This is a genomic window from Tabrizicola sp. (assembly GCF_030373185.1).
Lineage (GTDB): Bacteria > Pseudomonadota > Alphaproteobacteria > Rhodobacterales > Rhodobacteraceae > Tabrizicola.
On the sequence record NZ_JAUCZH010000003.1, the window covers coordinates 57,483 to 280,031 of the forward strand.

Annotated in this window: 214 protein-coding genes, 3 tRNA genes and 1 riboswitch (2 of these 218 running past the window's edge); of the genes, 100 read left to right on the forward strand and 117 right to left on the reverse strand. The window is 63.2% G+C overall.

From position 1 onward, the window contains the following. Positions 1-294, reverse strand: the start of a protein-coding gene (gene rimP / locus QUV21_RS06930) for a ribosome maturation factor RimP (RefSeq protein WP_300853908.1). 312 nt of this gene lie to the left of the window's left edge; 294 of the gene's 606 nt are visible here — the first part of the coding sequence; the start codon lies at positions 292-294; the stop codon falls past the left edge of the window. Positions 295-575: 281 nt separating this feature from the next. Between rimP and QUV21_RS06935 the strand changes: the two genes are divergently transcribed. Together QUV21_RS06935 and QUV21_RS06940 are read left to right on the forward strand one after the other, a co-directional pair. After that, complete coding sequence (locus QUV21_RS06935; protein WP_300853909.1) at positions 576-2,396, forward strand: BamA/TamA family outer membrane protein; 1,821 nt, start codon at positions 576-578, stop codon at positions 2,394-2,396. Continuing rightward, complete coding sequence (locus QUV21_RS06940; RefSeq protein ID WP_300853910.1) at positions 2,396-5,923, forward strand: translocation/assembly module TamB domain-containing protein; 3,528 nt, start codon at positions 2,396-2,398, stop codon at positions 5,921-5,923. Before QUV21_RS06935 ends, QUV21_RS06940 begins: the two co-directional genes overlap by 1 nt. A 61-nt stretch (positions 5,924-5,984) precedes the next feature. Here the strand turns inward: QUV21_RS06940 and QUV21_RS06945 are convergent, their stop codons facing one another. The 6 genes from QUV21_RS06945 to QUV21_RS06970 all read right to left on the reverse strand — a co-directional run bounded on the left by QUV21_RS06945 (position 5,985) and on the right by QUV21_RS06970 (position 11,205). Next, positions 5,985-6,683, reverse strand: coding sequence for a YjbF family lipoprotein (locus QUV21_RS06945; protein WP_366907660.1), 699 nt, complete (start codon positions 6,681-6,683; stop codon positions 5,985-5,987). Then, positions 6,662-8,776, reverse strand: a complete 2,115-nt coding sequence (locus QUV21_RS06950) for a YjbH domain-containing protein (protein WP_300853911.1) — start codon at positions 8,774-8,776, stop codon at positions 6,662-6,664. Before QUV21_RS06950 ends, QUV21_RS06945 begins: the two co-directional genes overlap by 22 nt. A 137-nt stretch (positions 8,777-8,913) precedes the next feature. Continuing rightward, entirely contained in the window at positions 8,914-9,363 is a 450-nt protein-coding gene (locus QUV21_RS06955) for a MarR family transcriptional regulator (protein ID WP_300853912.1), read from the reverse strand. Continuing rightward, a complete protein-coding gene (locus QUV21_RS06960; RefSeq protein WP_300854159.1) occupies positions 9,360-10,190 on the reverse strand; it encodes a carbon-nitrogen hydrolase family protein in 831 nt (276 codons plus the stop codon). Before QUV21_RS06960 ends, QUV21_RS06955 begins: the two co-directional genes overlap by 4 nt. Further along, positions 10,190-10,447 (reverse strand): glutaredoxin 3, encoded by a 258-nt coding sequence (gene grxC, locus QUV21_RS06965; RefSeq protein WP_300853913.1) that lies wholly within the window; start codon positions 10,445-10,447, stop codon positions 10,190-10,192. Before grxC ends, QUV21_RS06960 begins: the two co-directional genes overlap by 1 nt. Positions 10,448-10,482: 35 nt before the next feature. Further along, entirely contained in the window at positions 10,483-11,205 is a 723-nt protein-coding gene (locus QUV21_RS06970) for a ComF family protein (RefSeq protein ID WP_300853914.1), read from the reverse strand. Positions 11,206-11,228: 23 nt separating this feature from the next. Between QUV21_RS06970 and QUV21_RS06975 the strand changes: the two genes are divergently transcribed. Together QUV21_RS06975 and hemH are read left to right on the forward strand one after the other, a co-directional pair. Then, on the forward strand, positions 11,229-12,068 hold the full coding sequence (locus QUV21_RS06975; RefSeq protein WP_300853915.1) for an SAM-dependent methyltransferase: 840 nt from the start codon (positions 11,229-11,231) through the stop codon (positions 12,066-12,068). A gap of 54 nt (positions 12,069-12,122) precedes the next feature. Beyond that, on the forward strand, positions 12,123-13,223 hold the full coding sequence (gene hemH / locus QUV21_RS06980) for a ferrochelatase (RefSeq protein WP_300853916.1): 1,101 nt from the start codon (positions 12,123-12,125) through the stop codon (positions 13,221-13,223). 181 nt (positions 13,224-13,404) lie between these two features. Here the strand turns inward: hemH and QUV21_RS06985 are convergent, their stop codons facing one another. Beyond that, complete coding sequence (locus tag QUV21_RS06985; RefSeq protein ID WP_300854160.1) at positions 13,405-13,929, reverse strand: L,D-transpeptidase; 525 nt, start codon at positions 13,927-13,929, stop codon at positions 13,405-13,407. A gap of 245 nt (positions 13,930-14,174) precedes the next feature. Here QUV21_RS06985 and QUV21_RS06990 point away from each other — a divergent pair, with 245 nt between their 5' ends. Continuing rightward, a complete protein-coding gene (locus tag QUV21_RS06990; RefSeq protein WP_300853917.1) occupies positions 14,175-14,684 on the forward strand; it encodes a CAP domain-containing protein in 510 nt (169 codons plus the stop codon). A 60-nt stretch (positions 14,685-14,744) separates the two neighbouring features. Here QUV21_RS06990 and QUV21_RS06995 read toward each other — a convergent pair whose 3' ends face one another. From QUV21_RS06995 to QUV21_RS07025, 7 genes are all read right to left on the reverse strand, one after another. Continuing rightward, complete coding sequence (locus tag QUV21_RS06995; RefSeq protein ID WP_300853918.1) at positions 14,745-15,245, reverse strand: L,D-transpeptidase family protein; 501 nt, start codon at positions 15,243-15,245, stop codon at positions 14,745-14,747. Between the two features lie 92 nt (positions 15,246-15,337). Continuing rightward, entirely contained in the window at positions 15,338-16,555 is a 1,218-nt protein-coding gene (locus QUV21_RS07000; RefSeq protein ID WP_300853919.1) for a class I SAM-dependent RNA methyltransferase, read from the reverse strand. Next, the gene (locus QUV21_RS07005; protein ID WP_300853920.1) at positions 16,552-18,405 is read right to left on the reverse strand and encodes an ABC transporter ATP-binding protein; all 1,854 of its coding nucleotides are present in this window, start codon (positions 18,403-18,405) and stop codon (positions 16,552-16,554) included. Before QUV21_RS07005 ends, QUV21_RS07000 begins: the two co-directional genes overlap by 4 nt. After that, on the reverse strand, positions 18,402-20,249 hold the full coding sequence (locus QUV21_RS07010) for an ABC transporter ATP-binding protein (protein WP_300853921.1): 1,848 nt from the start codon (positions 20,247-20,249) through the stop codon (positions 18,402-18,404). Before QUV21_RS07010 ends, QUV21_RS07005 begins: the two co-directional genes overlap by 4 nt. Positions 20,250-20,427: 178 nt before the next feature. Then, positions 20,428-21,573, reverse strand: a complete 1,146-nt coding sequence (locus QUV21_RS07015; RefSeq protein WP_300853922.1) for a CCA tRNA nucleotidyltransferase — start codon at positions 21,571-21,573, stop codon at positions 20,428-20,430. Continuing rightward, positions 21,570-22,169, reverse strand: coding sequence for a CoA pyrophosphatase (locus QUV21_RS07020; RefSeq protein ID WP_300853923.1), 600 nt, complete (start codon positions 22,167-22,169; stop codon positions 21,570-21,572). Before QUV21_RS07020 ends, QUV21_RS07015 begins: the two co-directional genes overlap by 4 nt. After that, the gene (locus QUV21_RS07025) at positions 22,166-23,152 is read right to left on the reverse strand and encodes an Hsp33 family molecular chaperone HslO (protein WP_300853924.1); all 987 of its coding nucleotides are present in this window, start codon (positions 23,150-23,152) and stop codon (positions 22,166-22,168) included. Before QUV21_RS07025 ends, QUV21_RS07020 begins: the two co-directional genes overlap by 4 nt. An 87-nt stretch (positions 23,153-23,239) precedes the next feature. On the opposite strand from QUV21_RS07025, the gene QUV21_RS07030 reads away from it, so the two are divergent. Further along, the gene (locus QUV21_RS07030) at positions 23,240-23,698 is read left to right on the forward strand and encodes an NUDIX hydrolase (protein ID WP_300853925.1); all 459 of its coding nucleotides are present in this window, start codon (positions 23,240-23,242) and stop codon (positions 23,696-23,698) included. Here the strand turns inward: QUV21_RS07030 and QUV21_RS07035 are convergent. After that, the gene (locus tag QUV21_RS07035) at positions 23,663-24,982 is read right to left on the reverse strand and encodes a SpoIIE family protein phosphatase (protein WP_300853926.1); all 1,320 of its coding nucleotides are present in this window, start codon (positions 24,980-24,982) and stop codon (positions 23,663-23,665) included. The two genes, QUV21_RS07030 and QUV21_RS07035, sit on opposite strands and share 36 nt — an antisense overlap. 116 nt (positions 24,983-25,098) lie before the next feature. On the opposite strand from QUV21_RS07035, the gene QUV21_RS07040 reads away from it, so the two are divergent. Next, a complete protein-coding gene (locus QUV21_RS07040) occupies positions 25,099-25,431 on the forward strand; it encodes an Hpt domain-containing protein (RefSeq protein ID WP_300853927.1) in 333 nt (110 codons plus the stop codon). A gap of 8 nt (positions 25,432-25,439) precedes the next feature. Here QUV21_RS07040 and ilvA read toward each other — a convergent pair whose 3' ends face one another. Continuing rightward, positions 25,440-26,687, reverse strand: coding sequence for a threonine ammonia-lyase IlvA (ilvA, locus tag QUV21_RS07045; protein ID WP_300853928.1), 1,248 nt, complete (start codon positions 26,685-26,687; stop codon positions 25,440-25,442). Positions 26,688-26,793: 106 nt separating this feature from the next. Here ilvA and QUV21_RS07050 point away from each other — a divergent pair, with 106 nt between their 5' ends. Beyond that, positions 26,794-27,744: a hypothetical protein gene (locus tag QUV21_RS07050; RefSeq protein WP_300853929.1), complete on the forward strand. Its 951-nt coding sequence runs from the start codon at positions 26,794-26,796 to the stop codon at positions 27,742-27,744. A gap of 140 nt (positions 27,745-27,884) precedes the next feature. Beyond that, a complete protein-coding gene (locus tag QUV21_RS07055) occupies positions 27,885-29,114 on the forward strand; it encodes an argininosuccinate synthase (protein ID WP_300853930.1) in 1,230 nt (409 codons plus the stop codon). Between the two features lie 81 nt (positions 29,115-29,195). On the opposite strand, the gene QUV21_RS07060 is transcribed toward QUV21_RS07055, so the two are convergent. From QUV21_RS07060 to QUV21_RS07075, 4 genes are read right to left on the reverse strand one after another with little or no spacing between them, the layout of a single operon-like run. Beyond that, positions 29,196-31,115, reverse strand: coding sequence for an alpha/beta hydrolase (locus QUV21_RS07060; RefSeq protein ID WP_300853931.1), 1,920 nt, complete (start codon positions 31,113-31,115; stop codon positions 29,196-29,198). Between the two features lie 11 nt (positions 31,116-31,126). Continuing rightward, the gene (locus QUV21_RS07065) at positions 31,127-31,843 is read right to left on the reverse strand and encodes an HAD family hydrolase (protein ID WP_300853932.1); all 717 of its coding nucleotides are present in this window, start codon (positions 31,841-31,843) and stop codon (positions 31,127-31,129) included. 10 nt (positions 31,844-31,853) lie between these two features. Continuing rightward, complete coding sequence (locus QUV21_RS07070) at positions 31,854-33,032, reverse strand: phytanoyl-CoA dioxygenase family protein (protein ID WP_300853933.1); 1,179 nt, start codon at positions 33,030-33,032, stop codon at positions 31,854-31,856. A gap of 37 nt (positions 33,033-33,069) precedes the next feature. Further along, positions 33,070-33,969, reverse strand: coding sequence for a D-amino acid aminotransferase (locus QUV21_RS07075; RefSeq protein ID WP_300853934.1), 900 nt, complete (start codon positions 33,967-33,969; stop codon positions 33,070-33,072). A gap of 144 nt (positions 33,970-34,113) precedes the next feature. Here QUV21_RS07075 and msrA point away from each other — a divergent pair, with 144 nt between their 5' ends. After that, positions 34,114-34,725 carry a peptide-methionine (S)-S-oxide reductase MsrA gene (msrA, locus tag QUV21_RS07080; protein ID WP_300853935.1) on the forward strand — a complete coding sequence of 204 codons (612 nt, stop codon included), beginning with the start codon at positions 34,114-34,116 and terminating at the stop codon, positions 34,723-34,725. 100 nt (positions 34,726-34,825) lie between these two features. On the opposite strand, the gene QUV21_RS07085 is transcribed toward msrA, so the two are convergent. From QUV21_RS07085 to QUV21_RS07145, 13 genes are all read right to left on the reverse strand, one after another. Further along, on the reverse strand, positions 34,826-35,590 hold the full coding sequence (locus tag QUV21_RS07085) for an SDR family oxidoreductase (RefSeq protein ID WP_300853936.1): 765 nt from the start codon (positions 35,588-35,590) through the stop codon (positions 34,826-34,828). Next, positions 35,587-36,711 (reverse strand): mandelate racemase/muconate lactonizing enzyme family protein, encoded by a 1,125-nt coding sequence (locus QUV21_RS07090; protein WP_300853937.1) that lies wholly within the window; start codon positions 36,709-36,711, stop codon positions 35,587-35,589. The genes QUV21_RS07085 and QUV21_RS07090 overlap by 4 nt, the downstream gene beginning before the upstream one ends. A 1-nt stretch (position 36,712) precedes the next feature. Beyond that, on the reverse strand, positions 36,713-37,549 hold the full coding sequence (locus tag QUV21_RS07095) for a fumarylacetoacetate hydrolase family protein (protein ID WP_300853938.1): 837 nt from the start codon (positions 37,547-37,549) through the stop codon (positions 36,713-36,715). 16 nt (positions 37,550-37,565) lie between these two features. Beyond that, positions 37,566-38,525, reverse strand: coding sequence for a C-terminal binding protein (locus tag QUV21_RS07100; RefSeq protein ID WP_300853939.1), 960 nt, complete (start codon positions 38,523-38,525; stop codon positions 37,566-37,568). After that, positions 38,522-39,265 (reverse strand): SDR family oxidoreductase, encoded by a 744-nt coding sequence (locus QUV21_RS07105; protein ID WP_300853940.1) that lies wholly within the window; start codon positions 39,263-39,265, stop codon positions 38,522-38,524. The genes QUV21_RS07100 and QUV21_RS07105 overlap by 4 nt, the downstream gene beginning before the upstream one ends. Beyond that, positions 39,262-39,576, reverse strand: a complete 315-nt coding sequence (locus QUV21_RS07110) for an L-rhamnose mutarotase (protein ID WP_300853941.1) — start codon at positions 39,574-39,576, stop codon at positions 39,262-39,264. The genes QUV21_RS07105 and QUV21_RS07110 overlap by 4 nt, the downstream gene beginning before the upstream one ends. Next, positions 39,577-40,341, reverse strand: coding sequence for an acetoacetate decarboxylase (locus tag QUV21_RS07115; protein WP_300853942.1), 765 nt, complete (start codon positions 40,339-40,341; stop codon positions 39,577-39,579). After that, positions 40,338-41,381, reverse strand: a complete 1,044-nt coding sequence (locus tag QUV21_RS07120; RefSeq protein WP_300853943.1) for a Gfo/Idh/MocA family oxidoreductase — start codon at positions 41,379-41,381, stop codon at positions 40,338-40,340. The genes QUV21_RS07115 and QUV21_RS07120 overlap by 4 nt, the downstream gene beginning before the upstream one ends. Then, positions 41,374-42,090 carry a FadR/GntR family transcriptional regulator gene (locus QUV21_RS07125; RefSeq protein WP_300853944.1) on the reverse strand — a complete coding sequence of 239 codons (717 nt, stop codon included), beginning with the start codon at positions 42,088-42,090 and terminating at the stop codon, positions 41,374-41,376. The genes QUV21_RS07120 and QUV21_RS07125 overlap by 8 nt, the downstream gene beginning before the upstream one ends. A gap of 8 nt (positions 42,091-42,098) precedes the next feature. After that, positions 42,099-43,052, reverse strand: coding sequence for an ABC transporter permease (locus tag QUV21_RS07130; RefSeq protein ID WP_300853945.1), 954 nt, complete (start codon positions 43,050-43,052; stop codon positions 42,099-42,101). Continuing rightward, complete coding sequence (locus tag QUV21_RS07135; RefSeq protein ID WP_300853946.1) at positions 43,049-44,044, reverse strand: ABC transporter permease; 996 nt, start codon at positions 44,042-44,044, stop codon at positions 43,049-43,051. Before QUV21_RS07135 ends, QUV21_RS07130 begins: the two co-directional genes overlap by 4 nt. Beyond that, a complete protein-coding gene (locus QUV21_RS07140; protein WP_300853947.1) occupies positions 44,044-45,537 on the reverse strand; it encodes a sugar ABC transporter ATP-binding protein in 1,494 nt (497 codons plus the stop codon). Before QUV21_RS07140 ends, QUV21_RS07135 begins: the two co-directional genes overlap by 1 nt. 74 nt (positions 45,538-45,611) lie before the next feature. Further along, positions 45,612-46,649: a rhamnose ABC transporter substrate-binding protein gene (locus tag QUV21_RS07145; RefSeq protein WP_300853948.1), complete on the reverse strand. Its 1,038-nt coding sequence runs from the start codon at positions 46,647-46,649 to the stop codon at positions 45,612-45,614. Between the two features lie 223 nt (positions 46,650-46,872). Here QUV21_RS07145 and QUV21_RS07150 point away from each other — a divergent pair, with 223 nt between their 5' ends. The 3 genes from QUV21_RS07150 to QUV21_RS07160 all read left to right on the forward strand — a co-directional run bounded on the left by QUV21_RS07150 (position 46,873) and on the right by QUV21_RS07160 (position 51,299). Continuing rightward, positions 46,873-47,670 carry a sugar phosphate isomerase/epimerase gene (locus QUV21_RS07150; RefSeq protein WP_300853949.1) on the forward strand — a complete coding sequence of 266 codons (798 nt, stop codon included), beginning with the start codon at positions 46,873-46,875 and terminating at the stop codon, positions 47,668-47,670. A gap of 55 nt (positions 47,671-47,725) precedes the next feature. After that, positions 47,726-48,826, forward strand: a complete 1,101-nt coding sequence (locus QUV21_RS07155) for an alpha/beta fold hydrolase (RefSeq protein WP_300853950.1) — start codon at positions 47,726-47,728, stop codon at positions 48,824-48,826. A 202-nt stretch (positions 48,827-49,028) separates the two neighbouring features. After that, positions 49,029-51,299: a DEAD/DEAH box helicase gene (locus QUV21_RS07160; protein ID WP_300853951.1), complete on the forward strand. Its 2,271-nt coding sequence runs from the start codon at positions 49,029-49,031 to the stop codon at positions 51,297-51,299. Between the two features lie 37 nt (positions 51,300-51,336). Here QUV21_RS07160 and QUV21_RS07165 read toward each other — a convergent pair whose 3' ends face one another. The 3 genes from QUV21_RS07165 to QUV21_RS07175 form a co-directional block, all read right to left on the reverse strand. Continuing rightward, a complete protein-coding gene (locus QUV21_RS07165; RefSeq protein WP_300853952.1) occupies positions 51,337-52,113 on the reverse strand; it encodes a 3'(2'),5'-bisphosphate nucleotidase CysQ in 777 nt (258 codons plus the stop codon). After that, positions 52,100-53,443 (reverse strand): TldD/PmbA family protein, encoded by a 1,344-nt coding sequence (locus QUV21_RS07170; RefSeq protein WP_300853953.1) that lies wholly within the window; start codon positions 53,441-53,443, stop codon positions 52,100-52,102. Before QUV21_RS07170 ends, QUV21_RS07165 begins: the two co-directional genes overlap by 14 nt. Before the next feature lie 88 nt (positions 53,444-53,531). Continuing rightward, on the reverse strand, positions 53,532-55,040 hold the full coding sequence (locus QUV21_RS07175) for a DUF2125 domain-containing protein (protein ID WP_300853954.1): 1,509 nt from the start codon (positions 55,038-55,040) through the stop codon (positions 53,532-53,534). 115 nt (positions 55,041-55,155) lie between these two features. On the opposite strand from QUV21_RS07175, the gene QUV21_RS07180 reads away from it, so the two are divergent. From QUV21_RS07180 to QUV21_RS07195, 4 genes are read left to right on the forward strand one after another with little or no spacing between them, the layout of a single operon-like run. Further along, on the forward strand, positions 55,156-55,782 hold the full coding sequence (locus QUV21_RS07180; RefSeq protein WP_300853955.1) for an enoyl-CoA hydratase/isomerase family protein: 627 nt from the start codon (positions 55,156-55,158) through the stop codon (positions 55,780-55,782). Beyond that, positions 55,779-56,726, forward strand: coding sequence for an agmatinase (speB, locus tag QUV21_RS07185; protein WP_300853956.1), 948 nt, complete (start codon positions 55,779-55,781; stop codon positions 56,724-56,726). The genes QUV21_RS07180 and speB overlap by 4 nt, the downstream gene beginning before the upstream one ends. Positions 56,727-56,729: 3 nt before the next feature. Next, the gene (locus QUV21_RS07190; RefSeq protein WP_300853957.1) at positions 56,730-58,040 is read left to right on the forward strand and encodes a mechanosensitive ion channel domain-containing protein; all 1,311 of its coding nucleotides are present in this window, start codon (positions 56,730-56,732) and stop codon (positions 58,038-58,040) included. After that, positions 58,037-59,188, forward strand: a complete 1,152-nt coding sequence (locus tag QUV21_RS07195) for a TIGR03862 family flavoprotein (RefSeq protein WP_300853958.1) — start codon at positions 58,037-58,039, stop codon at positions 59,186-59,188. Before QUV21_RS07190 ends, QUV21_RS07195 begins: the two co-directional genes overlap by 4 nt. On the opposite strand, the gene QUV21_RS07200 is transcribed toward QUV21_RS07195, so the two are convergent. Both QUV21_RS07200 and pheS read right to left on the reverse strand, forming a co-directional pair. Further along, complete coding sequence (locus QUV21_RS07200) at positions 59,185-59,637, reverse strand: hypothetical protein (RefSeq protein ID WP_300853959.1); 453 nt, start codon at positions 59,635-59,637, stop codon at positions 59,185-59,187. The genes QUV21_RS07195 and QUV21_RS07200 overlap by 4 nt on opposite strands. Positions 59,638-59,649: 12 nt before the next feature. After that, complete coding sequence (gene pheS, locus QUV21_RS07205; RefSeq protein WP_300854161.1) at positions 59,650-60,723, reverse strand: phenylalanine--tRNA ligase subunit alpha; 1,074 nt, start codon at positions 60,721-60,723, stop codon at positions 59,650-59,652. A 123-nt stretch (positions 60,724-60,846) separates the two neighbouring features. On the opposite strand from pheS, the gene QUV21_RS07210 reads away from it, so the two are divergent. Beyond that, positions 60,847-61,347, forward strand: a complete 501-nt coding sequence (locus QUV21_RS07210) for a DUF1643 domain-containing protein (RefSeq protein ID WP_300853960.1) — start codon at positions 60,847-60,849, stop codon at positions 61,345-61,347. Positions 61,348-61,353: 6 nt separating this feature from the next. Here the strand turns inward: QUV21_RS07210 and QUV21_RS07215 are convergent, their stop codons facing one another. After that, positions 61,354-62,310 (reverse strand): calcium-binding protein, encoded by a 957-nt coding sequence (locus tag QUV21_RS07215; RefSeq protein WP_300853961.1) that lies wholly within the window; start codon positions 62,308-62,310, stop codon positions 61,354-61,356. Positions 62,311-62,693: 383 nt separating this feature from the next. On the opposite strand from QUV21_RS07215, the gene rpsO reads away from it, so the two are divergent. Further along, positions 62,694-62,963, forward strand: coding sequence for a 30S ribosomal protein S15 (rpsO, locus tag QUV21_RS07220; RefSeq protein ID WP_300853962.1), 270 nt, complete (start codon positions 62,694-62,696; stop codon positions 62,961-62,963). A gap of 57 nt (positions 62,964-63,020) precedes the next feature. On the opposite strand, the gene QUV21_RS07225 is transcribed toward rpsO, so the two are convergent. Continuing rightward, complete coding sequence (locus QUV21_RS07225) at positions 63,021-63,929, reverse strand: hypothetical protein (RefSeq protein ID WP_300853963.1); 909 nt, start codon at positions 63,927-63,929, stop codon at positions 63,021-63,023. Between the two features lie 62 nt (positions 63,930-63,991). On the opposite strand from QUV21_RS07225, the gene hslV reads away from it, so the two are divergent. Genes hslV through mutS form a run of 5 tightly spaced genes read left to right on the forward strand, consistent with a single transcriptional unit; the run spans position 63,992 to position 70,605 of the window. Continuing rightward, positions 63,992-64,549: an ATP-dependent protease subunit HslV gene (gene hslV / locus QUV21_RS07230; RefSeq protein ID WP_300853964.1), complete on the forward strand. Its 558-nt coding sequence runs from the start codon at positions 63,992-63,994 to the stop codon at positions 64,547-64,549. Further along, positions 64,546-65,619 (forward strand): hypothetical protein, encoded by a 1,074-nt coding sequence (locus QUV21_RS07235; RefSeq protein ID WP_300853965.1) that lies wholly within the window; start codon positions 64,546-64,548, stop codon positions 65,617-65,619. Before hslV ends, QUV21_RS07235 begins: the two co-directional genes overlap by 4 nt. Next, complete coding sequence (hslU, locus tag QUV21_RS07240; protein ID WP_300853966.1) at positions 65,616-66,911, forward strand: ATP-dependent protease ATPase subunit HslU; 1,296 nt, start codon at positions 65,616-65,618, stop codon at positions 66,909-66,911. The genes QUV21_RS07235 and hslU overlap by 4 nt, the downstream gene beginning before the upstream one ends. Positions 66,912-66,914: 3 nt before the next feature. Next, on the forward strand, positions 66,915-67,925 hold the full coding sequence (locus QUV21_RS07245; RefSeq protein WP_300853967.1) for an aldo/keto reductase: 1,011 nt from the start codon (positions 66,915-66,917) through the stop codon (positions 67,923-67,925). Positions 67,926-67,974: 49 nt separating this feature from the next. Further along, positions 67,975-70,605: a DNA mismatch repair protein MutS gene (gene mutS, locus QUV21_RS07250; protein WP_300853968.1), complete on the forward strand. Its 2,631-nt coding sequence runs from the start codon at positions 67,975-67,977 to the stop codon at positions 70,603-70,605. Positions 70,606-70,691: 86 nt separating this feature from the next. On the opposite strand, the gene QUV21_RS07255 is transcribed toward mutS, so the two are convergent. Both QUV21_RS07255 and hrcA read right to left on the reverse strand, forming a co-directional pair. Then, on the reverse strand, positions 70,692-71,243 hold the full coding sequence (locus QUV21_RS07255; RefSeq protein WP_300854162.1) for a nucleotide exchange factor GrpE: 552 nt from the start codon (positions 71,241-71,243) through the stop codon (positions 70,692-70,694). Further along, positions 71,240-72,310 (reverse strand): heat-inducible transcriptional repressor HrcA, encoded by a 1,071-nt coding sequence (hrcA, locus tag QUV21_RS07260; RefSeq protein WP_300853969.1) that lies wholly within the window; start codon positions 72,308-72,310, stop codon positions 71,240-71,242. Before hrcA ends, QUV21_RS07255 begins: the two co-directional genes overlap by 4 nt. Positions 72,311-72,400: 90 nt before the next feature. On the opposite strand from hrcA, the gene rph reads away from it, so the two are divergent. From rph to hemW, 3 genes are read left to right on the forward strand one after another with little or no spacing between them, the layout of a single operon-like run. After that, complete coding sequence (rph, locus tag QUV21_RS07265; RefSeq protein ID WP_300853970.1) at positions 72,401-73,117, forward strand: ribonuclease PH; 717 nt, start codon at positions 72,401-72,403, stop codon at positions 73,115-73,117. Continuing rightward, complete coding sequence (gene rdgB, locus QUV21_RS07270; protein WP_300853971.1) at positions 73,117-73,725, forward strand: RdgB/HAM1 family non-canonical purine NTP pyrophosphatase; 609 nt, start codon at positions 73,117-73,119, stop codon at positions 73,723-73,725. The genes rph and rdgB overlap by 1 nt, the downstream gene beginning before the upstream one ends. 8 nt (positions 73,726-73,733) lie before the next feature. After that, complete coding sequence (gene hemW / locus QUV21_RS07275) at positions 73,734-74,906, forward strand: radical SAM family heme chaperone HemW (RefSeq protein WP_300853972.1); 1,173 nt, start codon at positions 73,734-73,736, stop codon at positions 74,904-74,906. Here hemW and QUV21_RS07280 read toward each other — a convergent pair. From QUV21_RS07280 to QUV21_RS07310, 7 genes are all read right to left on the reverse strand, one after another. Next, complete coding sequence (locus QUV21_RS07280) at positions 74,903-75,817, reverse strand: ParB/RepB/Spo0J family partition protein (protein ID WP_300853973.1); 915 nt, start codon at positions 75,815-75,817, stop codon at positions 74,903-74,905. The genes hemW and QUV21_RS07280 overlap by 4 nt on opposite strands. A gap of 3 nt (positions 75,818-75,820) precedes the next feature. Further along, positions 75,821-76,630: an AAA family ATPase gene (locus tag QUV21_RS07285; RefSeq protein ID WP_300853974.1), complete on the reverse strand. Its 810-nt coding sequence runs from the start codon at positions 76,628-76,630 to the stop codon at positions 75,821-75,823. Next, a complete protein-coding gene (gene rsmG, locus QUV21_RS07290) occupies positions 76,623-77,258 on the reverse strand; it encodes a 16S rRNA (guanine(527)-N(7))-methyltransferase RsmG (RefSeq protein ID WP_300853975.1) in 636 nt (211 codons plus the stop codon). The genes QUV21_RS07285 and rsmG overlap by 8 nt, the downstream gene beginning before the upstream one ends. Further along, the gene (gene mnmG / locus QUV21_RS07295; RefSeq protein WP_300853976.1) at positions 77,255-79,120 is read right to left on the reverse strand and encodes a tRNA uridine-5-carboxymethylaminomethyl(34) synthesis enzyme MnmG; all 1,866 of its coding nucleotides are present in this window, start codon (positions 79,118-79,120) and stop codon (positions 77,255-77,257) included. The genes rsmG and mnmG overlap by 4 nt, the downstream gene beginning before the upstream one ends. A 12-nt stretch (positions 79,121-79,132) precedes the next feature. Continuing rightward, positions 79,133-80,419 carry a tRNA uridine-5-carboxymethylaminomethyl(34) synthesis GTPase MnmE gene (mnmE, locus tag QUV21_RS07300; protein ID WP_300853977.1) on the reverse strand — a complete coding sequence of 429 codons (1,287 nt, stop codon included), beginning with the start codon at positions 80,417-80,419 and terminating at the stop codon, positions 79,133-79,135. A 30-nt stretch (positions 80,420-80,449) separates the two neighbouring features. Continuing rightward, positions 80,450-81,721, reverse strand: coding sequence for a transcription termination factor Rho (gene rho, locus QUV21_RS07305; protein ID WP_300853978.1), 1,272 nt, complete (start codon positions 81,719-81,721; stop codon positions 80,450-80,452). Positions 81,722-81,910: 189 nt separating this feature from the next. Then, positions 81,911-82,360, reverse strand: coding sequence for a CopD family protein (locus tag QUV21_RS07310; protein ID WP_300853979.1), 450 nt, complete (start codon positions 82,358-82,360; stop codon positions 81,911-81,913). Positions 82,361-82,788: 428 nt separating this feature from the next. On the opposite strand from QUV21_RS07310, the gene QUV21_RS07315 reads away from it, so the two are divergent. Genes QUV21_RS07315 through dnaQ form a run of 4 tightly spaced genes read left to right on the forward strand, consistent with a single transcriptional unit; the run spans position 82,789 to position 85,502 of the window. Then, positions 82,789-83,382, forward strand: a complete 594-nt coding sequence (locus tag QUV21_RS07315) for a nucleoside triphosphate pyrophosphatase (protein WP_300853980.1) — start codon at positions 82,789-82,791, stop codon at positions 83,380-83,382. Continuing rightward, positions 83,379-84,218 (forward strand): shikimate dehydrogenase, encoded by an 840-nt coding sequence (locus QUV21_RS07320; RefSeq protein WP_300853981.1) that lies wholly within the window; start codon positions 83,379-83,381, stop codon positions 84,216-84,218. The genes QUV21_RS07315 and QUV21_RS07320 overlap by 4 nt, the downstream gene beginning before the upstream one ends. Next, positions 84,215-84,805, forward strand: a complete 591-nt coding sequence (gene coaE, locus QUV21_RS07325) for a dephospho-CoA kinase (protein WP_300853982.1) — start codon at positions 84,215-84,217, stop codon at positions 84,803-84,805. The genes QUV21_RS07320 and coaE overlap by 4 nt, the downstream gene beginning before the upstream one ends. Position 84,806: 1 nt before the next feature. After that, a complete protein-coding gene (dnaQ, locus tag QUV21_RS07330) occupies positions 84,807-85,502 on the forward strand; it encodes a DNA polymerase III subunit epsilon (RefSeq protein WP_300853983.1) in 696 nt (231 codons plus the stop codon). 6 nt (positions 85,503-85,508) lie between these two features. Here dnaQ and secB read toward each other — a convergent pair whose 3' ends face one another. Further along, positions 85,509-86,036 (reverse strand): protein-export chaperone SecB, encoded by a 528-nt coding sequence (secB, locus tag QUV21_RS07335; RefSeq protein ID WP_300853984.1) that lies wholly within the window; start codon positions 86,034-86,036, stop codon positions 85,509-85,511. A 66-nt stretch (positions 86,037-86,102) separates the two neighbouring features. Then, positions 86,103-86,561, reverse strand: coding sequence for an FxsA family protein (locus tag QUV21_RS07340; RefSeq protein WP_300853985.1), 459 nt, complete (start codon positions 86,559-86,561; stop codon positions 86,103-86,105). A 117-nt stretch (positions 86,562-86,678) separates the two neighbouring features. On the opposite strand from QUV21_RS07340, the gene QUV21_RS07345 reads away from it, so the two are divergent. From QUV21_RS07345 to QUV21_RS07355, 3 genes are read left to right on the forward strand one after another with little or no spacing between them, the layout of a single operon-like run. Continuing rightward, entirely contained in the window at positions 86,679-87,338 is a 660-nt protein-coding gene (locus tag QUV21_RS07345; protein ID WP_300853986.1) for a Tim44/TimA family putative adaptor protein, read from the forward strand. A gap of 10 nt (positions 87,339-87,348) precedes the next feature. Then, complete coding sequence (locus QUV21_RS07350; RefSeq protein ID WP_300853987.1) at positions 87,349-88,374, forward strand: murein transglycosylase A; 1,026 nt, start codon at positions 87,349-87,351, stop codon at positions 88,372-88,374. Between the two features lie 4 nt (positions 88,375-88,378). After that, complete coding sequence (locus QUV21_RS07355; protein WP_300853988.1) at positions 88,379-88,966, forward strand: Smr/MutS family protein; 588 nt, start codon at positions 88,379-88,381, stop codon at positions 88,964-88,966. Here QUV21_RS07355 and QUV21_RS07360 read toward each other — a convergent pair. The 8 genes from QUV21_RS07360 to QUV21_RS07395 all read right to left on the reverse strand — a co-directional run bounded on the left by QUV21_RS07360 (position 88,963) and on the right by QUV21_RS07395 (position 98,945). Continuing rightward, on the reverse strand, positions 88,963-89,922 hold the full coding sequence (locus QUV21_RS07360; protein ID WP_300853989.1) for a LysR substrate-binding domain-containing protein: 960 nt from the start codon (positions 89,920-89,922) through the stop codon (positions 88,963-88,965). The two genes, QUV21_RS07355 and QUV21_RS07360, sit on opposite strands and share 4 nt — an antisense overlap. A gap of 12 nt (positions 89,923-89,934) precedes the next feature. Further along, on the reverse strand, positions 89,935-91,143 hold the full coding sequence (locus QUV21_RS07365) for an FAD-binding oxidoreductase (RefSeq protein WP_300853990.1): 1,209 nt from the start codon (positions 91,141-91,143) through the stop codon (positions 89,935-89,937). Continuing rightward, positions 91,140-91,964 carry an NAD(P)-dependent oxidoreductase gene (locus tag QUV21_RS07370; RefSeq protein ID WP_300853991.1) on the reverse strand — a complete coding sequence of 275 codons (825 nt, stop codon included), beginning with the start codon at positions 91,962-91,964 and terminating at the stop codon, positions 91,140-91,142. The genes QUV21_RS07365 and QUV21_RS07370 overlap by 4 nt, the downstream gene beginning before the upstream one ends. Next, the gene (locus QUV21_RS07375) at positions 91,961-93,139 is read right to left on the reverse strand and encodes a pyridoxal phosphate-dependent aminotransferase (RefSeq protein WP_300853992.1); all 1,179 of its coding nucleotides are present in this window, start codon (positions 93,137-93,139) and stop codon (positions 91,961-91,963) included. Before QUV21_RS07375 ends, QUV21_RS07370 begins: the two co-directional genes overlap by 4 nt. Further along, positions 93,136-94,758, reverse strand: a complete 1,623-nt coding sequence (locus QUV21_RS07380) for a hydantoinase B/oxoprolinase family protein (RefSeq protein WP_300853993.1) — start codon at positions 94,756-94,758, stop codon at positions 93,136-93,138. The genes QUV21_RS07375 and QUV21_RS07380 overlap by 4 nt, the downstream gene beginning before the upstream one ends. Continuing rightward, complete coding sequence (locus QUV21_RS07385; RefSeq protein ID WP_300853994.1) at positions 94,755-96,854, reverse strand: hydantoinase/oxoprolinase family protein; 2,100 nt, start codon at positions 96,852-96,854, stop codon at positions 94,755-94,757. The genes QUV21_RS07380 and QUV21_RS07385 overlap by 4 nt, the downstream gene beginning before the upstream one ends. After that, complete coding sequence (locus QUV21_RS07390) at positions 96,851-98,518, reverse strand: thiamine pyrophosphate-binding protein (RefSeq protein ID WP_300853995.1); 1,668 nt, start codon at positions 98,516-98,518, stop codon at positions 96,851-96,853. Before QUV21_RS07390 ends, QUV21_RS07385 begins: the two co-directional genes overlap by 4 nt. A gap of 342 nt (positions 98,519-98,860) precedes the next feature. Then, positions 98,861-98,945 (reverse strand) — tRNA-Leu (locus QUV21_RS07395). 154 nt (positions 98,946-99,099) lie between these two features. Here QUV21_RS07395 and QUV21_RS07400 point away from each other — a divergent pair. The 10 genes from QUV21_RS07400 (at position 99,100) to QUV21_RS07445 (ending at position 112,592) form a co-directional block, all read left to right on the forward strand. Further along, complete coding sequence (locus QUV21_RS07400; RefSeq protein ID WP_300853996.1) at positions 99,100-100,086, forward strand: complex I NDUFA9 subunit family protein; 987 nt, start codon at positions 99,100-99,102, stop codon at positions 100,084-100,086. Positions 100,087-100,090: 4 nt separating this feature from the next. Further along, positions 100,091-100,891 (forward strand): undecaprenyl-diphosphate phosphatase, encoded by an 801-nt coding sequence (locus tag QUV21_RS07405; RefSeq protein ID WP_300853997.1) that lies wholly within the window; start codon positions 100,091-100,093, stop codon positions 100,889-100,891. A gap of 161 nt (positions 100,892-101,052) precedes the next feature. Further along, on the forward strand, positions 101,053-102,489 hold the full coding sequence (locus QUV21_RS07410) for an NAD(P)-dependent oxidoreductase (protein WP_300853998.1): 1,437 nt from the start codon (positions 101,053-101,055) through the stop codon (positions 102,487-102,489). 92 nt (positions 102,490-102,581) lie between these two features. After that, positions 102,582-103,316, forward strand: coding sequence for a hypothetical protein (locus QUV21_RS07415; protein ID WP_300853999.1), 735 nt, complete (start codon positions 102,582-102,584; stop codon positions 103,314-103,316). Positions 103,317-103,319: 3 nt separating this feature from the next. Further along, positions 103,320-107,858 carry a glutamate synthase large subunit gene (gene gltB, locus QUV21_RS07420; RefSeq protein WP_300854000.1) on the forward strand — a complete coding sequence of 1,513 codons (4,539 nt, stop codon included), beginning with the start codon at positions 103,320-103,322 and terminating at the stop codon, positions 107,856-107,858. A gap of 81 nt (positions 107,859-107,939) precedes the next feature. Next, a complete protein-coding gene (locus QUV21_RS07425; RefSeq protein WP_300854001.1) occupies positions 107,940-108,476 on the forward strand; it encodes a DUF1269 domain-containing protein in 537 nt (178 codons plus the stop codon). 48 nt (positions 108,477-108,524) lie between these two features. After that, positions 108,525-109,292 carry a monofunctional biosynthetic peptidoglycan transglycosylase gene (gene mtgA, locus QUV21_RS07430; protein ID WP_300854002.1) on the forward strand — a complete coding sequence of 256 codons (768 nt, stop codon included), beginning with the start codon at positions 108,525-108,527 and terminating at the stop codon, positions 109,290-109,292. A 70-nt stretch (positions 109,293-109,362) separates the two neighbouring features. Next, complete coding sequence (locus QUV21_RS07435; RefSeq protein ID WP_300854003.1) at positions 109,363-110,040, forward strand: glutathione S-transferase family protein; 678 nt, start codon at positions 109,363-109,365, stop codon at positions 110,038-110,040. A 96-nt stretch (positions 110,041-110,136) separates the two neighbouring features. Next, on the forward strand, positions 110,137-111,201 hold the full coding sequence (gene queG, locus QUV21_RS07440) for a tRNA epoxyqueuosine(34) reductase QueG (RefSeq protein ID WP_300854004.1): 1,065 nt from the start codon (positions 110,137-110,139) through the stop codon (positions 111,199-111,201). A gap of 440 nt (positions 111,202-111,641) precedes the next feature. Then, positions 111,642-112,592 (forward strand): hypothetical protein, encoded by a 951-nt coding sequence (locus QUV21_RS07445; RefSeq protein ID WP_300854005.1) that lies wholly within the window; start codon positions 111,642-111,644, stop codon positions 112,590-112,592. A gap of 68 nt (positions 112,593-112,660) precedes the next feature. Here the strand turns inward: QUV21_RS07445 and QUV21_RS07450 are convergent, their stop codons facing one another. Then, positions 112,661-113,527 (reverse strand): branched-chain amino acid aminotransferase, encoded by an 867-nt coding sequence (locus tag QUV21_RS07450; protein ID WP_300854006.1) that lies wholly within the window; start codon positions 113,525-113,527, stop codon positions 112,661-112,663. A 141-nt stretch (positions 113,528-113,668) separates the two neighbouring features. Here QUV21_RS07450 and QUV21_RS07455 point away from each other — a divergent pair, with 141 nt between their 5' ends. Both QUV21_RS07455 and QUV21_RS07460 read left to right on the forward strand, forming a co-directional pair. After that, the gene (locus tag QUV21_RS07455) at positions 113,669-114,163 is read left to right on the forward strand and encodes a MarR family transcriptional regulator (RefSeq protein WP_300854007.1); all 495 of its coding nucleotides are present in this window, start codon (positions 113,669-113,671) and stop codon (positions 114,161-114,163) included. Then, positions 114,163-114,867, forward strand: coding sequence for a response regulator transcription factor (locus QUV21_RS07460; RefSeq protein WP_300854008.1), 705 nt, complete (start codon positions 114,163-114,165; stop codon positions 114,865-114,867). The genes QUV21_RS07455 and QUV21_RS07460 overlap by 1 nt, the downstream gene beginning before the upstream one ends. Positions 114,868-114,897: 30 nt before the next feature. Here the strand turns inward: QUV21_RS07460 and QUV21_RS07465 are convergent, their stop codons facing one another. Both QUV21_RS07465 and QUV21_RS07470 read right to left on the reverse strand, forming a co-directional pair. Next, positions 114,898-115,881, reverse strand: a complete 984-nt coding sequence (locus tag QUV21_RS07465) for an outer membrane beta-barrel protein (protein WP_300854009.1) — start codon at positions 115,879-115,881, stop codon at positions 114,898-114,900. A gap of 117 nt (positions 115,882-115,998) precedes the next feature. Next, complete coding sequence (locus tag QUV21_RS07470) at positions 115,999-116,748, reverse strand: hypothetical protein (RefSeq protein WP_300854010.1); 750 nt, start codon at positions 116,746-116,748, stop codon at positions 115,999-116,001. A 185-nt stretch (positions 116,749-116,933) separates the two neighbouring features. On the opposite strand from QUV21_RS07470, the gene QUV21_RS07475 reads away from it, so the two are divergent. From QUV21_RS07475 to QUV21_RS07485, 3 genes are read left to right on the forward strand one after another with little or no spacing between them, the layout of a single operon-like run. Next, positions 116,934-117,848 (forward strand): histone deacetylase family protein, encoded by a 915-nt coding sequence (locus QUV21_RS07475; RefSeq protein WP_300854011.1) that lies wholly within the window; start codon positions 116,934-116,936, stop codon positions 117,846-117,848. Beyond that, positions 117,845-118,084, forward strand: coding sequence for an exodeoxyribonuclease VII small subunit (locus QUV21_RS07480; RefSeq protein ID WP_300854012.1), 240 nt, complete (start codon positions 117,845-117,847; stop codon positions 118,082-118,084). The genes QUV21_RS07475 and QUV21_RS07480 overlap by 4 nt, the downstream gene beginning before the upstream one ends. Then, positions 118,081-118,950, forward strand: a complete 870-nt coding sequence (locus QUV21_RS07485) for a polyprenyl synthetase family protein (RefSeq protein ID WP_300854013.1) — start codon at positions 118,081-118,083, stop codon at positions 118,948-118,950. The genes QUV21_RS07480 and QUV21_RS07485 overlap by 4 nt, the downstream gene beginning before the upstream one ends. 30 nt (positions 118,951-118,980) lie before the next feature. On the opposite strand, the gene QUV21_RS07490 is transcribed toward QUV21_RS07485, so the two are convergent. Beyond that, positions 118,981-119,652 carry a hypothetical protein gene (locus QUV21_RS07490; protein WP_300854014.1) on the reverse strand — a complete coding sequence of 224 codons (672 nt, stop codon included), beginning with the start codon at positions 119,650-119,652 and terminating at the stop codon, positions 118,981-118,983. A gap of 383 nt (positions 119,653-120,035) precedes the next feature. On the opposite strand from QUV21_RS07490, the gene dxs reads away from it, so the two are divergent. Beyond that, the gene (gene dxs / locus QUV21_RS07495; protein WP_300854015.1) at positions 120,036-121,949 is read left to right on the forward strand and encodes a 1-deoxy-D-xylulose-5-phosphate synthase; all 1,914 of its coding nucleotides are present in this window, start codon (positions 120,036-120,038) and stop codon (positions 121,947-121,949) included. Between the two features lie 19 nt (positions 121,950-121,968). Here dxs and QUV21_RS07500 read toward each other — a convergent pair whose 3' ends face one another. Next, positions 121,969-122,736 carry a sulfite exporter TauE/SafE family protein gene (locus QUV21_RS07500; protein ID WP_300854016.1) on the reverse strand — a complete coding sequence of 256 codons (768 nt, stop codon included), beginning with the start codon at positions 122,734-122,736 and terminating at the stop codon, positions 121,969-121,971. 115 nt (positions 122,737-122,851) lie between these two features. Further along, a complete protein-coding gene (gene pip / locus QUV21_RS07505) occupies positions 122,852-123,718 on the reverse strand; it encodes a prolyl aminopeptidase (protein ID WP_300854163.1) in 867 nt (288 codons plus the stop codon). Between pip and QUV21_RS07510 the strand changes: the two genes are divergently transcribed. Next, positions 123,671-123,811, forward strand: coding sequence for a hypothetical protein (locus QUV21_RS07510; protein WP_300854175.1), 141 nt, complete (start codon positions 123,671-123,673; stop codon positions 123,809-123,811). The two genes, pip and QUV21_RS07510, sit on opposite strands and share 48 nt — an antisense overlap. 84 nt (positions 123,812-123,895) lie before the next feature. Next, a complete protein-coding gene (gene ubiG / locus QUV21_RS07515; protein WP_300854017.1) occupies positions 123,896-124,633 on the forward strand; it encodes a bifunctional 2-polyprenyl-6-hydroxyphenol methylase/3-demethylubiquinol 3-O-methyltransferase UbiG in 738 nt (245 codons plus the stop codon). Here the strand turns inward: ubiG and QUV21_RS07520 are convergent. Beyond that, complete coding sequence (locus tag QUV21_RS07520; RefSeq protein WP_300854018.1) at positions 124,623-125,861, reverse strand: aminotransferase class I/II-fold pyridoxal phosphate-dependent enzyme; 1,239 nt, start codon at positions 125,859-125,861, stop codon at positions 124,623-124,625. The two genes, ubiG and QUV21_RS07520, sit on opposite strands and share 11 nt — an antisense overlap. A 209-nt stretch (positions 125,862-126,070) precedes the next feature. On the opposite strand from QUV21_RS07520, the gene QUV21_RS07525 reads away from it, so the two are divergent. Then, positions 126,071-128,116, forward strand: a complete 2,046-nt coding sequence (locus QUV21_RS07525) for a S8 family serine peptidase (protein WP_300854019.1) — start codon at positions 126,071-126,073, stop codon at positions 128,114-128,116. A 12-nt stretch (positions 128,117-128,128) separates the two neighbouring features. Here the strand turns inward: QUV21_RS07525 and QUV21_RS07530 are convergent, their stop codons facing one another. Then, entirely contained in the window at positions 128,129-129,349 is a 1,221-nt protein-coding gene (locus QUV21_RS07530; protein ID WP_300854020.1) for a phosphatase PAP2 family protein, read from the reverse strand. Between the two features lie 156 nt (positions 129,350-129,505). Here QUV21_RS07530 and QUV21_RS07535 point away from each other — a divergent pair, with 156 nt between their 5' ends. Beyond that, positions 129,506-131,125 (forward strand): hypothetical protein, encoded by a 1,620-nt coding sequence (locus tag QUV21_RS07535; RefSeq protein ID WP_300854021.1) that lies wholly within the window; start codon positions 129,506-129,508, stop codon positions 131,123-131,125. 9 nt (positions 131,126-131,134) lie between these two features. Here QUV21_RS07535 and mgrA read toward each other — a convergent pair whose 3' ends face one another. Further along, positions 131,135-132,169: an L-glyceraldehyde 3-phosphate reductase gene (mgrA, locus tag QUV21_RS07540; protein ID WP_300854022.1), complete on the reverse strand. Its 1,035-nt coding sequence runs from the start codon at positions 132,167-132,169 to the stop codon at positions 131,135-131,137. 86 nt (positions 132,170-132,255) lie between these two features. Between mgrA and QUV21_RS07545 the strand changes: the two genes are divergently transcribed. Next, positions 132,256-133,089 (forward strand): YihY/virulence factor BrkB family protein, encoded by an 834-nt coding sequence (locus QUV21_RS07545; RefSeq protein WP_300854023.1) that lies wholly within the window; start codon positions 132,256-132,258, stop codon positions 133,087-133,089. Here the strand turns inward: QUV21_RS07545 and QUV21_RS07550 are convergent. The 7 genes from QUV21_RS07550 to QUV21_RS07580 form a co-directional block, all read right to left on the reverse strand. Continuing rightward, on the reverse strand, positions 133,086-134,753 hold the full coding sequence (locus QUV21_RS07550) for a glycoside hydrolase family 3 N-terminal domain-containing protein (RefSeq protein ID WP_300854024.1): 1,668 nt from the start codon (positions 134,751-134,753) through the stop codon (positions 133,086-133,088). The genes QUV21_RS07545 and QUV21_RS07550 overlap by 4 nt on opposite strands. Beyond that, positions 134,753-136,054: a xylose isomerase gene (gene xylA / locus QUV21_RS07555; RefSeq protein ID WP_300854025.1), complete on the reverse strand. Its 1,302-nt coding sequence runs from the start codon at positions 136,052-136,054 to the stop codon at positions 134,753-134,755. The genes QUV21_RS07550 and xylA overlap by 1 nt, the downstream gene beginning before the upstream one ends. Further along, entirely contained in the window at positions 136,051-137,487 is a 1,437-nt protein-coding gene (xylB, locus tag QUV21_RS07560) for a xylulokinase (RefSeq protein ID WP_300854026.1), read from the reverse strand. The genes xylA and xylB overlap by 4 nt, the downstream gene beginning before the upstream one ends. 1 nt (position 137,488) lies before the next feature. Next, the gene (locus QUV21_RS07565; protein ID WP_300854027.1) at positions 137,489-138,250 is read right to left on the reverse strand and encodes an ATP-binding cassette domain-containing protein; all 762 of its coding nucleotides are present in this window, start codon (positions 138,248-138,250) and stop codon (positions 137,489-137,491) included. 12 nt (positions 138,251-138,262) lie between these two features. Then, a complete protein-coding gene (locus QUV21_RS07570; RefSeq protein WP_300854028.1) occupies positions 138,263-139,663 on the reverse strand; it encodes a sugar ABC transporter permease in 1,401 nt (466 codons plus the stop codon). Between the two features lie 149 nt (positions 139,664-139,812). Beyond that, a complete protein-coding gene (locus tag QUV21_RS07575) occupies positions 139,813-140,838 on the reverse strand; it encodes a substrate-binding domain-containing protein (protein WP_300854029.1) in 1,026 nt (341 codons plus the stop codon). Between the two features lie 188 nt (positions 140,839-141,026). Then, entirely contained in the window at positions 141,027-142,049 is a 1,023-nt protein-coding gene (locus QUV21_RS07580) for a substrate-binding domain-containing protein (protein ID WP_300854030.1), read from the reverse strand. Positions 142,050-142,264: 215 nt separating this feature from the next. Between QUV21_RS07580 and QUV21_RS07585 the strand changes: the two genes are divergently transcribed. Continuing rightward, positions 142,265-143,542 (forward strand): ROK family protein, encoded by a 1,278-nt coding sequence (locus tag QUV21_RS07585; RefSeq protein ID WP_300854031.1) that lies wholly within the window; start codon positions 142,265-142,267, stop codon positions 143,540-143,542. Positions 143,543-143,641: 99 nt separating this feature from the next. On the opposite strand, the gene QUV21_RS07590 is transcribed toward QUV21_RS07585, so the two are convergent. Continuing rightward, complete coding sequence (locus tag QUV21_RS07590) at positions 143,642-144,487, reverse strand: SDR family oxidoreductase (RefSeq protein ID WP_300854032.1); 846 nt, start codon at positions 144,485-144,487, stop codon at positions 143,642-143,644. A gap of 88 nt (positions 144,488-144,575) precedes the next feature. Here QUV21_RS07590 and QUV21_RS07595 point away from each other — a divergent pair, with 88 nt between their 5' ends. The 5 genes from QUV21_RS07595 to QUV21_RS07615 all read left to right on the forward strand — a co-directional run bounded on the left by QUV21_RS07595 (position 144,576) and on the right by QUV21_RS07615 (position 149,466). Then, positions 144,576-145,211, forward strand: coding sequence for a class I SAM-dependent methyltransferase (locus QUV21_RS07595; protein ID WP_300854033.1), 636 nt, complete (start codon positions 144,576-144,578; stop codon positions 145,209-145,211). Between the two features lie 79 nt (positions 145,212-145,290). Continuing rightward, positions 145,291-146,772, forward strand: a complete 1,482-nt coding sequence (locus QUV21_RS07600; RefSeq protein WP_300854034.1) for an AMP nucleosidase — start codon at positions 145,291-145,293, stop codon at positions 146,770-146,772. Positions 146,773-146,939: 167 nt separating this feature from the next. Next, on the forward strand, positions 146,940-147,227 hold the full coding sequence (locus QUV21_RS07605; RefSeq protein ID WP_300854035.1) for an HU family DNA-binding protein: 288 nt from the start codon (positions 146,940-146,942) through the stop codon (positions 147,225-147,227). Positions 147,228-147,310: 83 nt separating this feature from the next. Then, the gene (locus QUV21_RS07610) at positions 147,311-148,177 is read left to right on the forward strand and encodes a DMT family transporter (protein ID WP_300854036.1); all 867 of its coding nucleotides are present in this window, start codon (positions 147,311-147,313) and stop codon (positions 148,175-148,177) included. Positions 148,178-148,209: 32 nt separating this feature from the next. Then, the gene (locus QUV21_RS07615) at positions 148,210-149,466 is read left to right on the forward strand and encodes a DNA polymerase IV (protein WP_300854037.1); all 1,257 of its coding nucleotides are present in this window, start codon (positions 148,210-148,212) and stop codon (positions 149,464-149,466) included. An 18-nt stretch (positions 149,467-149,484) separates the two neighbouring features. Here the strand turns inward: QUV21_RS07615 and QUV21_RS07620 are convergent, their stop codons facing one another. After that, positions 149,485-150,339, reverse strand: coding sequence for an N-formylglutamate amidohydrolase (locus QUV21_RS07620; protein ID WP_300854164.1), 855 nt, complete (start codon positions 150,337-150,339; stop codon positions 149,485-149,487). Positions 150,340-150,514: 175 nt separating this feature from the next. Here QUV21_RS07620 and QUV21_RS07625 point away from each other — a divergent pair. From QUV21_RS07625 to QUV21_RS07660, 8 genes are all read left to right on the forward strand, one after another. Continuing rightward, a tRNA-Val gene (locus tag QUV21_RS07625) sits at positions 150,515-150,589 on the forward strand. 72 nt (positions 150,590-150,661) lie between these two features. Continuing rightward, on the forward strand, positions 150,662-150,787 hold the full coding sequence (gene ykgO, locus QUV21_RS07630) for a type B 50S ribosomal protein L36 (RefSeq protein WP_023666132.1): 126 nt from the start codon (positions 150,662-150,664) through the stop codon (positions 150,785-150,787). 288 nt (positions 150,788-151,075) lie between these two features. Beyond that, on the forward strand, positions 151,076-151,702 hold the full coding sequence (locus QUV21_RS07635) for an FMN-binding negative transcriptional regulator (protein ID WP_300854038.1): 627 nt from the start codon (positions 151,076-151,078) through the stop codon (positions 151,700-151,702). A 71-nt stretch (positions 151,703-151,773) separates the two neighbouring features. Beyond that, positions 151,774-152,082 (forward strand): hypothetical protein, encoded by a 309-nt coding sequence (locus QUV21_RS07640; protein ID WP_300854039.1) that lies wholly within the window; start codon positions 151,774-151,776, stop codon positions 152,080-152,082. Next, complete coding sequence (locus QUV21_RS07645) at positions 152,082-152,687, forward strand: glutathione S-transferase (RefSeq protein WP_300854165.1); 606 nt, start codon at positions 152,082-152,084, stop codon at positions 152,685-152,687. Before QUV21_RS07640 ends, QUV21_RS07645 begins: the two co-directional genes overlap by 1 nt. Before the next feature lie 193 nt (positions 152,688-152,880). After that, positions 152,881-153,453: a ubiquinol-cytochrome c reductase iron-sulfur subunit gene (petA, locus tag QUV21_RS07650; protein ID WP_300854040.1), complete on the forward strand. Its 573-nt coding sequence runs from the start codon at positions 152,881-152,883 to the stop codon at positions 153,451-153,453. A gap of 11 nt (positions 153,454-153,464) precedes the next feature. Next, a complete protein-coding gene (gene petB, locus QUV21_RS07655) occupies positions 153,465-154,787 on the forward strand; it encodes a cytochrome b (protein ID WP_300854041.1) in 1,323 nt (440 codons plus the stop codon). A 14-nt stretch (positions 154,788-154,801) separates the two neighbouring features. Continuing rightward, a complete protein-coding gene (locus QUV21_RS07660; protein ID WP_300854042.1) occupies positions 154,802-155,590 on the forward strand; it encodes a cytochrome c1 in 789 nt (262 codons plus the stop codon). A 48-nt stretch (positions 155,591-155,638) separates the two neighbouring features. Here the strand turns inward: QUV21_RS07660 and QUV21_RS07665 are convergent, their stop codons facing one another. The 10 genes from QUV21_RS07665 to QUV21_RS07710 all read right to left on the reverse strand — a co-directional run bounded on the left by QUV21_RS07665 (position 155,639) and on the right by QUV21_RS07710 (position 166,443). Beyond that, entirely contained in the window at positions 155,639-156,337 is a 699-nt protein-coding gene (locus tag QUV21_RS07665; RefSeq protein WP_300854043.1) for an ATP-binding cassette domain-containing protein, read from the reverse strand. Continuing rightward, positions 156,324-157,868, reverse strand: a complete 1,545-nt coding sequence (locus QUV21_RS07670; RefSeq protein ID WP_300854044.1) for an ABC transporter permease subunit — start codon at positions 157,866-157,868, stop codon at positions 156,324-156,326. The genes QUV21_RS07665 and QUV21_RS07670 overlap by 14 nt, the downstream gene beginning before the upstream one ends. Beyond that, on the reverse strand, positions 157,844-158,827 hold the full coding sequence (thiB, locus tag QUV21_RS07675; RefSeq protein WP_300854045.1) for a thiamine ABC transporter substrate binding subunit: 984 nt from the start codon (positions 158,825-158,827) through the stop codon (positions 157,844-157,846). The genes QUV21_RS07670 and thiB overlap by 25 nt, the downstream gene beginning before the upstream one ends. Positions 158,828-158,862: 35 nt before the next feature. After that, positions 158,863-158,973: riboswitch (TPP riboswitch) on the reverse strand. Between the two features lie 38 nt (positions 158,974-159,011). Continuing rightward, positions 159,012-160,802 (reverse strand): glycosyltransferase family 2 protein, encoded by a 1,791-nt coding sequence (locus QUV21_RS07680; RefSeq protein ID WP_300854046.1) that lies wholly within the window; start codon positions 160,800-160,802, stop codon positions 159,012-159,014. An 8-nt stretch (positions 160,803-160,810) separates the two neighbouring features. Beyond that, positions 160,811-161,623: a hypothetical protein gene (locus QUV21_RS07685; RefSeq protein ID WP_300854047.1), complete on the reverse strand. Its 813-nt coding sequence runs from the start codon at positions 161,621-161,623 to the stop codon at positions 160,811-160,813. Positions 161,624-161,862: 239 nt separating this feature from the next. Continuing rightward, positions 161,863-162,726 (reverse strand): glycosyltransferase, encoded by an 864-nt coding sequence (locus QUV21_RS07690; RefSeq protein WP_300854048.1) that lies wholly within the window; start codon positions 162,724-162,726, stop codon positions 161,863-161,865. A gap of 169 nt (positions 162,727-162,895) precedes the next feature. Beyond that, positions 162,896-162,971, reverse strand: a tRNA-Thr gene (locus tag QUV21_RS07695). 93 nt (positions 162,972-163,064) lie between these two features. Further along, positions 163,065-164,525, reverse strand: coding sequence for a heme biosynthesis HemY N-terminal domain-containing protein (locus tag QUV21_RS07700; RefSeq protein ID WP_300854049.1), 1,461 nt, complete (start codon positions 164,523-164,525; stop codon positions 163,065-163,067). Continuing rightward, on the reverse strand, positions 164,525-165,649 hold the full coding sequence (locus QUV21_RS07705) for a hypothetical protein (protein WP_300854050.1): 1,125 nt from the start codon (positions 165,647-165,649) through the stop codon (positions 164,525-164,527). Before QUV21_RS07705 ends, QUV21_RS07700 begins: the two co-directional genes overlap by 1 nt. Positions 165,650-165,705: 56 nt before the next feature. Continuing rightward, the gene (locus QUV21_RS07710) at positions 165,706-166,443 is read right to left on the reverse strand and encodes a uroporphyrinogen-III synthase (protein WP_300854051.1); all 738 of its coding nucleotides are present in this window, start codon (positions 166,441-166,443) and stop codon (positions 165,706-165,708) included. A 44-nt stretch (positions 166,444-166,487) separates the two neighbouring features. Here QUV21_RS07710 and tsaD point away from each other — a divergent pair, with 44 nt between their 5' ends. Genes tsaD through QUV21_RS07730 form a run of 4 tightly spaced genes read left to right on the forward strand, consistent with a single transcriptional unit; the run spans position 166,488 to position 169,217 of the window. Next, entirely contained in the window at positions 166,488-167,573 is a 1,086-nt protein-coding gene (tsaD, locus tag QUV21_RS07715) for a tRNA (adenosine(37)-N6)-threonylcarbamoyltransferase complex transferase subunit TsaD (protein ID WP_300854052.1), read from the forward strand. Then, positions 167,570-168,526, forward strand: a complete 957-nt coding sequence (locus tag QUV21_RS07720; protein WP_300854053.1) for an NAD(P)H-dependent glycerol-3-phosphate dehydrogenase — start codon at positions 167,570-167,572, stop codon at positions 168,524-168,526. Before tsaD ends, QUV21_RS07720 begins: the two co-directional genes overlap by 4 nt. 2 nt (positions 168,527-168,528) lie before the next feature. Then, positions 168,529-168,801: a YciI family protein gene (locus tag QUV21_RS07725; protein WP_300854054.1), complete on the forward strand. Its 273-nt coding sequence runs from the start codon at positions 168,529-168,531 to the stop codon at positions 168,799-168,801. Continuing rightward, complete coding sequence (locus QUV21_RS07730) at positions 168,798-169,217, forward strand: EVE domain-containing protein (RefSeq protein ID WP_300854166.1); 420 nt, start codon at positions 168,798-168,800, stop codon at positions 169,215-169,217. The genes QUV21_RS07725 and QUV21_RS07730 overlap by 4 nt, the downstream gene beginning before the upstream one ends. A gap of 324 nt (positions 169,218-169,541) precedes the next feature. On the opposite strand, the gene QUV21_RS07735 is transcribed toward QUV21_RS07730, so the two are convergent. After that, positions 169,542-169,883: a DUF2853 family protein gene (locus tag QUV21_RS07735; RefSeq protein ID WP_300854055.1), complete on the reverse strand. Its 342-nt coding sequence runs from the start codon at positions 169,881-169,883 to the stop codon at positions 169,542-169,544. A 212-nt stretch (positions 169,884-170,095) separates the two neighbouring features. After that, positions 170,096-171,478, reverse strand: coding sequence for an adenosylhomocysteinase (ahcY, locus tag QUV21_RS07740; RefSeq protein WP_300854056.1), 1,383 nt, complete (start codon positions 171,476-171,478; stop codon positions 170,096-170,098). A 168-nt stretch (positions 171,479-171,646) separates the two neighbouring features. Here ahcY and QUV21_RS07745 point away from each other — a divergent pair, with 168 nt between their 5' ends. Further along, the gene (locus QUV21_RS07745) at positions 171,647-172,591 is read left to right on the forward strand and encodes a glycosyltransferase (RefSeq protein WP_300854057.1); all 945 of its coding nucleotides are present in this window, start codon (positions 171,647-171,649) and stop codon (positions 172,589-172,591) included. Between the two features lie 12 nt (positions 172,592-172,603). After that, complete coding sequence (locus QUV21_RS07750; RefSeq protein ID WP_300854058.1) at positions 172,604-173,194, forward strand: HD family hydrolase; 591 nt, start codon at positions 172,604-172,606, stop codon at positions 173,192-173,194. Between the two features lie 198 nt (positions 173,195-173,392). Here the strand turns inward: QUV21_RS07750 and QUV21_RS07755 are convergent, their stop codons facing one another. From QUV21_RS07755 to QUV21_RS07765, 3 genes are all read right to left on the reverse strand, one after another. Then, positions 173,393-173,707 carry an H-NS histone family protein gene (locus QUV21_RS07755; protein ID WP_300854167.1) on the reverse strand — a complete coding sequence of 105 codons (315 nt, stop codon included), beginning with the start codon at positions 173,705-173,707 and terminating at the stop codon, positions 173,393-173,395. A 70-nt stretch (positions 173,708-173,777) separates the two neighbouring features. Then, complete coding sequence (locus QUV21_RS07760) at positions 173,778-174,332, reverse strand: ActR/PrrA/RegA family redox response regulator transcription factor (RefSeq protein WP_300854059.1); 555 nt, start codon at positions 174,330-174,332, stop codon at positions 173,778-173,780. A gap of 30 nt (positions 174,333-174,362) precedes the next feature. Beyond that, positions 174,363-174,989, reverse strand: coding sequence for an SCO family protein (locus QUV21_RS07765; RefSeq protein ID WP_300854060.1), 627 nt, complete (start codon positions 174,987-174,989; stop codon positions 174,363-174,365). Between the two features lie 93 nt (positions 174,990-175,082). Between QUV21_RS07765 and regB the strand changes: the two genes are divergently transcribed. From regB to pnp, 9 genes are all read left to right on the forward strand, one after another. Then, positions 175,083-176,471: a sensor histidine kinase RegB gene (regB, locus tag QUV21_RS07770; RefSeq protein WP_300854168.1), complete on the forward strand. Its 1,389-nt coding sequence runs from the start codon at positions 175,083-175,085 to the stop codon at positions 176,469-176,471. 84 nt (positions 176,472-176,555) lie between these two features. Continuing rightward, positions 176,556-178,127 (forward strand): PAS-domain containing protein, encoded by a 1,572-nt coding sequence (locus tag QUV21_RS07775; RefSeq protein ID WP_300854061.1) that lies wholly within the window; start codon positions 176,556-176,558, stop codon positions 178,125-178,127. An 82-nt stretch (positions 178,128-178,209) separates the two neighbouring features. Further along, entirely contained in the window at positions 178,210-178,686 is a 477-nt protein-coding gene (gene tsaE / locus QUV21_RS07780) for a tRNA (adenosine(37)-N6)-threonylcarbamoyltransferase complex ATPase subunit type 1 TsaE (RefSeq protein WP_300854169.1), read from the forward strand. Then, positions 178,679-179,689 carry a phosphotransferase gene (locus QUV21_RS07785; RefSeq protein ID WP_300854062.1) on the forward strand — a complete coding sequence of 337 codons (1,011 nt, stop codon included), beginning with the start codon at positions 178,679-178,681 and terminating at the stop codon, positions 179,687-179,689. Before tsaE ends, QUV21_RS07785 begins: the two co-directional genes overlap by 8 nt. Continuing rightward, positions 179,671-180,381: a nucleotidyltransferase family protein gene (locus QUV21_RS07790; protein ID WP_300854063.1), complete on the forward strand. Its 711-nt coding sequence runs from the start codon at positions 179,671-179,673 to the stop codon at positions 180,379-180,381. Before QUV21_RS07785 ends, QUV21_RS07790 begins: the two co-directional genes overlap by 19 nt. After that, a complete protein-coding gene (gene addB / locus QUV21_RS07795; RefSeq protein WP_300854064.1) occupies positions 180,374-183,316 on the forward strand; it encodes a double-strand break repair protein AddB in 2,943 nt (980 codons plus the stop codon). The genes QUV21_RS07790 and addB overlap by 8 nt, the downstream gene beginning before the upstream one ends. After that, positions 183,313-186,648 (forward strand): double-strand break repair helicase AddA, encoded by a 3,336-nt coding sequence (gene addA / locus QUV21_RS07800; protein WP_300854065.1) that lies wholly within the window; start codon positions 183,313-183,315, stop codon positions 186,646-186,648. Before addB ends, addA begins: the two co-directional genes overlap by 4 nt. 57 nt (positions 186,649-186,705) lie before the next feature. Continuing rightward, on the forward strand, positions 186,706-187,032 hold the full coding sequence (gene trxA / locus QUV21_RS07805) for a thioredoxin (RefSeq protein WP_300854066.1): 327 nt from the start codon (positions 186,706-186,708) through the stop codon (positions 187,030-187,032). 219 nt (positions 187,033-187,251) lie between these two features. Then, positions 187,252-189,387 (forward strand): polyribonucleotide nucleotidyltransferase, encoded by a 2,136-nt coding sequence (gene pnp, locus QUV21_RS07810; RefSeq protein WP_300854067.1) that lies wholly within the window; start codon positions 187,252-187,254, stop codon positions 189,385-189,387. Between the two features lie 99 nt (positions 189,388-189,486). On the opposite strand, the gene QUV21_RS07815 is transcribed toward pnp, so the two are convergent. From QUV21_RS07815 to greA, 4 genes are all read right to left on the reverse strand, one after another. Then, on the reverse strand, positions 189,487-190,365 hold the full coding sequence (locus tag QUV21_RS07815; RefSeq protein WP_300854068.1) for a glycosyltransferase: 879 nt from the start codon (positions 190,363-190,365) through the stop codon (positions 189,487-189,489). Between the two features lie 335 nt (positions 190,366-190,700). Beyond that, the gene (locus QUV21_RS07820; protein WP_300854069.1) at positions 190,701-191,357 is read right to left on the reverse strand and encodes a peroxiredoxin; all 657 of its coding nucleotides are present in this window, start codon (positions 191,355-191,357) and stop codon (positions 190,701-190,703) included. Between the two features lie 163 nt (positions 191,358-191,520). Next, positions 191,521-192,573, reverse strand: coding sequence for a hypothetical protein (locus QUV21_RS07825; protein ID WP_300854070.1), 1,053 nt, complete (start codon positions 192,571-192,573; stop codon positions 191,521-191,523). A gap of 15 nt (positions 192,574-192,588) precedes the next feature. Beyond that, positions 192,589-193,059 carry a transcription elongation factor GreA gene (gene greA, locus QUV21_RS07830; RefSeq protein ID WP_300854071.1) on the reverse strand — a complete coding sequence of 157 codons (471 nt, stop codon included), beginning with the start codon at positions 193,057-193,059 and terminating at the stop codon, positions 192,589-192,591. Between the two features lie 293 nt (positions 193,060-193,352). On the opposite strand from greA, the gene QUV21_RS07835 reads away from it, so the two are divergent. From QUV21_RS07835 to QUV21_RS07845, 3 genes are all read left to right on the forward strand, one after another. Next, entirely contained in the window at positions 193,353-194,999 is a 1,647-nt protein-coding gene (locus tag QUV21_RS07835; RefSeq protein ID WP_300854072.1) for an electron transfer flavoprotein-ubiquinone oxidoreductase, read from the forward strand. Between the two features lie 119 nt (positions 195,000-195,118). After that, complete coding sequence (locus QUV21_RS07840) at positions 195,119-196,807, forward strand: tetratricopeptide repeat protein (protein ID WP_300854073.1); 1,689 nt, start codon at positions 195,119-195,121, stop codon at positions 196,805-196,807. Beyond that, entirely contained in the window at positions 196,797-197,672 is an 876-nt protein-coding gene (locus QUV21_RS07845) for a 4-(cytidine 5'-diphospho)-2-C-methyl-D-erythritol kinase (protein ID WP_300854074.1), read from the forward strand. The genes QUV21_RS07840 and QUV21_RS07845 overlap by 11 nt, the downstream gene beginning before the upstream one ends. On the opposite strand, the gene fliP is transcribed toward QUV21_RS07845, so the two are convergent. The 4 genes from fliP to fliF are packed head-to-tail and all read right to left on the reverse strand — an operon-like array spanning position 197,669 to position 200,850. Next, positions 197,669-198,370 (reverse strand): flagellar type III secretion system pore protein FliP, encoded by a 702-nt coding sequence (gene fliP / locus QUV21_RS07850; RefSeq protein WP_300854170.1) that lies wholly within the window; start codon positions 198,368-198,370, stop codon positions 197,669-197,671. The genes QUV21_RS07845 and fliP overlap by 4 nt on opposite strands. Positions 198,371-198,390: 20 nt before the next feature. Next, entirely contained in the window at positions 198,391-198,660 is a 270-nt protein-coding gene (locus QUV21_RS07855) for a FliM/FliN family flagellar motor switch protein (protein ID WP_300854075.1), read from the reverse strand. Continuing rightward, positions 198,653-199,252 (reverse strand): flagellar biosynthesis protein, encoded by a 600-nt coding sequence (locus QUV21_RS07860; RefSeq protein ID WP_300854076.1) that lies wholly within the window; start codon positions 199,250-199,252, stop codon positions 198,653-198,655. Before QUV21_RS07860 ends, QUV21_RS07855 begins: the two co-directional genes overlap by 8 nt. Continuing rightward, positions 199,252-200,850, reverse strand: a complete 1,599-nt coding sequence (gene fliF / locus QUV21_RS07865) for a flagellar basal-body MS-ring/collar protein FliF (RefSeq protein ID WP_300854077.1) — start codon at positions 200,848-200,850, stop codon at positions 199,252-199,254. The genes QUV21_RS07860 and fliF overlap by 1 nt, the downstream gene beginning before the upstream one ends. Before the next feature lie 114 nt (positions 200,851-200,964). Between fliF and QUV21_RS07870 the strand changes: the two genes are divergently transcribed. The 10 genes from QUV21_RS07870 to QUV21_RS07915 all read left to right on the forward strand — a co-directional run bounded on the left by QUV21_RS07870 (position 200,965) and on the right by QUV21_RS07915 (position 210,605). After that, positions 200,965-201,447, forward strand: a complete 483-nt coding sequence (locus tag QUV21_RS07870) for a flagellar basal body-associated protein FliL (protein WP_300854078.1) — start codon at positions 200,965-200,967, stop codon at positions 201,445-201,447. A gap of 11 nt (positions 201,448-201,458) precedes the next feature. Continuing rightward, complete coding sequence (locus QUV21_RS07875; RefSeq protein WP_300854079.1) at positions 201,459-201,866, forward strand: hypothetical protein; 408 nt, start codon at positions 201,459-201,461, stop codon at positions 201,864-201,866. After that, positions 201,863-202,432 (forward strand): hypothetical protein, encoded by a 570-nt coding sequence (locus QUV21_RS07880; RefSeq protein WP_300854080.1) that lies wholly within the window; start codon positions 201,863-201,865, stop codon positions 202,430-202,432. The genes QUV21_RS07875 and QUV21_RS07880 overlap by 4 nt, the downstream gene beginning before the upstream one ends. Positions 202,433-202,560: 128 nt before the next feature. After that, positions 202,561-203,430 (forward strand): flagellar motor stator protein MotA, encoded by an 870-nt coding sequence (gene motA, locus QUV21_RS07885; RefSeq protein ID WP_300854081.1) that lies wholly within the window; start codon positions 202,561-202,563, stop codon positions 203,428-203,430. Beyond that, complete coding sequence (locus tag QUV21_RS07890) at positions 203,427-205,583, forward strand: hypothetical protein (RefSeq protein ID WP_300854082.1); 2,157 nt, start codon at positions 203,427-203,429, stop codon at positions 205,581-205,583. The genes motA and QUV21_RS07890 overlap by 4 nt, the downstream gene beginning before the upstream one ends. A gap of 77 nt (positions 205,584-205,660) precedes the next feature. Beyond that, positions 205,661-206,332 carry a transglycosylase SLT domain-containing protein gene (locus QUV21_RS07895; protein ID WP_300854083.1) on the forward strand — a complete coding sequence of 224 codons (672 nt, stop codon included), beginning with the start codon at positions 205,661-205,663 and terminating at the stop codon, positions 206,330-206,332. Between the two features lies 1 nt (position 206,333). Further along, positions 206,334-208,409, forward strand: coding sequence for a flagellar biosynthesis protein FlhA (gene flhA / locus QUV21_RS07900; protein WP_300854084.1), 2,076 nt, complete (start codon positions 206,334-206,336; stop codon positions 208,407-208,409). Continuing rightward, positions 208,406-209,188 (forward strand): flagellar biosynthetic protein FliR, encoded by a 783-nt coding sequence (locus tag QUV21_RS07905; RefSeq protein ID WP_300854085.1) that lies wholly within the window; start codon positions 208,406-208,408, stop codon positions 209,186-209,188. Before flhA ends, QUV21_RS07905 begins: the two co-directional genes overlap by 4 nt. Further along, positions 209,185-210,267 (forward strand): flagellar biosynthesis protein FlhB, encoded by a 1,083-nt coding sequence (locus QUV21_RS07910; RefSeq protein ID WP_300854086.1) that lies wholly within the window; start codon positions 209,185-209,187, stop codon positions 210,265-210,267. The genes QUV21_RS07905 and QUV21_RS07910 overlap by 4 nt, the downstream gene beginning before the upstream one ends. Beyond that, complete coding sequence (locus QUV21_RS07915; RefSeq protein ID WP_300854087.1) at positions 210,264-210,605, forward strand: hypothetical protein; 342 nt, start codon at positions 210,264-210,266, stop codon at positions 210,603-210,605. The genes QUV21_RS07910 and QUV21_RS07915 overlap by 4 nt, the downstream gene beginning before the upstream one ends. Here QUV21_RS07915 and QUV21_RS07920 read toward each other — a convergent pair. From QUV21_RS07920 to QUV21_RS07960, 9 genes are read right to left on the reverse strand one after another with little or no spacing between them, the layout of a single operon-like run. Then, positions 210,602-211,090: a flagellar basal body-associated FliL family protein gene (locus QUV21_RS07920; RefSeq protein ID WP_300854088.1), complete on the reverse strand. Its 489-nt coding sequence runs from the start codon at positions 211,088-211,090 to the stop codon at positions 210,602-210,604. The genes QUV21_RS07915 and QUV21_RS07920 overlap by 4 nt on opposite strands. Before the next feature lie 2 nt (positions 211,091-211,092). Continuing rightward, positions 211,093-211,812, reverse strand: coding sequence for a flagellar basal body L-ring protein FlgH (flgH, locus tag QUV21_RS07925; protein ID WP_300854171.1), 720 nt, complete (start codon positions 211,810-211,812; stop codon positions 211,093-211,095). A gap of 7 nt (positions 211,813-211,819) precedes the next feature. Then, complete coding sequence (gene flgA, locus QUV21_RS07930) at positions 211,820-212,242, reverse strand: flagellar basal body P-ring formation chaperone FlgA (RefSeq protein ID WP_300854089.1); 423 nt, start codon at positions 212,240-212,242, stop codon at positions 211,820-211,822. Next, on the reverse strand, positions 212,239-213,024 hold the full coding sequence (flgG, locus tag QUV21_RS07935; protein ID WP_300854090.1) for a flagellar basal-body rod protein FlgG: 786 nt from the start codon (positions 213,022-213,024) through the stop codon (positions 212,239-212,241). The genes flgA and flgG overlap by 4 nt, the downstream gene beginning before the upstream one ends. A gap of 9 nt (positions 213,025-213,033) precedes the next feature. After that, a complete protein-coding gene (locus QUV21_RS07940; RefSeq protein WP_300854091.1) occupies positions 213,034-213,744 on the reverse strand; it encodes a flagellar hook-basal body complex protein in 711 nt (236 codons plus the stop codon). A 1-nt stretch (position 213,745) separates the two neighbouring features. Next, a complete protein-coding gene (locus tag QUV21_RS07945) occupies positions 213,746-214,012 on the reverse strand; it encodes a flagellar biosynthetic protein FliQ (protein WP_300854172.1) in 267 nt (88 codons plus the stop codon). 8 nt (positions 214,013-214,020) lie between these two features. Beyond that, positions 214,021-214,311: a flagellar hook-basal body complex protein FliE gene (fliE, locus tag QUV21_RS07950; RefSeq protein WP_300854092.1), complete on the reverse strand. Its 291-nt coding sequence runs from the start codon at positions 214,309-214,311 to the stop codon at positions 214,021-214,023. Between the two features lie 12 nt (positions 214,312-214,323). After that, entirely contained in the window at positions 214,324-214,707 is a 384-nt protein-coding gene (gene flgC, locus QUV21_RS07955) for a flagellar basal body rod protein FlgC (RefSeq protein ID WP_300854093.1), read from the reverse strand. Positions 214,708-214,716: 9 nt separating this feature from the next. Then, on the reverse strand, positions 214,717-215,097 hold the full coding sequence (locus QUV21_RS07960) for a FlgB family protein (protein ID WP_300854094.1): 381 nt from the start codon (positions 215,095-215,097) through the stop codon (positions 214,717-214,719). Positions 215,098-215,181: 84 nt separating this feature from the next. On the opposite strand from QUV21_RS07960, the gene QUV21_RS07965 reads away from it, so the two are divergent. Beyond that, positions 215,182-216,492, forward strand: coding sequence for a FliI/YscN family ATPase (locus tag QUV21_RS07965; protein WP_300854095.1), 1,311 nt, complete (start codon positions 215,182-215,184; stop codon positions 216,490-216,492). Positions 216,493-216,636: 144 nt separating this feature from the next. Here QUV21_RS07965 and QUV21_RS07970 read toward each other — a convergent pair whose 3' ends face one another. The 6 genes from QUV21_RS07970 to QUV21_RS07995 form a co-directional block, all read right to left on the reverse strand. Beyond that, on the reverse strand, positions 216,637-217,428 hold the full coding sequence (locus QUV21_RS07970; protein WP_300854096.1) for a DUF1217 domain-containing protein: 792 nt from the start codon (positions 217,426-217,428) through the stop codon (positions 216,637-216,639). After that, a complete protein-coding gene (gene flbT / locus QUV21_RS07975) occupies positions 217,425-217,829 on the reverse strand; it encodes a flagellar biosynthesis repressor FlbT (protein WP_300854097.1) in 405 nt (134 codons plus the stop codon). The genes QUV21_RS07970 and flbT overlap by 4 nt, the downstream gene beginning before the upstream one ends. Next, entirely contained in the window at positions 217,826-218,197 is a 372-nt protein-coding gene (gene flaF / locus QUV21_RS07980) for a flagellar biosynthesis regulator FlaF (RefSeq protein ID WP_300854098.1), read from the reverse strand. Before flaF ends, flbT begins: the two co-directional genes overlap by 4 nt. A gap of 67 nt (positions 218,198-218,264) precedes the next feature. After that, positions 218,265-219,491 (reverse strand): flagellin, encoded by a 1,227-nt coding sequence (locus QUV21_RS07985; RefSeq protein ID WP_300854099.1) that lies wholly within the window; start codon positions 219,489-219,491, stop codon positions 218,265-218,267. Between the two features lie 196 nt (positions 219,492-219,687). Then, a complete protein-coding gene (locus QUV21_RS07990; protein WP_300854100.1) occupies positions 219,688-220,008 on the reverse strand; it encodes a hypothetical protein in 321 nt (106 codons plus the stop codon). After that, a complete protein-coding gene (locus tag QUV21_RS07995; RefSeq protein ID WP_300854173.1) occupies positions 219,992-220,216 on the reverse strand; it encodes a rod-binding protein in 225 nt (74 codons plus the stop codon). Before QUV21_RS07995 ends, QUV21_RS07990 begins: the two co-directional genes overlap by 17 nt. Before the next feature lie 625 nt (positions 220,217-220,841). On the opposite strand from QUV21_RS07995, the gene QUV21_RS08000 reads away from it, so the two are divergent. After that, positions 220,842-221,741 (forward strand): flagellar hook-length control protein FliK, encoded by a 900-nt coding sequence (locus QUV21_RS08000; protein ID WP_300854101.1) that lies wholly within the window; start codon positions 220,842-220,844, stop codon positions 221,739-221,741. 7 nt (positions 221,742-221,748) lie between these two features. Next, the gene (locus QUV21_RS08005) at positions 221,749-222,414 is read left to right on the forward strand and encodes a flagellar hook capping FlgD N-terminal domain-containing protein (protein ID WP_300854102.1); all 666 of its coding nucleotides are present in this window, start codon (positions 221,749-221,751) and stop codon (positions 222,412-222,414) included. A gap of 3 nt (positions 222,415-222,417) precedes the next feature. Here the strand turns inward: QUV21_RS08005 and ubiB are convergent, their stop codons facing one another. Further along, positions 222,418-222,549 carry the 3' portion of a 2-polyprenylphenol 6-hydroxylase gene (gene ubiB, locus QUV21_RS08010; RefSeq protein ID WP_300854103.1) on the reverse strand. Its footprint extends 1,401 nt past the window's final position, so 132 of the gene's 1,533 nt are visible here — the last part of the coding sequence; its start codon lies off the right edge, out of view; its stop codon occupies positions 222,418-222,420.

The following is a 222,549-nucleotide window of genomic DNA, read 5'->3' on the forward strand; positions in this document are numbered from 1 at the left end:
GAAATCCTTGAGCCGCGTCAGAGGCCGGTCGATCCCGGGGGATGAAACCTCAAGAACGTAATTTTCCTCGATCGGGTCTTCCACGTCCAGCACAGCCGAAACGGCGGTGGAGATCGCACCGCATTCGTCAACGCCAATGCCGCCATCAGGCCGGTCAGCCATGATCTGCAAGACGCGAGTCCGCCCCCCCATCAGCCGGACGCGCACCAGTTCGAATCCCAGCCCCTCGATCACGGGGGTGATGATGTCGGCCAGCCGGCGGTCGATGGCAGTCTTGGCGATCAGATCGGACATTCAGGTTCCAAAAACAAAAAACGGGCCAAGCGGCCCGCCCGTGACGATCGGTAGCTTCGAGTGTGGACCTCGAAACCGCTGTTGCAAGCGATATACGCCGCAGGGGATGAGTCTGCAAGGGGCAGACTGACCCTTGCGAAACGTGGGTTTGAGATCCTTGGCAAAGCTGCGCCCAAGGTTCACATTCTTGTCCAACCCGCGCGCCCAAGATTGCCCCGGTCCGGTCAAGCTGCGATAGTCAGGCTGCAACCCCGAGAAACCCGAAGGAGGGGCCTGACCTGATGCCCGCCTTGCGTGGAAATCTTCGGATCCTTCAGGCAATCGCCGTGATCGGCCTTTGCCTTTGCGCCCCGCAGTCCTGGGCGCTTGAGCAGCTCGATTTTCGGGTTTCCGGCGGGGACGAAGCCGTGGCCGAGGCGGTCAGAACGGCGTCGCTGGTCCGGTCGCTGCAAGCGCAGGGCCAGAACGTCCCGCAAGATCTTCTGGCCGCCGCCCGCGCCGACTACGGGCGGATTCTGGCAGCCCTTTACGCCAAGGGGCATTATTCGGCGGTCATCCAGATCAAGATTGACGGGCGTGAGGCCGCCGATATCCCGGCGCTGAACGTTCCCGTGACGATCTCGTCGATCGTGGTCATGGTCGACCCCGGGCCGCCGTTCCGCTTCAACGCGGCAAGGGTTGACCCGCTGGCCCCCGGAACACCCCTGCCCGACGGCTTTCGCACCGGTCAGATTGCAGAAAGCGGGCTGGTAAGCGACGCCGTCGAGGTGTCTATCCGTGCTTGGCGCGAGGTCGGGCATGCCAAGGCGGCCATTGCGGACGAAACCGTCGTCGCCGACCATCGAGCGGCGTTGCTGGATGTCGATCTGCGCCTTGCCCCCGGGCCAAGGCTGCGTTTCGGGCCGCTTGCGGTGGAAGGTGAGGCCCGAATGCGGGAACGCCGGATCCAGAAAATCGCCGGGCTACCCGAAGGCCGGGTCTTCAGCGAATCAGACCTGCGCCGGGCCGAAGAACGACTGCGCCGCACCGGCATTTTCAGCACGGTGGTCTTGACCGAGGATGATTCCATCACCGCGCCCGACCTTCTGGGCGTGACCGCCACGGTCGTTGAACAGAAGCCGCGCCGCTTTTCCCTTGGCGCGGAAATCGCCAGCCTTGACGGCGTGTCGCTGACCGGATCATGGCTGCACCGCAACCTTCTGGGTGGCGGTGAGCGGCTCATGCTGGAAGGGTCGATCACGAACATCGGGTCCGGGGCCAGCGGGATCGACTATGCCTTTGGCGTCACGCTTGACCGCCCTGCCACGCTTACACCCGATACGACAGCCGGGCTTCTGTTCAATTTCTCCCATCTGGATGAGGTGGACTACTTCTCCGATACCTTGGAGTTCGGGCTTGCCTTCTCGCATATCTTCTCGGAGCGGCTGACGGCGCAGGCAGGCCTGACCTATTCCGACCAGAATGGCCGCGATCCCGGCGGGGATTTCAATTTCCGCAATCTGTCGCTTCCCGTCGGCTTCACCTGGGATCGGCGCGACGATCCGCGCAATGCGACACGCGGCACCTATCTTGATGCCACGGTGATGCCGTTTCTTGGCTTCCAGACAACGGGGTCCGGCGTGCGAGGCACCCTCGATGGCCGGGCCTACCGCAGCCTTGGCACCCCGGGCCGGTTCGTGATTGCGGTGCGGGCGCAAGGCGGCGTTGTCCTGGGGCCTACCCTTCTGCAGACCCCGCGTGATCTTCTGTTTTTTTCCGGTGGTGCCGGGACGGTCCGGGGCCAACCCTATCGATCCCTTGGCATCCCGGTCACCCGGATGATCGGACCCGAGTTTCAGATCGGCGGCCAGTATTTCCTTGCCGGATCACTGGAACTTCGGGCCAAGGTAACGGACCGGATCGGTGTCGTCGGCTTTGTCGATGCGGGCAGTATCGGGCTTGAGGGGTTCTTTGACGACTTCTCGAAACCGCATGCCGGGGCGGGGCTGGGCTTGCGCTATGATACCGGCTTTGGTCCGATCCGGCTGGACATCGCAGCCCCGGTCAGCGGCACCACTGGCGACGGCGTGCAGGTCTATATCGGACTGGGGCAGGCGTTCTGATGCGGCGGGTTCTTCTTCTTGCGGCGGCTTTGGCGGTGGGTCCGGCGCATGCTCAGGACAGCGACCAGGGCTTTCTGGCCGCCTTTCTGGAAGACAGCCTGTCCGATGCCGGACGGCAGGTCACCATCACCGGCTTTGCTGGCGCCCTTTCCGCCCGCGCCACGATCGAGACGCTGACGATTGCCGATGACACGGGCATCTGGCTGACCGTCGAGGGTGTGACACTGGACTGGAGCCGGTCGTCGCTTCTGTCCGGCGCGCTGGAAGTCAGCGAGCTTTCCGCCGCCAGCATCACCATGTCCCGCCTGCCCGACACCGGCGACAGCTCCCTGCCCTCGCCCGAAGCGTCAAGTTTCAGCCTGCCGGAACTGCCGGTTTCCATCGACGTGGGCCGGATTGCCGCCGGCCAGATCGTCTTGGGCGAAGGGGTCTTGGGCCAGCCGGTCACAGGCAGCCTTGAAGCCACGCTGCGGCTGGCCGAAGGGGCCGGGCGGGCCACGCTGGACCTGATCCGCAGCGGCGAAGGGCCGGAAGGCGAGATCATCCTTGACGCCGCCTACGACAACACCAGCCGCAATCTGGACCTGTCGCTGACGGCAGGCGAAGGAGCTGGGGGCGTGGTCGCCAGCCTTCTGGGCATCCCGGGCGCGCCGGCCACCGAATTCCGGCTGGAAGGGACCGGGCCGGTCGAGGCGTTCGCGGCCGATATCAGCCTTGCCACGGATGGCGAAGACCGGCTGTCCGGCAAGATCACCCTGATCGGCGAGGCCGGGGCGGACTATCGTTTGCAGGCGGCGGTAGCGGGCAACCTTGCCCCGCTTCTGGTGCCGGAACATGTGGATTTCTTCGGAACCAATGTCAGCCTGACGCTTGATGCCCAAAGGTCCGCCATCGGGCGGGTCACGGTGAACAGGTTCTCGGTGCAGGCGCAATCGCTTGCACTTGACGGCGCGGCCGTGCTTGCCGCCGACGGCCTGCCCGAAGAAATTTCCGTCAGCGGGTCACTTGCCGCGCCTGACGGGTCTGCGCTTCTGCTGCCCTTTGGCGACACCCCCACACGGATCGACCGGGCCGAATTCCAGCTTGATGCGGACCTGGCTACGGGGATGGGCTGGAGGGCGTCTGCTCTGGTTCAGGGCCTTGACCGCGAGGAATTTCAGGCCGCGCGTCTGTCCCTGACCGGGTCGGGACGGATCGGGCGCACACCGGCTGGAAACAGCCTTGGCGGTACGCTGGCCCTTGATGCAACCGGGCTTTTGCCCAAGGATGCGGCGCTGTCGGCAGCACTTGGGCCATCGCTTGCGGGTGGTCTGAAGCTCCACTTCCTGCAAGGCGGCGGCGCGGTCAGCCTGTCAGACATGCGTCTGGATGGGGAAGGTTTTTCAGGTGGTGGAGCCTTGCGGATCGAAGGTCTCGTCACCGGGTTGCGCACAACCGGACGACTGGCAATCACCGCCGAAGACCTTTCGCGCTTTTCGCTTCTGGCCGGGCGCCCGCTTGGTGGCAGCGGCACCATAAGCCTTAACGGCAGCGCCACCGGTCTGTCCGGCTTTCTGGACGGCACCGCCGAGGTGACAGGCGAAGACCTGCAAGTCGGGGTAGATCAGATCGACCGGCTGATGTTGGGCCAGTCGCGCGCGGCTCTGTCCGTGTTTCGGGACGAGACGGGAACGACCATCCGATCCTTCGACCTTGCCGCCGGAACGCTGTCGGCCACGGGTGAGGGCAGGCTGACCTCTGCCGGGTCAGATCTTCGCGCCAGCGTGACGCTTTCAGATCTGTCCGGCCTTGATCCGGGTTTCGCAGGGTCGGCAGGCATTGAGGCGGAATTCAGCGGAACCGCCGACCTTGCCGGACTCCAGATCACCGGCACCGCAAACCGTCTGCAATTGGGCAATCCGACGGTTGACAGCCTGCTTGCCGGCGAAAGCGGCCTTTCCGCTGATCTGCAACTTGCGGACGGACGCCTGCGGATCACTTCTGCACGCCTTGCCAACCCCCAGCTTGAAATATCAGCCGAGGGGGAACTGGCCGAAACCACCCGCAGGCTGGTGATCGAGGCGCGGTTGGCGAACCTTGGTCTCTTGATCTCCGATTTGCAGGGGCCGCTGACGGTGGCCGGACAGGCCACCGAAGATGCATCGGGCTACGAAATAGACCTTGCCGGTCGGGGGCCGGGGCAGGTGAACGGACAGATTACAGGGCGGATCGCGGCCAACCTTGCCTCGGCCGATCTGGTGATTTCCGGCACCGGACAAGCGGGGCTTGCCAATCTCTTCATCGCGCCGCGCGCCGTTGACGGGCCGATCCGCTATGACCTGCGGCTGGTCGGGCCGTTTCAGACCTCATCGCTTTCCGGGCGCGTCACCTTGTCCAGCGGGCGGCTGAGCGACCCCGCTCTGGGATTTGCGCTGGAAGGGATCGAGGCCTTGGCTGATGTGCAGGGCGGGCAGGCGCGGCTTTCCGCCACCGCGGGTCTGTCTACCGGCGGCATGGTGCGGGCCGATGGCTCGATCGGCCTTTCGCCGCCCTTTCCGTCAGATCTTTCGGTGAACTTCGACCGGGTCCGCCTCTTCGACCCCGAGCTTTACGAAACAACAGTTGGTGGCAACATCCGTGTAAGCGGCCCACTTGTGGGCGGAGCAACGGTAAACGGTGCGCTCCTTTTGTCAGAGACTGAACTGCGCGTCCCCGAATCCGGCTTCGGTTCGGCAGAGACGCTGCTAGAGGTGACCCACCTGAACGAACCGGCGGCAGTTCGGGCGACGCGCGTCCGGGCGGGGCTTCTTGACGGGCCGGGCAGCGCGGCAGGCGCCCCCCGTGCGACGGCACCATTCGGACTTGACCTGACCATTTCGGCACCAAGCCGCATTTTCCTGCGGGGCAGGGGCATCGATGCCGAACTCGGCGGGACAATCCGGCTTACGGGAACCAGCGCACAGATCGTGCCAGCCGGTGCCTTCAACCTCATTCGTGGCCGGATGGACATTCTGGGCAAGCGACTGGTGCTGGCAGAAGCCAACCTGCAACTGGAGGGCAGCTTTGTGCCAATCCTTCAGGTCTCTGCCAGCAACGCAAGCGATGGAATCGTCAGCTTTGTGACCATTGCCGGCCCTGCCGATGATCCCGAGGTGTCCTTCACATCGGTCCCGGCCCTGCCTCAGGAAGAAGTGCTGGCACGGCTGCTTTTCGGAAGGGGATTCGACAACATCTCGGCCCTGCAAGCCGCGCAACTTGCCAATGCGGTCGCAACGCTGGCCGGTCGCGGTGGCGCAGGGCTGGTCAACCGCCTGCGGCAAAGCTTTGGCCTTGATGATCTGGATCTGACCACCGCCGAGGACGGATCAACCGCACTGACGGCGGGCAAATACATCGCCAGGAACGTTTATACCGAAGTCGAGATCGAACAGGGTGGCAAAAGCCGGATCAACCTGAACCTTGATCTGCGGCCCGGCGTGACGGTCAAGGGCCGGGTGGGTGCCGACGGTGAAACCGGCATCGGCGTCTTCATCGAACGGGATTACTGACGAAGCCCGCTTGCCGCATCCGTTGTCGCTCAAGCGCCCAGTGCAGGCTTTCAGTCCCGCCTCAGTCCACCACACGCTCAAAATCGATGAAGCCGGTTCCACCGCTTGCCAATTGGCGCGATTTGCGGATCAGCGGGCCTTCGACCCAGTAATCATTGGTGATCTTGCCCTGCGGCCGCACACATTCTTCCGAAATCCGGGTGACGGCGTGCGCCCGCGCAAACACCTCGATCGTCTCTTTGCCAACGACAGAAACCGTGCAGTCATAGGTGCGACGGGTGGTCTGATCATCTTCGCCAAGGAAGAAATAAATCCGCTGATGCGTGCCACCATCTGTCAGCAGGGCCGCAAGCGAAGGTGCCTGCGCCGACATCAGATCAGGTCCAAGACCGCGCGTCTGGATCAGGATTCCGTCGCGCAGCGTGAAGGTGGTGGCGTCGGTCGTGGCCCATGTCACGACATTGCCCTTGGTATCGCTGACCGTCAGGAACGCATCTGCCCCCCGCGCCTTGATGGTGGCGCGCAGAATCGGCAGGTTGAACTTCTCCAGGTCTGCCCGGGTCACCGGGGCCGGGGCGGCAGCGGCTGTGCCGGCGCGCCGTGACCCCACCTTGCCAATTGTCGATTTCGCAACGTTGCCAATGATCTGCCCAAGGGGCGATGCCTTGGGCCTATCGCTTCCACAGGCCGCCAATGCCACAAGCGCCATTAGTCCAACTGCAAGCCGTATCCGCATCATCACCGCCACACCCGGCCCCATTCCGGATCAAGCGCGCCGGAATGATAATCGCGTATCGAGTTGTAAAGCCGGCCATCAACATCCAGACGCGCTCCGCCATCTCCGGTCGAGGACCGCAGGGTGGTGCCAAAGGTGTTGTTGCTCTGCGTTCCCATCGCCCAGTTCAGCGGGATAGAGAAGCGAACACCCTTGTCAAATCCGCCTGTGCCAAAGTCGGCTGCACTTACATCTGTCACGGTGGCATACGCCCCGACACGCCAGCCATTCACGAACACCCGATCAACCGAAATCGTGGCGCCTACGTCGCCTGCAAGATACTTGCCGACATCCAGCTGGCCCAGAAACCCGTTGCCGAAATCATAGTAGGCAGAGACGTGACCCGTCACGACGTCATAGTCGTATTCGTCAAATCCAAGAAGGCCATCGGTATCACGCTGCTTCGTGTAGTTCAGCTCTGCCCCAAGGGCCAGCCGGCTTTCTACCGGCTTCCACAGCACTTCGCCGGAAATGCCTGCATGCATCCGTTCAAGATAGCCAAACGATACGCGGGAATAGAGATCGGGCGCAGGGCGGGCAAACCAGGCAAGGGTCAACCGTTCCAGACCCGGACTGCCGAACTTCGAATACCGTGAGCTGTCGCTGCGAACAGGCTGCAGCACAGAATCCGACGGATTGCCCGAACGGTCCACGTTGCCAACGACACGCCCATAGATGGACCCGGAAAGCACCAGCCCGGGCCGGAAATCGTACGACGCCGAAAGCCGCAGGCCAAGATCGCCCTTCAGGGGTTCGGACATGCGGAAATCCGGGCGCAGACCCCAGCGGAACTTCGGATAAAGCCCGTCATCACCCACAGCATTTGCCGGAACCGGCCCGGCATCGGTGATCGTGACCCGCTGACGCAGCAGGTTTGCGTTGTCGGGTGCGTATTCAAGCGCTTCCAGATCGCTGCGCCGGATCGTGACCTTTGAGGCCCCGATGCCTTTTACGACCGGAACAATCTCGAACACCTCGACCGAGGCCGGCATCACATGGCTCAACGCCCGGGCGGTGCGGCCAATGGCTTGAGACCCGGCATCGATCCGGTTGTTGCGGATGCGGACTTGCACGGTCTTGGCCGTGTAGGCCAGATTTTCGATGATGATCCCGTCAACCGCCAGCCGCTTGGCAAGGTTCTTGCGCAGAAGCGGTCCTGCATCAGGCTGCACTACCCAGCCTCCGTCATAGGCATCCGGGTCTGCTGTACGCGAAGGACGCGCCTTCAAGGCCACCGGGGCAGCACCCATCACCCCACCGGTCGCACGGTTCTTCGGGTCCAGCACAAGATGTAGGACAAATCCAACCTCTGTCCCGTGCATGGAATAGATGCCGTAACGGGTGTTCGGACCCCTCTGATACTCAAAGCCAAAATTGAACGGGCTGTCGCGCTCGATCAAACCGCGCTCATCGTCTTCCAGCACATAGGCATCAGACGAGTATTCGCCCTTGAAGGTCCAGGTGTCGGTCAGCTTGACCTCGACCCCGGCGAAGGGGGCTGCATCGCCACGGAACCACTGGTCCACGTTGGGCGTACCCCTGTCGTCACCGTCAAGCAGTGGCCGATCACCGAACGGCTCACCGATCGAGCCATAGCTGCCAAGCCGACCCCAGCCGAGGCCCGCCGTTACCTTCACCCGATCCCCGAAGGTCTTGGTCGCCGCCACATATTCCGACGCAAACACGCTCTGCCCGGTGAAATCGATCAGACCGACAGTCAACGAGGGCAGATAGCGCCCTTCCTTCAGCAACTGATACCTGATGTCGAAACTGCGGTTGTTGAATTTGGAGGAGTCACCCGGAAACAGGGTGTCCCAATCGCGCCAGGTCTGAAACCGGAACGACCCGGACAAACGGTCGGTAATCTGGAAGCTGATGGTAGCGCGCGAGATCGGGCCGACAAAGGCCGTGCTGAAGGTAAAGGCCGCGTCATCCTGCGCATCACCGGATGGCATGTCGATCAGGCCGGTGGTCCCGTTGATGTTCAGCGATTTCGTCATCTCGGCAAGGGCAGGACCGCCACAAAGCGCGGCGCTGACGACAAGCGAAGCAAGCAAACGGCTAGGCAAATGCGGCATGTTGATCAAGTTCCCGTATACCCGGACAGTCTATGCGAAGATACACGTCCCAGAGCAAGACCTAACCTTCGCCAGCTTGCCCAAACCCCCTTTCGCCGTGACCTTTTGACCCCAGAGAAATCCGCGTGGACAGGCACTCAGGGGGCTGCGTCTTCCAGTTTGATCCGCAACTCCCGCAAGACGGAAAGCAAGGCGCGTACGCGGTCGGCACCAAGGGACTGCACCACCTCGGCAATCAGCGGCACGACCGTGGCCACCGCCGAATCGCGCGCGGCGCGGCCGGATGGGCTGATGGCCACGAACTTTTGTCGCGCATCCTCCCAATCGGGGCGGATATGGATGTGGCCGGCCCATTCCAGCCGGTTCAACGTGTTCGTCATCGCCCCACGGGTGACATGAAACGACTTCGCCAGCTGCGCCGGGGTGCGTTCGTCATTGATCCGCGCCAGATGGTTGAGGACCGAGAAATGCGACAGCTCCATCCCCTTCGGCAGCACCTTCGAGATGCGGTTGCGGGCCAGCTGATCGGCCATGAACAGTTCGCCAAACAGGGCAACGGCGGTGTCATCTGCCTTTTCCATGCTCATGGCCCGTCAAAGCCCCGGTCATGGGTCAAGGATGGCACGCGGTGTCGCGCCGCATCAACGCGGGCAAGGTCGATATCCACCAGCGTCACGCCCGGATCGGTTCCGCCATCGGCCAGAACCTCGCCCCACGGTGCCACGGCAAGCGAATGTCCATGGGTGCGCCGCCCCTTGCCTGCCGTTTCGGGGTGAAACCCGGTTTGCGCCGGGGCCAGCACGATACAGCCGGTTTCAATCGCGCGGGCGCGCAGCAGGGTTTCCCAATGCGCCGCCCCGGTGATGTGGTTGAACGCTGCAGGCACCGTCAGGATCTGCGCCCCGGCCTGCGCCAGACGCCGGTACAGCGCGGGAAACCGCAGGTCATAGCAGACCGTCATCCCAACCTTGCCGAACGGCGTTTCCGCCAGAACCGCACGGTTTCCCGGGCGGTAGCCTTCACTTTCGCGGTAAACCTCGGTTTCGGACACGTTCACGTCGAACATGTGGATCTTGTCATAACGGGCCACGACCCCGCCATCCGGCCCGATAAGAAAGGACCGGTTGGCAAAACGCCCGTCCGCGTCATGGGTCAGCACCCCAAGCGAGCCGATCAAGAGCCAGACCCCCGCCGCCTTCGCCTCGGCCCGCAGGGCGGCAAGGGTTTCGTCCGCCTCCTCATGCCGAAAGACGTGGCGCTGATGCGCGCGGCTGGAGGAGAGGCCGTTTGTCAGTTCCGGCGTCAGGATGAACCCGGCCCCCGCTGCCACCGCCTGACGCACAAGCGAAACGGTCACCGGCAGGTTCGCCGCCGGATCATCCGAAACCGTCAGCTGGATCAGCGCCGCTCGCATCATGCGGCCAGCAGCGGGTCAAGCTTGCCCGCGTGGTCCAGTGCATGCAGGTCATCCGACCCGCCGACATGCACCGATCCGATAAAGATCTGCGGCACCGTGCGGCGCCCATTCGCACGCTGCATCATCGCCGCCCGAAGCGCCGGATCACGGCTGACGTCAATTTCCGTGTAGGCCACACCCTTGCGGTCCAACAGCCGCTTGGCCGCATGGCAATAGGGGCAGAACGGGGTGGTGTAGATTTCGACAGGGTGCATGGCGGGAACCTCTTTCCCGTCCTGACTATAGGGATTCACGCGTCCTTCGCAACGCGCGCCAGCGCCAATACACTCACCGTTCGCGCCCCCGCCGAAAAAAGCACCTCGGTCGCCGCCGCGAAGGTGGCGCCCGAAGTCATGACATCGTCAACCAGCAGGATATCGCGGTCCTCGACCAGCCGATGCCGGCGTTTCGGCACCGAAAAAGCGCCAACCAGATTGGCAAAGCGGGCGTCGCGGCTGCGCCCTTCCTGCGTGCCGGTGGACCTGTGACGGATCAGCGCATCGGGGCAGTGGTCAAGGCCAGCCGCCCGCGCGACCCCCTTCGACAGCAGCGCCGCCTGATTATACTTGCGCCGCACCAGCCGGAACCAATGAAGCGGCACCGGCACCACCAGCATCCCCGGCAGCAGCATCGGCTGCCCTGCCTTCAGCATCCACCCCCCCGCCGGGCGCGCCAGATCCATCCGGTCGCCATGCTTCAGCGCCAGCACCAGCCTGCGCGCATTATCCCGGTAAAGCAAAGCCGACCGCCCCTGACCCCATGGCCGCGCGATTGTCATGCAATCATCGCAGATCACCCGTTCGCCCGTATCCGACCCGGGAAGCGGCACGCCGCACTGGTCACAAACCAGCCCGCCGATAAAGGGAGTGTCACGCCAGCAATCGCTGCACAGGCCAAAGTCACTGATGACGGGGGCCGCGCAACTGATGCATTGCGGCGGGTAAAGCAGATGCAGCGCGGCTTGCATTCCCATTCCGTCCCCCTAATGTCCCGGCGATGATCGCACCACCCACCCTGACCGACCGGCCCGCACTTCAGCGCCACCGCGCCCGCGCGTGCGGACTGCCCGGCCATGACGACGCGCTGTTTCTACACCGCGCCGCGATCGCCGACATTCAGGAAAGACTGCTTGAGGTTAACAGAACCTTTACAGCCCCCGCCATCGTAACCGGATTTCCGGCTGTCTGGCGCGAAATCGTTGGTGGTGCGCAGGTGGTTGACGATAGCGACGCCCTTGCCCTTACCCCGGGCGCACATGATCTGGTGATTCACGCGATGGGCCTGCATTGGGCCAATGACCCCCTTGGCCAGCTGGTCCAGTGCCGCCACGCCCTGCGCCCCGATGGCCTGTTCATCGCGGTCCTGCCGGGGGGGCGGACCCTGCACGAGCTGCGCTCCAGCCTTGCCGAGGCGGAAAGCCTTGTCACCGGGGGCCTGTCACCCCGCGTATTGCCAATGGCCGAGATCCGCGATCTTGGCGGGCTGATGCAACGGGCAGGTTTTGCGCTGCCGGTGGCCGACAGCTTTACCCAGACGGTGCATTATTCCACCTTTGCCACCTTATGTTCCGACCTGCGGGCGATGGGGGAAACCAACGCCCTTGCTGGGCGGCTGCGCCGGTTCACCGGGAAATCGGTCCTTGCCGCCGCCGAAGCGGTCTATCGCGCAAACTTTACCACGCGCGACGAAAAGCTTGCCGCGACCTTCGACCTTGTGTTCCTGACCGGATGGGCGCCGCATGACAGCCAGCAACAACCCCTGCGCCCCGGTTCGGCACGCACCCGGCTGGCCGATGCGCTGGGGGTGCCGGAAGAACCTTTGCCCAAGGGCGGTTGACCCGACCGCCACAGCCTATATGTCCCCGCAATGGGAATCTCGGAAAGTCGTGCCATGCTGGATGCAAAGCCCTCGGAAGCGGTTGAAGGACAGGTGAACCCGGGCGAGGGGCGGCTGACCCATGCGCCTGCCAACCATCCGCCCGTCCGCAAGGCAAAGATCGGTGTGCTGCTGGCCAACCTCGGCACGCCGGACAACTACGACTACTGGTCGATGCGCCGCTATCTGAACGAATTTCTGTCGGACAAACGCGTGGTCGATTACGCCAGCTGGAAATGGCAGCCCCTGCTGCAACTGATCATCCTGACCAAACGGCCTTTTTCATCGGGTGCCAATTACAAGCTGATCTGGAACCACGACCTGAACGAAAGCCCGCTTCTGACGATCACCAAGGCGCAGACCGCCGCAATTGCCGAAACCATCGCGGCACGACACGGCGCAGACATCATCGTCGATTTCTGCATGCGCTACGGCAACCCCTCAACCGAATCCAAGGTCCGCGCCATGGTCGAGGCCGGCTGTGAGAAGATCCTGTTCTTCCCGCTTTACCCCCATTACGCCGGGGCCACATCGGCCACCGCGAATGATCAGTTCTTCCGCGCGCTGATGAAGGAAAAGCGTCAGCCCGCCGTACGCACCGTGCCGGAATATTTCGACCACCCGCTTTACATCGACGCCTTGGCGCAATCGGTCACGGCGGCCTATGCCAAGCTGGACCACACCCCCGATGTGCTGGTGGCCAGCTATCACGGGATGCCACAGCGCTATCTGATGGAGGGCGACCCCTACCACTGTCAATGTGCCAAGACCTCCCGGCTGTTGCGCGAACGGCTGGGCTGGGAAAAGGGGGCAATCGACACGACCTTCCAGTCGGTCTTCGGGCCAGAGGAATGGCTGAAACCCTACACGGTGGAACATGTTGCCGAACTGGCAAAGGCGGGGAAAAAGCGGATTGCGGTGATGGCGCCAGCGTTTTCAGCCGATTGCATCGAGACGCTGGAAGAAATCAACGGCGAAATCCGTGAGGCCTTCGAACATGCTGGCGGGGAAAGCTTTACCTATATTCCCTGCCTGAACGACGAAGCGCCCCATATCGAAGCGCTGGTGTCGGTGATCGAGGAAAACCTGACCGGCTGGCTGCCGCGGCTGGAGTGACGCTGCGGACACCGCCACATTGACCGCGCGGTGATGTCATAGCCACCACCCGCAAGGCTCTGCCCAGTTCAGTAGAATTCTACCAAAATTGCGCCTGCTCTTTTCCGCAAATTCTCCACGGGAGGTCTGGAGGGTGTGAAACCCTCCAGTCTGCGGTTCATCTTGTACCCAGTGAAAGGCCTCAGATCAGCAAGACTTGCGTGCCGACCTTGGCCATTTCGAACAGCTCTTCGATGTGCTCGTTGTAAAGCCCGACGCAGCCATTCGACGACCGGCGACCGATCTTGCGGGTGTCGTGGGTGCCGTGGATGCGGTAATAGGTCCACGACAGATACAGCGCACGCGTGCCAAGCGGGTTGTCCTTGGCGCCGCCCTCGACCACATCGGGCCATTCAGGGTTGCGCTCTTTCATCGCTGGCGTCGGGCGCCAGGACGGGTTGACGACCTTCTGCACCACCGACGTCCGGCCACGCCGCGTCAGATCTTCCGACAGCGGCACCGAGCTTGGGTAAAGTCGATAGATCGACTGATCTTCCGACCAGTAATGCAACGCCCGTGACGTCAGATCGACCAGGATCGCCCCGCCACGCGTGTTGTCGAAATAGTCCTGCCACTGCAACATCCGGAAACTGGAGGCGTTGTTGCGCACGGTGCTGGACACTGGGGCCTGAAACTCGGTCGTGCCGTCTTGGGCAAGCGCTGGCATCGCCGCCAGCCCCGCAAAACCCATCGCACCACCTAAAAGGGCGCGGCGGCTGATAGGATCGTTGTCCACTGGAATTCTCCTGCTTTAGCCTCTTTGACGTGGCATATAGCGCTTCCACCCCTGCGCCGCAAATCAAACACCCGTCAGCTTCCGCCGATCGGCAAGAAGCCGGTTTGAACCCGCCGCCCGCTTTCGCTATGGAAGGGGGCGAAGCGCCGCCGAATGCGGCTTGAACGGTGGACCGAATGGAAAGACGCGTATTTCTGCTGCTGGGTGCCAGCCTTTCGCTTGCAGCCTGTGCCACGACGCCTCCGACGCTTGGGTCGGACGGCAGGCCATTGCCGAAAGTCTACACGATCAGTCCGGCCGATGAACGCGTGGTGTCGTTCCGCCTGCTTGATTCGGTTAACACCCTGCGTGCGGCAAGGTCGCTGACGCCTCTCAGCTTTGACGCCCGACTGAATGCCGCCGCCGCCACCCATTCCCGCGACATGTCGGTTCAGAACCGCCCGTGGCATTTCGGGTCAGACGGATCATCGCCCTATGTCCGCGCGCAGCGCAGCGGCTATACCGGGCGTCTGGTGGGTGAGTTGATTTCGGAAACCTACGAGACCGAGCTTGAAACCCTGTCCACATGGATGGCCAACCCGGACACCCGCGCCATCATCATGGACCCTTCCGCCAGATTGCTTGGCTTCGCGTGGTTCCAGGAACCAAGTGGCAAGATCTGGTGGACCTTGATGACAGGTGCCTGAGACGACGAAACGGACAGGTGATTTCCGCGTGAAGCTGAAAGCCCGTCCAAGCTGGCTTCGTCAGGGCAGGATATAGATCGGGGTGCCGGGCTCCACCATCGAGTAGACGACTTCCATTTCCTTGTCGGTGACAGCAACGCAACCCCAGGTCCAGTCCCGGCGGGAAATCGGCCGCTTCGGGCCACCATGAATGAAGATGTCACCCCCAGGAGATTTGCCTTCGGCCTCGGCAAAGGCGATGTCCTGCTCATTCGGATAGGACACCCGCAAGGACAGATGAAACTCCGAATTCGGGTTTTTGTGGGTGATGTAATAGCGGCCCTCGGGCGTCTTGCCGTCACCCTCGAACTGCTTGTGGCCATTGGGCGCAAAGCCCAGCGCGATATCGTGTGACTTCAGCACCTTGTCATTATGCAGCAAATACATCTTGCGGTCGGTCTTGTGGACCTGCAACTGAGTGACCGCTGGCCCGTTGTATTTGAGAAATTTTGTCTTCGGCGCGCCACAGGCCGCAAGGCCCAGCGCCAGCACCAGCATGGCCATCAATCGAATAAAACGCATTCCCGCCTCGTGCCGCTTCTTTTTTTCAAATCACTACAGGAATTTGCGCAATCTGCCTAGCAAAACGGACGGGCGGCCTAATCACGGATTTGTCAGATCGCGCGGCTGAAGCGGGCCACAAGTTCAACATGGGTTGACCAGCGAAACTGATCCACCACCTGCACCCAGTCCAGCGCGTAGCCCGCCGCGACCAGCATCTTCGCATCGCGCGCAAAGGTCACTGGGTTGCAGGACACCGCCGCGATCACGGGAACCACCGACCGCGCCAAGGCTTCGGTCTGCGCTTCGGCCCCGGCGCGGGGCGGGTCGATCACGGCCCCGGTGAAGGCGCGCAGCTCATCGGGTTCCAGCGGGCGGCGAAACAGATCGCGCGCTTCTGTGGTGACCCGGCGCAGCCCTTCGGCATGACGCGCGCCCAATTCAAGGGCCGCGACCATCGCCTTGTCCCCCTCGACCGCGTGAACCTCTGTCGTCGCAGCCAATGGCAGGGCAAAGGTGCCGACCCCGGAAAACAGGTCCACCACCCGCTTTTGCGGCCCAAGCGCCGCGCGCACCCCGGCCAGAAGCGCCGCTTCGCCTTCGGCCGTGGCTTGCAGGAAAGCACCGGCAGGCGGAACAACCATGGCCGCGCCAAACACTTGCGCCGGTCTGTCGCGCAGCGCCACCGCCTCACCATTCCATGTCAGACGCGAAAAGCCATGTGCCTCGACCACCCGCGCCAGTTCAAGTTGCAGGGCGCTGTCCAGTGGCTTGCCGCCGGTGACCACCACATCCACCCCGCCCTTCGTCGTGGTGATTTGCAGCGACAGTTCAGCCGTGCGCGACCCGCCCAGCATCACCAGCGCCTCCAGCCCCGGAAAGGCGGCCAAAAGCGCCGGGTACAGAAGCTGACAGTCCGGCACGGCAACCAGCGTATCCGATGCCCGGGCGTGAAAGCCAAGAAGGACACCGCCCTTGGTGCGGCGGGCCGAAAGCGTGGCGCGGCGGCGGGTTCCGGCGGGTGAGGTCACGACTGGCTTGAACGGCGCGGAAAGCCCCTGCCCGGCCAGGGCGATTTCGACAACCTGCTGCTTCCACCCCGCAACGAAGGCGTCCGAGGCGTGCTGCAACTGGCACCCGCCACAGGCCCGCGCATGGCGGCAAGGCGGCTTTACCCGGTCAGTCGAGGGGGTGACGATCTTCACATCCGTCAGGCGGTCGCCATCCGGCGTGCCTTCGACAACCTCGCCGGGCAAGACGCCCTGCACGAAGATCGGGCCGTCCGCGATACCATTGCCAAGGTGGCCCAGCCGGTCGATGGTAACCTTCACTCTGCCGCTTCCTGTTCGTCTTCGGTGCCGATGAAGCCGCCTGATTGCCGCTTCCAGTAGCGGGCGTAAAGGCCATCTTTCGCCAGAAGGTCGTCATGCGACCCGATTTCGACGATGCGGCCACGGTCAAGGACGATGATCCGGTCCATCTCGGCGATGGTCGAAAGGCGGTGGGCTATGGCAAGGACGGTCTTGCCGACCATCACCCTGGAAAGCGCTTCCTGGATCGAGGCCTCGACTTCGCTGTCGAGGGCGGAGGTGGCTTCGTCCAGCACAAGAATCGGCGCGTCTTTCAGGAAAGCGCGTGCAAGGGCGATGCGCTGGCGCTGGCCGCCGGACAGTTTCACGCCGCGTTCGCCAAGGAAGGCGTCATAGCCCTTGCGGCCTTGATGGTCGGCCATGTGGGCGATGAATTCATCCGCCTCGGCGGCCTTGGCGGCGGCGATGATCTCGGCCTCGGTGGCCCCCGGGCGGCCATAGGCAATGTTGTCGCGGGCCGACCGGTTGAACATCGCGGTTTCCTGCGTCACCATGCCGATCTGGCGGCGAAGGCTTTCCTGTGTGACGTGGCGAAGGTCGAGGCCATCGACGGAAATCGTGCCTTCCTCGGGGTCGTAAAGCCGCAGGAGGAGAGAGACGAGCGAGGATTTCCCCGCGCCACTGGCCCCGACGATGGCCAGCTTTTCCCCGGCGTGAACCGTCAGGTCGACATCGGCCACCCCACCACGTTCGCGGCCATAGGCAAAGCTGACGTGGTCAAACCGGATCTCGCCCTTGACGCGGGGCAGGGTCACGGCGTCGGGGGCGTCGGTCAGGGTGTGGGGGGCAGAGAGCGTGCGCATGCCGTCTTCGACTTCGCCAACGCTGGTATAGATGCTCATCAGCGTGAAGCTGACCCAGCCTGACATCTGCGCGATCCGCATGGCGATGGCACCCGAGGCGGCGATGTCGCCTGCCGTCGCCTGCCCCTGTTGCCAAAGCATGACCGTGCCGCCGATCAGCAACACCGGCAGGACGCCGGCCAGCAGCATGAGCGAAAAGCGGAACCAGGTAGAGATGACGCCGAATTCAAGGCTGCGGTCGCGGAAAACCTCCATCGCGTCCAGCGCCACGCGGTCTTCAAACGCGGCATGGGCGAAAAGCTTGACCGTCTTGATGTTGGTGATCGTATCGACGACCTGCCCCGAAACCATCGCGCGCGACGACGCGCGGGCGGCGGAGTTCTTGCGGATCATCGGCATGAAGTAGCGGATCAGCAGGACATATGCGACCAGCCAGACCAGAAGCGCCCCGGCGACGCGCAGGTCCACAAGCACAAGAAACGCCACCGACCCGATGACCGAGGCAAGGGCAAAGCAGACGGTGTTGATGACTTCCGTCGCCACATCCGTGACCGCCCGCGCGGCCTGCATCTGCTTTTGCGCGATGCGACCGGCGAAGTCGTTGTCAAAGAAGGTAACGGCCTGCCCCAGGGTCCAGCGGTGCAGGCGCGACAGGACCAAAGGCATCACATTCGGGCCGATGATGATGCTGTTTGACGCCGAGGAAATGGCAAAGGCCAAAGGGCGCAACAAAAGGTAGAAGGCCAGAAACCATGCCATCAGCGACCAGTGGTCGGTGAAGAACCCGGCCGGGCTGGTGGTGACGGCGGCGTCAACCACCCAGCCAAGGATCAGGGCAGAGACAACCTCGGTCACGCCTGCCAAAGACGAAAGCACCCCGGCCACAAGCAGCATGGGCCACGACCCTGCAAGACACCAGCGCATGAAAGCGCCAAGGCTTTGCGGCGGATTGCCTTCCGCGGGGCGGAAGGCATCAATCGCATTGCCAAGCCGGATCAGGGAACTCACTCTGCCGCGTCCTCTTCCAGCCCGATGAACCCGCCCGATTGGCGCGCCCAGAAACGGGCATATAGCCCGTTCTCCCGCAAAAGCACGGAATGAGGGCCATCTTCCGCCACCTGACCATCTTCCAGAACGACAATCCGGTCCATGGCTGCAATCGTGGAAAGCCTGTGCGCAATGGCGATCACGGTCTTGCCCGCCATGACCCCATAAAGCGCCTCTTGAATGGCGGCCTCAGCCTCCGAGTCCAGGGCGCTGGTCGCTTCATCCAGAATCAGGATCGGCGCGTCCTTCAGGATCACCCGCGCCAGCGCCACCCGTTGCCGCTGGCCGCCAGACAATTTCACGCCGCGCTCACCGACATGGGCGTCATAGCCCTTGCGGCCCTGCGGGTCTTCCAGCGTCAGGATAAAATCATGCGCCTCGGCCTTTCTGGCGGCGGCGATCATTTCGGCCTCGGTCGCGTCGGGGCGGCCATAAAGGATGTTGTCGCGCACCGACCGATGCAGAAGCGACGAATCCTGCTGCACCATGCCGATCTGCTGACGCAGCGAGTCTTGTGTGACATCGGCAATGTTCTGGCCGTCAATCAGGATGGCCCCGGATTCGGTATCGTAGAACCGCAGGATCAGCTTGACCAAGGTGGACTTGCCCGCACCGGAACGGCCAACAACGCCGATCTTCTCGCCGGCGCGGATGGTCAGGGAAACGTCTCTAAGCCCGCCAAAACCGCGCCCGTAATGGTGGCTTACGTCCCGCAGTTCCAACAGGCCGTCGCGGAACATCAGCGGTTTTGCGTCTGGCTTGTCGACCAAGGATACGGGTTGGGCGATCGTCTCCATCCCTTCGGCCAATGTGCCAAGGTTCTGCACAAGATTGGTCGAGGCCCACATGATCCAGTAGGTCATCGAGTTGATCCGCAGCACCAGCGCCACCGCCGCCGCGACCACGCCGACCGTTGCCGTGCCATCCGCCCAGAACCAAAGCGCCAGACCACCGACGCCCATGATCATCAACCCGTTCAGGAAGGTCAGCGCCACATCCATCTTGGTGACGATGCGCATTTCCGTCTGGAAGGTCTGGCGCGACTTTTCGATCGCCTCCTTGGCATAGTTCACCTCGGCGTCCTGATGGGCGAACAGCTTGACCGAGTGGATGTTGGCGTAACTGTCCACCACCCGCCCAGTGACCGCGCTTCGCGCATCGGATGAGGCTTTCGAGGCCGGGCCAGCACGGCGGATCGTCCAGCGCATGAGCGCAAGGTAGCCGATCACCCACAAGATCAGCGGCACCATCAGACGCGGGTCTGATCCCGCCAGCATCAACAGCGCGCCGATGAAGGTGGCTGCGGCGAAGGCGGCCATGTCAAAGACCTGAAACACCGCCTCACCCGCAGCAGGGGGGGCCTGCATGATGCGGTTGGCGATCCGGCCGGCAAAATCGCTTTCGAACCAGCCAACCGGCTGGCGCAGAACATGCCGGTGCGCCCGCCAACGCATCATCGTGCCGAAGTTGGTCAGGATGGTGTTGTGCAGAAGGCCCACCGACCCACCCGCCACCAAGGGGCGGACGAACAGGATGACAAAGGCCACGGTCAAAAGTTCAACCCAATGTGCGGCCAGAAAATCAGCCGGAGTCTGGCCTGTCATCAGGTCAACCAACCGGCCCAGGTACCAGATCAGGCCAACGTCCAGGACGGCATTGCCGACTGAAAACATCGCGGTAAAGGCAAAGACACCTTTGAACGGGCGGACATAGTCCTTCAGGAATGGCCAAAGCCTTGTGGGCGGGGCGTCCTGTTCGGCATAGGGCTGATAGGGATCGACTAGGTTTTCGAAGAAACGGAACATGGGGGGAACCCGAAGATAAAGTGCAGCGATGGGGTGAAGCGGTGCCTGCAAGCGACCACCACGACGGGACCGGTCAACTCAGGCTGAGCGAGGCGAAATCCCGTGATCCATGCTGGTCTCCTTCTTGGGTGGGCCATGGGTAGCGCAGTCGTGGCGACTTGTCACCCCCCTGCCGGGGTCAGGATTTCAGCAGGTCGTCGCGGGTCAGGCGCAGCCCGCTGGCCAGCCATCGCGCCTCCAGCGCCTTCAGCCGCGCGCCCAGTGCAGCGCCCTCCAGACCCGGCATCAAATCGGCCGCAGTCACCGGAAGCACCGCCGCCGCACCCCGCGAAACCTCGGCCTGCCAGTCAGCAGACGGCGGGCCGCCAAGAACGGCCGCCCGCGCAAGCACGGCATCGGTGCCAAGGTCGGCACCCAGCCGCCAGCCCAGCGCGGCGGGGCTGTCCATCCCCGATACGGCGGCAACAAGTGCTGCCAGATCGCGGGTTTCCGGGCGCGAAAGGCGCAAAGCGGTGTCCACCGCCTGCCCCCCCAGCACGACCAGACGCCGCAGCCAGCGCGGCGGGGCGCTGGCCTCCAGATGAACAAGGGGCGCAAGGGCGCGGTGATCCGCCCCCGGCAGAACCTGCGCCAGAACGCCAGAGGCCGCCATCGCCGCCACCGCTGGCGAAGGGTCACGCGCACCCAGAAGTTTGCGCATCTCGGCACCGATCCGTTCACGCGAAATCGTCTCTAACCCGGCGGAAAATGCGGCACAGGCCGCCAGACCTTCGGCATCAAGACCAAGGGTCGGATCACCATAACAGGCATGAAACCGGAAGAACCTCAGGATGCGCAGATAGTCTTCGCGGATGCGCGCCTCAGCCTCGCCGACAAAGCGGACGCGACGGGCAAGGGTGTCGGACAGGCCGCCAAGCGGGTCCAGCACATTGCCCAGGGCATCGGCGTAAAGCGCGTTCATGGTGAAATCACGCCGGGCCGCGTCTTCCTCGATATGTGTGGAGAAGGCGACTACGGCGCGGCGGCCATCGGTTTCGACGTCACGGCGAAAGGTTGTCACCTCATGCGCGCGGCCGTCGGCAAGCACCGTCACGGTGCCATGTTCAATTCCGGTCGGCACCGCCCGAAAACCGGTGTTTTCCGCTATGTTCGAGACTGTTTCGGGCAAGGCATCGGTGGCAAGATCGGTATCCGCCACCGGCAAGCCAAGCACGGCGTTGCGGACGCAGCCACCGACGAACAGCGCCCGGTAGCCCGCAGATTCCAGCGCCGCCAGCAGCGCGCGGGTTCCCCGGTGTTCAAGCCAATCGCCCGCAACCTTCATGCCTGCACCCGTTCAGCCAACCCCCGCAGGATACGCGCGGTGGCCCCCCAGATGTAATAGGGGCCATATGGCACCGCATAATAGCGCCGCCATTCCCCCATCCAGCGCCGTTTCTGGATGGAATACAGGCCCGGCGTCAGAACATGCGCCAGCGGCACGACAAAGACCTCATCCACCTCGCCCGCCTCTGGCACTGGCTGAAATTCGCCCCGGACCAGACCGACAAACGGCGTGACGGCAAAGCCTGTCACCGTCTCATGGACCGGCAGGGTGCCGATAATGTCCACCTGCGCCGGATCAAGGCCGATCTCTTCGCGCGTCTCGCGCAGGGCGGCAGCCTCTGGCCCGGCGTCGGTGTCATCGACCTTGCCACCGGGAAAGGCGATCTGCCCAGGGTGATGGCGCAGCCGCGATGACCGCTTGGTCAGGATCACCCCGGCCCCTTCCGGCCGCAGCCAGACCGCCATCAAGACGGCAGCCGGGCGCAACAGCCGCGCCTCGGCAAGCCGGATATCCGGGTTCAGGTCGAAATCGGACGAAGGCCCGGCCGGGCGGGACAGGGCAAGCCGCAATCCCGCCTCTGCCGGACAGATCATGGTGCGCCGGTTCCCTCGAACCCAAGCGTTTTCGGGTCCATCTCGTAATGCGCGCCGCAGAACTGGCAATCGGCAGTCACGATGCCAGCGTCGGTCGTCATCTTCGAGATGTCCTTCTGGCTGTAGATCGACATGGTGTTGCGCACCTTGTCTTCCGAACAGGAACAGCCAAACCGCACCGGGGTAGGGTCAAACACGCGCGGACCTTCTTCGTGGAACAGCCGCACCAGCAGATTTGTCGGCGCGACAGAGGGGCCGATCATCTCCAGCTCTTCAACCGTGTCCAGTAGCAGGTTGGCCCGTGTCCAGTTTTCCGAATCCGCCCCGCCCAGAATATCGGCGTGGGTCAGCAAGCCGCCGGCACCGCTGCCCTGATCCGCCGCGACGCCACCAACGGCGGGCATGTGTTGCAGCATCATGCCGCCAGCGCGCCACTGTGCCGGGCGGCCGGGTTCCGTGCTGCGGCCGAAGGCCACCGAAAACCGGGTCGGAATCTGCTCGGACTGGGCGAAATACGTCTCTGCACAGGCGGAAAGTGACCCGCCAGCAATCGGGGTGAAACCCTGATAAGGGACCATGCCTTCGCCCTGATCCAGCATCACCGCGAAATACCCGTCGCCAATCTGGCTGAACGGATTGTCGGTGTCTTCCAGACGGTCAGCGTCATAGCTGGCATAGGCGCGGATGCGCCCAGGCTCGCCCTCGGCGCTGGGGCCGTAGTAATCGGTTGCAATCAGCCGGGCCGCACCCTTGCCGCGCACTTGCAGCGAGAGCTTCCAGCGCAGCTTGATGGTCTGGCCGATCAGCGCGGTCAGAAGCGCCGCCTCGGCGACCAGCGCCTCGATGACGGGGGGATAGGTATGCTGCTTCAGAACCTGATCCAGCACCCCGTCCAGCCGCGCGACGCGGCCACGGATGCCCGAGGCGTCAAGTTGAAACGGCAGGACGGTATCGTCCCAAGCGATTTGCGAACCAATGGTCATGGAGAGTCCCGGGGGGTTTCATGAGGCTGCCAGTCTTGGCATATCGCGGCTATATAGGCACATCAACCGCAGGTCCAAGGGGGCAAGATGATCCGACGTTATGGCGACCCCGCCGAAATCGGGCGGCGCTACACCCGAAGACCGGGCGTTTACGCGATCTTGCTGCACGGCGATGACATCCTTGCGACCCATCAGGCGGCCCCTGTGCCAGAGCTTCAGCTGCCCGGCGGCGGGATCGACAGGGGGGAACATCCGATCCCCGCGCTGCACCGCGAAGTGTTTGAAGAAACAGGCTGGAAGATCGAAGTGACCCGCCGTCTGGGGGCGTTCCGGCGGTTCACCTACATGCCGGAATATGACCTGTGGGCCGAAAAGCTGTGCGCTGTCTATCTGGCGCGCCCGGTGCTGCGGCTTGGCCCCCCGTCAGAGGCCGGGCATACGGCAATCTGGCTACCGGTAAAGGAAGCCGTCCTGCAACTTGGCAATCCGGGGGACCGGGCGATGCTGGCCTCACTCCGCCTCAAGGATCTCCAGCGCGACGGCTGAAAGGTCGTCAGGAAACGAATCGCTTCCCGACAGGGCGACAATATCCCAGACCAGCGCCTCCAGCATGTCTGCGCCGGAAAGGCTGGCGGATTTGGTCAGACTGCGGATCAGGCCGTCTTCGCCGAAATCCCCACCGCCCGGAAGCGGACATTCGGTGAAACCGTCCGAGACCAGAACCAGACGGTCGCCCGGCTGAACCGCAATATCGCAGCGTTCATAGGTCGCGCCAGGGATCAACCCGACCGGCAGCCCGCCATTGCCAAGCTGCTCCACCACCCCAGAGCGGCGGATCAGCAGTGGGTGCGGATGCCCGGCCTGCACCAGACTGAGGATCCCGGTGCTGCGATCAACAACGGCGAAGACCATCGTGAAATACTGTTCGGCCTGAATTTCTTCCAGCATCAGCCGGTTGAACCGTTCGGCCACAGCTTCGGGGGGCAAAAGCGCCTGTATCCCATTGGCGTCCCGGCCAAAGGCAAGGTTCTGTTCGGGCGAAGACCCGGTCAGAAACCCCGCCAGCCGCGCTGTCATCATGGCCGAGGCGACACCGTGGCCGGAAACGTCGATCGAATAGACCGCGACGCGTTGGTCATCCACACGGAAACTGCCCACCAGATCACCGCCCACCCGGCCCGAGTTCCGCAGCAAAAGCGATGCCCGCGTCCAGCCATAGTCACGCACCCGGTCACGGACCAGCGTCTGTTGCAGCTTTCGCGCCTCGATCAGGTCTCGGTCCAGCGAATCATAAAGCTTCTGCAATTCAACCAGCGTGCTGACGATCACCCGGTTCTTGGCCAGAAGCTCCGCCTGCATGGCCAGCGTCCGTTCCCCCGCCCGCAACCGCGCGCGCAGTTCATTGCTGGAAACCGGCTTGGTCAGGAAATCATCCGCCCCCGCCTCCAGCCCGCCAGCGATTTCCGTCTTTTCGGACTTGGAGGTGAGAAGGACGAAGTAGCCATAGCTTTCACGCCCCAGGTTTCTGAATTTCCGACAGAATTCCAGACCCGTCATGCCAGGCATCATCCAGTCGCTGATGACGATATCCACCTCGGCACCCGTGCAAACCTCCAGTGCGGAGGCGGCATCTTCGCATTCCGTCACCAGATAACCCCAGCGGCGCAACTGCACCGACAAGATATGACGCTGCGCCCGGCTGTCATCCACGACAAGCACATGACGAGGCCGGGCCGCCCCCGGCTCTGCCATTGCTCCGGGCCAATCTGCCAATGTCTGACTTGCCAGCACGTCCTGCTCCTGCCGCATCCAGCCGGGACGTTGACTCATGCCCCTTAACGCATCGTGAAACCTAAAATTGCGCGGGCTTCGCTGCGCCCCGGCCACGAATTGTTAACGTCATTTCGGGCAGATTGCGTCCTGGGTTGCGGATGGGGAACGATGTCATGATTGATTGGAAAAGGGTGGAAGAACTGCGCGGTGAAATCGGTGCCGACGGGTTTGCCGAAGTCGCTGACATGTTTCTGGAAGAGGCAGATCAGGCCGTGAAGGCCATGTTGGCAGGGCTGCCAACGGCCGAGGTTGAGGGTCAGTTGCACTTCCTGAAAGGCAGCGCACTGAACCTTGGGTTCGCCGACCTTGCCGCCTTCTGCCAGGATGCTGAACGAAAGGCCGCCTCCGGCCATGGCGCTTCGGTTGATACCAGCCGGATTGCGGCGGTCTATCACGCGTCCCGAAAACAGTTGCTGGACGACCTTGCCAAGGTCAACGCCGCCTGATCTGGCCCTTAGATCAGAAACTCTGACAGCGCCTCATCTGCCGTGATGTCGCGGAAGGCCAGACCAGCCGCGTCCATCCGGTCGGTAAAGGCCCGAAAGCCACCGGCATCCTTGGTTTCGATGCCGATCAGAACCGACCCGAAGTTGCGTGCGGATTTCTTGAGGTATTCGAACCGGGTAATGTCATCTTCCGGCCCAAGCATGTTCAAGAACTCGCGCAGCGCGCCCGGCCGCTGCGGCATGCGCAGGATGAAGTATTTCTTCAGCCCCGAATAGCGCTGCGCCCGCTCCTTGACCTCGGGCAGCCGCTCAAAATCGAAATTTCCACCAGAAGTGACGCAGACCACCGTCTTGCCCTGGATCACTTCTGCCAGTTCCGGCAGCACATCCACCGAAAGCGCCCCTGCCGGTTCCAGCACGATTCCTTCGACGTTCAGCATTTCCAGCATGGTGACGCAGATCCGGTCTTCGGGCGCAAGCAGCACCTGATCAGGGCGCACCCAATCCAGCATCCGGTAGGTGTTGTCGCCCAGTCGCGCCACGGCGGCACCGTCGACAAAACTGTTGACGCGCGGCAGCTTGACCGGCCCGCCTTCACGCAGGGCCGCCATCAGGCTGGCCCCGCCCAACGGTTCCACAAAACGGAAATCAGTGGCAGGCGCCATCTCGCGCAGATAGGCGGTGACGCCAGACGCCAGCCCCCCGCCACCAACCGGCAGGATCACCAGATCCGGCGCACGGCCAAGCTGCTCCAGCATCTCAAGGGCAACGGTCGCCTGTCCTTCGATCACATCGGGGTCATCGAAGGGCGACAGGAAATGCGCACCTTTTTCGGCGCAAAAAGCCTGCGCGGCGGCAAGGGTCTGGTCGAAGTAATCGCCGGTCAGCGTGATGGTCACCTGATCGCCACCAAACACCCGGGTCTTGTCGATTTTCTGCTGCGGCGTGGTGACCGGCATGAAGATCGTGCCATGCACCCCGAAATGACGACAGGCATAGGCGACGCCCTGGGCATGATTGCCGGCGCTGGCACAGACAAATTCCTGCTGTCCCGGCTGGCGCTGCCGCACCTTTCGCATGGCATTGAACGCGCCGCGAATCTTGTAGCTGCGCACCGGGGTCAGGTCTTCACGCTTCAGCCAGATATCGGCTCCATAGCGCGCGGACAAATGTTCGTTGCGCTGCAACGGCGTTTCGGGAAACAGCGCTCGCAGGGCGCCTGCCGTCTGTTTCACCGCCTGATTGAGTGCTGACATGCGGGCTTTACACCTTGAGTTTATGGACGTTGCCCAACTTTCGCCATGATCTGGCGGAGCCTTAGGGCAAGAAGATCATCCAATCCATATGCCGGGAGAACGCCTGATGCATCTGAAACCTTTGACAGCGGTGCTTGCCGTTTCGCTACTGGCCCTTTCGCCAGCCCTGCCTGTTTTTGGCCCGCTTGACGGTGGTGCTGCCTATGCCAAAGGGGAAAAGGGCGGCGGCGGCGGAAAGTCGGAAAGCAAGTCAGAGTCCAAGGGCAAGTCCGAGGCCAAATCCAAGGGCAAGTCCGAAGCCAAATCCGCCAAGGCGGCGAAGGCCGAAGCGAAGGCCGCCAAAAAGACCAAGAAGGCCGAAGTGACCAAGGCAAAAGGCAAGCCGGTTGCCGAAGACGGGGCGCTTCATCCAAGCCAACTGGGCAAGATGAATGGCGCGATGAACGCCAACATCAACGCGGTGCTGGCCCATATCCGCAATGGCCAGACCACCAAAGGCCCCGTCGGCCTGTTGGCAGGCCTGGCAATTGCCGATGCAGGCGCTGCCGAAGCGGCGGCGGCGACCGAGCTTCTGACCCTTGCCACCGCTTTTGACGATCTTGGCGCCGCCGTGACGGAGGCAGGATTCATTTCGGTCGAGGATTATCTGCAAGCCAAGGCAGACGGCACGCTGACACCCGACGGCACGCTGACACCCGAACAAGAGCTGCTTGTCGAAGAAATCGATTCGCTGATTGCGGCCACTGGCGGCACAACGGAAGATGGTCTGACCTTGGCCGGCACCCCGCCGGACCCGGACGAAATCCTTGCAGCCGAAGAGGCGGCGGCGGCATCAGCCCAGTCTGTTGCCGATGCAGAACAGGCGATTGGTGATGCCTGGAACAAGGATGGCGACCTTGCGGCGCTGCTGGCCCAGTTGCGCGAAAAGCTTGCCCCCTATCAGGACCAGATCAGCGCCGCAGTAGCCGAAACCATGCCGGCCGAAGAGCTTGCCGAAGTCCTTCCGGAAGAAGAATCCGCCGAACTGATTCTTGAGGAAGCGCCTGTGCTTGAATGATCGGCCTGAGGCGGTCGGCCTGATCTGACCGCCCTGCGCCCGCACCGCCGCCGTGCCACATTGTATCGGACACGGCGGCGTTCTTGCCCTTGCGCTGGTTTCCCTTTAATCGCGGGCGAAACCTCGCCGGAGCCGTTGCCATGCAAAAGCCGAACAAAGTCGTCCTCGCCTATTCGGGCGGGCTGGATACCTCGATCATCCTGAAATGGCTCCAGACGGAGTATGGCTGCGAGGTGGTGACCTTTACCGCCGATCTCGGTCAGGGCGAGGAACTTGAACCCGCGCGGCAAAAGGCGCTGCTGATGGGGATCAAGCCGGAAAACATCCACATCGTCGACGTGCGCGAGGAATTCGTCCGCGACTTCGTGTTCCCGATGTTCCGGGCGAATGCGCTTTATGAAGGGCTTTACCTGCTTGGCACCTCGATCGCGCGGCCGCTGATTTCGGCCCATCTGGTGCGGATCGCGCATGAAACAGGTGCAGATGCGGTGGCGCATGGCGCGACCGGCAAGGGCAACGACCAGGTGCGGTTCGAACTGTCGGCGGCAGCGCTGGACCCCGCGATCAAAGTCATCGCGCCGTGGCGGCTGTGGGATCTGACCAGCCGCACCAAGCTGCTGGAATTTGCCGAGGCGAACCAGATCCCGATCGCCAAGGACAAGCGTGGCGAAGCGCCGTTCAGCGTGGACGCGAACCTGCTGCACACCTCATCCGAAGGCCGCGTGCTGGAAAACCCGGCCGAGGAATTCCCGAATTATGTTCTTCAGCGCTCGGTTCCGGTGGAAGAGGCGCCCGATCAGGCCGAGATGGTGGAAATCACCTTCGAAAGGGGCGATGCCGTGGCGATCAACGGCGAGGCGATGAGCCCGGCCACGATCCTGACCAAGCTGAACGAATTGGGCGGCAAGCATGGCGTAGGCGTGCTGGATCTGGTGGAAAACCGCTTTGTCGGCATGAAGTCACGCGGGGTCTATGAAACGCCCGGCGGCACGATCCTTCTGGAAGCGCACCGGGGCATCGAACAGATCACGCTGGATGCAGGCGCGGGGCATCTGAAAGACAGCATCATGCCGCGCTATGCCGAACTGATCTACAACGGCTTCTGGTTCAGCCCGGAACGTGAGGCGTTGCAGGCCCTGATCGACAAGACGCAGGACCATGTAACCGGGACCGTGCGGGTCAAGCTTTACAAGGGCCGCGCGGTGACGGTTGCCCGCTGGTCGGACCACAGCCTTTATTCCGAGAAGCATGTGACCTTTGAAGAAGACGCTGGGGCCTATGACCAGAAGGACGCCGAAGGCTTCATCCGGCTGAACGCGCTGCGGCTGCGGTTGATCGCCAGCCGGAATTCCCGCGTCGCAAAGACCTGAGATCACGCGCTGGCGTGATTTCGCCAGCCAACCGGACGAGAGCGCGGGCCATTGCTTCCCCTCGGGAAGCGGTGGCCCGTTTCATTGCAGCCGATCCCGGGGCATCTGCGCCTCCGCACCGTTCCAGGAGCCGGAAATGCTCCACGCCTCATCCCGGACGCTGCGGCGATAGGTGATGTCGCCGCTGTGGCTTCCGGAAACCGCAAGCTTCAGGGTCATGCCATCGGTTTCGTCGCCGATGTTGATTTCAGCCCCGGTGCCGCTGATCTTCAGATCAGGCCAGAACCGGCAATCGGCAAACCGGTAATCCGTCCCGGAATAGGTGGCGGTTGCCGTAAACGTGCCGCCATGGTTGCAGCCAAGGATGATTGGATAGGCCCCGTCCCATGTGGTCAGGGGAATGATCTGGTAAAGTTCCACATCCACGGCACGGGCAACGGCAAGCGGGTCAGCCCGCTTTTCGGCAGTCGTCAGGGTAAGGGGCGTATAGTCGGCCACGAAATTCTGTTCGCAGTGCTGCTCCGGTGCCGCAGGCAAGATGCCGTCAAACAGCAAGTCCTGAACGATGGTATCCGGGCAGGCAAGGCCGCGCCCCCAGATCACATGCGGCCCGCCTTTCAGGAACACGCCAAAGGCGTTCTTCGCGTTGTCCAGCACGGAATAGGCCATGCTGATCGGGGTAATCGGATCTGCATCGCTGTTGAGAACAAGGGTCGGCCAGTCCCCCCCGGCATAAGGTTCGGGGCGCGCGGGCGGGCCTTGGTGCGGCCAGTAGGCGCAGGCCAGCCGTTCGACAAAATAGGACCGGAGCAGTCGGGGTGCGTTTGGCGCAAAGCTGCGCGCACCTTCCAGTATCTCAGCCGCGCGGGCATCTGCCGCGCCAGAGCCGCTGTCGTAGTCGGAACAGGTGATGGCGTAGAAGGCGGCGGGATACCAACCGGGATCTTCAAGCCCGACTTCGGTTTCAGGGTCGATATACATGTTGGCGTAGCCCAGTTGCAGCATCGGCCCCGAATCGCCACGTCCGGCGGCAGCAAGGATGCGCAGAAACTCTGCCCGGCCCTCGGGCGAATAGAGCGCGTAGAACGCGTTCGATTCCAGCATCGAGGACGTAAGCGCGCGACGGGCCACGGATCCATCGGATAGCGTAAGATCAACCGCCAGCGGTCCGGCGGCCAGACGGCTGGCCAGATCGTCGTAAACCTGCGCCGCTGTCCCGTTCATGTCGGCCTTGCAAGCGGGAATATCGGCGCAGGCATCGAACATCCGCGTCAGCAACCGCTCGGCCGCGATGGAATAGGCGGCATAGAACCCCTCGGCCCCAAGGCTCAGGTCAACCACCCCGTCAAGGATCACCCCGCGCACGGCCTGCGGAAAGGCCGTGGCATAGGCCTGCGCGATCTGAGTGCCGTAACTTTCCCCGTACATCCAGACCTTGGGCGATCCGATGGCCAGCCGGAACGCCTCAAGATCCCGAATCGTCTGATCCGAGTTGATGACGGGCAACAGATCATCGGCATCCAGTTCGGCAACGCAGTCCCGCACAAAGCTGCGGGCCAGGGCCATTGTCTTGCCGTCGTCGTCAAGCGACACCGGCGCGATGTCGAAACGGGCCTGCGCCGTGGGGCAGGCAAGGCCATGGTCCGGGCCAGTGCCACGCTGATCAACAAAGACGATGTCAAGATACTGGGTCAGCGCGGCATCGAATACGCCAAGGTAGCTTTCCGCCGATGAAAGACCCGACCCACCCGGACCTCCGACGAAAAAGAACAAGAGCCCCCGGCTTTCGACAGTGGCGAAACTGAGCGCAAAGGTGATGTCGATCGTCTGGGCCGGATCGTTGGCCCGGTGGTCCAACGGCACGGTCATCGTGGTGCAGGACAGGCTACTGAGGTCACAAGGGAACAGTGCCATCCCCGAGACAGCCTCGACCAGCGGAATGTCAGCCAGAGCCGGTGCGGAAATGACGCCGCAGAGGGCTATGGTCGCTGCAAGGCGCATGGAGCTGTCCGTCATATGGCGTGGGCGGCAAGGCGGTCATGCGCCGCAAGCGCCTGATCTGCAAGGTGCTGGTACTCGGGTGGCAGGTCGGGCAGCGGGCCTTCAGGGTCTTCGAACCCGGTGGATCGGTGGACGGCATTATACCAATGCGGCGCCCAGACCCCGTCATGGGGCTTTGGTCCAGCAGGCCAATGCAGCATCCGGTCGGTAAAGGGCAGGCCAAGGGCATCGCAAAGCCGGGTCAGCGCCTGCCGCGGGTTCTGGCGGATCGATTCGGCAGTGATCACTGGCGGCACGGCGCCTGTCAGATCTGCGACCTGGTCAAAAAGCTCGGCCTGCTGAACAAATCCGATGTCGGCAAGGGTCGGGGCTTCGCGCTTCTTGACATAGCTGGCAATGACCCGGGCCGGGTGGCGCAGCAGGAAGACATTGGTAAGGCCGCGCAGGAAGCCCCGGTCGAAATCGGGGATCATGTGCATCGTCATGTGCTTTTGATACCAGTGCGGCAGGCTGTCCGGGTTGGGGCCAGCGCAAAGGGTGGCAACCTTTGCCGGGTCGGTTGGCTGCGAAGCAATCACCTCGGCCCGCATCGGATGGTCGATACCGGTGGCGGACAGGTAGGCGGCATAGAAGGGTTCGTCGCTGACGGCACAATCACCCCGGGCCGCGAAGGCATACATCATCGCGGTTGAAAGGTTCCGGGGGCCGGACCACATGGCGATCTTCATGGTGCGATCTTCATAGGCTGCGCTTTGCGGCCTGGGCATCAAGGGCGGCGCCAAGGGTTTCGGCTGCCCAGCGCTCCGCCAGCGCCTCATGCACAAGCGCGGCCTGCGACTTCGGGGCAAGGCCGCCGATGGGCGGGTCGCGGTCAAGGTTGGTGGGGAAGCTGTAGCCTTCCGCGCTGGCGGCGATGGCATTGGCGATCTGGTCTTCGGTCATGTCCTTGGCAGCAAGCAGAGCCGGGTAAAGCGCCTTGACCATCGCGGTGCGGTCGATGGCTTCCATCGCACGGCCATAGGCCGATGAGACCTGAAACAGGTTTACCATCCGCTTGATATCCGCGGACCGGTTGGTTCCGGCGGCATGAAAGAGGGCGGGCGAGAAGAACAGCATATCCCCCTTGGCCAGCGGCAATTGCACGGCATTCGCGTCGAAATAGGCGCGGAAATCGGGGCGGCTGGTGGCAAGGTAGCCGGGGCCGTATTTCTGGCTGCCCGGCAACAGAAGCGTCGGTCCCGCCTCCAGCGGCGCATCGACATGGGCGATGGCACCTTGCAGGGTCAGCATGGGCGAGAACAGGTGGACATGGGCGGGATAGGCCGCGACTGCCTCGGCAGACTGGAAGCCAAGGTGATAGTCGCGGTGCGGCGATTGCGCGGCACCGCCGGGATTCACCACGTTCAGTTGCGCGGTCATCTGGTAGTAGGGGCCAAGCCAGGCCTCACTGACAAGGGCAAGGAAGGCATTGGCGTAGTAGCGGGCGAAGTTGGCGGGATCGGCGAGGCAGTGCTTTTCAAGGCTGTTCCAAAGCCGGTCATTCGCGCCCGGCTTGGCGAAATGGTCGCCGCCGCCGGTGCCTGAGCGGTTCTGCTGGTCGATCAGGTCGCGGAATATGTCCGAGGCGCGGTCGATCATCGCAGTGTCAGGCTCGGCTCCTTGCAGGACGATCACGCCGGGTCCGCTGGCAAAGGCCTCGGCCCATTCGGCGCGAAGGGCCTGGCAGAAGACGGGGTCGGCGATCTGCGGGGCAAGGGCGCGGCAATCGTAGATCAGGACGCCCTTTTCAAGTGCTGCGGCCAGGGGGTAATCAGCCCGGTCGGTCCGCACCTCGCAGATTGCGGCGAAGTCGGCAAGGTCACAGCCTTCGGCGGTGAAATAGCCGCGCTGCACCAGCTGCTTCTGGCGATCCATCATCTGCATATGTCCGTCCCCCGAATTTTCCGGGCCATCATCAGGCCCCGACCAAGGCCTTGTAAAGCCCGCGCAGGCGTTCGGTCATCGGGCCGATCTGGCCGGTACCGATCTGTCGGCCGTCGATGCTGCCAACCGGGGTCTGCGCGCCGAAGGTGCCAGTCAGGAACGCCTCATCCGCCGAATAGGTGTCGACGAGGGAGAAGTTGCGCTCGAATACCGGGATGGCATTGGCGCGGCAAAGGTCGATGACCTTCTGGCGGGTGATCCCGTTCATGCAGTAATCGCCGGTCGAGGTCCAAACCTCGCCCTTCCTCACGATGAAGAAATTGCAGGCGTTGGTGGTGTTCACGAAGCCATGCACGTCCAGCATCAGCGCCTCATCCGCGCCGGCCTTTTCGGCGGCGATGCAGGCGAGGATACAGTTGAGCTTGGAGTGGGAGTTCAGCTTGGGATCCTGCGTCATCGGCAACCCGCGCAGGTGCGGCACGGTGGCAAGGCGGATCGGGCGCGGCAGTTTCTGACGGCTGTGTTCCATGATGATCACCATGGTCGGGCCTTGCTGGCTCAGCTTCGGGTGTTGGAAGGGCCGGGTCTTGACCCCACGCGTCACCATCAGCCGGGCGTGGGCGTCAGTGGTCATGCCGTTGCCGGCCTGCGTTTCAAGAACGGCGGCTATCACCTGATCCCTGGTGCGGCCGATATCAAGGTCGATGGCCTTTGCTGCTTCGAACAACCGGTCGATGTGTTCGTCAAGGAAGGTCCAGCGGTTGCTGTAAAGCCGGATGCCCTCCCACACGCCGTCACCCAGCATGAAGCCGGAATCGTAGACAGACACCATTGCCTGCGCCTTTGGCACCACACGGCCATTGACCCAGATCAGGATGCCTTCGTTGCGGGCGTCATCCTCGGCCTGATGGGTTGAAACATTGTCGGTCATCTGCACCCCCGGTTTCGGCCACGCTAGGCCGGGATTGTTGCAAGGTGAAGGGGGGAGGATCACCCTTTGGTGACCTCACGCCCCGGTGAGTGGACGGGGGCGGGCGGCGGCCCCAGGGTTTGGGAGGAATGTGAGGAACGGATCATGTGGAAACTTGCGATTGCGGTCTTGCTGGCGACGACCGGCGCGGCGGCGGCACAGACGGAAAAGGCGATTGTGGCCGGGGGCTGCTTTTGGTGCGTGGAATCGGATTTCGAGCCGGTGCCGGGGGTGATGGGCGTGGTCTCGGGCTATACCGGCGGATCATTGCAGAACCCGACCTACAAGAACCATGCCGGGCATTATGAGGCGGTCGAGATCACCTTCGACAACGCGGTGATTTCCTATGACGAGGTGATCGCCAAGTTCCTGCGGTCAGTGGACGTGCTGGACGCGGGCGGGCAGTTCTGCGACCGGGGTGATGCCTACCGGACAGCGGTTTTCGTTTCGAGCGACGCCCAGAAGAAAGCGGCGGTGGCGGCGGTGGCGAATGCGGAAGCGGCGCTGGGCAAGAAGATCGTGACCCCGGTGCTGGCGGCCAAGACCTTCTGGATCGCCGAGGACTATCATCAGGACTACTACAAGGGGTCGAACATCGTGCTGACCCGGGCAGGGCCGAAATCGCAGGCCAATGCCTACAAATTCTATCGCAAGGCATGCGGGCGGGATGCACGGGTGCGAGAGTTGTGGGGCGCAGAGGCCTTTCCGGGGAAGTGAGGCACGCCATGATCCGGCGTCGCAGCGGGGGTTTCACACCCCCGCACCCCCGTGGGATATTTGGAGAAGAGAAAGACAATTTTAGTCGAATTGTCCGGGTTCAGTACATCAGGAACCCGCCCGAGACGTTGATCATCGCACCGGTCATGTAGCGCGCCATGTCCGAGGCGAGAAAAACGGTGGCGCCGACGTGGTCTTCGGGCAGGCCAAGGCGCTGCATCGGGATCTGCTGGATCATCGCGTCGCGGTCAGCATCGGTCTGGCCGGGGGTTTGCAGCATCGGCGTATCGACAAGACCGGGGGCCAGCGCGTTGACGCGGATGTTCAGGGGCGCCCAGCTGCGGGCCATGCCGCGGGTCATCGTAGTGATCGCGCCCTTGGTGGCGTTGTAGACGACCGAGCCGCCGAACCCGCCGGATAGCGCGCCTTGGCTGGAGTAGTTGATCACCGAGCCGGGGGTCTTGGTGACGGCGAGGCGTTTGGCGAAGGCCTGGGTCAGGAAGAACAGCGCCTTGAGGTTGATGTCGTGCTGGGCGTCCCAGTCGCTTTCGGTGACGGTGAACAGGTCAGGGGTGCGCAGGATGATGCCCGCGACGTTGACAAGGGTGGTGGCAAGGCCAAGGTCGGATTCGATGCGCTGGATCAGGGCGGGAAGCTGGCCGATCTGGCGCAGGTCGGCACCGTAGCCGCGATGCCCGATCCCAAGGGCGCGGGCGGTGGTGTCGCAGGCCGATTGGTCAAGATCGACGACGGCAACCTTGCATCCAGCCTCGGCAAAGCCCTCGGCCACGGCGCGGCCGATGGCGCCGGTCGCCCCGGTCACGATGACGGTCTTGCCGGAAAGGCCCCAGTTGAGGTGGGTCATTGGTCAAGCCTTGCCGATTGCACGAGGTCTTCGTTGATCGCTATCCCAAGGCCGGGGCCTTCGGGGCGGTTGATCCAGCCGTTCGTGTGCCAGACGGGTTTGTCCACCAGATCGGCTTGGGCGGGACCGTACACGGGTTGCAGTTCCAGCTCCTTGCAGGCGGGGCAGGCGAAGCTGAGCGCCTGGCTGGCGGCTGAGACGATCGCGGTGGAAAAGTTGTGCGCGTTGGCCTGACGGCGGTGGGCGTGGCAGATCTCGGCCGCTTTCAGGAAGCCGGTGATGCCCTCGATGCGGCCGGGATCCAGGCCCACGACATCGACGGTGCCGGTGGTGACGATCTTTTCGACGCCCTTGTGGTTCCATTCCTTTTCGCCGTAGCCAATCTTCAGAGAGGTCGCGGCGCGCAGGGCCTTGTAGCCCGCGGGGTCGTGGTCACCCAGGGGTTCTTCCAGCCAATGGACGCGATAATCCTCGAACGCGCGGGCGCGCTGGATGGCGGTGGGGACGTCCCAGAAGTTCTTGATGCCAAGGTCGATCATCAACCGCTTGTCGCCGATGGCGTCACGGACAGTGCGCACGAATTCCACGTCGCGGTTGTGGTCAAAGCCCAGATGCGCGTCGCCGCGTTTGCCAAAGCCGATCTTCACGCCCTGCATGCCGTCCGCAAGGTAGCGCTGGATGTCTTCGGCCATGGCGGGGATCGAGGCTTTGGTGCCGTGGATCGAGGCGACAGCGGGCATCCTTTCGTTGGCGGGGCCGCCGAGAAGGTCAAGCAGCGAGCGGCCCAGCACCTTGCCCTTCAGATCCCAGAGCGCGATGTCGATGCCGGAGATCGCCAACGAGGCGATGCCGGCACCGTTGCCATACCACCAGCTGTGTTCCTTCAGGGCCAGCCAGATGGTGTGGATGTGCATCTCATCCTTGCCGACAACCAGTTCCGCCAGACCGTCCACCAGGGCTTTGGCGGCGCGAGAGGCTTCGGGGAAGTAGGTGCAGCATTCGCCCCAGCCTACCGCCCCGTCTTCGGTGGTGATCTTCACAAGGCAGACCGACCGCAGCCGCGAATGGTCATTCGGTTCAGGGTAGGCGACCGGAATGGCCTCGACGCTGCGGATGGTCATGTCAGTCCTGCTCGCAGGTTTGCTTCTGGGTGCCGAGACCTTCGATGCCAAGCTCCACCACATCACCTGCCTTCAGGTAGCGCGGCGGTTTCATGCCATGTCCGACACCGGGGGGTGTGCCGGTCGAGATGATGTCGCCGGGGTGAAGGGTGAAGAACTGCGACAGGTAGCTGACGAGGTGCGCCACGCCATAGACCATGGTCTTGGTGGAGCCGTTCTGCACCTTTTCGCCGTTCACCGTCAGCCACATGCCAAGGTTCTGGGGATCACTCACCTCGTCAGGGGTGACCAACCAGGGACCAGTCTGCCCGAAGTTGTCGCTGGATTTGCCCTTGGTCCACTGACCCGCACGTTCCATCTGGAAGGCACGTTCCGAGACGTCGTTGATCACGCAATAGCCCGCGACATGATCCAGCGCCTGATCTTCGGTGATGTATTTGGCGGGCTTGCCGATGACGACGCCCAGTTCCACCTCCCAATCCGTCTTGACCGATCCGCGCGGGATCAGGATCGGGTCGCTCGGGCCGCAGATGGCACTGGTGGCCTTCAGGAAGATCACCGGCTCGGGTGGAACCTGCATACCGGATTCGGCGGCGTGGTCGGCGTAGTTCAGGCCGATGCAGATGAACTTGCCGGTGCCGCCGACGCATGCCCCAAGGCGGGGGTTGCCTTCAACCTTGGGCAGGCTGGCCGGATTGACGGATTTCAGCGCGTCAAGGTTGGTCAGCACCTCGCCCGAAAGGTCAGCGACCACGCCGGACAGGTCACGGATATTGCCGTCGGCATCCAGAAGGCCGGGTTTTTCCTGCCCAAGCGGGCCGTAGCGGAGAAGTTTCATCGGTTTTTCCTTTGTCTCAGGCGGTAGAGCCGGGGATGGGTTTGCGGACGCCCTGCCCGGTCAGCGCACGGGTGATTTCATCGGCGACAAGGCTTTGTAGCCGTTCCACCGCCACATCGGAATACCAAGCCGCATGGGGGCCAAGGAGAAGGTTTGGCGCGCGGCGCAGCGGGTTGTCGGCGGGCAGGGGTTCGGTCTGGAACACGTCCAGCGCCGCGCCCGCGATGGTGCCTGCCGTCAGGGCGGCGGCGAGCGCGGCTTCATTGATCAGATCACCCCGGGCGGTGTTCACGATGACAGCGGTCGATTTCATCCGGGCAAGGTTGGCCGGGTTGATGATACCGGTGGTTTCCGGCGTGGCGGGGGCGTGCAGGGTCAGCGCATCCGATTGCGCCAGAAGGCCGGGCAGATCGACCAGCGTCAGGCGGGGGAAGCTGCCCGAGTAATAAGGGTCGTGCGCGATGAAGTGAAAGCCGAAGGGCGCAAGCCGGGCCGCCACCTCTTGCGCGATGCGGCCAAAGCCGAGAAAGCCGATGGTGGTTTCTGCAAAGCTTTTCAGTGGTTTGGCAATGCCGACCGCCGCCCATTCCCCTTTGCGGACGGATGCGTCCAGCGCGGGCAGCTTGCGCAAAAGCGCAAGGATCGAGGCTGCGGTGTGGTCTGCCACCTCTGCCGTGCAGTAATCCGGCACATAGGCGGCTTTCACGCCATGATCATTCAGGGCAGGCACATCGAAGTTGTTGTAGCCGACGCCATAGCGGATTGCCGTTGCACCCGGTGCCATGCCCGCGATGGCCGCGCGGGCCAGGGGCGCGAATTGCACCACGGCAACGTCGGCCCCCTTCAGGGCGGCGGCAACCTCATCCGCCGTCTTGCAGGCGTGGCGTTCAAAGCTGGCCCCGGCGGCGCGGGCGGCGGCCTCTTCTTTCGCCACATCGGGGAAGGTGGCATCGGTGACGACGACGCGTTTGGTCATTCCAATGCCCTCAAGCCAACGGATCTGCGAAGATCGGGGTTGCGCACGTCAACCTCTTGCCCGGCCAGCGCATCGGCGGCGGCGGTGCAGAGCCAGGCGATTGCCTTGGCGGGTTCCTCTGCCGGGGCAAGGTTTTCGCGCGGGATTTTCGACACGGGGTTAAGGCCGGAAGCACGGATCGATCCCTGCATGTCGGTATCAACCACGCCCGGCGCAAAGCCGAAGACGCGGATGCCTTGGGGGGCGTATTCTTCGTGGATCGCGCGGGTCAGCATCGCCAGCCCCGCCTTGCCACAGCAGTACGCGCTCCACCCTTCCATCGGACGATGCGCCGCGCCGGAGGACAGGTTGACGATGGTCCCGCCCCCCTTGGCGACCATGTGACGCATCGCGGTCTGGGTGGCGTGGAAGGCGGCGATCAGGTTGGTTTCGATATTCGCTCCCCAGTCTTCGGGCGAGATGTCCAGCATCCGGCCAATCGGACCGATCACCCCGGCGTTGTTCACGAGGATATCAAAGCCGTGGTCCAGCACGGTTGTCATGGCGTCGCGGTCGGTCATGTTCGCGTGGTGGCCGATGGCGATCATGTCGCCAAGCTCACGCTGGGCAGCGGCGATGTTGGCGGCAGAGCGGGCCGTGAAGTGGACGGTCGCGCCCGCCTCGGCCAAAGCCTTGACGGCGGCCAGCCCGATGCCGCGATTGCCGCCGGTGACGAGGGCGGTTTTGCCTGAGAGGGTCAATCGAGGCTCCATTGCTTGGGAAGAAGGAAGGGAAAGCCGGTGCGGCTGTCGATGTCGATCTGCATGATCGGCGCCATGGATTCAGACCATTTGGCGTTGATAGGGTCGTTTTTCAGGAAATCGATGGTGGCTTGCAGATCGTCGGTTTCAAAGTAGCCGAACAGGGTCAGCCCGTGGCGGAAGATGTGGTAGTTGCGAATGCCGGCCTGACGCAGGCAAGCATCCATTTCCGGCCAAAGATCATCGTGGCGCTGTTTGTATTCTTCTTCGCAACCGGGGCGGACGCCCAGAACCCATGCGTAGGATGCCATCTAAACCTCCGTCAGATAGTCGTGCAGGATGACGCCCGGCACGAGGGTGAATGTGGCTTTCCAGTAGAAACCGTCCAGCATCTCCAGCACCGGCAGGCGGTGCAGCGGGGCTTGCGCGTTGGGACGCAGTTCCACGGTGCAGGGGCCACGCCAACATTCGGTGACCTGCACATCGGCCAGTTGCCGCGAGGTCAGTTGGCGGATCGCGGGGGTGCCGTCGATATGGTCGATGGCCTTGAGGTTCAGGTTGGTGGCGAAGGGAAAGATTGCCGAAAGGTCGGTGATCTGGGCCGGCGTTTGCTTGTAGGGCATGGTGCCGGTCAGGACGTCGATGCCATTGCGTTCAAGGCCGCCGACGATCAGGTCGGCGCGAAACTCCAGCTTCGGGTTTCCAAGCTTTTTCGGCTGGCCATGCAGCTCGCGCCCATGGGCGACGCCGATGTCAGACGACAGGAACAGCCAAGGCGAATAGGCCCCGGTGGCCTTGCCGGGCAAGTCGGCGCCGACCATCACGTTGACCTCCTTGTAGGGGCCAAGCCAGTCGGTGTCGTTCATCTTGTAGACATGGATCATCACCCTGTCGCCGGTGGATACCAGCGGTTCCGGCAACAGCGCGGCAATCGCCGCCGGGTCGGTGCGGTAGGTAAGGGTCAGGATTTCCGCGTTGCGGAAGGTGAAGGGGAAGGGCGGCACCATCGGCGCGTCCAACGGGGTGGAAAAGCCCGGTTTGATGATATCCGCGCGGGTGGTGGGCCATTTCATCATACCGACTCCGGCTTGCCCGAGGCGAAGGAGCGATACATCGCATCCAGCGTTTCCACCGCGCGCTGACCGATCAGGCCGGGGGCTTCGTTGCGGGTGGCCGTCCCAAGGCAGATCTGGGCAAGGCGCTGGGTCGGCTCAATGCATTCATAGGCGCCGGCGCCTTTCGGGATCTCCAGCACCGTATCGCGCCCGTCCTTGCGGCGCAGTTCCATCCGTTCGCGTTCAATGTCGATCAAAAGCATCCCTTCGCTGCCGAAGATGCGGATATCGACCTGATAGCCGCAATGCTTTGGCACAGTGGAAGACCCTGACACCACCGCCGTCGCGCCAGAGGCAAAGCGCAGGGTCGCGGCGTCATACCAATCGACCCCGGCGGGGGAACGCCCGGCGATGGCGTAAACCTCGGCCGGGGCGTCATCGACCAGCGCATACATCAGGCCCAGCGCATGGGAAAGCTGGCCCCAGCCGTAGCCGCCGGCGTTTGCAGGATCGGCCCAGGTGTCCTTGCGGGGCTGGAACATGTGGTCCTTGGTTTCCATCAGCCCTTGGCCGCCGAACAGGTCTTCAGTCGGTGAGGCCATCTGGCAGACGACATGGCGGATGGTGCCGATTTCCCCGGCGCGCATCAGGTCGGCGGCCTTCCGGGTGAAATCCTTGAAGTTCCAGCCATAGGGAACAACGACTTGAAGGCCTTTTTCCGCAGCGTTAGAGACGATTTCCCGGGCCTGCGCCGCGCTTGTGGCCATCGGCTTGTCGATCAGCACATGCGCGCCTGCATCAAGCGCGGCCATGGCCTGTTCGTGGTGGACGGTGTGGGGCGACACGATCACCACCCCGTCCGGCCTTTCGATCGCAAGGAGTTCGCGGTAGTCGGTGTAGCCCTTCGCAATCCCGAACTTGTCGGTGATCTCCTTCAAAGCCGCCGGGTCGCGGCGGTTGACGGCGACCAGATCGACACCCTGATCGGCCAGAAGCGAGGGGATGTAGACATGCGCCCCCCACCACCCAGCGCCAAGAACAGCTATTCTTGCCTTACGCACCGGTCACCTCCCGTAGTGCATTGCGGACATTGACCATGTGCTGCCGCATGGCACGTTGCGCGGCGGCGGGGTCGCGGGCTTGCAGGGCGGCGAGGATCACCTGGTGATCCTCCACCGATTGCTGGCGGATGGATTTGCGCTTCTGGAACGCCTGACGGCCCTGATCGCCAAGCACCTGCAGCAGCTTGCCGAAGCGCGACAGGAAATCGTTGCCTGACGCCTCCAGAATGGTCTTGTGAAACTCGACATCCGTATCGTGGAACAGGTCGGCATCCTCGGGATCGGCCACCTGTGCGGCGACAAGGGTGGCCAGACGGTCCAGCGCGGTGTCGGTCAGCCGTTCAGCGGCCAGTCCCGCAAGCATAGGCTCGAAATGGATGCGGGCGTCGAAAAGCTCCGCCATGTTCTGCGCGTTCAGGGACACGAAGAAATCCAGCGGCGACAGCAGTTCCTCGGCATTCAGCGCGGTGACATAAACCCCGCCGCCGTGGCGGATTTCAAGAACGCCAAGGATGGACAGCGCGCGCAAAGCCTCGCGCACCGTGGGGCGGCTTACGTCAAGCTGGTCGGCAAGATCCCGTTCGGCGGGCAGCTTGTCGCCCGCCGACAGATGCCCGGTTTTCACCAGATCAAGGATGCGCTGGACCACCATTTCCGAGACGGACTTCTTGCCGATCGGGTCTGACAGGGTTTTCACAAGCTGGAGCATCGGTTGTTTCATCGCACCCTCGCAATCAGACGGCCGCCAGTTTCGCGGATGATCGGCACCATGACCGACAGGATCAGCAAGATGCCAAGTACCCCGGTCTGGATATGCCCTGTGATGTTTTGCAGCGCCATCCCGTTGCGCAGGGCCAACACGATCAGGATGGCAAGGATCGTGCCGGACATGGTGCCAGCACCGCCGAAGATGCTGACCCCGCCCAGAAGGACCATTGTGATTATGTCCAGCTCAAACCCCTGCGCGACATCGCCCCTGACCGCGCCAACGCGGGCAGCGAAGAGGATTCCGGCAAGGGCAGACACCACGCCCGAGGCGATGAAGATCTTGGCCTTCACCGCGCGGACATCGAGGCCCGAAAACTCGGCCACAGCCCGGTTCGCGCCGATGAAATAGACTTTCCGGCCGAAGGCAGTTCGTTGCAGGATCAGGTAGGCCAGCACGGCAAGGACGGCAAAGACCACCATCGCCAACGGCACCGGGCCGATCAGCCCCTTTTGGCCCAAGTGGTTGAACCATGCCGGGAAGGCATTGATGCCGCGATCTTCCACCAATACGCGGGCAAACCCCCGAAAGGCGATCATCGTGGCTAGCGTCACCACCAGAGAGGGGATGCCGAAGCCCACAATAAAGAGGGCATTGAACGCCCCGCAGGCAAGGCCGATCATCAGCGCGATCATGATCGCCCAACCGCCCGGCACCTCGGCCTGCACCAGCCAGCCAAAGGCGCAGGCGGCAAGGCCCATGATGGAAGCGACCGAAAGATCAATCTCGCCGTTGATGATGACGAAGGTCATCACGAGCGCGACGATGATCTTTTCCACCGAAAGCTGGAACATGTTGATCTGGTTGCCGGGGGTCAGGAAGACCGGCGAGGACCAGGCGTTGACGGCGTAGATCAGGATCAGGACGGCGAAAAGGAAGCCCTCCCAGCTGCGAAGGGCGGTCATTGGCTGCCTCCTGTCGGTTTGCGGCGCAGAAGGCGGCGCATCAGGACGGTATCGGCGGCAACGGCCAGAAGGATCAGAAGGCCAAGGACCGCCTCGCGCCAGAAGGCCGAGACCAGTTCCCAGCGGACCAGTGAGGTGTCGATCAGGTCAATCAGCGCCGCGCCGATCAGGACCCCAAGGACGTTGCCGGAACCACCGAAGATGTTGACCCCACCGACGACGACCGCACCCACCGACTTCAACTCCAGCCCCAGACCCGCCACAACGGTGATGTTGCCAAAGCGCGACAGGAACATGAAGCCCGCAAGGCCCGCCAGCGCGCCAGAGATCACGAAGGCCAGAAAGATCGTGCGGCCCGCGTTGATGCCCGCAAATGCGGCAGCGTCGGGGTTTGACCCGATGGCAAAGAACTGCCGCCCAGCGCGGAAACGGGTCAGGAAGACATGGGCGGTCAGGACGACGATCAGCGAGATCACGACGATCCAGCGGAACTGCAACTCTCCGGCCGTGAAGGCGTTCAGGGTGGCAAACTCGGTCAGCCAGGTCGGCAGCCGGTTGGTGGTGATGGACGAGCCATCCGATGATTGCACAAGGATCGACCGGAACAAGGCCAGCGTCGCCAGCGTCACGATAATTGACGGCAGGCGGAAACGCGCGACGAGAAAGCCGTTGAACGCCCCGAACACCGCGCCGATCCCCATGGCGAGGAGGGGGACAAGGATTGGCGGCAGGTCGGGGTAGGCGATCAGGATTCCGCCGGTGAAATAGGCGCTGCACCCGACGACCGACCCGATCGAAAGGTCAATGTTTCGGGTCAGCACGACGAAGGCCTGCCCCACGGCGATAAGGGCAATCACGGCAACGGAGCCGGAGATGCGGTTGAAGAGGCGCGCGTTCAGGTAGCCATCGATCTGGCTGGCAAAGAACAGCACCGTGCCAACGAAGACCGCCAGCAGGACAAGGATGCGAAGGGTGCCAAGCGGGATGCGCATCAGGCCACCTCTGCCGCAACGGCGAGGTGCATGACGGATTCATCCGTGGCGTCCTCACCGGTGAACTCCCCCACGATCCGGCCTTCGCGCATGACAAGGATACGGTCGGCCAGGGACAGAACCTCGGGCAGGTCGGAGGAGATGATGATGATCGCCACCCCTTCGGCGGCAAGGGCGCGAAGGATCTGATGCACCTCGGCCTTGGCACCAATATCGATGCCTCGGGTCGGCTCATCCACGATCAGAAGGCGCGGCTTGGTGTTCAGCCATTTCGCCAGCATCACCTTTTGCTGGTTGCCGCCGGACAGCGTGCCAACCGGAACGGTCAGGTTCGCGGCCTTGATGTTCAATTGCTTGCGGAAGGCCTGAGCGTCGGCCAATTCGTGCATCCGGTCCAGCCAGCCGAAAGCGCCGGAATATTTTCCCAGCATCGGCAGGGTGATGTTGGCGGTGATGCCTTCGGTCAGCGCAAGGCCCAGCTTGCGGCGGTCTTCCGAGACATAGGCGATGCCAAGGCTTTGCGCCTGCGCGGGATTGGTAATGGTGACGGGCTGGCCCGCGATTTCGACGCTGCCCTGATCCGCCGGGGCCACCCCGAACAGCGCCAGCCCCACATCCGTTCGCCGCGCCCCGACCAGGCCGGAAAAGCAGACGATTTCCCCCCGGTTGACGGTAAAGCTGACATCCCGGAAAACCCCGGTTTTGGCAAGGTTAGAGACGTTTAGCAGTACCTCGCCGGTATCCTTCGAAGGCTCACGCGCAAAGCGGCCGGCCATGTCACGCCCGACCATTTCGGCGATCATCGAGGCTTGGGTAACCTCTGTCACCGGCTTGGTAGAAATGTGCTTGCCGTCGCGCATCACGGTGACGGTATCGGCGAGGGCAAAGATTTCCTCCAGCCGGTGCGAGATATAAAGGACGGCGACGCCTTGGTCGCGCAAGCTGCGGGCGATGCCAAAGAGGCGCTTCACCTCATGATCCGAAAGGGACGCCGAGGGTTCGTCCATGATCAGCACGCGGACGTTCAGGGAAATGGCGCGGGCAATCTCCACCGTCTGCTGTTCGGCAAGGGTCAGTTCGGCGGCGGCGCGGCGGGGGTCCAGCGTGACACCAAGCCGGGCGATCATTGCAGCGGCCTCGTCGTTCAGGGCGGACCAGTTGATCAGCTGGCGTCGGTTCTGGTGGCTGATGAAGATGTTTTCGGCGACCGAAAGATCAGGAAACACCATCGGTTCCTGATAGATCGCCGCCACCCCGGCGCGCTGGGCGTCTGCGGTGCCACGAAAGCTGACGGGCTGGCCATCGACCAGAATGTCACCAGTTTCGGGTTGGTGAATGCCGGTCATCGTCTTGATCAGTGTCGATTTCCCGGCGCCGTTTTCACCGACCAGCGCGTGAATACGGCCCGGCTCCATCGACAGCGAAAAGCCGGACAGGGCCGCGGTTCCGCCGAAGCTCTTGGAGATGTCGCGCATTTCAAGGACGGGGGGCATTCCGGGAACCTTCAGGGTAAGGGCGGCCAGCCCCCCGGGAGCGGGAGGGGCTGGCCATCAAGCCAAGGCGAGGATCAGTTCGCTTCGGCTTCGACGTTGGCCGAAGTGTAGACGGTGAACGGCCCCATCAGGATGCGCTTTCCGTTTTCGCGGCCCGGATCCTGTTCGATGGTGTAGTCGCCCATGCGGCCAGCGTTGAACGTTTCACCCACTTCGCCGGTGATCTTGCCGGTCGCCAGCATATAGCTGGTGTAATAGGTCAGGTAACCAAGGTCGACGAAGCTCCATAGTGCGAATCCCGGCGCGCAGCCGTTCATCGTGTAGCTGACCATTTCTGCTGGCAGGCCCAGACCGGACACCTTGACCTTGTCACACAGGCCTTCGTCTTGCATCGCCTTGGCGGATGCCTGAATGCCAACGGTAGTGGGCGACATGATCAGTTTCAGGTTCGGGTGGCTGTCGACCAGCGCCAGCGCCCGGTTGTAGCTGACCTCGGACTGGTCATCGCCGTAGACGGTATCGACCAGCTTCATGCTGGCGTATTTCTCGCCCTTCAGCGCCTCTTCCATCGCGGCGATCCAGGCGTTCTGGTTCGCGGCGTCGGGGGTGGCGGACAGGACGGCAAACTCACCTTCGCCGCCCATGATCGAATGGGCCATGTCGGCCATCACGACACCGATGGACCCGAAGTCGACCTGCGCCACGAACACGGTTTCACCTGCACCCGAAGGGATCGGGCTGTCCCATGTCACAACCTTGGTGCCAGCCGCCTGCGCAGCCTCGGCCGCCGGGGCGATCTGGTCGCCGGCGTTGTTCGACAACATCACGACGGCCTGCCCCTGGCTTCCAGCGGTGGTCAGAATCTCGATCTGGCCCGCGACCGAGTTTTCCGGGGTCGGGCCGGTATAAAGCAGGGTGCCGGTGTTGCCGAGTTCGGCATGCGCCTCTTCGGCACCGCGATTCGCCTGATCGAAGGGCAGGATGCCAAGGAATTTCGGCAGCAGGACCATATTTGCGTTGCCGCCCTTTTCGGCGGTCACCGCTTGGGCATTGGCCTGCACGCCGAACATCGCGGCGCAGAGGGCCAGTGTGGATACTGTCAGATGTTTCATGAAGTGACGTCCTCCCGTGGTTTATGAGAACCGGACAGGCTCCTCCGCTCCGGTTGGGCGGATATTGGCCTGACCACTTTCAACATTGCAATGGTTTTTTGCAGGATTTTCCGCCGCACCGCGGCATTGCAGCGGCAGAAATTGCCGAAAGTGCTTGCTTTACGGGCTTTGGGTGAACAGAGTTCCTGAATTGGTAAGGCCACTTATCGGAAGGATTGGCGATATGAAGCTGACGGTAACCTCTTGGTCATTTCCCGCCTGCACGCTGGAAGAGGCCTGGGCAGTAGCGCAGGCCCTGGGGTTCCGTGCGATGGATCTGGGGCTTTTGCATGGGGCCGCCCTGGACCGGGGGCGAATCATTGCCGACCCGGAAGGGGCGGCCGCGGCGCTTGGGGGGATGGCGGTCTCGAACCTTTACTGGCTGTTCGGGGCCGATATCGTGGAAAACGCCGTCAGCGACCCCACTGCCAAGGCGCGGAACGAGGCCGAATTCGTCCGGGTGTGCCGGTTCGCCGAAGCCTTGCGCTGCCCGACGATTTTCGTGCTGCCCGGGGTCAGCGGCCAAGGGGGCTTCACGGCAGCGGCCGATGGATTGCGAAGTCTTGAAAAGATCGCCCGGCATCACGGGGTGCAACTGACCGTGGAGCCGCATGTAGGCGGATTGCTGGCATCGCCTGCCGCGACCCTTGACATGCTGGCGGCGGTTCCGGGGCTGAAACTGGCGCTGGATTACGCGCATTTCACCTGCATGGGTTATCGGCAGGAGGAAATCGACGTCCTGGCCCCTCATGCGGGACATGTCCACATGCGCCAGGCGCGACCGGGTGCCTTGCAGGCGAAATGGGGCGAGGGGGTGCTGGATTTCACCGCGATGGTCGGCGTGTTGCGCGATGCTGGCTATGATGGCTGGCTGGCGGTGGAATATGTGCATCAGGGCTACATGAACACATTGTTCGATGATGTCCTGACCGAGACGATCCGGATGCGCGACCATCTGCGCGGCTGCGGCGTATCCGGTTGACCCTGCCGCCCCCGGGGCGCAAGGCTTGGCTTGGTTAAGGATGGGGCAGCGCTTGGTGGGATATCGGTTGCTTTTCGGTCTGGTGCTGGTCCTTGCGGCCTGTTCCGCAAGGGGTGACTTCACCGCTGCTCCGGCCGGACCAGTCGCAGGAATGCCCGAGGCGATCTTTGTCGGCACGACGCGGGTCGCCGACGCCAATGGCTTTGGCCGCGACCGCGCCGATCAGGCCAGTTTCGTGCGCTATGATATAGCCATTCCCCCAGACCGCCAGCCAGGCGAGGTGAACTGGCCACCGAAAACCCGCAAGCCGGATGCTGAGCGTGACTTTCTGACGCTGGACGAAACCCGCTTCGCCTCGGCGCCCGAGTTTAAGGCGGCGCTTGGCACCGCGATGGGGCGACGAGGGCAGACCGATGCGGTGGTCTATGTCCACGGCTTCAACAACACGATGGCCGAGGGCGTCTATCGCGTCGCGCAGATGCACCACGACCTGAAGGTGCCTGGCGTGGCCGTTCATTACGCCTGGCCATCGCGGGCATCGGCTCTGGGCTATGTCTATGACCGGGAATCGGCGATGTTTGCGCGCAGCGGGTTCGAGGACTTGCTGAAAGAGGTAAAGGCGGCGGGCGGGCGTCAGGTGGTCATCGTGGCCCATTCGATGGGGGCAGCCCTGACGATGGAAACCCTGCGCCAGATGGTGCTGCGGAACGGTCCGGGTGCGCTGGACCAAGTGGCGGGCGTGGTAATGATCTCACCCGATCTTGACGTGGATGTGTTCCGGTCGCTTGCGCTTGAAATCGGCGACCTGCCAGACCCGTTTCTGGTGTTCGGCAGCCGCCGCGACCGGGTGCTGGGGCTTTCGGCGCGGATTTCCGGCAGCGGGGAACGGCTGGGGAACCTGAAAGATCTGGCCAAGATCGACGACCTGGACGTGATCTATCTGGACACCGCCGCGTATAATGTGGGGACCGGACACCTTAACCTTGGCGAGAACCCCGCGCTCCTCAGGCTGTTCGGCGGTCTTATCGGAATCGACGAGGCCTTCCGCACAGATGCTCGCGCGCGCGTCGGCCTGCTGCCGGGTCTGGTGCTGACGGTACGCAATGCAACCGAGATCGTGCTGGCCCCGGTGGGGGCGATCACGGACGGGCCATAACCCGGCAGTGTGGGCGGCGCTGTCGCCAGCCCCACCGACTTCGGTTTTTTAAGCCTCGCGCCCTATACAGCGCCCGCCGTTTCAGGTAGTGCCGCCGGACGGCCGGGATTCCGGGCTGCGGGCGAGGAGGCCTGCGCCAAAGGGACATGGGCCGTTTGGCTTATCGGGTGCCAGATATGCACCCCCCTTTGGAAAGACATCCATGACGATGACAAACGTGGCCGCGCCGCTGGCGCAGGCTTTGGCGGACAAGGGCTATGAGGCCCTGACCGCCGTTCAAGCGGCCGTGCTGGCCGAAGGCGTTTCCGGGCGCGACATGCTGGTTTCGGCGCAGACCGGATCCGGCAAGACGGTGGCCTTTGGTCTTGCCATCGCACCTGAAATTCTGGCCGGGCAGGACCGTCTGCTTTACGCCGATCAGCCGCTTGCACTGATCATCGCGCCGACGCGCGAGCTTGCGCTTCAGGTCGCGCGGGAACTGGAATGGCTTTATGCCGGGGCGGGCGCGAAGATCGCCACCTGTGTCGGCGGCATGGATTACCGCACCGAAAAGCGCGCTTTGGAACGTGGGGCGCATATCGTGGTCGGTACGCCGGGCCGCTTGCGCGACCATATCGAACGCCGCAGCCTTGACCTTTCCGGTCTGCGCGCCGCCGTTCTGGATGAGGCCGACGAGATGCTGGATCTTGGCTTTGCCGAAGATCTGGAGTTCATCCTTGCCGCCGCCCCGGCTGAACGCCGCACCCTGATGTTTTCGGCCACCGTGCCGAAGGAAATCGAAAAGCTGGCAGGAACCTTTCAGACCGACGCGCTGCGGATCGTGGCGCAGGGCGAATCCAAGCAGCACGTCGATATCGAATACAAAGCCTACAGCGTGGCGGTGCGTGACCGCGAACATGCAATCTTCAATATCCTGCGGTTCTACGAATCGCAGACCGCTATCGTCTTTTGCAAGACGCGGGTGAACGTGAATCACCTGATGGCCCGCATGGGCAATCGGGGATTTCAGGTCGTGGCCCTGTCGGGTGAACTTAGCCAGCAGGAACGCACCCATGCGCTGCAAGCCTTGCGCGATGGCCGGGCGCGGGTCTGTATCGCCACCGATGTGGCGGCGCGCGGAATCGACCTTCCGGGTCTGGAACTGGTGATCCACGCTGACTTGCCGTCAAACTCGGAAATCCTGCTGCACCGGTCGGGTCGCACGGGCCGCGCGGGCAAGAAGGGCGTTTCGGCGCTGATCGTTGCCCCGGCTGAATTCAAGAAGGCCCAGCGCCTGTTGCAAGGCGCCAAGGTCGTTGCCGAATGGGGAACTGCCCCGGGTGCCGATGAAGTGCAGGCAAGGGATGACCTGCGGATCCTTGAACACCCCGCGCTCTTGGCCGGTCCGGGCGATGAGGCCGATCTGGCGCAGGGTCTGATCGAACGCTTCGGCCCCGAAGCCGTGGCCGCCGGTTTCGTCCGGCTGTGGCGTGAGGGGCGCTCGGCACCCGAAGTGCTGTCGTCGGATCAGCAGGTTCCAAGCTCCAGTCCTCCGCGTGAGCGGGGGGAGTTCGGGCCTTCGGTCTGGTTCCGCCTGTCGGTCGGTCGCGCTGGCCGGGCCGAGGCCCGCTGGCTTTTGCCCAAGATCTGTGACGCGGGCGGCATCGCCAAGGATGGCATCGGCGCAATTCGGGTGCGCGAAGATGAAACCTTCGTGCAGATCGCGGCACCTCTGGCCGACAAGTTCGGTGCCTCGGTCGAACTGGACCGCGACCTTCTGATGCAGCGGATCGAGGGTGAACCCGATCTGGACCGCCCCCGCGCGCCATCGGCCAAGTTCGAACGCCCCGAACGGCGCGAAAAGCCGGCCTATGCGCCAAAACCGCCGCGCGTGGTTGAAGACACCGTAGATTTTGCCCCGCGTTCGGAACCGGCGCGCAAGCCCTACGCCAAGCGTGACGACAGCCCGCGCCCATCCGCCGCAAAGCCCGCATGGCAGGACAAGCGCGAAGCAAAGCCCTATGCCAAGCGCGATGATGGCGACCGTCCGCGTCCGCCGCGCCCCGCAGCCGACGGCGATGATGCTGCACCCAAAAAGCCGCGCTGGTCGCCCGACCAGAAGACCGCCCCGCGCTCGGCTGGATACAAAAGCCAAGGTGGCCCCGCCGGAAAACCGGCCCGGGCGGAAGGTTTCAAAAGCCATTCGTCGGAGGGCGCCGGCTACAAGCCCAAGGGCGAAGGCTTCAAGCCCCGCGAAGACGGCGACCGTCCGGCGCGCAAGCCCTATGCGGCCAAGGGTGACGATGCCCGGCCGTTCGTAAAGCGTGACGGGCCGGCCAAACCGGGCGGGTTCAAAAGCCACGCGGCAGGGGACAAGAAGCCCTTTGCCAAGAAGCCATTCGACAAGCCCGGCTCTGACCGCCCGGCCAAGCCGAAGGTTGATGCCAAGGATACCTCCAAGCGTTTCGTGCCGCCGAAGGGTGGCAAACGCTAGGAACTCAATCCCGCCCCGGATCAAGCCCGGGGCGGGATCAGCCTTTCAGCCGCACCAGCGCTTCGGAATGCGGGGCGGACGGCAGGGCCAGCACCCCTTCAGCCTGCGCGCTGGCGGTGTTGAACCGTAGTTGCCCGCCGTGACGGTCCGTCACCACCGCCCCGGCCCGCTCGGCGATCAGCCCCCCGGCGGCTATGTCCCATTCCCATGTATCGCGCAGCGTCAGCATCCCGTCATGCCGCCCTTCCGCCGCCAGACACAGCCGATAGGCCAGCGAAGCGCGGAAACTGCGGTTGATGTCAGGCACGCCACCCGGCCATTTTTCCGGCGCAAGATTGGCTTTCGTGGTCAGAATATCGGCGCCTTCCAGCCGGTCACGCCTGCTTGCCACGATGGGCTGGCCGTCCTTTAGCGGGGGCGCGGTGATCGAGGCGGTGTAGATCTTGTCCAGCGCAGGCAGAAACACGACCCCGGCGATGACCTTCCCCCGGTGTGCCACGGCAAGCGAATGGGCAAAGGTCTCTTCCCCGGCGATGAAGGCGCGGGTGCCGTCGATCGGGTCGACGATGAACACGCTGTCGCATGACAGCCGGGCGGCATTGTCCGGGGTTTCCTCGGACAGCCAGCCGTATTCGGGGCGGGCGGTCAGAAGCATCAGCTTCAGCATGTCATTCACGGCCAGATCGGCCTCGGTCACCGGGCCATGTTCGCCGCCCTTGTCCCAGACCTTTGGTTCCCGCCGCCAATAGCGCAGCGCAATCCGCCCGGCTTCGCGCGCGGCATCGGTCAAGAGGGCCAGATCACGCGCCGGCAAGGGTCATCCCGTCGATGAGGATAGAGGGAACCCGGGTGGAAAGATGCGCGCGGGCGTCATTGGCAGGAATGATCCGCAGCAGCATGTCGCGCAGGTTTCCAGCGATCGTGCATTCGTGGACCGGGTGGCTGATCACCCCGTTTTCCACCCAGAACCCTGACGCCCCGCGCGAATAGTCGCCCGTGGTAGGGTTGATCGTCGACCCGATCATCGAGGTGACCAACAACCCGGTCCCCATCTGTGAAATCAGGTCATCGCGACTGTAACTGCCCGGCGTCAGGTCGATGTTGCTGGTCGAAGGCGAAGGCGGCGCCGAGGTGCCGCGAAACGCATTGGCGGTGGAGGGCATGCCCAGCTTGCGCCCGGTGGCAAGGTCAAGCACCCAGCCGGTCAGGACGCCATGGGCCACGATCTCGCGCCGCCGGGTTGCCAGCCCCTCGCCATCGAACGGGCGGGAAGACTGGATGCGCGGGCGGTGCGGATCTTCGATCAGCGAAATCCCGGCCGGAAGCACCTGCTTGCCAAGAAGATCACGCGCCCATGACGACCCACGCGCGATGGACCCGCCATTGATCGCCGACAAGAGATGACCGACCAGCGACGCCGCGACCCGTTCATCATAGACCACCGGAAAGGTACCGGTCTTCGGCTTGACCGACCCGACCCGCTGCAAGGTGCGTTCGGCGGCAAGGCGGCCAATGCCTTCGGCACCCGGCATGTCGGCAGCATAAGTACGGCTCTCCCCGGCATAATCCCGCTGCATGTCGGTGCCGGACCCGGTGAACGCCACCCCGGAAAGCGAGGTCGAGGTGCGACCATACCCCCCCGAAAACCCGTTCGTCGCCGCAAGGTGCAACTGGCGGCGACTGTATCCGGCACCGGCTTCGACCTGCGTGATGCCCTTCGTTTCCAGCGCCGCAGATTCGACAGCGCGGGCGGCGGCCTCCAAGGCGGCGGCACTTGGTTCAGGCGCGGTGTCGGCAAGATCAAGGGCCGCAAGATCCCAGCTTTTGGCCAGCTGCTCCGGGTCAGCCAGCCCGGCATGCGGGTCTTCGGGGGCCTCGCGCGCCATGGCCACGGCCCGTTCCGCCAAGGCCTTCATCGTGGCGGCCGAGGTGTCGGACGCCGAAACGCAAGCCTGACGCCGCCCCATCAGCACCCGCAGGCCGATTTCCACGCCTTCCGACCTTTCGGCCTGTTCCAGCGCGCCTTTGCGGATTTCAATGGAAACGGCGGTGCCGGACACCGCAAGGGCATCGGCGCTTTCGGCACCCGCCTTGCGAGCGGCGTCAATGAGGGCCGAGGTCAGATCGGAAAGGCTGGCGGTCATGAGGGGTATCCCGGTGGCTTCCCGGTTGAGGTAGCCCTGCCGGGACAGCGTTGCAAGGGCGGGCCTGTCCCGCGCCTGCGCCGTGGGGTTACTGCAATTGCTGACCGTTGGCGAACAGCCCGCCATCCTTGAACTCGATGACCGAGGTCAGCTCGTCCGGGCCGGGGCCAGGACGGGCAAAGAGACCCAGCATCATGCGCGCGCCCATCGCCTGATCATCCGGCAAAAGGCCCATCGCGATCAGGTTGTCGATCAGCGCGTTCACCCCCTTGATCGTGACGTTGATGCTGCCAGTCGGTGCTGGCACCCCGTCAAAACTGGTCAAATCGGAGTTGTCGAATGTTAGCCCGCCAGTGGCACCAACCTCGGTTCCGACAGCCTTCACAAGGATCTGGCTCAGATCAAGCGAGGTCAACTCTCCCGGAGGTTCAACGCCATCCATCTGAGCTGCGGGGTCCATGATGTCCTGTTTCCAGAAACCCGTTCCCTTGACGTCGAAAATGAAGGTCGCCGGGTCGCGCGACAGGGTCGCTGCCGGGTCAAACAAACCCCAGACATCTTCCGAGATCGAGAAATCGACCAGCCTCGTCATGACGGAAAAATCTTGCGGGCTGTCGGATTTCGAGACTGGCATCAGGATGCTGAACGCCGTTTCGGCAAAACTCACCACGACCTCGGGGAAGGGGATCTCGGGGCCGGAAACCGTGAAGCTGGCCCCTTTGAGGCCGGAGCCATAGTTGATCCGGTCCTTGTTGATCCCAAGCAGAAGGTCCGCACCCAGGGCGGTTCCGGCAATCTTGACCGGACCGTTGGAATCATTGATGTCGGCATCCAGCGACATGGCACCAAAGCTGAAGCTGCTGTCGGTGGTAAAGCCGTTGTTCAACGCCACAGCCATGTTTGCCATCACGTCAGCCCCAAGAAAGGTGCCGTTGGTAGTGCCGGCCAGATCGGTCATCGACAGGGCCACGGTACCACTTCCAGAGCCATCCGCCCCTTCACCGGCGACGTTCAATGCCACCGCCTTGGCGGCAAAACTGCTGTCCAGCTTTGTCGTCTCGCCTTCGCGCAGCACAAGATACTTTGCGGTCACTTCGGTCATGGCCAGATCAGCCTGTGTATCCAGCGCCTGACCATCAGCACCTTTCACCTCATCCAGCTTGAGCAGGACGACCGGCGCGGCAAAATCATAGCTGGTTTCCGTAGCACTTCCTGCCGCGGTGATCAGCAGTCCCGGCTGCGTAACAGTCAGCTTCAGGGATGACGGGCCTTCATTATCGGCCGGGAAGGCAAGCGACACGGGGTAGCTGTCGGACATTGTAACAGCAACCGTCCCGTCGCCATTGTCCTTGAAAGCCATGGCATCAATGCTTGCGGAAAGGCTGCCGCCCAGATCATCCTGATGGGTCAGGACCAGTTCCTTGATCTCCAGCGTGTCACCGTTGCGGGTGGCGCTGCCGACCACAAGATCCTGTCCGGCAGAAGTGGACATGGCCTGCCAGCTTTCCCAAACCTCTTCCGGAGTAACGTCGGCCAGCGTGCCGTTGGCCGTGAAAACAAGCGCAAGCGCGGTGGTGCAAGACAGCGTCCGGTTCATCGCTCGAAGCCTTTCCAGTTGTATAAGTCGCGGCATCCTTTCTATGACCGGTGCAGGCGTCAAGGGTTTCCGCCCCTTTGCGGGGTATGGAATGGGAAGGGACCGGGTGATTGACATGATCAGGACACACGAAATGGGGGATTGCTGCATCCTTCGGCTGACGCGGCCCGAAAAGGCCAATGCGCTGACCGGGGCAATGCTGGCTGATCTCTTGGCTGCGGTGAACGCGGCGGCAAATCGGGGTGCGAAGGCCTTGATCCTGACCGCCGAGGGCAAGGTCTTTTCCGCCGGGGCCGATCTGGAGGAAATGCAGGCGGGTCTTGGCACCAGCCCCGCATGGGAACAGGTTTCGGCAGCACTCGCCGCCTTTCCCGGCCTGACCATTGCGGCGCTGAACGGCACGCTGGCGGGTGGGGCAACCGGCCTTGCGCTGGCGTGTGATCTGCGGATCGCGGTGCCGGGGGCGCAGTTCTTTTACCCAGTCATGCGGCTTGGCTATCTGCCACAACCCTCCGACCCGGCCCGGCTGATGGCGCTGGTTGGTCCGGGGCGAGCGCGGATGATCCTGCTGGCCGGTCAAAAGATCACCACGGATGAGGCGCTGGCCTGGGGGCTGATTGACCGGATCGTCACACCCGACGCGCTGATCGACGCGGCAATGGCCCTTGCGGCTGACGCGCTTCGCGCCGATCAATCACATGTTCAGGCATTGAAGCGCATGTTGGAGGGAAAGCCGCAATGACACATGGCTATGAAAGCGGGCGGCTTAACCTGCCATTCGTCGGGATATCGACCTTCGGCAAGAACCATTACGAGCCCGACTGGTCAAAGATTGACGCCGATTTCGCCATCCTTGGCGCGCCCTTCGACTTTGGCACCCAGTTTCGGGCCGGCGCGCGTTTTGGCCCCCGTGGCATCCGCGAGGCTTCGACACTGTTTTCCTTTGGCCATGCCGGGGCCTATGACCACGAAGACGACGTGACCTATATGGAAGGTGTGCGCATCGTTGATATCGGTGACGCCGACATCGTCCACACCGATACCGAAACCAGCCACGCCAACATCGAGGTCGGGGTGCGCGCCATTCTGGCGGCGGGGGCGGTTCCTGTGGTGCTGGGTGGTGACCATTCGATCAACATCCCCTGCATCCGCGCCTTTGAGGGCCGACCTATCCACATCGTCCAGATCGACGCGCATCTGGATTTCGTCGACGTGCGTCACGGGGTGCGCCATGGCCACGGCAACCCCATGCGGCGCGCAGCAGAACAGGAGCATGTGAAGGGCATCACCGCCCTTGGCATCCGCAACGTCAGTTCGACCGCCAAGGACGGCTACGATGCCGCCCGCGCCATGGGTGACGATATCCTGTCGGTACGGCAGGTCCGCAAGCTGGGGGTCGAGGCCGTTCTGGCGCGCATCCCCAAGGGTGTAGACTATTATCTGACGCTGGATATCGACGGCTTTGACCCCTCGATCGCCCCTGGCACCGGTACGCCGTCGCACGGCGGGTTTCTGTATTACGAGGTGCTGGAACTGATCGACGGGCTGACCAGGCAAGGCCGGATTGTCGGCATTGATCTGGTCGAGGTCGCCCCTGACTATGACCATAGCGGCACCACGACCATTCTGGCGGCCCAGATCCTGCTGAACACCATCGGGCGCATTGCCCACCACGCAAAGGGCTGACGCATGGGGGGCCAGACCGGCTTGATTGACCGCCTGCGCGGCTGGCTGACGGATGCGGTGGATCTGGTTGCCGGCTGGCTCGCCTCGCCCGCCGCCCTGTCGCAGTTCGTGCTGCTGGCGGTGGCCTATCTGGCAGCACGGCAACTGGTGCGGCGGCTTTCACCGTCAATCGTGAGGCTGGTCTCTCCAGCCGAGGCGGCGCCGGGGATCATTGCCCGGCTGCGCCGGTTCCTGCTGATCTTCCTGCCACTCTTGCTGCCGCTTCTGGCCTATGCGCTGACTGCCGTGGGTGAGGCCGTCACAAGGTCAGTCTTCGGATCCGGTGAGGTGATTGCCTTCGGCAAGCGGCTCTTCCTGCTGTTGGCGGCGCGCGAACTGGTGGCACGCATCCTGCCGGACGGCTTTCTCAAGTTGCTTGGCCGCTATGTGCTGCTTCCTGTGGCGGCGCTTCATGCGCTTGGGCTTCTTGATGACGTCACTGCTCAGCTGGACGCGGCAGAGGTCAATCTTGGCAATATCCGGTTCTCGGTCCTGTCGCTGATCCGGGGCCTCATTGCCGGTGCGCTGCTGTTCTGGCTGGGCGCCTGGTCAAACCGGCAAAGCGCCGGCTACATCAAGTCGCAGCAAGACTTGCGCCCCGCGACCCGGGAGCTTGCGATAAAGGCGGCCGAAGTCGGGATATTCGGGGCAGCCTTCCTTTTGCTGATGTCGATCATGGGGATCGACCTGACGGCCGTTGCCGTCATAGGCGGTGCCTTGGGCGTGGGGATAGGTCTTGGCCTGCAACAGATCGCAGCCAACTTCGTTTCGGGAGTCATCCTTCTGCTGGAGGGACAGACAACGGTTGGCGACTATGTCGAACTGGATGGCGGTGAAAAAGGCACGATCGTCAAGATGACCGCCCGCGCCTGCGTGCTGGAAACCTTCGACGGCAAGTGGATTGTGGTCCCGAATGAACATTTCATCACCACTCGCGTGGTGAACTATTCCGATCAGGGCAGCGCAAACCGCTATGAGGCGCTGTTTTCCGTCACCTATGAAACCGACATCAACCTTGTCCCGGACATTGTGGAGACCGCCGTTGCCGCCCTGCCCTTTGTCCTGAAAGACCCCGACAGCCCCGATTGCGAGTTGCGCGGCTTTGGTGAAAGCAGCGTCGATTTCGCGGTGGAATACTGGGTCTCCGGCATTGACGACGGCAAGAACCGGTATGGCTCGCCGGTCTTGTTCGCGATCTGGAACGCCCTGAAGACCGCAGGGATCGAAATGCCCTATCCGCGCCGGGTGGTGGAAATCCGGGGCAAGACCGCGTGACGGCGGCCCTGGTCATCGGCGCAGGCCCTGCCGGGCTGATGGCGGCAGAGCAACTGGCACGGGCGGGCATCCCCGTGGTGGTCTGCGAGGCAATGCCCTCAATCGGGCGCAAGTTCCTGATGGCGGGGAAATCCGGGCTGAACGTCACCAAGGATGAACCGCTTGCAGCCTTCGTCGCGCGCTATGGCGCGCCGGGGCTGCGGCCAATGCTGGAAGCCTTCGGCCCGCAACAGGTGCAGGACTGGTGCCGCGACTTGGGGCAGGAGGTGTTCACTGGATCATCCGGCAGGGTGTTTCCGGTGGCGATGAAAGCCTCACCGCTGCTGCGGGCATGGGCGGGGCGGCTGGCGGCCGCCGGGGTGGAATTTCGCACCCGCTGGCGCTGGACAGGGTTTGACGGCGACGGTTTCCGTTTTGACACCCCCGAAGGTGTGCAGGTGTTGAGGCCAAAGATCACGGTGCTGGCGCTGGGTGGGGCAAGCTGGCGACGGCTGGGGTCGGATGCGGCCTGGGTGGCGTGGCTGCGGGAAAAGGGCGTCGGCATCGCCCCATGGAAGCCGGCAAACATGGGTTTTTTGGTGGAGTGGTCGCCCAAGATGGCGCCCTTCTTCGGCCAGCCAGTCAAGGGCGTGGCCCTGATCGCTGGAGACCGGCGCGAACGGGGCGAATTCGTCATCTCCTCCCGTGGGGTGGAAGGTGGCGGCATCTACGCTGTCAGCCGCGCGTTGCGCGAAGGTGCCGCGCTGGTGCTGGACCTGCTTCCCGACCTGTCAGCCGATGAAATCGCCCGGCGGCTGGCCCGGATCAAGCCCGGCGAAACCGCCGCGAACCGGCTGCGGAAACTGGGGCTGGGCAAGGTCCAGATCGCGCTGGTGATGGAATTTGCGCGCCATGCCCCGATTGACCACCTGAAGCGCCTGCCGGTCCCGCTGATCGGCCCGCGCCCGCTTGACGAGGCAATCTCGGTAGCGGGCGGGGTCGAATGGGCATCCGTGACCGAGGATCTGGAACTTCGCACCCTGCCAGGCGTGTTCGTCTGCGGCGAGATGCTGGACTGGGAAGCCCCGACCGGCGGCTATCTCTTGACCGCCTGCTGGGCCACGGGCCGATGGGCGGGGCAGGCTGCCGCGCGGAAGATTCGTCTCTAATCCTGCGGAAAATGCAGGTTTTCCAGCCAAGGCAACGCCTCGGCCACCAGAATATCGATGGTCCGTGCCAGATGCGCGGGCCTTTCCAGCACGTCCACAAAGGCAAGCCGCCCGGGGTCTTCCCCGCCACCGCCACCAAAGCGGACAAGGGTCATGTCTTCACCGTCTTGCCAGTCCGGGTGATCCGGCAGACCGCCCTCAGGCGTCATAAAGCGCAAGATGATCTGCACATCCCAGCCATATCGGCTGCGTTGCAGATGGACGGCAGATTTTCCCTGCGGCGAAACCCTGGTCCATGTGCTGCCCTTCAGCGCGTAGCCAAACGGTTGCAGGGCGGTATCCACGGCAGTGACAATTGCCAGATAAGCCGCCTCACGCTGGGCGGGAAACGCCGGGTCATTGGCCGCGGAATGCTTGCGTGCGGCGAGGTCTTCGTCTTCCTCTGACACCGCCGGCCCCGCTTACATCGACAGCCCGCCAGCGAGGTCCGGCACATCCAGCGCCGAAAAGCCGTAGTGCCGCAGCCAGCGCAGATCGGATTCAAAGAAGGCGCGCAGATCGGGGATGCCATATTTCAGCATGGCGATCCGGTCGATCCCCATGCCGAAGGCAAAGCCCTGCCACTGGTCAGGGTCTACCCCCGCCGCCTTCAGCACCTTCGGATGCACCATGCCAGAGCCAAGGATTTCCATCCACTTGTCGCCTTCGCCAATCCGAAGTTGACCGCCGACGTTGGAATAGCGGATATCGACCTCGGCCGAGGGCTCGGTGAAGGGGAAATGGCTGGCGCGGAACCGAAGTTCCACCTTGTCCACCTCGAAATAGGCGCGGCAGAACTCTTCCAGGGTCCATTTCAGATTGGCCATGCTGATATCGCGGTCAATCGCCAGACCTTCGACCTGATGGAACATCGGGGTGTGGGTCTGGTCCATGTCCATGCGGTAGACGCGGCCGGGGGCGATCACGCGGATTGGCGCGCCCTGCTGCGTCATCGCGCGGATCTGCACCGGGCTGGTATGGGTGCGCAGCACATGCGGCGGGCGGTTGTCACCCTCGGCCCGATGCATGAAGAACGTATCATGTTCCTGCCGCGCGGGGTGTTCGGGCGGAATGTTCAGCGCGTCGAAATTATACCAGTCACTTTCGACCTGCGGGCCTTCGGCGACTGCAAAACCCATGTCGGCGAAAATGGCGGTCAGTTCTTCCATCACCTGACTGACGGGGTGGATCGTCCCCGTCCGGCGCGGGCGTCCCGGCAGGGTCACGTCCAGCCATTCCGACTTAAGCCGCTCATCCAGCGCCGCGTCGCCCAGCGCAACCTTTCGGGCGCGCAGCGCGGCGTCAATTTCATCCTTCAATGCGTTCAGGTTGGCCCCGGCAGCCTTGCGCACCTCTGGGTCCATCTTGCCAAGCGTCGCCATCAGGGCGCTGATTTCGCCCTTCTTGCCCAGAGCTGCCAGACGGACCTCTTCCAGCCCGGCCTCATCGGCAGCGCCAGCCACGGCAGAAAGATATTTGCCCTTGAGCGTGTCGATCCCGTCCATTGTCGTCTCCTGAAAGCCGGGTTCGTGCTAACGGGGAAGGCCCTGCGATGCAAGGCCGGGGCTGTGCTGCAGCGGCAGTTGCGGGTAATGCTTGGGCAACCAACGGAGGGCGGGATGATCACGCGAGGCTTCACCAAGGGTGACGCGGTATCAGAGGCGGTCTATTCGGATTGCGAAAGGTATCGCTACCTGTTGACCCGGGTCTGGGGTGATGGGCCGCGGGCGTTGTTCATCATGCTTAACCCATCTACCGCTACTGAGGTGCAGAACGACCCCACCGTCGAACGCTGCGAACGGCGGGCGCGGGCCTTGGGTTTTGGTGGCTTTCGGGTGACAAATATCTTTGCCTTTCGGGCCACCGACCCAAAGGTGATGCGGGCCGAGGCAGACCCTGTCGGTCCATGGAACGACGCGGCAATCCTGCAAAGCCTTGACTGGGCGGGACCGGTGATTTGTGCCTGGGGCAACCACGGCCTGCACATGGGCCGGGGTACAGCGGTTGAGGGCATGCTGCGAAAATCAGGCGCGCGGATGCTGCATCTGGGGATCACCGGACAAGGCCAGCCGCGCCATCCGCTGTATGTCGGATATCAGCAGCAGCCAGAGGTCTGGTAGCCCGCGTCAGGCGGCCGTCAGGGTGACGTCAGCCACCGCGACAGCATCGCCGCGAACCGTGGCCACCGGCGAACCATCCAGCAACAGCGTCGCTTCGTTGCCTTCATCGTTCACCTGCACAGAAAGAACCGGATCAGGATGGGCCACGGGATCGTAGACAATAATCAGCCGGTCAGAGTTCGCGTCGTAGTCCGAAATATGGGCAACGCCGCCCTCGATCAGCCAGTCATGCAAGATGAAATCGTCATTTCCGGCATCACCAAAGGCGTGGTCACCCGACCCCAGAACCAAAGTATCATTTCCGGTACCGCCATTCAGAAAGTCGGTGTCGAAATCATCCACGTCACCCGCCAGCCCGGAAAGCCAGTCATCCCCGGCACCACCGTCAAGAATGTCAGAACCGGCGCCCCCGAAAAGCGAGTCATTGCCCTCCCCGCCGGCAAGCCAGTCATCCCCTGCGCCGCCATGCATTTCGTCATTGCCCTGACCGCCCAGCAGCGTATCCGCGCCCTCACCGCCAGAAAGCAGATCATTGCCCGAATGTCCGGCAAGCAGGTCATCGCCGGCGGCACCGTCAAGCAGATCATCGCCATCCTGCCCTTGCAGCGTGTCATTGCCTGCGCCGCCAAGGACAGTGTCGTCACCCGCGCCAGCCCAGACCGAGTCATCGCCAGCGCCAGCGTCGATCAAATCATCGCCATTGCGACCGTCGATCAGGTCATTTCCGCCCCCACCATCGATCAGGTCAGCACCATCGCCGCCTGAAATGATGTCGTCCGCAGCGCCGCCCGTCAGGGTTTGTGCCAGCGGATCGGGCTTGGCCAGATCATCGGAAAGCGCGTTCCCCTCGGCCGGGTCATGCAGATCGGGGAGGTCGTCCAGCATGGACCTGCCGTCCGGATCAACATCATCTTCGGGATCGGATGGTTCGTCATTGACGTTGTCGCCATCTCTGACGGACATGAGGGAATCCGCCGCGGCCCCGGCGATGAAGACCCCAAGCAGACCAAGTATCGTTATCACCCTGTCACCCCTTGACTTGCCGCAGCCCGAAATCGTTAACCAATATTTCCGTTAACTTATTGCCAATAAACGGAAATTGTCTCTCGTCGTTACCATGTTTCGGATGATTTCGGAAGCGTCGCCCTCCAGAACGCGACTGGAATCTGCACACAGGGTTAACAGTCTGTGACCAGAACTCTGGCCAGGCCGCGCAGGGGTTCCAACCCCTTCCCTTTTCGGACGAATCTGCCTATACGGCCGCATCCGCACCAATGCGGAGCCTCCAAGGGCCTTGCTGGACGACATCCCGGCCTGTGCCATCACCTTTTGCCAAGGAGACCCCGATGTCGATCACGGTTGAAGAAAAAGCGCGCCTTATCAAGGAATACGCGACCAAAGAGAACGACACCGGTTCGCCGGAAGTTCAGGTTGCGATCCTGTCGTCGCGCATCGCCACGCTGACCGAGCACTTCAAGGGCCACAAGAAAGACAACCACTCGCGTCGTGGTCTGTTGATGATGGTTGCCCAGCGCCGGAAGCTTCTGGACTACCTGAAAAAGACGAACGAAGCGCGGTATACCTCGCTGATCGCGCGTCTGGGCCTGCGCCGCTAAGCGATGGCCACCTGAATACGGGAAGCGCCCGCGCCGCAAGGCGCGGGCGTTTTTCGTTCAGACCTGCCAACCGTGGCGGCGAAAGCGCGCCACGATCTGCGCCTCGCAATCCGGTGCGCCGCCATTGATCGCCTGGCGCCGAAAGAACCAGCACAGATACCGCGCGAAATCCGGCGGTGGCGCGTCAAGCGCGGCGAAGGCCGCATCCAGACCGCCCTTCGGGACAGACCCCGCAATGTGGTGAAAATCGCTTTGTGCAAACAGCACCGCCGGTTTGTCGGCAAAGAAGCCATGCAGCGCCACAGACGAATTCTGCGTCACCACGGCATCGCAGCCCAGAAGCAGCGCCGGCGTTTGGGCGCCGACCAGCGTGAACCGGGGAAAACGACGCTCCAAATCCTCCAGCGCGGCAAGCTCGGCGGGGGTGTAGACCTCTTTCGGATGGAGGGTCGCGACCACGCGCCGGGTCGCGATCCTTTCCAGAACAGTCTCTAACATGGCCAAAGGGCTGGCTTCCTGAAAGGATCGATGTTCCGAAATCCGCCCCTGCAACGGCACAAGGACATAGCCATCCTGCCGCGACGCGCCGTCTCCCAGAAGTTTCGGCCGCCAGCGCCTGACAAAGCCGTCCGCCTCGTCCTTCGGTATCGTGTCGGCATCAAACCGCTCCTGCGCCACATCGAACAGCCAGCGTTCCGAAACCGCCTCTATCCGCCAGAACGGCAGAATATAGGCGCGGCGCAGGCACAGGATGCGCGGGCCATTCGGGGCCTGCATGTGAAAAAGCCCATACCCGCCGCGCCCCGGAGCCTTCAATCGCTCGGCCGGGGTGTCGGGGTGGAACTTGAGCCGCCAGTCAGGCAGAGCCGCCTGCATCCTGCGAAACAGGTTGACCTCACCCGCTTCGGCCGCCTGACGCCATGGCGAATGAAGGTAGATGTGCAGAACCCGTTTTCTTTCGTCCATTTCCCTGACCTTGTGATGCGCTTTCCACCCGGCCATATAGAAGCATGACAACGGAGGTCGCCATGGCGGATGACAAATTCCCCGGCTGGCACGGCACGACGATCCTTGCCGTCCGGCGCGGAGGCGAGGTGGTAGTGGCGGGCGACGGGCAGGTTTCGCTTGGCCAGACCGTGATCAAAGGCACCGCGCGCAAGGTGCGCAGGCTTACGCCCGGCGGGCATGACGTGGTGGCGGGCTTTGCCGGATCAACCGCCGATGCCTTCACCCTGCTGGAACGGCTGGAGAAAAAGCTGGAGGCCGCGCCAGGCCAACTGGCCCGCGCCTGCGTCGATCTGGCGAAGGACTGGCGCATGGACAAGTATCTGCGCAATCTTGAGGCCATGCTGATCGTGACCGACGGGCGCGATCTTTACGTCATCACTGGCGCTGGCGACGTGCTGGAGCCGGAACATGACATCGCCGCCATCGGGTCAGGCGGCAACTTCGCCCTGGCTGCCGCACGCGGTCTGATGGCCACGGATCTGCCCGCCGAGGATATCGCGCGCCGCGCCATGGCGATTGCAGCTGACATTTGCGTCTATACCAATGGCAATCTGACCGTGGAGACGATCCGGAAATGACCCCCGAAGACCTTCGCGCCGCCGTTGCTGCCGGGATCGTGACCGAGGCGCAGGCGGCGTCGCTTGCAGCACTGATCAACGGCCGATCCGGTCGCCGCGCCGCCCTGCCCGCCGAGGATGAGCCGTTCGAGTTTTTCCGCGGGTTTTCCGAGATCTTCATATCGATCGGTCTGATCATCCTGCTGGCGGGCATCCTAGGGCTGGTCACGATCATGACCCAGGGATTGCTGCTGACTGCCCTGCCCTTTGTCACGGCGTTGGTTGCGTGGTGGTTCGCAAACTACTTTACGCTCAAGCGCCGCATGACCTTGCCTTCGATGGTGCTGGCGGTGGCTTTCGGAATCGGACTTCTGACCTTTGTCTTCACCTTCGTGGCGCCCAATGTGACCAACGGCAGAATGATTTCCATCCTTGGGTTCAGCCTTGCCACCGCTGGGATGATCACCTGGTACCTGCGTTTCAAGCTGCCTTTCGCTGCCTTCCTTGTGGGCTGCTTTGCGTTGGGTGTCGTTTACTCCGTGACCGCTTCCGCGACGAATGTCGTGGGTTTGGTGGCAGGCGGAGCGCTTGGTAAGGGCGGCTACCGCGCCCTCTTTGACCTGACCGAGAGCCCCGCCTTCGCGACCGCAACCCTGCTTTTCGGCATCGGTGCCTTTCTTGTCGGCATGTGGTTCGACACCCGCGATCCGCACCGCCTTGGCCGCCACTCTGCCACCGCCTTCTGGTGCCATCTTCTGGCTGCGCCAGCGCTGGTCAACACCGTTGCCATCACGCTGATGAACGGCAGCGGGACCAGGTTCCTTGCCCTTGCGCTGCTCCTGATCACCGTCCTTGCGCTTGTGATCGATCGCCGGTCGTTCCTGACTGCGGCCATCGCCTATATCGCCATCGTCATCACCTGGGTGATGGGTGACAGTGGCGGGACACAATGGATCTTCACCCTTCTCCTTCTCGGCGCGTTCATCACCGCCATCGGAACCTGGTGGGTGCAGCTTCGCGCCTGGTTGATGCACATCCTGCCCGACTTCCCCGGAAAATCGCGCCTGCCCCCTTACGGAAGCACAGAATGACCGACCTTACCCCCCGCGAAATCGTATCCGAGCTTGACCGCTTCATCATCGGGCAGGCCGACGCCAAGCGTGCCGTTGCCGTGGCGCTGCGCAACCGTTGGCGCAGAAAGCGGTTGGGCGATGACCTGCGCGATGAGGTTTACCCCAAGAACATCCTGATGATCGGCCCAACCGGTGTGGGCAAGACCGAGATCAGCCGTCGCCTTGCCAAGCTGGCGAAGGCTCCGTTCCTGAAGGTCGAGGCAACGAAGTTCACCGAAGTGGGCTACGTCGGCCGCGATGTCGACAGCATCATCCGCGATCTGGTGGATGTGGCGATCAACGACACCCGCGCCCAGATGCGCGAAGACGTGAAGGCCCGCGCCCACAAGGCCGCCGAAGACCGGGTGATCGAAGCCCTTGCCGGCAAGGACGCCCGCGAGCAAACGCGCGAGATGTTCCGGGGCAAGCTGAAGCGTGGAGAACTTGACGACACGATGATCGAGATTGACGTCGCGGAAGCCGCGCCCCTGCCGATGGGCATGGGGATGCCGGGGATGGAACAACAGATGCAGGGCTTGCAAGACCTGTTCAAGGCCTTCGGCGGCCGCACCAGTCGCAAACGGATGACGGTGCTGCAAAGCCACGACATCCTCCTTGGCCAAGAGGCCGACAAACTGCTGGATGATGAGGCAGTAAAGGCGGCGGCGCTGGAAGCGGTGCAGGAAAACGGCATCGTCTTTCTGGACGAGATCGACAAGATCTGCGCCCGCGCCGATGCGCGCGGGGCGGATGTGTCGCGTGAAGGCGTGCAGCGCGACCTTCTGCCCCTTATCGAAGGCACAACCGTTTCCACCAAGCACGGCCCGGTCAAGACCGACCACATCCTGTTCATCGCGTCAGGCGCGTTCCACATCGCCAAGCCATCGGACCTGTTGCCCGAACTGCAAGGCCGCCTGCCGATCCGGGTGGAACTGCAACCTCTGACCGAAGCCGATTTCGTCCGCATCCTGACCGAGACGGACAATGCGCTAACCCTGCAATATTCCGCGCTGATGGGAACCGAGGAGGTGACGGTAACCTTCACCCCAGATGGCATCGCCGCCCTTGCCCACATTGCCGCCGAGGTGAACCGCAGCGTCGAAAACATCGGTGCGCGGCGGCTGTATACGGTGATGGAGCGGGTGTTCGAGGAGCTTTCCTTTAACGCGCCCGACCGTCCCGGCACCGAAGTTACCGTCAATTCCGCTTTTGTAGAGACGAATCTTGGCGCGCTTTCCCGGTCTGCCGACCTGTCGCGCTATGTGCTTTGACCCATGACCGTCATCGCCCCACCTGCCCCGCGTTTCCCTGAAGACTGGCCGCGCTTTGGAATGGGAAGCGCCTCGCTTGGCAATATCTTCGCCACCTATTCGGAAAGCGATGCGGCAAGGACTTTCGCTGCCGCATGGGATGCGGGGGTGCGCTATTTCGACACCGCGCCGTGGTATGGGCATGGGCTGGCCGAACATCGTCTGGGGGCCGCCTTGCGGGGCTGGCCGCGTGATCAGGCGTTGATTTCGACCAAGGTTGGCCGGGTCTATGATCCTGCCCCGCGCGGACAGGATGCGCGGGTGCAATGGCAAGGCGGGCTCAACTTCGCCGTTCGCTATGACTATTCGGCCGAAGGTTTCGCCGCATCGCTGACCCAAAGCAGCTTTCGGCTGGGCCAGCCATCGGTTGAAGCGCTGATCATCCACGACCTTGACCGCGACTATCACGGCCCCGCCTTTGACGGCCACATGTCGGCGCTGACCGGGACCGGACTGGCCTACCTGCATCGCCTGAAGGCTGACGGTCAGATTGCCGCCGTCGGCATGGGGATGAACACCCTGTCCGACTTCACCGAAATCGCCCCGTGGATCGAGGTGGATTTCTTCCTTGTCGCCATGCCCTACACCTTGGCGGATCAGGCAGCGCTGCATGGCCCGATGGCAGATTGCGCGCGGCGCGGGATCAAGGTGATCATTGGTGCGCCCTTTGCCTCGGGCCTTCTGGCCAACCCGTCAGCGCCGGGGGTGATGTATGCCTATGCCCCCGCCAGCGCCGAGATGGTCACCAAGGCCCGCGCGATCGAATCGGTCTGCGCCCGCCATGGCGTGCCGCTTGCCGCTGCCGCCTTGCAGTTTCCGTTGCTGCATCCAGCGGTCGTGTCTGTCATCCCGGGCGCTGTTTCGGCGGCTCAGGCCCGACAGAACGCCGAAAATGTCGCGCGGCCGATCCCGCCTGATCTCTGGTCCGACCTCAAGATGCAGGGGTTGATCGACCCGGGCGCCCCTACCAGTTGAAAGCGACAGCCGCCACGGTGTAAGGTCGGGCTTCAGCCGGGGGTAAGCCGTGACCGATGACGCCGTGACGCCGATGATGGCGCAGTATCTGGAAATCAAGGCGCAGAACCCCGGCGCCATCCTGTTCTACCGGATGGGCGATTTCTACGAGATGTTCTTTGACGACGCGGTCGCCGCATCGGCCGCGCTGGACATCGCATTGACCAAGCGCGGCTTTCACCTTGGCGCGCCCATCGCAATGTGCGGCGTTCCGGTCCATTCGGCGGAGGGCTACCTTCTGACGCTGATCCGCAAAGGCTTTCGTGTCGCCATTGCCGAACAGCTTGAAGACCCCGCCGAGGCGAAGAAGCGCGGGTCAAAATCCGTGGTCAAGCGTGATGTCGTGCGGCTGGTTACCCCCGGCACCCTGACCGAAGATTCCCTGCTGGAAGCCCGCCGCCACAACTTTCTTGCCGCCTTTTCCGAAGTGCGCGGCACGGCAGCCTTGGCTTGGGCCGATATCTCGACCGGTGAGTTTCGGGTGATGCCATCCTCGCTCGTCCGGCTTGGCCCAGACCTCGCCCGCATCGCCCCAAGAGAGCTGTTGCTGAATGAGGCGCAGGAACGTGAAATAGTCTCTGACATGGCGGAAAACGGGGTTTCGATTACGCCCCTGTCACGCGGCAGCTTCGACAGCACCAATGCGGAAAAGCGGCTGTGCGACATGTTCAACGTCGCCTCGCTTGATGCCTTTGGCAGCTTTGACCGCGCCGAGGTTTCGGCCATGGGTGCGCTTCTGGACTATCTGCACCTGACTCAACGTGGCCACCTGCCCCTGTTGCGCCCCCCGGTGCGCGAGGCCTTTGGCGCCGCCATGCAGATCGACGCCGCAACCCGGCGCAATCTGGAGCTGACGCAAGCGCTGTCCGGCGGTCGCGACGAGTCACTTCTGGCGGCAGTGGACCGGACCGCCACCGCCGCCGGCGCGCGGCTTCTGGAGCGGCGGCTGTCGGCACCCTCGCTTGATCTTGCGCTGATCCATCGGCGGCAAGACGCCCTGCGCCACCTGATCGAACAACCCGCCCTGCGTGACCGCCTGCGCGAAGCCTTGCGCCGGGTGCCGGACACGGACCGCGCCCTGTCCCGCCTGGCGCTTGATCGTGACGGACCGCGCGACATGACAGCAATCCGCGCCGGGCTGGAACAGGCCGCAGCCATCGCGGGCCTTTTGTCCGACACCCCACCCTTGCTGGCCGAGTCTGCCACGGCATTGGTCGGCCACGACGCGCTGGTCGACCTTCTGACGCGGGCGCTGGTCGAGGAACCGCCGCTTCTGACCCGCGACGGCGGCTTCATCGCCCCCGGTCATGACGCCGAACTGGATGAAACCCGCGCGCTTCGGGATGAAGGCCGTGGCGTCATTGCCCGGATGCAGGCGGATTATGCTGAAAAGGCCGCGATTCCCGGCCTCAAGATCAAGCACAACAACGTGCTGGGCTATTTCATCGAGGTGACAACCACCCATGAAGATCGCATGCGCGCCATGCCGGAACTGTTCATCCACCGCCAGACCACCGCAGGTCAGGTTCGCTTTACCACCCTTGCCCTGAACGAGCTTGAAACACGCATCCTGAACGCCGGCAACCACGCGCTAGAGATTGAAAAACGTCACTATTCTGGACTGAAAGCCCAGATTCTCGATCTGTCCGCCCCTATCGCCCAAGCGGCAAGGGCGCTGGCTGAGATCGACCTCGCCGCCGCCTTTGCCGACCTTTCCGCCGCCGAAAACTGGTGTGAACCAAAGATCGACGACAGCCGCGCCTTTCAGATTGTCGGCGGTCGTCATCCGGTCGTGGAACGTGCGTTGCGCCAACAGGGCGGCGCGCCCTTTGTCGCCAATGACTGCGCCCTGACCGATGCTGAAACCCCTGCGATCTGGCTTCTGACCGGGCCGAACATGGCCGGGAAGTCCACATTCCTGCGCCAGAATGCCCTGATCGCGCTACTGGCGCAGGCGGGCAGCTACGTCCCTGCCACTTCGGCCCGCATCGGCCTTGTCAGCCAACTGTTCAGCCGGGTTGGCGCTTCGGATGATCTGGCGCGGGGTCGGTCAACCTTCATGGTCGAAATGGTGGAAACCGCCGCCATCCTCAACCAGGCCGATGACCGCGCGCTGGTGATCCTTGATGAAATCGGTCGCGGTACCGCCACCTATGACGGGTTGTCCATCGCCTGGGCCACGCTGGAGCACCTGCACGAGGTGAACCGCTGTCGCGCCCTTTTCGCCACGCATTACCATGAAATGACGGCCCTTTCCGCAAAACTGCCCGGCGTGGAGAACGCCACTGTGACCGTGAAGGAATGGGAAGGTGAGGTCATCTTCCTGCATGAGGTCCGCAAAGGTGCCGCCGACCGCAGCTACGGCGTTCAGGTCGCGCGGCTGGCGGGCCTTCCGGCATCAGTGATCGAACGAGCAAAAGTGGTTCTTGAGGCGCTGGAGAAAGGCGAACGCGAAGGCGGCTCGCAAAGGGCGCTGATCGACGATCTGCCCTTGTTTCGCGCAGCGCCACCACAGGCCGCGCGCCCCGTCGCCAGAACTTCGGTGGTTGAGGGCATTTTGGAGAATATTCACCCCGATGAACTGACACCGATCGCGGCCTTGAAACTGATCTACGACCTGAAACAAGCCGCTAAAACTTGACTAAAATTCGCCTTCCTCTCTGGAAAAATATCCTCGGGAGGGGTCTGGGGAGGGCAGACAGCCCTCCCCAGCCTTGATGGAGCACATCAACCCGGGGTCGAGGAAACACCCACCTGCGCCGGGCGCAGCAGCCGGTCGTGCAGCAGGAAACCTTCGGTCATCACCTGAATGATCTGGCCCGCCTTGGTTCCGGGCAGCGGTGCTTCGAACATTGCCTGATGCAGTTGCGGGTCGAAAACGTCGCCAATCGCGGGCGAAATCGTGGTGATGCCGTGCCGTGTCATGACGTTGGTCAGTTCCCGCAGGGTCAGTTCTACCCCTTCGATCAAAGCGGCCGAAGCGGCGCGGCTTTCCTCGGGGATAGCCTGCAAGGCCCGGCTCAGGTTGTCGTGAACGGGCAAAAGGTCACGCGCAAGGCGGGTGCTGCCGTAAAGTTCAGCCTCTTTCCGGTCACGGTCGGCCCGCTTGCGCGAATTCTCGGCCTCGGCCAGCGCGCGCATGAACTTGTCGCGCATCTCGTCGCGTTCGGCGCGCATTTCCTCCAGCTCGGCGGCGGCGTCCATTCCGAAATCTTCCAGCTCCACCTCGGGCGAAGCTGCTTGTTCCTGCGTCATCTTCAGTCCTCGTCTGTCTGTCAGCCCTTGCCCCGATCCGAGACAAGGCGGCCCACCAGCTGGGCGGTATAATCCACGATCGGGACAATCCGGCCATAGTTCAACCGGGTCGGACCGATGACGCCCACCGCGCCGATGATTTTCCGATCAGCGTTCATATAGGGAGAAACCACCAGACTTGAACCGGAAAGTGAGAAAAGCTTGTTCTCTGACCCGATAAAAATGCGCACGCCGTCGCCGGTTTCGGCAAGGTTCAGAAATTCTGCGATGTCACGCTTGCGTTCGAGGTCGTCAAACAGCACCCGGATTCGTTCAATCTCCGCCGCATTGGCCGCCTCTTCGATCAGATTGCCGCGCCCCCGGACGATCAGCCGTTCCGAGCTCTTGCCTGCATTTTCCCACAGGGCCAGCCCGCTTTCGACCAGTTGCCGCGCCAGAACGTCGATTTCCTGCCGACGATTGGTAATCTCGTTCGTCACGTTGCTGCGAAGTTCCGAAAGCGTGCGCCCTTCTGCCAGCGCGTTCAGAAAATTCGCCGCTTCGCGCATCGAGGATGGCGTCTGCCCCGGCGGTGGCGAGAAGATGCGGTTTTCAACCTGACCATCGGCAAATACCAGCACCACCAGAGCGCGGTCCGGTGCTAGGCTGACAAATTCGATATGGCGGATCGGGGCTTCGCGCTTTGGCGCCAGCACAACACTTGCCCCCCGCGTGATGACGGAAAGCGCCGCGCCGACATCATCCAAGAGCGAGGTTACGTCCTGATCGCTGGGTAAAAGCGTGGCGTCGATCCGCTCCTGATCTTCTGGCGCAACGGTGCCGACCTCCAGCAGGCTGTCAACAAACATCCGCAGGCCCAACTGGGTGGGAACCCGCCCAGCCGACACATGCGGGCTGTCCAGAAGACCCAGATATTCCAGATCCTGCATCACGTTGCGCACCGTTGCCGCCGACACCTTTTCAGACAGGGTGCGCGTCAGGGTGCGAGACCCGACAGGTTCACCCGAGGTCAGATAGCCTTCGACCACACGCCGAAACACCTCACGCGTGCGGTCGTTCATGTCGGTCAGGATGGGCTGCGGGTTGGTCATGGGCGGTGCATGAGGATCAGCGACTCAATCGGGGTTGCATACCGGGACTATGGTTGCATATGTGGCCACATCCCAGCGAAAGGTCCGGCAATGCGCCCGTCAGGCAGAAAATTAAGCGATTTGCGCGCGGTTTCAATTGAAACCGGCGTGACCAAACATGCTGAAGGCTCTTGCCTGATCCGTATGGGTGACACCCATGTCCTTTGCACCGCGAGCATCGAAGACAAGCCGCCACCGTTCCTGAAGAACACCGGCCAGGGCTGGGTGACGGCGGAATACGGCATGCTGCCGCGCGCCACCAACACGCGCACCCGGCGGGAGGCTGCTTCGGGTAAGCAATCGGGCCGAACGCAAGAGATTCAACGGCTTATCGGTCGGTCATTGCGCGCGGGGGTTGACCGCAACGCCCTTGGCGAACGACAGATCGTTATCGACTGCGATGTGATTCAGGCCGACGGCGGCACCCGCTGCGCCGCGATCACAGGTGGCTGGGTCGCTTTGCGGCTGGCGGTGAACAAGCTTTTGAAGGCGGGCGCCATCGTCAGCGACCCGATCCTTGACCACGTCTGCGCCGTTTCCTGCGGGATCTACGCTGGCCAGCCTGTTCTTGACCTTGATTATCTTGAAGATTCCGCCGCTGGAACAGATGGCAACTTTGTCATGACCGGAGCCGGCCGTCTGGTGGAGGTGCAGATGTCAGCAGAAGGCGCCGCCTTCAGCCAGGAAGAGCTGCTGCACCTTCTGGATCTTGCCCGCGCCGGAAATGCCGCCCTTGTTGCCGCGCAAAAGGCGGCCTTGAGTCTTTGATGCCCGGCCTGATCGGGGACCGCCTGCTTGTCGCGACGCATAATCGCGGCAAGCTTGAGGAAATCGCTGATCTTCTGGCGCCCTACGGCGTGTCGGTCGTTGGTGCGGGCGATCTTGGCCTGCCCGAACCCGAAGAGACCGAAACGACATTTGTCGGCAATGCCCGGCTAAAGGCCCATGCCGCCGCCAAAGCCAGCGGTCTGGTAGCGCTGGCCGATGATTCCGGTCTATCCGTCGATGCCCTTGACGGTGCGCCCGGGGTTTTCACCGCAGATTGGGCAACCACCACCAAAGGTCGCGACTTCGCCGTGGGGATGAAGCGTGTCTGGCGGGAACTGGAGACGATCCACGCCCCCGAGCCCCGGCTTGCGCAGTTTCGCTGCACCTTGGTTCTGGCCTGGCCTGACGGGCAAGATCTTGTTTTCGAAGGCGTTTCGCCTGGTCGCCTGGTCTGGCCGGGACGCGGGGAACAGGGCCACGGATTTGATCCCATCTTCATGCCTGATGGCTATTCCCAGACCTTCGGTGAAATGGACCGCTGGGAAAAGAACCGCCTGAGCCACCGCGCCGATGCCTTCAAAAAGCTCGTCGCGGCCTGTTTTCCGTGACACAGCCGATGGAAGACTGGCGCCATGCGGGCTTTGGGCTTTACCTCCACTGGCCATTTTGCCAGTCGAAATGCCCCTATTGCGACTTCAACAGCCACGTCGCCGCCCATGTGGACCAAACCCGCTGGCTGGCCGCCTTTCAGGCTGAAATTGACCGCATCGGCGCATTGACCGAAGGCCGCCTTCTCAACAGCGTTTTCTTCGGCGGAGGCACGCCTTCGCTGATGGACCCGGCGCTGGTTCAAGGCATTCTGGACCGGATCCGCGAAACCTGGAGCCTTGCGAATGATGTCGAGATCACGCTGGAGGCCAACCCCGGTTCCGTCGAGGCGGCCCGATTCGCAGCCTATGCCAAGGCGGGCATCAACCGTGTTTCCCTTGGGATTCAATCCCTTGACGACACTGACCTGCGCCGACTTGGCCGGATGCATTCCGTTGAAGAGGCCCGCACCGCCATCGCCACCGCACAAGCAACCTTTCCCCGCGTCAGCATTGACCTGATCTATGCGCGGCAAGACCAGACCCTCGCCGGCTGGCGCGATGAACTGCGCCGAGCGCTTGATTTTGGCACCTCGCACCTGTCGCTGTATCAGCTGACAATCGAAGACGGCACGGTTTTTGGGCAGATGCACGCCAAGAACCTGCTGCGCGGCCTGCCGGTTGAAGACCTTGCCGCCGACATGTTCGAGCTCACACAGGAAATCACCCGCACCGCCGGCCTGCCCGCCTATGAGGTGTCGAATCACGCCACCCCCGGCGGCGAATCGCGGCACAATCTGATCTATTGGCGGATGGGTGACTATGCCGGCATTGGCCCCGGCGCTCATGGTCGCTTGACCCTGCCGACTGGCCGTTTCGCGACCGAGGCAGAGCGGGCGCCGACGCTTTGGCTTGAAAAAACCCTGCAACGCCCCGGGTTAGCCGAACGGTCCGTGACGCTTGGTGCGGAAGATCGGGCGACCGAATACCTGATGTTCGCTCTGCGCTTGCGAGAGGGCGCTTCGCTTTCGCGCTATGCCGCTTTGGCGGGTTCCGACTTGCCGCAAACGGCGCTGAACGATCTGGCCGGGCTTGGCCTCTTGCGGCAAGAGGGCGACACGATCCAGACCACAGATTCGGGCGTCATGGTGCTGAACGGCGTGCTGCGCAACTTGTTGGCAGGTCGCCACAGCGCGGATTAATCTTCTCCGATTATCCCAGCATCTTGTGTCTGAGACAGCAAACGACACAGCATATCGAGATCATCGAGGCTAGCGTAGCGAATGGTCAACTGGCCTTTCTCACCGCCCGGCTCATGATCAATGCGGACCTGCATACGAAGATTGGCAGAGATGTCGGCCTCCAACGCGCGGGTATCGGCATCCTTTTCCTGCCCCTTGGAGGGCTTCCGATCAGATTTCTGTTCGCCGGGCTGCTGCTTGACCAGCCGCTCTGTTTCGCGCACGGAAAGCCCTTTTGCGGCGACCTGTATCGCCAGTTCCCCCACTTTCGGGCTACCGATCAGAGCGCGCGCGTGGCCTGCGCTTAGCGTGCCATCCCGAACCATGTCCTGCACTTCGGTCGGAAGGGTCAGCAAGCGCAGAAGGTTGGCAACATGACTGCGGCTGCGGCTTAACGCTTCGGCCAGCTTCTCCTGTGTATGACCGAATCGGGTCATCAGCTGCCGAAAACCCAGCGCCTCTTCGATGGCGTTCAGATCTTCGCGCTGGATATTCTCGATGATGGCGATTTCCAGAACTTCGGTATCGCTCAGATCGCGCACGACAACAGGCACTTCGTGCAGTTGCGCAAGCTGTGCGGCCCGCCAGCGCCGTTCACCCGCAACAATCTCGTACACATCGCGGCCCGGCTTCCGTCGCACGATCAACGGCTGGATCACCCCTTTCTGGCGAATCGAGTCTGCCAGGCTATCCAGTTCTTCGCGCTTGAAGTCCAGGCGCGGCTGCTGCGGATTCGGCTCCAGCTTGTCCACCGGCAACATGAACTCGGCCTTTCGCCCGCTTGGTTGCTGGTCCGGGCCGGCCAGATTCACATCGGCCATCAAAGCTGAAAGTCCCCGGCCCAGCCCACGCTTTTCATTCTTGCCGCTCATTCGTCAGACCTCTGAAACTGCTGGAATTTTTCGCCGGTCGGCAATCTCTTTTGCCAGCGCGCGATAGGCGGCCGCGCCCTTTGACGTCGTGTCATAAGTCAGAACGGGAAGTGCGTGCGAGGGTGCCTCACTTATGCGAACGTTCCGAGGGATAGTCGTTTTCATCACAAGTTCACCCATATTCGCCCGGGCATCCGCTTCTACTTGGGCGGTCAGATTATTCCGGCTGTCGTGCATGGTAAGAACCACACCCTCGATTCGCAGCGCGGGATTTGCAGATCTTCGGACATCGCGAATCGTAAGCATCAGCTGCGAAAGCCCCTCCAGCGCAAAGAACTCGCACTGCAACGGCACAAGAACCGAATCGCAGGCGACAAGCGCGTTGACGGTCAGCAAGCTCAATGCGGGCGGACAATCGATCAGAATGTAGTCGAAGCCGTAGGTGTCCATCAAAGGCTGGCGAAGGGCATCGTGCAGCAAGTAGCTGCGCTTTTCGTTCGATACGATGTCAAGATCGGCAGACGAAAGATCCGCATTTGCCGGGATAATCTTGACATCGGGAAATGCGGTGCCGATCACTACATCTTGTAGGTCTGCTCCATCTACAATCAGATCGTAGCTTGTTTTCTTGCGTGCCTCCGGCCTGATCCCCAGCCCGGTGGAAGAGTTGCCTTGCGGATCAAGGTCTACCAGCAGCACTTTGCGGCCCAATTCAGCCAGACCAGCAGCAAGATTGATGGCGGTGGTTGTCTTGCCAACCCCACCTTTCTGGTTTGCAAGCGCCATGATGTGAGTGCGCGATGCGTCAGTCATTTTTTGCACGTCTTATCTTCCTGATCACCAGAACGGCTGACCCCGGTTCTGACAGACTGGAGTGGGTGTCAACCTCGAAGTCCCATGACTTTCGCGCTTCGGTCAATTCCTCGGCAAACCGGGCGCCTTTCGGAAATATTGCCGAGCCGTCAGAGCGCAGGTGCCGCTCGGCGAACGGCAGAAGCCCCACAAGCGGCGCAAGAGCCCGTGCGGACAGAACATCTGCACCAAGCTGCGGAATTGATTCGATCCGGTCATTCAGAACGCACACTTGCAGGCCCAAGCTTTGCGCAGCCTGACGCAGAAACGTTGCCTTGCGCGCATCCGACTCGACCAGAGTGATCCGCAGATCAGAGTTCTGCCCTTTTGCAAGTATCGCAATCACAAGGCCGGGAAACCCCCCACCTGAACCCAGATCGACCCAGTTTTGGGTGGCAGTTGGGGCCAACTTGTAAAGCTGCGCGGAATCAACGATATGCCGGTCAAACAGATGCGAAAGACTGGTCGCGCTGACAAGATTGACCGCAGGGTTCCAGCGCCGCACGAGTGCCGCGAAGGCCTCCAGCGCTTCGAATGTTTCACGTGAAACATCGAGCCCGGCGATCCGAAGTTCGCCCGAAGCGTTCATCCCGCCTGCCGCTCCGCTGAAGGTTTGCGCAAGTGCGATAGAACCAGCAGCAGCGCCGCCGGAGTCACGCCCTCGATTCGGGCGGCCTGAAGGAGTGACTCCGGCTGTTGTCGTCCAAGCTTCAACTTAAGCTCGTTCGACAAGCCGGAAATGAGATCGTAGTTGAAGCCGGCCGGGATCCGCTGCGATTCCTGCCGCCTCAGATCGGCCACCTCGCGCGACTGTCGGTCCGCATACTGGTCATATGTCGAATCGATCTGAAGCTGCTCCAGGACGGGAAATTCCACCTCTCGGAAGGCCGGAAACACATCCCGCAGGGACACTATATCTGCTCCGGGAAGCGACAGAGCCTCATAGCCGTTGCGTTTCACGCCATCACGACTGACGTTTACACCAGCAGCGCCCAGCTCCCTTGGCCCCAGCTTAACGCCCGCAAGAATCGACCTGCCGCGGTCGATTGCATCCAGCTTCGCCTCAAACGAAATCCGTCGCGCGTCACTTACGCATCCCGCCGAAAGCCCGACGGGCGTCAAGCGGCGGTCCGCATTGTCTGCCCGCACTGTCAGGCGGAACTCGGCCCGCGAGGTGAACATACGGTAAGGCTCTGTCACCCCGCGCGACGTCAGGTCATCAATCATCACGCCGATATAGCTTTCCGTCCGGCTGAATTCGACCGAAGCACGACCACAGGATGCAGCTGCCGCGTTCAGGCCCGCCACAAGCCCTTGTGCTGCCGCTTCCTCATAACCCGTCGTGCCATTGATCTGACCCGCGAAATACAGGCCGGGAACAGACCGGGTTTCCAGCGTCAGGTGCAGGCTGCGCGGGTCGAAATAATCATATTCGATGGCGTAGCCCGGTTGCAGAATCTCCGTCCGCTCCAAGCCGGAAATCGTGCGGATGTAGGCGTGCTGAACCTCTTCGGGCAGAGAAGTGGAAAGCCCGTTCGGATAGACGGTATGGTCATCCAACCCCTCAGGCTCGAGGAACACCTGATGCGAGGTCTTGTCGGCAAAGCGCACGATCTTGTCTTCAATCGACGGGCAATAGCGCGGGCCGACGCCTTCGATATGGCCACCATACATGGCGGATCGGGACAGGTTGTCCCGCACGATCTGGTGAGTCGCTTCGGTAGTGTGTGTGATTCCACACGAAATCTGGCGGGCTTCGGGGGCCCGGCTCAGAAAGGAAAACAGCGCCGGGTCGTCGTCGCCGGGCTGGCTGTCCAGCCGAGCCCAATCAATCGTGCGGCCATCCAGCCGCGGAGGCGTGCCGGTCTTCAGCCGCCCCACCGGCAGAGCAAGCTCCGCCAACTGCGCCGCCAGAACGCGCGAGGGCGAATCGCCCATGCGACCGCCTTGCATCCGTTGATCGCCGATATGAATGACCCCGTTCAGAAAAGTGCCTGCTGTCAGGACGACGCGCCCAGCCGAAAGGACCACGCCGGACGCCAGCTCCACACCGCTGATAGCGCCCCCGTCGATGCAGAGCCGGGAGACCTCGCCTTCAATGATCGTCAGGCCGGGCTGTCGGGCCAACTCCTGCTGCATCGCCTCGCGGTACAGCCGGCGGTCAATCTGGGCGCGGGGGCCCCGCACAGCCGGCCCCTTGCGGCGGTTCAGCAGGCGAAACTGGATGCCGGCACGATCAGCCATGCGGCCCATGACCCCATCCAGCGCGTCGATTTCCCGGACCAGATGCCCTTTGCCAAGCCCGCCAATCGCCGGATTGCAGGACATCGCGCCAATTGCTTCGGCCCGCAGCGTCACAAGGGCCGTGGCCACACCCATCCGGGCCGCAGCGGCGGCTGCCTCGGTTCCGGCGTGACCGCCGCCAATCACGATGACATCGTAGTGTTTCACGTGGAACATCTTTCACTTACCGATGCAGAAACTTGCAAAGATCTCACCCAGCAGATCATCGACATCCATCCGGCCGACCAGCGCATCCAGCGCCCGGACAGCCTGCCGCAGATGCTCCGCCGCCAGTTCGACCCGCGAGTCATCCCTTACCACCTCTGCCCGTGACTCGGCCAGAGCGGCGATAGCCGAGGTAACGGCGACACGATGCCGTTCGCGCACCAGGGTGCCAGCAGAGCCAACCCGACGCTGCAAGATTTCACCAATCCGCGCCATGAGTTCAGGCACGCCAGCGCCAGTCAGACCAGAAACAGCCAACCCACCATGCGCATATATTGTGTCAGCTTTTCCCAAAACCACAAGATCATCGCCACGCGGCACCATCCCAGTGAACGGCCCGCCATCGGTCAGGATCAACCGCAGGTCGGCGGCTTCGGCGCGCGCCAGGGCGCGGTCAATGCCCGCCTGCTCCAACCGGTCGGCTGTTTCACGCAGGCCCGCGGTATCAAGGAAAGTCACCGGCAATCCCGCAATTTCCATCCGCACCTCGATCACATCGCGCGTCGTTCCCGCGATTTCCGAGGTAATCGCCGCCTCACGCCCGGCAAGCTGGTTCAACAGTGTGGATTTCCCGGCGTTCGGCGCGCCGACGATTGCCACCTCGAACCCGTCGCGGATCCGTTCGGCGGCAGCTACCCCGGCCGCTTCGCGCCCAAGGTCGGCGACCAGACCGTCGATCAGCGCGAGCACTTCGGGCGAGACATCAACCGGCACGTCTTCATCGGCAAAATCTATGGTGGCTTCCAAAAGCGCCCCAGCACGGATCAGATCGCGCCGCCAGCGTTCCACCTTTTCACCCACGGCGCCGGACAGCACCCGCACCGCCTGCCGCCGCTGCGCTTCGGTTTCGGCGTCGATCAGGTCCGCCAGCCCTTCGACCTGTGCAAGGTCCAGCACGCCGTTTTCCAGCGCACGGCGGGTGAACTCCCCGGCCTCGGCCAATCGCAAGCCCGTTTGATCCGCCAAGGCACGCAAGACGGCGCCCACAACGGCCGGGCCGCCATGGGTTTGCAGTTCGACAACCTCTTCCCCGGTAAAGCTGGCATCCCTGGCAAAGGTCAGCACCAATGCCTGATCAAGGAGCGCGCCTTGCCATGTCAGGTTGCGCAGGCCTGCAACACGCGGGGCCGGGAGGTTGCCGCACAGCGCCTGCCCCACCGCGTAGGCCATCGGCCCCGAGATGCGGATAACGGCAACGCCCGCGCGCCCCCGCGCGGTGGCGGTGGCATAGATCGTGTCCATCCCTGCCTACCTTTTCGCTGCAACCACCGGTCAGGTGTTCATCGACTCGAAGAAATCCGCGTTGGACTTGGTCTGCTTCAGCTTGCCGATCAGGAATTCGATGGCATCCGTCGTCCCCATCGGGTTCAGGATGCGGCGCAGGACATAGGTCTTTTGCAGATCCATCTTGTCGACCAGAAGGTCTTCCTTCCGGGTGCCTGATTTCAGGATGTCCATCGCCGGGAACACGCGCTTGTCGGCAACCTTGCGGTCCAGCACGATTTCCGAGTTACCGGTGCCCTTGAATTCTTCGAAGATCACTTCATCCATCCGGCTGCCGGTATCGATCAGCGCTGTGGCGATGATGGTCAGCGACCCGCCTTCCTCGATGTTCCGGGCGGCACCGAAGAACCGCTTCGGGCGCTGCAGGGCATTCGCGTCCACACCACCGGTCAGCACCTTGCCCGAAGACGGCACCACCGTATTGAACGCACGGCCCAGACGGGTGATCGAATCCAGCAGGATCACCACATCGCGCTTGTGTTCGACCAGACGCTTGGCCTTTTCGATCACCATTTCGGCCACCGCAACGTGCCGCGTTGCCGGTTCGTCAAAGGTCGAGGCGACAACCTCACCCTTCACGGTGCGCTGCATGTCGGTGACTTCCTCGGGCCGTTCGTCGATCAGAAGGACGATCAGATAGCATTCCGGGTGGTTGGTCGCGATGGAATTGGCAATGTTCTGCAAAAGCACGGTCTTGCCGGTCCGCGGCGGTGCCACGATCAGGCCGCGCTGGCCTTTGCCGATAGGCGCCACCAGATCGATGATCCGGGCCGAGCGGTCCTTGATGGTCGGATCCTCGACCTCCATCTTCAGCCGCTCATCAGGGTAAAGCGGGGTCAGGTTGTCAAAGTGAACCTTGTGCTTGGCCTTTTCCGGGTCGTCGAAGTTGATCCGCGTGACCTTGGTCATGCAGAAATATTTCTCATTCTCCTTCGGAGCGGCAATCACCCCTTCGATCGTGTCCCCGGTGCGCAGGCTGAACTGCCGCAGAATGTCGGGCGAAACGTAGATATCATCCGGGCCGGGCAGATAGTTGGCTGAAGGACTGCGCAGGAAGCCAAAGCCGTCCTGCAACACTTCCAGCACACCATCGCCGCCGATTTCCCAACCTTCCTCGGCATGCTCTTTCAGGATCGAGAACATCATCTCGCCCTTGCGCATGGAGGGCGCATTCTCGATCTCCCATTCTTCGGCCATCGCCAGAAGATCAGCCGGGGTCTTGGCCTTGAGATCTGCGAGATTCAAACGTTCAACGGTCATGGGAAAATACCTGTGGCGCGGACCGGTCCATTTCGGGCCGGATCATCGCAGTTCTGGGACGGGAAGCGCATGGGCCGGACGGCCCCGCGCGCTTCGCTTACACCTCTGGCAGGTATCAAGTCAACTGCCCCGGAAAACGGGCTGCCTACCCCTTCAAGATGCCAGACAGCGACCGGTCGCCTTGTCCGCCTACCATTTCACGATCACCCCGAACACGATAAGGACCATCAGCACCGTCGGAACTTCGTTCATAAGCCGGTATGTGCGTCCACTGCGCTGGTTGGTTCCGGCGGCAAAGTCCTTGCGACGAACCGCAAGCCACATGTGAAACCAGGTCATTCCCAGAACCGACGCGGCCTTGACCCAAGGCCAGATCATCGACCAGTCCACAATGCCCGGGGTAAGAACAAGCGCCAGCCCGAAGACCCAGGTTGCAATCAGCGAAGGGTTCATGATCCCGCGCAGCAGTCGACGCTCCATCGTTTGAAACATCGTGTCGGTCCGACTGCCAGCCTGAACCTGTTCGGCATGGTAGACGAACAACCGCGGCAGATAGAAGATCCCCGCCATCCAGGTGATGACCGAAATCACATGCAGCGACTTTGTCACCAGGTACCAGTCAGCCAGCCATTGCGTCATAATGTTCCCCATCCCGCCCGTTGCAGGCCTTCGCTGCTCTTTCTTCTATAAAGAAGATTTGAAAGAAGAAATGAGGATGATGTAGGGCCTGTGCAGAACGGGATTGTCTGAACGCTCCACAGATCGGCCCACAAGGATAAACGCTGGGATAACCTTTGCACGGATCTGGTGGATTTGCCTGAGGATGAAAAAAACAAATACATTTCAGATATTTAAGTTGTAGATCCCGAAGGAAGACCACGTTTCGATCGATCTTGGTCAGTTCTGTATAACTTGCTGTCCCTTACCGCGTGACAATCCCATGCACAGAGGGATATCTCTGTCCCGTTCTGGGCTGACGCGGCTGGAATGACTGATCTTTGCGGGAAAGACGGCTTATCCCCGTTTCCGACCCACGGAACAAACCAAGGTTATACACAGGCTTACCCATGGCGATCATTCTGGCTTCCACCTCTGCGATCCGGCTTCAGGTGTTGCGTTCCGCGGGCCTGACGGTCGAACCAGTGGCAGCACGGGTTGATGAGGCGACCATCCGCGATGCCCTGATTGCCGAGGCGGCACACCCCCGCGACATCGCCGACACGCTGGCAGAGATGAAGGCCCGCAAGGTGGCGGAACGGCGGCCCGGTGATCTTGTGCTTGGCTGTGATCAGATCCTGGCGCTGGATGGCCGGATCTTTGCCAAGCCAACCTCAGTGGCCGAAGCCCGGAAACAGCTGGTTCAACTGCGCGGCAAGACGCACCGCCTGCTTTCCGCCGTCGTCGCCTATGAAAATGCCGAGCCGGTCTGGCGCCATGTGGCTGAAGCGCGGCTGACCATGCATGAGTTTTCCGACGCCTACCTTGACGCCTACCTTGCCCGGAACTGGGACAGCGTCTGCCACTCGGTCGGCGGCTACAAGATCGAAGAAGAGGGCGTTCGGCTGTTTTCTGCCATCACGGGCGATCATTTCACCATTCTTGGCCTGCCGCTGTTGCCGCTGTTGGCATGGCTGGGAACACGGGGCATTATTGACCGATGACCGACCATCCCCGCATTCCGCTTGCCGGCGTCATTGGCCACCCCATCGCCCACAGCCGCAGCCCGGTGCTGCATGGCTACTGGCTGCGCCGCTATGGGCTGAAGGGCCATTATATCCCGATCGACATCGCCCCAAGTGATCTGGCCGACCTGACCCGGACCTTGCCCCGGCTTGGTTTTGTGGGAGTCAACGTGACGATTCCCCACAAGGAGGCGATACTGCACATCGCCGATATCGTCACAGACCGGGCAGCCCTGATCGGGGCCGCGAATACCCTGATCTTTCGCAAGGACGGCAAGATCCATGCCGACAATACCGACGGATCCGGCTTTATCGCGAACCTGCGCCAGAATGCTCCGAACTGGATGCCGACCTCCGGCCCTGCCGTCGTTCTTGGTGCGGGCGGTGCCGCGCGTGCGGTGGTTGCCGCACTGATCGAGGTGGGGGTGCCGGAAATTCGCCTTGCCAACCGCACAAGGGCAAGGGCCGATGCGCTGCGGTCGGATTTCGGCGCCAAGGTGCATGTTCAGGAATGGGTGCAAGTCGGAAATCTGCTGGACGACGCCGCAACCGTGGTGAACACAACCTCTCTGGGCATGACTGGAAAGCCGGAATTGAGCGTGCCGCTGGACCGGCTGAACCCGCGCGCCTTGGTGACGGATCTGGTCTATACTCCGCTGAAGACACAGTTCCTGATCGAGGCCGAGGCAACGGGTTGCACCGTGGTTGACGGGCTGGGAATGTTGCTGCATCAGGCTGCCCCGGGATTTGAGCGCTGGTTCGGGATCCGCCCTGACGTGGATGACGCCACCCGAAAAGCCGTGCTTCAGGGATGAGCTTCCGGCTTGGTCTGACAGGGTCCATCGGCATGGGGAAATCGACCACCGCCGCCATGTTCGCGGATGAGGGCGTGCCGGTCTGGGATGCCGATGCTACCGTTCACCGGCTTTACGCCCCGGGCCAGCCTGCCGCGTTGGCGGTGGGCCGGTTGTTCCCGGGCGCGATAGACCCGGATGGCGCGGTAAACCGGCCCTGGCTGCGCGATATCATCGCCGCCGATCCCGCTGCGCTGGACCGTCTGAATGCCGCCGTTCACCCGCTGGTCGCCAAGGATCGCGCCGGGTTCCTTGCGGATCATGCCAAAGACAGGATTGTCCTTCTGGATATCCCGCTTCTGTTTGAAACCGGGGCCGATGCTGCTTGCGATGCTGTGGCCGTCGTCACCGCCCCGCCCGAAGTGCAGAGCGAACGCGTGCTTTCCCGGGGCATGGGTGAAGATGCCTTCGCCCTGATCCTGTCGCGCCAGATGCCCGATGCCGAAAAGCGCGCGCGCGCTGACTACATCATCCCCACGACCAGCCTTGATACCGCCCGCGCGGCGGTCAAGGATGTGCTGGCCGACATATCCCGCCGGATTGCCTGACATGCGTGAAATCGTCCTTGATACCGAGACCACTGGCTTCGAGCCGTCCGAAGGCCATCGCGTCGTTGAAATCGGCGCGGTGGAACTGATCAACCATCTGCCCACGGGGCAGACCTTTCACCAATACATCAACCCCGAACGCCTGATGCCGAAAGAGGCGTTCGAGGTGCATGGTCTGGGCGATGACTTCCTGCGTGACAAGCCGGTCTTTGCCCGGATCGGCCGCGCCTTCCTTGATTTCATCGCTGATGCGCCGCTGGTGATCCACAACGCCGCCTTTGACATGAAGTTTCTGAATTTCGAACTTGGCCGCGCCGGCTTGCCGACCCTGCCCCCCACCCGCGCCACCGATACGCTGTTGATCGCGCGGTCACGGTTTCCTGGTTCTCCGGCGTCGCTGGATGCACTGTGCCGCCGTTTCAACATCGACAATTCGATGCGCGAAAAGCATGGCGCGCTTCTGGACAGTGAAATTCTGGCCGAGGTTTATCTGGAACTGATCGGTGGCCGTCAGCCCGATCTGGTGCTGTCCGGCACGGCGACCAGCCCAAGGCGCGCAGGGCAGGCGGAGGCCGCATGGCGCCCCGGGCCGCGCCCGCAACCGCTGCCCGCGCGGATCACGCCGGAAGAAGCCGCCGCGCATGAGGCGATGGTCGCAAGGCTGGGCGATGCGGCCATCTGGGTCAAGCGGGCCTGAAAAGCCTCAGTTGGCTTTCTCGGCCGGGGCTTCTGCTTGGGCTTGCGCCCGGCGCGAGAGTTCCTGGCGGTAAAGCGCCATGAAATCCACCTGATCCACGTTCAGCGGCGGGAAGCCACCGTCACGAGTCACATCCGAGATGATCCGCCGGACATAGGGGAACAGCAGGCGCGGACATTCGATCAACAGGAAAGGGTGCAACTGGTCGTCGGCCACACCTTCGATGTGGAAGGTGCCGCCATATTCCAGCTCTAGCAGGAACAGCGTCTCGTTGCTGACCTTGTTGCGCGAGGTCACCTTGAACTTGGTGATCACATCATACTGATGCGCGACCGACCGCTTGCGGGCGTCAAGGCTGACCGCCACCTGAATGTCAGGCTGCACTTCTGCCCCGCTAAGGCCCTTCTGCACCACCAGATTTTCAAACGACAGGTCGCGGACATATTGCGCCAGAACCTGCATGCGAATCTGCGGCGCAGCGGCAGCGGCGGCCCCATTGCCAGACTCGTTGCCTGCCTCGTTTTCTTCGGCCATCGAACACTCCTTCAGGAAATTGCCGCGTTCCTAGCAGGTCGAGCCTGCGCCCTCAATGCTGGCGTCCTACTGGTTCGTCCATTTGGAGGGAGGGTTCTGCGGATCAGTCGACTCTTGCGGTGCGGCTTCCTGCCATTCGCCCTCGATGATTTCGGCATGGACGGTGGTTGACTGCATCCTTTTCAGTCTGCGGCTGATCAGCTTGATGAACAAAAGCCGCATCGGCGGAATCAGCAGCAGAATTCCAACCGTGTCGGTCAGGAAACCCGGCAGGATCAGCAATCCCCCTGCCATCGCAACCATCACGCGGTGCGCGAGGGGCGAATGCGGGTCGCTCAGCTCCGGCATGCTCCGGCTCAGGGAAACCGCGCCAAGCGAGGCAATTCCCTTCAGCACAATAACGCCGAGTGCTGCCGAAATTATCACCCATGCAAGCGTCAGCCAAAGGCCAAGCGCCCCACCCAGTTGGATGAACAAGCCGATCTCGATCAGCGGTATGGCAAGAATCGCTATAAAAACCCACATCTCTGCATCCTTCGGGCTTTCATCGCCCTTCCCCCGGTAGACTTCACCGGCACCCCACCCTACATAGGGAATTATAAGGCGCAAGCCCATCAGAACTCAGGCCTTCAGAGGTTTTAAATGAACGGATCCCTGATCCAGCTCTTGGTCCTTGCCGGGATCGCGATCTTCCTCATCCTCAAGCTGCGATCCGTATTGGGGACGCGCGACGGTTTTGAAAAGCCCCCGCTGCCGCCTGAAGAGGCGCGCCCCCGGGTCCGTCGCGACTTCGAGGTGATCGAAGGTGGTGCCGACCGGGATATCGTGGATCACGTTCCTGAAGGCTCAGATGCCGCCCGCGCCCTGTCGGCGATGAAACAGGCCGAGCCGTCCTTTGCCGTGACGCCCTTCCTGCAAGGGGCGCGCAGCGCTTATGAAATGATCCTGATGGCCTATGAGCGCGGCGATCTCGACTCGATCCGCGATTTTCTGGCCGACGATGTGGAAGCCAGTTTTGCCGAGGCTATCGCCGCCCGCGAAGCGCAGGGTCTGACTGTTGATGCCAGCTTTGTCGGCATGAAGGAGCTTGTGCTGCACGACGCCACCTTCAACCGCGAGTCCGGCATGGGTGAGATTTCGGTCCGCTTCGTCGGTGAGCAAACCTATGTCGTGCGAAACAAGGCCGGAGAGATCGTCGAGGGCAGCCCGCGTGAAATCAAGAAATCGCGGGATATCTGGACCTTTGCGCGTCACATGGGGTCGGACGATCCGAACTGGCAGCTTGTCGCGACCGGCGACTGACCGCTTTGGGATGCGCCCACCCTTTCGCATCCTTGGTCTTGTGGCGGTCCTGATGGCCGTCACGCCAGCCCCCGCCCAAGTGCTTGATTTCGAAGCGCTGGACGGTTGGCGCGAAGACGCCCATGCCGAGGCATTGGTCACGTTCCTGCGCACCTGTGACAAGCTTTCCGCCCCTGAGTGGCAGCCGATCTGCGCCGTCGCGGCAGATGTTCCGCAAGACGACATTTCAGCCCGGAGCTTTTTCGAACTGTTCTTCAAGCCGGTAGTCGTGGGCAACCCGCCCGCGCTTTTTACCGGCTATTTCGAGCCTGAGCTTGATGGATCTCCGGTGCGAAGCGGGCGGTTTCAGCATCCGATCTACCGCCGCCCGCCCGAATTGCAGGATGGCACGGTCTACCATTCCCGCGAAGCCATCGAAAAAGGCGCCATCGCCGGACGCGGGCTGGAGCTGGCGTGGCTTGACGACCCCATAGATGTTTATTTCCTGCAAGTCCAAGGCTCTGGCCGGATCAGGATGACGGATGGGTCGGTGGTGCGTGTGGGCTATGCCGGGGCGAACGGCCATGCCTATCGGTCCATCGGGCAGGAAATGGTGCGCCGCGGTAGTCACTCGATGGATCAGGTCTCGGCGCAGGAAATCGCGGGCTGGGTCCGCCGCAACCCCTCGGCGGGGCAAGAGCTGCTTTACACCAACCCCTCCTTTGTCTTCTTTCGCAAGATCGGCACGCTTGGCGCCGCCGATGGGCCTATCGGCGCAATGGGCCGGTCGATCACCACGCTGCGGTCGGTTGCCATTGACCCGAAGTTCACCCCGCTTGGCGCCCCCGTCTGGATCGAAAAGGATGGTCGCGGGCCGATCCGACGCTTGATGGTCGCGCAAGATACCGGCGGCGCGATCAAGGGGATGCAGCGGGCCGACATCTTCTTTGGCACAGGGTCGGCGGCCGGCAATGCGGCGGGAACCGTCAAGGATTCCGGGCGCATGGTCCTGCTTGTGCCGATCGACCGTGCCTACGCGATGCTGGAAGGCGGCTGATCCCATGCGCCGCCACCGCACCTTGCGCCCCGAGGAAGAAGAGCTTTGGCGCAGCGTCGCCCGGACTGCGCGGCCGATGCACGAACACCCGATCTTTCACAAACCAGCCGATCCCGCGCCGCTGGAACCACCGGTCCTGGCCCATGCCAGACCGCGACTTTCCCCCTTTGCCCTTGGGGAAAAGGCCCGCAAGCCAGAGCGCCATGACCTTGCCCCCTCGCTGCCGGAGCTGCTGACTGCGGCACCCTTGCAGATGGATGCGAAGACCCACGGCAAGATGACAAGGGGCAAACTGGCCCCTGAAGCCCGGATCGACCTGCACGGGATGACCCTGGCCGAAGCGCACCCCGAACTGATCCGCTTCATCCTGAACGCACAGGGTGCCGGTTTGCGGCTGGTTCTGGTCATCACCGGCAAGGGCAAGCGGCGTGAAGACCACGGCCCGATCCCGCAACGCATGGGTGCGCTGCGCCATCAGGTGCCGCACTGGTTGCGCCAGCCGCCGCTTGGCCCGGCCATCCTGCAAGTCACCGAAGCGCATCTGAAACACGGTGGATCAGGGGCCTATTACGTCTATCTGCGGCGGCGCTAGCCCTTGATGGCCGCCCGCCCGGTCAGGTCTCGCAAGCCCCGGTCATCGGCGGCAAGCCAGTTTTCAGCCTCGATCCAGTTGCAGAAGGTGGCAATTGTCTTCATCCGCCGGTGGGCCTTGGGCAACACAAGGTAAAAGCCTGGAATCTGGCTTTCCGGCATCCGGCGCATCACCGCTTCACCGAACGGGGCGACAAGCTTTCCAAGCTTCAGATCCTCGGCCGCATCGATGGTCGAGAGCAGACCAACCCCAAGACCCGCCAGCGTTCCGCGCCGCATCGTGGCGGCATCGGCAAGCTGGATGTCATTCTTGCTGGTTCGCTCGTTCACGCCCAGGTGCCGCAGCACATTCGGCCACAGGTCCGCCGACAGAACCGGATGCAGCAACGGCATCGCGCGCAGGTCCAGCGGCCCCGAGAGGCGGCGCGCGATATCGGGTGTGCAGCAGATCACCTTGTAGTCGCGCAACAGCAGGGTGGCCTCATGGCCCGCCCAGCTTCCAAAGCCCCACTGGATCGCCACATCCACGTCATCGGCCACGAAGTCCGGCAGATCGACCATGGTCGTAAGCCGCAGGTCGGCGTCTGGGGCGATGTCGCGGAACCGGTTGATCCGGTCCAGAAGATAGCGGGTGGCGAAGTAAGGGCTTGCGTTTACGTTGATACGGTTGCGCGTGTCGGACTTGGCGACACGCCGGACACCCTCTTTCAGCTCGTCAAAGGCCGCCTGCACGAAATGCGCGAGCAGGATCGCCTTTTCGTTGGGCTCGATCGCGCGCCCCTTGCGTTCGAACAGTTCCGCCCCAAGCGTGTCTTCCAGAAGCTTGATCTGCTGGCTGACCGCCTGCGGACTGACGCTCAGCTCATCCGCCGCACTGCGGAACGACCGGTGCCGCACGACCGTGTGGAACACGCGCAACGCGTTCAGCGGGGGAAGCCGGGCATGGGGATTCTTCATCGGCCGCTGCTTTCAGATAACCGCCTTCTCAAGGAACGGCCTGCCTTCTGTAACGCGCTCGTAGCCCACTTCCGACAGGTCCAGAGACCGGAACCCGCCATAGATGATCAGCTCCGATATACCACGCCCGGCGGCTGGGCCTTGCTGAAGGCCGTGGCCGGAAAACCCGTTGGCATAGACGAAATTGCTGACATCAGGGTGCCGACCAACGATCAGGTTATGGTCCAGCGTGTTGAAATCGTAATGCCCCGCCCACTGGTTCACCACCTTGATCGCCTCGAACCCGGCAGAGCGTTCGGCAAGGGCGGGCCAGACGATGCTTTCGAATTCTTCATGGCGAGGCTCGAAGTCATCCCAATCCACGGCAGGGTCGTCAGCCGGCACACCGCCGGTCAGGAAGAAGCGGCCTTCGGGGCGGCACCAGACGCCACTTGGGTCGATCATCAGCGGCAACCGCCCTTGGTTCACAGTTGCAGACCCTTCCGGTGTCCGGGCGCAGTCAAAGACGAAGATCGTCCGTTTGCGCGGCTCGACCGGCACATCAAGGCCAGCCATCCGCGCCGTCAGCGCCGCACGGGGACCAGAGGCGTTGACGACTGTTCCCGCCCGCACCTCGGCGCCGGACTTCAAGGTGACCGAGGTGACCCGCGAACCGCTGCGACCGATGGCGACCACCTCGTCGGCAATATAGTCCGCACCTTGCGCCCGCGCCTTGGCACGAAAGCCGTTCATCAGCCCGGTGTTGGAGAACCACCCTTCACCCGATTGGCCATAGGACGCCAGTCGAATGTCATCCACCCGCAGATGCGGAAAAGCGCGGTTCAGCGCCTCTTGATCCCACAGCACGACATCTGCCCCGCAGGCGCGCTGCACCTCGTGGTTCTCGCGCAGGACCAGTTCCTGTTCGGCGGTATTTGCCAGAAACAGATAGCCGCCCGGATGGAAATTCAGGTCGGGGGGCGCTTCTCCCTCAACCCGCATGGTTGATGCAAAATCGCGGATGAAGGCGCTGCCATATTGGCTGATCTTCACGTTGATCGGATTGGAAAACTGCGTCCGGATCGAGGCTGCGGAAAGCGAGGTGGATGCTTTCGCATAGGTCGGGTCGCGTTCCACCACCAGAACCGAGCCTGTGAAGTCCGGGTTCGCGGTCAGGAAATACGCCACGGCCGAGCCGATGACGGCCCCGCCCACGATCACGACATCATAGCTTTCATTCATTTCGCGGCCTCGTCGTCCGGGTGGCCAAGATCGACAAACCAGCCGCCAAGGTGCTTGACCGCAGGCGCATGCGGGTTCGGCGGGGGCAGGCGCGTCTCGACCTCAAGGCGGTGGGTTTCGGTGCTGTCTTGTGGCACAAATCCGATATGCGCGGCCAGACGGTTGTCGACCATTCGGTGCCGATTGGCAGAGGTGCCGAAAACGATGGAATGGGCTGCACGGGGGGCGGTCAGACTGGCTTCGACCAGGCGGATGCAATCGTCGAAGGTCAGCATCGACCACAGCATGCGGCGGTCGGTGAATTCGGGAAAGCTGGAGAAGATGCGCAAGGCCACCGTCTCGATCCCGAACTTGTCCCAATAGAGCCGGCCAAGGTCTTCGACGAAGCACTTCGACAGACCATAGAGACTGTCGGGCCGGTGCGGAGCGTTGGCGTCGATCTGATCCTCGATCTGATGATATCCGATCGCATGGACCGAGCTGGAATAGACAACGCGACCGACCCCGTTCTTCCGCGCGCCTTCGTAGATGTGATAGCTGCCGCGAATGTTGCCGTTCAGGATGCTGTCCCACGACCCTTCCAGTGGCACACCGCCGAAATGGACAATCGCATCAACACCTTCAGTGGCGCGGATCGTGGCCTCCATATCGGCCAGATCGAATTGAAGGGCTTCCTCGTTCGGCTGAAGATCATTGATTTCCGCCATGTCGGCGACACGCAGATGGGTGCAAAGCGGTGCCAGGCCGCGACGAAGATGGGTGCCAAGCCGCCCTGCGGCCCCGGTCAGAAGAATGCGGTTGAAGCGGGGCTTGGTCATCATGCAGCCTTTGCGGGTGAGAGGGCAGCCACGGCGCGCCCGACACGGGCCATCGCCTCGGTCAGGGTCGCGTCCGCAGTGGCGGTCGAGTTCCGGAAGAGCGGCGACAGGCCGTAAGCCGCGCCGGGGACGGCTCTGACATGGCCTTCGTTCGGCAGGTAGGTGACCACCGCTGTATCGTCGGCCAGCATTTCGCCTTTCGGCGTGACCCGCCCGATCAGACCCGCGCAGCCGATACAGGCATAGTAGGCCCCTTCGGGCGGCGACAGGGCGACGCCGGGAATGTCCGCCACGGTGGCAAGCACCGGATCACGACGGCGCTCGAACGCTTCACGGAAGGTGGCGATACAGTCCTGCGGCCCGGTCAGCGCCGCCAGCGCCGCGGCCTGCATCGGGGGTGCAACCGAGGTCACCGACTGGCCTTGCACCGCTTTCATTGCCTTCAGAAGCGGCGCCGGACCAGCAGCATAGCCAACGCGCCAGCCGGTCATCGCGTAAGCCTTGGCGACACCGTTCACGATCAGCGTGCGATCGCGCAACTCGGGGCAGACCTTACCGAATCTGACGGATTCCCGCCCCTCGAACAGGATGTGCTCATAGATCTCATCCGAGAGGATCAGAACCTGAGGATGCCGCGCCAGAACCGCACCCAAGCCGCGCAATTCCGCCTCGGAATAGACCGCGCCGGATGGATTGCCCGGCATGTTCAGGAACAACCATTTCGTGCGCGGTGTGATCGCGGCTTCCAGCACCGCAGGTGTCAGGCGAAATCCGGTCTCCGCCCCGCAGGCGGGCGTGACTGGCGCCCCGCCCAGAAGCTTCACCATTTCCGGGTAGCTGACAGAATAGGGCGCGGGCAGGATCGCCTCGTCCCCGTCATTCAACGTCGCCATCAGCGCGCTGAAGATGATCTGCCTGGCCCCGATTGCGACCACAATGTCATCCGGGCCATAGTCGAGGTCATTCTCGCGGCGGAACTGCTCGGCCACCGCCATTCGCAGGGCTAGCGTCCCCGCCGCTTGGGTATAAAGCGTCTCGCCAGCAAGGGCCGCCTCGTGCGCCGCTTCGGCCACATGGGTGGGGGTGGGGAAATCCGGCTCTCCCAGCCCAAGGTCGATCACATCGATACCAGTTGCGCGCAGGGCCTTTGCCGCCATGCGGGTTGCAACATAGGTCATTTCACAGTCTCCGTCACATAGCCCTTGGCCAGATCATTCGCGCGTTCGGCCGGATCGCGACGGGACGGATCACCGAACCCGCCCCCACCCGGCAGATCCAGCACCAGCCGCCGCCCGGCGGGAACATGCTGCCAGCCCTTGGGCTTCAGCACCGTGCCATCATCCAGCGCAGCCTTGCCCGCCGCCCCTGGCATGCCACCATCACGGCCCTTGGCGGGATGGTTGATCCGGTCGAACATGGCCGAGAAATCGAACTCATGCCCCGGCAGCGGTTCGATCTCGATCACCTGGCCCAAACCGCCGCGATACTGGCCATCGCCGCCGGAATCAGGACGCAATTCCTTGCGCCAGACGACCACTGGGCCGGTCTGTTCCGTCGCCTCGATCGGCATGGTCATGACGCCCGAGGGGAAAGCGGTGGCCGACAAGCCGTCCGCCCCTGGGCGCGCGCCCATGCCGCCCGAGTTGAACATCAGGATCTCCGCGCGGCGCCCCGGCGCCCCTGCAACCGGACGCACCGACATGTGAATGTTCCACAAGGCCGCCGCCCCTTCGGCAAGCACCTGTCCCGGCAGCGCCTTCGCCAGAGCACCAAGCACCAGATCGGGGACCAGATGGCCGATCACATGGCGCACCGACACGGGCGCGGGGCGTTCCGCGTTCAGAATATTGACCGGAGAGGAAATGGTGAATGCCTCAAGCGAGGCCCAGTTGTTCGGAATATCCGGCGCCACCACGCATTTCAGCGCATAGCAGGCATAGGCCTTGGTGTAGATGATCGGCACGTTGATGCCGTGCTTGCTCATCCCGTCCGTGCCAGTGAAATCGACGTTGACCGACCCTTCGCCAATGGCAACTGCGCAGGCCAGTTTGACCGGGCTGTCATAGCCGTCAGTCAAAAGCTCATTGGCCCAAGCGCCCCTCGGCAAGGCGGCGATCCGGTCCAGCGTGGCCGCACGGGTGCGCGAGAAGATGAACGCGCCCAGAGCGTCCAGCGTCTCAAGCCCGATCTCCTCCATCATCTGGGTCAGACGCTGGTGGCCGACGTCATTGCAGGCGGCAAGCGAATAGAAGTCCCCCACCACCTGATTGGCCTCGCGCACATTGGCGCGCAGGATGCGGATCAGATCGGCATTCACCTGGCCCCGTTCAGCGAACTTCATGATCGGGATCTGTATGCCTTCCTCATAGACCGATTTGCCATCGGCCCCGAACCCACGCCCGCCCACATCCACCACATGCGCGGTGCAGGCGAAGAAGCCGACAAGCCGGTCGCCCTTGAAGCTTGGCGAGACCATGGTGATGTCATGCAGGTGGCCGGTGCCTTTCCACGGGTCGTTGGTGACGTAAGTGTCACCGGGGAACATGCTGTCGCGGCCGATCTCGGCGATGAAATGCAGCACCGCCTCGGCCATCGTGTTCACATGGCCCGGCGTGCCAGTCACCGCCTGCGCCAGCATCCGGCCTGCCGGGTCGAAGACACCCGCCGACAGATCGCCCGCCTCGCGCACAGAGGTCGAGAAGGCCGTGCGCAAGAGCGTCATCGCCTGTTCCTCGACGACCGAGATCAGGCGGTTCCACATGACCTGCATGCGAATTTCAAAGGTCGGATCGGTCATGCCTCAACCCCTTTGCGGACCAGAAGAAGACTTCCATCATCCTGCATCACCACATCGAAGGATGAGGTGACGACGGTCGAGGTTTCTCGTTCCAGCACCACGGCAGGGCCGGAAAGCCGGGCGCCGGGCGCAAAGCCGGACCGTTCGACGATGGCGGTTGGCAAAGCCTCACCCCTCGCCGGATCGAAGACAGGACGGGACACAGACACGCCAGCCTCGGTCCGGCCCAAGGTCAGCTCGCGGCGCATCGGCGCGGCACGGCTGTCCTGCGCCTTGACCGAGAAGGTCACGATTTCAATCTCCAGACCATCCAGCCCGTCAATGGCACGGCCAAAGAAGCGGGCGTAACTGGTCTGGAAGGCTTGGCGCAGCAGATCAATGTCGGCTACCGTGAAGGGGCGGTCCGGCAGCGCCACCGGAATCTCCCATCCCTGGCCCACATAGCGCATGTAGGCGGTGATCTCGCGCTGGATCGCCCCGTCGGTGCCAGCGCGCACAAAACCTTCGGCCGTTGCTTTCAGTCCGTCCAGCAGGGCATTAACGTCACCCGCCACGAAGGCCGAAAGCCGCGTCACCTTGGACGCGAGCGCCTCATATCCGAAGGGGGCCTTCAAGAATCCGATGGCCGAACCCACGCCTGCCCCCGCCGGGATCAGGCATTGGTTGATGCCCAGCTTTTCGCACAAGCGGGCGGCATGCAGGGGTGCTGCACCGCCAAAGGCCACCATGGTGTTGTCCGAGATGTTCTTGCCGTTTTCCACCGCATGCACGCGGGCGGCGTTGGCCATGTTTTCGTCCACAACCTCGCAGATGCCAAAGGCGGCGGGGGTGGCGGGAAGGTTCAGCCTGCCGCCCACATCGCGCAGGATCGCGGCTTCAGAAGCGGCGGTAGACAACTTGATCGCGCCGCCGGCAAAGTTGTCGGGATCGATCTTGCCCAGCACCAGATCGGCATCGGTGATCGTCGGACGCAGGCCCCCCCGCTGGTAGCAGGCCGGTCCGGGTTCCGAGCCGGCGCTTTCCGGGCCGGTCTGGATGCGGCCCATGGCGTCAACCGAGGCGATGGACCCGCCACCGGCGCCAATCTCGATCATCTCGATCACCGGGATCGAGATCGGCATGCCCGAACCCCTGGCAAAGCGTGCCGTACGGGCAACTTCGAAGCTGCGGGCGGTCTTTGGGGTAAAGCCCTCGATCAGGCAGATCTTCGCGGTTGTGCCGCCCATGTCATAGCTGACGACCCTCTCAAGCCCGAAGCGCCGCGCGACATCGGCGGCGAAGATCGCACCGCCTGCGGGGCCGCTTTCAACCAGACGCACCGGAAACGCGGCGGCGGTTTCAACGCTGATCAAGCCGCCGCCCGAATGGATCATGAAGACCGGGCAGCCTGCGCCCGTTTCCTTCAGCCGCACCTGCAACCGGCCCAGATAATCGGCCATCTGCGGACGCACATAGGCATTGGCGCAGACGGTATTGAAGCGTTCAAACTCGCGCATCTGCGGCGAGACTTCGGACGAGATCGAGATCGGCAGACCCGTCTTCGCCGCGATGATCGCCCGCGCGCGTTCCTCATGCGCGTGGTTCATGTAGGAATGGATGAAGCCGATGGCGACGGCCCCGAAACCGCCAGCCGCGATCCGGTCAGCCAGGGTTTCCAGCGCGGACTCGTCCAGCGGCGCCAGCTCTTGCCCCTGCGCGCCGATCCTGCCTGCGACAGTGAAGCGATCCTCGCGCGGGACAAGCGGCAAGGGCAGGCGCATGTTCAGATCATACTGGTCGAACCGGCTTTCGGTCCGCATCTCGATCACGTCGCGGAAACCCTCGGTGGTGACAAAGGCCACCCGGGCGCCCCGCCGTTCGATCAGGGCATTGGTGGCCAGTGTAGTGCCATGAATCACGATCTCAAGATCCGCAGGACCAAGGCCCGCCTCGGCCAGCACGGTCTCCATGGCATCGAGAATGGCCTGTTCGGGGGCGGCGTAGTCGGTCAGCACCTTGGCGGAATACAACCGACCATGCGCCTCGAGTGCCACATCGGTGAAGGTGCCGCCGATGTCGGCCCCCAGCCGGATTTGCTGGCGGATCTGGCTGGTCATGACTTGGCCTTTGCCGCAAGGGCAGCGTCCCGCATCTGCGACAGCGTCTGGCGTGGGGTCAGCGCCTCGGGGCTGATGTTCAAGTCCAGCACCGCACCCGTGCGCGATGCCAGGGCGCGGGCAAAGGCGGCGGGGAAATCTTCGGTCCGGCCCACCTTTTCGGCGTGAAAGCCGTAGGACTTGGCCAGCATTGTGAAATCCGGGTTCTGCAAGTCCGTCCCCGAAACGCGCGCGGGATAGTGCCGTTCCTGATGCGCGCGGATCGTGCCGTAAGTGCCATTGTTCAGGATCAGCACGATGGGCTGCGCCCCAGCCTGCATGGCCGTGCCAAGCTCCTGACAGTTCATCTGGAAATCGCCGTCACCAGCAAAGCAGACGACCGTGCGCTCAGGGCAGGCCACCTTGGCCGCCACTGCTGCGGGCAGGCCATAGCCCATGGCCCCCGATTGCGGCGCCAGAAGCCGCGCTTTGGGGCCGAATTTGAAGAACTTGTTCGGCCAGACGGTGAAGTTGCCCGCGCCATTGGTCAAGATCACATCCTCGGGCAAGACCTCGCGCAGATGCGCCGTCACCAGCCCCATGTCCACGGGCGAGGGCTGCGGTGGCAGGGCAAAGGTCGCCTCGTAATCCGACCGCGCCCGCGCCCGCCAGTCCGCCCAGTCGCCCTTGACCGGCGTCAGCGCGGCGGCAAAGGCGTTTGGCCCTGCGGGGATGCCAAGCGTGGGGATATAGATCTTCCCGATTTCCCGATCCGACCCATGCACATGGATGATCTTCTGGCGCGGCTGCGGCACCTGAAAGAGCGTGTAACCTTCGGTCGAAATCTCGCCAAAGCGGGTGTTCAGCGCCAGCACCACATCGGCCTCGGCCATCGTCTTGCGCACGCCCGCCGCAAGGCCCAGCCCAAGGTCGCCGGCGTAGCAGGGCGAATGATTGTCAAACATGTCCTGATAGCGCAGCGCCGCCACGACCGGAATGTCGGAGGCCTCGGCAAAGGCCTTCAGCGCGGCTTTGCCGTCGGCGGTCCAGTTGCAGCCGCCCAGCAGAATGGCCGGACGCCGGGCGCCGGCCAGCATCGCCAAGGCTTCGCGCAAGGCGCCTGCCTCGGGCGCGGGTTCGGCGATGCGGGCCGGGCCAGACAGGGGGGCGGCGTCAGACAGGCTGGTCAGCATGTCCTCGGGCAGGGCCACGACCACCGGCCCGGGGCGGCCGGTGGTGGCGGTGATCCAGGCGCGCGACAGGATTTCCGGGATGCGGTCCACGTCATCGATCTCGACGGCCCATTTCGCCATGGTCCCGAAGACGGCGCGATAGTCGATTTCCTGAAACGCCTCGCGGCCCCGCATGTCGGTGCCGATCTGCCCGACAAGGCAAAGCATCGGGGCGGAATCCTGCATCGCGGTGTGGATCCCGATCGAGGCATTGGTGACCCCCGGCCCCCGCGTCACGAAGCACAGCCCCGGCTGACCCGTCAGTTTGCCCCAGGCTGCGGCCATGAAGGCGGCACCGCCTTCGTTGCGGCAGAGGACAAAATCCAGGCGGCCCTGCGTGTCATGCAGCGCATCCAGTACCGCCAGATAGCTTTCACCGGGAACCCCGAAACCTTTGCTTGCGCCAAGTGCCACAAGGCTTTCGACCAAAAGCTGTCCGCCGTTTCGCATCATGATTTCCCCCAGCCTGTCTCGCGGCCATCCTGACCGTTTCCGGCCTTGGCGGAAATCAAGAATTGCGGGCGATAGACAAGTTATCCTTGTCTATCGTTGCAAAGTCAGCGGCGACCCTCGCCCTGTCTGCCGCAGTGACCCTGTGCAGGTTTCCGGATCTGCGAAGGCTGAAGCGCGCTTTCAAACGTCAACGATTCGGTCCTGATGAGACCCATGCCATGCATGCTCAGCGCCGGTTTCCGGCAGGTCGCCTCATGGCTCTTGAAATTGACATCCGGTCACCCGACCGGCAAGGAACACCGCCTGAAGCGCGGACTGTTCCGACCCTTGGTAGTGGGTAAATGGTGCCCAGAAGAGGACTCGAACCTCCACGCCTTGCAGCGCTGGTACCTGAAACCAGTGCGTCTACCAATTCCGCCATCTGGGCACTGATGGGCGATGTAACGACCCCTTCTGGTGAAGTCAACGGCCCCCGCTGCAAAATTCGTCGCACCGGTTTTACCTTGCCCGGCCTTGGCGTGGGGGGTATTCATCCGGCCAGTTTCCGGCGTTTCACGCGCCCGTGGACAGGAGCATCACGGATGAGCAAGCTTGTCACCATCTTCGGCGGATCGGGCTTTGTAGGCCGCTATATCGCCCGTCGCATGGCAAAAGAGGGTTGGCGCGTTCGCGTCGCCGTCCGTCGCCCGAACGAGGCACTGTTTGTCAGGCCATATGGCACGCCGGGGCAGGTCGAGCCGCTTTTGTGCAACATCCGCGATGATGCCAGCTTGCGCGCGCTGGTCCATGGGGCGGACGCGGTGGTCAATTGTGTCGGGATCCTGAACCGGTCGGGCAAGAACACCTTTGACGCGGTGCAAGCTGAAGGCGCGGGCCGGGTTGCCCGGATCGCTGCGGAAGAAGGCGTGGCGCATCTGGTCCAGCTTTCGGCCATCGGGGCTGATGCCGTGTCTGACAGCGACTATGCCCGCAGCAAGGCCGAAGGCGAGGCCGCGGTTCTGGCGGCGTTCCCCTCGGCCGTGATCCTGCGCCCGTCGATCATCTTTGGCACCGAAGACGGCTTCTTCAACCGCTTTGCCGCCATGACACGGATGGGGCCGATCCTGCCCGTCGTCGGTGCCGACACGAAGTTTCAGCCGGTCTATGTCGATGACGTGGCACAGGCCGCGGTCAAGGGGGCTTTGGGGCAGGCGGAGCCGGGCATTTACGAACTGGGCGGGCCGGAGGTTGATACGTTCCGTGGGCTGATGGGCCGGATGCTCACCGTGATCCAGCGCCGCCGCGCCGTGGTGAACGTGCCATTCTTCATCGCGCGGATCATGGGGTTCGCCTTTGACATGGTGCAGGCCGTGACCCTTGGTCTGATCGAAAACAAGATGATCACCCGCGATCAGGTGAAGAACCTTGCCCGCGACAACGTGGTTGCGCCGGATGCCAGGGGCTTTGCCGAACTTGTCATCACCCCCACCGCGATGGCAGCCGTGCTGCCGGATTACCTGTGGCGCTATCGTCCATCAGGCCAATATGCCGCGATCAAGGATTCCGCGAAGAACCTGAAAAAGGCCTGAGGGGTTGGACACAACCCTTATTGCAGCCCTTCTGGGCCTTCTGGAAGGGCTGACGGAATTTCTGCCGGTGTCTTCGACCGGGCATCTGCTGCTGGCCGGGCATTTCCTTGGCTTCGAATCCAAGGGCAAGACCTTCGAGGTGGTAATCCAGCTTGGCGCCATTCTGGCGCTTGGGTCGGTCTATGCTGCGATGGTAGCGCGGCTTTTCCTGCGCGCCCGGCATGACGTGGCCGCGCGACGGTCGATCCTGTCGGTCTTCATCGCGTTCTTGCCAGCCGTTGTGGTGGGCCTTCTGGCGCATGGTTTCATCAAGACCGTCCTCTTTGAAACGCCGATGCTGATTGCCGTCATGTTGATCCTTGGCGGCTTTGTCCTTTTGGTGATTGACCGTATTGCCCCGCCCGCAATCCACGATGACGCCTTGGCGCTACCGTTGCGGAAATCGCTGATCATTGGTCTTTATCAGTGTCTTGCGATGATCCCGGGGGTGTCTCGGTCCGGGGCCACCATTGTCGGCGCGCTGCTTCTTGGGGTCGAAAAGCGTGCGGCGGCAGAGTTTTCCTTCCTTCTCAGCCTGCCCACGATGGGCGCGGCCGTGGCCTATGATCTTTACAAGACCCGCGACGTTCTGGATTTCGGCGCCGTGTGGGAAATCGCCATCGGTTTCGCCGTCGCCTTCGTGTCCGCGATTGTCGTGGTGCGATGGGTGCTAAGCTACATTGGGCGCAACGGTTATGCCCTGTTCGGCTGGTGGCGAATCATCGTTGGCAGCGTGGCACTTCTGGCGCTTTCTCTTGGGGCTTGAGGCGGTTCGGAAGTTTTGCTGACCTAATTTTGGGAAAAAATGTCAACCTCTCTGCCATTTCTGCGAAAAATCGCACAAATAGGTAACTCATACTGACTTTTATTCCGCCCGGAAGGCCTGTACCAAATCGCTCCCGAGAGAATCCGTTGGGAGGCGCAGCCGTGGCCACGCAGAAGATGCTGAAATTCGTCACTCTGGGCAAAGAGATGCCCGAAAAACGTGACGCATCCTCGCGCGCGCAGGATTTCCATGAGATTTACCGCGAGTACGCTGACCAGAAGGCCGCCGAACAGGCAAGCAGGTGCAGCCAGTGCGGCGTGCCGTATTGCCAGTCGCATTGCCCGTTGCACAACAACATCCCCGATTGGCTGAAGCTGACCGCCGAGGGCCGGTTGCAAGAGGCCTATGAGGTTTCCCAAGCCACCAACACCTTCCCGGAAATCTGCGGCCGCATCTGCCCGCAGGACAGGCTTTGCGAAGGCAACTGTGTCATCGAACAATCCGGCCACGGCACGGTGACGATCGGCGCGGTGGAGAAATACATCACCGACACTGCGTGGGAGGAAGGCTGGGTCAAGCCGATCCGCCCCTACGCCGAACGGACCGAAAGCGTCGGCATCATCGGTGCCGGGCCGGGCGGCCTTGCGGCGGCTGATGTGCTGCGGCGGCAGGGCGTGCAAGTCACGGTCTATGACCGCTATGACCGCTCGGGCGGGCTGCTGACCTACGGCATCCCCGGCTTCAAGCTCGAAAAGGACGTGGTGGAACGGCGCAACGCCCAGCTTGCGGATGGCGGCGTGAACTTCGTTCTGAACTGCAATGTCGGCGAAGACATCACCTTTGACGCGATCCGGGGCCAGCATGACGCGGTGCTGATTGCGACCGGCGTCTACAAGGCGCGCGATATCGAAGCGCCCGGCGTTGGTGCCAAGGGCATCGTCAAGGCGCTGGACTACCTGACCGCCTCCAACCGCCACGGCTTTGGCGACGATGTGCCGGAGTTTGACAGTGGCGAGCTTGACGCCGCTGGCAAACGTGTGGTCGTGATCGGCGGCGGCGATACCGCTATGGACTGCGTGCGCACGGCGATCCGTCAGGGCGCACTGAGCGTGAAGTGCCTTTACCGCCGCGACAAGGCGAACATGCCGGGCAGCCAGCGCGAAGTGCAGAATGCCGAGGAAGAAGGCGTTGAATTCGTGTGGCTTTCCGCGCCCAAGGGCTTTACCGGCGGGACGGAAGTAGACGGCGTGATGGTCCAGAAGATGCGCCTTGGCGCGCCGGATGCGACCGGGCGTCAGGTGCCGGAAGTGATTGAAGGCGCCGACTATGTGGAACCCGCCGATCTGGTAATTCAGGCGCTGGGGTTCGAGCCTGAGGCGCTGCCGACGCTTTGGGGCGTGCCCGAACTGAAGGTCACGCGCTGGGGCACGATCAAGGCCGATTTCCGCAGCCACGAAACCAGCCTGCCCGGCGTCTATGCCGCTGGCGACATCGTGCGGGGGGCCAGCCTTGTGGTCTGGGCGATCCGCGACGGGCGCGAAGCGGCGGACGCGATCCTGGGGTATCTGTCCCAGACCGGGGCGGTGGCGGCGGAGTAGTCTTCCTTCTGTCTTCCTTCCGTCTCTACGCGCGGAAGACAGGGAAAATATTAAACGTCAGGACATGTGACCTGATTCAAGGTGAAACGGCGATGCGTAGCATATTGATCATTGCCTGCCTGACCGCCCCGGCGGCCCCCGCCTTGGCGGGCAACTGGACGGCACCCGAGGGGTGCGAGGTGTTCATGACCGTGCAGGCCAAGGCCTGCCGGGTGTCAAACCATTACCGCTGCCTGGGGGATGCCGAGGGCGACCAGTGGCGCGCGGACTTTGATCAGGAAGGCGTGTTCTTCTACTCCCGCATCGATTTTGAAGGTCAATGGGTGGAAAGCTACACCCTCAACCCGACCGTGCGGCAAGTGCTGGATTCGCAGCGCGCCGACTCTGCCAGCTTTTCGGAATTGCTGGAAACCGGGATCGACACCTGGGACTTCGGCATGACCCGCAACGACGGCAGCGCCAGTCAGGCGCGGGGCTATGACCGGTTGACCGGACGGACAGTTGTGATCGACGGGATCACCTTGTCCGAGACCGAAGTGGAGTTCATCGAAAGCGACGTGATGGGCAATACGCTCCGCCGGGCGCAGGGGAATGAATACCTGCACCCCGAATGGCGCCTGTTCTTTGCCGGACCGGGAGAAACCGACCTTGGCGACGGCCGCTGGATTCCCATCGACGGCAGCCCGGTAGAGTTCATCTTTCCCGGCGAGGACGGCTTTCTTGACACGCAGCCGAAGTATGACTGCGACGTGCTTTCAGCCAATGCCCGACCAATCCAGACCATCTTGCCCGCCCCCCAAATCCTGCCCGCCAGCTTGAAGGAATAAGCCATGACCAATTATGACGCCGCATGGGTTGCCGCCGAAGAAGCCAAGCGCGCCTGGCTGGATGAGAACGGGCTTTACAAGACCGAGGATGAACATTCTTCCTGCGGCGTGGGTCTGGTGGTTTCGATCTCTGGCAAGCCCTCCCGCAAAGTGGTGGAAAGCGGCATCAATGCGCTGAAGGCGGTCTGGCACCGGGGCGCGGTGGATGCGGATGGCAAGACCGGTGACGGCGCGGGCATCCATGTGCAGATCCCGGTCAAGTTCTTCTATGACCAGGTGCGCCGCACGGGGCATGAGCCGGATATCGCCAAGCTGATCGCCGTCGGTCAGGTCTTCCTGCCGCGCACCGATTTCGGCGCGCAGGAACGCTGCCGGACCATCGTCGAGGCCGAAGTGCTGCGGATGGGGCATTACATCTACGGCTGGCGGCATGTGCCGGTGAACACCGAGGTTTTGGGCGACAAGGCCAATGCCACCCGCCCCGAGATCGAGCAGATCCTGATCCGCTGCGACAAGGACATCGACGCCGAGGCCTTCGAGCGTGAACTTTACATCATCCGCCGCCGGATTGAGAAGGCGGCACTGGCCGCACATATTCAGGGGATGTATCTGTGCAGCCTGTCGTGCCGCAGTCTTATCTACAAGGGCATGATGCTGGCCGAGCAGGTGGCGGTCTTCTACCCCGACCTGATGGACGAACGCTTTGAGTCCGCCTTTGCGATCTATCACCAGCGCTACAGCACCAACACCTTCCCGCAGTGGTGGCTGGCGCAGCCCTTCCGCATGCTGGCCCATAACGGTGAGATCAACACACTGAAGGGCAACATCAACTGGATGAAATCCCACGAAATCCGGATGGCCTCGAACAACTTTGGCGACGCGGCCGAGGACATCAAGCCGATCATCCCTTCGGGGACCAGTGACAGTGGCGCGCTGGATGCGGTGTTCGAAGTGCTGGTGCGCTCGGGTCGCAGCGCGCCCTTGGCCAAGACGATGCTGGTGCCGGAAGCCTGGTCAAAGGCCACGACCGACATGCCGCAGGCCTGGGCGGAAATGTATTCCTACTGCAACTCGGTGATCGAGCCTTGGGACGGGCCGGCGGCGCTGGCGATGACCGATGGCCGCTGGGTCTGCGGCGGGCTTGATCGCAACGGGTTGCGCCCGATGCGCTATGTGGTGACGGGCGACGGGATGCTGATTGCGGGGTCGGAAGCCGGAATGGTGCCGGTGGACGAAAGCACTGTCCGCGAAAAAGGCGCCCTGGGGCCGGGGCAGATGATTGCCGTCGATATGGCCGAGGGGCGGCTGTATCACGACGTTGAAATGAAAGACAAACTTGCCGCCGCTCAGCCCTATGGCCAGTGGATCGAGAAGGTTCTGGATCTGAACAGCCTGCTGCGGGACGTGCCGGAGACCGCGAACTTTACCGGGTCGGACCTGCGCAAGCGCCAGATCGCGGCCGGCTTCACGGTGGAAGAACTGGAACAGGTTCTGGCCCCGATGGCCGAGGACGGCAAGGAAATGGTCGCCTCGATGGGCGATGACACGCCGCCTGCGGTGCTGTCGAACATCTACCGCCCGCTAAGCCACTACTTCCGCCAGAACTTCAGCCAGGTGACAAACCCGCCGATCGACAGCTTGCGCGAAGGCCGGGTGATGAGCCTGAAGACCCGCTTCGGCAACCTGAAGAACGTGCTGGATGAATCCTCCAACCAGTCGGAAATTCTGGTGCTGGAAAGCCCGTTCATCGCGAACCGTGAGTTTGAGGTGATGGTCGAGCGTTTCGGCGATCAGGTGGCCTTCATCGACTGCACCTTCCCGGTCGGCCCGTCGCTGGATGACCTGCGGCAGGGGCTGGAACGGATCCGCGCCGAAGCCGAGGATGCGGTGCGGTCGGGTGCCGGGCAACTTGTCCTGACGGACGAACATCAGGGGCCGGAAAAGGTGGGGATGCCGATGATCCTTGCCACCTCGGCCATCCACAGCTGGCTGACGCGCAAGGGGCTGCGGACCTTCTGTTCCATCAACGTGCGGTCGGCGGAGTGCATTGACCCGCATTACTTTGCCGTGCTGATCGGGGCGGGGGCCACGACGGTAAACGCCTATCTGGCGCAGGATTCGATTGCGGACCGGATTGACCGTGGCCTTCTGGATGGCCCGCTGACCGATGCGATGCGGCGCTACCGTGATGCCATCGACGCGGGTCTGCTCAAGATCATGTCGAAGATGGGGATCAGCGTCATCTCCAGCTATCGCGGGGGCCTGAACTTTGAGGCGGTGGGTCTGTCCCGCGCCATGGTGGCGGAGTATTTCCCCGGCATGCAGTCGCGCATTTCCGGCATCGGTCTGACCGGCATCGAGCAGAAGCTGGAGGAAGTCCACGCCAAGGGCTGGCGCGGCGGGGCGGATGTGCTGCCGATTGGCGGCTTTTACAAGGCGCGGCGGTCGGGCGAAAAGCACGCATGGGAAGCGCAGACGATGCACATGCTGCAATCGGCCTGTGACCGGGCCAGCTATGATCTGTGGAAGCAGTATTCCGCTGCGATGCGGGCCAATCCGCCGATCCATCTGCGGGATTTGCTGGAGATCAAGACGCTGGGCAAGCCGGTGCCGATCGAGGAGGTGGAATCCATCACCTCGATCCGCAAGCGCTTCGTGACGCCCGGCATGTCGTTGGGGGCGCTGTCGCCTGAGGCGCACAAGACGCTGAACGTGGCGATGAACCGGATTGGGGCGAAGTCTGACTCGGGCGAGGGCGGCGAGGATCCGGCGCATTTCGTGCCAGAGCCGAACGGGGACAACCCAAGCGCCAAGATCAAGCAGGTGGCATCCGGGCGCTTTGGCGTGACGGCGGAATACCTGAACGCCTGTGAGGAGCTGGAGATCAAGGTCGCCCAAGGGGCCAAGCCCGGCGAGGGCGGCCAACTGCCGGGGATGAAGGTCACGGCGCTGATCGCTCGGCTGCGGCACAGCACTCCGGGGGTCACACTGATCAGCCCGCCGCCGCACCACGATATCTATTCCATCGAAGACCTCGCGCAGCTGATCTACGACCTGAAGCAGATCAACCCGCGCGCCAAGGTGACGGTCAAGCTGGTGTCCTCCAGCGGTGTCGGGACGATTGCGGCGGGGGTGGCCAAGGCCAAGGCCGACGTGATCCTGATTTCGGGCCACAACGGCGGCACGGGGGCCAGCCCGGCGACGTCGATCAAATACGCCGGCCTGCCGTGGGAAATGGGTCTGACCGAAGCGCATCAGGTTCTGGCGATGAACAACTTGCGCGAGCGGGTAACCTTGCGCACCGATGGGGGCCTGCGCACGGGGCGGGATATCGTGATGGCGGCGATGCTGGGGGCCGAGGAATACGGCATCGGCACTGCGGCCCTGATCGCGATGGGCTGCATCATGGTGCGTCAGTGCCAAAGCAACACCTGCCCGGTCGGCGTCTGCACCCAGAACGAGGCGCTGCGCCAGAAGTTCACCGGGTCGGCGGACAAGGTGGTGAACCTGATCACCTTCTACGCGCAGGAAGTGCGGGAAATCCTTGCCCAGATCGGTGCGCGGTCGATGGATGAGATCATCGGCCGGGCGGACCTTCTGACGCAGGTTTCGCGCGGGGCGGCGAATCTTGATGACCTTGACCTCAACCCGATGCTGATTTCTGTCGATGGCGCGCAGCGGATCACCTATGACCGGTCCAAGCCGCGCAACGCGGTGCCGGACACGCTGGATGCCGATATCATCCGCGACGGCCACCGGTTCTTCGAGGATGGCGAGAAGATGCAGCTGTCCTATGCGGTCAGGAACACGCTGCGCACCATCGGGACGCGGGCATCCAGCCACATCGTCAAGAAGTTCGGCATGCGCAACGCGCTGCAACCCGACCATCTGACGGTGAAGCTGACCGGGTCTTGCGGGCAATCGCTGGGGGCGTTCAGTGTCCGGGGGCTGAAACTGGAAGTGCAAGGTGATGCCAACGATTATGTCGGCAAGGGCCTGTCGGGTGGGACCATCACCGTGCGGCCGCTGATGTCCTCGCCGCTGAAGGCCGAGGAGAACACGATCATCGGCAACACCGTGCTTTATGGTGCAACCGACGGGTTCCTGTTCGCCTCGGGTCGCGCCGGGGAGCGCTTTGCGGTGCGCAACTCGGGTGCCAGTGTGGTGGTCGAAGGCTGCGGATCCAACGGGTGTGAATACATGACCGGTGGCGTTGCGGTGATCCTTGGCCGGATCGGCGCGAACTTTGGCGCCGGGATGACGGGCGGCATGGCCTATGTCTACGACCCGAAAGGCGTGGCCGAGGATTTCATGAACCTTGAATCGATCCTTCCTTGCGCTGTCGCTCATCCGCACTGGGAAATGCAGCTGAAAAGCCTGATCAGCCGCCATGTCGAGGAAACCGGCAGCCGGATCGGGGAGCGTATTCTGGCAAACTGGGAGACCGAGCGGCTGAACTTCATTCAGGTCTGCCCAAAGGAAATGATCAGCCGCCTGCCCTATCCCCTGAGCGACGAAGTGGCGAAAGTGCCGGCTGAATAGGAATCGTCTGCTCAAACCGCTTTGGATGTGCTAATGAAGGGCCGTCGTATGTTGCGGCGGCCCGTTTTTTCGGAGTGAGCCATGTCTGACCTGATCATCGTCGCCTTCCCGGATGAAGCCACCGCATTTGCCGCAGGCAAGGCTCTGGTCGCGCTGCAAAAGCAGTATCTGATCGAAATGGAAGATGTGGTTGTGGTCACCCGCAATGAAAACGGCGACGTCGCGCTGCACCAGTCGGTCAACCTGATTACAGGCGGGGCGATTGGTGGCGGCCTGTGGGGAACGCTGATCGGGCTTTTGTTCCTGAACCCGGTGGTCGGTGCGGCGGTGGGTGCAGGCGCCGGGGCGCTGGCGGGCAAGTTCGCCGACATCGGCATTGATGACGGCTTTCTGCGCGACATCGGGCAAAGCCTTGACAAGGGCGGGGCTGCGGTGGGGATGCTGGTGCGCAAGATCACAACTGACAAGGTGATGGAGCATCTGGAGCCTTTCCGTGAAAAAGGCCAGGTAATCCACACCTCACTCAGCCACGAGGCAGAGGCGCAGCTGAAAGCGTTTCTTGAAAAGATCCCACCGATGCACTTGCCGCAGGATCAGCTTGGCGGCGGGCGGAAGTGACGGCCCGCAGGCTTGACGCCGCGCGCCGGGCCGCGTCTATGGTCGCCCATGGCCGAGAAAAGCGCTGACGAAATGACCGGAAAACCCGCCCCGGCGGCGCGAAAGCGCAAGCCGAAGGTCAAGGCGGCACCGCCGCCAAAACCGCGGCTGTGGCGGGTGGCGGCGAAATGGGCCGGGCGGGTTATTGGCGGGATTGCGGCGGTCTATGCCTTTCTGATCCTGCTGTTCAGCTTTGTCCCTCCGCCGATCAACTTCTACCAACTGGGTGAGGTCTGGCGGCTGGGCGGGATCGAGAAGGACTGGGTAAGCTGGGAAGAAATCGCCCCGGTCATGGGCCGGTCCGCCGTGGCGGCGGAAGATGCGAACTTCTGCAACCACTGGGGCTTTGACATGGCCGCGATCCGCGCCGCGATTGATGCCGGGGGCAATCGGGGGGCTTCGACGATCAGTCAGCAGGTGGTCAAGAACGTCTTCCTCTGGCACGGACGCAGCTATCCCCGAAAGGCGATGGAGGCGGTGCTGACCCCGGTAGTGGAACTGATGTGGTCAAAGCAGCGTATTCTTGAGGTCTATCTGAACGTGGCCGAATTTGACGAAGGCGTCTTTGGCGTGCAGGCCGCCGCACGGCATTACTTCGATGTGGATGCACGGAACCTGAGCGCGCTTCAGGCGGCGCGGCTGGCGGCGATCCTGCCGGACCCGAAGGGGCGCAGCGCATCGCAGCCGTCAAACTTCGTGCGCAACCGGACGCGGGCGATCATGTCAGGCGCGGAAACCATCGCGGCAGACGGCCGTTCCGCCTGTTTCGAAGGCTGAAAGGCTGCCGGGGATTGAATTTTCGGGACCGTCACGGCAATGAGAGTGGAAGCCCGGAGGCCGCTGCCCGATGAACCGCCCCAGCAACCGCTTGTATCATGTTCCCCTGTCCCCCTTCTGCCGCAAGGTGCGCCTGACGCTGGCCGAGAAGAAGATCGAGGTGGAGCTGGTTGAAGAGCGATATTGGGAACCCTCGCCCGATTTCCTGCGCCGCAACCCGGCCGGGAAGGTGCCGATCCTGAAGATGGGGACGCGCACGATGAGCGAAAGTCAGGCGATTTGCGAATATCTTGAGGATGTGGCCCCCGAGCCGCCGCTGATGCCCAAGAACCCTGACGGGCGATACGAGGTGCGCCGACTGTGCGCCTGGTTCGACGACAAGTTCCACCACGAGGTAACCTCGAAGCTCTTGTATGAGCGGGTGAACAAGAAAGTCACCGGGCAGGGCTACCCGGATTCAAAGAACGTCAAGCTGGGGTCGTCGCGGATCAAGTATCATCTTGATTACATGGCCTGGCTTCTGGATCAGCGGCGCTGGCTGGCCGGGGATGTGATGACGCTGGCCGATTTCACCGCCGCAGCACATCTCAGCTGTCTGGATTACATCAGCGATGTCGACTGGAACCGGCATGCCGTATTGAAGGACTGGTATGCCAAGATCAAATCGCGGCCCAGTTTCCGACCTTTGCTGGCTGACCAGATCTCGGGCTTTCCGCCATCGGCGCATTATGCCGATCTGGATTTCTGATCCCGACGCCCGGGGCGCTGCCCCCAGCCAATCGGTTTCTCGAACCGATGGCGAAACCGACAGGCTACCCGGAGTATTTGCAAAAAGAGCAAGCCCATGAGCGGTTTGAAGAACCAACTGGTGGCGCGGGCGCTTGAGGAGGGGTTCTCGAAAGTCGGGGTTTGCCGGCCGGACGCCGTGCCAGAGGCGGCAGCGCGGTTGCGCGCCTTTCTGGCCGAGGGGCGGCACGGGCAGATGGCCTGGATGGAGGAACGCGAGGGTTGGCGCGGGAACCCGGCGGCGCTGTGGCCCGAGGCTCGGTCGGTTGTGATGCTGGCCGAGGCCTATACGCCAGAGGTCGATCCGATGGCGGGGCTGGCGCAGCCGGACCGGGGGGTGATTTCGGTCTATGCGCAGGGAAAGGATTACCATGATCTTTTGAAGCGGCGGCTGAAGCGGTTGGGGCGTTGGATGATCGAAGCCGGTGGCGGTGAGATCAAGGTGTTCGTCGATACCGCGCCAGTGATGGAAAAGCCCCTGGCGCAGGCGGCGGGGCTGGGCTGGCAGGGCAAGCATACCAACCTTCTGGGCCGCGATCTGGGGAACTGGGTGTTTCTGGGGGCGATCTTCACCACGCTGGATCTGACCCCGGATGCAGCCGAGGTATCGCATTGCGGCAGTTGCACCGCCTGTCTGGACATCTGCCCGACGCGTGCCTTTCCCGCGCCCTATCAACTGGATGCGCGGCGGTGCATTTCCTATCTGACGATCGAGCACAAGGGGCCGGTTGACCTTGAGTTGCGGGGTCTGCTGGGCAACCGGATCTATGGCTGCGACGATTGCCTTGCCGTCTGCCCGTGGAACAAGTTTGCGGTCGCGGCGCGCGAGGTGGGGTATCAGCCGCGCCTGGGCTTGCCGGAACTGGCCGAGCTTGCCGCCCTGGATGACGCCGGATTCCGGGCGCGGTTCGCCGGCAGTCCCATCAAGCGGATCGGGCGCGACCGTTTCGTGCGGAATGTGCTTTATGCAATCGGGAACTCGGGCCATGCGGCGCTGATCCCGGCTGTGACGGCGCGGTTGGATGATGCCGACCCGGTTGTTGCCGAAGCCGCAGCCTGGGCCATTGGCCGTATTTCGCAGTTGCAGGACGAAGGCATAGGGACTGGCGGCGAATCATGCTAATGTCGACATCCACCAACGGGAGAGCATGACCATGAGCAAGCATCTGGCGGATCATCGGAAGGCCACCACTGGCAGCCGCGTGAAGCATTTCCTGCGTTTGGCGCGCAGCCGGAGAGAGACCTGGCACAGGCCGCATGCGGCGTCGGGCAGGGGGCGGGTGGCCCAGTTTCTGCGGATCGCGCGGGGTCGGACCGCTTGATTTTCAGGGTTTGAACCCTGCAAGAAGCCCGGGGGGCTTTGCTGGTCGCGTGCGGTTGGAAATGTCACTTGCGGGCGTTCAGGCATCTATGCCACTTGTATTGCCAGCTTTTATTTACTGACGGGCAAGATGTGCTGAGCGAAGAAGCGACCCACAAACTGGCGGTTCAGCCTGCTTGCAAGCTTCGTTTGCCATATGCGCACCTGACAGGTCTCCCGGATGATATGCGGGGGCCGGAGCGGTGACGCAAAAGCCGCGCCTGACCTTCATCTACATCGCTGAAGGGCCTGAATACCAGTTCATGGCCGTCCATCTGCTTGCGTCGTTGCGCGAGCATTTTCCGAAGGATGTCCGGGCAATCGGCTATTGCCCCGAGCATACCTTCGATCAGATCCATCCCGGCGTCCTGAAGGCGCATGAGTTGATGGGTGCCGAGATCCGGCCGATGCGCACCGAAGGGATGTGGGATACGCCCTATGGGCATGGCAACAAGATCCTTGCCGCGCTTCAGCCGCGCGACAGTGAGTATTCGGCCTTCGTTGACAGCGATGTGCTGTTCTTGAAATCGAATTCGCCCGAGGAATTGATCAGCCCCGGCAAGGTTTCCTGTTCGATGGCAGCCTCGATGCTGTGGGCGCCGCAGACGATCTGGGATGATGTCTATGGCGCTTTCGACATGCCGGTTCCCGAAGAACGGCTGCGGCTGATGCGGGATCGGCGGAAGGCCGTTGTACCCTATTTCAGTTCGGGGCTGGTGGTGTTTCCGGAAGGACCGGTCGATGGCAAACGGTTCGCGGATGTCTGGTATGACACCGCGCGTATCTTGGACCGGGTAGAGGAAATTCCGAAGCGGCGGCCCTATCTTGACCAGATTTCCCTGCCGCTGGCGATCCGCCGCGCCGGGCTTGATGTGAATATCCTGCCCGAAGAACAGCACTATATTCTTGGTGGTGTCCTGCGTGGTCGTCCGCTGCCCGAGGATCGGGATATCCGCACCATCCACTATCGCGGGACAAAGATTCTGGATGAGGTCGGGAAGCTGCCCTATGCGCGGAAAATGCTGAAGCGGCATACCGGCAGTCGCTATGTCCGCCGACTGGCGCCAGAGACTGCAACCGAGGATTCCGTATCTGCGGACGGTATTGCTGATACAGGCTTGGCCGAGGGCGGGATTACCGACACGGAAAGCTGAACCCTGCGCGGCCGTTCCTCTGGGCGGCGCCGGACCCGACAGGGACCGGCCGTTCTTTTGCGGCCTGATCAGGCGCGAACCAGACGTTCATATTCGGTGGCGACGCGGCGGGTGATTTCGCCCACTTCAAAGTTGAAATCACCGATCTGGCCCACTGGGGTCACCTCGGCCGCGGTGCCTGTCAGCCAGCATTGCTGGAAGGTTTCCAGTTCGCCGGGCTCGATGTGGCGTTCGTGAACCTTGATCTGCATGTCCTTCAGCATACCGATCACGGTTTGCCGGGTGATGCCGTTCAGGATGCAATCCGGCTTTGGCGTATGCACTTCGCCATCCTTGACGAAGAAGATATTGGCGCCGGTCGCTTCGGCGACATAGCCGCGGTAGTCCAGCATCATGGCGTCTGAACAGCCCTTCGCCTCGGCCGCGTGCTTGGACATGGTGCAGATCATGTAAAGCCCGGCGGCCTTGGCAGCGTGGGGGATGGTTTCGGGCGAGGGGCGCTTCCACTTGGCGATGTCAAGCTTCGCGCCCTTGAACTTGGCGTCGCCATAGTAGTTGCCCCATGTCCAGCAGGCCACGGCCATGCGGATCGGGTTCTTGTTGGCGGCGACACCCATCATCTCGCCCGCGCCACGCCAGGCGATGGCACGAACGTAAGCGTCGGTCAGGTTGTTGGCCTTGAGGGTGGCTTCCTTGGCGGCGTTGATCTCTTCAACGCTGTAGGGCAGCGGCATGTCGAGAAGCTCACCCGACATGCGCAGGCGTTCGGAATGTTCGGTGGATTTGAAGATCTTGCCGTTGTAGCAGCGCTCACCCTCGAACACCGACGAGGCATAGTGCATCGCGTGGGTCAGGATATGGACATTGGCCGAACGCCAGTCCACCAGCTTGCCATCCATCCAGATGAACCCGTCACGATCGTCATAGCCTGCCATCGAAGCCTCCCGCTTTGCGAATGTTGCGCCTGAAAGGTCCGCTTCGGACAGATTCTTGCGCGAAATCGGGTGAGGGTTACGGGTTCATGCTTGGAAAGTCAACAAGGCTGACGTAAATTTGCGCAAAATGGGAGGCATGACATGGCCGACACGCCGGGTGGAGAGAACCTGCTGTTCCTGACGGACGAGCAGTTGCGCAAGGGGATCGAGGCGATGTTCTTCGCCTATCGCGGCTTTACCGCCGACCCGGACCGGATTCTGGAGGGCATGGACTATGGCCGCGCCCATCACCGGGCGATTCATTTCGTGCATCGCAGCCCCGGAACCACGGTTTCCAACCTGCTGGCGATCCTTGGTGTTACAAAACAGTCCCTCAATCGTGTGTTGCGCACCTTGATAGAGGATGGCCTTGTTCGCAGTGAAAAGGGCCGCGTCGATGCGCGGGAACGGCATTTGTATCTGACGGAGAAGGGTTTGGTTCTGGAACGCGAATTGTCCGATGCACAGCGGGCGCGGATGCGGGCGGCTTATCGCGCGGCGGGACCGTCGGCGGTGCAGGGCTTTCGGCAGGTGCTGGAAGCGATGATGGACCCCGAAATGCGCAAACAATACAACCGCCTGAAGGAGGGCGGCTGATGAACGTGCCACCGACCGAGGCGCATTTGCTGATCGTCGACGATGACGAACGCATTCGCGGGCTGTTGCAGAAGTTCCTGATGCGCAGCGGCTATCTGGTATCTACAGCGCGCGATGCGGCACAGGCGCGGCGCATACTGGGCGGGCTGGAATTTGACCTGATCGTCATGGATGTGATGATGCCGGGCGAAGATGGCGTAAGCCTGACGCGCGATCTGCGCAAGCGCTTGCAGACGCCGATCCTGCTGTTGACCGCTCGGGGCGAGACGTCGAACCGGATCGAGGGGCTGGAGGCAGGGGCGGATGATTACCTCGCCAAGCCGTTCGAGCCGAAAGAGCTGCTTTTGCGGATCAACGCCATCTTGCGACGGGTGCCACAGGTGAAGGCGGCCGAGCCGGTGCGGCAGGTGATCCATCTTGGCGCGGTGCGCTATGATCTGGACCGGGGTGAGATGTGGCGCGGCGATGCGCCGGTGCGGCTGACGGCGACCGAAGCCCAGCTGATGCGGATGTTTGCGGCAGCCCCCGGCACCGCGATCAGCCGTGAACGGCTGGCGGGCGAGGCGGGCCGGGGCGATCCGGCGCAGGAGCGGGCGGTTGATGTGCAGATCACCCGTTTGCGCCGAAAGATCGAGGATGACCCGAAGGCGCCCCGCTACCTTCAGACGGTGCGTGGCGAGGGGTATATGTTGCAACCGGATTGAGCGGGGATTGCCCGCCCAATCCACAGCGCTTCACAGCGCGATGCGCAGGCCGACAGAAATCACCTGATCGGTAAGATCGAAGTTCAGGGCTTCAACCGGGGTGCTGTTGCCGGTCAGGGGCGTTGTGCCGCCAGAGACCGAGCCAAGGTCGAAATAGCGCCAGGTCAGTTCCAGCTTTGCCGGGGCAGAGCCGATCACCGGTCCCACGTCCATTGCCACGCCCACCCCGACCGACCATGCAAAATCGGTATTGCTGCCCCCTTCGAAGCTCCGGCGAACCGGATCCCCGGCCGTGTTGATCCGCGTCCAGTCGCCGATGGTATTGCGCGCAACGCCGACACCGGCAGTCACGAACGGCGTGGCTTTGCCGCCCGTGTCAAAGTCATAGTAACCGTTGGCAAACAGCGCGACCGAACGGACCGAGCCTTCCATATCCGCATGGGGGCCGGCGGTTTCGGGGATGGTATAGCTCCACGGGCCAGAGAAATCGGCCTTGCCGAACAGGTTCAATGCAGCTTCGCTCCGCCAGCCGTTGCCGTAGCTGCGGCCGATGGCGATGCCGCCCATCGCGGTTGAATCCAGGTCCAGATCGAAGAACACTTGCGGATCCGGATCAAAGCCTGGGGGCAGCCAACTGGCATCGCCAGCAGACCCGCGCGCGGCGCCAAATTCCATCCGCAGATAGGTGCCGGCCGGAAAGCCACGCGAGATGCGACCCGCTGCCGCGCCCGTGCCTACGTCAGCCGCCGCGACAAGGGGCGGCGGCGGTTCCTCGATCGGGGCTGGCTTTCCGTGCTGGCCACCACCTTGCCCCTGCCCGCCGCCCTGCCCCTGGCCACCGCCATCTTCGTGGCCGCCATCTTCGTGGCCGCCGTCTTCATGCCCGCCGTCTTCCTGCGCCGAGGCCGATCCGATGCCCAGTCCCAATGGCACTCCTGCAATTGCCACTGTTCCCAGGATGAACGCCGCCTCTCGCAAGAGCCTGAGCGACATGCTTGCCTTGCCTTCCTGCATTTAATTCCCGTTCCCCTTGTATTCTGAATGCCAAGCAGATGCCTTGCCAACGAAACTTTCCCCGGCCGCAAGACGCGACCGGGGCGAAGACCTGTTCAATTCATCGGACTTGAGCGATCAGCCATGACCGGCGACAACGGCGACCCAGATAGCGTAGGCCTCGGCGGCCAGCGCCTCGGCGGCGTCCCCGGTGATCGGCGTGCCAAGGATCGTGGTCACCGCCTCCACCACAAGCTCGTTTGGCCCCTCCCCCGCCTTGTCCGAAGCCACGGCAAGGAAGATGGCCATCAGCGTGTCCGGATCCGTCTTCACGCCCGCAGCAGTCAGGGCCGAAGTGCCATCAAGGGCATCCTTCAAGAGCGCCAGATTCTGCAGGGGAGAATCGATGTAGGTGGCGTCGTCGAAGTGGAACGTCAGAAGTTCGATCATGTCGGTCGTCGAAAGGTTGTAGAAGGCAACCATCTCGGGCGTCAGCGTCGACAGCGCCTCGTTGTAGGCACGTTCCAGCACGCTGTCGGGGGAGCGAGCAACATTCAGGCGACCAAGCTCTACCTCGGGAATGCCTTCCTGCGCCCAGACAGGTTTGCCGCCGCTTGTCCCATCGCTGCCGCCCTTTGGACCCTGCCCGACGGAATCGTCGCCTGGGCCACCCTGTCCTTGGCCACCCTGTCCTTCACCGCCCTGGCCCTGACCGCCTGATCCTTGACCACCCTGGCCACTTCCCTCACCGCCATGGCTTTCGGCCCAGGCGGCAAAGGTGGTCGGATACAAGAATTGGGGTACGACAGTCAGTGATGCGCCAAGGGCAAGAACAGTCGCAGTTCCTGTCAGAAGCTTCCCGACGCGGCCGCACATTGAATCACGCATGGTGTCATCCTCTTTAACGCTGGCCAATTTCTGCTTCAGCAACCCATAGACACATTCAAGAAATGCGTTGCATCATTGATCCACGTCAACGGATCCGAAATAACATGGTATTGGCAGCACCGGCCGGGCATGCCAACGTCCCGAATGGACAAGGTAAAAACGACCTGCCGGGGAACCCAAGCAACATGACATGCACCGTATTCGTCCATAGCGATTGCGCACGACATGTAACCCCGCCCGGCCACCCCGAGCGGGCAGAGCGGCTGGCGGCGGTGGAGAAGGGTCTTGCCGGGTTGGCGGTGACGCGGCGCGACTGTCCGATGGGGATGGAAGCGGATGTGCTGCGCTGCTATCCGGCGCGCTATCTGGACAGGGTTCGGGCGGCGATTCCTGATGAGGGCTGGACGCAACTTGACGGAGACACTTTCCTGTCGCCGGGATCCTTTGACGCGGCAATGCGGGCGGTTGGCGGCATCTGCGCCGCGGTGGATGCGGTGGTGACGGGAGAGACGAAGACGGCCTTTGTCGCCGGGCGCCCGCCCGGCCACCACGCCGAACGGGAAACCGCGATGGGGTTTTGCCTCTTCGGCACAGTGGCAATCGGGGCAAAACGGGCGCTGGATCATCACGGTCTTGGTCGCGTGGCGATCGTGGATTTCGACGTGCATCACGGCAACGGCACGCAGGATCTTTTGTGGGACGAAGGCCGGTGCCTGTTCGTCAGTTCGCACCAGATGCCGCTTTATCCCGGCACCGGGCGGGCCGATGAACGTGGCGCGCATGGGCAGATGCTGAACGTGCCGCTGCGGGCTGGTTCGGGCGGCAAGTCGATGCGTGACGTTTATGAGCGGGTGGTCTTTCCGGTGCTTTCGGCCTGGAAGCCCGAGCTTCTGCTGATCTCGGCCGGGTTCGATGCCCATGCTGACGATCCGCTTGCCGGGCTGGAATGGCAGGCCGACGATTACCGCTGGCTGACCGACCGTCTGTGCGATTTCGCTGGTGGGCGGGTGGTCTCGACACTTGAGGGCGGCTATGATCTGGATGCGCTTGCGGCCTCGGTCGCGGCGCATGTGGGCGTGTTGGAGGAGCGGGGCCGATGAGCGACAAACCCATCGAAGCGATGACATTCGAAGAGGCGATGGCCGCGCTGGAGCAGGTCGTGGGCGCGCTGGAACGGGGCGAAGTGCCGCTGGACCAGTCGATTGCGCTTTATGAACGCGGCGCGAAGCTCAAGGCGTTCTGCGCCGAAAAGCTGAAGGACGCCGAAGAAAAGGTGGAACTGATCCGGGCGCAGGAAGGCCGCGCCGTCGGGACGACACCGGCGGAGGGGATGTGACCTTTCCCGAACGGCTGGCTGCGGATGCGGCCTTGATCGAGGCGCATCTTCTGGCAGCGCTCGCGGGCCGGGCCGACCAGCCGGTGACCGAGGCGATGCGCTACGCGCTGCGCGGTGGCAAGCGGCTGCGGGGGTTTCTGGTGCTTGAAGGCGCGCGGATGTTGGGGGTTCCCGAGGCCAGCGCGCTTTCGGCGGCGGCGGCGATCGAGGCCTTGCACGCCTATTCGCTGGTCCATGATGACCTGCCCTGCATGGATGACGACGACCTGCGCCGGGGCCAGCCCACCGTGCATGTGAAATGGGATGAGGCGACGGCGGTTCTGGCGGGTGATGCCTTGCAGACGCTGGCGTTTGAATTGCTGTGCGACCCGGCGCTTGGATCGGCCGAGGTGCGGCTGGCGCTGGTGGCAGGCCTTGCGCGGGCCTCGGGCATTGATGGCATGGTGCTGGGGCAGGCGTTGGACATTGCGGCGGAAACGGCGGGGCGGGCGTTGACGCTGGACGAGATCACGGCATTGCAGGCGGGCAAGACCGGAGCGTTGATCGGCTTTGCGGCCGAGGCAGGGGCGGTGATTGCCGGGGCGGACCGGGCGCCTTTGCGAGCCTATGCGGCGGCGCTGGGCCTCGCCTTCCAGATAGCGGACGACATCCTGGACGTGACCGGGGACGAGACCAAGACCGGCAAGCGGCTTCGCAAGGACGCGGAAGCCGGCAAGGCGACCTTCGTATCGCTCATGGGGCTGGAGGCGGCGATGCGAAAGTCACGCGACCTTTCCGCCGAGGCCGAAGCTGCCCTGGCGCCCTACGGCGCAGGCAGCGCAAACCTTCTGGCTGCCGCCCGGTTCGTAGTCGAGCGGCAGTCATGATCATTCGCGGCCCGAAGTCTTGCGGCGCCCTCAGATCGACCCGGAGTTCCCCCTGAGCGTCTCGACAAGGCTGGTGACCAGGCCCGGATCGAACTTGACGGGGCCCGAAGCGCCGGGGTCGGGCGCGAACAGAATGACATCGTCGAAGGCCAGGGCCATCTTCGTCGCCGACTGCTTGATCGTCGGATCCGCACTGCGCATCAACGAGTCAAGCTGCCCGCGAGCTACCATCAGCAGGCCCCAGGCCTCTTGATAGGCGACGACATCCGTCATGCCCGATGGATCAAGCAGGGCCGTTGCGGCCTCTGCCGTCTGGATCACCGCCTTCGTGATGTCCTGCTCTGTCGGCTTCAGCGCCTGCTTGGCCAGCAGCAAACCGCCTTGCACACCGTTATAGGCGCTGTTGACCGCGTCCCTGTCCTTGGCTTCTTCAAGCGCGATCAGCAGCGGCTCCAGATCGGGTGCCCCTGACTTGGCCAGACCGTCCTTGATTGCTGGAAAGTTGTCGTGACGCGGATGGGTGAAGTGCGAGCCTTCGGCGCTGACCAGCCCATCCTTGAGAAAGAGCTGGCCGAGGAGCAAGTCACGTTCGATACCGATCAGTCCGGCCATCAGGGATACCGTCTCGTCGTTGACTTGAACCCGTGCAAACGGATGATCTTGCTGCGGTAATACAATCAAGGGCAGAACGGGACCGGCCATAAGCGCTGCCGGAACCGTGGAAAGGTTGACTGCCAGACCGACCGCCAGACACCACATTATGGGGCCGGGTCGGCAATTGGGATCTGCAAGACTGACTGGGGCGAGAAACATGACATTCTCCTACGGAATTCGAATGGTTTGCATATTTGCACTTCAAGGACACAAGACGGGCTAGGGGTTTACCCGCATTCCCGACACCTCAAATCTGGAAAATGTGTCAATATTTTGAGATTCGTCGGCTTGGATCTGACAATCTAGGCGCGAGTGACCCATCTTGACTCGGCTATCGCGTCGCAGTGTCGCAACGCCGCGCCTTGCTTGGGCCTGATTGCTCCCTGCCGGAATTCCGTCTAGACCGGCATTCCAGTGCAACAGGTTTTCTCATGCCCGAACGCCCCGTATTCCCCATGCTTGACCGGGTTCGCCTGCCCGCCGACCTGAAATGTCTGAGCGACCGGGAATTGCGTCAGCTTGCCGATGAGTTGCGGGCCGAAACCATTTCCGCCGTTTCCGTGACGGGCGGCCATCTGGGCGCGGGTCTGGGCGTGGTGGAACTGACGGTGGCGATCCATGCCGTCTTTGACACCCCGCGCGACAAGCTGATCTGGGATGTGGGCCACCAGTGCTACCCGCACAAGATCCTGACCGGGCGGCGCGACCGGATCCGCACCTTGCGGATGGAAGGCGGGCTTAGCGGTTTCACCAAGCGGTCGGAAAGCCCGTATGACCCGTTCGGGGCCGCGCATAGCTCGACCTCGATCTCGGCAGCGCTGGGCTTTGCGATGGCGGCGGAACTGGGCGGCGACCCCGGTGATGCGATTGCGGTGATCGGCGATGGCGCGATGTCGGCGGGGATGGCGTTTGAGGCGATGAACAACGCGGGCCACCTTGGCCAGCGGCTTTTCGTCATTCTCAACGACAATGAAATGTCCATCGCCCCGCCCGTTGGCGCGTTGTCAGCCTATCTGTCGCGGCTTTACGCCGAAGCGCCGATGCAAGACCTGAAGCAGGTGGCGAAAGGGTTTGTCAGCCTGTTGCCGCAACCCCTGCAAGAGGGGGCGAAGCGGGCCAAGGACATGCTGAAGGGCATGGCCGTGGGCGGAACCTTGTTTGAATCTCTGGGGTTCGACTATGTCGGCCCGATTGACGGCCATGATCTGGACCAGCTTTTGCCGGTGCTGCGGACGTTGAAGGCGCGGGCGACGGGGCCGGTCCTGCTGCATGTGCTGACCAAGAAGGGCAAGGGCTATGCCCCGGCCGAAGCCGCACGCGACCGTGGTCATGCGACCGGCAAGTTTGACGTGCTGACCGGGGTGCAGGCCAAGGCGGTATCAAACGCGCCTTCCTACACCAAGGTTTTCGCGCAATCGCTGCTGGCCGAGGCCGAGCGGGATGAAAAGATCGTCGCGGTGACGGCGGCGATGCCGGATGGCACCGGGCTGAACCTGTTCGCTGACCGCTTTCCGAAACGTTGCTTTGATGTGGGCATCGCCGAACAGCACGCGGTGACGTTCTCGGCTGCGCTGGCGGCGGGCGGGATGAAGCCGTTCTGCGCGATCTATTCCACCTTCCTGCAACGCGGCTATGATCAGGTGGTGCATGACGTGGCGATCCAGCGCCTGCCGGTGCGGTTCGCCATTGACCGGGCGGGGCTGGTGGGGGCTGACGGGGCGACCCATGCCGGGGCCTTCGACGTGGCTTTCATGTCCAACCTGCCGGGCATGGTGGTGATGGCCGCCGCTGATGAGGCGGAACTTGTTCATATGGTTGCCACCGCCGTCGCGCATGATGATGGCCCGATTGCGTTCCGGTTCCCGCGCGGCGATGGCGTTGGGGTCGAAATGCCCTTGCGCGGGGTGCCGCTGGAGATCGGCCGCGGCCGCGTTGTGCGCGAGGGGGGCCGGGTCGCGATCCTGTCCTTCGGCACAAGGCTGGCCGAGGTTCTGAAAGCCGCCGAAGCGCTCACTGGGCGCGGGGTGGCGGTAACCGTCGCTGACGCCCGTTTTGCCAAACCCCTGGACCACGACCTGATCCTGCAACTTGCCGCCCATCATGAGGCGCTGATCACGGTCGAGGAAGGCGCGGTGGGCGGCTTCGGTTCCCACGTCGCGCAAGCCTTGTCCGATGCGGGGGTGTTTGACCGGGGCCTGAAGTATCGGTCAATGGTCCTGCCGGATACCTTCATCGACCAGGCCAGCCCCGAGGCGATGTACCGTGTCGCCGGAATGGACGCGGGCCATATCGAGGCCAAGGTGCTGGAGGTTCTGGGCGTGGCAGTGGTGGGGAAGCGGGCCTGAAGGTGACCCCGGTCTGGTGTCATCCGCGCAGAAAGGCATCAAGCGCGGGCATGCTGACCAGCGTGGCAAAAGCGATCATTGCGAGGCAGATTCGCCGGAAAGTCCGCTCACTTGCCAGACCGAACATCCTGCTGCCCGCCCACGCCCCAATGCCGTAGACCGGCGCGATGGTCGCGGCAAGGGCAAGGATCTGCAAGGTGACCAGCCCGCCCCAGACATATCCGATACCTGAAATGAATGTCGTGATCGCGAAGTAGAAGATGATGTTGGCCCGAACGACCAGCGCCGGGATCGTGCCACCCAGCCAATAGGCAATAACCGGGGGTCCGCCAATCTGTGCTGCGCCGGAAAAGAGGCCGGAGACCGCCCCCACCAGAACCGTCAGCGGTGCTTTCGGCCGACCTTGGTATCGCCAGCCCGAAACCAGTAGCCCCAGCATGAGAGCGGCAACAACGACGATTGCCCAGCGCAGGACTTCGGGGTCGAGTGTCGTGAGAAGCCAGATTCCAGCCGGGATTCCAAAGATCGCGCCCAGAACCATCGTAAGAACATCGGGCCGATCCGCCGTCCTGATCGCCTTCGGGATCATGCCTGCTGTCATTATGCCGTCAGTCACCAACAAGAGCGGAACAGCGACCTGTGGTCCCAGAATGGCGCTGGTCAAAGGGATGAAGATGAGGGCCGCCCCGAAACCCGAGAACCCTCTGGCAAGGCTGGCGGCAAGGGTGATGGCCCCAAGAAGCGCAAGGCCAGGCCAGAAATCCGTGGTCCCGAAGATATCTGCCATCAAGCCATCTCTGATGCGGTGTTGAAGCGGGATGGTATCAGGCGGCCGAGGCTTTGCCAGCGCCAACCAGGCAGGACGTCGGGCTTCGGGGCGCAGCGTCAGGGCAGGCGCCGACCTACCCGCGGCGCAACCCGTCCATCACCCTGACCAGCGCCTCGCTTATGCCCGGTTCCGACAGGGCGTGACCGGCGAGGGGGACCATCCGCAGCTCGCAGGCGTGCCAGCCGTCCGCCAGATTCCACGCTGAAATCGGCGGGCAGATCATGTCGTAGCGGCCCTGGATGATGGTGGCGGGGATATGCTCGATCCGGCGGCGCTCTTGCAGGATCCAGCCATCGCATTGCAGGAAGCCGCCGTTCTGGAAGTAGTGGTTTTCCAGCCGGGAAAAGGCGCGGGCATAATCTGACGGGCTTTCGCCCATCGGCCCTTCATGGTGGATCGAGGCGAGCGCGTTTTCCCAATTCGCCCAGATGCGGCCAAAGCGGGTTTCTTCCATCAGGTTGCCCGAAAACAGGCGGCGGTTGTAGGCGTTGATCAGGTTGTCACGTTCAGCCGCCGGAATGGCAGCGACGAAGCGGCCCCAGATTTCCGGGAAGAACGCCCCGGCCCCGCCGCCGTAGAACCACTTCAACTCGGCCTTGGTCATCAGGAAGACGCCGCGCAGGACAAGGCTCTGCACGCGTTCGGGATGGGTAATCGCGTAGATCAGCGCCAGCGTGGCACCCCAGCTGCCGCCAAAGGCGATGAAACGGTCGATCCCAAGGGCTTTGCGGATAACCTCGACGTCTTCGACCAGATGCCATGTGGTATTGGCGATGATGCTGGCATGGGGCCGTGACCGGCCACAGCCGCGCTGGTCAAACAGGATGATCCGGTAGACCGTCGGGTCAAAATAGCGGCGCATGGCAGGCGAACACCCGCCCCCTGGCCCGCCGTGAAAGACGACGACCGGGATGCCGTCAGGCCGTCCACACTGTTCCATATAAACGCGGTGTCCATCGCCCATGTCGATGACGCGCTGATCGAAGGGATCGATCGGCGGGTAAAGAAACTCGACTGCGCGCTTTTGACCTGATCTTTGATCCATCATCGCCCTATATAGCGCCGGAAGAGCCCGGTGTCGAAGGGCAATGCGTTGAAGGACGGGGCAAAGGCAGCGATGACCACGAACACAGTCGATCCCGCGGAAGTGGCCAAGTTCGAGGCGATGGCCGCCGAATGGTGGAACCCGAACGGCAAGTTCAAGCCGTTGCACATGCTGAACCCCTGCCGGCTGGACTACATCACCAGTCAGATTGCCGCCGAGTTCGGACGGGATCTGTCTGGGGCGGAACCGTTCAAGGGCTTGCGACTGCTGGATATCGGCTGCGGTGGTGGGCTCTTGGCGGAACCGATGGCGCGGCTGGGTGCGGATGTCGTGGGGGCCGATGCCGCGGCGCGCAACATCCCGGTGGCGCAGCTGCATGCCGAGCAGTCGGGGCTGAAGATCGACTACCGCCACACCACCGCCGAAGATCTGGCAGCGGCGGGCGAACAGTTCGACGTGGTGCTGAACATGGAAGTGGTCGAGCATGTGGCCGATCCTCAGGCCTATCTGACCGCGTGCCAGCAGTTGCTGAAACCGGGCGGGTTGATGATCTGTTCCACGCTGAACCGGAATCCGAAGTCCTTCGTGATGGCAATCGTGGGGGCGGAATGGGTGATGCGCTGGCTACCGAAAGGCACGCACGACTGGCAGAAGTTCATCACTCCCGACGAGCTTTATGCGCTGATCGAAAAGGCGGGGCTGCGGCCGGTGGATCGCAAGGGCATGGTGTTCAACCCGGTCAGCTGGCGATGGAGCCTTTCGGATCGTGATCTGAGCTGCAACTACGTTACCACCTCGGTCAAAGGCTAGCTTGCCGCGCCCGGCGGTCAAAGATGCGGGTCACGTCGCGGACCAGGTCGGCCAGATCGTCGATGTCGGCAAGGCTGTGCCTTGCGTTGAGTTCCAGCCGCCAGCGGGGCGCACGGGCGGCAACATGGGGTGATTGCAGCAGGGTAACCGCCACCCCGGCGCTTTCGACAAGTTCGGTCCGAGCGAGCGCGGATGTCTTCGGAAGCCTGACAGGCACCAGCGGTGAGGGGTGGCCCAAAACCGGCACTCCGTCTGCCATCAGGTGATTGCGCAGGCGCAACGTGTTGCCATGCAAACGGCGGCGAAGGCGGCTGCCTTCAGAACTTTCGGCGATATCAAGCGCGGCAAGGATGGTCGCGGCGAAGGCCGGGGACAAAGCCTTTGCCTGCACACGACCTGCGCGCAGACGGTCTTTCAGGCGTTGGTCCTGAAAAGCGGCGAAGCCCCCGGGCGCACCGAAGCACTCGGCGAAGCTGCCGACCACGATATCGGCACACCCTTGGATTCCCTGTATCTCCATAACGCCGCCACCGCCCGGCGCCATGGACCCAAGGTCATGCGTCACATCGACGATCAGCCCGGCCCCGTGCTGGCGACAGACCGCAGAAAGGGCGGCCAGATCCGCCATGGTCGAACCATAGGGCGAGATCGCTGGCACCGCGACCCAGATACGGCCCGGACCCGAAGCGACCGACAGGCGGCGCAAGCGACGCTCAACCCCCTCAACCGATCCCGGCGGAGATCGGAGCAGGCGAGCGCCCGTTGCCAAAACAGTCTCTGACATGGCCAAAACCGCACCAGAATCGACAATCACACTGTCTTGCGGGGCAAGCAGTGCGCGAAAAATGCGGCGTACCGCCTCGGTCCCCGACGGGTAGGCGACGGCGCAGCCAAGGCTCAGAAACGCGGCGATCCGACGCTCAAGCGCAAGGACCGGTGCTGTCGGGGAAGAGTCAGGCAGGATGACCGACGGACCATGCGCCCGGTCATGGAGTATGGCATCGGCCGCCCGGCGCAAGGCGGGATGGCCCGCCAGCGCCAGATAATCCTGCACCGCGAAACATCGGCGGGGCGGCACATCGGCTGTGGCGTGGAGTGCAGGCTGTCCATTTCGCGGGGCGCTGTCCCAGCCGGGCAGGCCCATCCAGCCTTTGGCAATGTCAGTCGATCCGGACCCGCGCGGGGCAGGATCAGCGACAATCCGGGACAAGGAAGAGGGCCGGGGCATGGCAACACCATTTGCGTTGGGGCGTGGGAAGGGGAAAAACCGCGAACCAGGCAAGGGGCCATGTCCGGCCCTGCTGCCAGCCTGCCCTGCAAGCAACAAAAGCTGCGCGTTAATTCCCCGTGAAAACCGCGAAATTGCCGACCTCAAGTCGCGCAGGCCCGGAAATCCTGTGCCATGCTGCCTGAAGGAAGCGGCGAGAGGTCAGGATCATGTCATTGTGGAAGAAGGTCTTGTCGGGACTGAACCATGGCGGCTACGTCGCCTGGGAAGCGGGCGTTGCCGCGGCCATGGGCAATGGCGGGCGCGACTATCTGCCGGTCTTTCTTGCTCTCAGGCCGACCACGGGCGGACCCATCACTCTGGCGGAGGCGATTGATGCCTCGTTGTCGCTGCCGGGCATCCGTTTCAGCAAGCATGAGCGTGACCTGCTGGCCACCGAACGCGCATTGGCGCCAGACGGCTGGCCACATGAGGTGCGCAGCGTGGCCTTTGTTCCGCGTGCGGTGCTGGGGCGGTTGCCCGCGTTCTGGCGTGTCTTGCAGGTTGGGCCGGGTGTGGCGATGCCTGTTGCCGATGCCGTGACTGGCGGCGACAACCTTTGCGCTCTGGGCGGAGATCTGGATCCCCTGGTGCCGGTGGCGGCGGTCATTGATGATGGAATCGGCTTTCTGAATGCAAGATTCCGCCATGTCAGAGACCATACGCGGATCAAGGCAGTCTGGTTGCAGGCGGCAGAGCGGGTTGCCGATACCCCCACCCTGCCGCATGGCGAGGTTGTCTGTGGCCGGGTTCTTGAAGGCGCCGAGATCGACGCGTTTCTGGCAGAAGCGGGGGACGAGGCCGAAGTCTACGCCCGGATCAACCGCGCGCTTTTGCCTGTGACGGATGGCGCGCTGACCAACCGGCGCACCGCGCATGGGACGCATGTGCTGGACCTTGCCGCCGGGGCCGCGCCTTGGTCAGACGATCCTCTGACCGCTGTGCCGATCCTTGCGGTGCAGTTGCCTCCGGCTTCGGTGCGGGAAACGGCGGGGCGACGGATGGAGGCCAATCTGGTGCAGGGGCTGCGCTGGATCATGGCCACCGCCCTGCGGCTTGCCAACGGGACAGATGTGCCGCCTTTGGTCGTGAACATCAGCCTTGGATCGTTGGCTGGTCCGGGGGACCGCCATGCCTTCCTTGCCGACTGGTTTGAATATGAGGTGGCCCGCCATTCACGGCTGACCGGTGGCGGCAAGCTGCGGCTGGTCATTGCTTACGGCAACGCGCGGCTGGCGCGGCTGGTGGCGCGCGACGAGATCCGCCGGTCACATCCGTTTGAGCTGATCTGGCGGCTTCTGCCGGATGACCACAGCCCCAGCCATCTGGAAATCCGAGTCGATACCAACATGGTGGCCGGAATGAAGGTGCAGCTTGTGCCGCCGCCCGGGTCTGATCTGCCTGCCTTGTCCGTTGACTGGCCCGAGGCCGGAACGGGCTGGCAATTGCCCGGGCCTGTGGCGCTTTTGGCATCGGTGGCCGAGCCTGGCGGGCAATCATTGTTGCACCTGACGCTGGGGCCGACTGTCGCGGCCGGACCCTTGCCGCCGGTATCTGCCGGGGCTTGGCGGGTCGTGTTGCAAACCACGCTGGCTGAACCGGTCCGGGTGACAGCACGGGTGCAGCGCGATGACACGCCGCCGGGCTTTCGCACCTTGGGACGGCAAAGCTGGCTGGATCATCCGCTTGGCTGGGACTGGGACACCGAGGCCCGTGGCTACGTTGCGCCACGCCCGGCTTTTGATGCCCCCGGTTGCCCGGTGACGCGGCAAGGAACCTGCGTGGCCTATGCAGGAGCCGATACCGGGGTTGAAACCTGGGGCGACGCCGGGGCGGCGGAGTCCTCGATCATCTTTGTCGGGGCTGTGCGGCCGGTTGCGGGTGATCCGGCTTCGGTGCGACCGGCGGCCTATTCCTCTGAAGGGGTGGGGCATCTGGCGCGACCCGGAGAATCGCTCGGGCCGACACTCGTGGCGATTGGCGATGATGGTGCCGCGCTTGGGGGGCTGCGCGCGGCGGGGGTTCTGAGCGGTTCTGTCACCCGGATGTCCGGCACCAGCATGGCGGCGCCGCAGGTGGCGCGGGCGTTGCTGCGGTATTTCCTGACTGTGCCGCCGGAAATGCAGACCCCAAATGCCGAGCGGCGCGCGCTGACCGGAGAGGCTGATTGGGGCAGCCCGGACCGCCGGATGGGGCATGGCACGCTGCTGGGCTGAGACAGGGGCCTGCTATTGGCCCCATTCGGCCACCGCCGCCCGCCAGAGCGCAGGCAGAAGCTGCCAGTCTTCCGCCCTTGCCAAGGTGGTGCTGCCCGACCGCCAGCCCTGCTGCGCGGTGCTGCTGATCGCGGCACACCATTTGCGCAAGGTGAAATCCCCGGACCAGTCGTTGCCGTCCGCCATCCACTCCGGAACCGGCAGCGTCGGCCCCCCGCCAAGACAATGGCCGACAAAAGCCAGTGTCACTGACAATCCCAGAAGCGCGCCATGCGCTGAATCGACAGGGTAATGCACACCGGCAACGGTGCGGTTATCTGCAATTCTTGCCGCCAGACGATAGAGAAGGATCACCGGGTCGGTCACCGGGGCCGCCTCGGCCGCTGGGGAAAGCCTGCCAAGAATTGCGTCGGTCAGCTCGGCATTCGGGGTGCCGCCGCCTGCCAGCTTCAGTGCGGCCAGCAGCGTGGCGGTGGCAAACGCCTCGGTCGCGTGGCCAGAGGGGTAGGCAGAGTGGCCGGGGGTCTCGATCACCGGCTGGATTTGCGGCGACAGGTCCACCGGGCGGGCGACCGAACACAGGTGCTTCATCCGCTGTTCGACGGAAATGACCGTGTCCAGCATCGCCTGCACCAGATGCGCGGTAAAGGGACGCCGGTTCATGCCCAAGGGCATTTGCGCGGCGAAGAATGGCAGGAAGCCGTCACTCTGCGCGATGATTTCGGGCAGGCGGTCGGCGCGCAGGTCGATTGCCGCGCGCACATCGGCCATTTGTTCGGCAATCTTGGCGGCCTCTGGCGGGGTCAGGCTGATCAGGTCGCTTTCGGTCCGCACCAGGTGGCGTGGGTTTGGCCCAGGACGCACGGTGAAAAGTGATATCCCCTCATGCGCAAGGACCGAGGCGCGGGGAAAAGGCGCAAGGCGCATCAGGCGGGTCAGGTCGTCGGCACCGTCGGCCTGCGGGACCGGAACGGTCCCATCCCAAAATCCCATCAACGCTTCGGCCGTCTGGCCAATGGCAGAGGCAAGCAGGGGAGAGGGGCCGCCGCCATGCGTTCCGTGGGTGCCGTGTGTCCCATGGGTGCCGTGTGTCCCGTGGGTGCCGTGTGTCCCATGGGTGCCGTGTGTCCCGTGGGTGCCGTGTGTCCCGTGGGTGCCATGCGTCCCCTGGGTACCATGCGTCCCATGGGTACCGTGTGTCCCGTGGGTACCGTGTGTCCCGAATACTGACATGAAGGACTCCAATCCAGATTTTCCGCAGGCTGCACCGAAATCCGCTATCGGCAAAGACAACACAACTCGGCAATTGTGGTATTGACGCATATTTCACGGAGATTGCGCCTGCCAGACCAACCGCTTAGCCTTGGTCAAAGAGGTTCGGGGTGCAGCATGTTCATACGCCTTGTGGGCGTCTTCGAGGTGCGCGATGACAGCGGGCGCGATTGCACGCCGCGCGGCGCCAAGGCGCGCGCCCTTTTGGCGATGCTGTGCCAGACACCGGATCGCAGACGGGCGCGTCGTTGGCTGGAGGCGCGGCTGTGGTCTGATCGCGGTGCCGAACAGGCCAGCGGCAGCCTGCGACAGGCCCTGATGGAAATCCGCAAGGCGCTGGGCGGCGAGGCCTCGCGGCTGGTGACGGACCGTGACACCGTGCGGCTTTCCGCGGTGCTGACCGATCTGGAGCGGGACCGGGACGCGGCGGCCGGGGCGCTTCAGTCGGGGCGTGAATTTCTGGAAGGTATCGACATCATAGACCAGGCCTTTGAGGACTGGCTGCGGGAAGAACGCGCCCGGGTGGAAAGCCAGCTTGGCATTCACCGGCCGGATCTGGCGCGGGTTGCGGTGGCGCAAACCGCGCGGTTGCCGTTCGTCATTCGGATGGGCGGGCTGCCACCGGGACTGGGGGCCTTTGCCGGGCGGGCGCTGGCCGATGCGATCGGGCGTTTGCTGGGCGAATTCGCCCATATCGACGTCTACGGGTCGGGCGGTGCGGCCATTCCGCCGGACCTGCCGCGCGAAGGCATGGCGTTGCATGTCGAGGGCGCCGAAATTCAGGACCGGGTGCATGTTCTGGTCAGCCTGTCCTCGATCGCCAGCGGTCAGATCATCTGGAACCAGCGTGCCGCAGTGCCTTTGGCCGAGGCGGATTTCATTGGCGCGGGTGACCTGCCGCCCCTTGTGTTCCAGGCGGCCGATGCGGCGCTTTCGCATTTCCCGCAACTGCTGGAATGTCAGAGCGGTCCGCGCCGGGCCAATGCGCTGATCGCAAATGCGCTGACCGAGATGTTCAGCTATGACGGTGACCGGCTGCGCAAGGCTGATCGGTTGCTGGCAGAAGCGGGGGAGATTGCAGGCTCTGCCCGAATCTATGCGTGGCGGGTGCTGGTGCGGCAGATCATGCATGTGGAGCGGATCGAGGCGGATTACCCCCGGCTGATGGCCGAGATCGATGAATATTCCAGAAAGGCGCTGGAACTGTCGAAGGCCAATCCGCTGGTGTTATCGCTGGTGGGTCTGTCGCGGGTGATGATTGACGAAAACCCCGACGCAGGGTCGGTTCTGGCGCGGGATGCTTTGGCGTTGTCGCCCTATAACGCGCATGCCCATCTTGCACAGGCAGCCGCGCTGGGCCGGACGGGTGACCAGATCGGCGCGCTGGAGGCGGCGCGGCGCGGGGCCGAGATCGCCGCCCGCACCGCCCATGTCCACTGGTGGGAGGCGCTGTCGGGTCTGGTTGCGCTGCGCTGCGAGAACCATGCCGCCGCCATCGCACATTACGAGGCGGCGCACTACCGCGCCCCCGGCTTTCGCGCGGCGATGCGACACCTCTTGTTCCTGTACCTTTGGGCCGGAGAGCGGGAAAAGGCATCGCGCGTTTACCGGGCCTTGATGCGGGTGGAGCCGGATTTCACCGTGGACCGGATCATCCATGAACCCGACTACCCTGCCGTGACCCTGCGCAAGAGCGGGCTTTTGGAACGGTACGGCGGCGAGGTCGCGGACCTTTAGTCCGCGACCTTAGTCTGACGACGACTTTGCCCAGAGGTTGATCGCCTTTTCTTCCGAAATCGCGTCGATCTGCGCCAGCTCTTCGGCGGTGAAATCAAGGTTCCGGATCGCGGCCGCGCAGTCTTCCACCTGTTCCGGTTTTGAAGCACCGATCAGCGCGCTGGTGATGCCACCGTTCGTGTCGGGCCGCAGCACCCATGCCAACGCCATCTGTGCCAATGTCTGACCCCGGGCCTGTGCCATGTCGTTCAGCCGTCGAACCGACGCTATGCCCTTTTCCACCACGGCAGGGTCAAGCGATTTGCCTTGCGTTGCCCGGCTGCCGGCTGGAATGCCGTTCAGGTATTTGTTGGTGAGCAAACCCTGAGCCAGAGGGATGAAGGCGATGGAGCCGACGCCAAGCTCGGCCAGCGTGGATTTCAGCCCGTCGGTTTCCACCCATCGGTTCAGGATGTTGTAGCTGGGCTGGTGGATCAGAAGCGGCGTCCCAAGATCCTTCAGAATGGCCACGGCTTCACGCGTGCGCTGGCTGTTGTAGCTGGAGATGCCGATATACTGCGCCCGGCCCGACCGAACGATGTGATCGAGCGCGCCCATGGTTTCTTCCAACGGCGTGTCGGGATCGAAACGGTGCGAATAGAAGATGTCGACATAGTCGAGGCCCATCCGCTTGAGGCTTTGATCGCAGGACGCAATGACATATTTCCGGCTGCCCCATTCGCCGTAAGGCCCGTTCCACATGTGGTAGCCAGCCTTGGAAGAGATGATCAATTCGTCTCTGTGCAGGCGGAAATCGGTTTTGAGGAGTTCCCCGAATGCCTCCTCGGCGGTGCCGGCGGGGGGGCCGTAGTTGTTGGCAAGGTCGAAATGGGTGATGCCGTGGTCAAAGGCTGCGCGGCAAATCGCCTGTTTGGTGGCGTGGGGCGTGTCATGGCCGAAGTTGTGCCACAGGCCAAGGCTGATGGCGGGCAGTTGCAGGCCAGAGCGGCCGCAGCGACGATAGGTCATCCGATCGTAGCGGTCTTCGCGGGGGGTGTAGGTCATGAGATCCTCCAGTTTGGCGCCACCATTCCACGGGAGGTCTGCGGCTTCAAGTTGCGCTGGGGGACGTTCCGGGGGATGCTGGCGGAATGGGTGTCCTTGGGCGGTTCTGGCATTTCATGGTGGCGGTCTTTACCCGCGTCGGCGACGGGCATTTTGGCCTGATCGCGGCGGGCGTGGCTTTCTATGCGATGTTCGCGGTGTTTCCCGGCCTCGGTGCTGCCGTGGCGCTCTGGGGGTTGGTGGCCGATCCGGGGGTGATTGCCGGCTATCTGGAAGTGGCCGAGCGTTTTCTGCCCCGAGAGGCTGGACTGCTGGTGCGTGATCAGGTGATGGATCTGATCACCGCGCCACGAACTGCGCTTGGCTGGACCACAGTCCTGTCTTTCGGCATTGCGCTTTATTCCGCCCGTGCCGGGGTGTCGGCGCTTATTCAAGGGCTTGATGTCGTGCATCGGGCGCGACCGCGTGGCTGGTTGCGCGGCTATGCGGTGGATTTCATGCTGACCATCGCACTGATCGGCGCCCTCTTTGTGGCGCTGGTGACGGTCGTGGTGGTGCCGATCCTGCTGTCTTATGTGACGCTTGGCACCTTTGAGGCGTGGCTGACCAAGCTTCTGCCGTGGGGCGCGATGTTCCTGTTGGTGCTGACTTGCCTGTCGATCCTCTACCGCTTTGGACCGAATCTGGAAGGCGGGTTCAAATCGCCATGGGTGTCGGTGGGCGTTCTGGTTGCGGCCGTGTCCTGGGCCGGGGTGTCGATCGGGTTTTCGGTCTATCTGGCGAACTTCAACAGCTACAACGCTATTTACGGGTCCATCGGGGCGGTGATCATCCTGATGATGTGGCTTTACCTCAGCGTCTGGGCCGTGTTGCTGGGCGGGGCGATCAATGCCGAACTGGATGCCCGGATGAAGCCTTAGAAACGGGCGTCGGGCAGGCCACAGAACGCGTCCACCGGGCTTTTGCCAAGGAACGGGGCGCGGCCAAGCAGGCAATCCAGCGTGGCGCGCTGCATCGTGTCCATCGTGGCATAGGCGTTGACGACACAAGGCAGGCGCGGCGCGTCATAAAGGTAATAGGGATAGCCGAAGGAAATCAGCGCAGTTGGCACCTGATGCCAGTGCCGTTGCATCGCGCCATGCATCCCGCCAGTCAGGCGGTTCCAGTCAAGGAAGATGCGGCCCCGGGTCAGCAGCGTTTCTTCACCCATCAGATACAGCACCAGGTCAAAGTCGCGCGGGTCGGGGTGGGTTTCGGGGGTGTGGAGGGTGACGTCAAACCCCTCGGCCCGCAGCATGTCGGGGAAGGCCATCGGTTGCCCGTCGCCATGCAGCGGGGTGACGATGCCGGTCGTGTAGACCAGCACGCGGTGGTGTTTCTGCGGCGAGAGGGGGAGGAGCCCTTGGGTATCCTTGACGAGCGTCGGCGTGCGGGCGGTGACGGACTGGGCCAGTGCTGCATTTTCCGGGTTGAAAAGGCGGCTGCGATCGGCGGGCTCATGACCCGATTTGTGCAAGGTTAGAGCCGCTTTCAGCCCCAGGATGCGGATCATCGCCTCGTCCAGTCTGGTGCGGGTCAGGCGGCCATCGGCAAGGGCAGTCTCGATTCTGGCGATGTCGGCTTCGGGTTCGTCCGAGAAGAGGATGACGTCGCAGCCCGAGGAGACGACCTGCGGCAACATCTCATCCCGGTGCGCCCATGCGCCGAAACCGGCCATGGGGGTGGCATCCGACACGATAACCCCATTGAAGCCAAGTTCCCCGCGCAGAAGCGTTTCGTTGAGGAGGGGTGAGGTGGAGGCGGGGCGGTAAGCATCAATCCCCGCGTCGGGATCACGGGCGTGGATATAGGCCGGAAAGGCAATATGGGCGGACATGACGGCCATCACCCCGGCGTCAATCGCGGCGCGGTAAAGGGCGCCGTGGGTCTCATTCCATTCGGCCATGGTCAGGGGGTTGATCGTGGTCACAAGATGCTGGTCACGGTCATCATGACCCTCGCCGGGCCAGTGCTTGGCGGTGGCGGCGACACCGTTCGCTTGCAGGCCCCGGATATGGGCAAGGGCATGTTCGCGGATGCGGGCGGGGTCGGATCCAAGGCCGCGCGTGGCCACGATGGGCGAGCGGAACAGGGCGTTGATGTCGATGACGGGGGTGAAGGACCAGTTGACGCCAGCGGCGCGCGCCTCGACCGCCATGATCTGGGCGATGGTTTCAGAGGCCTGCACATCATCGACGGCGGCAAGAGCGAGGGGGTTGGGGACTTCGGTGCCGAAGGGCAGGCTCATCCGGCTGCCTTCAAGATCGGCGCTGATCAGGTAGGGGATGAGGGCTGCGGCGCGCATGGCATCAAGCGTATCCAACTCTGCCGTTGCATCGGGGCCGAAGAACTTGGTGATCCCGGCGGGGGCGAGGGCGGTGATGCGGTCCACGACCTGCGCGCCGGTGCCAAAGCAGATGTGGACGAAGAGCTGCCGGACCTTGGCGGGTTCGTCCATGCCTTGAAGGGTTGACCGCACCCAATCTCGCCCCGCGCTGTCAAGATTGAAGGGCGGGGCGGACAGGATGCGGTCGATCTGGTCCATCAGACGAAGCGGTTCCAGAGGTTCTCCAGCCGTTCCTGACGGCCGGATTTCGGTTGTGGCTCAATGCCTTCCGCAGTCACGCGGGCGGCGGCGTCTTCAAGGCTGCCTTTCAGCATCGCTTGCGCTTTCGGGTCGTTCCACCCGGCGTAGCGGGCTTTGACGGCGGCCTCCATTTCGCCCGACTGCATCAGCGCGGCGGCGGACTTCAGCGCGCGGGCGCAGGTGTCCATGCCGCCGACATGGGCGAGGATCAGGTCTTCGGGATCAAGGCTTTGGCGGCGGATCTTGGCGTCAAAGTTGACGCCGCCGGTGGTGAAGCCGCCGGCTTTCAGGATCTCGTAGAATGCCACTGCCTTTTCGGCGTGGTTGTTCGGGAACTGGTCGGTGTCCCAGCCGGACTGGTAATCGTTTCGGTTCATGTCGATCGACCCGAAGATGCCAAGGGCGGCGGCAAGGCCGATTTCATGTTCGAACGAGTGGCCTGCAAGGATTGCGTGGCCCTGTTCGATGTTGACCTGTACATCCTTCTCCAGCCCGAAGTCCTTGAGGAAGCCGTAGACCGTGGCCACGTCATAGTCATACTGATGCTTGGATGGTTCCTGCGGCTTCGGCTCGATCAGGATCGCGCCCTTGAAACCGATCTTGTGCTTGTATTCGACAACCTGTTGCAGGAAGCGGCCCGCGTGGGCGCGTTCTGCCTTGAGATCGGTGTTGAGAAGCGTCTCATAGCCTTCACGCCCGCCCCACAGAACATAGTTCTGCCCGCCAAGGCGCATCGTCACGTCCATGTTCGCCTTCACGGTGGCGGCGGCATAGGCGTAAACGTCGGGGTCGGGGTTGGTGGCCGCGCCCGACATCCAGCGGCGGTGCGAAAACAGGTTGGCCGTTCCCCACAGAAGCTTGGCCTTGTGACCCGCCTGCTTTTCCTGAAGGTAATCGGCGATCTCGTTCAGGTTCTTCAGGCTTTCGGCAAAATTCGCGCCTTCGGGGCGCATGTCGGCGTCGTGGAAGCAGTAGAAGGGCTGGCCGAGGATATCGAACATCTCGAAGGCGACATCGGCCTTCATCTTCGCAAGATCCATGGTCTCGCCGAACCACGGCCGTTCAAAGGTCTGGCCGCCGAAGGGGTCACCGCCGGGCCAGGCGAAGCTGTGCCAGTATGCGACTGCAAAGCGCAGGTGGTCTTCCATCCGCTTGCCGAGGATCACCTCATCGGGGTTGTAGTGGCGGAAGGCGAATTCGTTGGTGGACGAAGGGCCTTCGTATTTGATGGCCGGGATGCCTTTGAAGAAGTCGGTCATTTCAGATCCTTGATGGCAGATTGGGCGGCGCGGAAGCGGGCGTGGCCTGCATCGAACGCGTCTTTCAGGGTGGGGTCCGGGTCGATGACCCGGGCGATCTTGGGCAGGGTGGCGATTTCGGCGCCTGCCCCGGTGGCGGCCATCAGGCCAAGGCGGGCGGCGCCGAAGGCACCGCCGAAATCACCCGCGACGGGCAGTTGCACGGGGCAATCCAGTGCGGTGGCGATCAGGCGCAGCCAGTAATCGGAGCGTGATCCACCGCCGACCGCCAGCAGGTTCTCCAGCCGTGTGCCAGTCGCGGCCAGCGCGTCGCGGCTGTCGCGGATGGCGAAGGTGACGCCTTCCAGCACGGCGCGCGTGCCTGCCTGCCGGTCGGTGGCGTGTTCAAGCCCGGTGAAGGCGCCGCGTACGGTGGCAGAGTTCAGCGGCGTCCGTTCGCCGCCAAGATACGGCAGGAACAGGGTTTTGCCGGGGGATTGCAGCGCACCCAGTTCCCCGGTCAGTTTCGCGGCATCGGTGCCGACCATTCGGGCATACCAGTTCAGCGCATCGGTGGCGGCAAGGATCACGCCCATCTGGTGCCAGGTGTTCGGCAGCGCATGGCAGAAGGTGTGGACGGCGGTGGCCGGGTCTGGCTGGTAGCCGTCATTGGCCGCGAAAAGCACGCCGGAAGTGCCAAGCGACACAAACGCCTCACCCGCGCGCACCACACCGACGCCGACGCCAGAGGCGGCGTTGTCGCCGCCCCCGCCCGCGATGACCACGCCTTTCGGCAGACCCCAGCGCGACGCCAGCGCCGCGCGCAGAGTGCCGGAGGCATGGCTGCCCTCGACAAGCCGGGGCATGTGGCTGCGCGAAAGGCCGGTGGCTGCCAGAAGCTCATCCGACCAGTCGCGCTTTCCTGTATCCAGCCACGATGTTCCGGCCGCGTCCGACATTTCGCCCACATGATCGCCGCTCAGCCAAAGGCGCAGATAATCCTTCGGCAGCAGGATCTTGGCCACCCGGTCCCAGATGGCCGGTTCATGGCTGCGCACCCACATCAGTTTTGGCGCGGTAAAGCCCGGAAAGACGATATTGCCGGTCAGGCGGCGAAACATCGGGTCGCCGTCAAGTTCGGCGGCCTCTTCATGGCTGCGGGTATCATTCCAAAGGATGCAGGGGCGCAGCACTTCGTCGCCCTTGTCCAGAAGGGTTGCGCCATGCATGTGGCCGGAAAGCCCGATGCCGCGTACCGACCCCAGCCCCTTGGCCGAGAGCTGGTCCAGCACCGCTTCGGCGGCGCTGATCCAGTCAGAGGGGGCTTGCTCGCTCCAACCTTCATGCGGGCGGGAAACGGTCAGGGGGGCGGTTGCTTCGGCAAGGACGGTCTGGTCCTCGCCGATCAACACACCTTTCAGGCCCGAGGTGCCAAGGTCGAGGCCGATATACATCTCAGGCAGCCATCGCCGGCTTCTTGCCAAGGATGATCATGCCAAGGATGTCTTCGTCGGTGACTTCATCGACGTTCACGGTGCCGACAAGCTGGCCGTTCTTCATCACGCTTGCCCGGTCACACAGCTTCATGACGTTGTGGATGTCGTGCTCGATCAGGAAGATGCCAAGGCCCTGCGCTTTCAGTTCCTGTATCAGTTCGGCCACCATCTGCGTCTCATGCGGGCCAAGGGCGGCGGTGGGTTCGTCCATGATCAGGATGCGGGCGTTGAAATAGACCGCGCGCGCAATGGCGACCGATTGGCGCTGACCACCCGAAAGGGCGGACACCGGCACGTTGAACTTGCGGAAGTTGGGGTTGAGCCGCCCCATGATCTTGCGCGTTTCGGCTTCCATCCTTGATTCGTCAACGAAGCCGAAGTTGTTCACCAGCTCGCGCCCCAAAAACAGGTTCGAGGCGGCATCAAGGTTATCTGCCAGCGCAAGCGTCTGGTAGATCGTCTCGATGTTCTGGGTGCGGGCGTCGCGGGGGTTGTTGATCTCAACCTCCTGGCCGTTGATCAGGATCTGCCCGGCATCGGCCTTGTAGGCGCCTGACAGGCATTTGATCAGCGTCGACTTGCCCGCCCCGTTGTGGCCCAGAAGGCCCACAACCTCACCCGGGTAAAGATCGACCGTGACGTGATCTACCGCCTTGATCCCCCCGAAGGCTATCGAGATGTCGCGCAGTTCGACAAGCGGGGTTCCGGTTCTGTCTACCATTGTTTCAGCCCCTTACTTGATGCGTTTGCGGTAAACGATGTCGAGGAACACGGCGAGCACGAGGGCCACGCCGATCACGATGCGCTGGTAAGAGCCGTCACCAAAGCCGATCAGCACCATGCCGGTCTGGAGCGAGGTCAGGATCAGTGCGCCAATGATGGCGCCATAGATCGTGCCGACGCCCCCGGCCAGCGAGGTGCCGCCAACCACGGCTGCGGCGATGACGTAAAGTTCGTCAAGGTTGCCCATCGCGTTGGTGGCACTGTTCTGGCGTGCCGAGCCGATCACGGCAGCGATGCCGGCCAGACCGCCCATCAGGGTGAAGATCTTCACCGTCATCGCGCGGGTGTTGATGCCCGAAAGGGCTGCCGCTTCGGGGTTGCCGCCGATGGCAAAGACATAGCGGCCAAAGCGGGTGCGGGTCATCAGGATGGTCATGAAGATGGCCACCGCGATCATGATCAGCACCGGGTAGGCGAAGCCATGGCCAAAGGTGGCGCAGACACCGGTGCTGATGGTGTCGTTAGACTGGGCGCAGGCCGGGGCTTCCTGTCCAAGGTTGGCGTAGTATTTCTGGATGTTGCCGCGCGGCCAGATGTAGGAATTGACGATCGCGGTCGCGCCGATGATCACCGCGCAGACCAGACCGATCACGAAAGTCTCGGCCCAGACCGGGCGCAGGGCGAAGCCGTGGCGCTGGCGTGCCTTGCGGCCGGCAAGGAAGGCCCATACCACGAAGACGCAGGCGATGACGCCGAAGATCCAGCTGCCGGTCCGGCCAAGCGCGCCGAATGACCCGCCGCCGATCAGCGCGAAGGTGTCATCCAGGGGCGCGATGGTCTTGCCGCCAGCTACAAGGAAGGCCGCCCCGCGCCACACCAGAAGGCCGCCAAGGGTGACGATGAAGGCCGGAATGCCGAGGAAGGCGATCAGCACGCCCTGAAACGCCCCGATCAGCGCGCCCATGGCGATGCCGAAAGCGACGGTGATGATCCAGATCGACGGATGGCCAAGGCCAAGGGCGGGGGTCAGGTATTCAACCTGCAACAGGCCCATATACATGCCGACCATGCCCATGATCGACCCGACCGACAGGTCGATGTTGCGGGTGATGATGACCAGCACCATGCCGGTTGCCATGATCCCGATATAGGCGGTCTGGACCGAAAGGTTCCACAGGTTGCGCGGGGTCAGAAAGCCGTTCGCCTCAAACTGCGAAGCGCCAAGCAGCATGCTGGGGCGGCCAAGGACAAGGGCGGAATAGGCCTCGAAGGCCAGCCAGATCAGCAAGAGCGCTCCAACCATGCCCAGAAGGCGCGGGTCAATCTCGGTTGCGCGCAGGAAACGGGAAAAGCCGTTTTCCCGGGGCGCATGGGGCGTGTGGGTCGTCGGGGATTGGGGTGTGTCGGTCATGTCCTCGTCCAGCCTGAGAGAGGGATTGGCTGTGCCGGTGCAGTGTGCTGCCCAGCACACCGATACCACCCCGCTTGAGGCGATCGGCCATTTGCCAGAATGGGAAACCGGCGCCGCCCCCTTGGGGCAGCGCCGGAACTGGTCTCAGATCACTGGCAAGCAGCGACGTCGGCAGCAGCGCCTTCGCAAGCCTGCTCTTTGGTGATGTGACCGGCCTCGATCGCAATGGCCAGCGTGTCCTTGGTGATCGGGGTCGGGTCCAGAAGGATCGCATTCATTTCAATGCCCTTCTCGCCGCCCGAGAACTTGGTTGCGCCCGGAACGGCGTCCAGAGCAGCCCCTTCGGCCAGAGCCGAAGCGATTTCACCAGCGGCCTTGCCAAGCTGACGCGCATCCTTCCAGACCGAAACGGTCTGGGTGCCACGCGCAACGCGGTTGATCGCGGCAAGGTCGCCGTCCTGGCCACCCAGCGGGATCACGAGGCCCTGAGAGGCCAAGGCCGCAGCAGCACCACCGGCCATGCCGTCGTTCTGGCTCAGAACCGCGTCAACGTTGTTGTTGTTGGCGGTCAGGATCTGTTCCATGTTCTTCTGAGCGTTCTCTGGCTTCCAGCCGTCCGAGTTCGCTTCGCCGACGATCACGATGTCGCCCGAGGCAACAGCTGCGCCGATGACTTCTTCCATGCCCTGACGCAGGAAGCCGACGTTCGGGTCACCCGGGTCACCCTTGATGATCGCGTAGTTGCCCTTGGGGGCCACGGCGAACACCGATTGCGCGATGATGCGGCCGACGCCGACGTTGTCGAAGGTCAGGTAGAAGGTGCGGTCGTCCTCGATCAGGCGGTCATAGCCGACGACCGGGATACCTTCGGCAGCGGCCTTGTCGATGGCCGGCCCGATGGCGTCCTTGTCCCAGGCGTTGATGACAAGCGCGTCAACGCCCTGTGCGATCAGCGCGTCGATGTCCGAAAGCTGCTTTTCAGCGGACGACTGGGCGTCAGCCGAAACATATTCATTGCCGGCAGCTTCGATGGCGGCCTTGATGGCTGCTTCGTCGATCTTCCAGCGCTCTTCCTGGAACTGGGCCCAGGAAACACCGATTTTCTTGCCTTCAGCAAGCGCGGCCGACGAGAAGCCGGTCACCGCCACGACGGCGGCGATAAGTGCGTTACGCATAAGTATCCTCCCTATGGACATCAGCCAGCGTATGGCTGGCCCGACAGATTCGCCGGGACGGGCGGAAAAATGCCGTGAATAATTTCAGTTGTCAAAATAAAAGTGACGGGCGCCGACCCGGCAGGATCAGCGCCCCATTGATTCACGGCCGTGCATCACCCTCTCCGGGCAACCGGGCGCTACCGGCCTCAGCAGCCCTTGACGCCGGGCAACGCACCAGCGCAGGCCTCACGCTTGGTGATATGGTCGGCTTCGATCACGAGGTTCAGGTTGTCGCGGGTGATCGGGGTCGGATTGAGCAGGATCGCGTTGAACGTCAGCCCCTTTTCGCCACCGCTGAAGCGGATGGAGTCCGGCACCCGGTCCATCGTGACGCCATCGGCCAGCAGTCCGGCGACCTTGCCGGTCACCTTGCCAAGCTCACGGTTGTTCTTCCAGACCGAGACGACCTGGGTGCCGCGCGCCACACGGTTGAGCGCCGCCGGGTCACCATCCTGCCCGCCAACAGGAATGCTCAGCCCCTGAGCCGCCAGCGCCTCGATCACCGCGCCGGCGATGCCATCGTTCTGCGCAAGGACCGCGTCAACCTTGTTGCCGTTGTCGGCAAGGATCTTTTCCATTGCCGCATAGGCGCTGTCGGGACGCCAGCCATCGGCATTCGCCTCGCCTACGATGGTGATGGACCCGCCCGCGACGGCCGCACCAATCACTTCCTCCATGCCCTGCCGCAGAAAACCGACGTTTGCATCGGCCGGGTCGCCCTTCAGGATCACATAGTTGCCGTCGGGCCGGACCTGCCGAACCATGGCCGCGATGATCCGGCCGACGCCGACGTTGTCAAAGGTGATGTAGAACACCCGGCTGTCCTCGATCAGCCGGTCATAGCTGATCACCGGGATCCCGGCTGCGGTGGCAAGGTCGATGGCCGGAAGGATCGCTTCGCGGTCCACCGGAAGAATGACCAGCGCATCGACGCCTTGTTCGATCATCGTGCGGATGTCGTTCATCTGCTTTTCGGCAGAGGCTTCGGCATTGGCCGTGACATACTGGTTGCCATCGCGCTGGATCGACGAGCGCATGGCGGCTGCGTCAAACTTCCAGCGCGGTTCCTGAAAGTTCGACCAGGAAACTCCGATCTTCTTGCCTTCGGCAACCGCAGCCGACGAAAACACGCCAAGCGCCACAACTGCCAATATAATCAGCTTTCGCATCAGTCTTTTCCTTCCAGAACCGGCCAGATTATTGTGTGTCCGACCTTGAGGTCGAAATCGAGCAAGAACGTGGCCGTCACAATTTCAGTTGTCAAAATAAAACTGGTGATCAAAACTTGGACGGGCTGGCGATCCACCTGATTTTCGGGGTTTCGCGGCAGGGTGGGCAATGAATCTGGCCAAATGGCCACAAATTTACTTCGGAGACTGAATAAATGCCGCGGGCGATCAGGCCGAAAGCAAGTGAGGGGCGCATGGGGGTCGGTCCGCTGATCCCGCCTTTGGCAGAATCGCAGCGACCCCTGCGGCAGCAGGTGTTCGAACTGGTGCGCGCGGCGGGCCTGATCCCCCGGGTGCAGGTGGCCAAGGATCTTGGCGTCAGCCCTGCCAGCGTGACCACCATCACCTCGGAACTGATCGAGACCGGGCTGATCGAAGAGGTCGCCGCCCCGCGTGAAGGTGATGCCGGGCGCGGGCGGCCTGCCGTGGCACTGGGCGTGCGGGCCGATGCGCACCGCGTTGCCGGGATGAAACTTTCCGACCGGGAACATACCGCCGTCATCGTCGATTTTGCGGGCAATCTGATTGCCGATGACGTGATTCCCCGCAGGCCGGGGCCAATGTCGGTGACCGAGATTCTGGATGCCATCGAGGATCTGCTGAACCGGGTCTGCACCAAGGCTGGCATGGCGCGGGCGGACCTGTCGGCTGTCGGGATCGGGGTGCCGGGCTTTGTCGATTCTGCGGAAGGCATGGTGCTTTGGTCTTCCGTTCTTGCTGACCGGGCGGTGCCACTGGCGGCGCGGGCCGGGGCGCGGCTGGGCTTGCCGGTGACCATCGACAATGACGCGAACCTTGTGGCGCTGGCCGAACTGTGGTTCGGCGCCGGGCGCAGCCTGTCGGATTTCGCGGTGGTCACCATCGAACACGGCGTCGGCATGGGGTTCGTGATGAACCACCGCATCTATCGCGGCGCGCAGCGGGTCGGGATGGAGCTGGGCCACACCAAGGTGCAGCTTGACGGTGCCTTGTGCCGTTGCGGCCAGCGCGGCTGTCTGGAAGCCTATATCGCCGACTATGCCCTTGCCCGCGAGGCGACGACGGCGCTGAACTGGGGTCACAAGGAAGGCCAGTCGATCGCGGTGCTTCTGGAAAGCCTTTACGACCACGCCAAGGCCGGGAACGCGACTGCAAAGTCGATCTTTCGCCGCGCCGGGCGCTATCTGGCGGTAGGGCTGTCGAATGTGATCAATCTCTTCGACCCAGCGCTGATCATCCTGTCGGGTGAGCGGATGCGCTATGACTATCTTTACGCCGCCGAGACGCTTGCCGAGATGGAGAGCCTTGTGATCGCCACCGGCCGCCCCCGCCCTCCGATCGAGATCCACGCCTGGGGCGACCTGCTGTGGGCGCATGGCGCGGCGGCCCTGGCGCTGTCGGCGGTCAGCGAGGCGATCCTGAGCGGGCAGGTGTTGGGCGTTGCGGCGGAGTAACCTTGAGGGGCGTGCCTGTGGCTGGCCGCCGGGGGTTTCACACCCCCGGACCCCCGTGGGATATTTTCCCAGAGAGGAAGCAAATTTTAGTCAAATTCTTCAGGCTTTCAGATCTTCATCGCGCAGCAGGGCGGCCAGTCCTGCGGGATAGTCGGGGTAAAGCAGCCTGACACCGAGTTCAGTCTTGATCCGGTCATTCCGCGTGCGCTTGGATTCGCCGTAAAAACTGCGGGCCATCGGGCTCATATCTGCCTCATCGAAGGGGATTGCTGGCGGATCGGGCAGGCCCAGCAGGCGGGCGGCGTGGCAAAGCACGTCTTCGGGTGGGGCGGGGTTGTCGTCGCAGACGTTGTAGGCGGCCCCCGGATTGGGGCGGCGGATCGAGGCTTCCAGCACCTGCGCAATGTCATCGACATGGATCCGGCTGAAGACCTGACCGGGTTTGATCACCCGGCGCGCAGTGCCGTCGCGGACCTTTTCAAACGGGCCGCGACCGGGGCCATAGATCCCGGCAAGGCGGAAAACATGCACGGCCAGACCGGTGGCCAGCCATTGCGTTTCGGCCAGAACGCGTTGGCGGCCGCGGTCAGAGGCGGGGGTCAGCGGGGTGGTTTCATCGACCCATCCGCCTTTGTGATCGCCATAGACGCCGGTGGTGGAAAGATAGCCGACCCATCCCGCCTTGGTCTGCGCCAGTTCGGGTGCCGCTTGCAGGAAGGGATCGCCCGCCGCATCGGGTGCGGCAGAGGCAAGGATATGGGTTGCCTCGGCCAGTGCCGGGCCAAGGTCGCCGGGCCAAAGGAGCGGTTCCACCCCCTCGGCGCGGAAGGCCTCGGCCTTGGCTGTGCTGCGGGTGGTGCCGATGACCCGCCAGCCTTGCGGGATCAGGCGGCGGGCAAGGGCCTGTGCGGAGTAGCCATGGCCAAGGGAAAGGAGCGTGCTCATGCGCCAACTATCGGGGGCCGCGCGGCGGGGTGCAAGGGCTTGCGATGGGCCGCGGCCGGGTCCAGTCTGGGCAAGACAGGAGGTGGGCATGGATCAAGGGTTGAAGGGCGCGCTTTCGCTGGCGGGGCAAGATGCGTGCCAGCGCTACTATCAAAGTTGGGCCGACAGCTATGACAGCGGCTTTGCGAGGGAAATGGAGTATCGCCTGCCTGCCCATGTTGCCGCGGCGTTTCTTGGGGCGGGGGGGTCCGGTCCGGTTCTGGATGTGGGTGCAGGTACCGGGCTTCTGGCCGAACGGCTGCGTGAAATGGGGTTTGACGGCGAAATCGACGCCGCCGATTTTTCGGCCAAGATGCTGGCTCGGGCGGCGGAAAAGCGGCTTTATGCCGGGCTTTATCGGGCCGATATCACGCAGCCCCTTGCCTTGCCGCGCCGCTATGGAGGCATCGTCAGTTCCGGCACCTTCACGTCGGGGCATGTGGGGCCGGAGGCATTGCCGCATCTGTTGGACATGGCTTTGCCCGGAGCGCTTGTCGCCTTGTCGATCAACCGTCGGGTCTGGACATCTGTGGGGTTTGACCGGGCCCTGGAACAGTTGACGGCCGAGGCGCGGATTGCCGACCTGCGCCTGCCCGAAGTCGAGGTTTACGGCGCGGCGGCCACCGCGCTGGACGCCGACCATGCCGGCGACCGGGCGCTGGTGGCTTTGTTCAGCGTGGTCTGAAGCCCGCCTGTCATCACGGCGTCACTTGCGAAGGGATAGGGGTTTCGGCTTATATGCCGGATCAACTTCAGGACGTGAAATGCAGGACGACCCCCAGACCACCACGCTTTGCCCGCCCGCACGGGATCACCAGAGCTTTACCGATGCCGCCGCCGCAGTTGACCTGCTTGCAGCGCTTTACGCCGAAGCGACGGAATTTCTGGTCGGGAAGTTCAGCGAGACGGTTGCCAAGGGCAATCCCGGGCGTCGCATCCGGGCCTTTTACCCGGAAATCCGCCTGACGGTGACCAGCTTCGACAAGGTCGACTCGCGTCTGTCCTTTGGCCATGTGTCCAGCCCCGGCACCTTTGCGACCACGGTGACGCGGCCCGATCTGTTCCGCAACTACCTGATCCAGCAGATTGAACTTCTGGTCGAAAACCATGGGGTTTCAGTGGATATCGGGCCATCGGATACCCCGATTCCGGTGCATTTCGCGGTGGCGGGCAACCCGGAAGTGTCGGTGCCGCAGGAAGGGGTGATGGATTTCTCTCTGCGCGATGTGTTTGACGTGCCGGATCTTGCGACGACGAATGATGACATCGTGAACGGGGTGATGACGCGCTACGCTGACGGGTCGGCCCCCTTGGCCCCTTTCACCGCGCAAAGGGTGGATTACAGCCTTGCCCGCCTGTCGCATTACACCGCAACGGACCCGACGCATTTCCAGAACCACGTCCTGTTCACCAACTACCAGTTCTACGTCGATGAGTTCGAAGCCTTTGCCCGTGCCGCGCTGGCTGATGCCTCCAGCGGCTATACTGCCTTTGTGGCAACGGGAAATCAGGTCATCACTTCGGCTGACGGGGTGATCCTGCCGACCCCCAAGATGCCGCAGATGCCGACCTATCACCTGAAGCGCGCCGATGGGCAGGGGATCACGCTGGTCAATATCGGGGTTGGCCCGTCGAACGCGAAGACGGCGACCGACCACATCGCCGTCTTGCGCCCGCATGCCTGGCTGATGGTCGGCCATTGCGCGGGCCTGCGCAACAGCCAGAGCCTTGGCGATTTCGTGCTGGCCCATGCCTATCTGCGCGATGACCATGTGCTGGATGATGACCTGCCGGTCTGGGTGCCGATCCCGGCGCTGGCCGAGATTCAGATCGCGCTGGAACAGGCGGTGGCCGAGGTTACCCAGCTTGAAGGCTATGAGCTGAAGCGCATCATGCGGACCGGCACTGTCGCCACCATCGACAACCGCAACTGGGAGCTGCGCGACCAGTCCGGCCCGGTCCGCCGCCTGTCGCAATCCCGAGCCGTGGCGCTTGATATGGAAAGCGCAACGATCGCTGCCAATGGCTTCCGGTTCCGCGTTCCTTACGGAACGCTTCTGTGCGTGTCCGACAAGCCCCTGCATGGCGAATTGAAGCTGCCCGGCATGGCCTCGGACTTCTACAAGACGCAGGTCAGCCGCCACCTTCAGATCGGCATCCGGGCGATGGAACGTCTGCGCGCTACGCCGATCGCCCGCCTCCACAGCCGGAAATTGCGCAGCTTTGAGGAAACGGCCTTCCTTTAGCGCTGCGAAAAAGGCGTCAAACGGGTCTGGCACTGCGTTCAGGGGTTGATTTTGGCCCCGGAACCGTGTGTCTGGGGCGTGGCCTCGTTCCCGGGGATGGGCGCTTGCGACAGGTGGCCCACAGACATGCCGATATCATGTGATGATAACAAAAGAAGGATGATCAGATGTCCAAACCGATGACCAAGACCCAGCTGGTGGCCGCTATTGCCGAAGCGATGGGCAGCGACAAGAAGACCGCCGGTGCCGCGCTGGACGCAGTCGCCTCGGTCGTGGCGCGTGAAGTTGCTGCTGGCGGCTCTGTGGCTCTGCCGGGCCTTGGCAAGGTTGCCTGCAAGGCCCGCCCCGAACGTCAGGTTCGCAACCCGGCCACGGGTGAGACGATGACCAAGCCCGCCGACAAGCAAGTGAAATTCGCCATCGCCAAGGCGCTGAAGGATGTCGTGAACGGCTAAGGCCGGGACAGACACCCGTTTCAAGGCACAGGGTCGCCCCGGGGGCGGCCCTTTTTCGTGGCACTGTCCCGAAGGCAAGATCCATGGACCTGCGCGCAATCCTGATCGGCACCGTCTTTGCGGCCATGTGGTCTTCGGCCTTTGCCACGGCGCGGGTGATCGTGGCCCATGCGCCGCCCTTGGGCGCGCTTTCGGTGCGTTTCCTGATCTCGGGCCTTCTGGCGGTTCTGGTGGCGCGGGCGCTGGGGCAGACATGGCGACTGGCCCCGCAGCAGGCCCGCGCGGTGATCCTGTTCGGGATCTGCCAGAATGCGCTGTATCTGGGGCTTAACTTCGTTGCATTGCAGTGGGTCGAGGCGTCGCTGGCCGTGATCATCGCTGCCTCCATGCCCCTGATGGTGGCGGGGCTGGGACGGGTGGTCCGGGGGGAACGGATCGCCCCGATGGGCATTGCCGGGCTGGTGGCGGGGTTGGTGGGCGTGGGGCTGATCATGGGGACACGGCTTTCCGGCGGGGCGGATCCGACAGGCATCCTGCTTTGCCTTGTTGGTGCGCTGGCGCTCGCCGTGGCCACACTGACAGTCCGGGGCGCGTCAAGCGGCGGCAATCTTCTGATGGTCGTAGGCTTGCAGATGCTGGTCGGATCACTGGCACTTGGTATCGTTTCCGCCATGACAGAGACGATTTCGGTCCGCTGGACCCCTAGTTTTCTTGCAGCTTTCGCCTATCAGATATTCGTTCCCGGTCTTGCCGCGACGCTGTTGTGGTTTGCCCTTGTCGGCAGGATAGGCGCCACCCGCGCCGCGACCTTCCACTTTCTGAATCCGTTCTTCGGTGTCGCACTCGCCGCCGTCTTGCTGGGTGAGGCGGTGGGTGTGCTGGACGCGGTCGGCGTCGCCATCACCATGGGCGGAATCCTTGCCGTTCAGCTTTCGCGACGCCCCGGCTGACGCCGTGCCGACCGCGTGCTAAGGTCAAAGACATGCCCAGCCTGTGCCGCGACTGCCTGACAGTGACCGAAAGCGCAGCCGCGCGTTGCCCGGCCTGCCGGTCGCCGCGTGTGGTGCATCACCCGGAGCTGACCGGGCTTTCCATCGCCCATATGGACTGTGACGCCTTCTACGCATCGGTTGAAAAGCGCGACAACCCAGGCATCCGTGACCAGCCGGTGATCGTGGGTGGCGGCACGCGCGGGGTCGTTTCCACCTGCTGCTACATCGCCCGCATACATGGCGTGCGGTCAGCCATGCCGATGTTTCAGGCGCTGAAGCTCTGTCCGCAGGCCGTGGTCGTGAAGCCGCGCTTCAGTGCCTATACCGAAGCCAGCCGCGCGATCCGCGCGATGATGGAAGACCTGACGCCCGCCATCGAACCCCTGTCGCTGGATGAGGCCTTTCTTGACCTTGCCGGCACCGAACGGCTGCACGGCGCGCCCCCTGCGGTGCTGCTGGCCCGTCTGACGAAACGGATGGAGGATGAGCTTGGCCTGACCGGCTCTGTCGGTCTGTCCCACAACAAGTTTTTGGCCAAGATCGCCTCTGATCTGGACAAACCCAGAGGCTTTTCGGTGATTGGCAAGGCCGAGACCGAGGTCTTCCTGAAGCCAAAGCCGGTTCGCATCATCTGGGGCGTGGGCCAAGCCACCCAGACCGCGCTGGAAACGGCGGGCATCCGCACCATCGCCGATCTTCTGCGCTGGGACCGGGCTGATCTTGCGGCGCGGTTTGGCAACATGGGCGACAGGCTTTGGCATCTGGCGCGCGGTTTGGATACCCGCCGCGTGAACCGGGACGAAAAGCTGAAGTCGATCTCCAAGGAAACCACCTTTGGCGAGGATACCTCGGACCCTGACCTCCTGGATGGCCATATCTGGCGGCTTTCCGAACAGGTGGCCGACCGCGCCAAGGCCAAGGGGCTGGCAGGCCGCACCGTGACGCTCAAACTGAAGCGCGGTGACTTTCAGCTGGTCACCCGCCGCCATTCCCTGACCGACCCGACCCAGTTGACCGACCGCATCTACCGCGCCTCGCGCGAGCTTTTTGATCACGCTGGCGCCAAAGGCCCATTCCGCCTGATCGGTGTTGGCATCTCTGACCTCGCACCCGAGGCCGAGGCCGACCTTGCGCAGGATCTTCTTGACCCCGAGGCCCGCCGCCGCGCCGCCGCCGAACGCGCCACCGATGCGATTCGCGCCAGGTTCGGGACAGAGGCCATCATCAAGGGCCGCAGCCTGCGCTGACCCTACCCTGCGCTGACCCTACTCTGCCGCCAAAGCCACGCCGGTGGGCGGCACCAGTTCGGCAACCACGCCAGCCATCAACTGCCGGAACGCCTGGAAGCCCGGGGCCGGTTCAATCCGTGCCTCATCCATGTAAAGCGCGCGGTCGATTTCCACCTGCACCACATGGACACCGCGTGACGGGCGGCCATAGGCTTGCGCCACATAGGCCCCGGCGAATGGCGCATTGCGCCCCACCCGCAGCCCGGCACCGGAAAAGGCCACCTCGATCCGTTCCACCACCTCGCGCCCGGCGGCAACGCCATACCGGTCGCCCAGCACCACTTCGGGGCGTGGCTGGCCGGGGCGGGTATGCGCCTCGATCGCCTCATGTGGCATCGAATGGCAATCGATCAGCACGGCTGACCCGAACTCCGCCCGCGTTTCGTCAATCAGTTCGGCCAAGGCCTGATGATAGGGGTGCCAGTAACGGCTGATCCGCGATTCGGCTTCAGCCAGGGTCAGCTTGCCGCGATATATTGCCCGCCCGCCCGCAACCACCCGGGGAATCACCCCAAGACCCGAAGAGATTCGGGGATTGTGCGGCACCCGCTGGATGCCCTCGATCACCCCCGGGTCAAGCTCATCGGCCGCGCGGTTCAGATCCAGAAACGCCCGTGGTGCCCGCGCAGTCAGCAGCGGCGCCCCAAGTTCCGGAGCCATGTCAAACAGGCTGTCCACGAAAGCATCTTCGGACGATCGTATCGCTTGCCGGTCAAGCACGGCCCGCGCCATGAAGTCCGGCCCGTATTCGCGCCCGGAATGGGGCGACGCAAAGATGAAAGGTCCGCTCTGCCGCAAAGGCCGGATCAGTCGGAAAGCCTCGGTCAGCATCTGCGGCAAGATCACACCTCCTGCGGTCATCCTTTCATATAGCCCCAGTTTCACGAAAAGCCAAAACCCCTTGCAGCCTCGTGGACGACTCAGTATAGCACCGCCCTGACCGACGCGGTTCCGCCCGCGTCCTTTTCGTTAGCGAAGGGCAGGGCGGGGATGCGCAGGGCAAAGTGGGCGGTTAGCTCAGCGGTAGAGCACTACGTTGACATCGTAGTGGCCACTGGTTCGATCCCAGTACCGCCCACCATTCGCCGCACCCTTCGGGGGGCATGGGCTTCAATCTGGCGCAGGTTCGCGCCGCGAAATGGGAGGGTCGACCATGAAAGTCGCCAACTCGCTCCGCTCGCTGAAAACGCGTCACCGCGATTGCCAGGTCGTGCGCCGTAAGGGCCGCGTCTATGTGATCAACAAGACGCAAAAGCGCTACAAGGCCCGTCAGGGCTGATCGCTTTCAGCAAACCGGATCAATGGGCCGCCCAGGGGAAACCCGGGCGGCCTTTGTCATTGAACCGTTCCACCCTGCCGCTGCCGTGGATGCCTCTGGCGGGAGTATTTGTCGAAAAGAGCGGATGCGCTTGCTCTTTTCCCAAGTACTCTCAGGGGGTCCGGGGGCCGAATGCCCCCGGTGAACAAGCCGGTTGGCGCGGAACGCGCCAGAGGCGAAATGAAAAGGCTTGCGGCGCATGCCGCGCGATTCGATAACCGCGCATCAGCAGCGTATCGGTTTCAGGCAATGCACCCGAATCCCGCCTTCCGCGAGGCAGCCCGCGACCAGAACCTTGCCTTTGCCCGCGCGCGGGGTTTCGGGGTTCTGACGGTGAACGGTGGCGAGGGGCCGCTTGCGGCGCATATACCGTTCCAGCTTTCCAGCGATGCCACGACCGCCGAATTGCATCTTGCCCGCTCGAACGCCATCGTCCGGGCCGGTCTGCCTGCCCCGGCGCTTCTGGCCATTGTCGGCCCGGATGCCTATGTCTCGCCCGACTGGTATGGCCCACACGACCTGGTGCCTGATCAGGTGCCGACCTGGAACTATGTCGCCGTCCATCTGCGCGGCGTGCTGGAGCCGTTGCCCGAGGATGCCTTGCGACCGCATGTTGACGCGCTTTCGGCGGAACATGAGGCCCGGATCGCAGGCAAGACGCCCTGGACTTCGGCCAAAATGACCGAAGGTGCCATGCCGCGGATGATGCGGATGATCCTGCCGTTCCGGTTGCGGATCACGTCGGTCGACGGCACCTGGAAGCTCAACCAGAACAAGCCGGATGCTGTCCGCGCCCGGGCGGCGGACGCTTTGGCGCAGGGAGATCCGGGCGCGCGGGCCATTGCTGAGCTGATGCGGAAGTTGACCCGGGACTGACCCCGCCGGTTTCCGTTTACAGCGACTGGCAGCAGCCGTATCTTTGAACCAGCATCCTTGAGGAGGCGCTCATGCCGTTGCCCCTTGCCCCGCTCTTGCCGCTTGCCCTGCGCCTTGGCGCTGTGGCGACCGCCAGCTATGCCGCCTCGCGCTGGATCAAGGCGCGCACACACCCCGGCCGCACCGACCAGCGGGCCGAGGATGCATTGGATGATCTGGGCGAAGGTCTGTCGTTGCACCGTCCCGAAGATCGCACGGCCGAGGGGGTCAGCCAGACCAACACCACGGCACGGATGGTCCGCGTGATCCGGGTCGGCGGGCGGCAATTCAAGCTGGACGCGGCCTTCATGGCCCGCTTCCGGGTGAGCAAGGGGGAATGATGCGCCTTTACTACGCCCCCGCCTCGCCCTTTGTCCGCAAGGTCGTGGTGCTGCTGCATGAGGCGGGTGCTGCGGACCGGGTGGCTCTTGTCCCTGCTGCCGGTAGCCCGCTTGACCCCGGCACCATGCCCCTTGACCGCAACCCCCTTGGCAAGATCCCCGCCCTGGAGCGGCAGGACGACCCTACGCTTTACGACAGCCGGGTGATCTGCCGCTATCTGGACGATATGCTGGAGGCAGGATTCTACCCCCCCGCTCCGCATCTGTGGGACACTCTGGTGCTGGAAGCGACGGCTGATGGAATCGCGGATGCAGCCGTCCTGATGCGCTATGAGGAACATGTCCGTCCGAAGGCCAGCCAGTCGCCGGAATGGCTTGAGGCACAATGGACCAAGGTCGAACGCGCGCTGGATTCCGTCGAAAGCCGCTGGATGAGCCATCTTGCCGGTCCGGTCGACATGGGCCAGATCGCTCTGGGCGCGGCGCTGGGCTATCTGGACTTTCGTCAGCCGCACCGCAATTGGCGTGGCACACGGCCCGCGCTGGCGGCTTGGTGGGCCGGGTTTTCGCAACGCCCGGCGATGCAGGCGACCCTGCCGGGCTGAACGGGGGCGTCTTTGGGCGACACCAACGCCACAATTGTCCTTTTCCGGCGGGTTTCATGGGCCTGCGCGCCTTTGTCCGCTAGACGAGGCGTCGCGGCCCGGCTACATACCCGCCCGGCGGGCCATGAAACATTCATGGCCTCTTCAAGACATTGGGGTCGGCGCGCGCCGATCTGTTAGGGGAGAAGATCTCGTGTCGCATGCAGACGATCACGCAGGCACCGGCGAAGGAACTCGGCGGGATTTCCTGTATTACGCAACGGCGGGCGCCGGTGCGGTTGCCACGGGCGCCGCTGTCTGGCCGCTGGTCAACCAGATGAACCCTTCGGCGGATGTGCAGGCCCTGGCCTCGATCATGGTCGATGTGTCGGCGGTTGAAGTTGGCACCCAGCTGACCGTCAAATACCTTGGCAAGCCGGTGTTCATCCGCCGCCGCACCGCCGAAGAAATCGACGCCGCCCGCGCCACGGAGCTGGAGCAGCTTCCCGACCGCGGCAGTGAAAATGCCAACAAGCCCGACGCCAGCGCCGCGGACGAAAACCGTACCCTGGACGAAGCGGGTGAGTGGCTGGTGATGGTCGGCGTCTGCACCCACCTTGGCTGTGTGCCGATCGGTGACGGCGCGGGTGAGTTCGGCGGCTGGTTCTGCCCTTGCCACGGGTCGCACTACGATACCTCAGGCCGCATCCGCAAAGGCCCCGCCCCGCGCAACCTTCCGGTGCCGGTCGCGGTCTTTGAAGACGAAACCACCATCAAGCTCGGGTAAGGAAGAACATCATGGCCGGAATTCCGCACGACCATTACGAACCCAAGACCGGTGGTGAAAAGTGGCTGCACAAGCGGCTGCCCATCGTCGCTCTGCTTTACGACACCATCATGATCCCCACGCCCAAGAACCTGAACTGGATGTGGATCTGGGGCATCGTCCTGACGTTCTGTCTGGCGCTTCAGATCATCACCGGGATCATTCTGGCGATGCACTACACACCGCAGGTCGACATGGCCTTCGCGTCGGTCGAGCATATCATGCGCAACGTGAACGGCGGTTACTTCATCCGCTACCTGCACATGAACGGTGCCTCGCTGTTCTTCTTTGCGGTCTACCTGCACATCTTCCGCGGCCTCTACTACGGCAGCTACAAGGCCCCGCGTGAGATCACCTGGATCATCGGCATGATCATCTACCTTCTGATGATGGGAACGGCCTTCATGGGCTATGTTCTGCCTTGGGGTCAGATGTCGTTCTGGGGCGCGACCGTGATCACCGGCCTGTTCGGTGCCATTCCCGGTATCGGCGAGCCGATCCAGACCTGGCTCTTGGGCGGCCCGGCGGTGGACAACGCCACGCTGAACCGCTTCTTCTCGCTGCACTATCTGCTGCCATTCGTTATTGCGGCGCTGGTTGCGGTGCATATCTGGGCCTTCCACACCACCGGCAACAACAACCCGACCGGGGTTGAAGTGCGCCGCGGGTCGAAGGACGAGGCAAACCGCGATACCGTGTCGTTCTGGCCCTACTTCGTGATCAAGGATCTCTTTGCGCTGGCCGTGATCCTGGCTGTGTTCTTTGCAATTGTCGGCTTCATGCCCAACTATCTGGGCCACCCCGACAACTACATCGAGGCAAACGCGCTTTCGACGCCTGCGCACATCGTGCCGGAATGGTACTTCCTGCCGTTCTACGCAATCCTGCGCGCCTTTACCGGCGATGTCTGGGTGGTGATCGCGGCGGAATGGCTGTCCTTCGGGATCATCGACGCCAAGTTCTTCGGCGTGCTGGCGATGTTTGGCGCGATTGCGGTCATGGCGCTTGCGCCGTGGCTGGATACTTCCTCGGTGCGGTCGGGCCGGTATCGCCCGATGTTCAAGTGGTGGTTCGCGCTGCTGGTTGTCGACTTCATCGTCCTGATGTGGGCGGGGGCGATGCCGGCCGAAGAGCCCTATGCCACGATCTCGCTGATCGCCTCGGCTTACTGGTTTGCGTATTTCCTTGTCATCCTGCCGCTTCTGGGCGTGATCGAGAAGCCGCTGCCGCAACCCGCGACGATCGAAGAAGACTTCAACGCCCACTATGGCCCCAAAGCCCACCCGGCCGAGTGAGAAGGAAACTGAAAATGTTCAGGAAAATCGCACTCACCGCCGCAGCGGCGCTGGTTGTCTCGGTCGGGGCCGTGAACGCGGCTGGCGAAAGCGGCGTGATCACGGATGTCGACTTTGCCCATGAAGGGCCGTTCGGCAAGTTTGACCAGTTCCAGCTGCAACGCGGCCTTCAGGTCTATACCGAGGTTTGCGCCGCTTGCCACGGATTGCGCTATGTCCCGTTCCGCACGCTTTCCGATGAGGGCGGGCCGATGTTGCCGGAAGATCAGGTCCGCGCCTATGCGGCCCAGTTCTCGGTCACTGACCGGGAAACCGGCGAAGATCGTGACGGGATTCCGACCGATCACTTCCCGCAGTCTGGTCTGGAAAACGCGCCGGACCTCAGCCTGATGGCGAAGGCCCGCGCCGGGTTCCACGGTCCCTATGGCACCGGCATCAACCAGATGTTCCGCGGAATGGGCGGGCCGGAATACATGTACTCGCTTCTCACCGGCTATACCGGTGAGGAAAAGGAAGAGTTCGGGTCGTTCTTCTATGAAAACACCGCCTTCCCGGGCGGATGGATCGCCATGTCGCAGCCCTTGTATGACGATCAGGTGACCTATGCCGATGGCACGCCAGCCACGATCTCGCAGATGTCGCAAGACGTGGCCTCGTTCCTGATGTGGGCCGCAGAGCCGAAGCTGATGGCGCGGAAGGAAGCGGGCTTTGTCAGTGTGATCTTCCTGATCATCCTGTCGACCCTGCTTTACCTGACGAACAAGCGTATCTGGGCCGGGCTCAAAGGCAAGAAAACCGCCTGATCATGCCATGCTGAATGACTGAAAAGCCCCGCCCCTTGGCGGGGCTTTTCATTTGGGGCCAAGATAGGCGCGCAGGGAAGGGGGCGGGTCTGCAAGCAGCCGGGCGGCATCGGCTGGCGGCTGGACCACCCCATCTGCGATGAAGGCAATGTCACCACCCAGGGCGCGGGCATCTTCGGGATCATGCGTCACCATCAGGACGGTCGCGCCGGTTTCGGCGGCCACCTCGCGGACAAGATCCAGCATCTCGCGGCGCAGCGCCGGGCCAAGGGCGGCGAAGGGTTCGTCCAGAAGCAGGATCGGCCGGGCGCGCAAGAGCGCGCGGGCAAGGGCGGCACGGCTGGCCTGCCCACCGGAAAGCTGTGCAGGGCGGCGCGCGCCAAGGCCTTGCAGGCCGGTGCGGGCAAGGGCTGCCTCGACAAGGGCGCGGTCTTCAGGCGAGAGCTTGAGGTCCGGGCGCAGGCCAAGGCCAAGGTTCTGCGCGATGGTCAGGTGCGGAAACAGGTTCTGGTCCTGAAACAGGATCGTGACCGGGCGCTCCCCCGGAGGGGTTGCGGCAAGATCCTGGCCCTGCCAGCTCACCGCACCTTCTGCGGGTGCCAGAAACCCCGCGATTGCGGAAAGAAGCGTCGATTTCCCGGCCCCGGACGGCCCCATGACCGCGATCCGCTGGCCGGGCCTGGCGGACCAGTTGGCGGTCAACCGGAAGTCGCCTTGCGTCAGGATCAGGTGGTCAAGCTGAAGCACGGCGGCCCCCGGCATCAAAGGCCCAGAACAGGGCGAAGGACAGGCTGACAAGCACCAGCGCCGCCGAGGCCGCAGCCTCCATCCGGTAGGCGCCGGTCAGTTGCTGGACGACAAGCGGCAGGGTGGCCTGCCGTTCCCCGGCAAACAGGGTGATGACACCAAGATCGCCCATCGACAGGGCCGCTGCCACCCCGGCACCAAACCCAAGCGGGCGGGCAAGGCGCGGCAGGATCAGCCAGCGCAACCGCGCCCGGCCGGTCAGGGAAAGGCTGTCGGCCAGACGGCCATAGCCAGCATGCAGCGCCTGCGCCTCGGGCAAGAGGATGCGGTATAGGTAGGGCAGCGTCAGCGCGGTGTTGACAAGGATGGTCACCGGCAGCGCCACCGACATGGGCGAGGTGAAGGGCTGCACGATCAGGAACAGCCCGGTCCCCAGCACAAGGCCAGAGGTGGCAAGGGGCAGGGTGGCCGCCGCCTCGATCGTCGGCTGCGGGCGGCGCGCCACCGCCAGCGCAAGGGTCAGGGCCGTGGCCGTGGCGATACAGGCGGAAACAAGGGCCACCACGATCGACCGGCCCGCCGCTGGCAGCACGGATGCGGGCAGGTCGGCAAGGCCGGGCATCCCGCGCAGGATCACGGCCATGAGCGGCAGGATCAGGAACAGCGCGGCGGCCAGAAGGGCAAGGATATCCCCCTCCCGACGCCAGCCAGCCGGGGCGGGAAGCTGAATATCGCGGTCAAGCCCGGTGCCAAACCCGGCCGGGCGCACGACGACCCATGCCACCAGCGCCGCCACGGCGCAGATTGCCACCTGCACCCCCGCCAGCCCCGCCGCGCGCGACAGGTCGAAATCGAACCGCACGGCCTGATAGATCGCAAGCTCGATCGTGGTGGCCCCTGGCCCGCCGCCAAGGGTCAGGACCACGGCAAAACTGGTCAGGCAGATGATCAGGATCACCAGCACCACACCGGGCAGCACCTCGCGCAGCATCGGGCGTTCAAGATGGCGGAAGGTTTCCGCCGGGCCAAAGCCCAGCGACCCCGCAAGGCGGATACGCTCGGCCGGGATGGCAAGCCAGCCTTGCAGGATCATCCGGGTGGCAAGGGGCAGGTTCAGGAAGACATGGGCGAGAAGCACGCCTTGCAGCCCGTAGATCGGGACGACAGGCAGGCCTAGGCTGGCAAGTGTCTGGTTCAAAAGGCCGGCGCGGCCAAAGATGGCCAGAAGGCCAATCACCGCCACAACGGCAGGCAAAAGGAACGGCGCGCCCATCAGGGTGATCAGAAACCCCCGCCCGGGAAAGCGGCGGCGCGCAAGCGCCCGGGCCACGGGAATGGCCAAGAGGGTCGAGATCAGCGCCGACAGGACAGCCTGCATCACAGTGAACCGCACCGCCGCCCAATCGGCCGGGCCAAGCGACAGCCCGGCCCCCCGCGCCGCCACAGCGACAAGTGGGCCTGCGACCAGCGCCAGCAGCAAGGCTGCCAGCGCCAGCGCGGTCAGGTTCAGCGGGCGAGCGCGGCTTGCCATTCGGCCAGTGCCGCATCACGCGCGGATTGAGCCTCGTCGGCGGGCAGGAGCAGCGAGACCGCCGGGCGGAAGGCATCAAACCCTTCGGGCAGGCCCGCAGCCGGGGTGACAGCTGGATACATCCAGTTCGTTTGCGGAATGGCCGACTGGAAGGCATCGGTCAGCATGAAGGCAAGGAACTGATCCGCAAGATCGGTTTGATCGCTGGCGGCAAGTTTTCCGGCAACCTCGATCTGCATGTAATGGCCTTCATCGAACAGGGCGGCGGCCTTGGTGTCGTCACCCTCGGCAATCAGATGGTAGGCGGGCGAGGTGGTGTAGGACAGCACCATATCCGCCTCGCCTTCCAGAAAGAGGCCGTAAGCCTCGGACCAGCCGGGGGTGACGGTGACGATATTGTCAGCCAGCGCCGCCCAGATATCTGCGGCGCGGTCGCCGTGGGCGGCTTTCACCCACATCAGGAGGCCAAGCCCGGGGGTGGATGACCGGGGGTCCTGAATGACGATCTTCAGATCAGAGGCGGCAAGGGCGTCAAAGGACGTGGGCGCTTCGGGCAGTTTGGTGCGGTCATGGACAAAGGCGAACCAGCCCCAGTCAAACGGCAGGAACAGCGGGTCGTCAAAGGCTACGGGCAGGGTGGTCGTGGCCGAAACGCCATGCGGAGCGAAAAGGCCGGTCGCGGCGGCAGCGGCGATCAGGTTGGTATCAAGGCCAAGGACGATATCAGCCTCGGACGCGGCCCCTTCAAGCTGGACGCGGGCCAGAAGCGATGCGCCGTCGCCCGCAGGCACAAAGCGCAGGTCGCAGGCACAACTCGCCTCGAACGCTGCCTCGATGGCCGGGCCGGGCCCCCATTCCGAGGTGAAGCTGTCATAGGTCAGCACAGTCAGGACGGGTGTTTCCGCCAGCGCCGGGATGGCGATGACAGTCAGGCCCGCAGCAAGGAGTTTGGCTTTCATCAGTCTCTCCATGATGCGACGGAATGGTCGGGGATGGAGAACCCATGCACCTTCCCTCCGCCGGTATGATCCGGTTCAGGTTCGACGGGTTCGCTTTCGCATCTCAGCCGGCAGACAACATGTCCTTGGCACCCCGAGGTGAGGGTGAAGATACGGCAATGCACGGCAGGTGCAAGAGGGGGGGCTAGCTGCGCCGCAGGAAGAACGACCCGCCCGCCTCGCCGGCGGGATCCTCGGCAAAGCCGAGCGGCGAAAGCACCGGCGTCAGTTTCGCCCGCGCGCCCGCAAGCTCGGACGGCTCAAGGAAAGGCACAAGGATGCGCTGGACGCTGGCAAGACGGGGTTCGCTGAACGCGTCACCTGACAGCAAGGGGCCGGAAATGCGGATGACCTCGGGCCTTGTGGCGGCCAGCAGCCTTTCAAGCCCGGACCAGAGCCCGTCCGGGTTCAGGGTGCTGCGCGACCAGGTCAGATCTGCGGGATTGCCAAGGTTCAGCGCGGCGATCCGGCGGGAAAAGGTGACAAGCGACGGCCGCTCTTCGTGCAGCGTGACCCGCAGGTCCGGCAGGTTGGCCTTGGCGCGCAAGGCGGTGAAACCGATGCCGCAATCAAGATCAAGAAGGCTGGCCGACCCGGACAGAAAGCCTGCAATGTTGCGGCAATGCCTTCGGTCATACTTTCCGGCCTTCAGGACATCGATCGAGGCTGGGGTGAAGACACGGGGGTCAAGCGGCACCTTCAGGCCCTGATTTTCCACCACCTCGACGGGAATGTCGGCGGAAAGATCTGCCGAGCCGCTGACATAGGGTGACGCGAAGGCCGACCCCCAGCCGGGTGGCGGCGGGGTGCGCCGGTCTTCCGCCGGCGCCGCGGTGCCGCGCTGCTCCAGCTTGGTCTGGACAGCCTTGATCGCCTCACGGTCGCGCGGCTTTGGCGGCTTGGCGACCACCTGATTGATCGGCACATCCGACGCGGCGGTCAGCGAGTCCGCAAGCGACTTGAACGCTTCCGTCGGGCGCAGATCGGCCAGACGCGCCTCGACCCGGGCATGTGCGGCCTCGTGCAGGCGGCGCACCTCGTCATCCTTCAGAAGCTCGGCGATGATCTCGTCGCGGCGGTCCCTATGGCGGGCGACCTTCAGATCTTCCACCTCATTGCGGTCCTGCAAGGACCAGTATTCGGAATTGTACTTGTCCTTCTTGAGGTTCACATTGCCGCGCAGCTTGCGCAGGGCATAGGCGTCCATTGACTTGATCGCGTAGTGATTGACCTGCCCCCAGTCGAAGCCCACCGTGCGGCGGATCGACCGCCAGCCGCGCAGCTTGAACCATTCTTCCAGCGGCCGCCCCGACCCGTTCACCCAAAGCACGCTGGCCGGGTAATCGGTGTCCTTGTGCTGTGACTTGATGATCGGCCGATGCACGCCGGGCCGCAGATACTTGGGGTCATAGCGAAACAGGGTCTTGGTCCCCCAGCCCATGAACCATGATTCCGGCGCGGCGCTGGTGAACTGGTCGGTGACGGGAGCCCGGCTCCAGTCGCGGATCCTGGCCGATCCGAAGACCCGCCATGTCATGACCATGGCCTGCGCGTTCATCGCGTTCAGATCCCCGACCAGCCCGTCGAGCGTGCCAGAGGGATGGTTGACCACCATGAATTCGTCGGCATCAAGAATCAGAACCCAGTCGGAGGCGCGGACCAGCGGATCGTCTGCCGCGTGCTTGAGCATGGAAGGCTGCGGTTTGATCCCTTCGGGGATCGCGTTGACGCGGTGATAGACGCCGATATCCATCGCCTCCAGCCGCTGAAGCAGGGTATCGGTGCCATCGGTGCAGTCATTGGTGTAAACGATGACCTGCGTGAAGCCGACCGCCAGATGATGCGCGACCCATTCCACCACGAAGGGACATTCGTCCTTCATGGTGGACAAGGCCAGCAACGTCCCGTGCGGGCTGGTCTGCTTTGCGAAAGCCATCGCCCGGGCTACTCTTCCAGCGCCGCAGAGGGGTCGATCTCCAGCTTCTCGCACATGCGGTCGGCATAGCTGCCCTTGAGCGGAGCATTCTTGCGCCACCACGGCCGGGTGCCATTGGTGTAAAGATGGACCGACAGCGTCCGGTCGGTGAAATGCCCTTCGACGTTGCAATGCGGGTCGTAGAACACGTCATTCAGCTGGAACGGCACCGGATACAGCGTCTCGGGCGGCATCGCCTTTTCAAAATCGCCGGTCTTCTGCGCGAAATGGGTAAAGGCCTGCGGACCAAAGGCGGTGCGTTCAGTCTGGTAGATGCGCACGGCCTTTGGCAGCGACGAAGGCAACTTGTCCATCTTGCGCTTCTGCTTGTTGCCCCACCATGCGGGATAGTCCGGCAGGTTGTCGTAGTAATTCAGCAACTCATCCATAAGCCGCCCGGTCTGCGGGATCGCCACCACGCCGCAGTTCAAGGCGCCCCGCATGCCGTGGCCTGCATAGATATGTTCCTGATCCTCGGGGAAGGGCCGGTGGCAGAAGGCATCACAGTCAATCCAGATCGCGCCGGTCTTCTGGATCATCTTGTAGCGAAACACGTTCGACAGGAACGAGGCCGAGGTTTCGGCCACGATGTCCCGGTTGATCTCCATGATCTCGGAGGCAGGGCGAACCTCGACCCCCGCCGGCACGTTCCTGACCGTATCGGTGCAGTAAAGTGTCACCGGATGGCCCTGCACCAGATGCGATTTCAGGCAAAGCTGGTTGAGGTAATGCAAGGTCTCGCCGATCCAGAGCGAGGCGACAGGGCGGCGGGTCAGGTTCATTCAGCGTGCCTTTTCATGGGCCTGTGGCAAAGACGGGCGATGCGGAGGGGAAAGTGGTCTGCACCGTCCGCCGATTTCCGGGCCGTGGCAGGCAAAGAGACGTGGCCGGTCATCGCGGGATCCTTGCAGGAGGCAGGCGGACGCTACCACGCGGCTTTGCGCCAGTTCAAGCCGGGCATCGGGACGGTGTGTCAGGTCATGAGCCCTATGTGCCATGCGGCCATGCCGGATTTCCCGGCTCATGCCGTGGGGGTATCCGGCCCGGCACTGCCTTCGGATGCCGCGTCAATCCGGGCGGCGGCGCGCATGATTTCCTCCAGCCGCGCGCGACTGAAGCCGGGAAACTCGGACTTCAGGATTTCGTCGACACTTCGGTGGCCGGCTGGCGTATCATATTGAGGATCACCCTCGATCATCTTCCTGATGTGCCTCGATTGGCGCGCCCGCGTGTCGTTGCTCTCATGGGCGGTGTGCAGATAGGCATGACACAGCGGGTCCAGCAAGGATCTGTCATTCCGGTGCAATTCAAGGTGCTTGCCAACATAGGGAACCCTGAGTTGGCCCGGAACACCGATCCGGCAAAGGGCAATCGCGATGTAGGGGGCATATTCCCGCATCAGATGGACCTTGTCATCCCAGTAACTGACATGAAGGCCACGCGGAAAAGACAGGATTCCCACATGCGGGGCAAGATCGCAGGCCGCCGCAATCCGGTCGATGACGCTTGCGCCAATGGCGTCATCATCATCCAGACGGAAATGCGCAGTCGCATATGTCAGTCCGGCCGTCTGCTGTTGCTGCCAGGGTTGGAAAGCGCGAACCACATAATCCACATCGCTGTAGACGATATCGATCTGTGGGATCCGTTCTACCGAGGCCGCAAGTCTTTGCTTGTAGACATCTGGCATGATTGTCGAAGCCAGCACGGCAATACGGAAATCCTTGTTTGTCTGCGCGGCAATTGAAGGAAGACAGATGTTCTCGAACAGATGGAAGCGCCGCTCCATCCTGACCGGATCATAAAGCTCTCTTGCGATTTCCGCCTGGTTTCCTGCCGTTCGGCTGGCCCGCGCGTCGCTTCGCCCGGCATAGGAAAATCTCATATAGCCAAAGACCCGCAAGCAAGACCCCACTGCCGGATGAACGGAAAAGCGATATCAGGCGGGGGAACCCAAGTAAATCCGCCACTTGCGAGGGGGCGCCGTCAGCGCTGTCCTGCGCTGCCGGTCCCATGCCGCCGACACTGATGAAGCATGGAGTTTCCAGAGAAGGTGGTGCCGCTGAAGGGACTCGAACCCCCGACCCCATCATTACGAATGACGTGCTCTACCAGCTGAGCTACAGCGGCCTTCTTCTCTTGCGCAGGTGAACCTGCCACTGACGGACGCCGGTCCGGCAATGTGGGCAGGCTATTAGCACCGCCCAACTGCGGTGTGTAGCCCTAATTTGCGCGGCGTGCGATCTCGTCCAGCGGGGGTTGATCGGGTTCTGGCGCGGGTTCCGGTTCTTCGGAAGGGGGCGGTGCGGGGCGGGCTTCCATCAGGGGCAGAAGTTCGGCCAGCCCCGGGGGCGCGTCCGAGGATGGCGGTGGTTCGCGCCACGACAGCGTATCGAAGCTGCCGCAGTTGTCACAGACCGGGTGCCACGCGGCGTGGATCGCCTGACATTTGTCGCAGCACCATTGCGGGCCGCGCGGAGCGGCGATGGCTTGGGCCACCAGCCCGCGAACGACGGAATCTTCCGCACCTTCCCCCCGGGAGATGGCCGCCAGTATGGCCAGTGACCGCTGCGTCGGGTGCCGGGTCGCGGTATCGCCAAGGGCGCGGCGGGCGGCGGGGAAATCTTCGGTGGCGATCAGAAGTTCGGCCAGCAGCATTCTGGTCTCATCGCTTTCCGGGCGCAGCGCCGTAAGCGTTCGGAAGCGTTTCAGCCGGTCAGCGGGGGTTTCGTCCGGTTCGATCTCGGCAAAGGCGGCGGCAAGGTCAGGGTGGGGCATCACCTCCCACGCCTTTTTCAACACGCGTGTGGCGTGCTTCTTGTCGCCCTTTGTCACATAGCCGCGCGCGGCCATCGCGGCGGCGGGGATCAGGTCGGGTGACAGCCGGTTCGCCTCGATCGCGGCTTCGCGGGCCTCGATGCTTGCGGTATCGTCGAAAACGGTCTGGGCCTCTTGCAGCGCCAGCACCGCATCGCGGCGGCGGTAGACATCCTTTGGCAAGGCGCCGGCCTTCAACTTTGCCCCAAGCGTTGCCCGCGCACCGGACCAGTCGCCCGCGTCCGATTGCAGCTTCAGCAGGATATCCTGGGTTTCGGCATGTTTGGGGCGCAACTGGAACGCCTTCTCCGCCAGCTTGAGCGCTAGTTCGCGATCCCCTTCCGCCAGCTTTTGCTGCAACAACCCGCGCACGCCGACAAATCGGGTGCTGTCGTCGGACAGAAGTACCTTGTAGGCCTCCGTCGCGCGCTTGCGGTCGCCTGCGGCCTCGGCGGCCTGTGCGACCAGAAGGGTCGTCAGTTCCGGTTTGCCCAGCAACCGTTCCGCCGTCTGCGCCCGGTTCAGCGCCAGCCGCGCCTCACCCGAGGCAAGCGCCATCATCCCTTCGGACAGGGCGCGATAGCCCTTACGCTCGCGGTTGCGGTTGAAATAGCGGGAAATGGCGGTTTCATCGCCGTTCAGGAAATGGATCGTCGCGGCCAGCAAGCCCAAGAGCTTAAGCAAAAGCCAGACCGTGATGAAGATCAGAAGGCCCAGGATGACCGCCTGCATCGGGCCGATGGTAAATTCCCATCCCGCCACGATGATCTGCATTGCCCCGCCGGTTTCCGAAAGCGCGCCCGCGCCCAGCGCCAGGGCGGCAATTGTCGCCACGAACAGGATGACCTTGGTCAAGGACCACAGCATCACAAAGCCCCCGCCAAAACCGCTTCAACCGCCAGCCGCGCCTTGGCTGACGCGATCCACTCTTCAAATGGGGCCTGCACATCCGGGCCAAGCGCGCCCAGTTCCAGAACGGCATCGGCAAGCCGCCCTTCAGCCAACGCAAACTCTGCGCGCGACAGAATGGCGTCCGGGTCTGCCCCGTCACGCGGGGTCAGGGACCGCGCCCCGGTCTGAGCCGCCAGAAAATCCACCAGCCGCGTAGTCCAGCCTGAGTCACTGGCATTTGCACGGGCAATCAGAAGCGCCGCGCGCGCCGACTCCGGGAAATCTGCCTGCAACTGGGCCAAGGGTGCAACACCATCGGCATATGGAGTCAGCGCCGCCTGAAGCTGTGCATCGGCAACCGCTTCCAGTTCAGCGGCGAACCCGCGGCCCGCGTTGACCGCCGCCGTCAGCACCTCAAGCGCGCGGGCCTGTGCTGCCGCTTCGGCAAGGGCCGCAGCTTCCGCTGCCCGGGCCTGGGCTTCGGCCTCCACCGCGGCCAGCCGGGCAAGCGCCGCGTCCACTTCACCCGTATCAGCCCCGCTTGCGGGCAGGTCTGCAACCTTCCGTTCAAGGTCGGCCAGCTTTGACGCCAGCGCTGCGGCAGAGGCATCGCCGCCCGTTGGCAGCGTCTCGATCACCAAAAGCCGACGGTCAAGGTCGTCCAGACCAGACAGATCAGGGGCAGGCGCTGCCTCCAGCGCTGCAACCCGGTCCGCAAGTCGGTCAACCGCTTGCCGCAACCCGCTTTCAAGACTGGCCCGTCCCGAGTCCAGCGAGGCAATCGCCGCGTCCAGCTTTTGATCAAGCGCGGCGATTTCGGCCGATCGGTCCGGCGCGGCGAGACCAAGGACGTTGAAATGCGAAAGCCCGAAGCCACCAAGCGCAGCCATAGCCCCGCCCAGAAGCGGCCCAAGAACCCCCGAGCGCCGCGCACGGGCTTTCAGTGCCGCTGGCGCGGGGTCGTCGAGGACAGCCCCGGCCATGTTGTCGGCCACGGACTCCACCACCGCATCGGCACTGGTGTCTTCCGGTGAGGGCAGTTCTGGCCCGTCCACCGCCTCGGCGGGGGTGTCGGTTGCTGAGTCCGTGCGTCTGGTCATGGATCGGCCCTTTCGCCTGCGGCCTATGTCCACCTAAGCACTGGCAGCCCTTGGGTTCAAGGCGCGGAGCGCAATTCCAGTAGCCGCCCGACTGCCTCTTGCATGGCGTCGGCATCTGGCCGCCGGGCCATTTCCAGCGCGGCATGGGGCAGACCGGTCAAAGCCGAGACCACGGCGTCGCTCATTGCGGCCAGCAGAAGTTCGGCGCAAAGCCCGTTTGGCAGGGCCGCGCGCAACAAGGTGGCGGTCCGGGGGGAAAACACGGGCAGGATCACCGGGCCGGGCTGGAGCAAGATCTCCACCGCTTCCGCCGTCAGGGGTTGGACTTGCTGACGGTAGAGGACGGCCGATTCAGTCTCTAATCCTGCGGAAATCAGCCTTTCGGCCACCTCGCCGCGGGTGTCTTCACCACGCAGGTGCAAAAGCCGTCCGGCTGGCGGATCAGCCAGAACCGCCGCCACCAGCGCGCTGGCGTCGCCATCGGCGGACGTGGCTTCAAACCCGGCTGCCTGCGCCTGCGCCGCCGTCCGGTTGCCAACGCAAAAGGCGCGCTTCGGCAGGGAGACGCCCAGTCGCGCCGCCGCCTCTACCCCGGTGGCAGAGGTCAGGATCACAGCCGCAAACGGCCCTTCCGGCAAGGTCGGGGTCAGATAGACCGGGGTCATCAAGGGGGTGATCACCGCCCGCACCCTTGGCCCGAACCGCGCGTCCAGCGCCCCGGCAAAGGCGCGCGACTGCGGCTCTGGCCGTGTCAGCAGTACGGGGATAGCGTTGCCTGTGGATTGTCTCGCCATGTGCATGGTGTTACCTGCCGTGCATCCATCACGCAACGGCGGCCATGAACCGGACCCTTACTCTTCTCGGCATCGAAAGCAGTTGCGACGATACCGCTGCTGCGGTCGTGCGTCTGACGCCCGGTGAGACCCCCCTGATCCTGTCGTCCGAGGTGTTGGGCCAGACCAGCTTGCACGCGGCCTTTGGTGGTGTCGTTCCCGAAATCGCCGCCCGCGCCCATGCCGAGCGGTTGGACGGCTGTGTCGAAGACGCGCTGGCACATGCCGGGGTCACGCTGGACGGGCTTGACGGGATCGCGGTGACGGCTGGGCCGGGCCTGATTGGCGGGGTGTTGTCGGGCGTGATGCTGGCCCGTGGCCTTGCCGCCGCGCGGAGGCTGCCCCTGATGGCGGTGAACCACCTTGCGGGCCATGCGCTGACGCCCCGGCTGACCGATGGGATAGGCTTTCCCTATGTCATGTTGCTGGTATCGGGCGGGCATTGCCAGTTTCTGCTGGTTGAAGGCGTGGACCGCTTTCGCCGTCTGGGTGGCACCATTGACGACGCCCCGGGCGAGGCGTTCGACAAGACTGCCAAGCTCCTTGGCCTGCCGCAACCCGGCGGCCCTGCGGTTGAGGCCGAGGCTTTGCTGGGCGACCCCAAGCGCTTTCACTTTCCGCGCCCTTTGCTGGACCGGCCGGGTTGTGACATGTCCTTTTCTGGCTTGAAGACGGCACTTTTGCGCGCGCGCGATGCGCTGATTGCCGAAAAGGGCGGGATCACCTTGCAGGACCGCCGCGACCTTTGTGCAGGCTTTCAGGCCGCCGTGGCCGAGGTTCTGGCCATCAAGACCGACCGGGCGCTTGCGATGGTGGGCGATGTCACAGCCCTTGCCGTGGCCGGTGGCGTGGCGGCAAACAAGACCATTCGCGCCATGTTAGAGACTGCTTCGGCCCGTCATGGCACCCCTTTTCTGGCGCCGCCCCTGCGGCTTTGCACCGACAATGCCGCGATGATCGCATGGGCCGGGATCGAGCGGTTGCGGGCGGGGATTGCGCCCTCGTCCGACTTTGTCGCCCGGCCGCGCTGGCCTTTGGATGACACAGCGCCCGCCCTGTTGGGGTCTGGCAAGAAAGGGGCCAAGGCATGATCGGCATCGTGGGGGCCGGGGCGTTTGGAACCGCTCTGGCCGTGGCCCTTGCCAAGGGCGGGCGGCGGGTGCGCCTTTGGGCGCGCGACCCGGCGCAGGTTCATGCCATGCAGGAAACGCGCCGGAATGATGGGGCCTTGCCGGGGGTGATGCTGCCTGAAAACGTCTCTGTGCATGCTGAAATCGCCGAAGTCTGTGGCGGGCAGGCGCTGCTGCTGTCCACCCCGATGCAAAGCCTTGGCGCGCTTTTGGACGCATGGCCGCAGATCGACACCCGTCAGCCCTTGGTGGCGTGCTGCAAGGGGATCGACCTTGCCACCCTGCGCGGCCCGGTTGCCCTCATCGAGACCCGCCGCCCGGGGGCAATGGCGGCCATTCTGACCGGACCCAGCTTTGCCGCCGACATCGCCAAGGGTCTGCCAACCGCCCTGACGCTGGCCATGACCAGCGATGGGGCAGCGTTGCAGGAACTTCTGTCCACCCCGACCCTTCGGCTTTACCGGACCGATGATGTCCGGGGAGCGGAATTGGGCGGCGCCTTGAAGAATGTGATCGCCATTGCCGCCGGCACCGTGATCGGTGCAGGGCTGGGCGACAGCGCCCGCGCGGCGCTGATGACACGCGGCTATGCCGAGATGGTGCGTCTGGCCACCGCCATTGGCGCAAGGTCCGAGACTTTGGCGGGGCTTTCGGGCTTTGGCGATCTGGTCCTGACCTGCACCTCTGCCCAATCCCGCAACTTCCGCTACGGCGAGGCTTTGGGGCGGCAAGAAGTGTTTGACCCCAATGTCACCGTCGAGGGCGTCGCCACCGCCCGCGCCGTGCGGAAGCTGGCCGAAGGCTTGGGCATCGACATGCCGGTCACGGCGATGGTGGATGCCCTTGCCCTTGGACAGATCAGCCTTGAAGATGCCATCGGCCAGCTGATGCGCCGGCCCCTCAAACAGGAATGACCATGCGTTTTGCCCTCGTCTGCCTTGATAAACCCAACGCCCTGCAAACCCGCGTCGAAAACCGCGCCGCGCATCTGGCGCATATCGAAGCCTCTGGCGTGGTCGAACAGGCCGGTCCCTTCATTGATGCTGCCGGGCAGATGTGCGGCAGTCTGGTGATCCTTGGAGTCCAGACCCGCGCCGAGGCCGAGGCCTGGGCCGAAGCGGACCCCTATGCCAAGGCGGGGCTGTTCCAGTCGGTGATGATCCAGGAATGGAAGCGGGTGATCGGATGAATTACTGGCTGTTCAAATCCGAGCCTGATGTCTGGGGCTGGGACCATCAGGTCGCCAAGGGCGATGAGGGTGAAGAATGGCACGGCGTCCGCAACTATCAGGCGCGCAATAACATGCGGGCGATGAAGGTTGGGGATCTGGGGTTCTTCTATCATTCCAACATCGGGAAAGAGGTGGTGGGGATCGTCGAGGTCTGCCGCGAAAGCACGCCTGACAGCACCACCGATGACCCGCGCTGGGACTGCGTCTGGATCAAGGCGGTTCGACCGTTCAAGCGCGCGGTCAGCCTAGAAGAGTGCAAGGTGCAGCCGGGGCTGGAAAAGATGGTGCTGGTCAACAACACACGGCTGTCGGTGCAGCCAGTGTCCCCCGAGGAATGGGAGATTGTCTGTCGGATGGGCGGTGTGGAGCCGTGAATGCGTTGCCCGCTTTCCAAGGCGGCGCTGAACAGCAGTATTGGGCTTTCCGGCCAAGTCTTTCTTGCCAAGTCGTTCCGGCAGGGCGACAATCGGCATTGAGTAATGGAATGGAGGGCGCCGTACCCCTACGGAACCCTCCACCCAACCCACGCGCACACCCCAAGCACCGCACGTGATCTGTAAAGGGTCCCGGGCGTCCTGCCCTGACAAGGCAGTGATGCGCCGAATCTGCTGCCCCCGGCAACACGCGAATATGGAAGCCTTTATTCAAATGCAGAGACCCGCGCCCAAGGCGCGGGTCTGTGGCGAGCCTTGGCGGCGCTATTTGTAGGCGGCTTCCTTGCCGAAATGCTTGACCAGCAGATAATAGAACACGGCACGGTACTTGTTGCGTTCGGACTTGCCGTAGGTGTCTACGGCGGCGTTGATGCCTTCCATCAAGGCAGGGCCATCCTGAAGCCCCAGCTTCTTGATCAGAAAGCTGTTCTTGACCCGCTCCAGCTCGGCCGAATCCGATGCGGCGACAGTCTGGGCATCATTGTCATAGATCGCAGGGCCGCAGCCGATGGTGACCTTGGTCAGAAGGGCCATGTCCGGCGTGATGTTGCATTTGTTCTTCAGATCGTCCGCGTATTTCGCGATCAGTTCGTCGCGCTTGCCCATGAGTTTTCCTCGTTCCGTTACCCGTCTCCGAATGTGGCGAGACCAAGGCAGCTTACGGAAACAGGATCAAACGGCAACGGGAAAGATCGTCGACCTTTCCCCACAGGCGGCATCACGGAAGATGCCGCCCCCGGGCCGCTCGGTTCCCGCGGGGGCCAAAGGGCCTTGCCGGCGGCCAAGAATTCCTGGCTGCCGGCAGGCTGATGCGGGGATCAGTAGCGGTAGTGGTCCGACTTGAACGGGCCTTCGGGTTTCACGCCGATGTAGTCGGCCTGATCCTTGCGCAGTTCGGTCAGTTTGACGCCAATCTTCTTCAGGTGCAGGCGGGCAACCTTTTCGTCCAGCGCCTTGGGCAGGATATAGACGCCGGGGGCGTAATCCTGGCCCTTGGTCCACAGCTCGATCTGCGCCAGCACCTGGTTGGTGAATGAGGCAGACATCACGAAGGATGGATGGCCAGTGGCGTTGCCAAGGTTCAGAAGGCGGCCTTCCGAAAGAAGGATGATCCGGTTGCCCGAGGGCATCTCGATCATGTCGACCTGTTCCTTGATGTTGGTCCACTTGTGGTTGCGCAGGGACGCGACCTGGATCTCGTTGTCGAAGTGGCCGATGTTGCCGACGATGGCCATGTCCTTCATCTCGCGCAGATGCTCGATGCGGATCACGTCCTTGTTGCCGGTGGTGGTGATGAAGATGTCAGCGGATGACACTTCGTCTTCCAGAAGGGTCACCTCAAAGCCGTCCATCGCGGCCTGGAGGGCGCAGATCGGGTCAACCTCGGTCACCTTCACTCGCGCGCCGGCACCGCGGAGCGAGGCGGCGGAGCCCTTGCCCACGTCGCCGTAACCGCAGACCACAGCAACCTTGCCAGCCATCATCGTATCCGTGGCGCGGCGGATGCCATCGACCAGCGATTCCTTGCAGCCGTACTTGTTGTCGAACTTCGACTTGGTGACAGAGTCGTTCACGTTGATCGCCGGGAAGGGCAGTTCGCCCTTCTTGTGGAGATCATAAAGGCGGTGGACGCCGGTGGTGGTTTCTTCCGACACGCCCTTGATGGCGGCCTTGGTCTTGGTGAAGAAACCGGGGGCTTCCTTCATGCGCTTGTAGATTTGCAGCTTGATCACCTCTTCCTCTTCCGAGGCGGGGACGGGGATGATCTCTTCGCCAGCTTCGGCGCGCGCGCCCAGAAGGACGTAAAGCGTGGCGTCGCCGCCATCATCAAGGATCATGTTCGCGCCCTCGGGGAACATGAAGGACCGGTCGAGGTAATCCCAGTGTTCGGTCAGGGTCTGGCCCTTGACGGCAAAGACCGGGGTGCCACCGGCGGCAATCGCGGCGGCGGCGTGGTCCTGGGTGGAGAAGATGTTGCATGACGCCCAGCGCACGTCGGCACCAAGGGCGGTCAGCGTCTCGATCAGCACCGCGGTCTGGATCGTCATGTGCAACGATCCGACGATGCGCGCACCCTTGAGCGGCTGCGAGGGGCCAAACTCTTCCCGGCAAGCCATCAGACCCGGCATTTCGGTTTCGGCGATGGTCAGCTCCTTGCGGCCGTATTCGGCCAGAGCAATGTCCTTGACGATGTAATCCATACGGTCCTGCCATGAGTGTTCTGCTTGCGCAGCCGCAAGCCGGTTTCTGATCTGGACCGGGCCATAGCAAATGCAGGCGCGCAAGACAACGCGACAGAGGCGTGCTTGGGCGAGCTTGCCAAAACGGGCAAGTTGTGAAGAGTGCGGGGAAGCCGAAAAGGAATGCGGATGACCCCCAGCCAACGCCATGACTGCGCTGTCGCCTTCTGCTGCGACCGGAAGTTCTTCCATCTGGCGCTGTTCATGATCCGCCAGATCGACTTTCACAATCCGGATCGCCGGTTTGATTTTGTCATCTCGACGGAAGACGATCTGCAGGTGCCGGATTGGGCGATTTCGTTGGGCATTGTCTTGCAAAGACCGGCGGCGCTGCCAGAGGTGGCGAACCATCCGAAGATGAAGGGAAAGCAGACCTGCCTGCACCGGCTTTCCCTTTCGCGCCAGTTGCAGGGGCGATATCGGCGCATCTTGTATATCGACAGCGACATGTTTGTCGAAGGCGGGGACTTCAACCGACTGTTCGGGATGGACATCGGATCACATGCGCTGGGTATGGCGCTGGATCTGCGCTATTTCATGGTCGCGGAATTCCACGCGCCCGAATTCAGGCTGGCCGGGCTTCCGGCCAAGCCATACGCGAATACCGGCCTGCAACTGATCGATACGCGCGCCTTTTGCGACCAGGAGATCGAGCAGCGCTCATATGACGCCCTGAAGACATATCCGCATGCGATCGAGCTTTCAGACCAATCGATGACGAACATTGCCCTGCAAGGGAAATTTGCCCAATTGGCACCGTGCTGGAACTGGCAGCTTAGCGCCCGCCTGCCGCTGGTCACGCTGCGCTATCCGGTCTTTGTGCGGCATTTCATCGCCGCGACAAAGCCGGACCGGGATTCCTCGGGCAAGCTCGACCCCCGGTTCAATCTGGCCTACCGCGAATTCGTGACCCGGTTCATGCCGGACTATTTGCCGACCATCTGCCCGCCTTGCGACCCGGCCCCGGTGTCCTTCAAGGATCTGTCGAAGATGGTCTTGAAACACGTTGGCGCCAGCCGTCTGATCGGTGACTTTCTGGCACGCTACCCTGACCCCTACCGCGCGAAGATCTGAGGGGGCGTGACGATGGCAGCGCGCGCCTGGCAGCGGATGTTATCGGGGCGCAGGCTGGACCTGCTGGACCCGACCCCGATGGATATTGAAGTGGAAGATATCGCCCATGGCCTTGCCTTTGTCGCACGGTGGAACGGGCAAACGCGCGGGGACTGGCCCTATTCGGTGGCGGAACATTCGCTCTTGGTCGAGGAACTCTTCAGCCGAGCCAATCCGGGCATTGCCGCCCGCTGGCAATTGGCAGCGGTGCTGCATGACGCGCCGGAATATGTGATCGGTGACATGATCAGCCCGGTCAAGGCGGCGGTCGGGCCGGGTTATGGTGAATTGGACCAACGGCTTTCAGTTGCAATTCACCTGCGCTTCGGGCTGCCCGCGATGCTGCCCCTGCCGATCAAGAAGGCGATCAAGACCGCCGACAGGATCAGCGCCTGGCTGGAAGCGGTGCGGATTGCCGGCTTTCAGGAGACAGAGGCCAACAAATTGTTTGGCAAGCCACAGCCAGAGGTCATCCGCGGGCTGGAAATCCGGTTGCGTCCGCCCAGAGAGGTGCGGGAAGACTATGTCGCAAGGGTGCAATCCTTGTTGCAGGCCAGCGTCTGAGGCACGAGACAGCCCAGCCTTGCGGATGATTTTCTTGAATGACCGGGATTGAATGGGCCATGGCGCGCCACTGACCGAAGCGGGACAATTTCTGCGCAATCTATGGTTCTATTCCGCAAGTCTGAGCGTTGCGGAATTCTCTCCATTCCAGCAATGACTGCAATCGCATGCCTCAGGCCTGCGATTGCAGCGCAAGGCTCAGATCGCCAGATCTTCCGGCTTCTTGCCTTTGGCCAAGGCCTCACTGAACCAGCGCGGCTTGCGGCCACGGCCGGACCATGTGTCTGCCTTGTTGGCCGGATTGGCATACTTGGCAACAGATGGCGAGCGTTTCCGGATTGCCGTGGCCCCGGTCAGTTCGGCAAGGGAAAAGCCCATGGCCCGGGCCTTTTCTTCAAGTTCAGCAAGGGCTTCACGCTTGCGGCGATCTTCATAACCCGCAATTGTCTTTGCCACCTGAGATTGCAGTTCCTTGAGCTCTTTCAAGGAAAGAGAGTGCAAGTCGATATTCAAAGTCCTATCCCCCTCGGATTTATTCGCCCAGTTGATAGGCGCATTGTCCGTGGATGGCAACATTGATGAATTATTTGGGGCTTCGCTTAGCAAGAATGCGCTGAAGCGTCCGGCGATGCATGGACAGTCGCCGCGCTGTTTCAGACACGTTACGTTCGCACATTTCATAGACACGCTGGATATGTTCCCAGCGAACCCGGTCTGCCGACATCGGGTTCTCCGGCGGCAGAGGCAGCGCCTCGCCGCGCGCCAGAAGCGCATTGGTCACATCATTGGCGTCGGCGGGTTTTGAAAGATAGTCGATGGCACCGATCTTGACGGCCGCGACAGCGGTGGCAATTGCACCATAGCCTGTCAGCACGACAATCCGGCAATCCGGCCGCTTTTCCCGCAAGGCCTCGATCACATCAAGCCCGTTGCCGTCTTCAAGCCGCAGGTCCACCACGGCATAGGCGGGGGGGTGCGCCATGGCCTTGGCCCGGCCTTCGGCAACGCTTTGGGCGGTGTCTGGCAGGAAGCCGCGCTTTTCCATTGCCTTGGCAAGGCGCTTTACGAAAGGCTCGTCATCGTCAACCAGCAACAGGCTGCGGTCGGGTCCGAGGTCTGCGCCAAGATCATCTGCCATGGGTCTTCCTTTGCTTGCCGGCGCGGGGGGTCAATTGCGGGCTGCGTCGGCCTGAAGAAAGCAGGCAACCCCCTCTGCCATTTGATCAGAAGTAACCTCGCGGCGGAAAAAATCCACAAAACCCGTGCCGGGCAGCATCAGGTAGGTGAAGGTGGAATGATCGACGAGATAGAATTCGTCCTCGGAGTCCTGTTTCTTGTAAAAGGTCTTGTAAGCCAGTGAGGCCGCCTTGACCTGTTCGGGCGATCCGGTAAGCGCAATCAGCTTGGGATGCATGTTTGCAGCATAATCACCCAGGGCTTGCGGCGTGTCACGCTCCGGGTCGATCGAGATGAAGACCGGGTTCACGTCAAACCCTTGTTCCTCAAGAATGTCGACGGCCTCGACATTGCGGGACATGTCGAAGGGGCAGACATCGGGGCAGAAGGTATAGCCGAAATAGACCAGCGCGGGTTTGGCCAGAACATCCGCATCAGTCACGGTTTGCCCGGCTGGATTGACCAGCGTGAATGGCCCGCCGATATCGCCCCCTGCGACATTGCCTTGTCGGCATTGCGCAAAGGCATCATCCTGCTGGCCAAGAAGAACATACCAAGCAGAGGCACCAAGGAGTGCCGCAACGGCTGCAGCAGCTACTGCGGCGTAAAGTCTGGTCATGGTGTCCCCCGTCGGTCGATCCCGCCGCATTGATCCCAGATGTCGGCGGCCTTAACAATGGGCAAGGCGGCGAAAGGGGCATCCGGTCACAGCATGGTCATGACGGGCATCACGCTTCCCGAACGCGAGCCGCGCGGCGATTGGGTGCGGCTGCGCACGCTGATCTTGCTGCGCTGGATGGCGATTGCCGGGCAACTGGCCGCGATTCTGGTGGCAGACCGGGTCTATGGCCTGCAATTGCCGCTAAGTCTGTGCTATCTGGCGGTGGCCGTGTCGATCATTGCCAACCTGTTTTCGATCACGCTTTTCCCGGAAAACAAGCGCCTGAACGAGGCAGAGGCATTTTTCACCCTGCTGTTCGATCTGGCGCAACTAGCGTTCCTGATCTTCCTGACCGGGGGGCTGACCAACCCTTTCGCGCTTCTGGTGTTGGCACCGGTCACGATTTCGGCCAGCACGCTGCGGCTGCGGTCCACGGTCATGTTGGGTGCCGCCGCGATCCTGCTGATTTCCGTCGCGGTATTCTGGCATGTGCCGCTGCGCTTTGCCGATGGGCGGGAACTGGTGATCCCCCGGCTGTTCGAGTTTGGTTTCTGGCTGTCGATCGTCATCGGCATCCTGTTTCTGGGCCTTTATTCCCGGCGCGTGGCGACCGAGATCCGCTCCATGTCCGAAGCACTTCTGGCGACGCAGATGGCTTTGGCGCGGGAACAGAAGCTGACGGACCTTGGCGGTGTGGTGGCGGCGGCCGCGCATGAGCTTGGCACGCCACTGGCCACGATCAAGCTGGTCAGTTCCGAGTTGATGGCCGAATTGCAGGGCCAGCCGGTCCTTCTGGAAGACGCCCGGCTGATCGGCGAACAGGCCGACAGGTGCCGTGACATATTGCGTGACATGGGCCGGGCGGGAAAGGATGACCTGCACCTTCGGCAAGCGCCGCTCAGCGCCGCCCTGCGAGAGGCCGCCGAACCGCATATGGCACGCGGCAAGCGGGTAGAGTTCAGCTTTGCCCCGGTTGATGGCAGCCCGGACCGCCAGCCCACCATCCTGCGGCGGCCGGAAATCATTCATGGTCTGCGCAACCTGGTGCAAAACGCGGTCGATTTCGCCCGCACGACCGTCTGGATCGAAGGTGAATGGACGGATCGCAGCGTGACCGTTCGGATCATCGACGATGGTGACGGCTTTCCTCCCAACGTGATCGGCCGGATTGGCGATCCTTTCGTGCGGTCCCGCCGCGACGCGCCGCAGGCCGCGCAGCGTCCGGGCTATGAGGGGATGGGTCTGGGCCTTTTCATCGCCAAGACGCTGCTGGAAAGGTCGGGCGCAGAACTGACCTTCGCCAACGCGACAGACCCGTTCCTGCCCCCTGAAGACCGGCCCGAGCGTTGTGGTGCGGTGGTCGAAGCAGTCTGGGCCATGGCCGATCTGGCAGCCCCGTCCGGCGTGGCGCTTGGCAAGAACCGACGGATCGAGGGATAGGCGATCCTCGTTCTCGTTAGCCTTAACCGTCAGTTAAGGAATTCCGCTCTAGGCTGGGGAAGCTTTAAGCGGGGGTAGTGTTTCATGTCCCAGGATTGGATTGCGGCTTTTGGCATGGTGCTTAGCGCCACGTTTGTCGTTCTGGCCAGCCTTGTCCTGCTTTCCGGCTGGCAATCCCGGCGGCAGGCACAGCCGGGCAGCCTGTTTAAACAAGATGCCCCTGCAACCGTCTTTCTGTTCCACGGCGAATGCCTTCTGGATGCCACGCCCGATGCGCGCGCGCTGCTGTCAGACGGAGATGAAAGCCGCGCGTGGTCGCGTTTGCTGGCCCGGTTGGGGCCGATGTTTCCCGGACTTGGGCCGGTTCTGGACAGCCTGCCACGCACCGGGCAGATGATGATCGCCTCGGCCCCGGATGTGGTGCCGCCCGTGCTGTTGCGCGGCGAGCATCTGACCGGGCTGACCCGCCTGACCCTGATCGACAGCGCCGCCGAGCAGCGGCAAGGCGTTGCCGACAGTGCGGCAGTCGCGGCCTTGCAACAGGAAGTGCAAGCACAGCGCACAGTGCTTGCGCGGGCGCCGGTGGTGATGTGGCGCGAGGCGGCGGCGGGCGAGGTGATCTGGGCGAACCACGCCTACCTGATCCGCGCGGTCGAGCTTTTGCCGGGGAATGAAGACCTGTCCTGGCCGCTGCCAAGGTTGTTTGACGATGCAAGGGATGCTGCCGGTCGGTCCACGCGGATCAAGCTGCAAATGCAGGGTGGGGCGGAATGGTTTGATCTGATCCGCGTGCCTTTGGGCGACGAGGTGCTGTGCTATGCCCTTGCCGCCAATACCGCGGTGCAGGCCGAAACCGCGCTGCGCGAATTCATGCAGACCCTGACCAAGACCTTTGCCGACCTGCCGATCGGCCTTGCCATCTTTGACCGGGCGCGGTTGCTGCAATTGTTCAACCCGGCCCTTGCGGACCTGACGGCCCTTGCTCCGGATTTCCTGATCTCGCGCCCGACGCTGTCTGCCGTGCTTGACGCGATGCGCGCCAAGGCGATGATCCCTGAACCCAAGGATTACCGCAGCTGGCGCAAGCAGTTGACCCGGCTGGAGGAAGAGGCCTCGATGGGCCTTTTCGAAGAAACCTGGAGCTTGCCCGGCGGTCAGACCTACCGTGTGATCGGGCGGCCGCATCCGAACGGGGCCTTGGCCTTCATGTTCGAGGATATCAGCCATGAAATGACCCGGACGCGGCGGTATCGGGCCGATCTGGAACTTGGCCAATCGGTGATCGACGCCGTGGATGAGGCGGTTGCGGTCTTCTCTCAGGGTGGGCAACTGGTGATGTCCAACACCACCTATGCGCAGCTTTGGAACCATGATCCTGCGGTGCTTTTGTCGGATGCCGGGATCGGTTCGCTATGCGCTTGGTGGCGGGACCATTCGGCCCCGACGCTGCTTTGGGATGACGCGACCGATTTTGTGACCCAGCTTGGGGACCGGACGGCGTGGGATGGCGAAGTGCGGCTCTTGGACGGGCGACTGGTTTCGTGCCGTTTTCGCCCGCTGACGGGCGGGGCGACGCTGATCACCTTCCGCCCTCGCGTCGCCGAGGCCGTTGGCGCGGTGCTGGAGCCGGTAATGTCAAAAGGGATGCGCGCCTGACCGGCTTGGGCCGATGTTGTGGCCCGAGTTGCAGACAAGGATGCAGCTTGCGGTGGCGCTGGCGGCAGCTAGACTCGGGGCTATGAAACACCCGAAAGCTGCCCTTTCCGCGCTGATCCTGCCGCTTCCGACCGAGGCGGACACCACCGCCTTGGGCGCGCGGTTGGCTTCACTGGCCCGGGCCGGGGATTGTTTCTTGCTGGAAGGCCCGATCGGTGCAGGCAAAAGCCATCTCGCCCGCGCCTTCATCCGTGCGCGGCTGGGGCGGGATGAGGATGTGCCTTCGCCGACATTCACGTTGGTTCAGGTCTATGGCAATAGAGACGGCGAGATATGGCACGCTGATCTTTACCGGCTGACCCACCCGGATGAGGTTTGGGAACTGGGCCTCGACGATGCGTTCCAAAGCGCGATCACTCTGGTTGAATGGCCGGACCGGCTTGGTGGCCATGCCCCGCAAGATGCGCTGCACTTGCGGCTGGAGGCTGTGGGGGACGGGCGGCGCGCGGTGATCACTGGCGGGCGTTCAGACCTGCGAAAGGCTCTGGGCGATGGCTGACAGGATGGCAGAAGCCGGCCGCTTCCTTGCGCTGGCGGGCTGGGGTGCGGCTGAGCGGCAGCATCTTGCGGGGGATGCATCGGACCGGCGCTATGAACGGCTGCGCGCGGGGGCGGCAACGGCTGTGTTGATGGACAACCCGCCCGGCGGGGCGGATGATCCGGCGGCCTTCGTCACCATGGCGCGGCATCTGCGCGGTCTGGGGCTGTCGGCCCCAGCGGTGCGTGTGGCCGACACCGACGCAGGGTTTCTGCTGCTGGAGGATCTTGGCGACGATCTTTACGCGCGCCTTCTGGAAGCCGACCCCGCGCGGGAAGCTGAGCTTTACGCGCCCGCCGTCGATGTGCTGTGCCATTTGCAGGCGGCACCAGCGCCGCCCGGCCTGGCCGATCTTGCCGCCTGCGATTGGGCGCAGGCGGCCGGCTTTGCGCTGGACTGGTATGCCTATGCCGCAACCGGGGAAAAGCCAGCGCCGGACCGTTTTCTAGCGGCGGTGCAATCGGCACTTTGCGTCCATGCGGATGGACCCAGAGTGCTGATATTGAGGGACTATCACGCCGAAAACCTGCTTTGGCTACCCGGGCGGGATGGGCTGGCGCGGGTGGGGCTGCTTGACTTTCAGTTGGGGCAGATGGGGCAGCCCGGATATGATCTCGTGTCGCTTTTGCAAGACGCCCGCCGCGATGTGTCGGCAGAAACGGAAGCCGCGATGATCGCCCGCTTTGCCGCCACGACAGGGGCCGCGCCCGAAGGCTTCGCTGCGCAATATGCCACCCTTGGCGCCCAGCGGGCCTTGCGCATATTGGGCATCTTTGTCCGCCTTTGCCTTGTGGCCGCAAAGCCCGGCTATCTGCGGCTGATCCCTCGGGTCTGGCGCCAGTTGCAACACAATCTGGCGCATCCGGCGCTGGCTGATCTGCGCGCGGTCTGCGAAGATCTTCTGCCTGCCCCCACCCCCGACATCCTGAGCCGTATCGAGAGCCAATGTTCCCCTTCCCGCTGATGATCTTTGCCGCAGGTTTCGGCACCCGCATGGGCGCGCTGACGGCGGATCGGCCAAAGCCCCTGATCCCGGTGGCGGGGCGGGCGCTCATCGACCATGCGCTGACAACGGCGGCTGATGCCGGGGCCGGGCGGCTGGTGGTGAATGTGCATTACCGGGCCGATCAGCTTGCGGCGCATCTGGCGGGTCGCGGGGTCTCCATCAGCGATGAAAGGGCGCGGATTCTGGAAACGGGCGGCGGCCTGAGGGCTGCGCTGCCGCTTCTTGGGACGGGGCCGGTTGCGGTGCTGAACAGCGATGCCATCTGGACGGGCGCAAACCCGCTGGCCGAACTGGCCGCAGCGTGGGACGGCGACCGGATGGAGGCGCTTTTGCTGCTGTTGCCGGTGGATCAAACCCGGGGTCGTGGGGCCAAGGGGGACTTCCGGCTGGACGCCGCGCCGGGCGATGTCGGGCGGATTTCGCGCGGACAGGGGGGCGAGGATCACGTCTATCTTGGGGCTTCGATCCTGCACCCTGCGCGGCTGGCGGGGGTGGCAGAGGACGTGTTTTCGCTGAACCGGCCATGGGATCAGATGATTGCCGAAGGCACGGCTTTCGGTGTGATGCATCGCGGCGGCTGGTGTGACGTTGGCCACCCGGAAGGGATTGTAGAGGCAGAACGGCTCCTGCACTCTGCCCGGCATGGCTGACCTTACCCCAGACGTTTTCGCCCCGCCGCTTTTCGCCCTGCCGCCCGGCGTGGATTTCCCGGCTGAACTGGTCAGCGGCCTCTTGGACCGGATGGCCGACCAGCCGCCCGAGGCCTTGGCCCGGGTCACACTGATCCTGAACACCCAAAGGATGCGGCGGCGGGTGACGGAAAGCTTTCAGGCCCATGGCGCGCGTCTTTTGCCGCGTCTGTTGCTGGTGACGGATGTGACCGCGCTGGGCAATGTGGTGCTGCCCGTACCGGCTTCGCCCCTGCGGCGGCGGCTGGAGCTTTCGGTGCTGCTGGATGGCCTTTTGCGGACCGGAACGACGCATTTCCCCCGCGCGGCGCTTTACGATCTGGCTGACAGCCTTGCCACCCTGATGGATGAGATGGAGGGCGAAGGCGTTCCGGCTGACCGGGTTGCCGGGCTGGATGTGGCCAACCACTCGGCCCATTGGGCGCGGACGCAGGCGTTTCTGGGCATCGTCTCGCAGGCACTGGCAGGCGATGCCCCGGATGGTGAGTCGCGGTTGCGCCAAGCGGTGATCGCGCTGGCCGAAGGCTGGGCTGTAAAGCCCCCCGCTGATCCGGTGATTCTGGCCGGGTCTACCGGGTCACGCGGGACGACGGCGTTTTTGATGCAGGCGGTTGCACGGTTGCCGAATGGTGCAGTGGTGCTGCCGGGGTTCGATTTTGATCTGCCGACCCCGGTCTGGGACAGCATGGCCGATGCCCTGACCGCCGAAGATCATCCGCAATACCGATTTCGCCGGGTGATGGAGGGGTTGGGGATCGGCCCCGACGCGGTGGAACGCTGGACAGCGGCAGAAGCCCCCGCGCCCGGGCGCAACCGCTTGGTCTCGCTTTCCTTGCGGCCTGCGCCGATCACCGATCAGTGGCTTGCCGAGGGGCCGGGCCTGCCGGACCTGCCGCCCGAGGTTGAGGGGCTGACCCTGATCGAAGCGCCGGGCGAACGGGCCGAGGCTTTGGCCATCGCGCTGATCCTGCGTGAAGCGGCTGAAACGGGGCAGCGTGCCGCCTTGGTCACGCCGGACCGCAACCTGACGCGGCGGGTGACGGCGGCGCTGGACCGTTGGGGGATCCGGCCCGACGATTCTGCCGGGCGGCCCTTGGCGCTGTCGGCGCCGGGGCGGTTGCTGCGGCAGGTGACGGGGCTTTTTGGCCAGCGGCTTACAGTGGATATGGCCTTGGCGTTGCTGAAACATCCCTTGGTGTTCAGCGGTCAGGGCGGTGCCTTCGGGCGCGGGCAGCACCTTATCCTGACGCGGGAATACGAACTTCACGCCCGCCGCAATGGCCCGGCTTTTCCCACGGCGGAAAGCCTTGCGGCCTGGGCCGCCGCTTCGCCGCTTGAGGGGGCCGGGGATTGGGCGGCCATTCTGGGCCAGACGCTGTTCGGGCATGAGGCGTTGGGGCCGATGCCGCTGGCCGCCTTCGTCGCCCGGCATCTGGTGGTGAACCGGCAACTGGCGCGCGGGTTCGCCGAGGCAGGGGACGGGGGCCTTTGGGACAAGGAAGCCGGGGCGAAAGCCTTGGAGGCGGTCAGTGAGCTGGAGCGTGAGGCGGGCGTGGGTGGCATTCTTTCGCCCGCAGATTACGCCAGCCTGTTCCGGGGTGTGTTGCAGCGCCATGAGGTGCGTGAGACGGAATCCGTTCACCCCGGCATCATGATCTGGGGGACGCTGGAAGCACGGGTGCAGGGCGCGGATCTGGTCATCCTTGGGGGCCTGAACGATGGCACATGGCCCGCCCAGCCGCCGCCTGACCCGTGGCTGAACCGGGCCATGCGCAAGGACGCCGGGCTGTTGCTGCCGGAACGGAAGATCGGCCTGTCGGCGCATGACTATCAGCAGGCGGTCGCTGCGCGGCAGGTGGTCTTGTCCCGCGCGGTCCGGGGGGCCGATGCCGAAACGGTGCCGTCGCGCTGGGTCAACCGGTTGGTGAACCTGATGGCCGGGCTGCCAGATCGGCGCGGGCCCGAAGCCTTGGCCTCGATGCGGGCGCGCGGGCGGGTCTGGGTGGACCGGGCAGCCAGCTTTGACCTGCCGGAAGGTGAAGCAGAGGCCGCCAGGCGCCCCTCGCCCCGCCCGCCGGTTTCAGCGCGGCCCAAGCGGCTTTCGGTCACAGAGATCAAGCTGCTGATCCGTGACCCCTATGCCATCTACGCGCGGCATGTGTTGCGGCTGCGCCCGCTGGACCCGCTGCGCCCCGAAGCTGACCCAAGGTTGCGCGGCGTGGTGCTGCACGAAATTCTGGAAGGCTTCGTGCGGGATCGGGCCAGTTCGCGCAGCGACCTTTTGCGGATCGCGGACCGGGTGCTGGAGGACCGCGTAGCGTGGCCACTGGCCCGGACCATCTGGCGGGCGCGGATCGAAAAGGCGGCGGATGCGTTCATTGCCTTCTCGACCTCGACGGGCGGAACGCCTGTCTTGCTCGAGGAAAAGGGTGCCGCGCGGCTGGAAGGGCTGGATTTCACCCTGACAGGCAAGCCCGACCGGATCGACCGGCTGGCGGACGGCCGTCTGATGGTTATTGACTACAAGACCGGCGATCCGCCCACGGAAGACGAACAAAAGCACTTCGACAAGCAGCTTTTCCTTGCGGCGGCAATGGCTGAACGGGGCGCTTTCCCCGGGCTTGATCCGGCCGAGGTGGCGCGGATCGCCTTTGTCGGCGTCAAGGCGGCGTTCAAGACGCTGGAAGTTGACTTGCAGCCCGGTGAGGTGGATGCCGTCTGGGAAGACTTCAGCAAACTGATGGGCAGCTATGCCACCGCTGCGCAGGGCTATACCGCGCGGCGGGCGATGAAGTCGCAGAAAGACCCTTCGGATTATGACCACCTGTCGCGTTTTGGCGAATGGGACATGACGGCGGAAGCAGTGGCCGAAGTGGTCGGGGGGGACCGGGAATGACGATCACCCCCGCAGGCGCGGCACAGATGAGCGCCGCCCATCCAGACCGGAACACATGGCTTTCCGCCAATGCCGGGTCAGGCAAGACCCGGGTGCTGACCGACCGGGTGGCGCGGCTTTTGCTGAACGGGGTCGAGCCGCAGCATATCTTGTGCCTGACCTATACCAAGGCGGCGGCGTCCGAGATGCAGAACCGGCTGTTCAAGCGGCTGGGCGAATGGGCGATGAAGCCCGCCGACGATCTGCGGCGTGACCTGCTGGAACTGGGCGAGGAGGAGATGTCCGCCGCGCGTCTGGCCCGGGCGCGACAGTTGTTTGCCCGGGCGATCGAAAGCCCCGGTGGTCTGCGTATCCAGACGATCCACAGCTTTTGCGCCAGCATCTTGCGCCGCTTCCCGCTGGAGGCCGGCGTGCCGCCCGGCTTTACCGAAATGGAAGACCGCGCCGCCCGGCTGATGCGGGCCGAGATTGTCGAGGAAATGGCCGATACGCTGGCTCCGGCGGCGGTGCGGCGCTTGACCGAAGTGCATGGGGGTGAAGATTTCACCGCCTTCGTCGAACAGATCGCCCGCAACCGTGGCTCGTTCAGCCCGCCGCTGGGGGTGGCAAGGATATGGCAGTTCTTCGAGTTGCCAGAAGGCCTTGCGGCATCGGACCTTGTGGCCCAGGTGTTTCTGGGCGGTGAAGGTCGCTTAGTGGCCGAACTGGTCCCGCATCTGCGCGCTGGCCTGAAGACCGATGAGCAGGCGGCGGATGTGCTGGCCGGGTTGGACTATTCGGCTGTGGGACTTGCAACCTTGTCGGCTCTGGAAGGTGTGCTTCTGCACAAGGGCGGGTCAAAAGATCCGGCGAAACATTTTGCTGCGAAGATCGGTGAGTTTCCGACCAAGGACACCCGTGCAAAGCTGGGTGCGCTGATTGACCCCCTGAATGATCTGATGGGCCGGGTGGAAAGCGCACGGCGGTTGCGGCTGGCGCTGGTAACGGCGGAAAAGACACTTGCCCTGCACCAGTTCGCCGCAGCTTTCCTGCCAGAATATGAGGCGCGCAAGGCCGCGCGGGGCCTTCTGGACTTTGACGATCTGATCTCACGGGCGCGCGCGCTGTTGACCGACCCGGTGCTGGCGGCCTGGGTTCTGTTCCGGCTGGATGGCGGGATCGATCACATTCTGGTAGATGAGGCGCAGGATACCAGCCCCGACCAGTGGGAACTGATCGAAAGCCTTGCCGCCGAATTGACCTCGGGGCAAGGGGCCAGCAACCGGCAGCGGACGCTGTTTGTCGTGGGCGACAAGAAGCAGTCGATCTATTCCTTTCAGGGCGCCGATGTGGCGGCCTTTGACCGCAAGCGCGACCTGTTCCGTGACAGGCTGGCAGGCGGTGCGACGCTGGTAGAGCGGTCTTTGGCCCATTCGTTCCGGTCTTCAACCGCGATCCTGACGGTGGTGGACAAGACCTTTACCGCACAGGAATTCGCGGCGCTGGGCGGCGAGGCGCTGCACCTTGCCTTCAATGAAGGTCTGGCGGGTCGGGTCGATGTCTGGCCCGTGGTGGAAAAGGCCGAAACGGCAGAGCCAGGTCCGTGGTACCAGGCGCTGGATCAGGTTCGCCCCGAAGATGCCGAGGTGCGGCTGGCCCGCGACATTGCCGAACGGATCAAGACGATGGTTACCAGCGGCGAGCAGATCCCGCAGGTGCCGCGCAATGGCGGCCCATCGGCGCGCCCGGTGCGCTATGGCGATTTCCTGATCCTCGTGCAGCGCCGGTCGCCGCTGTTTCACGAGATCATCCGGGCCTGCAAGGGGCTGGATCTGCCCATTGCCGGGGCCGACCGGCTGAAGCTGGGCGGCGAAATGGCGGTGAAGGATCTGTCGGCGCTTCTGGCTTTTCTTGACACGCCGGAAGATGATCTTTCGCTGGCTGCGGTGCTGCGGTCTCCGCTTTGCGGCTGGACGGAAGATGATCTGTTCCGCCTTGCGCATGGTCGGCGCGGCTATCTATGGGAGGCGTTGCGCGACTACCCCGGCCATGCCGAAACGCGGGCCTTCCTTGATGACATGCGCAGGCAGGCCGATTTTCTGCGGCCCTATGACCTGATCGAACGGGCGCTGCATCGCCATGACGGGCGCAGGAAACTTCTGGCGCGGCTGGGGCCGGAGGCGGAGGACGGGATTGATGAGCTTCTCAGTCAGGCCCTGGCCTTCGAGGCGTCAGAGGTGCCAAGCCTGACCGGCTTTCTGGTCTGGATGGAAACCGATGACGTTGAGGTCAAGCGGCAGCTGGACGCCGAAGGCGCGCGCATCCGGGTGATGACGGTGCATGGTGCCAAGGGGCTGGAGGCGGAGATCGTGATTCTGCCCGACACCGGCGACCGCAAGGCAAACGACAAGGACGAGCTTTACCGTCTGCCTGGCGGGCAAGCGGTGTGGAAGGTGAACAAGACCGAAAGCCCGGCCCTGATCGCAACCGAACGCGCGGCGCGGGCTGAACGGGAGGCCGCCGAACGGCTGCGGCTGTTGTATGTGGCAATGACGCGGGCGCGGTGCTGGCTGATCGCGGTGGCCAAGGGTGAGGTGAAGCAGGCGGATGCGTGGTACAACCTGATCCGCGCCGGGGTCGAACGTGCGGGGGCCGAACGTCTGGCGGGCGGCGTTCTGCGGCATGGCTGGGGGGACTGGCCGTTGCCGGTCGAGGTGGCGCGACCAGAGGCGCAGGTCGTGACCGTGCCAGACTGGGCCAGACGCCCCGCACCCGAGGCCTTGCGTCCGGCAAAGGGTCTGTCGCCGTCAGACCTTGGGGGTGCCAAGGCCCTGGCGGGCGAAGCTGCCTTGCCGGAAGACGAGGCGAAGGCGCGCGGGACGGCCTTGCATCTGCTGCTGGAGCGATTGCCCTTGCTTGACCCGGCTGATTGGCCGGCGCAGGCGGCGGCGCTGATCCCTGACCCGATGCTTGCAGCCACGCTTCTGGCCGAGGCGCATGCGGTGCTGACAGAGCCGACCCTTGCGCCGATCTTCGCCCCCGACACCTTGTCCGAAGTTGTGGTGACCGGGCCGTGGCGGGATCGGCACCTGATGGGCTCGATCGACCGGCTGGCGGTTGCGGCGGACCGGGTGCTGATCATCGACTACAAGTCCAACGCGGTGATCCCCAAGGGGCCGGCAGACGTGCCGGAAGGTATTCTGCGCCAACTTGGGGCCTATGCGCATCTGGTGGGGCAGATCTACCCGGACCGGCGGGTAGAGGTGGCGGTGCTGTGGACGCGCGGCCCCGTCTTGATGCCACTTGATCCCGAGATCGTGAGGCTGGCGCTTGAGCGTGCCACGATACCTTGACCTTCCCGCAGCGCGTTCTTAGCTTTGTGTCAACAACTTTCCCAAGGAGAATGGATCATGGGCGCTGCAACGGTTGCCGTGACGGACGCCACGTTTGACGCCGAGGTTCGCAACTCGTCGATCCCGGTCGTGGTGGATTTCTGGGCTGAATGGTGCGGTCCCTGCCGCCAGATCGGCCCTGCGCTGGAAGAACTGGCTACCCAGTATGCCGGCAAGGTCAAGATCGTGAAGGTCAACGTGGACGAGAACCCCGAAAGCCCGGCGGTACTTGGCGTGCGGGGGATTCCCGCGCTGTTCATGTTCAAGGATGGTCAGGTCGTGTCGAACAAGGTCGGCGCTGCCCCGAAAGCCGCGCTTGAAACCTGGATCAAGTCGGCGATCTGATCCTTTCGCCGGTAATTCCATCCGATACGCCCGGTCGCAGCCCCTGCGGCCGGGCGTATCTTTGCTTTTCATATGCGGCATTTTGCTGTATGCGCCCGCAATCTGCGACGTGAGGCCCACCCCCGGGGCGCATGCAAAGGATTCGGGGGACGGGCGGCAATGGGGCCGCCAGATATGGGGATGCCGGCAGGGGCCGGTCCATCCCAGAGGAAACGATACATGTTCAATGTGACGACGAAATCAATCCAGTGGGGCAATGAAACGCTTACACTGGAAACCGGGAAAGTTGCGCGTCAGGCCGATGGGTCGGTGATCGCGACGCTGGGCGAAACCCAGGTGATGGCCAACGTGACCTTCGCCCGCAAGGCGAAGCCGGGTCAGGACTTTTTCCCCCTGACAGTGCATTATCAGGAAAAATACTATGCCGCGGGCAAGGTTCCCGGTGGCTTCTTCAAGCGTGAAGCGCGGCCTTCCGAAAAGGAAACGCTGACCTCGCGTCTGATCGACCGGCCGATCCGTCCGCTGTTCGTGGACGGCTTCAAGAACGAGGTTCTGGTGATGGCCACGGTGCTGTCCTGTGACCTTGTGAACGACCCTGACATCGTTGCGATGATCGCGGTTTCGGCGGCGCTGACGATTTCCGGCGTGCCGTTCATGGGTCCGATCGGGGCAGCCCGCGTTGGCTTTGAGGGTGGCAAATATGTGCTGAACCCCGCCATGGACGACATGACGCAACTGCGCACGAAGCCCGATCAGCGGCTTGATCTGGTCATCGCCGGCACCAAAGATGCCGTGATGATGGTCGAATCCGAAGCCTATGAGCTGACCGAAGAAGAAATGCTGGGCGCGGTCGTGTTCGGCCACGAGCAGATGCAGCCGGTGATCGACATGATCCTCGACTTCGCGGAAGATTCGGCGAAAGAGCCTTTCGACTTCACGCCGCCCGACTATTCGGCACTTTACGGCAAGGTGAAAACCGCGGGTGAGGCACAGATGCGCGCCGCTTTCGCGATCCGCGACAAGCAGGAACGGACCAGCGCGATTTCCGCTGCCGTGTCCGCAATCGTCGATACCCTGTCTGACGAAGACAAGGCGGATGCCAACCTCGGCTCGGCGATCAAGAAGCTGGAAAGTTCCATCCTGCGCGGCGATGTCGTGAAGAACGGCATCCGCATTGACGGGCGTGACACCAAGACCGTCCGTCCGATCACCAGCGAAACCGGTATCCTGCCGCGCACGCATGGCTCGGCCCTGTTTACCCGTGGCGAGACGCAAGGCATGGTCGTGACCACGCTTGGCACCGGCGAGGATGAGCAGATCATCGACGCGCTGAACGGCAACTATCGGTCCAACTTCATGCTGCACTACAACTTCCCTCCCTATTCGGTGGGTGAAGTTGGCCGCGTGGGGTCGCCCGGTCGCCGCGAAATCGGCCACGGGAAACTGGCATGGCGCGCGCTTCAGGCAGTTCTGCCGGCACCGACCGATTTCCCCTATACCATCCGCGTCGTGTCCGAGATCACGGAATCGAACGGGTCTTCGTCAATGGCTTCGGTCTGCGGCGGGTCTTTGTCGATGATGGATGCGGGCGTGCCGCTGAAGGCGCCGGTTGCTGGCGTTGCCATGGGTCTGATCCTTGAAGATGACGGCAAATGGGCCGTCCTGACCGACATCCTTGGTGATGAAGATCACCTTGGCGACATGGACTTCAAGGTTGCCGGCACGGAAGCCGGGATCACCAGCCTGCAAATGGATATCAAGATTGCCGGCATCACGCCTGCCATCATGAAGCAGGCGCTGGCGCAGGCAAAAGACGGCCGGATTCACATTCTGGGCGAAATGGCCAAGTCGTTGACTTCGGCTCAGGCGTTCAGCGAATACGCGCCAAAGATCGAAACGATGCAGATCCCGACCGACAAGATCCGGGAAGTCATCGGTTCGGGCGGCAAGGTGATCCGCGAGATCGTGGAACTTTCGGGCGCCAAGGTCGACATCAACGACGACGGTGTGATCAAGATCGCCTCGAACGATCAAAACGCCATCAAGCGCGCCTATGACATGATCTGGTCGATCGTGGCTGAACCCGAAGAGGGCAAGGTTTACACCGGCAAGGTCGTCAAACTGGTCGACTTCGGCGCCTTCGTGAACTTCTTCGGCAAGCGCGACGGTCTGGTGCATGTCAGCCAGATCGCGAACAAGCGCCTGAACCACCCGAACGAACTGCTGAAGGAAGGTCAGGAAGTGAAGGTCAAGCTTCTGGGCTTCGACGATCGCGGCAAGGTGCGCCTTGGCATGAAGATGGTCGATCAGGAGACCGGCGAGGAAGTCACCGAGAAGGCCGAAGCCGAGGGCTGAGGTTTTCACTGACGAAATGCAAAGGCCCCGGGGGAAACCCCGGGGCCTTTTTGCCATGTTGCGATCCGCGCGGCTGGCTGCAAATCAGCTGTCTTTGGCCTAGCTTCGCGTCGGAGCGCCCGAGAGGTACCGCAGCCGAGCAACTTCGAGGAACGAGACCACGCCAAGTCGGAAGGCAACCCACAATACCTGCACGGTTTCCCAATCTGTCATTCCGGGATAAGAGAGGGTCCGGCGAATTTCAAAGGCTGACAAAAAGGACAGGTAGTGCCTCAACGGCCGCTTGGGCAATGCGCCCCGGAGCTCGTCATGATGCCTGCCACCCAGCGTGCGCCTGCGTTTCTTTGCCAGTTCCGGGAAACTTGCCCGGGCAGGGTGACGGATCAAGGTCTCCTGACAATAGAAGAACCCACAGCCCATTTCCTGAGCCCGGAGGTTCCAATCACGGTCTCCACCGGAAAAACGGTCTTCGTCGAAAGGTCCGACAAGATCAAAGGCCGCCCGCCGCACGACAAGATTTGCGGTAACCCCCCAACCCTTGCCGGCATAGGTCTCTTGCTGCAACCCGTGGATCCGGTCGTAGAGTTCGGGGCCGGTCCAGTTGGGGCCTTCCGGAAAAAGTTCCACCGCCCCCGCAATACGCCCGTGTGGACCCAGATCTGCGATTCTTGCCAGCCCAGCCTCGATCCAGCGGATGTCCGGCTTGCAATCGCCATCGGTAAAGAACAGCACGTCTCCGCGTGCTTCCCGCAATGCGGCATTGCGCGCCGCATAGCTGCCCGGCTTGGCCGCATGGATCACGCGTGTGTTCGATGGAAGGCGCAAGGATTGCGGAACCTCGGCCGAGGAGTTGTTGTTTGCGACGATCACCTCAAACAGCGTCGGAGATGCGCTTTGCCTGTCAAGGCAATCAAGACACATCTGAAGGCTGCCCCAATCATCGAAGGTTGGAATGATGACAGTGGCTTTCAGATTCATCGGTCGACTTTCCAGAAGGTTCGCAAGGCCTGAAGAATGTGCCGCCAAACAGGTGCGGACCGGCGTCATTCAATCAATCGCTGCCCGCATCCTGATCAGATCAGATTCAAAATCGCAACGAGCCTCGCAAGAATTCTTTCCGGGCAGAAGCCGTATCAAATGTCACGGAATCTTGCTTGGGTTTCCCCCGATGGGCTTGGCGGATCGCCGTGCGGGTGAACATTGGTCGTGATGAATGGCGCTGGCATCCGGCTTCGCGACTTCCGGGATCTTGCAATACGACCCACGCAGAGGCTTCTGCGTGGGCGTCAGGCCGTGTCGGTCCTGATCAGGCCTCAGGCCGGGGATTTGGCAAAGCGCAGATAGGGCAGCCGGATATCCAGTTCGCCAAAACGTTCGCGCGCCTGATCGTCATTCAGGGCCAGCGCCACAATCACATCCTGCCCCGGCACCCAGTTGGCCGGGGTCGCAAGTGGCACGCCATCGGTCTTCTGCACCGCGTCCAGCGCCCGGAGGATTTCCGCAAAATTGCGGCCCACTGACATCGGATAGGTCATGGTCAGGCGCACCTTCTTGTCCGGCCCGACGATATAGACCGTGCGGACAGTGGCCGAATGGGCCGGCGTGCGACCTTCGGTCGGCAGGTAATAGTCGGCGGGCAGCATGTCATAGGCCTTGGCCACGGTCAGGCTGCTGTCATCGATTATCGGAAATTCCGCTGCCGCGCCGCCAAAGGTTTCGATGTCCCGCTGCCATTTTTCATGGTCCTGAACGGAATCTACCGAAACTCCGATCACCTTGGTGTTTCGCTTTTTCCATTCTGGCGCAAGCTGGGCCACGGCGCCGAATTCGGTGGTGCAGACCGGGGTAAAGTCGCGCGGATGGCTGAAGATGATGGCATAGCTGTCGCCCAGCCAATCGTGAAACCGGATGGTTCCGGCGGTGCTTTCAGCAGTGAAATCGGGGGCGAAATCGTTGATGCGGACGGACATTGGGGCCTCTGCCTTGGATGGTCTATTATGGTGGAAACATAGAGACCGCGGAACAAAGTTTCATCCCCTTGCGGCATGACCCGGCATGAAAGGAACGGACGCCCAGAATCCCGATCTGTAGAGGGATAGATTTCCAGCGCGTGCCTGAAAGGGCGACAGCCGTTCAATCGAAGGTGCCGGTCACCCTGCCAAGCAGCATGAAGGCCCGGGCCGTGCGGGTGTCTGACAGGTCGGCAAGTTCCGCATCGGTCGCATTCGGCTCGAACGCGGCGAAGGTCTTGTCGAAGCTGCGCAGGAAATGGTGAGCGGCGTCACGGAAGACCGGGTCGGCCTTCATCCGCGCATTGGCAAGGGCAAGGCAGCTTCGATCCCGGATCCCGCCAAGCGCGGCGATGGACCGCCCGCGCTCGCCAGCGGCAAAGCGCCGCCAAAGCTCGGGCCGGGACAATTCTGGCGTCAGGTCATCCATGTAGATGCCATCCTGGCTAAGCAGTGTCAGAACATCCTGCGCGGCGCGGATCAGCTTGGCGACTGTTCGGTCCTCCAGTGCCAGACGCAGAGCCCGGAAGCCGTCCTTGTCATCCGGTGTTTCAGGAAATTGCAGGGCGCGGATGAAATCGGCCACGGAAAGCGGCGCGCGCAGATCCTCGGCCGGACTGCCAAGGGCGAGCCCGGGCTGTTCGGCCCCCGGTTCGGCCTTCGGCGCGGCAAGGGCAGCCTTGCGGTCTGCCGAAGGCACAGTCAGCGCAACATCGCGGCGCGAGGTGAATGTCGCAAGCACCGTTTCCGCCTGCCGCGTAACGGCAGCGATCTCGTCGATCTTGCGTTCGACCGAGGAGATTCCAGCCGGCTGCGGGGGTATCTGCGACTGTGTCTGGACATAGCTTGTCCGCATCGCATCGACCGTAGCCTGTAGCCGCGCCGCCTCGGCGCGAAGTTCGCGCACCGACCGCAGCGTGATGACCACGACCCAGATCAGAGCAATTGGCAGAAAGACCATCAACAGGGTCAGCACCAGACCAAAGGTCTGTGCGTCGCTGCCGGGCGGAGCGATCAGGACATAGACAAGGATCAACAGCGCCCAGATCAGGGTCAGGATCGCGCCCGCGATTTCCATTCCCCTGCCGGACCTTTCCTTCTGGCTTGGCAAAAGGCCAAGGCCAGCGTCCCTTGCGGGGCCGGTATCCTTTCTGAGCGGGTCTTGAGCCGGCTTCATCAGGGCCTCGCCTGATCAGAGGTAGCGAATCGACAGGATTTCGTAAGACCGCGTGCCGCCGGGAGTCTTCACATCGACGGAATCGCCCTCTTCCTTCCCGATCAAGGCACGGGCAAGGGGGGAGCGGATGTTCAGAAGGCCGCTTTCAATGTCGGCCTCGGTCTCACCAACGATCTGATAGGTCTTTTCATCACCATTATCTTCGTCGGATACCGTCACAGTGGCACCGAACTTGATCGAGCCGGACAGGCGCGTCGGGTCAATCACGTCCGCCAGCGACAGTGTTCCCTCGATCTCCTTGATGCGCCCTTCGATGAAGCCCTGCTTTTCGCGGGCAGCATGATATTCGGCGTTTTCCGACAGGTCGCCATGCTCACGCGCTTCTGCGATGTCACGGATGATGGCCGGACGGTCAACCGTCTTCAGCTGCTTCAGTTCTTCATCCAGCGCGGTGTAGCCGCGCCGGGTCATCGGGATCTTTTCCATCAGTCTTCCACACGAAAAGAAGAAGTCACGGACCGTTTTTCGACCCATGACTTCGGACTTGTCTTGCAACTACCTGATCCGATGGGGCGTGCAATTGCAAGGGGGCATGCCGGGGACAGGCGGCGCGTCGTCGCAGCCGGGACAGAAAGTTTCATTCCCGGATGGCGTCTTGGCGTGATGTTGCGTCATGGTTGACCTCGGGGCCACCTTGCGGCAACAGGATGTCCGCAGAAAGCCGGCGTTTCCTGAGGGAAAATCGGTGGGCGAGCGGTGACGACCGGGAAGGACAAGCGATGACTGCGATCCAGCGCGAGAAGATGGACTATGATGTGGTGATCGTCGGGGCGGGGCCTGCCGGTCTTTCCGCCGCGATCAGGCTGAAGCAGCTGGACGCCGACCTTTCGGTCGTCGTGCTGGAAAAAGGGTCCGAGGTCGGCGCGCATATCCTTTCTGGCGCGGTGCTGGACCCTTCAGGCCTTGATGCGCTGCTGCCCGACTGGCGCGGCATGGATGCGCCGATCAAGGTGCCGGTGACCGAAGACAACTTCTACATGCTTGGCCCCGCCGGGCAGATCCGCATCCCGAACTGGCCGATGCCGCCCTTGATGTCGAACCACGGCAACTACATCGTCAGCATGGCGAATGTCTGCCGCTGGATGGCGGGCGTGGCCGAAGGTCTGGGGGTAGAGATTTTCCCCGGCATGGCGTGCAGCGAGCTTGTGTTCGAGGGCGATACCGTTGTCGGCGTCGTTGCGGGCGAATTTGGCCGTGACCCTGAAACGCGCGAGCCGGGGCCATCCTATGAACCGGGGATGGAACTGCGCGGCAAATATGTCTTCCTGTCGGAAGGCGTGCGCGGCAGCCTGTCCAAGCAGGTGATCGAGAAATACCAGCTTTCCAAAGGCAAATGCCCGCAGAAATTCGGCCTTGGCATGAAGGAAATCTGGGAGATTGATCCTGAGAAGCACCGTGAAGGGACAGTCACGCATACGATGGGCTGGCCGCTTGGCAAGAATGCCGGCGGTGGCAGCTTCATCTATCATCTTGAGAACAATCAGGTCTATGTCGGCTTCGTGGTTCACCTCAACTATGAAAACCCGCATCTTTACCCCTATATGGAATTCCAGCGCTTCAAGCATCACCCGATGGTGGCCGAGCTTTTGAAGGGCGGAAAGCGCGTGGCCTATGGCGCGCGGGCAATCAGCGAAGGGGGCTGGCAGTCCATTCCGAAGATGGTTGCGCCGGGTGTGGCGCTTCTGGGATGTTCGGCGGGCCTCGTGAACGTGCCGCGCATCAAGGGCAACCACAACGCGATGCTGTCGGGCATTGCGGCGGCAGAGGCGGCCAATGCGGCGATCAAGGCCGGGCGTCAGGGCGACGAGCTTGACAGCTATGAAGCCTCGGTTCGCAGCGGGCCGATTGCGAAAGACCTGAAGAAGGTACGCAATGTCAAACCCTTGTGGTCGCGCTATGGGCTGGTTGCCAGCCTGATGGGCGGCGGCGTGGACATGTGGCTCAACACTGTGGGGCTGACGGCCTTTGGCACGCTGCGCCACGGCAAATCCGACGCGGCGGCGACGGGGCTGGCCAAGGACCACAAGGTGATCGACTACCCCAAGCCCGACGGCAAGCTGTCGTTTGACCGGCTGACCAACGTGGCCTTCAGCTTTACCAACCATGACGAGGCCCAGCCCGCGCATCTGGTGCTGAAGGACACGTCGGTTCCTATCGGGATCAACCTGCCGAAATACGCCGAGCCGGCGCAGCGCTATTGCCCGGCAGGGGTCTATGAGGTGATCGGCGAGGGCGAGGCCGCGCGCTTCCAGATCAATTTTCAGAACTGCGTCCACTGCAAGACCTGCGACATCAAGGATCCCAGCCAGAACATCAACTGGACCACGCCAATGGGCGGGGGCGGGCCGAACTATCCCAACATGTAGGCGGTCTCACGAAAGGTTGTCCGTCCGTGGCGTTCTGGCGCCACGGGCCGGGAGGCGGTCCATTGCCTTGGCAGGGCCGGGCCGCTAGCTTTCCGGGCAAGTCCCCCGGAGGAAGTTCAATGTTGCATATCGTTTCCCGCACCCTGACCGCGCTGGTGCTTGCTGCGGCGATCGGGTCGCCGCTTCGGGCCGAGGGGGAGGGCGATGCCGGGGCCTATCTGGCCGCGCGGGTCGCGGAATCGCAGAACGATTTCCGCGCGGCTGCCGGCTGGTATGGCAAGGCGATCCTTTCGGATTCCGGCAACCCGCAACTGCTTGAGGGCGCGATCCTTGCCGAACTGGCAAACGGAAACCTTGCCATTGCTACCGAGGCCGCGCGCATCCTGAAGGCGCTGGGCGGAGAGACAAGCCAGCTTGGCGAGTTCGCGCTCTTGGCCGATGAGGCAAGCCGCGAGGATTATGCGGCCCTTCTGGTCTCTTTCGATGCGGGGCGCGACCTTGGGGATCTGGTCGATGAACTGGTCATCGCCTGGGCCAAGGTGGGCGAAGGCAAGATGTCAGAGGCGTTGGCCACGTTTGACGCGGTGACCCAAACCAACGGGCTTGAGGCCTTTGGCTACTATCACAAGGCGCTGGCGCTCGCCTCGGTCGGTGATTTCGAGGGCGCTGACGCCATCTTGTCGGGCCGTGCAGCAGGGCCGATTTTCGTCATGCGGCGTGGAATCTTTGCGCATGCGCAGATTCTCAGCCAACTGGAACGGAACGCCGACGCAGTGGCCCTATTGGACCGGTCGTTCGGGACGGGGCCGGACCCGATCATCGACCCCGTGCGTCGGCGGCTGGAGGCGGGCGAGCCGCTGCCCTTCGAGACGGTGCGGTCAGCGCGCGACGGGATCGCCGAGGTGTTCTACACCGTCTCGACCGCGCTGAATGGCGATGCCGACGCGGTCTACACCCTGTTGCATCTTCGGGTGGCGGGGTTTCTGCGGCCAGACCATTCGGATGCGCTGTTGTTGACGGCGGACGTGCTGGAATCGCTTGGTCAGCACCAGTTGGCGGTTGATACCTATGCGCTTTTCCCGGCCGAAGACCCTTCCTATGTCTCGGCTGAAATCGGGCGGGCCGGGTCGCTGCGGTCGCTTGGCAAATCCGACGCGGCAATCGAGGCGCTTCAATCGCTTGCGCGCAGCCATGGCGGTTACCTGGGCGTGCAGTTTGCGCTGGGCGACATCCTTCGAATGGAGGAACGCTTTGACGAGGCCGAAATCGCCTATGGCGCGGCCATCGACCTGTTGCCAGAGATCACGGAAAGGGACTGGGTTCTGTTCTTCTATCGCGGCATAAGTCACGAACAATCAAAGGACTGGGACGCCGCCGAAGCCGATTTCCGCCGCGCGCTGGAGCTGAACCCGTCGCAGCCGCAGGTGTTGAATTATCTTGGCTACGGGCTGGTGGACCGGGGCGAAAAGCTGGACGAAGCCCTTGGCATGATCGAACGCGCCGTCGCCGCTGACCCGAACAAGGGCTATATCATCGACAGTCTGGCATGGGCCTATTTCCGGCTGGGCCGCTATGAAGAGGCGCTGGAACCAATGGAACGCGCATCCTTGCTGGAGCCGGTCGATCCGATCGTGACCGACCATCTGGGCGATGTCTACTGGATGGTGGGCCGCAAGCTTGAGGCGCAGTTTCAATGGCGTCGCGCGCTGTCGTTTGACCCGACCGAAAAGGATGCCGAACGGATACTGCGCAAGCTGGACATCGGTCTTGACGCGGTGATGGCCGAAGAGGCCGGGGATGCCAACTGACCTTGAAGCCTCGGATGATGTCCCGCTTGCCGCCGAATTTGCCCCGGCCAAGGTCAATCTTTGTCTGCATGTCACGGGGCGGCGCGACGACGGCTACCATCTGCTGGACAGTCTGGTGGTCTTTGCCGGGGTCGGTGACCGGGTAACCGCTCTGCCCGGCAAGGGCCTTACCCTTGTGCTGACCGGCCCTGAAGCGGTGGCGCTTTCGGTGGAGGACGACAACCTTGTCCTGCGTGCTGCGCGGGCCATGGGCGTAAAAAGCGCGGAACTGAGGCTTTGGAAGGCGCTGCCGGTGGCTTCGGGTATCGGTGGGGGGTCGGCGGATGCGGCGGCCAGCTTGCGGGCGCTGTCGCGTTTGACCGGACAGGCGTTGCCCGGCCCGGCAGAGGTTCTGGCGCTTGGGGCGGATGTTCCGGTCTGTCTGGCGGGCAAGCCGTCACGGATGGCGGGCGTGGGCGAGCTACTGACAGGCCTGCCGCCGTTGCCGGAATTCTGGCTTGTGCTGGCCAATCCGCGCGTGCCGGTGCCGACGCCCCGTGTCTTTTCTGCGCTGACGCAGCGGGAAAACCCGGTCGTTCCGGGCCTTCCCGCAGCCGCCCTGCGCTCGGCAGAGCATCTTGCCCGCTGGCTTGCGCAGATGACGCGGAATGATCTTGTTACTCCGGCCAACGTGGTGGCACCCGTTCTTGCACAGGTGCAATCGGCGCTGGCGGCGCTGCCCGGCTGCCTGCTGGCGCGCATGTCGGGTTCGGGCGCCACACATTTCGGGATGTTCGCCAGCGCAGCCCAAGCCGAGTCTGCCGCCGCAGCCTTGCGTGCCGAGCATCCCGGCTGGTGGGTGGCCACTGCCAAGGTGCTGGACTAGAAATAGCTGCGCACCAGCGCGCCAGAGATCAGCGCCCAGCCATCCGCCACCACAAAGAACGCCAGCTTGAACGGCAGGGAAACCACGGCAGGCGGGACCATCATCATCCCCATCGACATCAGGATCGCGGCGACCACCAGATCGATGATCAGGAAGGGCAGGAAGATCATGAAGCCAATCTCGAAGGCGCGCTGGATCTCGGACAAAAGGAACGACGGAACCAGCAGCGAAAGGGGCGCCTCGGCCGGGGGCAGCGGGGGTGTGGCGCGAAGATCCTGAAGGGTGAGGAACGTCTCCGGATCCACCCGCAGCGCCATGAAGGTGCGGAAGGGGGCGAGTGCGGCCTGGAGGGCGGGGCCAACCTCCATCTGGCCATTGGTCATCGGCTCGATCCCGGTGACCCAGGCCTCGGTAAAGACCGGGTCCATCACATACCAGGTCAGAAACAGCGCCAGGCTGATGATCAGCATGTTCGGCGGGGCCTGCTGCAACCCGATGGCTTGCCGCAGGATCGACAGCACCGTGACGATGAAGGGAAAGCAGGTGACCATCACCGCCAGCCCCGGCACGATGCTGAGAAGGGTGATCAACAGCAGAAGCTGCACGGACCGCAGCGACAGCGAATTGTCCTGACCAAGGCTGATCGACAGTTCCTGCGCCAGCGCCGGGCTTGCCATCAGCAATAGCGCCAACGTCATCGCAGGGGTCAGGCTGCGGGTCACAGACCACCGCGCAGATTGGCAACCTCGGTGAGGCGCACCGCAAGCTGGCCCGCGTTTTCCCCCTCAAGCTCGGTCAGTTCGCCGCGGGCGATCAGACGGTCGCCAACGTAAAGCTCCACCGGATCGTCCACGCGGCGATCCAGTTGCAGGACTGCATCCTTTGACAGGCGCAACAGATCCCGCACCAGAGGGCGGGCGCGGCCGACCGAAATGGTTACTTCGATCGGCACCTGGCTGAAGGGATTCTGGTCGGACAGGTCATCCATGGGGAGTCTCCTCGGTGGTCAGGCTGAAAAAGCCCCTGACGGCGGCGGTGATATCGGCGGTGACCTGGGTCAGATCGACCTTGGTCTCGGCGGGACCGAAGCGGATGTAGACCTGACCTTCCCCCAGCGAAGGTTCTTCCTCGATCTGCATCGGAAGACCGGTTGCCTGTGCGACAAGCCCCTCTACCCGGTCGCGCACGGCAGGATTTAGAACCAGCGTCAGCGGCGCATCGGCCAGATCGTCTGCCATCGGCATCAGCGCATCAAGGACGGTCGGCGCCAGCGTTTCGCGCGCCACTTCGGGTAACAGGCGGTTGGTCATCTCAAGGATCAGCGGGCGGATCGCTTGCAAGACATGGCCGCGCGCGTCCTGAAAGGTGAAGGCAAGGCTTTGCAGGTTGCGCGCCAGATCGGCGGATATGCGGCTCTGGTCTTCCTGCTGGGCCGCGGCTGCATCTTCCCAGCCTGCGGAATAGCCCTGTTCGAACGAAGCGATCTTGGCTTCCTCTGCTGCGCTTGCCTCGACCAGTGGCTGAGGGCTACCGTCCGCCGCAGTTGCGGTGTCAAAGATTTCAAGCCGAAGGGCGGGCATCAGGCGCGCTCCTCTTCGGTTTCCATCCAGCCACGCAGAATTTCGATCGATTCGGTCTGGCGTTGTTCGATCAGGCGGCGAAGGCGGGAGGCGGGGTCATCCTCGCCATCTTCCCCCGCCGTATCGCGCGAAGATCCCGGATAGCCGGGTATGGCAAAGCCGGTCTCCACCTCGCCATCAAGGGCCGCGCCTGCAAAACCTGCGGCAGGTGGCAAGGCGAGCGTCGGGCCGGTTGGTGCAAGCGCGGGCCGGTTGGCCGAGGTCAGGATCGGACGCAGCACGAACAGGCCAAGGACAAGCGCAACCAGTGCCAGCACCGCCGTCTGGACCATCGACATCACGTCAAGCGGCCCGATCTGTGGCAGAAAGCTGCTGCTGGCCTCCGTCCCGAAGGGGGATGTAAGCTCCTGAAACTCCAATGATTTCAGCGTCAGGATATCACCGCGCGCCTCGTCCAGGCCGACGGCAGAGGCGACAAGCTCCCGCAGGGTGGCAAGCTCTTCCTCGGGGCGGGGTGTCCAGCTGCGGGTGCCATCGGCGGCGATGCTGACTACACCATCGACCATCACGGCCACAGTCATCCGGCGGGTTGCGCCAGGGTTTCGCAAGATCTCGCGCTGGGTTTCCGACACTTCGTAGTTGATCCGCTCACGCGTTTCCGAAGTCTGACTTTGCCCTTGGGCGCCTGCCGCCGCGTCCCCTTCGGGCAGGTTTGATGCCACGGTCACATTGCCCCCCGGATCGGTTGAACTGCCCGTGCGTTCTTCAGTTTCGGACGAGATCGCGACGCGGCCTTGCGGGTCAAAGCTGCGTTCGGTGATGGATTCGCGATCTGACACCAGATCAACGGCCACCTCGACCACGGCCTTGCCCGGACCGACCCTTGCGGCAAGCAGCCGTTCGACATTGCCCTTGATCGCGGCGGCCCGGTCGGCGGCATCTCTGCCATCGAACCCGGCCGTTTCCTGCCCCCCGATCAGGCCTGCGACAGTGTCGATGATCTGCACTGCATCGGGCTGCATGCCCGCGACTGCGCTGGCGACCATGTGCCGGATCGCACGCGCCTGACTTTCCGAAAGCGCGCCCGAAGTGGTGGTAACCGTGACCGAAGCCGAGGCCTGGGTTGCGTTTTGAAAGGTGCGGGTGGGCGCGCTGGCGATATGAACGCGGGCGGCCCTTATCTCCGGCAGGGCCAGCAAGGTGCGGGCAAGCTCACCTTCCTTGGCGCGCCAATAGGCGGCGTCGAACATCTGCGACGTGGTCCCGAAGCCCGACAGATTATCGAGCAGTTCATAGCCCCCGCCCCCCGCCGCAGGCAGCCCCTCCGAGGCCAGTGCCATCCGCAAGCTGTCACGTTGCGCCGCGTCAACAAGGATCGAATCGCGCGCCACTTCGTAGGCCACCCCGCGCTGGTCCAGCGCGGTAACGACTTCCCCTGCGGCGGCGGGTTCGAGGCCCGCATATAGCAGCACCATATCTGGCTGCGCGGCCATGCGGCTTAGGCCAAGGACCGCGGCGAACATGGCAAGCGTCGCGCCGACGATGATTATCCTGCGGCGCAGGTCGAGGGTGGACCAGATGGCGATCACGTTCTGCAAGGCGAATCTCCGGCACGGCGGTTCTGCCGATGCCCGACGATTGACCTAGGCCGCTTAACAATCGGTTAGTGTCCTTCGGCCTATGGTCGCCTTGTCGCAATCAAGGTGCAGGACATGGCAACCGCAGAAGCTACCGCACAGGACACACCGGCCAAACGCTCGAAAAAGCCGATCATGATCGGAATCGTGCTGGCCCTTCTTTTGGGCGGCGGCGGTTTTTTTGCGGCTTGGTCAGGGATGATCCTGCCGGGTAGCGGGCAGACCACCAAGGCGGAGTCTGCGCCCGGGCCACTCAAAGGCATAGCCTTTGTGCCGCTTGAAACAATGATCGTCTCGCTTGGGGCCGATTCGGGCAGCAAGTATCTGCGCTTTACCGCGCAGGTCGAAGTTGTCGACACGGCGGCGGCGGATGTGACCTTGCTGGCCCCGCGCATCCTTGATGTGCTCAACAGCTATCTTCGTGCCATCGACACCGCTTCGATCGAAGATCCTCAAGCCATGGCCCGGCTGCGCGCGCAAATGCTTCGGCGGATCCAGATTGTTACCGGTGAAGGCCGGGTGCGCGATCTGCTGATCACCGAATTCGTTCTGAACTGACGAGGGGAAGAATGGATCTCATCGCGGATATTCTTCTGGTGGCCGGGTCTTTCGGGGCTGGGGTCTACTGCTACGTCCTGTCGGAAAGGCTCAAGCGTTTCACCACGCTTGAAACCGGCATGGGCGGGGCAATAGCCGTCTTGTCGGCGCAGGTTGATGACATGACCGTCGCGTTGGAAAAGGCGCGTGGGGCTGCGAACGGCTCTGCCGAAAGCCTGGAGGAACTGACGGTTCGGGGCGAAGCAGTGGCCAAGCGGCTGGAACTGCTCGTGGCCTCGTTGCACGATCTGCCCGAACCCCAATCCAGATCGGCAGAATCCCCTGCCGCCCCGGCAACCGATGACGCGCCCGAAGACGAACGGCGCTTGCGGTTTGTTCGCCGTCGCGCTGGGCGGGACACGCTTGAGGCCGCGCAATGAGCAGTCGCCGACGCGTTGGCCGGGGAACATTGTTCATCGTGGCGATGCTGTTCGCTGCATCGGGGGCGCTACGGCTTGGCTCTGGTATCGGCGTGGCGCTTGCCAATGCCGACGACCCGCCAGCCTCGACGATGGCGCTCACTGAGCCTGCTGCCTGCGAAACGCCGATGGCGCTGACTGATGCAATTCGGCTGCGTGAAGAGCGGGTCATCGTGCAGGAAGCCGCCTTGCAGGACCGTCTTGCCGCACTTGCACTGGCGGATGCGGCGATTGCCGAACGGTTGGTCCAGATGCAGGCAATGGAGGCCGAGCTGAAGGCAACGCTCGCGTTTGCAGATGGTGCCGCCGAGGCTGACATCGCGCGGCTGACTGCAGTCTATCAGGCAATGAAGCCCAAGGACGCGGCTGCCCTGTTCGAAGCCATGTCCCCCGATTTTGCCGCCGGATTTCTGGGGCGCATGTCTCCCGAATCAGCCGCCGCAATCCTTTCCGGCATGTCCGCCGAAGCGGCCTATGGCGTCAGCGTCATCGTGGCCGGACGAAACGCAAGCGCCCCGAAGGACTGACGGCCCCGAAAGACTGACGGCCCCGAAAGACTGACCGCCGCAGTTTCTGTCCCGAATCCCGGCGCCTGGTGAGAGAAACTTAACCCCGCCCCCTGATACTGCTGGAAACAACTTTCACAGGACCCGAAATGCTTGGCCTGATCGGCATCGCTGTCATCCTCATCATGGTCTTCGGCGGCTACATGCTGGCCGGGGGGAAGATGGGCATCATCCTCAAGGCGCTGCCGTTCGAGATGATCATGATCGGCGGTGCGGCGGTGGGTGCGTTCCTGATCGCCAATGACATGGCAGCCGTGAAACACACGGTACGCGATGTAGGCAAAGTTTTCAAAGGCCCCAAATGGAAGCCCGAAGACTACCGTGACCTGCTTTGCCTTCTGTTCGAACTGATCCGTCTTGCCCGGGCCAACCCCGTGGCACTTGAGGAACATATCGAGTCTCCGGCGACTTCGGCGATTTTCGCCAAATACCCGCGCGTCCAGAATGACCATGAAGCGATGGATCTCATTTGCGATACCCTGCGCGCCGCTTCAATGAACTATGACGATCCACACCAGGTTGAAGAAGTGCTGGACAAGCGTATGGAAGCGACGCTGCACCACGCGATGCATTCAAGTCACGCGTTGCAGACCGTTGCGGACGCACTTCCGGCGCTGGGGATCGTCGCGGCCGTTCTGGGCGTGATCAAGACCATGGGGTCAATCGACCAGCCGCCCGAAGTGCTGGGCAAGATGATTGGCGGCGCTCTGGTCGGGACGTTCCTTGGCGTCTTTCTTGCTTATGGGCTGATGGGTCCGTTCGCGGCGCGGGTGAAGTCCGTGGTGGAGGAGGATATTCATTTCTACCATCTGATCCGTGAGGTTCTGATCGCAAACCTGCACCGCCATCCGCCGAATATCTGCATCGAAGTCGGTCGCCAGAACACCCCGCATCAGGTCCGCCCGGGCTTCAGTGAACTGGAGGAGGCGATGCGCGCCCTCAAGCAGGACGCCGCATGATCCGGCTGCTGGCCACCCTTGCACTTCTTGCCACCCCCGCTGTGGCCGAGACGGCACGGGTGATCTCGGGGGAACATGCGAATTTCACACGGCTTGTGGTGGAACTGCCCGCTGAGGCTGAATGGACAGTGGGTCGCACGCCGATGGGATATGCATTCGCGTCTGGTGCAGAGGCCCAACCTGACTATGACCTGTCGCGCGTATGGCAGCGGATTCCGAGAACCCGCCTGCAAGCCCTTCGCGTTGATGCAGGCACGGGGATCCTCCAGTTGATGCTTGCCTGCGCCTGCCACGTCTTTCCTTTCGAATATCGTCCCGGGATGGTGGTGCTGGACATCAAGGACGGACCCGCGCCCCCGGGATCGGCGTTCGAGGATGCCTTCACTGTTCCCGACCGCAGCGAGCCAGAGCCGCCATTGGCTGCCACGGAAATGGCCACCTATGACTGGCTGAACATCGGACAACGGACGACCGCGGCGGGGGCGGATCTTCTGTCCGGATCGCTGCCAGCGGCCGGGGTGATTACACTTGATCCCTTGCGGGACGAGCTGCTGGAACAGATCAGTCGCGGTGCCGCCGGAGGCGTCATCGACATGCAACTTCCCGGCAAGCCGCCCAGGACGGAACCGGCAGCACCCAGAGATTTTCCCTGGGCGCGGATCAGCATCGGTGAGATGCCGGGATTGCGGGTAACGGACCCGAAAATCCCGCCAGATGCGCTTTTGCCAGACGGCGGTGCCTGCTTGCCGGATGATGTTCTGGCCCTTCCGGAATGGGGGGCTGGTCGCACTCCGCTTGATCTTCTGACAGAAGCGCGCTCTGGTCTTTATGGTGAGTTTGACGTGGTTGACCCGGCGGCAGTGCTTCAGGCAATCCGGCTGCATCTCTATCTTGGTTTCGGGGCAGAGGCTGCCCAGTACGGTGCCCTTCTTGCAGGGCAAACCCAGCCGGAGGAACTTGCGACCTATCTTTCCATGGCCCGTCTGATTGAAGGATCCCAAGACCCCGGAACCCCGTTTGCCGGCATGCTGTCCTGCGACGGACCTGCCGCACTCTGGGCCGCTCTTGCCCATACGCGCCTGCCGCAAGGCAGAGCCGTCAATAGCGATGCGATCCTGCGCGGCTTTCTGGCGCTGCCGCCACATCTGCGGGCGTTGCTAGGGCCTGGTCTCGCCGAAAAGTTGCAGGAGCGTGGCGATGCAGTTGCGGCCAGAATGATCCGCGACACACTGGCCCGGACGCCAGATATCCAGACAGCCGCCGTTTCGCTTCTGGATGCAACCGCCGAACTCCGAGCGGACAGGCCTGAAAGCGCGCGCGCGCATGCGAGGGCGGCCATCGCAGAGGATGAAGGTAACCCCGATGGTCTGATTGCGCTGGTAGAGACGCATTTCCGGCAGGCTGACCCGTTGCCGCCCGATGTCGCAGCCTCGCTGCGTGCCATTCTCGGCGAAGCCGGGGCGCGCGCCGCCCCACCCGACCAGAACCGGGCGCTTGTACTGGCACTTGCGCTTTCCGGTCAGACGGATGCCGCTTTTGCCACGGCGGATGCGCTTGATCTTGACTCAAGCGATCTTTGGCATGTCGTGCAACGCCTTGCGACTGACGACGCATTCCTGCGTCACGCGGTGCTGCCTGGCAGCGGGCCAGTCCCGGGCATCCGGCCTGTGGTCAGGCTTGCCGTTTCGACACGGCTGGTGGACCTTGGCTTTGCCGAAGCCGGCCTTGCATGGCTGGGCCGGATCGAACCGTCCGACGGCGAAGCAGAGCGAAGGCTTGCCGCGCGGGCGGAACTGGCGCGTGGCGATGCGATCAGGGGGTTAGCGCTTCTGGACGGGCTGACCGATCCCGGGGATGAAGCCTTGCGAGCAACCGCCCTTGTGCAGGTCGGAGCGCTGGTTCGCGCGCGGCAGGCCTATAAAGCTGCCGGAATGACGGATCAGGCAGAGCGCCTTCTGGCATGGGAACGAAACTGGGCCGGGCTACAGGCTGGCGAGTCCGAAATCTGGTCCGATGCGGCCGCCGCTGCCCTGCCCTTCCGGCCGGCAGAGGCTGGCCCACTGGCGCGTGGCGCGGCGCTCGTTGATGACAGCGCCGCTACCCGGGGCGCAGTAGAGACGCTTTTGACCAGCGTTGCCACACCGCTTCCCTGACACCGCTAACCGCTTGGCAAGATTCGTCGCCTAGTCTGCGAAAGCCCTTCGGCAGAATGCCGCGGGAGGAGAGTGGAATGCCCCAGAGCCTGATCATCCGTTCCATCAGATACTCCGTCATCGCAATGCTGCTTTTGTCATCGGCAGGCTCCGCGACTACGGATGCCGCCAATCTTTGCCTGCTGGCCGCAACAGAGGCTGCAAAGCGCAGCGGTGTTCCCCAGGATGTGCTGTTGGCCGTGGCGCTGGTGGAAACAGGCCGACATGGCAGACCCTGGCCCTGGACGATCAATCTTGGTGGCGAGGGCCACTGGCTGGAGTCGGCGCGCGCGGCCGAAAACCTTGTTGCCGATGCCATTGACGCGGGGCTTACCAATATTGATCTGGGCTGCTTCCAGTTGAACTACCGTTGGCATGCAGAAGCCTTCACATCGATAGCAGACATGCTGGACCCGGACCGGAACGCAGCCTATGCCGCCGACTATCTGGCCCAGCACCACGCTGACACGGGCGACTGGTCTGCCGCCGCCGCGGCCTATCATTCCGCCACGCCGGAACACGCCGAACGCTACCGCGCCCGCTTCGAGGCCGTCCTTGCCGATCTTGGTGGTGGTGCGGGCTTTCCCATCCCCAAGACAGCGCAGGATCGCACCAACAGCTTTCCCCTGCTTGTCGCCGGGCAGTCAGGCAGCCGCGGGTCACTGGTGCCGGCCACTGCGGGTAGCCTGCGCCTGATCGGAGGGACGTAAGATGCCCTTTGGCCTGACACTTGGCGCAGCTTTCCGGCCGACGATCCTGCTCGCACTCGGGCTGATGGCGGTGATCGTGATGATGGTCCTGCCAATTCCGGCCTGGCTGCTGGACATCGGTCTTGCTCTTTCTTTTGCCTTGGCGATTCTGATGTTGACGGTCACGCTGTTCATCGACCGCCCACTGGATTTTTCGGCCTTTCCGACGATCCTGCTTGCCTCGCTTTTGCTGCGGCTGTCGCTGAATGTGTCCTCGACCAAGCTGATCATCGGCAATGGCCACAGCGGAACCGATGCTGCCGGCCATGTGATCGAAGGCTTTGCCGAGTTCATCATGGGCGGCAATATCATCCTTGGGCTGGTGATCTTTGTCGTCCTTCTGATCGTCAATTTCATGGTGATCACCAAAGGCGCGGGCCGGATGGCCGAGGTCGGCGCCCGCTTTGCGCTGGACGGGATGCCGGGCCGCCAGCTGGCAATTGATGCCGACATGTCGGCAGGCGCGATTGACCATGCCGAGGCAAAGCGGCGGCGTGAGGTTGAACTGGCCGAGACGAATTTTTTCGGCTCGCTCGACGGTGCGTCGAAATTCGTCAAGGGCGATGCTATCGCCGGCTTGCTGATCACCGTGCTGAACATCGTGGTTGGGCTGATCGTGGGGCTGGTTGTCCACGATCTCGATGCCGCAACCGCGTTTCGTACCTACACGATTCTGACGGTCGGAGACGGCCTTGTCAGCCAGATTCCGGCCGTGATCATTTCGGTCGCGGCAGCGCTTCTTCTGGCCAAGGGCAGCCAGAAGGGCGCGGCTGACGTTTCGTTTTTCGCCCAGCTTGGCCGCTATCCGGGGGCTTTGGGAACGGTTGCCGGGCTGATGGCGCTGTTTGCGATCGTGCCGGGGATGCCGTTCCTGCCGTTCATCCTTGCCGCGCTTGTCCTTGGCGGTGTGGCGGTGATTCAGTCACGCAAGGCCACCAATCTGGCAGAAGTGCCGCCTCCGGCGTTGGAGCCGGCGCGCCCGAAATCCATTGGTGATGTCCTTGATTTTGATGACATCCATATTGAATTTGCGCCCAATCTGGTGGCCATGGTGCTTGATCCGGCCACCGGATTGGACAGTCGGATTGCGAATATGCGCAACCATGTGGCCACCGCTTTCGGCTTCATCCTGCCCGAGATCCGGCTGACCGACGAAGCCGCCCTTGCCGCCGGGCGCTACCGGATCCGCCTGCAAGGGGTGGAACGCGTGTCGGACCGGCTTTTCCCCGACCGCGTGCTGGTCCTGCTGACCGAAGGCACGCCAGCGCCCGATGGCATGGATGTGCAAGAGCCGGTCTATGGCGCGCCCGCCCGCTGGATAAGGCCGGACCAGCAAGAGGATGCGGCGCTGTCCGGCCTGACCGTTGTCTCACCGACCGAAGTCCTGGCCACCCATCTGCTTGAGGTGATGAAATCAAACCTTTCGCGGCTTTTGACTCTGCGCGGTCTGCGGCGGCTCTTGGACGAGTTTGTGAAACTATCAGACCCCGCCCGCGCCGAAGCCAACCGCCGCCTGCTGGATGAGCTTTTGCCCGACAAGGTGCCGATTGACCTTCTGCATGCGGTCTTGCGGCTGCTGCTGGACGAACGGGTATCGATCCGCAACCTGCCGCTGATCCTTGAGGCGGTGGCCGAAGCCCGGCAATTCGGCACGCCCGAGGCGATCTGTGAACATGTCCGCCAACGGCTTGGCTTTCAAATCATTGCCGAGCTGAAACGGCCTGACGGATCGGTTCCTCTGATCCAGCTTGCTCCCGAGTGGGAGAAATCCTTCGCTACCTACCAGATCGACAGTGATCGGGGGCAGCGCGATATCGCCCTGCCGCCTGAACTTTTTGCCCGGCTGGCCAATGGTCTGGCGGAACGGGTGAACCGAGCCGCCGAGACCGGGATCTATCCGGCGCTGGTCACGTCAGTTGCGCGTCGGCGTTTCTTGCGCACGGTGGTGCAGGCGAAGGGCTTGCAGATGCCCGTCCTGTCTTATGAGGAAATCGGGACCGAGGCACGTCCGGCCCTGCTTGGACAGGTGCCGGCATGACGGGGGTGCTGTCTGAGCTGGCGGCGCTTCTGGATCTTGCCGAGGGGCTTTTGTGGGCCGCTGCCCTTGTTTTTGTGCGGATCGGCGCGGTTGTGGCGCTGATGCCGGGCTTTGGCGACGCGGCGGTCCCACAGCGGGTGAAGCTTGGCTTAGTGCTGGCCTTCACCGCCATTGTCGCGCCGATCGTGGCCGAGGATCTGGGTGCAAACGGCCCTGCCCCAGCACTTGCCCCGCTTGCCGGGGAGGCGGTCACGGGCCTTATCCTTGGGGCAGGGATGCGACTTTTTCTTCTGGCCTTGCAGACCGCTGCGGCGATCATCGCGCAGGCCACGACACTTTCGCAACTCTTCGCCGGAGCCGCGCCGGAGCCGCAACCGGCGATCGGCAACCTGTTCCTGATTGCGGGAATTGCGCTTGCGCTGGGGGCGGGTCTGCATGTCCGTGCGGCGGAACTGGTGGTGCTTTCCTACAGCATCCTGCCCGCGGGTGGCTACCCTGATGCCGCTGTGGCCGCGGATTGGGGCCTTGGCCTTGTCCGCCAGACCTTCAGCCTTGCCTTCACCTTGGCCGCGCCTTTCGTCGTCGCCTCGATGGTCTACAATCTTGCGCTTGGTGCAATCAACCGCGCCATGCCGCAGCTTATGGTTTCGATGGTTGGCGCCCCGGCGCTTACGCTTGGCGGCCTTGCCCTGCTTGCGGTGGCGACCCCGATCCTGCTGACCGTCTGGCTGGAGGCGTTCGGGGCCTATCTTGCCAATCCCTTTGCGGGGCAGCCATGAGCGGGGAAGACGACGACAACACCGACAAGGAACACGAAGCCTCGCCACAGAAGCTGATCGAGTCGCGCAAGAAAGGTGACATTGCTCGGTCTGCCGATCTTCTGATGGCGGCTGGCATCGCCGGGTTGGTGCTTGGGCTGGTGGCAATGGGGGGCTGGGTTGTCGAACGGGCCGGAACGGCGGGCGCTGTGCTGCTGGATCAGTCTGACAGTCTGGCGCGGCTGATGGCAACCGGGTCAAGCGGCCCGCTGGGGGGCATTCTGCTGGCCTTTGCCGGGCCGCCACTTGCCCTTCTTTTGATGCCGATGGTCGTCGTCGTTGGCATGATCGTGGTGACCCGGGGCTTTGTCGTTGCCCCGGAACGTGTTGCGCCGAAGCTGTCGCGGATTTCGCCCGTCGCGACGGCAAAGCACAAATTCGGGCCAGAAGGGCTGATGGAATTTGCGAAAAGCGCGGCCAAACTCGGCCTCGTTTCGACGCTGCTTTACCTTTTTCTGGCGTCTCGCCTTGAAGACATTCTGGCGACCATCTACCTGACGCCAGCCCTTTCAACCGCTGTCCTTGCCCGCCTGACGCTGGAGTTTCTGTTCATCCTGCTGCTATTGGCAGCTGCCCTTGGTGGGATCGATTTTCTTTGGCAAATTCACCTCCACCGTCAGCGCAACCGCATGTCCCGCAAGGAATTGATGGATGAATACAAGCAGAGCGAGGGCGATCCACACCTGAAATCCACCCGCCGCCAGCGGGCGCAAGAAGTGGCGACGAACCGCATGCTGGCTGATGTGGCAACCGCCGATGTCGTGGTGGTGAACCCGACCCACTACGCCGTTGCCTTGCGCTGGGACCGGGCGAAAGGCGGGGCTCCGGTATGTGTGGCCAAGGGGGTGGACGAGATTGCCCGCGTGATCCGGGCGCGGGCCGCAGAAAATGGCATCCCCCTGCACAGCGACCCTCCGACCGCGCGGGCGATCTTTGCCACGGTAGACCTTGGGCAAGAGGTCCGGGCTGAACATTACCGCGCAGTCGCGGCCGCCATCCGCTTTGCCGATGCCATGCGCAGGAAGGCGCAAAGATCATGACCCGCAAGCAGGATTTGCAGGCGATCAAAGGCCTGGCTGATCTGGTATTGGATCACCGTCTGGGCGGGCTGCGAGACGCGACCAGACGGCTTGATCTCAGCCGCGCACAGCTTGCGGCGATCAACGCCGAAGAAGCACCTGGCGATCTGCCCCCAGTTGCCGCCGGGATCGTGAATATCGGCTACCAGCGCTGGGCTGATATCCGCCGGGCAGAACTGAACAGTGTGATGGCCCGGCAGTCGGCTGCCGTGATCGAGGCCAGAGCAGACGCTGCAACAGCCTTTGGCAGGGTCGAAGCCTTGCAGGGTGTCGCCCGGCGTTTGGCCGGAAAATCCTAGCTGTCTTGCCGAGCAATGTCGGTGATCAGCACATCCTTGACCGTTGCTCCCAGGATTGTCGCCGCCGCCTCCTTGAGGCTGGTGCGCAGAACCACAAGGTTTGATCCGTCCGTGAAAGAGCCGCTGAAGCCGCCGACATTGGCATGATCGAACAGCACCTGAAGGAAGGTGTCTCGCAGTTTGGGTTCTCGTTCATAGACGGCTTCGCTCATGCCGGTTTCCACCTCCAGCGACAGGGACAGGACCACCATCGCAGCCACCCGGCCTTCCTTTACGACAGGCACGACGAACTGGTTGTTCATCTTGACATATGTCGGAATGCTTTCTGGATCGGCCGGGGCAACGGCCCCGTCCATTGCCGCCGGATCTTCGCCCGGGGTGCCGTGATCCGGCGAGTCATGGGGCGGGCGAAACACAAGCCCGCCACTGACGCCGGCACCTAGCCCAATAAGCGCAAGCAGAATGGGAAGCAATTTTCGGATCATGATCAGAACGGTAGCAGGATGTCGGCGGCCTGCTGGCCATAGGTGGGCTGCTGCATGTCAGTGATCTGCCCGCGCCCGCCATAAGCGATCCGCGCGCCAGCGATCTTGTCATAGGTGATCTCGTTCTGGCGCGAAATGTCGATGGGCCGGACGAAACCGGTCACGATCAGCTCGCGCATTTCGAAGTTCACGCGGACTTCCTGTTGCCCCTCGATCCGCAGAACGCCGTTAGGCAACTGCTCCACCACGGTCGCGGCAATACGCAGGGTCAGCTGCTCATTCCGCGCCACATTGCCGGAGCCCTTGAAGGTGGAGGACGATTTGGACTCAAAAGCCTCGGCCATGCTGGCACCATCGGGAAGTGCCTCGTCCAGGCGCTGCGGGATTCCCAGAAACTCAGGCAGGCCGGATTTTTGCTGGCCGCTGCGACTGCGCCCGGTGCTGTTGGAGATGGCCGCGCTGTCATCAATCTCGATCACGACGGTCAGAATATCACCCCGCGTTGCCGCGCGACGGTCACCGAACAGCGATTCGGTTCCCGCTTCCCAAAGCGACGAGTCATCGGCGGGCGTGCTGGCGGCCAAGTCTTCGGGCAGTGTGGCGGCATACATCGCATAGTTCTGCGAACTACCTTCCAGCGGCGAGAACTCTGGCGCGCGGCCAACCTGGCCAAGTTTGCCGCATCCGGCGACGGCGACTGAAAGCAGAAGGGTGCAACGCAACATCATTTCATTCTTCCCATCCAACAAAAACCGCACCATTCGGCCCGATCCGGCCGCTGACAGTGGTGCGCGAAGCAAGATTGATCACGCGGATGACCTCCCCCTCCGAGCCGCGGGCAAGTGCGCGGCCTTCGGTAGAAATCGCCAACCCGCCGGCAAGATAGACCAGCGCTACAACCTGATTGCGCTGGACAAGGGTAGGCGGGCCAAGGTCGGCCAGCCGCACGGGCCGTCCAGCATAGATGGCGACCCGCGCCTCCAGCCCGATCGCGGCCGCCGTATCGCTGAGCGCGCCCGGCAGCCCGGCGTTCACAAGGGTCAGGTCGTCCGGCCCGATCACCGTCTGGGCGCGGATCGTCCGGGTGGCGATCACGCTTTCCGCCATCACGGGTGACGCAAAGAGCAAAATGATCAGCGCCCGCCACATCATCGCACCTGCGTGGTTGCGGCAAGCATCTGGTCCGCTGCGGTGATGACCTTGGCGTTCAGCTCATAACCGCGCTGGGCCTTGATCAGTTCGGTGACCTCACGCACAGCATCGACCGAGCTGCTTTCAAGGTAGCCTTGCCGCAGTGTCCCCAGCCCGTCTTGCCCCGGAGCCGCCGAGAAGGCCGGGCCAGATGCAGGACTTTCCAGGAAAAGGTTGGACCCCATCGCCTCCAATCCTTTTTCGTTGGAGAAGGTCGACAGGGTCAGCTGGCCCAGCAGTTCCGGCTCTATACGGTCGGCGAAATCGGCCCAGACCTCGCCCGCAGGGCTGATGGTCAGTCCGCGCGCATCCGCAGGAATGGTGATCCCCGGCACGACCGCGAATCCATCCGAAGTCACGACCAGCCCGTCGGCTGAGCGCTTCAGGGCGCCGTCGCGGGTATAGCCCGTCTGGCCCGAAGGCATGGTTACCTCCAGATAGCCGTTGCCGTCGATCGCGACATCAAGATCGCCGCCGGTCAGATCAAGCGAACCCTGGCCCAAGATCACGGAAACCGCTGCCGGACGGACCCCAAGCCCGATCTGCACCCCGGTGGGCAGCATGCTGCCATCGGCGGCCGAGACGCTGCCGGGCCGGGCCATCTGCTGATAGTGCAGGTCGGCAAAATCGGCGCGGCGGGGATTGTAGCCCGTGGTCGACATGTTGGCGAGGTTGTTTGAGACGACATCAACCTTCATCTGCTGGGCGGCCATGCCCGTTGCGGCAATGTGAAGCGCCTTCATTGCAACCCCCTATCGGCCAAGCGTCTGGACGACGCCACGGACCCGTTCATCTTCCGCGTCAAGGAACTTTTGCCCAAGCTCATAGGCGCGCTGTACCGCGATCATCCGGGTGATCTCGGACAAGGGTTCGACGTTGCTGTCTTCCAGCATGCCTTGCAGGATCACCGCTTCTTCCACAGGCTCCAGCGCATCGGCGGCGAAAAGCGTGCCGGACTGGTGGCGCATGCCAAGCGGGTTTTCCGGCTGCCACAGGCCCACTTGCGCAATCGGCTGGCCATCGGCGGAAAGCGTTCCGTCACGGGCCAGCGCAACCGCTCTTGCGTCGGGCGGCAGAAAGATCGGCGCGCCTCCGGCATCAAGCAGACGGTGGCCGTCGGGTGTCACCAGTTCCCCCTCAGCCGATGGGGTGAAGCTGCCAGCGCGGGTTAACCTTTCGCCTTGCGGCGTATCGATCAAGAAGAATCCATCGCCCTGAATGGCAAAGTCGAATGTGCCGCCGGTCTGGCTGATCGTGGCTTGACCAAGGTCGACATGCCGGGCGCTGGCATGGGCCATCGACAGGGACGGGTCCACGTCCAGCGCGGTGACGTATTCCGAAAACACCACACCCTCGCGCCGGAATCCAGTGGTCGAGGCATTGGCAAGATTGTTCGCCACGACCGCCATTTCGCGCATCAGGCCCGATTGGCGGTTCAGGGTGGTGTATCCGGCCGCGTCCATCTTAGCCCCCTGCGATCTGGGGAATGATCGTGTCGGCAAAGAAGGCGACAAGCGTCGAGGTCATGAAGCTCATCGAGGCCCAGAAAACCACCAGCATCAGCGCGGCCTTTGGCACGAAGGTCAGGGTCATTTCCTGAATCGAGGTCAGCGCCTGAAACAGCCCCACCACCACGCCCGCGACCAAGGCCACGGTCAGCAATGGTGCCGAGATCAGGACCGAAACCCACAGACCTTGGCGCATCACGTCAAAGATCATCGCCTCGGTCATACCGCTGGTCATACCGGCATCCTCAGGATTTCCTGATAGGCCTCGACCACCCGGTCACGCACGGTGGCCACCGTCTCTACCGCCATCTGCGACGAGGCCAGCGCCTGAACCAGGGCATGCGGATCAGCGCCACCCGACATCGCGGAACGGGCTGTCGTCTCATGATCTTGCAGGGCGCCCAGGAAGTTTCCCGCCAGTTTGGCGAACCCCTCTGCCGCCCCGTCGGCCTTTGGCTGGGGGGCGGCGGCGGTGCGGGCATTGGCATAGGCCTGACTGACTACAGAGGCTTTCACGTCCATTCTGGATCTCCCCTATCGGCGCAGAAGGTCAAACAGACTTTGCGTCATCTGACGGGTCTGATCGAACATCCGAAGGTTCGCCTCATAGCTGCGCTGCGCTTCGCGCGCGTCAGCGATTTCGATCACCAGATCGACATTCGAGCCGTCGTAGTGACCGGTATCATCGGCCAGCGGGTGGCCGGGGTCGTAGATCTTGGCAAGTTCGCTGCGGTCAAGGAGCACGCGTCCGGGTTCGACCAGACCGGTTTCCATCGCCTGATCGAAGGTCATGACCTTGCGATGATATCCGGGGGTGTCGGCATTTGCGATATTCTCGGACACATGGCGCAGCCGCATTGCCTGTGCTTCCATCCCGGAGGCGGCGAAGGAAAGCGAGCTGATCAGATCGTTGCTCATCTACGCCCCCTACCGTGACCGGCCAAGGCTGGCGCGCACAACGTCCGAGGTGGCGCGATAGACGGCCAGCGCCATTTCATGGCCTTGCCGCGCCTCAACCGATTTCACCATCTCCCCCTCAAGCGAGACGGTGTTGCCGTTCGGTGATTCACGGCCCGGCGCGCGTTCAGGCACCAGCGCTGCCCCATTTGAGGCGACGTTCAGGTGGCCCGGACGGGTTGCCCGCATGTCACCGCCTTCAGCGAAAACCGTGGCGAAGGCGGGCAGATCCTGCGCCTTGTAGCCAGGTGTATCGGCATGGGCGACGTTGCGGGCGATTACGCCCATCCGTGCGCCGGAATGCGCGGCAAGTGCCTGCGCCATCCGGGTAAGTTCCAGCTTTTCAAACATCGGGGCTTCTCCCTCGACCAACTTCACCAAGGCTTAAGGGTGATTCCTTTAGAAAGGGTAAGCGGCGAACAAAGGGAGAATCCCATGACTGGACTTTTCGAAGGCCTGCTGGCGGAAATTGCAGGCGCGGCCCCGGTTCGCCGGGTTGGGCGGGTCGTGGAAACCCGTCGTGGGCTTGCCGAAGTGGCGGGGCTGGATGCCGCTACCATCGGTGACCGGGTTTTGATCCACAGCCGCGACGGCACCGCCGGGGGCGAAGTTCTGCGGCTTCGGCCAGGGCGCTGTTCGGTGCTGCCGGATGCCTCGGGCGACGGCATGGCGATCAACGACCGGGTCGAGCTTCTGGGCCGGGCAGAGATTGCGCCCGACAACAGCTGGGTCGGCCGGGTGATCAGTGCGGCAGGGCAGCCGCTTGACGGGCGGTCGCTTTTACGCGGCGCCCGTCCGCGTGCCTTGCGTGCGGCGGCCCCGGCGGCTGCGACGCGTCGCCGTCTTGGGGCGCGGCTTGGCACTGGCCTTGCAGTCTTCGATACGTTGCTTCCACTGGTGCGCGGCCAGCGGACCGGGCTTTTTGCCGGGTCTGGCGTTGGAAAATCCTCGCTTCTGGCGCGGTTTGCCCAAGGGGTGGAGGCCGATGTCGTCATCATCGCGCTGGTCGGTGAACGTGGCCGCGAGCTGCGCGAATTTACCGAACGCGTCCTTGGCCCCGCCGGCATGGCGCGCAGCATCGTGGTCACGGCCACATCGGACCAATCGCCCCTGATGCGGCGAACCTGCGCGTTGACCGCGATGGCAGTGGCCGAACATTTCCGGGATCAGGGGTTGCATGTCTTGTTGCTGGTCGACTCTGTAACCCGGTTCGCCGAGGCGCATCGTGAGGTGGCGCTGGCAGGCGGTGAGGAGGCGTCGCTGCGTGGCTACCCCCCTTCCTTGACCCAGGCGATCACCGGACTGGCCGAACGTGCCGGACCCGGGCCAGAAGGGGCCGGCGATATAACGGCGGTCTTCTCGGTGCTTGTTGCGGGGTCTGACATGGATGAACCCGTAGCCGATATCTTGCGCGGGGTTCTTGATGGCCATGTGGTGTTGGACCGCCGCATCGCCGAGCGTGGACGCTTTCCGGCGATTGACCTGCTGCGGTCAGTGTCGCGGTCGTTGCCAGAGGCCGCGAGTGACGATGAAAACGCGCTGATCAGCGCGGCCCGGCGGCTGCTTGGGGCCTATGATCGGGTGGAATTGATGATCCAGGCCGGGCTTTATGCCGGGGGCTCTGATCCAGAGATTGACCGTGCAATCCGGCATTGGCCTGCTCTCGATGCCTTTCTGGCCGAAGATGCGCCCCTGACCGGGGTGGAAGGCAGCTTTCAAAACCTGCGGGCCTGCCTAGATGATTGAGGCTGGGCCTTTCGGCAAACCGGGCGCAGGCGCAAGGTAGGATTGGCCCAGCAGTGGATATCCGTCTCCGAAAATCTGGTATGCGGCCAGAAGGAACTGGCTGCCCAGCTGCGGCAAGCAGGCCGCCAGTTCCAACTGCGATGGTCAGCGTCGCAAGAGTTGCAGCGCAATTGCCGCGGGCGAACTGCCCATGCCCTCGGCCTGCAACTCTGAGCGCAGGACAAAACGGCGCACCAATGCCTCCATCTTGGCCGGATCCGAAAACTGGCTGACACTGGCCTCGCCGAAGGCCGCCTCGGTCCTTGTTTTCAGGACGGACACCTGTTGATCAAGGTCGATCGTGGCAAAACTCTTGGGCAGTCCAAGCGCCGTCTGCACCACCTCTCGCATCGGAGGATTGCCAAGGATGGCGAACCACTTCGCCGATTCGCTGGTGCCGCGTGCAGCGAGGATGGGGATCTCCCGTTCCGCATTGAGGGCCAGGCGGTATGTATTGCTTTGATTGCCGACAGCAGTTTCAAAGCTGCGGGCGCGAAACTGGGTGAGGATTTCATCGGGAAAGGTCGAGATCTTGGTGCGCGGAACCGCATAGTCGCCAAAACCGAAGGCAGCAGAGAATTTCTGATACTGCTTGTCGGCAAGTTTGTTGGCCAGAGCCCCTTCCTTTAGCGTGCCACCTTCCAGGATTTTCTGGATGAAGGCCTTGCTGTTGATGTCGCCTTCCAGTCCGAAAGCTGTGAGAGCAATTCGCAGCAGCCGCTTGTCTGAAACCAGTTGGGCAGCCGTATCCACCTTGCCGATACGCGTGCGAAAATAGGCTTCGTCGCGCTGTTGTACCGGGGTGGCCTGCTGAATGGTCTGTTGTCGCGCCATGGTACGCTTGAGAAACCCCCAGCCGACATAGCCGGTCAACGGTAATGCCGGCTGAAAGCTCATGCGCGTCCGGCGGCGAAGAGCCGCTCTTCCCTTGGCAAGAGGTTCCGAAGCGCCTTCAGCACCTGATAGTGCTGTTCTTCCATCACCGCGCGGCTTGCGACTGCCAGTTGGGCGCGGCTGTCATGGTCTGTCAGAACCTGGCTGAGCTGCTCGATCCCGCGCAAAAGTTGCATCCGCATGTCAGCGGCATCGGCATCGCCGGTCAGGACAAGTTGGGCAATGTAACAGACACGACGAACCGGAGTATTGCATTCCTCGGGGTGGATGGCGTCGCGCAGGCGCAGGATATTGGCGTTGGGGGTCATGATGGCAAGCCGCGAGCGGCGTTCGCCGTTCTCGATCACGGCGCCGTTGATCAGCACCCTTTCGTGCGGGCCGAGTTTCAGGACTAGCCCGCTCATGCCGGACCCCCTTCGCCACGCAGACCCCGCATGATGGCAGTGTTGATGTCGGTCAGGACATCTACGCTGGCCTTGTCGTCAAGCACGGCGCGGCTGTGCCGGGCCGTGAACTCGTACAGGTGAAAGAGTCTGGCCCGCAGCGTGTCGGGCAGTCCGTTGCCGGGAGTGGCCACGTCTGCTGCCAGCGTTGACCATAGCTGCTGGTTGTCGATCAGGGCGCTGACAAGGCCGGGGTAATCCGTGCTGCGGTTTGCCCAGGCGCTCCGCAACCTCTGCGTCACCTGGGCGACCAGATCGTATTCGATCGCGCGCAAGGAGCGGGCCGGCGTCTCTCGCTGGGTGTAGGCGATTGGGGCTTGATAGGTCATCGGCGGTCCATCTGTTCAGGGCTTGGGGTGATTTGGGCCGCGGACATCTGCCCGCGGCCCGTCAGGATTACCGGAACAGTGACAGAAGGCCCTGCGGCTGCTGGTTGGCGATGGACAGCGCCTGTGTCGCAAGCTGCTGCTGAACCTGCAACGCCTGCAACCTGGCCGAGGCTTCTTCCATGTCGGTATCGACAAGCACACCGATCCCGGTCTTGAGCGAATCGGTCAGCTGGCCGACGAATTCGCTTTGGATGTCGATCCGCTTCTGCGAGGAACCGAAACTGGCCGCCGCGTCGATCGAGGTTTGCAGCATGCCCTCGATGGCCGAAAGCGCGGTCGTCGGATCGGTGACCACGTTGATCGTGGTCAGCCCGGCCAACCCACCCGTGCCGCGCGTTGCCGAAGTCGAAATCGCCGCCGCCTGGTTGGTGTTGTTGGCCACCGAAAGCGTTCCGGCGGTGAGCGACAGGGTGAAGTCGGTGTCGGAAAGGCCATTCGTTGTCAGCGAATTCTTGAGCCCGGCGACCAGCGCATCCGCGGTATCACCTTCCTGCACCACATAGCGGCCCGTGGTGGAGCCGACGCTCAGCTCAATGGAATCGCCGGCAATCAATGCAGTGAGAGTTGCGGGCGCGGCCGCCGGATCGTTCGAAGCCAGCGCGCCAGCGCCACCCTGGAAGGCAAAGGTTCCAAGCGTGGCGGGAGTGCCGGTGACCACGGTAAGATCGGGCGCCGTGCCAGACGTGCCGCCCAGCGTGCCGCCACCTGCCGTAAGGGCTGCACCCGCCGTTGTCGACAGGTTCTGCGACGTGACCGCGATGTTCGAAGACGTCACGCCCGAAGGCGAACGGTCAAGCGAGGACAGCACGTTCACGGTCGTCTGCGACCCGTCCACAAGGTTGAGGCCGTTGAACTGTGCGGCCCCCACGACTGATTCGATCTGGCTGCGAAGGGCAGTGACATCGGTCTGGATCTTGCCCCTGTCGACGTTGTCGGCCTGGGCGGCAACAATCTTGCCCTTCATCTCGGTCAGGAGCTTCGTGACCGTTTCCGAGGCCTGACGGGCAACGGTCAGGGTGGCATTGCCGACGGCGAGGCTGTCTGAAATGCCCTTGAAGCCTTGCACATCGGATTCCATCACTTTGGAAATCGCCCATACGGCTGCATTGTCCTTGGCCGAGGCGACGCTTTTCCCGGTGGAAATATCCGACTGGGTCTTGTTCAGGTTGGCGTTGATGCCCTTCATCGTCTGGAGGGCAACCATCGCACTGGTGTTGGTCAGGATCGACGACATCTTTTTATCCTTGGCAAAAGGCCGCTGATTTCACGGCTGGAAAGACCACATATGCGTGGCAGGATGGGCGTTCTGTCCGATACCGCCGGATGTTCCGAAGGTGCCGCCCCTTCATGAGGCGCGCTCTCATTTGAGGGCCGAAGGTTCTAATCAATCCCTAATCGGCTTGCCGGAAATTCCTTGGATTTGAAGCAACTCAGAAGCGTCTTGCCGCAAGCTGTGACAAGGGCGCGATGGCCTTCTTGCGACCCAGGGCATCATAGGTTGTCAGGGTCGGGCCGGACGTGATCTCGACCATCCGGGCCTGTGCCGCCCGCACACCACGCGATGCCGCCTTGATCAGCTTGACGTTTCGCTTGGCCTTCTCGCGCAGACCTTCAGCTGTCTTAGCATCAAGCTGTGGCAGGCCGTTGACCACCGCCTCGACCTGCGGGGCAAGTCTGGCCAGACTGGCAATGTCACCCGCAAGCACCGCATCCCGGGTCTGGTCCAGCAAATCTTCAAGAAACACTGACATTTTCCACCTCTGCCATGGCCTTGAATATCAGTTCCGCAAGTCCGATCCCGCCCTTGTTGACAATCAGCCGCGCCTGTTCCTGCCGCAGGAACGAGGTGAACTGCGCCTCGCCCTGGCCACCACCAAAGGCCCCTTGCATTTCCCCAAGGCCGGAATGGGCAAGCATTTCGGCCAGAAAGGCGGCCTCAAGTTCCTGAGCCCTGGACATCAAGAGGTCGCGCCGGGACGGTGGCGCAGCGGGCAAGGCCGAAACGGTAGCTGTGTCCATGCGAAGGCTCCTGATAGATCGGATTTTCCCGAAGATCCGCGATGGGGGTAAAGAATGGGTAACTTCTTTTGCCGATAAATGGCTGATCAGCGGCAGAAGTCGTAGGAACATGCAGACACAGTTCGTACCCCTCTTTCCAACCGGTTCATCGGCCCTAGTGCCGACTGGATCGGGATCTGCAAATGACACACCGGGATTCGGGGCGTTTTCGGCGCATCTTCCCGACCCTGATGCAAATGGGGCGCAGGACGATCCCGCGCAAAGCAGCCCTGCGGATGGCGACCCTGTTCTGGCACCCTGGACGGACTTTCCGGCCAGTCTTGCGACCCTGCGGGTGGAAAATCCAAGTGGCGTGAACCTGGCCGACTTTTCGCATGCGGACTCTGGTGGTATCGGGGCGGTGCCTGAAATCACTGAAGATCTGCCAGATATCCAAGTCGGGCAAGCGGGCCTCGATGCAAGTGAACGTTCGGCGCTGCCACCGGATTCTGCGCGCATCGGGCCGTTACTCCCTTCCGCTCTGGCAAACGGCTCATCCAGCTCGATGCCGGGGGGGGCATCAGCCATGGCGGATGGCGGGGTCGTGTTCAAGATCGTCGCGCCCGAGCCTGCCGTTGTTCCGCAGTCTGGCCTTCAGGACGGGGCGCAGGCCAAGGCGGGCGTCGCTGATCCGGCTTGGATGACTGGCCTCGCCATTGCCGCGCCGGTTCATTTGGCGCGGCTGGGGCCAGATCTTGAGGCACAGCACGCCCAAGGTAACAATCGTCTTTGGCAGGGGGAGTATCTTGGCGAAGACTGGTCAAATGGGCCAAAAGGTCCGTTGGCCAAGGATGACAGGACCGTCTCGGCGGGAAATGCCGGGCCAACCATCGCCGATCTGATGGGAAATGCGCTCACGCCTGCTGGGGTCGGCTTGGACCTGGCGCATGCGGGCGCCGCTACATCGCCTGAACTGGTTTTCGTCGATGTGGCTGGCGAGTCCGGGCTGTTGTCCGGTCCTGGCGCAGGGTCGGCATCTGGTCCTGGGGCAGGGACAGGGGCGCCATCTGTTTCGGCCCAGCCTCCTGTGCCACAACTTGCTGCCCGGCTGGTGGAAACGCTGGTTCACAGCGGCAGTGGGGTGACCGAAATTTCCCTTTCTCCGGACGAGCTGGGCCAGGTCCGCGTCACTTTGCAGGCCGATGCCCAGAATCCCGACCGGATGGTCGTGATGCTCAACTTCGACCGGCAGGAAACACTTGATCTGTTCCGGCGCCATGCGGACCAACTGGCCGATGCGCTGCGGGCGGCGGGGTATTCGGGCGTGGATATCGGCTTTGGCCAATCGGGGCCTGGCCAGCGCGACAACCCTGACACATCCCCGACCGCTCCGACCGAGGCGGCGCTTGCAGACATGATCGACCCTGATCCGGTTGCCCATCCCTTGCGGCTTTCCACTGGCCGTTCCCTTGATCTCAGGCTTTGAGGAAAACATGACCGTCTCCGCCGCCACCTTTTCGGCCAGTTCGGCATCAGCCGCATCCACCACCGGCCAAGGGACCAAGATCACATCCGATTTCAATACCTTCCTTCGCATGCTGACAGTCCAGATGCAGAACCAGGATCCGCTTAACCCGATCGATTCGACAGATTATGCGGTGCAACTGGCCACTTTTTCCGGGGTGGAGCAGCAGGTTCGGACCAATCAGCTTCTTTCCGACATGCAGGCCCGGTTTCAACAGATGGGCATGGCGGAAATGGCCAGCTGGATCGGGCAGGAGGCGCGGTCGAATGCCCCCGTTTTCTATGACGGTGATCCGGTGACGCTTTCGCCGAACCCGGCGCAGGGGGCGACGGGCGCGGTTGTTGTCGTCAGGGATGCGCAGGGCAACCTCGTGTCGCGCGAAGACCTCCCAGCCACCGCCGCGCCCTATCGGTGGCTTGGGGCTGACGCTGCGGGAAACCGTTTGCCCAGCGGAATCTACAGCCTGACGCTTGAAAGCCTGCAGGGTGAAAACCTGATCGATTCCCGGCCAATCGAACACTACGCCCGGGTGATTGAGGCGCGTGGCGGCGATGCTGGCACAAAGCTGGTTCTGCACGGCGGGGTAGAGGTTTCGGCCAGCGCAGTTACTGCCCTGCGGCTGCCGCAAGGCTGATGGTCAGAACATCTCGGCCGTCAAAGCCCCACCAACGAAGGCTGCAATCACCATCAGGGCAATCAGCGGCCATAGCCCCCTCCGGCTGGGCTGCGCGGGCGGTGGTGTCGGGTTTCCGGTGCGGATAAGTTGCGC

What these genes read in the sequence shown, in the direction of transcription:
- QUV21_RS07135 (WP_300853946.1), bottom strand. Translation starts at nt 44,044, where the DNA reads ATGCGCATCCCGCTTGGCACCCTTCGCATCCTTGTCCTGCTGGCGGTC.
- QUV21_RS07215 (WP_300853961.1), bottom strand. Translation starts at nt 62,310, where the DNA reads ATGTCCGTCAGAGATGGCGACAACGTCAATGACGAACCATCCGATCCC.
- QUV21_RS07745 (WP_300854057.1), top strand. Translation starts at nt 171,647, where the DNA reads ATGACCCCCAGCCAACGCCATGACTGCGCTGTCGCCTTCTGCTGCGAC.
- addB (WP_300854064.1), top strand. Translation starts at nt 180,374, where the DNA reads ATGGCTGACCTTACCCCAGACGTTTTCGCCCCGCCGCTTTTCGCCCTG.
- QUV21_RS06950 (WP_300853911.1), bottom strand. Translation starts at nt 8,776, where the DNA reads ATGCCGCATTTGCCTAGCCGTTTGCTTGCTTCGCTTGTCGTCAGCGCC.
- QUV21_RS07735 (WP_300854055.1), bottom strand. Translation starts at nt 169,883, where the DNA reads ATGGGCAAGCGCGACGAACTGATCGCGAAATACGCGGACGATCTGAAG.
- QUV21_RS07970 (WP_300854096.1), bottom strand. Translation starts at nt 217,428, where the DNA reads ATGAGCTTTCAGCCGGCATTACCGTTGACCGGCTATGTCGGCTGGGGG.
- QUV21_RS08000 (WP_300854101.1), top strand. Translation starts at nt 220,842, where the DNA reads ATGGCGGATGGCGGGGTCGTGTTCAAGATCGTCGCGCCCGAGCCTGCC.
- QUV21_RS07965 (WP_300854095.1), top strand. Translation starts at nt 215,182, where the DNA reads ATGACTGGACTTTTCGAAGGCCTGCTGGCGGAAATTGCAGGCGCGGCC.
- QUV21_RS07910 (WP_300854086.1), top strand. Translation starts at nt 209,185, where the DNA reads ATGAGCGGGGAAGACGACGACAACACCGACAAGGAACACGAAGCCTCG.
- flhA (WP_300854084.1), top strand. Translation starts at nt 206,334, where the DNA reads ATGCCCTTTGGCCTGACACTTGGCGCAGCTTTCCGGCCGACGATCCTG.
- QUV21_RS06935 (WP_300853909.1), top strand. Translation starts at nt 576, where the DNA reads ATGCCCGCCTTGCGTGGAAATCTTCGGATCCTTCAGGCAATCGCCGTG.
- QUV21_RS07785 (WP_300854062.1), top strand. Translation starts at nt 178,679, where the DNA reads ATGGCTGACAGGATGGCAGAAGCCGGCCGCTTCCTTGCGCTGGCGGGC.
- QUV21_RS07475 (WP_300854011.1), top strand. Translation starts at nt 116,934, where the DNA reads ATGACATGCACCGTATTCGTCCATAGCGATTGCGCACGACATGTAACC.
- QUV21_RS07470 (WP_300854010.1), bottom strand. Translation starts at nt 116,748, where the DNA reads ATGCGTGATTCAATGTGCGGCCGCGTCGGGAAGCTTCTGACAGGAACT.
- QUV21_RS07995 (WP_300854173.1), bottom strand. Translation starts at nt 220,216, where the DNA reads ATGTCCAGGGCTCAGGAACTTGAGGCCGCCTTTCTGGCCGAAATGCTT.
- QUV21_RS07570 (WP_300854028.1), bottom strand. Translation starts at nt 139,663, where the DNA reads ATGACCGACACACCCCAATCCCCGACGACCCACACGCCCCATGCGCCC.
- QUV21_RS07645 (WP_300854165.1), top strand. Translation starts at nt 152,082, where the DNA reads ATGCGCCTTTACTACGCCCCCGCCTCGCCCTTTGTCCGCAAGGTCGTG.
- QUV21_RS07150 (WP_300853949.1), top strand. Translation starts at nt 46,873, where the DNA reads ATGAAGCTGACGGTAACCTCTTGGTCATTTCCCGCCTGCACGCTGGAA.
- hemH (WP_300853916.1), top strand. Translation starts at nt 12,123, where the DNA reads ATGCTGGATGCAAAGCCCTCGGAAGCGGTTGAAGGACAGGTGAACCCG.
- QUV21_RS07635 (WP_300854038.1), top strand. Translation starts at nt 151,076, where the DNA reads ATGCACCCGAATCCCGCCTTCCGCGAGGCAGCCCGCGACCAGAACCTT.
- QUV21_RS07765 (WP_300854060.1), bottom strand. Translation starts at nt 174,989, where the DNA reads ATGACCAGACTTTACGCCGCAGTAGCTGCTGCAGCCGTTGCGGCACTC.
- speB (WP_300853956.1), top strand. Translation starts at nt 55,779, where the DNA reads ATGACACATGGCTATGAAAGCGGGCGGCTTAACCTGCCATTCGTCGGG.
- QUV21_RS07670 (WP_300854044.1), bottom strand. Translation starts at nt 157,868, where the DNA reads ATGGCAAGCCGCGCTCGCCCGCTGAACCTGACCGCGCTGGCGCTGGCA.
- hrcA (WP_300853969.1), bottom strand. Translation starts at nt 72,310, where the DNA reads ATGACCAACCCGCAGCCCATCCTGACCGACATGAACGACCGCACGCGT.
- QUV21_RS07235 (WP_300853965.1), top strand. Translation starts at nt 64,546, where the DNA reads ATGACCCCCGAAGACCTTCGCGCCGCCGTTGCTGCCGGGATCGTGACC.
- QUV21_RS07895 (WP_300854083.1), top strand. Translation starts at nt 205,661, where the DNA reads ATGCCCCAGAGCCTGATCATCCGTTCCATCAGATACTCCGTCATCGCA.
- mnmE (WP_300853977.1), bottom strand. Translation starts at nt 80,419, where the DNA reads ATGGACACGATCTATGCCACCGCCACCGCGCGGGGGCGCGCGGGCGTT.
- QUV21_RS07175 (WP_300853954.1), bottom strand. Translation starts at nt 55,040, where the DNA reads ATGAACCGGACGCTGTCTTGCACCACCGCGCTTGCGCTTGTTTTCACG.
- QUV21_RS07060 (WP_300853931.1), bottom strand. Translation starts at nt 31,115, where the DNA reads ATGCGCCTTGCAGCGACCATAGCCCTCTGCGGCGTCATTTCCGCACCG.
- thiB (WP_300854045.1), bottom strand. Translation starts at nt 158,827, where the DNA reads ATGAAAGCCAAACTCCTTGCTGCGGGCCTGACTGTCATCGCCATCCCG.
- QUV21_RS07855 (WP_300854075.1), bottom strand. Translation starts at nt 198,660, where the DNA reads ATGGATGACCTGTCCGACCAGAATCCCTTCAGCCAGGTGCCGATCGAA.
- QUV21_RS06970 (WP_300853914.1), bottom strand. Translation starts at nt 11,205, where the DNA reads ATGGGAATGCAAGCCGCGCTGCATCTGCTTTACCCGCCGCAATGCATC.
- QUV21_RS07920 (WP_300854088.1), bottom strand. Translation starts at nt 211,090, where the DNA reads ATGATCCGAAAATTGCTTCCCATTCTGCTTGCGCTTATTGGGCTAGGT.
- QUV21_RS07385 (WP_300853994.1), bottom strand. Translation starts at nt 96,854, where the DNA reads ATGACCAGCCAGATCCGCCAGCAAATCCGGCTGGGGGCCGACATCGGC.
- QUV21_RS07170 (WP_300853953.1), bottom strand. Translation starts at nt 53,443, where the DNA reads ATGACCGCCAGCCTTTCCGATCTGACCTCGGCCCTCATTGACGCCGCT.
- QUV21_RS07055 (WP_300853930.1), top strand. Translation starts at nt 27,885, where the DNA reads ATGCAAAAGCCGAACAAAGTCGTCCTCGCCTATTCGGGCGGGCTGGAT.
- QUV21_RS07750 (WP_300854058.1), top strand. Translation starts at nt 172,604, where the DNA reads ATGGCAGCGCGCGCCTGGCAGCGGATGTTATCGGGGCGCAGGCTGGAC.
- grxC (WP_300853913.1), bottom strand. Translation starts at nt 10,447, where the DNA reads ATGCACCCTGTCGAAATCTACACCACCCCGTTCTGCCCCTATTGCCAT.
- QUV21_RS07845 (WP_300854074.1), top strand. Translation starts at nt 196,797, where the DNA reads ATGCCAACTGACCTTGAAGCCTCGGATGATGTCCCGCTTGCCGCCGAA.
- QUV21_RS07985 (WP_300854099.1), bottom strand. Translation starts at nt 219,491, where the DNA reads ATGTCGTCGATCCTGACCAACACCAGTGCGATGGTTGCCCTCCAGACG.
- QUV21_RS07110 (WP_300853941.1), bottom strand. Translation starts at nt 39,576, where the DNA reads ATGGCATCCTACGCATGGGTTCTGGGCGTCCGCCCCGGTTGCGAAGAA.
- QUV21_RS06985 (WP_300854160.1), bottom strand. Translation starts at nt 13,929, where the DNA reads ATGCCAGCGCTTGCCCAAGACGGCACGACCGAGTTTCAGGCCCCAGTG.
- QUV21_RS07835 (WP_300854072.1), top strand. Translation starts at nt 193,353, where the DNA reads ATGACTGCGATCCAGCGCGAGAAGATGGACTATGATGTGGTGATCGTC.
- QUV21_RS07020 (WP_300853923.1), bottom strand. Translation starts at nt 22,169, where the DNA reads ATGATCTGTCCGGCAGAGGCGGGATTGCGGCTTGCCCTGTCCCGCCCG.
- QUV21_RS07180 (WP_300853955.1), top strand. Translation starts at nt 55,156, where the DNA reads ATGATCAGGACACACGAAATGGGGGATTGCTGCATCCTTCGGCTGACG.
- tsaE (WP_300854169.1), top strand. Translation starts at nt 178,210, where the DNA reads ATGAAACACCCGAAAGCTGCCCTTTCCGCGCTGATCCTGCCGCTTCCG.
- QUV21_RS07085 (WP_300853936.1), bottom strand. Translation starts at nt 35,590, where the DNA reads ATGACCCACCTCAACTGGGGCCTTTCCGGCAAGACCGTCATCGTGACC.
- QUV21_RS07610 (WP_300854036.1), top strand. Translation starts at nt 147,311, where the DNA reads ATGGACCTGCGCGCAATCCTGATCGGCACCGTCTTTGCGGCCATGTGG.
- QUV21_RS07380 (WP_300853993.1), bottom strand. Translation starts at nt 94,758, where the DNA reads ATGACCGATCCGACCTTTGAAATTCGCATGCAGGTCATGTGGAACCGC.
- QUV21_RS07580 (WP_300854030.1), bottom strand. Translation starts at nt 142,049, where the DNA reads ATGCGAAAGCTGATTATATTGGCAGTTGTGGCGCTTGGCGTGTTTTCG.
- QUV21_RS07280 (WP_300853973.1), bottom strand. Translation starts at nt 75,817, where the DNA reads ATGAGCGGCAAGAATGAAAAGCGTGGGCTGGGCCGGGGACTTTCAGCT.
- QUV21_RS07595 (WP_300854033.1), top strand. Translation starts at nt 144,576, where the DNA reads ATGGATCAAGGGTTGAAGGGCGCGCTTTCGCTGGCGGGGCAAGATGCG.
- fliP (WP_300854170.1), bottom strand. Translation starts at nt 198,370, where the DNA reads ATGACGTTGGCGCTATTGCTGATGGCAAGCCCGGCGCTGGCGCAGGAA.
- rsmG (WP_300853975.1), bottom strand. Translation starts at nt 77,258, where the DNA reads ATGAACGCTTCGGGCGAACTTCGGATCGCCGGGCTCGATGTTTCACGT.
- QUV21_RS07340 (WP_300853985.1), bottom strand. Translation starts at nt 86,561, where the DNA reads ATGTGGGTTTTTATAGCGATTCTTGCCATACCGCTGATCGAGATCGGC.
- QUV21_RS07520 (WP_300854018.1), bottom strand. Translation starts at nt 125,861, where the DNA reads ATGCCCCGGCCCTCTTCCTTGTCCCGGATTGTCGCTGATCCTGCCCCG.
- ubiG (WP_300854017.1), top strand. Translation starts at nt 123,896, where the DNA reads ATGACCACGAACACAGTCGATCCCGCGGAAGTGGCCAAGTTCGAGGCG.
- QUV21_RS07415 (WP_300853999.1), top strand. Translation starts at nt 102,582, where the DNA reads ATGCGTAGCATATTGATCATTGCCTGCCTGACCGCCCCGGCGGCCCCC.
- QUV21_RS07210 (WP_300853960.1), top strand. Translation starts at nt 60,847, where the DNA reads ATGATCACGCGAGGCTTCACCAAGGGTGACGCGGTATCAGAGGCGGTC.
- QUV21_RS07070 (WP_300853933.1), bottom strand. Translation starts at nt 33,032, where the DNA reads ATGATGGATCGCCAGAAGCAGCTGGTGCAGCGCGGCTATTTCACCGCC.
- QUV21_RS06995 (WP_300853918.1), bottom strand. Translation starts at nt 15,245, where the DNA reads ATGCGTTTTATTCGATTGATGGCCATGCTGGTGCTGGCGCTGGGCCTT.
- queG (WP_300854004.1), top strand. Translation starts at nt 110,137, where the DNA reads ATGAGCGGTTTGAAGAACCAACTGGTGGCGCGGGCGCTTGAGGAGGGG.
- QUV21_RS07450 (WP_300854006.1), bottom strand. Translation starts at nt 113,527, where the DNA reads ATGGCAGGCTATGACGATCGTGACGGGTTCATCTGGATGGATGGCAAG.
- ykgO (WP_023666132.1), top strand. Translation starts at nt 150,662, where the DNA reads ATGAAAGTCGCCAACTCGCTCCGCTCGCTGAAAACGCGTCACCGCGAT.
- QUV21_RS07525 (WP_300854019.1), top strand. Translation starts at nt 126,071, where the DNA reads ATGTCATTGTGGAAGAAGGTCTTGTCGGGACTGAACCATGGCGGCTAC.
- coaE (WP_300853982.1), top strand. Translation starts at nt 84,215, where the DNA reads ATGAGCTTCCGGCTTGGTCTGACAGGGTCCATCGGCATGGGGAAATCG.
- tsaD (WP_300854052.1), top strand. Translation starts at nt 166,488, where the DNA reads ATGAACCGGACCCTTACTCTTCTCGGCATCGAAAGCAGTTGCGACGAT.
- QUV21_RS07875 (WP_300854079.1), top strand. Translation starts at nt 201,459, where the DNA reads ATGGATCTCATCGCGGATATTCTTCTGGTGGCCGGGTCTTTCGGGGCT.
- QUV21_RS07390 (WP_300853995.1), bottom strand. Translation starts at nt 98,518, where the DNA reads ATGATGCGAAACGGCGGACAGCTTTTGGTCGAAAGCCTTGTGGCACTT.
- QUV21_RS07590 (WP_300854032.1), bottom strand. Translation starts at nt 144,487, where the DNA reads ATGAGCACGCTCCTTTCCCTTGGCCATGGCTACTCCGCACAGGCCCTT.
- rho (WP_300853978.1), bottom strand. Translation starts at nt 81,721, where the DNA reads ATGACCGTTGAACGTTTGAATCTCGCAGATCTCAAGGCCAAGACCCCG.
- QUV21_RS07700 (WP_300854049.1), bottom strand. Translation starts at nt 164,525, where the DNA reads ATGCTGTGGTCCTTGACCAAGGTCATCCTGTTCGTGGCGACAATTGCC.
- QUV21_RS07370 (WP_300853991.1), bottom strand. Translation starts at nt 91,964, where the DNA reads ATGATGACCAAGCCCCGCTTCAACCGCATTCTTCTGACCGGGGCCGCA.
- QUV21_RS07790 (WP_300854063.1), top strand. Translation starts at nt 179,671, where the DNA reads ATGTTCCCCTTCCCGCTGATGATCTTTGCCGCAGGTTTCGGCACCCGC.
- QUV21_RS07465 (WP_300854009.1), bottom strand. Translation starts at nt 115,881, where the DNA reads ATGCAGGAAGGCAAGGCAAGCATGTCGCTCAGGCTCTTGCGAGAGGCG.
- QUV21_RS07310 (WP_300853979.1), bottom strand. Translation starts at nt 82,360, where the DNA reads ATGACGCAATGGCTGGCTGACTGGTACCTGGTGACAAAGTCGCTGCAT.
- QUV21_RS07115 (WP_300853942.1), bottom strand. Translation starts at nt 40,341, where the DNA reads ATGATGAAATGGCCCACCACCCGCGCGGATATCATCAAACCGGGCTTT.
- msrA (WP_300853935.1), top strand. Translation starts at nt 34,114, where the DNA reads ATGTGGAAACTTGCGATTGCGGTCTTGCTGGCGACGACCGGCGCGGCG.
- QUV21_RS07545 (WP_300854023.1), top strand. Translation starts at nt 132,256, where the DNA reads ATGGGTGTCCTTGGGCGGTTCTGGCATTTCATGGTGGCGGTCTTTACC.
- QUV21_RS07320 (WP_300853981.1), top strand. Translation starts at nt 83,379, where the DNA reads ATGACCGACCATCCCCGCATTCCGCTTGCCGGCGTCATTGGCCACCCC.
- QUV21_RS07870 (WP_300854078.1), top strand. Translation starts at nt 200,965, where the DNA reads ATGGCAACCGCAGAAGCTACCGCACAGGACACACCGGCCAAACGCTCG.
- QUV21_RS07040 (WP_300853927.1), top strand. Translation starts at nt 25,099, where the DNA reads ATGATTGATTGGAAAAGGGTGGAAGAACTGCGCGGTGAAATCGGTGCC.
- xylA (WP_300854025.1), bottom strand. Translation starts at nt 136,054, where the DNA reads ATGACCGACTTCTTCAAAGGCATCCCGGCCATCAAATACGAAGGCCCT.
- dxs (WP_300854015.1), top strand. Translation starts at nt 120,036, where the DNA reads ATGCCCGAACGCCCCGTATTCCCCATGCTTGACCGGGTTCGCCTGCCC.
- QUV21_RS06990 (WP_300853917.1), top strand. Translation starts at nt 14,175, where the DNA reads ATGGAAAGACGCGTATTTCTGCTGCTGGGTGCCAGCCTTTCGCTTGCA.
- rdgB (WP_300853971.1), top strand. Translation starts at nt 73,117, where the DNA reads ATGCCCGGCCTGATCGGGGACCGCCTGCTTGTCGCGACGCATAATCGC.
- flgG (WP_300854090.1), bottom strand. Translation starts at nt 213,024, where the DNA reads ATGAAGGCGCTTCACATTGCCGCAACGGGCATGGCCGCCCAGCAGATG.
- QUV21_RS07535 (WP_300854021.1), top strand. Translation starts at nt 129,506, where the DNA reads ATGTTCATACGCCTTGTGGGCGTCTTCGAGGTGCGCGATGACAGCGGG.
- QUV21_RS06975 (WP_300853915.1), top strand. Translation starts at nt 11,229, where the DNA reads ATGATCGCACCACCCACCCTGACCGACCGGCCCGCACTTCAGCGCCAC.
- QUV21_RS07860 (WP_300854076.1), bottom strand. Translation starts at nt 199,252, where the DNA reads ATGCCCGCCCTTCGGCTTGAAATCTTTGACACCGCAACTGCGGCGGAC.
- QUV21_RS08005 (WP_300854102.1), top strand. Translation starts at nt 221,749, where the DNA reads ATGACCGTCTCCGCCGCCACCTTTTCGGCCAGTTCGGCATCAGCCGCA.
- petB (WP_300854041.1), top strand. Translation starts at nt 153,465, where the DNA reads ATGGCCGGAATTCCGCACGACCATTACGAACCCAAGACCGGTGGTGAA.
- QUV21_RS07435 (WP_300854003.1), top strand. Translation starts at nt 109,363, where the DNA reads ATGAACCGCCCCAGCAACCGCTTGTATCATGTTCCCCTGTCCCCCTTC.
- QUV21_RS06940 (WP_300853910.1), top strand. Translation starts at nt 2,396, where the DNA reads ATGCGGCGGGTTCTTCTTCTTGCGGCGGCTTTGGCGGTGGGTCCGGCG.
- QUV21_RS07350 (WP_300853987.1), top strand. Translation starts at nt 87,349, where the DNA reads ATGCGCCCACCCTTTCGCATCCTTGGTCTTGTGGCGGTCCTGATGGCC.
- motA (WP_300854081.1), top strand. Translation starts at nt 202,561, where the DNA reads ATGCTTGGCCTGATCGGCATCGCTGTCATCCTCATCATGGTCTTCGGC.
- QUV21_RS07615 (WP_300854037.1), top strand. Translation starts at nt 148,210, where the DNA reads ATGCCCAGCCTGTGCCGCGACTGCCTGACAGTGACCGAAAGCGCAGCC.
- QUV21_RS07025 (WP_300853924.1), bottom strand. Translation starts at nt 23,152, where the DNA reads ATGACCATTGGTTCGCAAATCGCTTGGGACGATACCGTCCTGCCGTTT.
- QUV21_RS07530 (WP_300854020.1), bottom strand. Translation starts at nt 129,349, where the DNA reads ATGTCAGTATTCGGGACACACGGTACCCACGGGACACACGGTACCCAT.
- QUV21_RS07705 (WP_300854050.1), bottom strand. Translation starts at nt 165,649, where the DNA reads ATGACCAGACGCACGGACTCAGCAACCGACACCCCCGCCGAGGCGGTG.
- QUV21_RS07075 (WP_300853934.1), bottom strand. Translation starts at nt 33,969, where the DNA reads ATGACCGACAATGTTTCAACCCATCAGGCCGAGGATGACGCCCGCAAC.
- QUV21_RS07160 (WP_300853951.1), top strand. Translation starts at nt 49,029, where the DNA reads ATGACGATGACAAACGTGGCCGCGCCGCTGGCGCAGGCTTTGGCGGAC.
- QUV21_RS07585 (WP_300854031.1), top strand. Translation starts at nt 142,265, where the DNA reads ATGCCGCGGGCGATCAGGCCGAAAGCAAGTGAGGGGCGCATGGGGGTC.
- QUV21_RS07225 (WP_300853963.1), bottom strand. Translation starts at nt 63,929, where the DNA reads ATGGACGAAAGAAAACGGGTTCTGCACATCTACCTTCATTCGCCATGG.
- addA (WP_300854065.1), top strand. Translation starts at nt 183,313, where the DNA reads ATGACGATCACCCCCGCAGGCGCGGCACAGATGAGCGCCGCCCATCCA.
- QUV21_RS07315 (WP_300853980.1), top strand. Translation starts at nt 82,789, where the DNA reads ATGGCGATCATTCTGGCTTCCACCTCTGCGATCCGGCTTCAGGTGTTG.
- QUV21_RS06945 (WP_366907660.1), bottom strand. Translation starts at nt 6,683, where the DNA reads ATGGGGCCGGGTGTGGCGGTGATGATGCGGATACGGCTTGCAGTTGGA.
- QUV21_RS07945 (WP_300854172.1), bottom strand. Translation starts at nt 214,012, where the DNA reads ATGACCGAGGCGATGATCTTTGACGTGATGCGCCAAGGTCTGTGGGTT.
- QUV21_RS07360 (WP_300853989.1), bottom strand. Translation starts at nt 89,922, where the DNA reads ATGAAGAATCCCCATGCCCGGCTTCCCCCGCTGAACGCGTTGCGCGTG.
- QUV21_RS07010 (WP_300853921.1), bottom strand. Translation starts at nt 20,249, where the DNA reads ATGTTCCGTTTCTTCGAAAACCTAGTCGATCCCTATCAGCCCTATGCC.
- ilvA (WP_300853928.1), bottom strand. Translation starts at nt 26,687, where the DNA reads ATGTCAGCACTCAATCAGGCGGTGAAACAGACGGCAGGCGCCCTGCGA.
- QUV21_RS07720 (WP_300854053.1), top strand. Translation starts at nt 167,570, where the DNA reads ATGATCGGCATCGTGGGGGCCGGGGCGTTTGGAACCGCTCTGGCCGTG.
- QUV21_RS07825 (WP_300854070.1), bottom strand. Translation starts at nt 192,573, where the DNA reads ATGAAGCCGGCTCAAGACCCGCTCAGAAAGGATACCGGCCCCGCAAGG.
- QUV21_RS07500 (WP_300854016.1), bottom strand. Translation starts at nt 122,736, where the DNA reads ATGGCAGATATCTTCGGGACCACGGATTTCTGGCCTGGCCTTGCGCTT.
- QUV21_RS07190 (WP_300853957.1), top strand. Translation starts at nt 56,730, where the DNA reads ATGGGGGGCCAGACCGGCTTGATTGACCGCCTGCGCGGCTGGCTGACG.
- QUV21_RS07605 (WP_300854035.1), top strand. Translation starts at nt 146,940, where the DNA reads ATGTCCAAACCGATGACCAAGACCCAGCTGGTGGCCGCTATTGCCGAA.
- QUV21_RS07685 (WP_300854047.1), bottom strand. Translation starts at nt 161,623, where the DNA reads ATGAACCTGACCCGCCGCCCTGTCGCCTCGCTCTGGATCGGCGAGACC.
- QUV21_RS07575 (WP_300854029.1), bottom strand. Translation starts at nt 140,838, where the DNA reads ATGCGTAACGCACTTATCGCCGCCGTCGTGGCGGTGACCGGCTTCTCG.
- flgC (WP_300854093.1), bottom strand. Translation starts at nt 214,707, where the DNA reads ATGAGCAACGATCTGATCAGCTCGCTTTCCTTCGCCGCCTCCGGGATG.
- QUV21_RS07880 (WP_300854080.1), top strand. Translation starts at nt 201,863, where the DNA reads ATGAGCAGTCGCCGACGCGTTGGCCGGGGAACATTGTTCATCGTGGCG.
- QUV21_RS07820 (WP_300854069.1), bottom strand. Translation starts at nt 191,357, where the DNA reads ATGTCCGTCCGCATCAACGATTTCGCCCCCGATTTCACTGCTGAAAGC.
- gltB (WP_300854000.1), top strand. Translation starts at nt 103,320, where the DNA reads ATGACCAATTATGACGCCGCATGGGTTGCCGCCGAAGAAGCCAAGCGC.
- ahcY (WP_300854056.1), bottom strand. Translation starts at nt 171,478, where the DNA reads ATGGATTACATCGTCAAGGACATTGCTCTGGCCGAATACGGCCGCAAG.
- rpsO (WP_300853962.1), top strand. Translation starts at nt 62,694, where the DNA reads ATGTCGATCACGGTTGAAGAAAAAGCGCGCCTTATCAAGGAATACGCG.
- QUV21_RS07030 (WP_300853925.1), top strand. Translation starts at nt 23,240, where the DNA reads ATGATCCGACGTTATGGCGACCCCGCCGAAATCGGGCGGCGCTACACC.
- QUV21_RS07355 (WP_300853988.1), top strand. Translation starts at nt 88,379, where the DNA reads ATGCGCCGCCACCGCACCTTGCGCCCCGAGGAAGAAGAGCTTTGGCGC.
- QUV21_RS07130 (WP_300853945.1), bottom strand. Translation starts at nt 43,052, where the DNA reads ATGACCGCCCTTCGCAGCTGGGAGGGCTTCCTTTTCGCCGTCCTGATC.
- QUV21_RS07640 (WP_300854039.1), top strand. Translation starts at nt 151,774, where the DNA reads ATGCCGTTGCCCCTTGCCCCGCTCTTGCCGCTTGCCCTGCGCCTTGGC.
- QUV21_RS07565 (WP_300854027.1), bottom strand. Translation starts at nt 138,250, where the DNA reads ATGGTAGACAGAACCGGAACCCCGCTTGTCGAACTGCGCGACATCTCG.
- QUV21_RS06960 (WP_300854159.1), bottom strand. Translation starts at nt 10,190, where the DNA reads ATGCGAGCGGCGCTGATCCAGCTGACGGTTTCGGATGATCCGGCGGCG.
- QUV21_RS07140 (WP_300853947.1), bottom strand. Translation starts at nt 45,537, where the DNA reads ATGCCCCCCGTCCTTGAAATGCGCGACATCTCCAAGAGCTTCGGCGGA.
- hemW (WP_300853972.1), top strand. Translation starts at nt 73,734, where the DNA reads ATGGAAGACTGGCGCCATGCGGGCTTTGGGCTTTACCTCCACTGGCCA.
- QUV21_RS07065 (WP_300853932.1), bottom strand. Translation starts at nt 31,843, where the DNA reads ATGAAGATCGCCATGTGGTCCGGCCCCCGGAACCTTTCAACCGCGATG.
- flaF (WP_300854098.1), bottom strand. Translation starts at nt 218,197, where the DNA reads ATGACCTATCAAGCCCCAATCGCCTACACCCAGCGAGAGACGCCGGCC.
- mgrA (WP_300854022.1), bottom strand. Translation starts at nt 132,169, where the DNA reads ATGACCTACACCCCCCGCGAAGACCGCTACGATCGGATGACCTATCGT.
- QUV21_RS07660 (WP_300854042.1), top strand. Translation starts at nt 154,802, where the DNA reads ATGTTCAGGAAAATCGCACTCACCGCCGCAGCGGCGCTGGTTGTCTCG.
- QUV21_RS06955 (WP_300853912.1), bottom strand. Translation starts at nt 9,363, where the DNA reads ATGAGCATGGAAAAGGCAGATGACACCGCCGTTGCCCTGTTTGGCGAA.
- QUV21_RS07425 (WP_300854001.1), top strand. Translation starts at nt 107,940, where the DNA reads ATGTCTGACCTGATCATCGTCGCCTTCCCGGATGAAGCCACCGCATTT.
- fliE (WP_300854092.1), bottom strand. Translation starts at nt 214,311, where the DNA reads ATGGACGTGAAAGCCTCTGTAGTCAGTCAGGCCTATGCCAATGCCCGC.
- QUV21_RS07680 (WP_300854046.1), bottom strand. Translation starts at nt 160,802, where the DNA reads ATGGCTTTCGCAAAGCAGACCAGCCCGCACGGGACGTTGCTGGCCTTG.
- pip (WP_300854163.1), bottom strand. Translation starts at nt 123,718, where the DNA reads ATGGAACAGTGTGGACGGCCTGACGGCATCCCGGTCGTCGTCTTTCAC.
- QUV21_RS07490 (WP_300854014.1), bottom strand. Translation starts at nt 119,652, where the DNA reads ATGGCCGGTCCCGTTCTGCCCTTGATTGTATTACCGCAGCAAGATCAT.
- QUV21_RS07090 (WP_300853937.1), bottom strand. Translation starts at nt 36,711, where the DNA reads ATGACCATCCGCAGCGTCGAGGCCATTCCGGTCGCCTACCCTGAACCG.
- QUV21_RS07550 (WP_300854024.1), bottom strand. Translation starts at nt 134,753, where the DNA reads ATGGACCAGATCGACCGCATCCTGTCCGCCCCGCCCTTCAATCTTGAC.
- QUV21_RS07400 (WP_300853996.1), top strand. Translation starts at nt 99,100, where the DNA reads ATGAGCAAGCTTGTCACCATCTTCGGCGGATCGGGCTTTGTAGGCCGC.
- QUV21_RS07815 (WP_300854068.1), bottom strand. Translation starts at nt 190,365, where the DNA reads ATGAATCTGAAAGCCACTGTCATCATTCCAACCTTCGATGATTGGGGC.
- QUV21_RS07775 (WP_300854061.1), top strand. Translation starts at nt 176,556, where the DNA reads ATGTCCCAGGATTGGATTGCGGCTTTTGGCATGGTGCTTAGCGCCACG.
- mtgA (WP_300854002.1), top strand. Translation starts at nt 108,525, where the DNA reads ATGGCCGAGAAAAGCGCTGACGAAATGACCGGAAAACCCGCCCCGGCG.
- hslU (WP_300853966.1), top strand. Translation starts at nt 65,616, where the DNA reads ATGACCGACCTTACCCCCCGCGAAATCGTATCCGAGCTTGACCGCTTC.
- QUV21_RS07905 (WP_300854085.1), top strand. Translation starts at nt 208,406, where the DNA reads ATGACGGGGGTGCTGTCTGAGCTGGCGGCGCTTCTGGATCTTGCCGAG.
- QUV21_RS07840 (WP_300854073.1), top strand. Translation starts at nt 195,119, where the DNA reads ATGTTGCATATCGTTTCCCGCACCCTGACCGCGCTGGTGCTTGCTGCG.
- QUV21_RS07145 (WP_300853948.1), bottom strand. Translation starts at nt 46,649, where the DNA reads ATGAAACATCTGACAGTATCCACACTGGCCCTCTGCGCCGCGATGTTC.
- QUV21_RS07245 (WP_300853967.1), top strand. Translation starts at nt 66,915, where the DNA reads ATGACCGTCATCGCCCCACCTGCCCCGCGTTTCCCTGAAGACTGGCCG.
- QUV21_RS07960 (WP_300854094.1), bottom strand. Translation starts at nt 215,097, where the DNA reads ATGTTTGAAAAGCTGGAACTTACCCGGATGGCGCAGGCACTTGCCGCG.
- QUV21_RS07620 (WP_300854164.1), bottom strand. Translation starts at nt 150,339, where the DNA reads ATGCTGACCGAGGCTTTCCGACTGATCCGGCCTTTGCGGCAGAGCGGA.
- QUV21_RS07710 (WP_300854051.1), bottom strand. Translation starts at nt 166,443, where the DNA reads ATGGCGAGACAATCCACAGGCAACGCTATCCCCGTACTGCTGACACGG.
- QUV21_RS07690 (WP_300854048.1), bottom strand. Translation starts at nt 162,726, where the DNA reads ATGAGATTTTCCTATGCCGGGCGAAGCGACGCGCGGGCCAGCCGAACG.
- pnp (WP_300854067.1), top strand. Translation starts at nt 187,252, where the DNA reads ATGTTCAATGTGACGACGAAATCAATCCAGTGGGGCAATGAAACGCTT.
- QUV21_RS07915 (WP_300854087.1), top strand. Translation starts at nt 210,264, where the DNA reads ATGACCCGCAAGCAGGATTTGCAGGCGATCAAAGGCCTGGCTGATCTG.
- QUV21_RS07455 (WP_300854007.1), top strand. Translation starts at nt 113,669, where the DNA reads ATGGCCGACACGCCGGGTGGAGAGAACCTGCTGTTCCTGACGGACGAG.
- QUV21_RS07345 (WP_300853986.1), top strand. Translation starts at nt 86,679, where the DNA reads ATGAACGGATCCCTGATCCAGCTCTTGGTCCTTGCCGGGATCGCGATC.
- hslV (WP_300853964.1), top strand. Translation starts at nt 63,992, where the DNA reads ATGGCGGATGACAAATTCCCCGGCTGGCACGGCACGACGATCCTTGCC.
- QUV21_RS07725 (WP_300854054.1), top strand. Translation starts at nt 168,529, where the DNA reads ATGCGTTTTGCCCTCGTCTGCCTTGATAAACCCAACGCCCTGCAAACC.
- QUV21_RS07050 (WP_300853929.1), top strand. Translation starts at nt 26,794, where the DNA reads ATGCATCTGAAACCTTTGACAGCGGTGCTTGCCGTTTCGCTACTGGCC.
- rph (WP_300853970.1), top strand. Translation starts at nt 72,401, where the DNA reads ATGCGCCCGTCAGGCAGAAAATTAAGCGATTTGCGCGCGGTTTCAATT.
- xylB (WP_300854026.1), bottom strand. Translation starts at nt 137,487, where the DNA reads ATGTATATCGGCCTCGACCTTGGCACCTCGGGCCTGAAAGGTGTGTTG.
- QUV21_RS07125 (WP_300853944.1), bottom strand. Translation starts at nt 42,090, where the DNA reads ATGCTCCAGCTTGTGAAAACCCTGTCAGACCCGATCGGCAAGAAGTCC.
- QUV21_RS07460 (WP_300854008.1), top strand. Translation starts at nt 114,163, where the DNA reads ATGAACGTGCCACCGACCGAGGCGCATTTGCTGATCGTCGACGATGAC.
- secB (WP_300853984.1), bottom strand. Translation starts at nt 86,036, where the DNA reads ATGGCCGAAGAAAACGAGGCAGGCAACGAGTCTGGCAATGGGGCCGCC.
- flgA (WP_300854089.1), bottom strand. Translation starts at nt 212,242, where the DNA reads ATGATGTGGCGGGCGCTGATCATTTTGCTCTTTGCGTCACCCGTGATG.
- QUV21_RS07990 (WP_300854100.1), bottom strand. Translation starts at nt 220,008, where the DNA reads ATGTCAGTGTTTCTTGAAGATTTGCTGGACCAGACCCGGGATGCGGTG.
- trxA (WP_300854066.1), top strand. Translation starts at nt 186,706, where the DNA reads ATGGGCGCTGCAACGGTTGCCGTGACGGACGCCACGTTTGACGCCGAG.
- QUV21_RS07890 (WP_300854082.1), top strand. Translation starts at nt 203,427, where the DNA reads ATGATCCGGCTGCTGGCCACCCTTGCACTTCTTGCCACCCCCGCTGTG.
- dnaQ (WP_300853983.1), top strand. Translation starts at nt 84,807, where the DNA reads ATGCGTGAAATCGTCCTTGATACCGAGACCACTGGCTTCGAGCCGTCC.
- QUV21_RS07760 (WP_300854059.1), bottom strand. Translation starts at nt 174,332, where the DNA reads ATGGCAGATGATCTTGGCGCAGACCTCGGACCCGACCGCAGCCTGTTG.
- greA (WP_300854071.1), bottom strand. Translation starts at nt 193,059, where the DNA reads ATGGAAAAGATCCCGATGACCCGGCGCGGCTACACCGCGCTGGATGAA.
- QUV21_RS07600 (WP_300854034.1), top strand. Translation starts at nt 145,291, where the DNA reads ATGCAGGACGACCCCCAGACCACCACGCTTTGCCCGCCCGCACGGGAT.
- QUV21_RS07365 (WP_300853990.1), bottom strand. Translation starts at nt 91,143, where the DNA reads ATGAATGAAAGCTATGATGTCGTGATCGTGGGCGGGGCCGTCATCGGC.
- flbT (WP_300854097.1), bottom strand. Translation starts at nt 217,829, where the DNA reads ATGAGCGGGCTAGTCCTGAAACTCGGCCCGCACGAAAGGGTGCTGATC.
- QUV21_RS07095 (WP_300853938.1), bottom strand. Translation starts at nt 37,549, where the DNA reads ATGAAACTTCTCCGCTACGGCCCGCTTGGGCAGGAAAAACCCGGCCTT.
- QUV21_RS07940 (WP_300854091.1), bottom strand. Translation starts at nt 213,744, where the DNA reads ATGGACGCGGCCGGATACACCACCCTGAACCGCCAATCGGGCCTGATG.
- QUV21_RS07375 (WP_300853992.1), bottom strand. Translation starts at nt 93,139, where the DNA reads ATGACCTATGTTGCAACCCGCATGGCGGCAAAGGCCCTGCGCGCAACT.
- regB (WP_300854168.1), top strand. Translation starts at nt 175,083, where the DNA reads ATGGTCATGACGGGCATCACGCTTCCCGAACGCGAGCCGCGCGGCGAT.
- QUV21_RS07015 (WP_300853922.1), bottom strand. Translation starts at nt 21,573, where the DNA reads ATGAAGGTTGCGGGCGATTGGCTTGAACACCGGGGAACCCGCGCGCTG.
- QUV21_RS07480 (WP_300854012.1), top strand. Translation starts at nt 117,845, where the DNA reads ATGAGCGACAAACCCATCGAAGCGATGACATTCGAAGAGGCGATGGCC.
- QUV21_RS07100 (WP_300853939.1), bottom strand. Translation starts at nt 38,525, where the DNA reads ATGACCAAACGCGTCGTCGTCACCGATGCCACCTTCCCCGATGTGGCG.
- QUV21_RS07730 (WP_300854166.1), top strand. Translation starts at nt 168,798, where the DNA reads ATGAATTACTGGCTGTTCAAATCCGAGCCTGATGTCTGGGGCTGGGAC.
- QUV21_RS07035 (WP_300853926.1), bottom strand. Translation starts at nt 24,982, where the DNA reads ATGAGTCAACGTCCCGGCTGGATGCGGCAGGAGCAGGACGTGCTGGCA.
- QUV21_RS07285 (WP_300853974.1), bottom strand. Translation starts at nt 76,630, where the DNA reads ATGACTGACGCATCGCGCACTCACATCATGGCGCTTGCAAACCAGAAA.